The sequence below is a fragment of the Kribbella sp. NPDC051770 genome (genome assembly GCF_040681455.1).
Classification (GTDB): Bacteria; Actinomycetota; Actinomycetes; order Propionibacteriales; family Kribbellaceae; genus Kribbella.
The window spans coordinates 394312-624997 of sequence record NZ_JBFAYT010000001.1; the positions used below are offsets into that span (position 1 = coordinate 394312).

Here is a 230686-nt window from a genome sequence, read left to right on the forward strand (position 1 = left end):
CGGCTCGACCCGAGGTCAGGTCCTCCGGATGCTCACCACGGAGAGCACGCTCATCACCGCGACCGGAGTCATCCTCGGCACGGTGGTCGCCGTGGCCACGCTGGTCCCGTTCAGCGCCAAGCTCTCCGGCTCGGCGATCCCGCACGGCCCCTGGTCCATCTACCTGGTCATCGTCGCCGCGGCCGCAGCGCTCACCTACTTGTCGACGCTGATCCCGGCCACCGGCGTACTGCGTACCAGTCCCGCGGAAACGACTTCGCGACCGGACTGAGTAGAGGACAGAACCTGACCGCTTTGAGGAGGAGAGTCTTACTCAGCAAAGGCTCTCCTCCTTCGACGTCAGGACTTCTCGCGATGACCTCCACCGCTTACACCACCCTCGCCCCCTGGGTCGTCACCGACGACACCGGCGCCCTGCTCGACTTCGTCACCAAGGTCTTCGACGGCGAGGAGCTCGCCCGCGTGCAGACCGAGGACGGCCTGATCGACCACGCCGAGATCCGCGTCGGCGACACCGTCCTGCTCGCCTTCGACCGCCGCCCCGACTGGCCCTCGATGCCGTCCCTGCTGCGCATCTTCGTCCCCGACGCCGACGCCGCGTTCGCCCGCGCGGTCGAGGCCGGCGCCCGGATCGTCACCGACCTGTCCACCGCCGCCTGGGGCGACCGCGGCGGCCGCATCCGCGACCCCTGGGGCAACATCTGGTGGGTGGTCGCCCACGTCGAGGACGTCCCCGCCGAGGAGGTCGGCGCCCGGATGGCCGATCCCCGGTACGCCGAAGCGATGCAGATCGCCCAAGCGACCTTCGACGCCGAGATGACCGGCAACCCCGGCCGGTCTTCGCGCCCGGTGCTCTGACGTTCTATCTCCCCGGGGTGGGTTCGGCGATCGGCTGGAGAGCGATCGTCGTCGCCTGCACGATCCCCGCGTTCTGCCGGATCCACCCCGCCAGCACCACCTGCAGGTCCTCCAGCTCCCGCTCCTCCAGGATCACCCCCGGCACCGGCACACTCGCTCCCAGCTCCGCCAGCACCGGCCGCAGGTGCTGGTCCGCGAGCAGCTTGTGCGAAGGCGCCGCCGACACCGTCACCGGTACGACGACCGCCCCCGCGAGCGCCTCCGGCCGCAGTACGTCGAGGAAGCTCTTCAGCAGCCCGGTGTAGCTGCCCTTGTAAACCGGAGTCGCCACCACCACCAGCGAAGCCGACGACACCAGCTCCACCGCACTCTCCAGCGCCGCCCGCTCCTCCTCGCGGGCCGCATCCCCCTGGAAGATCGCCGGCGCGAACGTCACCAGATCCACCAGCTCGTCCAACCGGTACGGCGTACCGAGCTCAGAACTCAGCAGCTCGGCAACCGAGGCGGCAGCCGCCGCCGTCCGCGACCCGGCGCGCGGATTACCCACGACGGTCACCACGGACTGCGGCCACACCGGCGGATCAGGAACAACACGCGGCTCGAAGGCGACTGACGGCATCAGGGATCTCCAGCGGTTCGGCAGTGAGACCCCGAGCGTAGCCAAAGTCCAGCGGGCTACTGGACTTTCTCAGAATCCGAACGTTTCGCCTTCACCTTGACAACCACGAACCAGGTCACCGCGGCCACCGCGGCCGCGATCACGACGTACTGGAAGACGCCGACCGACGACTCCACCAGGTGCCACTTCTCACCCAGCGCGTACCCGGCGACGATCAGCGCCGAGTTCCAGATCAGGCTGCCGAGCGACGTCAGCCCGAGGAACAGCGGCACCGACATCCGCTCCACTCCGGCCGGCACCGAGATCAGGCTGCGCACGACCGGCACCACCCGCCCGATCAGCACCGCCTTCGGCCCGTGCTTGGCGAACCACTGCTCGGCCTTGTCGACGTCCTCGATCTTCATCAGCGGCAGCCGCGCGGCCAGCGCCCTGGTCCGGTCGCGGCCGAGCACACCGCCGACGCCGTACAGCGCGAGCGCGCCGACGACCGAGCCGAGCGTGGTGAAGAGGATCGCGCTGATCAGCCCGAGATCACCGCGGTTGGCCGCGAAACCCGCCAGCGGCAGGATCACCTCGCTGGGCAGTGGCGGGAAGAGATTCTCCAGCGCCACCGCGAGGCCCGCGCCGGGAGCCCCCAGTTTCTCCATCATGTCGATGGCCCATCCGGCCACCCCACCGGTCGGTTCCTGCGTCGCTTGCAGCGCGGTCATCATCACCTGGTTCGTCGAGTTCATGGCGTCGACGCTAGGTCCGCGAACACTGCCCGCGCCCTGTGGTCGACCGTCGTAATTGCTCGGCTTTTCCACAGTACAGACCTGTGGAAAACCACAGTCTCCGATCGTCCGGTTCCCACTAGCCTGGTGCGTATGCAGGCCATCGATCCCCGCACTCCACTGCGGAACTCCACGTCCTTCGGGCAGAGCGCGCCGGCCTGGCGCGCGCCGCTGCTCGGGCGAAGCCTGCGCACTCTGGCCGGCGTCACCCTCGGCGCGCTGCTCGCTCTTGCCGAGCTGGTGTTCCTCGTCGGCTGCGGGCTCGGCCTGGTCCCGATCGTCGCCGTCCCGCGCTCGCGGCGGGCGGTGCTCGGCCTCACCCATCGTTGCGCCCGGCAACTCGCCGGCCTGGAGCGGCGACGGCTCGCCGCGTTCCACGACGTCCACGACCTCGGCCCGTACGGCGCACGCCAAGCCTTCGGGTACGTCGCCCGCCGCTGGCCGCTCGGCCTCTTCGGCGGACTGGTCGTGCTGGTGCTCGTCTTCGGCCTGGCCGTCGCCGGGTCGATGTTGTCCGCCTGGATCTTCGGCGGCACGTGGGGCTTCATCGAGGAGGACGGCGGCAGGGTCAGTACGGCGACGATCGCCGTCGCGGCGATCCCCGGCCTGGTCCTGCTCTACCTGAACGTGATGGGCATCGCCGGCGTCAGCCAGCTCGACGCCGCGCTCGCCCGGCGACATCTGACGCCGTCGACCGAGGACGTGCTGGCCCAGCGGGTCTCCGAGCTGACCCTGAGCCGCACCGAGGTCGTCCAGGTGGTCAACGACGAACGCCGCCGGATCGAGCGCGACCTGCACGACGGCGTACAGCAACGCCTGGTCGCGCTCGGCCTGCTGCTCAGCCGAGCCCGCCGCTCCCGCGACCCCGACCGCGCGGCCGACCTGGTCCGCCAAGCGCATGAGGAATCCGAGCAAGCGCTGGCGGATCTCCGCGATGTCGCGTGGCGCGTCTACCCGACCGTGCTCGACCAGCTGGGCCTGGAGGATGTCGTCAGAGTGCTGGCCGAACGCTCCAGCATCCCGGTCACGTTGTCGTACGACCTGCCCACCCGTCCCCCGGCGCCGGTCGAGACCGCCGTGTACTTCGTCATCTCCGAAGCACTCACCAACGCCACCAAGCACTCAGGAGCAGAGCGCATCAGAATCACCGTCCAGGCAACCGCGCCCGCCGCAGCCTTCGGCTTCACCCCGGCCACCGAGCCGACCTCGGTCGTCGTGACCGTCACCGACGACGGCCGCGGTGGCGCCGACCCCCGCGGCCGCGGCCTCACCGGCCTGGCCGGCCGGGTCGCCGCCTACGACGGCACCTTCACCATCGACAGCCCACCCGGCGGTCCGACCACGATCCGGGCGGAGCTGCCATGCGAGTGATGCTGGCCGACGACACCACCCTGCTCCGCCAGGGCCTGGTCCTGCTGCTCGAAGAGGAAGGCCACGAGGTCCCCGCCGCAGTCGGCGACGGAGACTCCCTGGTCGCCGCCGTCCGCACCGCCGCCGAAGCCGGTGAAGCGCCGGACATCGTCGTGGTCGACGTCCGAATGCCCCCGACCCACACCGACGAAGGCCTCCGCGCAGCGCTGACCATCCGCACCGAATGGCCGTCCGTCAGCGTGCTCGTCCTGTCGCAGTACGTCGAGAAGTCCTACGCCACCCAGCTCATCACCTCCGGCCAGGAAGGCTTCGGCTACCTGCTCAAGGACCGGGTGATGCGCGTCGAGGAGTTCCTGGAAGCCCTGGACCGGGTCGGCAACGGCGGAGTCGCCTTCGACCCCGACGTCGTCCGCCAACTCCTGGCCCGCACCACCCACACCGACCCACTCAGCAAACTCACCCCCCGCGAACACGAGGTCCTCGCCAAGATGGCCGAAGGCCACAACAACCGGGGCATCGCCGAAAAGCTCTTCATCTCCCAGAGCGCCGTGGAAAAACACGTCTGGTCGATCTTCGACAAGCTCTCCCTGCCAGAACACCCCAACTACAACCGCCGAAGCCTCGCCATCGCGACGTACCTCACCAACTAGCTCCGCGAAAGCCCGTCGGCGCTGCGAGCCGCCTTCTCCTAAGGTTGTCGGGTGGAGTACTCCGATGAGCTCATCCCTGAGCATGTTCGCGGGCTTGGATATCTGGGTCCTGAGCTGGTGGCGATCGGTATGCAGGGGGCAGTGTTTCGCGTTGGGGGCGGGAAGGTGGCGAAGGTCTGGTTTCATTCGCCGCGCGCTGAGCTCGAGCGGCTGCAGCGGTTGTACGCCGAGGTGCGGTTGGCGTTTCGTACTCCGGAGATCGTGGAGATTCACCAAGGGCCGCGGTGGGTTGTCAGCGTTGAGGTCGAGCTGCCGGGCCGGCCGTTGCACGAGGTGGCGCCGGAGTTTGGTCAGGCTGGGTGGACTGCGGGGCGCGACTGTGTGATCGAGGTGGTCGCAGAGCTTGCCGCGGCACCGGCGCCTCCGGCGTTGTTCGCGATGAGTGTGCTGGACGAGAGTGAGCCGTTTCGACGACCGCAGCAGGGGTGGACGGAGGCGCTCGGGGAGCTTCTCGTGCGGCGGGTGGCGACGTACGGCGATCAGCTCGAGCGCCTGGTCGACGACTTCGGGAACAGACTTGATTGCCTTCAGCAACGGCTGAAGGGGCTGACGGAGGCCGGTCAGCTCGTTCACGGTGATGTGACCGCTGGGAACATCCTGGTCGACGACGATCTTCGGCCGCTGAGCGTGATCGACTTCGGATTGCTCAGCATGCCGGGCGATCCCGTGTTCGACGCCGCGAGTGCGGCAGCGCTGTACGCGCTCTGGTCGCCGGAGACTCGGGCGATCGAGGCCGACTTCGACGTGGCGATCACCGAACGGCTCGGGTACGACGCCGACGACTTGCTGACCTATCGGGCGGTGCACGCCTTGCTGGTCGGGAACGCGCACGACGCCGACCCGTTCGGGCGCGACTCCGGGGTGCCGCTGACCGCGACGTTGCTCAACGATCCGTTGTACGCCGACTTCCTCAGCTGAGCTGCGTCATCACGTACGTTCGCCCGCTCAAAAGCTGCAGCAGGGCGCTGATCGGGCCGTGGAGCTCGTCGCCTTCGCCGGCGGACCAGGTGATGTCGGTCGCGATCAGGCGGGTGCCGGCCAGGCGCTTGCGTGCCTTGAAGGGGAACGGCTTCGACCAGATCCTCTCCGCGGCGGCCCGCGCGGCTTCCGGGGGCATCGCGACGGTGATGCCGAGCGGGACGGCGATGTCCTGGGTGTGGATCAGTACGTCGAGCAGCGGATCAGCCGGCACCGTCCCCAGCGGATGACGCCGTGAGCCCGCGAAGCGGTGGTACTGGGCGACGATCTCCTCAGGCTCGTACGCCGCCCCGGCGCGGCGGGCCTCCTCGTAGACGAAGCGGTTGAAATCCCCGCGCGCCCGCGCCATCCCGACGATCACCGGCAGCACCTTCGCCTGCGGGGACGAGATCACATGGGCGGCGACGTCCTTCACCGTCCATCCCGGGCAGATCGACGGCGTCGCCCACTGCTCCGCGGTCAACCCCGCGAGCAGTTCGGCCAGGCTCGCGCGCTCGGTGTCGACGTACCGCCAGATCTCCTCGGTCCGCACCGCACCCACCACCCAACTGGTCAGCCTCTCTGATCAAATTAGACAGCCTCTCTGACCATCGGTCAAGATGTCGGTATGGCGGACGAGCTGAATCTCGGGTTGCTGCTGTTCATCCCCTACCGCGCGCTGGAGACCCGCGTCTTCGACGCGCTCGCCGCGGCCGGGTACGACGACTTCACCCCGGCGCAGGCGCGCATCTTCCAGCGCATCGGCCCGAACGGCACCCGCCTCACCGAGCTGGCCGAACAGGCCCAGGTCACCAAGCAGACCGCGGGGTTCCTCGTCGACCAGCTCGAACGCGCCGGCTACGTACGCCGTACGCCGGACCCCAGCGACGCCCGCGCCCGGCTGGTCCAGATCTCCCCACGGGGCCGCAAGACCATCCCCATCGCCGCAGCCGCAGTCGCCGAAGTCGAAGCCGAGTGGACCGCCCACCTCGGCCCCACCCGCACCAAGCAACTCCGCCAGGCCCTCACGAGCCTCCGCGAGATCACCGACCCGTACGCGTAGAGGCGGATCAGGGGAATCGGTACTCGAGGTCGATCCCACCGCTGAAGCGCCGGCGTGAAGCATGTCAACTATCTAGTTGGTTTAGAGGAAACGAGTTATATTCCTCGTATGGCAACTACGTTCGAGGTGCTCGCGGAGCCGCGGCGGCGGGAGATCCTCGACCTGTTGCGGGACGGCGAACGGCCGGTCGGCGAGCTGGTGGACGCGCTCGAGCTGAGCCAGCCGGCGGTGTCGAAGCACCTGAAGGTGCTGCGCGACGCCGGGCTGGTCGAAGTCCGCCAGGACGCCCAGCGGCGGTGGTACCGGCTCCGGCCCGCGCCGCTGGCCGAGGTCGACGCCTGGCTCACGCCGTACCGGGACCTGTGGCGCGACCGCCTGAACGCACTCGAGGCGCACCTCGACACGATGGACGAGGTGCGCCCCGAGCAACCGAACTAGTACGCCGGGCTAGTGCGCCTCGGCGAGGTCGAACACGTTGCCCTCCGGATCCACCAGCGTGATCCAGTGCGTCCCGTACTCGTTGAACTCCCCCTCCCGCTTCGCCCCGAGCGCGACGATGCGATCGACGTCGGCGGCCCAGTCACCGCTGCCGAGGTCGAGGTGCAGCCGGTTCTTCACGCCGGACGGCTTCTCCGGAACCTGCAGGAACATCATCGCCGGACCGCCGCCGGAGCGGTTCACGGTCGCCATGAATTCATTGCCGCCGGCATCGACCTCGGTCTGGAAGACCCCGGCCCAGAAGGCGGCCTGGGCCTGGACGTCGGCGCAGTCGACGGCGAGCTGCTCGAAGGTGACGGGCATGGTTCAACCTCTCGTTGGGAGCTGCTGGATCGGCCAGCAGAGCTCGGTCTGGAACGTGCTGGAATCGGTGCTGTCGCCCGGCCCGACGACGTACAGCTCACGGACCGGTCCGGGCGCGATCTCGCAGAACTCGGCGACATGGCTGCCGAGTGCGCCGTACGCGCGGTCGAGCTCCTCGAAGGAGCCGCGGTGCAGCGCGACGGCGAACAGCCCGGCCGGGAGGTCGATCAGGTCGACGCTCTCGTCGGCCGGCTGGTCGGGAGCGACGGGCAGGAACGCGGTCACCTCACCGGCTTCGTCGGCGAAGAACTCGTCGCTGTACGCCGCCCCCGGTACGGCGCTGATGCCGTACCGCCCGGCCAGCGCGCCGAGGCGGGTGAACACGTTCTCGCACCACGCGGAAATGTCGTCGCGATGGACGCGCTCGCGCACGCCGTACGCGCGGAACGCGGGCACGAAGCGGTACTCGACCGGGAGCTCGGTAGGCGCCAGGGTCAGCATCGAGCGCAGCGAGGCGACGGCCTGCTGGGTGCGGACCAGCTCGCGTTCCATCTGGACGAGATGGAGACGGACCGCCTCGTCACGGGTCGCGATGTCAGGAGCGTCGATCACCGCGCGGACCTGGGCCAGCGGCATCTGCAGCTCGCGGAGCCGGCGGATCAGCTGGGCGGTCGGGACCTGCGCGATCTCGTACCGGCGGTAGCCGGAGCTCGGGTCGACGAGCGCGGGCGCGAGCAGGTCGATGTCGTGGTAGTGGTGCAGCGTCTTCACGCTGAGATGGGTCAGCCGGGAGAACTCCCCGATGGTCACCGAAGCCGTCATGTCCCACACCTTGCACCCTCCGGCCACCGGAGGGTCAACCCAGCACAGACCGGCCGCAGCCCACAGGTGGGTGCGGCCGGTCCGGGCGGGGTCCCCGTGCGGACCCCGGGCTAGCTGGTCAGGCGTTCCACTTCTGGTTCGCGGCGCCGGTGCAGGACCAGATCTGCAACGGCGTGGCGTTGGCGGAGTTGTTCCCGGTGACGTCGAGGCACTTGTTGGCCTGTGGATTCACCAGATCCTTGCCGCCGGTGTAGTTCCACTGCTGCGCGGCCGATCCGTTGCAGGTGTAGAGCTGCACCCGAGCGCCGTCGGCCACACTCCCCGACGCCACATCCAGGCACTTGCCGAGCGCCCGCACAGTGCCGTCACCAGGACGCGTCCACTGCTGCGCGGACGACCCGTTGCAGTCGTACAGCTGAACCGTCGTGGCGTCAGCCGGGTTCGCCCCCGCGACGTCGATGCACTTGCCGGCCAGACCGGTGATCTGCCCGCCGCCACCACCGCCGCCGCTCTGCGTCCCCGACCAGGTGAAGGTCGCCGAGGTCTTGGTCGGCAGCGTGTAGGTGAACGACTGCGAACCCCAGTTCACCCGCACCGACTGCGAGCTGCCGGTGGTGTTGAACGCGATCAGCGCCTTCGAGCCGTCCGGGTTCTTCCAGGCCACGTTCTTCACCGCGCTGTTCGCGTCGGACTGGATCCGCGCCGCACCCGGCTTCACGAACTTGGTCAGGTGGCCCATCGTGTAGTACTCGACGGTCTTGGTGACCTGCCCGCGCTGCGCGTCGTTGCGGTGGATCGTGACCAGACCGGTGCAGACGTTGCACCCGGCACCGACGAACGGCAGCATCGCCTCGTCCTGGCCGAGGCTCCACTTCACCCAGGACTTGCTCCAGTTCCGGGTGTAGTCGATCAGGTTGTTCATGTCCTCGACCTGCTGGTTCGGGATCCAGGTGCCGCCCGAGTGCTCGGTCATGTAGTGGTTCACGGCCGGGTACTGGTTGTGCACGGTGGTCTGCAGGTTCACGTCACCGCCGTACCCGTGCCAGGCGATGCCGCCGAACAGCGGGTCGTTGCGCAGCCCGGCGTCGGCCAGCGGGACCGAACCGAGGTCGTTGTAGTTGCCCCAGTTGTAGTCCAGCACCATCACCTTGGTGGTGATGCCGGCTGCCCGGAACGCCGGGATCAGGTGGTTCTTGGTGAAGTTCAGCAGCCCGGCGCCGTTCCAGTTCATCGACGCGTAGCCGGTGTTGTCGTTCCCGCAGCAGGTCGGCTCGTTCTGCACCGACACGTAGTCGATGTGGTTGCCCTGGGCCTCGTTCTGCTGCACGTACTTGACGAAGTACTGCGCGTAGAGCGGGTAGTACTCCGCCTTCAGCCAGCCGCGGTTGGTGAACTTGTTGTTGTCCTTCATCCAGGCCGGCGCGCTCCACGGCGCGCCCTTGACCTTCAGCGCGGGGTTCAGCTGCTTGGCCTGCTTGGTCAGCGGTACGACGTCGGCGAGGTCGTGGTTGATCGTGAAGTCGTTCAGGTCGCAGCAGGTGTCGTCGTAGGAGTAGTTGAAGCGGGCCAGGTCCGAGGCGCCCATCGGGTTGCGGGTGAAGGCCAGGCCGATCCCGTTCACCGGGTCGAACAGGTCCTTCATCACCTGGTTGCGGGTCGCGGCCGAGATCGTGTTGCTGCTGTTCAGCAGCCACGCGGCGCTGTCGGTGAACGACGCGCCACCGCCCTCGAAGGTCTGGTACGTCGTGTTCTCGTTGACGTTGACCGTCTGGTTCGCGCTGCCGCCGGCCGGGCCGAAGTTCACCGGCGCCTGCTGCTGCAGGCCGCGGGTGACGTTGCGTCCGGCGGCGTCGTTGGTGGTGGTCAGCCAGACGTTGACCTGCTCACCGGCAGCCTGCGCCGGCGTCGGGTTGCTCAGGCTGAGACCGGTGGCCAGCACCGAGAGGGCGGCGAACCCGGCCAGGGCGGGCAGCAGGCGTCGTCGTCCGGGGCGGGCACGACGAAGAGGGCTGGGCATGGGCGGATCTCCCTTTTGCTCAAGGGGTTCAGGGGACGAAGCGGTGCACCCCGGATCCGGCGTCTGCCCGCGCCGCAACTGGTGGTCATCAGCAGGTAACCATCGGTGCCCGCCGGAGTCAATGCCGTGCGACGCCTTTTTTCACGCCTTGTATTTACGTGTGGCCTTGACGTGGGAGCGTTCTCACGGCACGCTTCCGTCGCACAAGCGAACTGTCTCGTTCACGTCCCGCCCCCGCCCCTACCGGCCGGACGCCCCTCCGGCCGAGCGAGAAATGAGGCACGCATGAGAGTCCCGCGTTCCCGGTTCCGGGCCGCCGCGCTGCTCACCGCAGGCGCCGCGCTGCTCGGCACCGCCGTACTCCAGTCCCCCGCCGACGCCCGGCCCCAGTCCGAGACCGCGGCCGCGGCGGCCACTCAGGTGATGGCTCCGCAGGCCACCATCTGGGAGGACACCTTCGACGGCCCGAACGGCCAGGCCCCGAACCCCGCCAAGTGGCGCTACGACATCGGTGGCGGTGGCTGGGGCAACAACGAGCGGCAGTACTACACGAACTCGACCCGCAACGCGGCGCTTGACGGCGGCGGCAACCTGGTGATCACCGCCCGCCGCGAGAGCGGCGGGTTCCAGTGCCACTACGGCACCTGCGAGTACACCTCGGCCCGGCTGCTCACCGCGCAGACGTTCACCCAGACCTACGGCCGCTTCGAGGCCCGGATCAAGATCCCCGGCACCCAGGGCGTCTGGCCGGCGTTCTGGATGCTCGGTGGCGGCAACTGGCCGAACGACGGCGAGATCGACATCATGGAGAACATCGGCCGCGAGCCGAACACCGTGCACGGCACCATCCACGGCCCGGGCTACTCCGGCGAGGGCGGCATCGGTGCGGCGTACCAGTCGCCGAACGGCCAGCCGTTCCGCAACGACTTCCACACCTACGCCGTGGACTGGGCGCCGGACTCGATCACCTGGTCGGTCGACGGCGTCCAGTACCAGCGCCGGACGCCGGCCGACCTCGGCGGCAGGCAGTGGGTCTACAACCACCCGTTCTTCATGATCATGAACGTCGCGGTCGGCGGCTACTGGCCGGGCTACCCCGACGGCAGCACGGTGATGCCGCAGTCGATGGTCGTCGACTACGTCCGGGTTTCCACCCTGGGCAGCAGCGGCGGTTCCGGCAGCCAGATCACCGGCCTGGCCGGCAAGTGCCTGGACGTCGCCGGCGCGAACGCGGCCGACGGCACCACCGTCCAGCTGTACGACTGCAACGGCAGCGCCGCGCAGAAGTGGACCCGGCCGGGCGACGGCACGATCCGGGCCCTGGGCAAGTGCCTGGACGTCGCGAACGCCGGGACCGCCGACGGCACCCGGGTCCAGATCGCGACCTGCAACGGCAACGCGGCCCAGCAGTGGACGTACTCCGGCGCACGAGATCTGGTGAACCCACGGGCGAACAAGTGTCTCGATGTCACCGGCAACAACTCGGCGAACGCCACCCCGACGCAGATCTGGACCTGCGGCGGCGGCGCGAACCAGAAGTGGAACGTCTGACCTGAGCACGACGAAGGGCCAGGCCGTTCGGTCTGGCCCTTCCGTCACGCCAGCAGCAGCTCGGCCGCCCGTTCGGCGATCGCGTAGACGGTCGCAACGGTGTTGGCCGACGGCAGCGACGGCATCACCGACGCGTCCGCGACCCGCAGCCCGTCGATGCCGATCACCCGCAGGTCGTTGTCCACGACCGCCTGCTCGCCGTCCCCGATCGCGCAGGTCCCGACCGGATGACAGTACGACGCGAGCGTGCGCCCGACGTACTCGCGCAGGTCGTCCCGCGCGGTCAGCGCCGGCCCCGGCGCGATCTCGGTCGGCCCCCACTCGGCGAGCGCCCGTGCGGCGCCGAGCTCACGGGCCAGGTCGATCCCGCGCAGCATCGTCGTGGTGTCGCGCGGGTCGGCGAAGAAGTTCGGGTCGATCAGCGGCGCCGCTGTCGCGACGGTGCTCGCCAGCCGCACCGATCCCCGGCTGTACGGCCGCATCACCGACGGCTTGATCGTGAACCCGTACGGCGGCGCGGTGCCGGCCGGCACCTGCGGCAGGTCCGTCACCACGAACTGCAGATCGGGCCCCGCGGCGGCGGGATCGACCTGGAGCAGCCCGATCAGCTCGGCGTGGTTGTTCCGCGCCGGCGGGACCGCCGTGGCCGTGCCGAAGACCACGTTCGCGAGCGGGTGGTCCTGCAGGTTCGACCCGACGCCAGGCCGGTGGCCGAGCACCGCGATTCCCAGCTCACGCAGGTGATCCGCGGGACCGACACCGGACAGCATCAGCAGCTTCGGCGACCCGATCGCGCCCGCGGCGAGCACGACCTCGCGGGAGCAGTCGACCGACAGCAGCGCGCCGTACGTGCTGTACCGGACGCCGACCGCGCGCCGGTTCACGATCCGCACCTCGTGCACGGTCGCGTCGGTGACGATCTCGAGGTTGCGCCGGGCCAGCACTTCCGGCGTCAGGTAGGCGTCGGCGGCGGTCTGCCGCAGCCCGGCGACGATCGAGAGGTCGGGCAACCCGAACCCGGTCTCGAGTCCGCCGCCGATGTCGGTCGCGGCCCGGTGCCCCACCTCGACGGCGGCGTCGAGCACCGACGCGAGCACCGGGTTCGGCGGGTCCGCGGGACCGACCACGACCGGCCCGCTCTGCCCGCGCAGCTCCGGGTCACGGCCGATCACCGTCTCGCTGCGCTTGAAGTACGGCAGCAGGTCGGTGAAGCCCCAACTCTTGGCGCCGGCTTCGACCCAGTCGTCGTACCCGGACCGGTGACCGCGGACGAAGAGCATCGCGTTGATCGCCGAGGAACCACCGAGCCCACGGCCGCGCGGCAACGGCGTCGCCGTACCGGTGGCCGCCTGGACGACGGTGATGTCACCCCAGCTGAAGGAGCTCTGCCGCAGCAGGTAGTGGTCGCGAGGCTCGGCGACCAACGGGTGCGGCTCGCGCGCGCCCGCCTCCAGCAGCAGAACCCGTACGTCGGGTCGCTCGGTCAGGCGAGCGGCGAGCACACTGCCCGCCGTGCCGCCGCCGACGACGATGTAGTCGTAGTGACTCACGTCAGTTCCCCTCAGGCGCTTCCAGCGATAACACCTTCAGATCTACCACCGGAACCGATATCAGCGTAGGCATCTTGCTGTTATCGTCGATAACATGCCAACCAGCACCCGGGCGACCACCCGCGACCGGATCGTCCGCGCCGCCACCGACCTGCTCAGCGCGGGGGGCCGCGCCGCGGTCTCCACCCGCTCGGTCAGTACGGCGGCCGGCGTGCAGCCGCCGACCATCTACCGGCAGTTCGGCGACATGGACGGGCTGCTGGACGCGGTCGCCACCCAGGCCTTCGAGGACTACCTGCGCGACAAGCGCGACCTCGGCGAGACCGGCGACCCGGTCGACGACCTGCGCCGCTCCTGGGACCTGCACGTCGACTTCGGCCTCACCAAGCCGATGTTCTACACCCTCGGGTACGGCGGCCCCGGCGACGAGAAGGCGTCGACCCTGCGCGCCGAGGCGCTGGAACGGCTGACCGGCATGGTCGCCCGGGTCGCCGCGGCCGGGCGGCTGACGATGAGCGTCGAACGCGCCACCGCGCTGATCCACGCCAACGGCCTCGGCCTGGTGCTGTCCCAGATCGCGATCCCGCCCGCGGACCGCGACCCGCGGCTGCCCGCGGTCGCCCGCGAGCTGGTGCTGAGCTCGATCACCACCGGCCCGACCGAGGCGGCCGGTGACGTCCCGTCCCAGGCGACCGCACTGCGAGTTGCCCTAGGCAACCATCCCGGGAACCCGCTGAGCCCGACCGAGGCGGCGCTGCTCGACGACTGGCTGCGCCGCCTGGCGGACACGAACTGACCGCTAGCCGCGGTGCGACTTCACCAGGTCGGCGTACGTCCTGCCGCTGGTCTTCATCACCCGCTTGCCGCTCGGGTAGTCGACGTACGCGAGACCGAAGCGCGGCGCGTACCCGTAGGCCCACTCGAAGTTGTCCATCAGCGACCAGGCGAAGTACCCGGCCAGCGGCGCGCCCTGCTGCACCGCGCGAACGCACGCCGCGAGATGCCCTTCCAGGTACGCCGTGCGCTGCGCGTCGTCGACGTTGAACTCCGCATCCGGCGAGTCGACCCAGGCCGAGCCGTTCTCGGTGATGTAGATCTTCTCCGCGTCGTACTCCTTGGCCAGGCGCAGGATCAGCTCCTCCAGACCGGCCGGGTGGATCTCCCAGTCGAGCATGGTGTGCTCGGGGTTCGGGCCGGGGACCTGGCTGAAACCGAGCACCGGCACCGAGTCGTCGGCCTTGATGATCTGGCGGAAGTAGTAGTTCAGGCCGATGAAGTCGGTCGGCGCGGCGATGATGTCCAGGTCGCCGGGCTGCTCGGGCAGCTCCACGCCGTACGTCTCGACCATGTCGGCCGGGAAGCCGCGGCCCGACGTCGGGTCGAGCCACCAGCGGTTGATGTGCCCGTCGGCGATCCGCGACGCGCGGATGTCCTCGGCGCTCTGACTGGCCGGCTCACAACCGCTCAGGTTCACGACCAGACCGACCGAGGGCGGCTCCGGGCAGGACTCGCGCAGCGCCTGCACGCCGAGCCCGTGCGCCAGCAGCAGGTTGTACGACGCGCGCACGGCGGTCGCCGGGTCGGTGATGCCGGGCGCCATCCGGCCTTCCCAGTGGCCGATCCAGGCCGAGCAGAGCGGCTCGTTCAGCGTCACCCAGTCGCGCACCCGGTCGCCGAGCTTGGCGCCGACGACCGCGGCGTACTCGGCGAACCGGTACGCCGTGTCGCGGTTGTCCCAGCCGCCGGTGTCCTGCAGCGCCTGCGGCAGATCCCAGTGGTACAAGGTGACGAAGGGCTTGATGCCCTCGGCAAGCAAGTCGTCGACCATCCGGTCGTAGTACGCCAGACCAGGCGCGTTGACCGCGCCGGAGCCGGCCGGGATCACCCGCGGCCACGCGATCGAGAACCGGTACGCGTCGACGCCGAGCTGCTTGATCAGGGCCAGGTCGTCGGGCCAGCGGTGGTAGGAGTCGCAGGCCACGTCACCGGTGTCACCGTTGTCGATCGCGCCGGGCACCCGGCAGAACGTGTCCCAGATCGACGGCAGCCGGCCGTCGGCGTCGACAGCGCCCTCGATCTGGTACGCCGAGGTGGCGGTACCCCAGACGAAGTCCTGCCGAAGCGGGGAGAGCTCGACCATCGGTGACCCCCAAAGGGTGGTGGAGAAGGCGGTTTTTTCAAAGCATAGTTGAAGTCCTGAACCCTGCGCAGCGAGTTCAGGTTCCGGAACTTGCGGGGATCAGGCGGTGGTGACTCGTTTGGCGGTGCCGCCTTCGCGGAGGAGGCGCAGCACCGGCAGCGTCGCGGCGCCCAGCGCCACCGCGTCCCGGCCGAGCTCGCACAGCTCGATCGTCACCTGCGCGTACGGGCGGTGCAGCGCGTGCTTGCCGACGGCCTCGCGCAGCTCCGCGAGGTAGCGCTCCCCCAGCAGCAACCCCGCCCAGCCACCGAGCACGATCCGCTCCGGGTTGACCAGGTTCACCAGGTTCGCGAACCCCGCGGCCAGGTACCCGATCGTGTCCTCGACGACCTTGGCGGCGACCTCGGAGGAGTCGACCGCGCCGAGCAGCCCGATGAAGGCCGCTTCGTCGTCGTCCGAGCGCGCGGCCGGCCCACCGGCCAGCCGGTACCGGTCGAGCACACCCTCGGCGCCGACGTACGCCTCGAGACATCCCTCGGCACCGCACCGGCACCGGCGGCCGCCGTACATGATCGTGGTGTGGCCCCACTCGCCGGCGCTACTGCGAGTCCCCCGGTAGCTCGTCCCACCAGTCACCAAGGCAGCACCGACACCAGACCCGACGAGCGCCACGACGGCATCCGTCGCACCCCGCCCGGCGCCGAACCACATCTCGGCCTGCCCGAGCGTGTTCGCACCGTTGTCGACCTGGATCGGGATCGAGGTCCCCGCCGCCAGCATCGCCCCGAGCGGAACGCCGTCCCACCCGAGCGTCTGTGCGTGCACGACAGCGTCCGCAGGCCCTTCGACCACACCGGCGACAGCGACTCCGAGCCCGAGCACCCGCTCAGCCGGTACGCCGGCCTGCGTGATCACCGCGTCGAGCCCCTGCAGCACGTACTTCACCGCCAGCTCGGGCGCGGGTTTCGGCGTCTCGATCGGGTAGACCACGGTCGCCAGCACCGTCATCGCGAGGTCGAACAGCTCGACCCGGACCCGCGTCTCGCCGACCTCGGCGCCGACGACGTACCCGAAGCTGGGGGCGACCCGGAGCAGCACCCGCGGCCGGCCACCGTCGGACTCGACCGACCCGGCCTCCTCGACGATGCCCTCGTCCAGCAGCTCGCCGACCAGGTTGCTCACGCTGGCCGCGCTCAGCGACGTCTCGTGGCCCAGCTCGTAGCGGCTCAGCGGTCCCTGCCGGTAGATGCTGGTCAGGATCACCGAACGGTTGGACCGCCGCATGTCCCGCACGGTCGTCCGGCGTCCGTCCATGGTGTTTTCCCGACCCTTTCCGGCAGCTTCCATCAGTTGACGTCATCCTGCCGCACGAGGAGTTCCAAGCTCAGCCCACCGCACTTCTTACACGATTTGAACTTAGTAGTGACTTTCGTTACCGGTCCGTGATTGACGTCACCCCGCACGGACCGCTTCACTCTACGGAACCGCTTCCGAAACCGGTTCCGAACACCGCGTTCACGAAACGGCAACATCCGCCCCGCACCACCCCGACCGCCCGAGGGGAGCTGTGTATGTCGATCACGATCGCCGATGTCGCGGCCCGTGCCGGAGTCAGCAAGACCACCGTCTCGCGGGTCCTGAACGGCAAGGGCGAGCTCGATCTGCGGACCGCCGAACGGGTCCGCCAGGTGATCGCCGAGCTCGGGTACGTGCCCAGCGCCCGGGCCGTCGGCCTGGCCCGCGGCCGGACCCGGATCGTCGGCATGCTGGTCCCCTCGCTGACCTGGCCCTGGATGGGCGAGGTCCTGCAGGGTGCCGTCGACGTGGTCGAGACCGAGGGCTACGGCCTGCTGTTGTTCACCTGCAACCGGGGTGAGGAGTCGATGCAGCAGTTCGCCTCGCAGGTCTCGGCGCAGTCGTTCGACGGCCTGCTGGTGATCGAGCCAGAGGGCACGCTGTCCTACATCGAGCAGCTGCACTCGCGCGGCCTGCCGGTCGTCCTGATCGACGACCGGGCCAAGCAACCGGTGTTCCCGTCCGTCGCCACCACCAACCGGGCCGGAGGTGAGGCCGCCGCCCGGCACCTGCTGGAGCTCGGCCGCCGCCGCCCGCTGGTGATCACCGGCGTGGACTGGTTCGGCTGCACCCAGGAACGCCTGGACGGCTTCCGCGACACCTACGCGGCAGCCGGCCTCGAGCTGGACCCACGGCTCGTCTTCGAAGGCGACTTCACCCACGAGAGCGGACGCCGCGGCGTCCAGCAGGCCCTCGAGGCCGGCACCAAGTTCGACGCGATCTTCGCGCACAACGACCTGTCCGCCGGCGGCGCCATCCAGGCCGTCCGGGAGACCGGGCGGAACGTGCCGAACGACGTGTCGGTGGTCGGTTTCGACGACATCCCGTACGCCCAGCACACCGAGCCGCCGCTGACCACGGTGCATCAGCCGATGCGCCAGATGGGGCAGGCCGCGGCCCGGATGCTGATGGACTACTTCGGCGGCAAGCCGCTGCCGGAGGCACCCCAGGTGCTGCCCACGACGTTGATCGTGCGCAGCTCTACCGCCCCCGCCCGCCCCTCTTAGAGCGTCCGGTGGCGAGGTAGCTGCCCCTGCTTCGCCACCGGCACCCAGTAGTCCCGATATCGATCCGTTAGGCCGTGCGCCCTTCTCATGAGAGCGCTTTCACGGCACGATGCGACACCACTGACCGGGTCAACCGGAGAGTCATCCGCCAAGTAGTTGACGAACACAGGAGGAACGATGCGAGCACGACGCACAGTCGCGCTGGCCCTCGCGGGCCTGCTCGCGGCAGCAACCGCTGCCTGCAGTAACGGGGACACCACCAACTCGAACGCCAACGCCGGCGGCGGCGCCACGGTGCTCAACGTGGGCATGCCGAACGGGCCGCAGACCGAGAACCACAACCCGTTCCTCGGTTCCTCCTCGGGCGCCTCGCTCGGGTACCGGTGGATGATCTACGAACCGCTGGTGATGATCAACGCGCTCAAGCCGCAGGAGCCGGGCAAGCCCTGGCTGGCCACCGAGTTCGCCTGGGCCGACAACTTCAAGAAGGTCACCTTCACGATCCGCGACGGTGTCACCTGGTCCGACGGCAAGCCGATGAGCGCCGAGGACGTGGCCTACTCGTTCCAGCTCCGCAAGGACAACGAGGGCCTGAACCAGGACGCGATCCCGTACGACAAGATCACCCAGACCGGGAACAAGGTCGAGCTGACCTTCACCCGCTCGCAGTTCGTCAACCAGAACAAGATCCTCGGCGTCTTCGTGGTGCCGAAGGCGCAGTGGTCGACGTTCAAGGACCCGAGCCAGGACACCGTCAAGGACCCGATCGGCACCGGCCCGTACAAGCTCAAGTCGTTCACGCCGCAGACCACCACGCTGGAGCTGCGCGACAAGTACTGGCAGGAGCTGCCGAAGGTCAAGGAGCTGCGCTACACGTCGTACAACGACAACAACGCGCAGACCACCGCGCTGGCCAACGGCGCCTCGGAGTGGAGCTTCGTCTTCGTCCCGAACGTGAAGACGGTCTTCCAGGCCAAGGACGAGAAGAACCACAAGGTCTGGGCGCCGGGCACGCTGGGCATCCACGGCCTGTGGATCAACACCACGGTGAAGCCGTTCGACAACCCGGCGCTGCGCCGGGCGATGGACAAGGTGATCAACCGCGACGACATCTTCACCCAGGCCGAGGCCGGGTACTTCTACCCGAAGATCGAGTCCGTCACCGGCATCCCGGCCCCGGCCGGTGAGTCCTACATCGCGCCGGAGTTCAAGGACAAGAAGCACGCCGTCGACGTCGAGGGCGCCAAGGCCGAGCTGGCCGCGGCCGGCTTCAAGCTCGAGGGCGACACCCTGAAGGACCAGACCGGCAAGCCGGTCACGATCACGCTGACCAACCCGGCCGGCTGGTCGGACTACGTCACCAGCCTGGAGATCATCAAGGACAACCTGTCCCAGATCGGCATCAAGGCGACCGTCGACAAGGCCAACCAGGACGCCTGGTTCAAGGCGTTCGACGAGGGCAACTTCCAGGCCGGCATGCACTGGACCAACGGCGGCGCGACGCCGTACGACATCTACCAGAACATCATGGACGGCAAGATCCTGAAGCCGGTCGGCAAGGGTGGCGTGAGCGGCAACTACGGCCGGTTCAGCAACGCCGACGCGACCAAGGCGCTGGACGAGTACGCCAACGCCGCCGACGACGCGGCGCGCACCGCGGCGCTGAACACGCTGCAGAAGATCATGGTCGAGCAGATGCCGATCATCCCGACCGGTGCCTCCAACATCGGTGCGCTCTACAGCACCAAGAACTGGGTCGGGTGGCCGGACGACACCAACCCGTACGGACCGGCTCAGCCGACGCAGCAGAACGCGCTGGAGATCGTCCTGAAGCTGAAGCCCGCAGGGGCCTGACAACCCGCCGCGGCCGCGGAGCTCTCCACCTGGGGCTCCGCGGCCGCGGTCCCGCGCGCCGACCCAGCGAGGAGTCAGGAAAGATGACGGCGACCGATGCAGCACCGGCCACGACCGACGACGTGGTCCTCGAGGCCGAGAACCTCACCAAACACTTCCCCGTCCGCCGGGGCCTGCGCGACGTGTTCACCCGCGGCCGGTACGCCGTGCACGCGGTGGACGACGTCCAGCTGACGCTCCGCCGGGGCCGGGTCACCGCCCTGGTCGGCGAGTCCGGCTCCGGCAAGTCCACCGTCGCCCGGTTGATGGCGCAGCTGTACCAGCGCACCGGCGGCGACATCCGGCTGCACGGCGACTCGGTCACCGTGAAGGGCGGCCGCGCGTTCCGCGCCTACTGCCGCCGCGTACAGATGATCTTCCAGGACCCGTTCGCGTCGCTGAACCCGGTGCACACCGTGCGCTACCACCTGACCCGGTCGCTGAAGATCCACGGCCGCGCGGGCAACGGCAGCGCCGAGCTGGAGCAGAACCTGAACGACCTGCTGCTGCGGGTCCAGCTGACCCCGCCGGAGCGCTACCTGGACAAGTTCCCGCACGAGCTGTCCGGCGGCCAGCGCCAGCGGGTCTCGATCGCCCGCGCGCTCGGCGCCAACCCCGAGGTGCTGCTCGCCGACGAGCCGGTGTCGATGCTCGACGTGTCCATCCGGCTCGGCGTACTGAACCTGCTGCGGGACCTCAAGGAACGCCTCAACCTGGCCATCCTCTACATCACCCACGACATCGCCTCGGCCCGCTACTTCGCCGACGAGACCCTGGTGATGTACGCCGGCCGCATGGTCGAGGGCGGCGACTCCGAGACCGTCACCCAGCACCCCGCGCACCCGTACACGCGGCTGCTGATCGAGAGCGCGCCCGACCCCGACCGCCTGGACCGGGTCGGTGACGCGAAGGACGCGCCCGAGGACGAGGGCGGCGGTGAGCCGCCGAGCCTGATCGCGCCGCCGTCCGGCTGCCGGTTCCACCCGCGCTGCGTGCACGCGATGCCGAAGTGCTCCACCGACCTGCCGCCCCGGTTCGAGCTGCCGGTGGTCGACAGCGGCCAGGCCCACTGGGCGGCCTGCTGGCTCTACGAGGAAGGAGCGGCGAAGTGAAGTTCCTGCTGCAACGGATCGCCTTCTACCTGTTCACCGCCTGGGCGGCGATCACGATCAACTTCTTCATCCCGCGGATGATCCCCGGTGACCCGGTCACCTCGCTGATCAACAAGTTCCAGGGCCAGATGAGCACCGAGGCGATCAACTCGCTGTACGTGCTGTTCGGCCTGGACAAGAACGCCAGCCTGTGGAGCCAGTACGTCGACTACTGGCAGCAGGTCTTCGAGGGTGACCTCGGGCTGTCGTTCACGTTCTTCCCGACGCCGGTCTCGGAGATCCTCGGCCAGTCGCTGCCGTGGACGATCGCGCTGGTCGGCATCACCACGCTGGCCAGCTTCACGATCGGCACCAGCCTCGGCATCCTGGCCGGCTGGCGGCGCGGGTCCTGGCTGGACGGCCTGCTCCCGGTGACCACGTTCCTGTCCTCGATCCCGTACTTCTGGCTCGGCCTGATCGCGATCACGCTGTTCGCCGGGGCCGGCAGCTTCTTCCCGTCGTCCGGCGGCTACGAGCCGGGCCTGGTCCCGAACTGGGACAGCATCTTCATCGGCAGCGCGATCCAGCACAGCCTGCTGCCGGCGATCACGATCCTGATCTCCTCGGTCAGCGGCTGGATCCTCAGCATGCGCAACATGATGGTGACGGTCGCGTCGGAGGACTACATCACCGTCGCGCACGCCAAGGGCCTGTCCGAGCGCCGCGTGATGCTCTCGTACGCCGCCCGCAACGCGCTGCTGCCGAACGTCTCCGGTTTCGCGCTGTCGCTCGGCTTCATCGTCGGCGGCACGCTGCTGGTGGAGATCGTCTTCTCCTACCCCGGGATCGGCTACAACCTGTTCCAGGCGGTCGGCGCGAAGGACTACCCGCTGATGCAGGGCGTCTTCCTGGTGATCACCATCTCGGTGCTGGTCGCCAACCTGATCGCCGACGTCGCCTACCTGCTGCTCGACCCGCGCACCCGGAAGGAGAGCTGAGCCGATGTCCGCACCTGCCAGCACCATCACCGCGGTGACGCCGGAGGGCCCGGAGGTCGAGGCCGCCCCGGCCAAGCGCCAGCGGCTCCGGTTCGTCGCCAACCCGAAGGCCGCGACCGGCCTGGTGGTCCTCGCGTTCTTCTGCCTGATCGCGATCATCGGGCCCTGGATCGCGCCGTACGACCCGAGCGAGCGCAGCGCGAACCTGCTCCAGCCGCCGTCGGGCCAGCACTGGTTCGGCACCACCCACCTCGGCCAGGACATCCTGTCCCAGATCCTGGTCGGCACCCGGGGCGTGATGTTCGTCGGCCTGCTGGCCGGCATCGTCGCGACCGCGCTGTCGGTGCTGATCGGGGTCAGCTCGGGCTTCCTCGGCGGCGCCGCCGACGAGGGCCTGTCCGCGCTGTCGAACGTCTTCCTGGTGATCCCGGCGCTGCCGCTGATCATCATCGTGGCCTCCACGATCCCCGGCGCCGGCGACCTGATGGTTGCCCTCGTCATCGGTTTCACCTCGTGGGCCTGGGGTGCGCGGGTCCTGCGCGCGCAGACCCTGTCGCTGCGCCGCCGCGACTACGTCGAGGCCGCCCGGGCGACCGGTGAGAGCACCTGGCGGATCATCACCGTCGAGATCCTGCCGAACCTGACCGCGATCATCGCCTCCGGGTTCGTCGGTACGGTGATCTTCGCGGTGATGTCGGAGATCACGCTGGCCTTCATCGGGATCTCGACGATCTCGGAGTGGAACTGGGGCACCATCCTGTTCTGGGCGCAGAGCCAGCAGGCGCTCGCGCAGGGCGCCTGGTGGTGGTTCGTCCCGGCCGGTCTGGCGATCGCGATCCTCGGCACCGCGCTGTCTCTGATCAACTTCGGCATCGACGAGTTCGTCAGCCCCCGGCTGCGCAGCAGCGGGCACACCAAGGTGAAGACCAAGGACGGCCACACGGTCCGGATGAAGGTCGGCTTCACCCCGGTTCTGAACACGACCGACCGCAAGGCCCCGGTCACCCCGGTGGTCCGCGCCGACGAAGCGAAGGGCACGGTCTGATGGCCAAGCAACCAGTCCTGGAGATCAAGGACTTCAACGTCGACTACGGCCTCGGCGACCAGGCCGTCCGCGCGGTCCGCGACGTGACGCTGACCCTGCACCGCGGTGAGGTGCTCGGCCTGGCCGGCGAGAGCGGCTCCGGCAAGTCCACCCTCGCGTACGGAGTCACCCGGCTGCTCCCGCCGCCCGGTGTGATCAGCGGTGGCTCGGTGGTCTACCACCCGCCGGGCGACCAGCCGTACGACGTGATGGCGCTGACGCCGGCCGAGCTGCGCAAGTTCCGCTGGGCCGAGACGTCGATCGTGTTCCAGGGTGCGATGAACTCGCTGAACCCGGTGCACAAGGTCTCCACCCAGATGCTCGACGTGATCCGCGCCCACGAGCCGCAGCTCAGCGCCACCGCGCGGATGGACCGCGCCAAGGAGATGCTCAAGCTGGTCGGCATCTCCGCCGACCGGATGGACGCCTACCCGCACCAGCTGTCCGGCGGGATGCGGCAGCGGGTGATGATCGGGATGGCGCTCGTGCTCGAGCCGCAGATCGTGATCATGGACGAGCCGACCACCGCGCTGGACGTGGTGATGCAGCGCCAGATCCTGGCCCAGCTGGTCGAGCTGCGCGAGCGGCTCGGGTTCTCGGTGCTGTTCATCACCCACGACCTGTCGCTGCTGGTCGAGTTCTCCGACCGGATCGCGATCATGTACGGCGGCCGGATCGTCGAGGAGGCCAAGTCCGCCGACCTCTACAAGGACTCCCTGCACCCGTACAGCGAAGGGCTGCTGAAGTCCTTCCCGGCGCTGCGCGGCCCGCGCCGCGAGCTGAGCGGGATCCCGGGCTCGCCGCCCGACCTGCGCGGTATGCCCACCGGCTGCGCGTTCCACCCGCGCTGCCCGCACGCGTTCGACCGCTGCTCGACCGAGATCCCGGTCCTCGGCGTCCCCGAAGCCAGGAACGACCCCAACCGCCAGGTCGCCTGCTGGCTGCCCGGCCGCGTCCCTGTCGCCTAACTTCTGCCCCGAAGGGAGTCAGTACGGCGCTCGCGCGCCCCGCCCACCGGCGGGCGCGCGGGCGTCGTACGGCCACTATGACCACACCTGCCCCCACCACCTCGGCCGACGCCGCGCTGATCGCCGGGCTGCCCACCGGTTTCCGCTGGGGAGTCGCCACCTCGGCGTACCAGATCGAGGGCGCCGTCGACGCCGACGGCCGGACCCCGTCGATCTGGGACACCTTCTGCCGCGTCCCCGGCGCCGTGCACGACGGCGACACCGGTGACGTCGCCTGCGAGCACTACACCCGGATGCCTTCGGATGTTGCCCTGATCAAGGATCTCGGGATGGACACCTACCGGTTCTCGGTGTCCTGGACCCGGGTCCAGCCGAACGGCCGCGGCTTCAACCCGGCCGGGATGGCCTTCTACGACCGGCTGGTCGACGAACTGCTTGCCCAGGGCATCGACCCGTGGGTGACGCTGTACCACTGGGACCTCCCGCAGGAGCTCGAGGACGCGGGCGGCTGGCCGGTGCGCGACACGGCGTACCGGTTCGCCGACTACTCGATGCTGGTCTTCGACGCGCTGAGCGACCGGGTCGACACCTGGACGACGCTGAACGAGCCGTGGTGCTCGGCGATGCTCGGGTACGCGTACGGCGCGCACGCGCCCGGTCGTCAGGACTACCCCGCTGCGGTCTCCGCCGTCCACCATCTGCTTCTCGGCCACGGCCTCGCGACCGAGCGGATGCGCGAGGCGGCACCGCGCAAGATCGACATCGGCATCACGCTGAACGCCGCGACGGCGTACCCGGCGTCGGACGCCGCGCCGGACCTGGACGCCGCCCGCCGGGCCGACGGCATGGGCGCCCGGTTGTACCTGGACCCGCTCGTCCACGGCCGCTACCCCGCGGACGTCATCGCGGACCTGGCCGCTCAGGACATCGTCATCCCCGTTCAGGACGGTGACCTCGCCACCATCTCCGCCCCGATCGACGTCCTCGGCATCAACTACTACTTCAGCCAGAAGTTCACCGGCTACGCCGAGGACGGCAGCACCGTCGACGCCGCCGGCCTCCCGGTCGTCCGCAGCATCCCCCTCGGCCGCGACCGCACCGCGATGGACTGGGAGATCGTCCCCGAAGGCTTCACCGACCTCCTGGTCCGGATCAGCAAGGACTACCCCGGCCTGCCGATGGTGATCACCGAGAACGGCGCGGCCTTCGACGATGTCGCCGACGCCTCCGGCTTCGTCGCCGACGAGGGCCGTACGGCGTACTTCACCTCGCACCTGGCCGCCGTCGCCTCCGCCATCGAGCAGGGCGCCGACATCCGCGGCTACCTGGCCTGGTCCCTGCTCGACAACTTCGAGTGGGCCTACGGCTACGAGAAGCGCTTCGGCATCGTCCGCGTCGACTACGACACCCAGGAGCGGACCCCGAAGCAGTCGGCGCTGTACCTGCGCGACCTCGCGGAGCAGCACCGCAACCGCTAGTTCGGTGCGAAGCCCGCCGGTCTGTCGATGCCGGCGGGCTTCGTCGTATATCGAGCGTGAATCCGCTGTGTAACCACGCGGTGCACAGTCGGGGAACACCCGGCGCACCGGCGCCGGGTATCCCTGTCTGGAGGCCCAGTGACCGCCGTACCCCACGCCATCGCCCGCCGTCCCCTCGCCCACGAGGTGCGGCACGAGGCAGCCGACTTCGTCGGGTACGTCGACGCCGTGCACACCCTCGCCCGCCGCTACGCCCCCAACGCCGACGCCGCCCGCCTGGTCCTCGACTACCTACGGCACTTCGACTACGACTCCTACCAGTGGCGCACCCTCGTCGGCCGCGTCGACGACGACTTCATCGACTACGTCCTCCGCACCGGCCTCCCCCACATCGCCTGGTTCCGCGCCCCCGTCTTCGGCAGCGTCATCAAGGTCTCCCACCTCGCCGCCGCCACCGCCGGCCTCTACCTCCACGGCCGCCCCGACGGCCTCACCACCAACCGCGGCGACCTCGCCGGCTGGGCCGGCGACTGGCTCAACTTCTACTCCGAGTGGCTGCAGGCTGCTTCCGACGCCGCCTTGATGCGCGACGACATCCCCAGCACCTTCCAACTGGGCGACCTCCTCGACGACGCCGACGCCGACCTCATCGCCGCCCAACTCCGCAACTGGCGCAGCCTCCCCGAGGTCGTCGAGTACTTGTATCTGACGTCCACCCACCCCCGCATCGAACACTTCTTCACCGACCGCTTCGGCACCCCCTCAGCCGCCCAGGCCATCGCCTTCGAGGCCCTCACCCACCACGAAGACGTCCTCCTCTCACTGGGCCGCACCTCTTTGATGGGCCCTGCTGTTCGCCCGGCCACAACCCTCCCCGACGATTCCCTCACCAACCTCACCCGCGCCTTCGCCGACCGCCTGACGGACCTGATCGACCTGGAGAGTGCACTGATCGTGTGATCTCCTGCTCGACGTGCTGACGCTGAAGTCCGAGCTCCACGAGGCCCTGCGTGCTGCGCGGGCCACCAACCTGGAGACGACCCGCGGCTTGTCCGAGCACGACCTCCGCCGCCCGCTCACCGCCTCAGGCGCGAACGTCCTCGGCGTCCTCAAACACCTCGGCGGCATGGAGTACGGCTACCTCGGCGAAGCGTTCGGTCGCTCGCTGCCGCGAGAGATCCCCGGCGACGTGAACCTCGCCGGCGCCGCCGACCTGTGGGTACGCGCCGACGAGTCATCGGCCTTCATCCTCGCCTGGTACACGGAGGCGTGCGGTGTCGCCGACGAGACGATCGCGTCGCACGACCTGGATGCCGTCGGCCGGGTCGAGCACTTCGCCGAGGGCCACCAAACGACAACCCTCGCAGCCATGATGCTCCGAGTCCTGAACGAGGAACTCCGCCACGGCGGACACCTCGACATCCTCCGCGAACTGATCGACGGAGCCGACGAGCCGGCTCGCATCGCCAGAATCCACGCGGCAGCGGAACCATTCAGACCACCTGAGCAGCTCAGCCGTCCCAACCTGCACCACTGATCAAGCCGCCCGATCACCTTGTCCACCACGCGGTTCCCGCCTGGCTCGACGCCACCGGCCGAGGTTGGTCAGTGGTGCAGGTCGCCCCGCACCCACAACCGCCGATTGCTCACGCCCGCCTGGACGCGAGCGAGGAACGCACACATCTGGCGGCAGCACGCCCTCGACACACCCACCGGCGCCACAGGAAGCAGGAGTCGCCACGCGGCACCCGAACGATTCAGACCGACTGAACAGCCAGCTGGGCGGACGTGCACCACCCACTAACCCCGTTCATTGAGCTCGCCGCGAAGCTCTCCACGCTCAGCTCGTCGCCTCCGGCGGAGGTTAGTGGGTGGTGCACGTCCGCCCACCCGCCGAGGGGTTGCCGCACGCGGCGCGCACGAAGCAGGCGAAGGCCGCAGCCGCCGAGCCATCGGGCCCGGCCGAGTAGCCCGTGGGACGGACGTGCACCACCCACTAACCTCAGTCCATCGCCTTGCCCGGGCTGGCGTTCACGCTCAGCTCGCCTCCTCCGGCGGAGGTTGGTGGGTGGTGCACGTCCGCCCGCCCAACCACCGAGCGGTTGCCGCGCGTCAGCGCGCGCAGGAAGCGGGCGTCAGCACGCGTACTCAACAAGGGGCGGGTGGGAGCAGGCACCGTAGTGAGCGCCAGCGAACGGAGGAGCCTGCGTGGGGAAAGCTCAGTCGGCGAGGAGGCGGTTGGCCATGGCGAGGTCGGTGATGAGGATGTTGATCCAGCCGCCCAGCAGGGCCGCGCGGATGGCGGAGAACTTTCGGGCGCCGCCGGCTACGCCGATTCGGCGGGGGACGGTCAGCAGCTCTTTCGCGGTGACGCCGATGACTCGTTGGTCGAAGGTGGAGCGGACGTGGTTGCCGTCCTCGTCGAAGAAGCGGAAGCAGACGTCGCCGACGGCACCCAAGCGGCGCAGCTCATCCTGGTCAGACTGGGCGACTGCGTTGCCGCTGCGCTGCAGCAGAGGAGAGGGCTCGAGGCTGCCGATGCCTACTACCGCGTCGGTGAGTTGGCTCCAGGTGCCCAGGACGTCTTGGACGGAGACGTCGTTCATCATCGCGCGCCGTACGGCGGGGGTGCCGACCAGGCCGGGGGCCGGCAAGTAAACAGGCATCGCGCCGGTGAGTTCGGCGAAGCGGGCGGTGAGGCGCGTCGCCTGCATCTGTACGGCGGCGTCGCCGAGCCCGCCGACGATCTGGACGACCTTGTCGGCGACCGGGACGCTCTTGCGCGGCATCCGGTCGACGGCGCTGATCAGGGTCTCGCTCCAAGAGGAGATGCCGATGACGTGGCCGCCGGTGAGGGTCATGTCCAGGTACGCCGCTGCGCCTGATCCGAGTGCAGGGAGGACATCGTCGTCGGTGCTACCGGCAGAAAGAGTGTCGGTGTCCACCACCACCGCATCCCTCAGCCCGTACCGCTCCTGCAGCTCGTCCTCCAGATCGCTGTGCACCCCGCTCGGCATCGTCACCACCGTGTGCACGATCCCCACCTCGACCGCCTGCTTGAGCATCCGCGACACCCGCGCCTGCGACAGGTTCAGCTCGCTGGCGATCTTCGGCTGGCGGATCCCCTTCTCGTGGTACATGCGGGCGACCTTCGCGAGCAGGCGTAGTTCGTCCAGGCCGGGGCGGCGCACGCCACGATTCACGGTTCCCCCTTCAGACAGGTCAGGACTGGACTATAGGCAGATGTAGACGCGCGGTGCGCCACCCGGATCGGGCAGCGGATCGCCTGGCGTGTCTCGCCGGCCGGTCGCGACGACGGAGCCGTCGCGGGGATCGACGATGCGGTAGTCGAGCGGGACGGAGTCGTCGAAGACCATCAACGGGCCGCCGTGCTCGCGGTAGACGATCAGCAACCCGTCGGCTCCGCGCAGCGCGCGGCCGGAGATCACCCGCGTCCAGTCCGGCTCCATATCCACAAGTGGCAGACCAGCCAGCACCCGACCAACCAACCCCACGTACGTCGAACCGCCGAACCCCAGCGCCTCCCGCCACCCAGCGTCCGGCGCGATGAAGAACGCGGAGTGCCCGGGCTCGGAAGCATGCAGCCGCCACTGCCACAGGCTCCCCGCGCCGTACACGACCCCCATCGTCCCGCCCGCGCACAGGTTGCTCCACGCCTCGTGCCCCTGCCACCACCCACCAGCGACGTCCAGCCCACCGTGCTGCTCGTACGTCGGCTCGCCGTTCGCCACGGCTCGCACCGGCGTGTTGCGCCACATGTCGGCGACCCGTTCGGCGACGTGCTCGCCGGTGTGCCCGGTCTGGCACCACTGGAAGTCGAGCCAGTCGGCATCCTGGTGCGCCGAGGCGCGGATGTGCGGGCGGTAGTGGATGCCGGTCGGCTGCTCGTAGCAGTCGACGGCGTGCACCTCCGCTCCCCCGGCCGAAACCTGCGGCTCGCGCCCGGTACCGTCGCCACCGACGAGGTAGATCGCGGGCTGCGCGCCGTACCGGGCGACGAGGTAGCGGCAGTACGTCGCGTACTCGTCCGCTGGTACGACGGTCCCGGCGACGTCGAGCCCCTTCCAGCCGAAGCCCTGGAAGACCGGCTGCAGCACGGGGACGATCCCGTGTTCGACCAGGACCTCCAGCAGCTGATCGAGGTACTGGAAGTACTCCGCCCGAGGCTGCAGCAGGTGACCGTCAGGCAGGTCCTCGAACGCGACGTCGAACCCCTCGTCCGCGGTCCGGTCGCGCGGGCCGACGGCTCGCATGTCGGGTTGCACCGACATCAGCAGTACGGCGTTGAAGCCTTTCGCCTGCCGATCCTCCGCGTACGAGCGGACCTGATCAACCGTCGCTCGCCAGGGCAGCGCCCAGGCGGTGTCGGCGATCAGCAGCGCCGGGGTGCCGTCCGCGTGGACCAGGCTCCGGCCGCCTGGGGACATCTGCCAGAAGCCGTGGGCGTAGAACGGATTGGTTTCGCCGGCCGGTACTTGTGAAACCTCCAGCACGCCTGAGGAGGAGCCGAACGCCCACTCCCACCGCCCCGCCAACGGCGGAGCGAACCGGACCCGCCACACCGCCCCGGCACCACCCTCCCCGGAGACCTCACCGTCCCAGAACCCCGGCCGCCGCAGCCTCGCCCCGCTCTCGTGCTCGAAATCCGCCCACACCTCCGCCCCGTAACCCACCGGAAGCGACGCAGACAGCTCGACGGACCGCCAGACGATTGAGATGGACATGACACTCCCGGATCGAACGAGGACGGATACACTGCGAGTGAAGAACACACACGTGCTCTGGGGTCGGTGAAATTCCGAGCCGGCGGTTAAAGTCCGCGACCCGTACCTCCGCGAGGAGGTCCGGTTGACCTGGTGGAACTCCGGGACCGACGGTGAAAGTCCGGATGGGAAGACGCACGTGGCAGATTTCGCGACGCCTGTTCGGCGCGCGCCCAAAAGGCGTGCGACAAGCAGCCCGTCGCGGAGCTGTCGTTGCCCCGGAGTGCCAGGCCGAGAGGACAGCGACAGTGAGCACCACCGTGACGACCACTCGTCTGGACACCATCGACCACGCGATCGCCGAGATCGGCCGGGGTCGCCCGGTCGTCGTCGTGGACGACGAGGACCGTGAGAACGAGGGCGACCTGACCTTCGCCGCCAGCCTGGCCACGCCGCAGCTGATGGCGCTGCTGGTCCGCTACTCCAGCGGCTACGTCTGCGCCCCGGCCGCGCCCGAGATCCTGGACCGGCTCGAGCTGCCGCTGATGGTCCCGAACAACCAGGACAGCCTGCGTACGGCGTACACGGTGTCGGTCGACGCGAGCACTGGCGTCGGGACCGGCATCTCCGCCGCCGACCGCGCCCGCACCGTCAACGTGCTCGCCGACGCGACAGCGCAGCCGCAGCACCTGATCCGCCCCGGCCACATCCTCCCGCTGCGCGCGGTCGCGGGCGGGGTCCGGCAGCGGCCCGGTCACACCGAGGCCACCGTGGAGCTGGTCCGGCTGGCCGGGCTGCCGCCGGTCGGGGTGATCGGCGAGCTGATGAACGACGACGGCACGCTGATGACCGGCGCCGACCTGCGCGCGTTCGCCGACGCCCATGACTTCGCGATGGTCTCGATCGCCGACCTAGTCAGCTACCTGGGCTGACCAGTCGCCGGGCGGCGGCCGCGATGCCGTCCGCGGACAGCCCGTACCGATCCAGCAAGTACGCCGCGGAGCCGGTCGGCGCGAACTCGGGGATCCCGAGGATCGACACCCGCGCCGGGTGATGCTGTACGACGGTCTCCGCGACCGCCCCACCGAGCCCTCCCCCGCTGACCCCTTCCTCCGCCGTCACGATGCCGGCCGTCTCCCGCGCGGCCGCGATCACGGCGTCGGTGTCGAGCGGCTGCACCGTCGGCATCGACAGCACGCGCGCCGAGATCCCCTCCGCGGCCAGCTGCTCGGCCGCGGCCAGCGCGCGCCAGAGCACCGTCCCGTTGCTGATCAGCGTCACGTCGCCGCCGTCCCGAACGGTGATCGCCCGGCCCAACTCGAACGTGTAGTCGTCGGAGTGGATCCGCGGCACGCTCATCCGGCTGACCCGGATGAACACCGGGCCGTCCGACGAAGCAGCCCACCGCAACGCCGCCGCCGTCTCGATCGGGTCGGCGGGCACGATGATCCGCATCCCGGCGATCGCGCGCAGCCAGGCGATGTCCTCGATCGAGTGGTGCGTCGGCCCGAGCTCGCCGTACGCGACGCCCGGGCTCATCCCGCACAGCTTCACGTTGGTGTGCGAGTACGCGACGTCGGCCTTGATCTGCTCCAGCGCGCGCCCGGTGAGGAAGCAGGACGCCGCCGAGACGAACGGGATCCGGCCGCCGTTGGCCAGGCCGGAGGCGACGCCGACCATGTCCTGCTCGGCGATGCCGACGTTGATCAGCCGGTCCGGGAAGGCCTTGCGGAAGCTGTTCAGCTTGCTCGACCCGACCGAGTCGTTGACCACGCCGACGATCCGCTGGTCCGCGTGCGCCAGCTCGGCCAGCGTCTCGACGTACGCGTCCCGGCAGTCGTACCGCGGCTGGTCCGCGATCGAGGGACTGTCGGTGACCGTCATGAGAGCTCCTTGAGTGCTTGGTCGAACTCTTCGGCGTCGGGCACCCGGTGGTGCCAGGCGACGTTGTTGCTCATGAACGAGATCGGGTGCCCCTTGTGGGTGTGGGCGATCACGAAGGTCGGCTTGCCGGGCCGGAACGGTACGGCGGACAGCACGTCGAGCAGCTCGCCGTGGTCGTGCCCGTTCACCTCGACCACCGCGAACCCGAACGCCGCCGCCTTCTCCGGCAGCGGGTCGAGGTCGTTGGTCTCCTTGGTGGTCGCGCCCTGCTGCAGCCGGTTCCGGTCGACGATCACGGTCAGCCGGTCCAGCTGGTACTGCGAGGCCGCCATCATCGCCTCCCAGTTGCTGCCCTCCTGCAGCTCGCCGTCGCCGACCAGCACGTACGTACGCCGCAGCGACACGTCGAGCTTGGCCGACAGCGCGTGCCCGACCGCGACCGGCAGCCCGTGCCCGAGCGGGCCGGTGTTCGCCTCGACGCCGGCGACCTTGCGCCGGTTCGGGTGCCCGTTCAGCGCGGACAGCGGCTTCAGGAACGTCGCCAGCTCCTCCACCGGCAGGAACCCGTACGCCGCCAGCGTCGTGTAGAGCGCCCCCGCGACGTGTCCCTTGCTGAGGATGAATCGGTCCCGCTCCGGGTCGTCGACCCGGTCCGGCGCGACGTCCAGCACCGCGCCGTACAGGGTCGCCAGGATGTCGATCGCCGAGAAGTCCCCGCCGATGTGCCCGGCCCCGGCGTGGTGGACCAGCTTCAGGTCCTGGATCCGGATCTGCCGCGCCACCTCGGCGATGTGCGCGACCTGCTCGGCCCGGCTGCTGTGCAGCGGCAGCCGCCCGAGCACGGGCATGGTGGTGTGCTCGACCGTCAGTGTCATGCCAGCTCCGCCATCGAGGACAGCAGGACCTTCTGGACCAGCCGCTGCGCGGCGAGCGCGTCGTGCGACGCCTGCGCGGCGGCCAGCGCCTCCTCGTCCAGTACGTCGAGCGCGTGGTGCACCGCCTTCAGGAACCTGATCGCCTGCTTCGCGGCCTCGACGCTGTCCTCGCGGAACGGGAACTGGTCGAGCTGCCAGACGCCTTCCCAGTTGTTGCGGCGCAGGGTGTGGAAGAACTCGAACGTCTCGACCAGGTGCACCGAGCCGACCACCATGTCGTCGTCCCAGCCGCGCAGGTTGTCGTTGACGTCGATCGCGAACAGCCGACCGTAGTCGATCGCCAGCTGCGCGGCGTCGGCGGGCGTCTCCTGCCCGTACAGCGAGTGCCCGAAGTCGAGCAGGATGCCGAGGTTGGGCAGGCCGATCTTCTCGATCCCGAGCAGGGTGCGGGCGACGTTGGGGAAGATGATCTTCACCCGCGGCTCACGCGGCTTGTACTCGATCACGAAGTTGATGTCGGGGTGCGCGGAGACGAGCTCCTTCAGCCCGTCCAGCGCGAGGTTCCAGATGTCGTGGTAGTTGACCTGGAACGGGTAGTCCCAGCCGTCCTGGCCGGGCCACAGCTTCACGTACGAGCAGCCGAGGTCCTTGGCCAGCTCGGTTGCCTGGTGCAACAGTTCGAGAGCCTGCTTGCGGACGGCGGGGTCGGGGTTGGTGAACGAGCCCTTGACGAAGTCGCGGGTGTAGATCTCGGGTGTGATCGCGATCGCCTTCAGGTTGTTGCGGGTGAGCGCGGCCTTCACCTCGTCGAGCGTCCCGTCGTACCCGGCGAACGGCCAGTTCAGGTCGACCACGGACAGGTCGCCGACCGCACCGGCCCGGTCGATCTGCTCCAGGAGGCCGACCGGGTCGCCGTACCCGTCGGTGGCGTAGCGGTCCTTGTAGGTGGCGAAGTGCCAGATCCCTGCGCCGAACACCGGCATGTCAGTCATACGGTCCTAACCCTTCAGAGAGCCGGCGGTGAGGCCGCCGACGATGTAACGCTGCAGGAGCGTGTAGGCGATCAGGATCGGGACCACGGCGATCAGGATGCCCGCCGCGAGCCCGGTGTTGTTGTTGGCGAACTGGCCCTGGAAGTTCAGCAGGCCGACCGGGATGGTCTTGTTCGCGTCGGAGTTGAGCAGGATCAGCGCGAACAGGAACTCGTTCCAGGTCGCCACCGCGTCCAGGATCGCGACCGTCACCAGGGCCGGCAGCGACAGCGGCAGGATCATCGTGAAGAAGACCCGCCAGTCGCCGGCGCCGTCGACCTTGGCCGCCTCGATGATCTCGTCGGGGATCTGCCGGAAGAACGACTGCAGCACCAGCACCTCGAACGGGATCCCGAAGGCCAGGTACGGCCCGATCAGCCCGAACAGGCTGTCGGTCGCGCCGGCCTGCCGGAGCATGATGAAGACCGGCACGATCGCGATGTAGATCGGGATGGTCAGCCCGAGGAACACACTGAACATCACCGTCCGGCGGAACTTCATCCGCAGCTTGGCCAGCGCGAACCCGAGCATCGCCGAGATCAGCACGCCGAGCGGCACCTTGATCAGCGCCAGCAGCGCGCTGTTCTTGTACGTCGTGGCGAAGTTGCCGATCCCCCACGCGTCGGAGAAGTTCGACCAGGTGAACTCCTCCGGCCACGACAGCGGCCCGTTCCCGACGAAGTCCGCGAGCGGCCGGACCGCGGTGACCACCAGCAGCGCCAGCGGCGAGACCCAGAAGATCGCCATCACCGCGAGCACCAGCGTCATCACGACGCCGCGACGGCCCTTCGGCTTGTGCTGCACGGGCTCGGAGGCGACAGTCTCGGGCTCGAGCTGGACCCGAGCCGGTGCGAGCGAGGTCATGAGGCCTCCTTGGTCTGCGAGCGGACGTACGGGATGCCTACGGCAACGGCCACCAGCGTGATGACGACCGCGATCGCGGTGCCGTAGCCCGCCTGGTAGTACTGGAAGACGTTGAAGTACATCCACGTCCCCATCACCTGTGTCGACGTCCCGGGTCCGCCGTACGTCATCGCGTAGATCATGTCGAAGACCTTGAACGAGTCGATCAGCGACAGCGCCAGCACGATGTAGTGCGCGGGCCGGAGGCTCGGCATCGTGATGTGCCAGAACTGTTGCCATCGGCTCGCACCGTCGACGGTCGCGGCCTCGTACAGCTCGTTCGGAATGCCTTGCAGGGCGGCCAGGTAGAGCAGCATGGGAAAGCCGGTGCGCAACCAGATCGCCGGGACCATCACGGCCCAGAGCGCGGTCGAGTCCTGCCCGAGCCACGGTTGCGCGAGACCGTCCAGCCCGATCAGCTTCAGGAACGAGTTGATCGCGCCGTACTGCGGGTTGTAGAGCCAGCCCCAGATGCTCGCGATCGAGACCAGCGGCAGCACGGCCGGGGTGTAGAAGACCAGCCGCAGGATCGGCTTGCCGTGCACCTTGCCGTTCAGCGCGATCGCCAGCGCGAGGCCGATCACGGTCGGGACGGCGATCGTCACCACGGTCCAGATCAGGTTGTTCCGGACCGCGGTGCCGACGACCGGGTCGCCGGCCAGCTTGGTGTAGTTGTCCAGGCCGACGAAGTCGTACGTCGCGCTCAGCCCGTCCCAGTTGGTCAGGCTGAAGAACAGCGAGGAGAGCGCCGGGTACACCAGGAACCCGACGTACACCACGACCGCGGGCAGGGCGAACAGCCAGGGCGACCAGCGGCCGCTCTTGACCTTGCCGGGTTTCGGCAGCGCGACGGTGGCCATCAGCCCTTGGCCCAGGCGGAGACGATCTCCTGCATCTTCTTCGCCGCGGCCGCGGGGGCCAGCGAACCCTGCAGCAGGTCGCTCTGGACGCTGAAGTACTGGTCGGCCTCCTTCTTCGGGAAGGCCTGGTCCTGGATCGTGTAGAACGGGTTCCCGGCGTACTTCTGCGCCCACTCGGCCGCCAGCGGCAGCGCCTTCGGGTCGGGCTCTGCGCCCTTCACGGTGGAGGCGGTGATCTGCATCGCCTTCTGCGCCTCGGGCTGCAGGATGAAGTCGATCAGCGCGGCGGCCTTGTCGGCGTTGCCGGTCTTGGCGTTGATCATGTAGCCCTCGACGAAACCGGAGTGCCGGGCCGGTGTCTGGTTGGTCGGCAGCTCGAAGGTCCCGAACGCCGTCGACGGCTTCTTGGCCGACAGGATCGCCTGCGCCTCGGTCCACGGCCCGGTGATCGTGTACGCCGTCCGCCCCTGCACGTAGCCGGGCTCGATGTCGGCCGGGTCCAGGCCGAGCGCGCCCTGCGGCATCCACTTCTTGTCCTGCCACTTCTTGAACAGCGTGAACGCCTCGACCACCTCGGGCCGGTCCCAGCTCTCGGCGCCGGTGAGCAGCTTGTCGTGCAGCTCCGGGCCGGCGGTGTGCTCGAGCAGGTACTCGAACAGCCGCATGATGTGCCAGCCGTACTTGCCACCGGTCGCGAGCGGCGTCACGCCGACCGCGACGAGCTTGTCGTTGACCGCTTCCAGCTCGGCGTACGACGTGGGAGGCGCGCTCACCCCGGCCTTGGCGAACAGCGACTTGTTGTACCAGGCACCGATTCCGAGCGCGATGAACGGAACGCCGGTCTTCACGCCGTCGAAGGTCATGCCGCTGATCGCGGCGGTGTTGATCTTGGAGTCCCAGCCGTACTTGGCGTAGTACGGCGCCAGGTCGAGCGCCTGCTTGGCCTTGGCGAACGGGCTGCCGATCTGGCCGCCCCAGATCCGCCAGACGTCCGGGCCCTTGCCGCCGAGCAGCTCGGTGCGCAGCTTGTCCGGGTACACCGCCGCGCCCGAACCGGGCAGGCTGTCGACGGTGGTCGTGGTCCCGTTCGCCTCGTCGAACTTCTTCACCTGGGCCTTCAGCAGCCCGATCGTCGTGTCGTCCTCGTAGGTGAACAGGCGCAGGTCGTTCGAGGCCGCGGCGGTACCGCCGCTGCTCGTCGTACCGGCTCCGGTGCAGGCGGTCAGGCCGGCCCCCAGCGCGGCCGCGGTGGTGAGGCCGAGAAAGCCCCGGCGGGTGTACGTCATGACTGGCTCCTCTGTCGGGCGAAGCGGCGGATCTTGGCGAACATGTCCTCGAGCAGGAAGCGGACGTCGACCTGCTCGCAGACGTGGATCGGATTGTCGGTGCCGGGCAGGTACCAGCCGTCGACGCCGAAGCGCGGCGCCGGCCGGACCCGCATGTCCCCGCTGCGTGGGAAGAGCATCAGCGCGATCGCCGGGGAGTCGCCGAGCGACCGCGACTCGATCGGCTCGCCGTGGTGGATCGCGTTCCACTCGTGCAGCTGCTCGATCAGGTACTTGCCGAGCGGACCGGCGTCGCCGATCTTCTCGTCGAGCTCGGCGTAGCTGACCGAGACCTTGGTGTAGACGTCGCTCGGGACCTGCCAGACCGTCATCCCGGAGCCGAACACCACGTTGGCGGCGTGGATGTCGTTGCTCAGGTTGAACTCGATGCCCGGGTACGTCGTGTAGCCCTCGTACCCGCGACCGCCGATCCAGATCACCACGACGTCGCGGTCGACGATCTCCGGGTCGAGCAGGATCGCCGAGGCCATGTTGGTCAGCGGGCCGAGGAACGACACGAACAGCGGGTCGTCCTTCGTGGCCAGCTTGGACTCCTCGATGATCAGGCGCGCACCGGGCGAGTCCAGCGGGGTCTGCTCGTCGAGGATCCCGGTCGGGGCGCCGTTCGCGACCGGGACCTGACCGGTCAGGTCCATCAGGTCCAGCAGCAGGTCGATCTCCTCGCGGGAATCCTCCATGCTGCGGTTCGACCGCCGGGTCCCGAAGTGGGCGGCGATCAGGCCCCGGACGTCGAAGGTCGGCGACAACAGTCCGTGCACGATCGCGAACTGGTCGTCGGCCTCGTTCTTGGCGTCGGTGTCGATGATCACCCGGCGTCTGCTCGGCTTCACGCTGCTGCCACCTCTTTGAATAGAAATTCACTAGTGCATAGCCTGTCGCCTTGAGTGTCGCCACGGCGCTAGAGTCCCGTCAAGAGGTCGGTTGAAAGTTGTCGAACCCGTGGAGGTCGGTCGATGGTGCAAGCGGTGCTCGCGATCGACCAGGGCACGACGAACACCAAGGCGGTGCTCGTCGATGCTTTTGGTGGGGTGCTGGCGCGGGGGTCGGCGCCGGTCGGTTTGTCGACACCGCGCTCCGGTTGGGTCGAGCAGGACGCCGAGGAGCTGTGGGCGAGCGTGCTGGCGGCGATCTCCCGGCTCGACCTGTCGGTCGACGTGGTGGGGATCGCTTTGTCGACCCAACGGGAATCTGTCGTCGGCTGGGACCGACTGACCGGTGCCGCGGTTGGTCCGGTGATCGGCTGGCAGGACGTCCGTACGTCGGCGTGGTGCGCCACTCTGCCTGCTGCTGTCGACGCTTCGGTACGCCGCCGCACCGGGCTGCGCGTGGACGCGATGTTCTCGGCACCCAAGCTGCGTTGGCTTCTGGACGCGACATCCGCCGACCAGGTCGGCACCGTCGACTCCTGGCTCGTCCACCGGCTGACTGGTTGCTCGGAGCATCTAACAGACGCCGGGAACGCGTCCCGGACGCTGCTCTACGACATCGACTCGCTGGCGTGGTCCGCCGACTTGCTGGACGCCTTCGGCATCCCTGCGTCGGTCCTGCCCGAGGTCCGCCCCTCCGACGCCGGCTTCGGCGTGACCTCCGGCGTCCCCGGCCTGCCCGACGGCATCCCGATCCTCGCCGTCCTCGCCGACTCGCACGCCGCGCTGTACGGCCAGGGCTGCGTCCACCCCGGCATGGTCAAGGCGACGTACGGGACCGGTTCGTCGGTGATGACACCGGTCGATTCCTTCGTCCCCGACGGCTGCACGCTGGCCTGGCTGACCGAGCGGCCGACGTACGCGCTGGAAGGCAACATCGTCTCGTCAGGCGCCGCCCTCGCGTGGACCGCCGATCTGCTCGGGCTCCCCGACGTCGGCGCGCTGGTCTCGCTCGCCGGGACCGTCGCCGCCTCTGATGGCGTCACTCTCGTCCCGGCCTTCACCGGCCTCGGTGCCCCACACTGGAACCGCGACGCCCGCGCCGCGCTCACCGGCATGAGCAGCTCGACCACGCGGGCTCACATCGCCCGTGCTGCGGTCGAGGCGGTCGCCCATCAGATCTGCGACATCGCCGAGACGCTGCCCATCGTCGACCGTCTCCGCTGCGACGGTGGCGCGACCGTTTCGACGCTCCTGATGCAGACCCAGGCCGACCTCCTCGGCCGCCCGATCGACGTCGCCGACGTACCGGAACTCTCCGCCCTCGGCGCTGCCGAGCTCGCCTGGACATCGCTGGGACAACCAACCGGTTGGTCGGTACGGCGTACGTACCGGACGTTCGAACCCACCCTCAGCGCGACACGCGACGCCCGCCGCGCAGAGTGGGCGTCGGCGATCCGGTCCGCTTCCACACCAGCGCCGCACTGACCGCGATCAGCGTCGTCAACGCGAACTCCACCCACAGCCCGGTCGCGCTCAGCGCCGGGACGAGCTCCTCGGTCAGGTTCCACGCGGCGTGCACCAGGATCGCTGCCCACACCCCACCACGCAGCCGCTCGGAGACGAACAAAATCGTGTAGGTGAGCGGGAACAACCCGAGGAAGAACAGCAGCCCTTCGAGACTGATCAATCCCTTGTCGTGCTGCCCTGTGCCCTCGAGGAAGAACAGCGGCAGATGCCAGATCCCCCATGCCGCGCCGATCATTCCGGTCACCGCAAGCTGCCCGTACGACCGCCGAAGCCTCGGCTGCAGATAGCCGCGCCAGCCGAACTCCTCCGACAACGGCCCGGCCAGCAGCGTGTACGCGAGCGCACCGAGCGGCCCACCCGCGCCGGCGATCACCGTCGACGCGTGGTGCGGGATGTCGTCGACGCCCGTCAACAGCGCCGCCAGCAACGGCGGCGCCGCCCCCAGTACAACGGCCACGACCGGCCAGTGCCACGCCCACGCCGTCTGCCGCGGCAGCCTGCTCCGGTAACGCAACCACATCACCAGAGCCGCCAACGAAGGACCGCTCGCAGCCAGCCCAAAGACCAGCGCGCCGGGCCCTTCGTCGACGTTCGCTCCGGTCGCACCCAGAACGATCCACGGCGCCCAACTCAACCCGAAGCAGATCAGCAGGAACCGGCCCACCTGAGAACTCATAGCTGAATCCTGGTGCGGATCCCCGCCGGCGCTGAGGGTGCCAGCCCGCCGATCGATGGTGGTGCTACACCTACCCGATCGCCGTGACCCGGGTGAGTGGCGCCGGGGTGAGCGTGCGGTGCGCCCTCAGGTAGTCGGCGAAGGTCTCGTGGTCGGTGTTGTTGCGCACCGGGTTGGTCGCGACCTTGAAGGCCGGGTAGCCGTCAGCGCCGATCACCGTGTACGCAAGAGCCGCAACGCGGTACGTCTTGGCCGGGTCGAGCGCGGCGCCGTTGATCTTCACGTCCGCCGCGGCGACCCGATCACCGACCGACCGGCTGGCGTCGTACGCGTACTGGACGTTCCCCGACACCGCCAGCGGTGCGAACTTGACCGTGCCGTTCGCCTGCGGCTGCCACTGCTGCTCCAGTACGGCGTCCAGCTGCGCGCCGGTCAACGACACGGTCAGGACCGGGTTGCCGTAGCCGTACGCGTCCCAGGACTCACCGAGCAGCACCCGGCCGGGCGCGTCCCCCGGCTTGTTGCTTGAGGCAACCAGCAGGTCGCCGCGGAGCGCCGTGCTCCCGACCGCCGGCTGCGCGGCGACGATCCCGAGATCGGCCCGCCCGTCCTGGCGCGCCGTCCACAGGTGCACGTCGGCGGCGAGATCGGCGAACGTGCTCTCGCCCGCGGCGTTCGGCGTACGGGTGAAGTCTGCGGTGACGGTCGCGACGGGTTCGGCGTACCGGCGATCGCCGGCGGCCGCCCAGTAGTCGACGATCTTCTGGATCTTCGGGTCGGCCGGGACGTCCCGGGTGACCGCGTGGTTCGTCGAGGTGGTCGCCGACCGCAGCACCTCACCGGTCCTCCGGTCCAGCTGCAGGTTGATCTCGTTGATCAGCCGCCCGTGGTTGGCCGCCTCGACGACCGGTCGCGGGTTGCCCGCCGGGTCCGGCAGGCTGCAGTTGAACGCCGCGTGCCAGTGCCCGGTGACGATCGCGTCGATCGCCGGGCTGACGGTCTTGGCCAGCTCGATCGCCGGCCCGCTCGGGTTCACACAGTTGTCGTACGTCGCCGACGCGTCGGTCCCGCCGTCGTGCAGGTTGAGCACGATCGCCTTCACGCCACGCCGCATCAGCTCCGCCGCGGCCGCGTCCGCCGCCTTGACCGGATCCAGCGCCTTCAGCTCCGGCTGGTACGACGTCGACCCCACGGGCGTGTCCGGAACCGTCATCCCGATGAACCCCACCGGGTACGACTTCCCGTGATCCTTCACCCACCGGATCGTGTACGGCGCGACGATCGTCCGCCCGCGCGCGTCGACGATGTTCGCCGACTGGAACTCGAAGTCCGCTCCCCTGAACCGCTTTCCGGTCGAGTCCTTGAAACAGCTGTCCACCCCGACCTGCCCGAAGCACTTCCCCTGCTCCATGTGGTCCACCAGAAAGCTCTTCGACACGTCGAGCTCGTGGTTCCCCACCGACGAGAACTCCACCCCGAGCGCGTTCAGCACCTCGACGGTCGGCTCGTCCGCATGCACGTCCACCTCGAACGGCCACCCCGAGAAGTTGTCCCCGTCGGTGAAGAAGATCGAGTTCGGTTTCCGGATCTCCTGCAGATGCGTCGCCAGGTACGCCGCCCCACCCACGGTCTGCACCTGCCCGTCCGGCCCGGCGATCGTCCCGCCGTCAGCCACCGAAGGCGGCCGCAGATACCCGTGAAAGTCCGTGATCGAAACCAGCTGCACCGCCACCGACCCCTCCCCCGCATCCGCAGGCTGAGCCAGTCCCCCAACCACAACTCCAGCCGCCAGCACGGCGGCGATCGAACGAATTCTGCGCATAAGTGTCTCCTGATGGGCGAAGTCAAGCACTTACCAGCACCCAGAAGACTGCCCGACAGCAAACGGAATGTCACTACCTCACGACCGCTCAGCCAATTCCGGAGGAATCTGCCGCCCGACCCGATCCCGTACTACGGTGCCGCTTCGCCGTCGAGCTGCACGACGAGGCCCCCCGATCGACGACACCTGGGAGGAGATCGTCGAGGCGTCGTACCGGCCGAACGGCGAAGCCGCCCTCGTCGGCTGGGGCGGCGAGGGCTACTGGCCGCTGGCCCTGGAGGAGATCGACTACCGCGTCCGCTACTGCGCCTGGGGCATGGACGCCGGCCACCAGGCCTCCCCACCGATGGACGACGACCCACTGGTCGACCGCTACCTGCTGCAGTTCTGGCCGGCGCCGCCGGAAGCGGACGCCGTACTGAAGCAGACGAGCGCGCAGGCGGCGTACTGACATGGTGTCGCCCGCAGCACTCCTCACCGCCACCACTGAAGCCCAACGGTCGATGGCCCGCTGGATCACCCGCGATCTCCGCGCGGCCTTCCCGGACCTGGCGGAGGACCCCGCGGCGAGCTAGCGGCGTTCCTCCCGCAGGTCGTAGAGCGCGACCCCGATGTTGACCACGCTGACGCCGATCAGCCCGAAGCCACCGCCGCTGCCGTAGGGGGAGTCGAAGAGGGCGACGAGCAGCACTCCAACGACGATGCCGCCGAGGCCGACCAGGAGGCGACGGCGGGGTGTGGTTCGGTTCCTCATGGTGTTCTGGTGCCCGCGGGCCCGTGGGATGAAAACCGGCGCGTGGGATTCTCCGAGAGTTGAAGATCTGATCAAATGGAACGAGTGGTGGCCGGTGTTCCCGCGAAGTCACCGGCCACCACGCGTTGAGCGCCGGACTTCGGGCCCGGCGTTCAGTGCTGTGGGGGGCTAGCCGTTCCAGCCGCTGCCCTGTTTGACGCGGGTGCCGAGGGCGTTGGGCTTGCCGGGGTAGAGGTACATGTCGCCGGCGGTGTTGGCGACGGTGATCAGGTCGGGGACCGTGTCGCCGTTCAGGTCGCCGAAGCCGGTGAGGGAGCGCATGCCGTTCCAGCCGCCGGTGCCGATCTCGGCGCGGGAGGTGCCGCCGGCGAAGGTCAGGCCCTTGTAGAGCCAGAGTTTGCCGGTGGAGGTGTCGACGGCGGCGAAGTCGGGTTTGCCGTCGCGGGAGAGGTCGCCGATGGCGGCGAGCTTGGTCATCTTCTGCCAGCTGGTGCCGATCTGCTTGCGGGTGCCCAGGCCGTTGAGCTTGCCGGGGTAGACCCACAGCTTCCCGGTGGACTTCTCGATGGTGACGAGGTCCGGGTGCGCGTCGCCGGTGATGTTGCCGATGCCGATCAGGTCGCGCATGCCGGTCCAGCCGGAGTTGCCGATCAGCAGGCGGGTCGTACCCGACAGCGACGGGCCGCGGTAAAGCCACAGCTTGCCCGTCGACTTCTCGACGGCGGCGACGTCGGCGTTGCCGTCGCCGGTGAGGTCGCCGACGCCGGTCAGTTCGGTCATGCCGTTCCAGCTCGACCCGATCTTGACCGCGGCAGAGCCACCCTCGAAGGAGCCCTTGCCGTTGTTCGTGTACCGGTAGAGATCCCCGGTCGGCCGGTGCACCGCGATCATGTCCGGCAGCCCGTCACCGGTGAGGTCGCCGGCGTTGGTCAGGTCGGCGTCCGAGTGCCCGGCGACGTACGAGAGCCCGTAGCTCTGCATCGCGGCGTTCAACGTGGACGCCGCGATGGTATGCGTCCCGCCGGTCGGCTTCCACGGGTCCCAGACGGTCAGCGTCTTCGCGGTCTGGTCGTAGCCGTAGATCAGGATCGCGTGCCCGAAGTGCCCGCTGAGGCCCTTGTTCCAGGGCAGCTTCTCCATCCAGACGCCGATCATCGGCGCCCGCTTCAGCGTCCCGATGTCGTACGCCGCCCAGTTGAGCAGGTTGGTCGGGTTGCCGGTGGTGTCGCTGCTCCAGATCGAGTAGCCGAGCGGGTTGACGTACTTGTTGACCACCGGCATCGACGTCCGGTTGTACGTCCCCTCGGTGGTCGTGCCCATCTCCTTGGCGAGCGTCTGCTGGGTGACGCTCACCCCGTACGTCGCCAGCGTGACCTGGCTCGACGCCGGTACGCAGAAGTAGTTGGTCGCCTGGTAGACGCCCTTGATCGACAGCTTCCCGGACGCCGGTACGGCGGAAGCCGCGCGGGCGAGCTGCTGCGCCGACTGGGGGCGCGGGGCAACGGCCGGGCCGGAGGCGCTCGAGCGGGAGGTGGTGCTCGGGGCGAGGGCTTCGGCTTCCGAAACCGTCAGGGGGACGGAGCCGGTGGCGGGTGGAAGACTTGAGGCGTCCGCGCCGGGCTGGTCGGCGATGCCGGTCTGGTCCGCGGCGCGGGGCTGGTCGGCGGTGCCGGCGGCGGTGCCGGGCCGGTCGGCGGTGCCGGTGTCGGCGGTCGCCATACGGGCGACGCCTCCGACCACGAGGCCGAGGCTCACCAGTCCGGCGGTGGCGAGCTTCCAGCGGTGACGCAGTTTCATGCAGGGGTCCTCACGACGTCCAGGCGGATACAGCGAGCACCACCCAAACACAGCGAAGGGGGCAGACCGGTCCGGTCTGCCCCCTTCAAGAGATCAACTCAGCAGGTGGCGGTCGGAGCCGCCCAGTCGGCGCGGTCGTTGTACCCGCCGTCGCCGGCGTCACCCACGACCAGGTCGAGCACCCGCACGCCCGTCAGGTCGACGTCGACCTGCTTCGGGTCGTCCCGCCCGACGGTGCCGCTGTCGTACAGAACCTTGCCGTCACCAACGACCTGGAAGGTGGACGTACCGCCCTCCGGGCCGACGTTGCGGACGGCGTCGTCGATGCCGACGGTCGCGGTGAAGCGCGAGCACTGCTGCCCGACGTAGTACCGGACCAGCGACGGCGACGCGACGCCGATGCCCGTCTCGTAGGTCTGACCGACCAGGCTGATCGGCGACCCGCCACCGACCGACTGGTCGACGGTCGGCGACATCCAGCCGCTGGTCGCGGTGATCCAGTCGTGGTGCGACAGCGCGGCGGTGCCCGACGGCGGCTCCGGCGCGACGACGACCGGCGAGACCGTGGTCTGGTTCTGTGCGCCGTACCCGATGGCCTCGTACGACGTACGCGCCGTCAGCGCCGCGTTCCCAGGTGCCGCGCCCGCCGGCAGCTTCGCGGTGAACGCGAAGATGAACTTCTGGCCCGGCGCCAGCAGAACCGGGGCCTTGGTCAACGACTTGACCGTCCATCCGGTGCCACCGGCAAGCGTCGCGGCCGGCTTCAGCACCGGCAGCAGACCGTCGTTGCGCACGGCAACCTCAACTCGCAGCTCGTCGCCACCGGCAACCACCGGAGCGGCGTCGGCCGGCTGAACAGCGCTGCCGACCTTGGTCACGGTCGGGATCCCCGCGGTGACGTGCGGGATACCCGGCAGACCACGCGCCGCCGAGACCCGCAACAGCGCGGCGCCGTGCGCCGGAACCGCAGCGCTGATCGTGCCCGCGCTCTCGGTGACCTTGTTGGTCCACGCGTTCTTCACCGTGAACCGAGCACCGCCGAGACCAACGGCCTTGGCGGTCGTGGTCAGCGTCTTCGCGCTGTCCCCACGGTTCAGCAGCACCACCGCGCGCCCACCGTCGGCGAGCCGCTTCACCCACGTCTCCGTCGTACCGGCCGCACCGACCCGCACGGCCTGAACAACAGCCTTGTCCTGGTTGATCGCTAGCACGTCGGGATCGGTCAGCGTCGCGATCGAGGTGTTGCTCAGCTTCCGGACGTCGCTACCGATGATCAGCGGCGCGGCCGCCACGGACCACAGCGTCATCTGAGTACGGAACTCCTCGTCGGACATCCCCAGCTCCGGCGCCAGGTAGTCCGGGTCGTTGTACGCCCCCGGCCGGACGACCTCGGGGTGCCGCGCGTTCTGGTCGTAGTTGCGCAGCACGTCCTTGTACTTGATGTCGAAGACGAAGCCGACGTCGGTGTAGGTGCGCCAGGACTGGGCGATCTCCGGCGCGTAGCTCCAGGAGTTGGTCGACTGCTGCGACTCGGGGTAGTCGCCCCAGTCCGGCGAGGTGACCGGGTTGCACAGGTTGAAGATCATCGGCCGCTTGCTGGCGTTGTTGCGCAGCGCCTTGGCGAACTCGGTGAACGCGGTCTTCGGGTCGAGGTCGGCGGCGATCCCGCAGAGGAAGTCGACCTTGACCGCGTCGAAGCCGAGCGCGGCGAACTGGTCGGCGTCACGCTGGTAGTAGCCGCCGCCGGAGCCCAGGCCGCACTTGCCCGGGATGTACGGACCGGCGTCGGTGTAGATACCGGCCTTCAGGCCCTTGGCGTGAATGTAGTCGACCAACGGCTTCAGGCCACTCGGGAACTTGGCCGGATTGGCCACCAGCTCGCCGTTCTCGCCACGGGACTGGTCGGCCTGCCAGCCGCCGTCCAGCCAGACGATGTCGTAGCCGGCCTTGGCCAGCCCGCGGCTGACGATCGAGTCGGCGACGGACTTGATGGTGTCCTCGGTGAAGTCACCACCGAGCCCGAAGTACGTGTTCCACCCCTGGTACGGCGTGGGGCTGAGCACCGGAGCGGCCGCGGGCGTGGCGGGCGCCGCGGCGGCGGGGACGGTCGCGGTCACCAGCGAGGCGGACACCAGGGCCGCCGTCAGGAGACCGCCGAGCAAGGCGGAAAGTCGTTTCACGCTTGATCCTTTGCTGTGCCGTGGATGTGACGGGCGGGTCAGTCGAGCGGTTCGACGACCAGGCAGAGCGAGTCGGCGCCTTCGAAGGCGACGCCGACCTCCAGCAGGTAGCTCCCCGGGTGGGTCTTCTCGCCCACCCGGTAGTTCTTCGACGGGTCCAGCCCGACCAGCGGGACCCGGCGTTGCCTCGTCGGCAGGGTGCCGCGGACGTTGTCGTCGCCGGTGTCGTAGAGGAACACCACCGACTGGTCCGCACCGACGTACTGCAGTCCCCGGGACAGCCGATGAACCTTGCTGTCGGCAACCGTACGGCGGATCTTCCAGTACTGCAGAACGTGGCGGCGAGCGACGGCCAGCTGCTCGTCGGTCCACCGGGACAGGTCCGCGCCGATCCCGAGGCCGCCGGCCATCGCGACGTGGAAGCGGAAGTCCAGCGACCGCTCCCGGCCGTCGTGGGTGCCCTCGGCATCGGTCACCCACGAGCTCATCAGGTGCGGCGACCAGCCGGTCAGGAAGCCGTCCTGAATACGGAGCCGGTCGAGCGGCGCAGTGTTGTCGCTCGGCCAGAGCGTGTCGACCCGCGCGGCCATCCCGAGGTCGACGCGCCCGCCACCACCGGCGCAGCCCTCGACGAACACCCGCGGGTGCTGCTCGCGCAGCCGGTCCAGGATCTTGTACAGGTTCGCGACGACGAGCCCGTCGAGGTCCCGCCGCCGGTCGCCGGCGTCGAGCCGCGCCCGGTTCGCGTCCCACTTCAGGTACGTGATGTCGTACGACGTCAGCAGCCGGTCCAGCATCGACCAGATCCACTCGGTCACGTCGTCACGGCTCAGGTCGAGCAGCCACTGGTTCCGGATCTCGATCGGCTCCCGCCCGGCGGTCCGCAGCACCCACTCCGGATGCTCCGCGGCCAGCTTCGACGACGGGCTGATCGCCTCCGGCTCGACCCACAGCCCGAAGTCGAGCCCGAGCTCGCCGAGGTCGGCGATGAACGTGTCGAGCCCGCGCGGGAACGCGGCCGGGTCGACCTCCCAGTCCCCCAGCGCCGACTTGTCGTCGTTGCGCCCGACGAACCAGCCGTCGTCGACGACGAACAGCTCGGCGCCGATCCCCGCGGCCCGCTTCGCCAGCTCCAGCTGGTGATCGGCCCGGATGTCGAACTCGGTCGCGAACCACGAGTTGTAGAGCACCCGTCGCGGCAGGTCCCGCGCCAGCGACCGCTGGTAGGCGTGGAACACACGAGCGAGTCCTTCAGGGCCCGAGGTACTGCAACCGCCGACCGCCACCGGGGAGACCCAGGACGATCCCGGGGCAAGGGCGAGGCCGAAGCTGGACGGAGCCCGGCCCGCCTGGATCCGGGTCTGCCCGGTGGTGTCGACGTCCGCGCTCAGCCGCCAGTCGCCGGACCACGCCAGCTGCACGCCGTACGTCGTACCGGCCGGATCTCCGGCGTCGCTCACGGACAGGAAGGGTGAGTACGAGTGGCCGGTGATGCCCTGCCGGCTGTCGACGGTGAAGCGGCCACGCCGCAGCACCACCGACTCCTGCTGGAACTCGCTGTTCCACTCGCCCCACAACGACCGGATCACCGCGCCGTCCGAGGTCGGTACGACGAACGCCGCCGAGTCGTGCTCGTGCAGCCGCAGCTCGTCGGTCCCGTCGTTGTGCACGGCGACCCACCGCTCGACCACGTCGAGCCCGGCAGGCATCCGGTAGTGCAGCACGACCCGCAGCGACCGCAGCGGATCGGCGAAGGTCAGCGCCAGCTCGTCCTCGTCCTGGACGGCGTTGACGAACACCGGCCGGCACTCGTCGCTGCCGTCCGGCCCGCTGACGACCAGCTCGGCCGGACTCGTGTACCGCACTCCGCGGACGCCGTACTCGAGCGGCTCGACGTCGGCCCGCGGCAGGAAGTGCTCGGTCCCTGTTGGCTCGGTCAACGACGGGCCGTCGGCAACGGCATGCGGGCCCCAGGCAAGCAGTGCCGCCCACTGACCGTGCTCGGGCACGCCGACGACGTACGCCGTACTGGCACCACGCAATGTCCATCGGGTCACTTGACCGCTCCGATCGCCAGACCGCCGACGAAGTGCTTCTGGAAGCGCAGGAAGACCGCGACCGTCGGCACCGCCGCGATCACCGTGCCGGCCGCGATCACGTTCCACGACGACACGAACAGGCCCTGCAGACCGAGCAGTGCCGGTGTCACCGGCATCTTGTCGCCGGACCGGATCACCGTGATCGACCAGAGCAGGTCGTTGAAGATCCAGGTGAACGACAGCGCGCCGAGCGCGGCCAGCGCGGGCCGGGTCAGCGGCAGGATCACGCTGGCGAAGATCTTGCCCGGGCCGGCGCCGTCGATGGTCGCGGCCTCCTGGATCTCCTTCGGCAGGTCGCGCATGAAGCCGTGCAGCACGAAGGTGTAGAAGCCGAGACCGAACCCGACGTGCACGGCGATCAGCGCGATCAGCGTGTCGTAGTACCCGATCAGCTCGACGAAGCGGGCGATCGGGATCAGCAGGATCTGCGGCGGCAGCAGGTTGCCCATCAGCATCAGCAGCAGGACCGTGCGCCGGAACGGGATGTTGTACCGGGCCAGCCCGTACGCCGCGATCGCCGCTAGCCCGAGGCTGAGCAGCACCGCCGGGATCGTCACCAGCAGGCTGTTGACCAGCGCCCGGAACTCCTCGGCGTCCTGCCAGGCCTGCACGTAGGTGGAGAACGTGAACGAGTGCGGCAGCGAGCCGAGCCCGTTGGCCGCGACGTCGTCGAAGCTGCGGAACGAGATCACGATCACCCAGAGGATCGGCGCCACCCACAGCAACGAGATCAAGCCCATCGCGAAGTGGTAGCCGCCGGTCTTCAAGCCCTTCATGTCTCCTCCCGGAAGGCACGGATCAGGTAGCCGAGGATGACCGCCAGCGCGAGCAGGAAGATCACCACGGCGATCGCGGAGGCGTAGCCCAGCTGGGTGGACTGGAACGCGGTCGAGTACATGTAGGTGCTGAGCAGCTCCGAGGAGTGGTACGGGCCGCCCTTGGTCATCGACCAGACGATGTCAAACGAGCGCAGCGAGTCGATCACGATCACCGACAGCACGACCGAGTTGACCCCCTTGAGCTGCGGGATCGTCACGTACCGGGTGCGCTGCCAGGCCGAAGCGCCGTCCACCCGGGCGGCTTCGTACAGCGCCTGGTCGACCGCTTTCAGGCCGGCCAGGTAGAGCACCATCACGTACCCGATCTGCCGCCAGAGCGCGGGCACGATCACGGCGTACAGGGCGGTGTCGGGATCGGCGAGCCACGGGCGGATCAGGTTGCCGAGGCCGATGCCGTTCAGCACCGAGTCGACCAGCCCGTCCGGCTGGTAGAAGACGCGCCAGATCAGCGCGGTGACCACCAGCGAGAACACGACCGGGGTGAACAGCGCGGCCCGGTAGATGCCGACGCCGCGGCGTTCCTTCTGCAGCAGCAGGGCCATCCCGAACCCGCCGGCGACGCTCAGGCCGCCGAACAGGACCAGCCAGATCGCGGTGTTCTTCAGCGCGGTCTTGAAGATCGGGTCGGCGAACATGTCCCCGAAGTTGCCGAGGCCGACGAAGGTCGGGGCGGACAGGCCGTCCCAGTTGGTCAGCGACAGCCAGAACCCCTGCAGGGCCGGCCAGAACACCCAGACCGCCTCGACCGCGAACGGCACGAAGACGAAGGCGAGGATCAGCGGTGAGACCCGGGCGGGCCGGCGCCTGGCCGACCGCGCGCGGGTCTTCACCTCGACGGCTGTAGCAGTCACGCCTGGAAGACCTTCGTCGCCGCGGCCTGCCAGTCCTTGAGGATCTGGTCGATCTGGTCCGGCTTGTCCAGGAACTTGGTCAGCGCCGCGTCCGCGGTCGGCTGCAGCGCGTCACTGGAGTCGCGGTTGAAGAACTGGGTCAGCTCGGCCGCGCCCTCGAGCATCGCCTTGCCCTTGCGCACGTACGGCGTGTCCGCGAACTTGCCGTCCGGGTTGGCGGGCAGCACGGTGCCGGAGGAGTTGTCGATGTAGATGTTCTGCGCCTCGGCGGTGGCCAGCCAGGTGAGGAACTTCTTCACCGCGGCCGGGTCCTTCGCCTTCTTGCTGGCGAAGTAGCCGTCGGTCGGGGCCTCCTCGGCGACCGGCACGTTCGGGTCGATGATCGGGAACTGGAAGAAGTCGATGTCGTCGAGGGCGTCCTTCGGGGCGCTGTCGGCGAAGAAGGTGCCGATCAGGAACATCCCGGTCTTGCCGCCGAGCAGCGCCGAGGTGGCCTCCTGGAACGGGAACGACTTGCCCTTCGGGTCGAAGTACGGGAGCACCTCGCGCCACTTGGTGAAGACCGCCTTCACCTTCGGGTCGGTGAAGTCGCCCTTGCCGGCCAGCAGGTCGCGGTGGAACGGCGCCCCGTTGATCCGGATGTTCAGGTAGTCGAACCAGGCCGAGGCCACCCACGGGGTGTCGCCGAGGCCGATGCCGATCGCCGGCACGCCCTGGGCCTGGATCTTCTTGCAGACCTCGAGGAACTCCGCCCAGGTCTTCGGCGGCGTGACGCCCCACTTCTCGAAGTTCGACTTGCGGTAGTGCACACCCCACCAGTAGTTGCTGGTCGGCACGAAGACCTTCTGGCCGGCCGCGCTGGTGGACAGCGTCTGCAGCGACTTGGGGTAGTTGCCCATCGTCTGCCAGACGTCGGAGATGTCGAGCAGCAGGTCCTTCTCGGCGTACGAGTTGGCGACCGAGCCGGCGTACCAGGTGTAGACGTCCGGCGGGTTGGCCGAGGTCAGGTACGTCGGGAGCTGGGTGCGGAAGATCTCCGCCGCGACCGTGTTCAGCTTGACGGTGCCACCGCCGGTCTTGTTGAACGCCTCGACCAGCTTCTCCATCGCGGCCTTGGCCTGCTCGGCCGACAGGTTCGACTGCAGCGCGATCTCACCGGTGGCCGCGCCGCCGCCGCTGCTCGCGCCGCCGGAGGTCGAGGTGGCGCACCCGGGCACGAGGGCCGCGGCCCCGAGTACTCCGAGGCCTTTGAGGAACGTCCGCCGATCAGGTGCCATCACTGCTCCAGTGCCTTGAGTGGTCCGTTGTTTCGTTGGCGACGATCTTGCGGCGGCGACCTCTGAGGTGTCAATATTAATTCGTAAATTACGAGCAAATAGCTTGACGTGACAGGCTGCTCACGATCAACTGAGGCCTCGTTCATCGAAGGAAAGGACAGCCGCGTGGGTGTGATCGTGGTGACCGGTGCCGCCACCGGGATCGGTGCGGCCTGCACCGAGCGGCTGCTCGCCGACGGTGACGCCGTCGTCCAGGTCGATCTCCAGCCCTGCAAGGAGATCCCGGGGCGCGCGATCGGCGTCGTCGGTGACGTCTCGGCACCGGACACGTGGGCCGAGGTGCTGTCGCGCGGCCGCGACGAGCTCGGGCCGATCTCCGGGCTGGTCAGCAACGCCTACACGGTCGAGGTCCTGCCCGCGCACTCGCTCACGCCGGCCTCTTGGCAGCGCCAGCTCGACGTGAACCTGACCGCCGCGTTCCTCGGCTTCCGGACCCTGTACGACGACCTGGCGGCGGCGCGTGGATCGGTGGTGCTGGTGTCGTCGGTGCACGCGGTCGCGGGGATCCCCGGCCACCCGGCGTACGCCGCGTCCAAGGGCGCGCTGGTCGCGCTGGGCCGGCAGCTCGCGGTCGAGTACGGCGCGACGATCCGGGTGAACACCGTGCTCCCCGGACCGGTCGACACCGCGGCCTGGGACCGGGTCAGCGCCGAGGGCAAGGAGCAGAGCGCGCGAGCGACCGCGATCGGGCGCCTCGGCCGGCCCGAGGAGGTGGCCGCGGCGGTCGCGTTCCTGCTGTCGGACCAGGCGTCGTTCGTGACCGCGGCGACACTCGCGGTCGACGGCGGCTGGACCGCGGTGAAGGACTCCGCGTGAGTGGCGGCGTCCGCGGGCACAGGATCGCCGGTGCCGTCCACCGGCGAGCGTCCGGCGCGAGGTGTGGTGGAGCGGGTATGACGTTGTGGACGACCAGGGTGGGGAGAACGGCGTGACGGGGATTCAACGCGGGATGTCGCGGGGGCTGCACGGGCAGATCGTCGAGGTGATGGCACAGCGCATCCTGTCGGGGCAGATCCCCGAGGGCGCGACGATCAACGTGCCGGACCTGCAGGCCGATCTCGGCGTCAGCCTCACCGCCGTCCGGGAAGCTCTGAAGGTCCTGACCGCCAAGGGGCTGGTCGACGCGCGGCAGAAGCGCGGCACGTTCGTCCGGCCGCGGTCGGACTGGAACCTGCTCGACGCGGACATGATCCGCTGGCACTTCGACGACGACGTACGGCCGGAGCTGCTCGAGGAGCTGCACGAGGTCCGCGGCATCGTCGAACCCGCCGCCGCCCGGCTGGCCGCGATCCGGGCCGACGACGCGAACCTCGCCGCGCTCGACACCGCGCTGGCCGCGATGGCCTCGGCGACCGACGACCTCTCCGCGGCCGAGGCCGACCTGGCCTTCCACAAGGCGCTGCTGGCCTCGACCGGTAACGAGCTGCTGACCAAGATGGAGGTCATCATGGAGACCGGCCTGGCCGGCCGCGACCGGTTGGTGCACAAGGCCAAGCCGTCCGACGACCCCGTTCCCAGCCACCAGCGCGTCGTCGAGGCTGTTCGCGCCGGCGACCCCGAGGGCGCGGAGCTGGCGATGCGCGAACTGCTCGCGAAGGCGGCCGAGGACCTGTCCGACGTCCGCGGTACCGGCTCGAAGAAGAACGGCCGGGGCCGCAAGTGAAGATCGAACGGATCGAGACGTTCCTGGTCGCCCCGCGCTGGCTGTTCTGCCGGATCGAGACCAGCGACGGCGTCGTCGGCTGGGGCGAACCCGTCGTCGAGGGCCGCGCCGAGCTCGTGCGGACGGCGATCGAGGTGCTGTCGGAGTACCTGATCGGCCAGGACCCGCTGCAGATCGAGCGGCACTGGCAGACCCTGAGCAAGGGCGGCTTCTACCGCGGCGGACCGGTGCTGAGCAGCGCTGTCGCCGGGCTGGACCACGCGCTGTGGGACATCGCCGGCAAGGTGTACGGCGCGCCGGTGTCGTCGCTGCTCGGCGGCCGGGTGCGCGACCGGGCGCGGGTGTACGCGTGGGTCGGCGGTGACGAGCCCGCCGAGATCGCGGACCAGGTCGCCGAGCAGGTCGCGGCCGGGATGACCGCGGTGAAGATGAACGCCAGCGGGCTGATCCAGCCGTCGCCTTCGCGCGCGGAGGTCGCCGGGATCGTCGAGCGGCTGGGTGCCGCGCGCTCGGTGCTCGGGGACTCGCTCGACGTCGCGATCGACCTGCACGGGCGGGTCGGGGTCGCCGGTGCGCGACGGATCTTGCATGCGGTCGAGGACCAGCACCCGCTGTTCGTGGAGGAGCCGGTGCTGCCGGAGCACCTGCGGCATCTGCCTTCCATTGTCGGCGGTACGACGGTGCCGATCGCGTTGGGTGAGCGGCTCTACAGCCGATCCGAGTTCATGCCCGCGCTGGATGCCGGGGTTGCTGTGGTGCAGCCCGATGTGTCGCACGCCGGTGGAATCTCGGAGCTGCGGCGGATCGCTGCGCTCGCCGAGACGCACGGCGCCCTGTTCGCGCCGCACTGCCCACTCGGGCCGATCTCACTGGCCGCGTCGCTGCAGGTGTCGTTCGCGACGCCGAACTTCCTGATCCAGGAGCAGAGTCGCGGCATCCATTACAACGTTGCGAACGACCTCACGTCGTACGTCGTCGACCCGGCGCCGTTCACCTGGGTCGACGGGCACGCGGAGTACAACCCGCTGCCCGGGCTCGGGATCACGGTCGACGAGGCCGCCGTACGGGCTGCTGATCAGAAGGGTCATGCCTGGCGCAACCCGGTGTGGGCGCACGCGGACGGGTCCTTCGCGGAATGGTGACCGCGACCGTCGGCGTCGACCTCACCGACGGCGGCCGCTGGACTTCGCTGGTCCTGGGCGGCCGCGAGTGGTTGTGGTCGGGCCCAGGCTTGGTCTCGGGCCCGCGGACCGGCGATCCGGCGTTCACCGACGCCGGCGGGCTGGACGAGTGCTTCCCCACGGTGCGCGGCTTGCCGGACCACGGCGGTCTGTGGAACCAGGTGTGGACGACCGACGGTTCGTGGGACATCGTCGAGTGGGACGGGACGCTGCTGCGTCGGAAGATCCTTGCTGACGAGCTGACTGTGACTGCCAACTACCGGCTGACCGCTCCAGCCGGGTACCGGTTTGTCTGGGCGGCCCACGCGTTGCTCGACTGTGCCGTCGGCGCTTCGATCGACGTACCGGACGGCACTGCGTGTCGGCTCTACCTCGACGACTCCCCCTGGGTCGCCGATACCTGGCCCACCTCACTCGGCCTCGGGACCTACGGCCCCACCGACGGCAGCGCCGTGGGCGCCGTGCTCGACACCCCGTCCGCCTCGGTCCGCGATCGCGGCCGGCGCCTGACCTTCGAGCTGAGTTGCCCAGGGCAACCAGTGTCGACCGCCCTGTGGCGCAACCTCGGCGGCTTCCCGGCCGGTACGCCGTACCGAAGTCTCGGCGTCGAACCGATGCTCGGGCGGGTGTTCGGGCTGGACGAAGCGGGCACCGGCGACGCAGCCGTCGTGCCGGAGTCCGGGGAGCTGGAATGGCGGCTGACCGTGACCGCGGAGCCGGTCGGATAGCGTTGGGAGCTGGAGGAAGACCATGGATCTGCTGGCAGAACTGAACCGCCGCAAGGTACTCGCGATCATCCGCGCGGACGGCGCCGACCGCGCCCTGGAGTGCGTTCGCACGCTGGTCGCGGCGGGCATCGACACCCTCGAGGTCTCCCTCACGACGCCCGGCGGCGCCGAGGCGATCGCGAAGGCGCGCTCGGAGTTCGCGCCGTCGGTGCTGATCGGCGCGGGGACCGTGATCACCCCCGAGCAGGCCGACGAGGTCGCCGCCGCGGGCGCGGGTTTCGTCGTCACGCCGGCGATCACGCGCGGTGCGACGCGCAGCGTGCAGCTCGGGCTGCCGCTGCTGTGCGGAGCGCTCACGCCGACCGAGGTGGTCGGGGCGCTCGATCTGGGCGCGGTTGCCGTGAAGATCTTTCCCGCGAAGGTCTATGGCCCGAGCTATTTCCGTGAGCTGCGTGCGCCGCTTCCGCAGGCGCCGCTGATCGCGGTCGGTGGGGTGGACGCGGTGACGACGCCGGAGTACTTGGCTGCGGGTGCGCTCGCGGTGGGTGTCGGGTCGCCGCTGCTGGGCGACGCCGGTGTCGGCGGTTCGCAGGAGGCTCTGGCCGAGCGTGCCGCCGCATTCCTGAAAGCAGTCTCCGATGTCTGATGTTCTGACCATTGGCGAGACCATGGTCTCCCTCCGCACCCGCGCCGCGATGCGCCTGGGCGGCGAGGCTCACCTGTCCATCGCCGGCTCCGAGAGCAACGTCGCCATCGGCCTCGCCCGCCTCGGCCACGACGTCGCCTGGCTCGGTGCCGTCGGCAACGACGAGCCCGGCCGCCTGATCCAGCGCACGCTTCGCGCCGAGGGCGTCGGTACGGCGTACATCCGCTTCTCGGAGAGCGACTTCACCGGCTTCATCGCCTTCGACCAGCCGGCCCACGACATCACCCGCGTCAGCTACCACCGCCGCGGCTCCGCCGGCTCGACCCTCACCCCCGAAGAGTGCGCGACCGCCCTCGAGACCGCGGCTCCGCGACTGCTCCACCTCACCGGCATCACCCCCGCCCTCTCCGCCTCCGCCCGCGCCGCCACCCTCGCGATCGCCGAGGCCGCGAGCGACGTACAGGTCTCCCTGGACGTCAACTACCGCTCCCGCCTCTGGTCCCGCGCGTCCGCAGCTGAGTGCCTCCGGCAACTACTCCCGTCGGTCCACACCGTCTTCGCCTCCGAGGACGAGCTCGACCTCCTCACCGACGCCACCGACCCCGTCGCCGCCCTCCTCGACACCGGCATCCAAGAGGTCGTGGTCACCGCCGGCGGCAAAGGCGCCTGGTCCCACTCTTCCGCCGGCACCCTGCACCAACCGGCCCTCCCCGTCACCGTCGTCGACAGCATCGGCGCCGGCGACGCCTTCGTCTCGGGCTACCTCTCGGCCACCCTCGAAAACCTCCCCGCCGAAGCCCGCCTGACGAGAGCCACCACCTCAGGAGCCTTCTGCGTCGGCGCCTACGGCGACTGGGAGTCCCTCCCCACCCGCGAGGACCTGACCCTGATCACCCACACCCACGGCACCGCTCTGCGCTAGGCGCCAGCGGCAACGCGCTACCGCCACACCGACCCAGCACCGTCTCGCCCGCCCCACCACCCCCCCGGGCCGCGCCAGCACCCTCGGCTCCCGCCGCCTTCAGCTGAGGCCGAGGACGTAGCGCTGTTCGAGGCGGCCGCTCCGCGGGTGCGGCACCGCTTCGCCGTCGGCGATCCACGCCATCCGCTCGTAGAGCTCGACGGCGCGCACGTTGTCGACGTACACGCTCAACCGGAGACCTTCGAACCCGAGCTCGCTCGCACGCGTCGGCAGCTCGGCGAGCAGCGATCGCGCCACACCCCCGCCCCACGCGGACGGCCGGACGCCGAGGTACCGCAGCTCGGCAACGGTCGCGTCAACCGGCCCCACAGCGGCAAATCCCACGGCGTCGGTCGTTTCCGGAGCGTAAGCCATCAGCAGAAACGACCGAGGCGAACCGTCGAGCACCGACTGAATCACCGGACGGGCCAGCTCGAGCCCCGGCACAGTGGTCTCCCCGTCCCGAGCGGCCGTCGTCTCCGCCCAGATCTGCGCCGCCTGGTCGACTGCCGTCGCTCCCCGCGTCAAGGTCACCTTCATGCCCACATCCTTGGTCGCTGCGCGGATGCTCGCCACCGAAATAACGCCGGCGAGAACCGGCCCGTGCCCAAAAGATGGAGTCGGTGCCGAGCGACAGGAGGTGGTCGCCGCGGTTCTGGTCGCGGGTGGTGTTGCAAGGCGTGGGACTCAGGCGGATCAGCCGCCGCTGCGGAGACCTCCTGTCGGCCGGTACAGCCTCGGTCGGCTGTTGCTACGCGGGCAGCGGACGAGCGGCCGCCGGCTGCAGCCCGTCGAAGGTCAGCGCCAGGTATCGCTTCCAGATCTCCGGGGACTCCGGCAGCATCGGCGCCGCCGTCTGGTAGACGCCGGTCAGCAGCAGCATCACGTCCTGGCCGGTGATGTCGTCCCGTACGGCGCCCGCCCGGCGCGCCCGGTCGACGAGCGCCTCGACTGCCGACTCCAGCCGCGCGATCTTGCCCCGGAGTACCGGGTGTTGCCGTACGGCGGCGCCGGCCGCGACGTCGCAGAACGCCTGGTTGTGGACCTGGAGCTCGATGCCCGCGGTCATGAAACCGCGGAGCCCCTCGGCCGGGTCGTCGGCGTGCAGCAGCTGCTCGGTGGTCGCCACGAGGTCGTCGACCATCTCGTCGACGATCGCGACCACCAGGTCGTCCTTGTGGGCGAAGTGCCGGAAGACCGTGCCCTTGCCGAGGCCGGCCGCCTGGGCGATCTCGGCCACCGAGGCCTCGGTCCCGCGGACGGCGAAGACGTCCCGCGCCGCGCTCATGAGTAGTGCGCGGCTGCGGACGGCGTCCGCGCGCAGGGGGCGGGCATTGTCCGCCGGTTCGGTGCTCACGCGGCCAGTGTACCTAAGTTGACCGAGCGGTCCGGTTAGGTGCTACCGTTGAATTAAACGGACCACCCGGTCAGGTTAGCCACCGAGAGGAACAGCAATGCAGTCACTGGAAGGCAAGGTCGCACTCGTCACCGGAGCGTCGTCGGGCATCGGCGCAGCGGTCGCGCAAACACTGGCAGGCGCAGGGATGAAGGTGGTCGCGGGCGCACGCCGTACCGAACGCCTGGCAGAGCTGACCGCCACCCAGGAGTACGGCGGCGAGATCGTCACCGTGAAGCTCGACGTCACCGACGAGCAGTCCGTCCGAGACGCCGTCGCCACGACCGTCGAGCGCTTCGGCCGGCTCGACCTGGTCGTGAACAACGCGGGCGTGATGCTGGTCGGCCCCGTCCAGACCGCCGACACCGCCGACTGGAACCGCATGGTCCAGACGAACCTCCTCGGCAGCATGTACGTCGCCCACGCCGCGCTCCCCCACCTCCTGGAGACCAAGGGCACGCTGATCCAGACGTCCTCGACCTCAGGCCGCTCCGCCTCGGCCGGCAACGGCGTCTACGCGGCCACGAAGTTCGGCGTCAACGCCTTCACCGAGGCCCTCCGCCAGGAGGTCACCGCGCAAGGCGTCCGCGTCGTCTCGATCGCCCCCGGCATGGTCGACACCGAGCTCGCCTCCCACGTCACCGACCCGCAGATCCTCGCGATGGCCGCGAAGCTCTACGCCTCCGTCCGCACCCTCAGCCCACAGGACATCGCCAACGCCGTCCTGTACGCCGCCACGCAACCCGACCACGTCACCGTCAACGAGCTCACCATCCGCCCGACCGACCAGGTCGCCTGAGCCCGCGCGGATTCGTTCACCATCGTCTGGGTACCCGGGACGGCACGATGACTCCCTCGCTGCGCATCGCGACGCTCAACATCTGGTGCCGGCACGGCGACTGGCCGGCCCGCCGGGAGGTGCTGCGCGCCGAGTTCGCGCGGCTCCGGCCCGACCTGATCGCGCTGCAGGAGACCGTCGTCGACGGCGACTACGACCAGGTCCGGGATCTGCTCGGCGACGGCTACCACGTCGTCCACCAGGGGAACCGGGCCCGCGAGGGCGTCGGCTGCTCGATCGCGGCCCGGTGGGAACCGCAGGACGTGCGCGAGTTCGACCATCTCGTCACCGACCGCGTCGACCCGGAGGACTTTCCCGGCCGGACGATGCTGGCCGAGTTCGACACGCCGGTAGGCAGGGTCGCCTTCGCACACCACAAACCGAACTGGCAGGTCCCGTACGAGCGGGAACGCGAACTGCAGGCCGTCGACGCCGCCCGGGCGATCGAGCAGGCGGTCGCCGGGCGACCCGACGTCCATGTCGTGCTGGCCGGCGACTTCGACGCCCGGCCGGAGACCGCGAGCATCCGGTTCTGGACCGGGCGGCAGTCGCTCGACGGCCTCAGCGTGAGCTCCCAGGACGCCTGGGAGTTCGCGCACCGTGACGCACCGGGCCACACCTTCACCGTCGAGAACCCGCTGATCGTCGTCGAGGCGGACTGGTCCAGGATCCCGCCCCGGCGGATCGACTACCTGATGGTCCGCTGCGACGACCGCGGGCCGACCTTGCGGATCAACTCCTGCGACCGTCTGCTCGCTCAACCGGTCGACGGCATGCACGGCTCGGACCACTTCGGCGTGATCGCCGACCTGACCCCGTGATTCAGATCAGGTCGGCCTGGGCCTCGATCTCCTGCTGGGGGTCGAGTGGGAGGACGATCTTGAAGACCGTCTTGCCCGGCTCCGACTCCACCCGGAGGTCGCCGTGGTGCTTCTTGACCACGATGCGCCAGGAGATGTCGAGGCCGAGGCCGGTGCCCTCGCCGATCGGCTTGGTGGTGAAGAAGGGCTCGAAGATGCGGCGCTTGATCTCGGCGGGGATGCCGGGGCCGGTGTCGCCGATCTCGACGACGGCGTAATGACCGTCGCGGCGAGTCCGCAGGGTGAGGGTGCCGGAGCCGTTCATCGCGCCGACGGCGTTGTCGATGATGTTGGTCCAGACCTGGTTCAGCTCCGCGGCGTACGCCGGGATCGCGGGCAGCTCGGGGTCGAACTCCTTGACCACCTCGATGCCCTGCAGCTTGCCCGACATCATCACCAGCGTCGACTTCAGCAGCTCGCGCAGGTCGACCACCTGGAACGGCGCCCGGTCGATCTGCGAGTACTGCTTGGCGGCGCCGACCAGGGTCGAGATCCGGGTGACGGAGTCGTCGATCTCGTTCATCAGCGACTCGGTGTCGATGGTGTACATCAGCCAGCGCACCGCGCCTTCGAGGTACGCCGGGCCGACCGTGGTGAGCACGTTCTCCATCCAGGGCACGTCCAGCCCGGCCGCGGCGAGCACCGGCGCGACGTCCCAGGCGGCGTGGACGTCGTGGTCGTCGAGCCAGTCGGACAAGGTGTCCTCAGCGTCGGACAGCTCGAGCGGTGAGACCTCCTTGCCGACGGTCTTGGCCAGTCGCTCGACCGCGTCGTCCTGCAGCTCGACGATCTTGTGCAGCTTGGTCGCGTCCAAGGTGCCGTCGGCAAGCATCGCCAGCTTGGCGCGCATCCCGGCGACCCGCTGCCGCAGCGTCGCCGACGCCCGTACGGCGGCCGCCGCCGGGTTGTTCAGCTCGTGCGTCAGCCCGGCCGAGAGCGAGCCGAGGGCCAGCAGCCGCTCGCGCTCGCCCATCGTCTCGTTGGTCCGCCGCATGCCCTGGACGAACCCGTCGATCAGGTGCACCGCCATCGGGAACCACTGGTTCATCATCGTGGCCATCGTCTCGGCGGTGATCACGAAGAACGTCGACGGCTCCAGCACCCGCATCGTCGCGTTGTACGACTTGCGCTCGTCGGCGCCGAGGAACGCGGTCACGGCACCGGCGTACACACCGCGCTGGGTGCTGCGGTTGATCTCGACCTCTTCACCGTGCGACAGCTTGCACATCCGCAGCCCACCGGTGAGCAGGATGTAGCAGCAGACGGCCTCGTCGCCCTCGCTGAAGACGATGCCGTCCTCGTACGACTCGACGGTGCCCTCGCGCGCCAGCCAGCTGAGCTGCTCGTCGGTCAGGCTCTCGAACAGGAACAGCGTGCGCAGCTCGTCGATGCTGATCCGCTGCGACTCCGGAACTGCCTCGGCGCTCATCGAACCGCCTCCTTCTTCACAGCATCTCCAGGTATCGGTGCACCAGGGTGACGGCCATCGCGCCGTCGCCGACCGCCGAGGCGACCCGCTTGACCGACTCGGCCCGGACGTCGCCGGCCGCGAAGACGCCCGGCATCGAGGTCTCCAGGTGGTACGGCTCCCGCTCCAGCGCCCAGCCCGGCGGCTTGCCGTGCAGGTCCGGACCGGTCAGCACGAAGCCGCGGTCGTCGCGCAGCAGATCGCCCGGCAGCCAGTCCGTCCGCGGTGCGGCGCCGATGAACACGAACAGCCACTCCGAGTCCACCTCCCGCGTCTCTCCGGTCGCACTGTTCTGCAGGGTCAGCACCTCGAGGTGGTCGGAGCCCTTGCAGGACACCACCTGCGTGCAGGTGTGCACCTCGATGTTGTCGATCGCCTCGATCTGGTTGATCAGGTACGACGACATGGTCGCTTCGAGCGAAGCGCCTCTCACCAGCATATGCACGCGCTTGGCATGGCTCGCGAAGTAGACCGCGGCCTGACCGGCGGAGTTCGCGCCGCCGATGATGTAGACCTCCTGGCCGGCGCAGCTCGGGCCCTCGGTGGTCGCCGAGCCGTAGTAGATGCCGCGGCCGCACAGCTCCTCGACGCCGGGCGCCTGCAGCGTCCGGTACGAGACGCCGGTCGCCAGGATCACCGAGTGCGCGGAGATCTCGCTGCCGTCGGAGAACTTCAGCCGCCGGGCCGAGCCGGTGGTGTCCAGCTCGACGACCTGGCGGGCCGTCAGCAGCTCGGCGCCGAAGCGCACCGCCTGCCGCCGGGCCCGGTCGGTCAGCTGCGCACCGGAGACGCCGTCCGGGAAGCCCAGGTAGTTCTCGATCCGGCTGGACTGGCCGGCCTGGCCACCGGTCGCCAGCTGCTCGACCAGCACCGTCCGCAGCCCTTCGCTGGCGCCGTACACGGCAGCACCGAGCCCGGCGGGTCCACCGCCGACCACGACCAAATCGTAGAAGGCCTCGGCCGGCGAGGTGGACAGCCCGACCTTCGCTGCCAGATCAGCCTCGCTCGGCGCGACCATGACCGTGCCGTCCGGCGTGATCACCACCGGCAGGGTGGCGCCGTCGACACCGGCGGCGTCGAGCAGCCGCTTGCTCTCGTCGTCGTCCACGCCGTACCAGCGGTAGGGCACGGCGTTGCGGGCCAGGAAGTCGCGGGCCGCGAACGACGGCGCGGACCAGCGGTGGCCGATCACCCGGGTCTCGTCGCTGGACGGCTCCGGGGTCGTCTTCCACAGCTCCAGCATCGAGTCGACGACCGGGTAGAGCTTCTCCTCCGGCGGGTTCCACGGCTTGAGCAGGTAGTGGTCGAGGTCGACCACGTTGATCGCCTGGATCGCGGCGTCGGTGTCGGCGTACGCCGTCAGCAGCACCCGGCGGGCGAGCGGGAACAGGTCCATCGCCTGCTCCAGGAACTCGATCCCGGTCATCTGCGGCATCCGGTAGTCGGCCAGCAGCAGCGCGACCGGCTCGCCGCGCAGCTTGAGCTCGCGCAGCGCCTCCAGGGCCTGCATACCGGTCTCGGCCCGGACGATCCGGTGCTCCTCGCCGTACCGGCGGCGCAGGTCACGGGCGATCGATCGGGACACCCCGGGGTCGTCGTCCACGGTGATGATCACCGGGCGGGAAGTCGACGCTGTCATGCCTCTTTCATACCAGCGCCCGCCCGCCGGTGGGAGCGATTCATCCACAGGCGGACGGGCGGCCGGGCATTCGCCCAGGTCAGGGCAGGGCGGCGAGGTACGGCGCGTGGCTGTTCTGGAACTCCCAGTTGTAGTACTTGTCCCAGTTGATCGACCACGTCATCAGGCCCCGGAACGCCGGGCTGGCGCCGCCGCGGAGCGTGTAGCCGCCGCAGTTCTGGCCCTTGACCAGGCAGTCCAGCGCCTGGTGAACGGCCGCGGGGGCGGTGTGGCCGTTCCCGGCGCTGACGGCGGCCGGGAGGCCGAAGGCGATCTGGTCCTCGCGCAGGCCCGGGAAGGTCTGGCCGGTGGTCGAGACCGGGAAGCCGGCCTTGATCATGTCGGTCATCGCGATGTGGAAGTCGGCGCCGCCCATGTTGTGGTACTGGTTGTCGAGACCCATCACCGGACCCGAGTTGTAGTCCTGGACGTGCAGCACGGTCAGCGCGTCGCGCAGCGCGTGGATGACCGGCAGGTAGGAGCCGGTCCGGTTGTCGCCGGTCCCGTTGCCGCCGTAGAACTGGTAGCCGACCTGGACGAAGAAGGTCTCCGGGGCCATCGTCAGCACGAACTTGGCGCCGTACCGGGCCTTGAGGGTCTTCAGCGCCGAGATCAGGTTCACCACGACCGGGGTGGTCGGGCTGCGGAAGTTGGTGTCACCGGGGTTCAGGTAGAGCGAGTGGCCCTCGAAGTCGACGTCGAGGCCGTCCAGGCCCCAGCGGTCGATGATCGAGCCGACCGAACTGACGAACGCGTCGCGGGCGGCCGTCGTGGTCAGCTGGACCTGGCCGTTCTGGCCGCCGATCGAGAGCAGCACCTTCTTGCCGGCGGCCTGCTTGGCCTTGATCGCGGCCAGGAAGTCCGCGTCGCTCTCGACGTTCGGGCACTCCGCGACCGGGCAGCGGTTGAACCGGATGTCGCCCGACGTCACCGAGGTCGGCTCGCCGAACGACAGGTTGATGATGTTCCACTGCGACGAGATGTCGGCCATCCGCACGTAGCCGGAGCCGTTGGCGAAGCTGGCATGCAGGTAGCCGATCAGCGCGTGCTTCGGCAGCCCGGTGCTGGTGCAGCCGCTGGTCGCTGCACTCACCACACCACTCTTGGCCGACTCCCCCTGCGCGTTGTACGCCGCCACCGAGTAGCTGTGGCTGGTGCAGGCGCTGAGGCCGTCAACCGTCGTACTGGTGCCCGTGACCGTCTTGACCACAGTTGAGCCGTCGTAGACCCGGTAGCCCGTCACTGTCCCGGTGGAGGCTCCCCAGCTCAGCCCGATCGAGCTGCCGGTCGTCCCGGTGACCGACGGCGTACCAGGAACGCTCGGCGCCCCCTGGGTCGGCGGGTTGCCACCAGGTCCGTCCAGGCTCACGTCGTCCGCCTGGTACGCCGGTTGCCCGTACCAGCCGTGCAGGTAGATCTGCGCCGACGTCTGCGACGCGGTAGTGGTGAACGAGACCGTCAGCTGCGTGTAGCTGCCGGCCGACGGCGTCCAGGTGGAGGCGCCGCCGGTCACGCCCAGGTAGACGTAGGAGCCACGCACCCACGCCGACAGCGTGTACGCCGTACTGGGCTGTACGGCGACCGTCTGGCTGCACTGGCCGAAGTCGGAGCTGGTCACACCGCCCTGCAGCGCGTGGCTGCCGGTGCGGACCGGGCTGGAGACCACCGAGCCGCCGGAGCAGTTCCAGCCGCTCAGCGAACCGGTCTCGAAGCCGGGGTTGGTCAGGATGTTGGCGGCCTGCGCAGGGGACGCGACAGCGACCACCCCGATCAGGACGAGGGCGAGGAAGAGTCGGCTGCGCATGAGATAAGTAGAGAATCTTCAAAAGTCTTCGTCAAGACGCCGTCCTGTCGGATTCCCGACGCCGCCGCGTCACTGGCGGTTTCCCGTCAGTGGCTGGATGCAGCCAAAACCGTGTGCCGGCCGAGCAAGGTTGGCAGGATCTCGCCGACCAAGCCGCACCCTTGGAGGCCTTGCGTGAACCACCTGTCCCTGCGACGACGAACCGCCTTGATCGCGGCCGCCGTCCTCAGCCTGACCGCGTTCGCGGCACCCGCCGGCAACGCGGCGCTGACCGAGCCGGCCGTCGGCACACCCCAGCCCGACAACCTGTCCAGCAAGCTCCAGCTGCCGAAGTTCGCTCCCGGCAAGTACGTCGTGACGCTGGCCGACAAGCCGCTGGCGACGTACGCCGGTGGTGTCGCCGGCCTGAAGGCGACCAAGCCCGCCAAGGGCAAGAAGGTCGACCCGGCCACGACCGACGCCAAGCGCTACGGCACCTACCTGCAGGGCCGCCACAACCAGGTCGCCGCCAAGGTCGGCGCGACCGCCAGCCGGCACTACACCACGGCGATCAACGCGTTCCGGGCCGACCTCACCGGCCGGCAGGCCGCGGCCCTCGCGAAGACGCCCGGCGTACTGGCGGTGACGCCGGACCAGCTGCACAAGACGCTGGACGACAAGAAGCCCGCCGACTTCCTCAAGCTGTCCGGCAACGCCGGCGTCTGGAAGGCACTCGGTGGCAACGCCGAGGCCGGCAAGGGCGTCGTGGTCGGCGTCGTCGACACCGGCATCTGGCCCGAGAGCGCGTCGGTCTCCGGCCCGAAGCTCGGCAGCAAGCCCTCCGAGGCCGACCCGTACAAGCCGTACCGCTCCGGCGACAGCATCGTGATGCACAAGGCCGACGGCAACGACTTCACCGGGTCCTGCCAGGCCGGCGAGAACTTCACCACCGACCTGTGCAACACCAAGCTGATCAGCGCCAGGTTCTTCGGCGACGGCTGGCTCGGCGCGACGCCGCCCGAGGCCCGCGACGACTGGGCCTCCCCGCGCGACGGCGGCGGCCACGGCACCCACACCGCGACCACCGCGGCCGGGCGGGCCGGCGTCGACGTCGCCGAGAGCGGCATCAACTTCGGCACCATCTCCGGGGTCGCACCGGCCGCCAAGATCGCCGTCTACAAGGCGCTCTGGACCGGCAAGGACGACGTCGGCTCGGGTGGTTACACCTCCGACATCCTGGCCGCGATCGACCAGGCCGTCGCCGACGGCGTCGACGTGATCAACTACTCGGTCGGCTCGCAGTTCGAGTCCTCGCACGTCGACCCGGTCCAGCTGGCCTTCCTGTCCGCCGCGTCGGCCGGCATCTTCGTCTCCGCCGCGGGCGGCAACTCCGGCCCGTACGAGTCGACGCTGGACAACACCTCGCCATGGGTGACCACGGTCGCGGCCAGCACCGTCGCGCCGTACGAGTCGACCGTTGTCCTGGGCAACGGTGAGAAGTACGCCGGGCTCAGCACCAGCCTGGCCGGCTCGATCGCCGGCAAGCCGCTGGTCACCGGCGCGGCCGGTCGCGTCGAGGCCGCCTCGGACTACGACGGCTCGCAGTGCCTGCCGAACACGCTCGACTCCGCGAAGGTCGCCGGCAAGATCGTGGTCTGCGACCGCGGCGTCGGCGCCCGTGTCGACAAGTCGGCCGAGGTCAAGCGGGCCGGCGGCATCGCCATGGTCCTGCTCAACCTGACCAACCAGGACATGGTCGCCGACTCGCACTCGGTCCCGACCATCCACCTGAACACCCCGGGCTCGCTGTCGGTCAAGGCCTACGCCGGTACGGCGGGCGCCACCGCGCAGTTCGTGCTCGGCAACCAGACGTCGGTCAAGACGGCGTACCCGCAGATCGCGGACTTCTCGTCGCGCGGCCCGTCGCTGTCCAGCAACGGCAACCTGCTCAAGCCGGACATCGCGGCCCCGGGCGTGAACGTGCTCGCCGCCGTCGCCCCGCCGTCGAACGACGGGCACAGCTTCGCCTTCTACTCCGGTACGTCGATGGCCGCACCGCACATCGCCGGCCTGGCCGCGCTCTACCTGGCCAAGCACCCGGACTGGACGCCGATGATGGTCAAGTCGGCGCTGATGACCACCACCAGCGACGTCAAGAACGCCGACGGCTCGGTCAACGACGACCCGTTCGCCCGCGGCGCCGGTGAGGTCCAGCCGGCGAAGATGCTGTCCCCCGGCCTGGTCTACGACTCCGGTGACGCCGACTGGCTCGGCTACCTGGAGGGCTCCGGCGTGAGCACCGGGACCGGCGTACCGGCCATTGCCCCGAGCAACTACAACGCGCCGTCGATCGCGGTCGGCCAGCTGGTCGGCACCCAGACCATCACCCGCCGGGTGACCGCGGTGACCGGTGGCCTGTACCGGGCGACCGTCTCGGTGCCGGGCATGAAGGCCGTCGTCACGCCGTCGATCCTGAACCTGCAGGCCGGCCAGACCAAGTCCTTCACGGTCAAGCTGACCCTGGACAGCGGCCTGTCGAACGTCTCCACCACTGGCTGGCTGACCTGGTCGGGCGCCGGGACCTCGGTCCGCAGCCCGATCGTCGTGAAGCCGACGTCGGCGATCGCCCCGGTCGAGGTGAAGGGCTCCGGAGCCTCCGGCAGCGCGTCGTTCGAGGCGACCGCCGGAACGTCGGGGATGCCGGTCAAGGCGTACGGCGTGGTCTCCGCACCGGCCGTCGCCGGTGACGTCCCGGCCGGCTCGGCCGACGCCGACCTGCCGAACTACCCGGTCACCGTCACGGCCGCGACCAAGGCCGTGCAGTGGAACATCAAGACCGTCGACCCGGCCGGCAGCATCTGGCTGGTGCTCTACAAGGTCGTCAACGGCCAGATGCAGGCGCTGTCCTTCCAGGGCGACGGATCCAACCAGGCCTCGGCGACGCTGTCCGCGCCGGAGCCGGGCGTCTGGGGTGTCCTCGCGATCACCCTGACCAACCCGCCGGGCGCCGACACCACGGCGTACACGATGCAGACCAACGTGGTGACCGGCGGCAGCTCGCTCGCCGTCACGCCGACGAAGGCACCTGCGGCGGGTAAGCCGTTCCAGATCACGGCGTCGTGGGCGGGACTGCCGACCGATCAGCGGTCGACCGGGTTCGTCGAGTTCCCGAACCGTGCGGGGACGGTCGTGACGATCAACTAGTACGTGGCAACGGGCCCGGTCGCTTCGGCGGCCGGGCCCGTTGTTGTTTCAGCGCCAGGTGCTGCGGTCCGACGGACCGCCCGGCACCGGCTCGAAGACCACTTCGTCCTCCGGCACTTCATTTCCTCGCTCATCGACGAACCCGACCGACACCAGCCCGCCGTTGGCCGTGTCCCGCCGGAGCACCGTGGGCCCGTCGGCACGCGGTACGTGCTTGTCCCCCCACTGCTGCAGCGCGGCGAGCACCAGCTTGAGGTCCTCGCCCGCCTCGGTCAGGTGGTACGACGACCGGACCCGCTCACCCTCGTCGCGGTAGTCGCGCTTCTCGAGGATGCCGCCCTCGACCAGCGCGGTCAGCCGGCTGGTCAGGATGTTCGGCGCGATCCCCAGCACCTGCCGGAACTCCGCGAACCGGGTCGACCCGAACTGCGCCTCCCGCACGATCAGGAAGGCCCAGCGGTCGCCGACGATGTCGACCGCGCGGGCGATCGAGCAGTTCGGGACGGGGCGGTCCTTGGTCTGCGGGCTCATCTCTTCAGCTCCTTTGCAGCGCTGGTACGACGCCGGCGACGGTGACCACGAGCAGGGCCAGCGTGCCGATCACGATCGTGCCGAGCAGCAGCGCGACGCTCAGGCCCGAGGCGGTGGCCACGATACCGAGCACCAGCGCGATCGCGCCCTGCAGCACGTAGGCGACCAGGTAGACGGCGGCGATGGTTCCGCCGCGGTGGTGGGCCGGCGCCTGGGAGTTGATCAGGCCGAGGCCGCCGGAGAACAGCAGGCCGTACGCGATCCCGGCCAGGCCGGTGGTGGCGAGGAAGACGGGCAGCGAGTGCGCGTTGGCGGCGTACTCGAGCAGGGCCAGGCTCGCGAGCGTGATGACGGCGCCGACCAGGACCAGGCGGCGGGGCGGGAAGCGGCGCGCGAGGATCGCGGTCAGGCCGATCATCACCGACGTGATCGACAGGATCAGGCCGATGGTGAAGATGTTCTTGGTGCCGATCAGCTGCTGGGCGATCTGCGCGCCGAGGGCCAGGAAGACCGAGCCGAACGCGTACGCCGTGGTGACCGCCGCGGCGGCACCGGCGTACAGGGTGCGGATGCCCTGCGGGACGGAGATCGGGCGCGGGCGCCACTTGCCACGGCTCTCGTCGCGGGTGTGCCTGGGCAGCCGCCAGACGAAGCCGAGCAGGCCGACGATCACCGCGAGCAGGACCCAGAAGTCGAGGTGCAGCGGGAGCGGCGCGTACTGGATCAGGCCGCCGCCGACGATCGTGGCGAGCGCCAGGCCGGCCGCGGTCGCGGCGGTGACGACCGACGAGGCGCGGGACGCCTTGCCTTCGGCGCTGAACTCGACGGCTGCGGCGGTGGCCGCGGTCAGGGCCATGCCGACGCCGGCGCCCATCAGCGCGCGGCCGGCGTACACCCAGCCGACCGAGGGGGCGACCGCGAAGAGCAGCACTCCGGCGAGCATCGCGCCGACGCCGTACAGCATGGTGGCGCGGCGGCCGATGTAGTCGGAGAGCTGGCCGAAGACGAGCAGGAACGCGACCAGGACGACCGGGTAGACGGCGAAGATCGCGGTGGTGGCGGTCGGGGTCAGGTGCCAGGTCTTGGCGTAGAGCGGGTACGCAGTGGTGGGGGCAGCGCTGGTCCAGAGGCTGACGGCGGCTACTGCGGCGGCGGTCCAGAAGCTGGCTCGGCGGCTCAGGGGCCGGGTTTTCCAGCGTTCGGCGATTCCGGTGGCGGGGAGTTCGAGAGTGGTCATGTTCTCTTGAACACCTCGGTAGCAAAATGCTATCCAGGTTTGGAGGTGATCTGCGTCACTAGATCCAGCGGCGGCGGGCGGCCTGAACCCCTGCTTGGAAGCGGGTCTGGGCGCCGAGCGACTCCATCAGCGCGCGGACGCGGCGCTGGGTGGTGCGCGGACTGATCCGCAGCCGGCGGCTGATCATGTCGTCGGTCGCGCCGCCGGCGAGCAGCAGCAGGATGTCGCGGTCGTGCGGCCGCAGTCCGTGGAAGTCGCCGTCGAACGGCAACGCCGGCATCGGGATCGCCAGCGCCCAGAGCATCTCGAAGGTCGCGATCAGCCCGTCGAGCAGACCGGACGAACGGATCAGCAGATGCTGCTCGGACGGTGACCGCTTGGTCAGCCCGATCAGCGCGGTGTCGTCGTCGCCGACCGCCATCTTCAGCGGGATCTGCGCGAGCACCCGGCTGCGCTCCCCCGCCGCCTGCAGCTCGGGGAGAACACCCATGATGTCCTCGCTCTCGAAGACCTCGGTGCCGTAGATCGCCCGGTAGCCGATCCCCGCTTGCAGCCGCTCGAGCTCCAGCGCCTGCTGAGTCGACGGCGGCGTCACGTACGGCGGCCGGTCGAGCACGCGAACCTCGCGGACGGCGTCCTCCTGCAGCTGCTCGTACGCGCGCAGCAGTGTCGGGCCGTCCTCGATCAGCTCCACCTGATTGCCGGTGAGCACCGGCTTGCCCCGCGAGCCCCGCAACTCGTCCGCCACGCTGCGCAGCCGGGCCAGCTGCTCGTCGAGCTCGTCCAACGGATCGGTGCGAACCGGCGGCGGCCCCTCCATCTGCTCCTGCACCACCCACGCTCCTATTTCGTGCACGATCCGTTCTTGACAGCTCAGAGTAAACCGACCGCTCGGACTGCTGACACCGTTGTCTCGTCAGAACCCACAGTCGAGACACGGCCAGAGGCCGTCGCAACGGACGCAGCGGCCGTCGGGGGTTGGTGCCGGAAGGTAGGGCGGCGGGCGGTCGGGCGGGCGGTCGACCACTGGTTCGATCGCGCGCGGCCAATGCGAACCGGTCTCTTCTCCTGCTGGTTCACTCCAGCGCACCTCGGTGCTGCTCGTGTCCTGGCCGTGGCCGGCCAGCAACGCATCCAGCCCACCCGACCAGACCGACACAGCGGTTCCCTGCCCGCACCACCTGACCGCCACCACCCCATCTCCCCACAGCACGCCCTCCGCCACCGCCCCACCGTCAGACCGCACCAGCCAGAAGGCCCGCGGCCCCCGCTGTGTGATCTCTTGCCGGTCCACACCACCAGCATCTCCACAGCCCTCTCGCCCCACCAGGTGTGATCTGTGGGCTCCCGAAACAGCCCACAGCCCCCAGCAACAACCCCTTTCTGTCGGTAGGCCCTTGTAACGTCCCAGACACGCACCGCAACCACCGTGCGTACGCAGTGGGGGGAGGACCTGTGGCCGACACAGCACTGGAACCGTTCGGCGTACAGCTCAGGAGGTGCCGCCAGGCAGCAGCCCTGAGCCTCCGCCAACTGGCAACCCGAGTCGGCTACGACCACAGCTACCTGTCCCAGGTAGAACGAGGCCGCCGCCCGGGCTCCGCCGACCTGGCCACCCTCTGCGACCGCGAGCTGGCGGCAGCCGGCAGCCTCACCCAGGCCTTCCACCAGCTCCACCCAGCCGAAAGTCCACCCGCCACCGCGCCCGGGCCGGGCGCAGGCCGTGTCCCCACCGCGCCCGGGCCAGGCGCAGGTGGACTCCCCACCGCGCCCGGGACGCCAGCAGGCACAGCTCGCCCGGCCGGCTTCGCCACCTCGTCCGGAGCGGACCTGCTGGAGGCTGTGCGGCACAGCATGGCGGGAGCGTTCGGCCAGTCCCCGGACAGCGCCGAGTGGGCCCGCGTGACCGCCACCTACGCGACCGATCTCGGCATCACACCACCGGCCGACCTCCTGCCGGAGCTGACCGCCGACCTCGATCTCCTGCACCGGAGCGCGGCCGCCGAGCTCGCGGTCCCCGCCGCCGAGCTCGCCGTACTGGTCGCCCTCACGCTCACGGCCCTCGGCCGACCCCGCGCCGCCGGGCGCTGGTGGCGGACCGCTCGTGCGACCGCCGACAGTGCCGACGCGCGTTGGATCGCCAGCCAGACCAGGAGCTGGCAGGTCATCAGCACCACGACCGAAACCACCGGCGCCAACCTGCAGGGCCACACCGCCGCCGGAGCCGACCCGCGGCAGGTGAGCCCGCCTGAAGGCGAGCCACTCCGCGCGGGCTCGTCCGCCGGTAGCGAGCTGCTGGAGCTGGCGGTCGACGCACTCACCCTGGCCGAGCGGCCCCAGGACCAGGCGCGTGCTCTGGCCGCGCAGGCTCGCCTGCTGGCGATCCTCGGGCGGCCGGAGGAGGCCCGGCAGGCGGTGCGCCTGCTGCCGGGCGGGGTCGACCGCAGCGGCTCGGTGTTCGGCTGGGCGGCGTACGAGCCGTCCAGCATCGAGAGCTTCGTCCACACGGCTCTGCGCGACACAGCGTCGGCGTACATCGCGCTGGACGAGGCGCTCGGGCTCTGCCCGGCTGAGCGGCGGCGTGAGACGGCTGAGCTTCGGCTGATGCTGGCGGAGTGCCTGGTGCTGGACGGCGACGTCTCGACCGGGTTGGCGATGGCGATGCGGACTCTGGTCGAGCTGGAGGACCAGTGGCACAGCCCGGGGTTGTACGACGCGGGCGGCCGCGTGCTGGCCGCCGTACAAGGGAAAGAGCTCACCAGGCCCGCAGTGCGGGACTACCGCGAGCTCCTGCGGCGGCGGCCGTTTGCGGGTCGGAGTGTGGGCAGCGGGTCGAGCAGTGGGGACAGGCAGGGGTAGCGTGCCGAGGGTGACAACGGCGGAGCATGGAGTGGCGATGACAGACGTGTGGGAGTTCCAGCTGGAGCTGCGGAGCGACCCGGCGAGTGCGGCGGCGCGGACGGCGGTGCTGGACAAGCCCGGGTTCGGCCAGGCGTTCACCGACCACATGGTGCTGGCGAACTGGTCGGCCGACCGCGGCTGGTTCGACCAGCGGGTGACGGCGTACGCGCCGCTGCAGGTGAGCCCGGCCGCCGCTGTGCTGCACTACGCGCAGGAGATCTTCGAAGGGCTCAAGGCGTACCGGCACGAGGACGGGTCGGTCTGGTCGTTCCGGCCCGAACTGAACGCGGCGCGCTTCCGGCGGAGTGCCCGGCGGCTAGCGCTGCCGCAGGTCGAGGAGCAGGACTTCATCGCGGCGCTGCGCGCGCTGCTGACCGTCGACGAGGCCTGGGTGCCGGCCAGCGAATCCGGTGAGAGCAGCCTGTACCTGCGGCCGTACATGATCGCTACCGAGGCGGCGCTGAGTGTGCGCCCGGCCAACGAGGTGCTGTTCGGCGTCATCGCCTCCCCAGCCGGCGCGTACTTCGAGACCGGCCCGAAGCCCGTGTCGATCTGGCTGACCACCTCCTCCATCCGCGCGACTCCCGGCGGCACGGGCGCGGCCAAGTGCGGCGGCAACTACGCCGCCAGCCTCGCCGCCCTCGCCGAGGCCGTGGCGAACGGCTGCGACCAGGTCGCCTTCGTCGACGCGGTCGAACGCCGCTGGCTGGAGGAGATCGGCAGCATGAACCTGTTCTTCGTCCACTCCGACGGCACGATCGTCACCCCTGAGTTGTCCGGCTCGATCCTCGAAGGCGTCACCCGTACGTCGGTCATCGACCTGGCCCGCGACCTCGGCCACACCGTCGTCGAACGCCGCGTCTCCGCCGACGAGTGGCGCGACGGCGTCCGCTCCGGCGACATCACCGAGGTCTTCGCCTCCGGCACCGCCGCCGTCATCACCCCCATCGGCCGCGTCGCCTGGCCCGAGGGCAACCTCACGATCGGCGACCCAACGGTCAACCACGGCGTGGGCCCGATCACTGCGACTCTCCGCAAGACCCTCCTCAACCTCCAGTACGGCCGAATCCCCGATGACCACGGCTGGCTCACGCGTTTGGTCTGACGGCCTGGCTGGACGTCGCCGCAGGTCGGGTCGACATGCAGCACTGATCAAGCGGGCCGTGGACCCGAAACTCCGGTGCGGCTGAGCGGGCGAGTGGCGGATCGGAAGGCGTTGGTCAGTGGTGGGTGTCGGCCGATCCGCCGACGCCCAGCCGTACCGTCGGAGCTTCCCTGCCACGCTGCTCTCGCTCAACGAACTGCCGGAACGCCTCGTCGGCGGTCTTCTCGCCTCCGCGGCACCAGTCGACTTCCCCCTCAGCCCAAGTCGGCAACTGCCAGGCGTTCGGCGAAGCCTCCTTCCCTGACTCAGGCCGCGGCGCGCGGGGTGGGTCGACGTGCAGCACCCACCAAGTGAGGCGCGGGCTTCGATCTCCGTGGAGCTTGAGCGGGCGGATAGCGGGTTGGCGAGGGTTGGACGGTGGTGGGCGTCGGCCGACGAGGGGGCCAGCGGAGGCGGCGCGATCGCGGGGTAGCCGAGTCGAGGCAAATCGCCTGGCCGCGTGATCGCCGGATCGGCCGGCGGGCTGACTGCCGCACTCGCCACTCGCCTCCGCGGGACCGCCCACCCGCTCACCCGCCGCTCACCCCCGAGTCCGCGGGCGGGCCGCCAGGGGTGGCCGGTGTCGACGTGCAGCACTGATCAAGCGAGCTGTGGGCTGGAATTTCGGTGCGGCTGAGCGGGCAGGTGGCTGGTCGGCGGTGGTTGTTCAGTGGTGGGTGTCGATCGATCAGCCGGGTGTGGACGGTGGTACATGTCGGTGGTGCGGGCGGACGTGCAGCACTCAGTAACCCGGCGCCTGACCGGACGCTGCCGCCTGGGATCGCGGCGACGGGGTGGGTTGTGACGGGTTGGTGAGTGCTGGATGTCCCCCGGGGCGGTTAGGTTGGCGGTATGGCTGAGTCCTCGGCGGGGCCCACGGGTGGGGAGAAGGCTGCGAAGAAGAGCAAGTCGCCGGCGGTCGAGCTCGAGGTTGGGGAGCGGATTGTCCGGATCTCCAATCCGGATCGGGTGTACTTTCCGGCGCGGGGTGAGACCAAGCTCGATCTGGTGAAGTACTACCTGGCGGTCGGGGACGGGATCGTGCGGGCGTTGCGGGAGCGGCCTTGTATGTTGCATCGGTTTCCGGACGGGGTGGCCGGGGAGAAGGTGCATCAGAAGCGGCTGCCGCACGGGGCTCCGGAGTGGATGGAGACCGTGCGGGTGACGTTTCCGCGGTACAACCGGACGGCGGACGAGCTGTGCGTGACCGAGGTCGCGCATGTTGCTTGGGCGGTGCAGATGTCGACCGTCGAGTTCCATCCGTGGAACAGCCGGCGGGCTGACACCGAGAAGCCGGACGAGTGGCGGATCGATCTGGATCCGATGCCGGAGTGCCCGTTCGATCGGGTGCGCAAGGTGGCGAACGTGACGCGGGAGCTGTTGGCCGAGCTGGGGGCGGACGGGTACCCGAAGACGTCGGGCGGGTCGGGGATGCATGTGTATGTGCGGATCAAGCCTGAGCATGGCTTCTCTGATGTACGGCGTGCCGCGCTCGCGTTCGCGCGGGAGGTGGAGCGGCGGGCGCCGGAGGATGTGACGACGACGTGGTGGCGGAAGGATCGCGACCCGAAGAAGTTGTTCGTGGACTTCAATCAGAATGCGCGGGATCACACGATCGCTGCTGCCTACTCGGTGCGGGGGAATCCTGAGGGGACCGTCTCGACGCCCATTCGGTGGGACGAGGTGGACGACGTGGAGCCGCGGGAGTTCACGATCGCGACGGTGCCGGCGCGGTTCGCGGAGCTCGGGGATCTGCACGCGACGATCGACGACAACCCGTACACGCTGGACACGCTGCTGGAGTGGGCCGACCGGGACGAGCGGGAAGGCGCTGAGGAGCCCCCGCCGCCGGAGGAGTGATCAGCTGCCGGCCAAGCCGTGGTGCAGGAGGTCGGTCAGTAGATCGACCGCCTCGTCCTCGGCGATCGTGCGCCCGTCAGCTGCATTGACGACCAGCCACTGGTACGCGAAGCCCTCCATCAGGGCATTCATCGCCGAGATGTGATGCGTCGGATCGGCCGGTGGGTTCGGCAGGTGGGCGAAGTGCTCGACCATGTGGGCGTCGTCGTCGGCCATGATCTGCCGCAGCCGGCGGCCGAGCACCGGATCCACCATCGACGCCTGCTTCAGCGCGACCATCTCCGGCAGGTGCGCCTGGTAGAACCGCCAGAACATCGCGACGTGCCACCGGATCGCCGCCCGGTCGCTGAAGTCGGCTGAGTGCTCCGCATCGTCCAGTACGGCGGTGTCGGCCTCCGCGAGCATGTCGGTCAGGAGCGCTTCGAGCAGCTCCTCCTTGCTCGCGAAGTGGTTGTAGAACGAGCCGGTCGCGCGACCGGCCGCCGCGGTGATGTCGGTGATCTTCGTGTTCAGGTACCCGCGCTCGGCGAACACCTCGCGCGCGGCCTGCTTCAGCGCGGCCTCGGTCCCGGCCGCCTTCTCCTTGCGGCTGCCCGTCAGCATCCCGACCACCTCCTTGACAGCGAACACTAGCGACGCGCACACTGAATTCAGATTCAGTGAATCATAATTCAGCGAAGCGGAGAAGGACATGAACGTACTGATCGCCGGCGCCGGACCGACCGGACTAACGCTGGGCATCGACCTGGCTCGGCGCGGGATCGCCGTCCGCGTGGTCGACCAGGCCACCAGCTACTTCGAGGGCTCCCGCGGCGACGGTCTGCAGCCGCGGACGCTGGAGGTGTTCGAGGACCTCGGCGTGCTCGACGAGGTCCTCGCGCAGGGCATCCCGGCGCCGGCCATGAAGGTGGTGATCGACGGACAGTTCGTGCAGGAGCGCCGGATGGCACCGATCGTCGAGCCGACCGCCGACTCGCCGTACCCGAACGCACTGATGCTCGGCCAGTCGAAGACCGAGGCGATCCTGCGCGCCAAGCTCGCGGAGTACGGCGTCCAGGTGGAACTCAGTACCGGTCTCGACACTTTCACCCAAGACGAGGACCGAGTAACAGCGACGCTGTCCACCGGTGAGACCGTGACCGTCGACTACCTGGTCGGCGCCGACGGCGGCCGCAGCACGGTCCGCAAGGCGCTCGGCATCCCGTTCACCGGAGTCACCGACGAGTCGATCCGGATGCTGCTCGGCGACGTCGCGGCCGACGGGCTCGACCACGACTTCGGCTACTGGTTCGCTCAGGGCACCAACCCGATGTCCGGTGTGATCATGACCCCGCTGTCCGGCGGTGACCAGTTCCAGTTCGGGACACCGCTCGACGACGACCAGCTCGACCCGACCCTGGAGACCCTGCAGGAGCTCGTCGACCGGTACGCCGGGCCAGGCGTCGCCAAGCTCCGCGACCTGACCTGGTCGACGATCTGGCGGCCGAACATCCGGCTCGCCGAGCGGTTCCGCGACGGCCGCGTGTTCCTGGCCGGCGACGCCGCGCACGTGCACCCGCCGACCGGCGGCCAGGGCCTGAACACCGGTGTCCAGGACGCGTACAACCTCGGCTGGAAGCTTGCCAGCGGCAACGAGGAGCTGCTGGCGTCGTACGAGACCGAGCGGCGGACCAACGCCGAGCGGGTGCTCGGGATCAGCACCGGGATCATGAAGAAGTACCAGGACGGCGACGAGGGCGCGCACGAGCGCGGCCGGGACACCCAGCAGCTCGACATCAGCTACCGGGACCTGGACGACCCGGCGCGGGTCACCACCGGCGACCGCGCGCCTGACTCACCGCTGGTCGATGCCGAGGGCAAGCAGACACGGCTCTTCGAGCTGTTCCGCGGGCCGCACGAAACGCTGCTCCGGTTCGCGCCCGATGCTCCGAGCAACCACCCGCACACCGTGGACGTTGTCCGGGGCAACCCGACCGGCAGCGCGTACGCCTCCTCCGAGGCGTTCCTCCACTACGACGCCGACGAAGGTGACGAGCTGCTCGTCCGCCCCGACGGCTACCTGGGTGCCGTCCTACGATGACCGGATGCACTTCACGGAGTACCACACGCGACTGGCGGCGTACGCGGTGATCGTCGACGACAGCGACCGGATCCTGCTCACCTGGTTCAACGGCACCAAGCGCGATGCACCGTGCTGGTCGCTGCCGGGCGGCGGGGTGGAGTACGACGAGACCGTCGAGCAGGCTGTGATCCGCGAGGTGCGGGAGGAGACCGGGTACGACGTGGTGCTGCACGAGCCGCTGGTCGTGCACTCGTTCACCGCGCCGAGCGAGCCGGACCGGCCGCTGCCGTTCAAGTCAGTCCGCGTCGTCTACCGCGCGACGATCACCGGCGGGACGCTCGGCACGCTCGAGGTCGGCGGCTCCACGGACTTCGCGGAGTGGAAGCCGCTCGACCTCGACGCCGCCGAGCCGCGCGCGGACATCGTCGACGTGGCGATCAAGGCTCACCTTGCCCGGTAACGCCGCATCGCGTGATGCAACGTCTGGTTCACCACCCCAGGCAGCGTCAGCTCCCACTCCCCCAGCGTCTCGACCACATCCCCGCCGGTCCCGAGCTTCCACCGCAGCAGCCCGTACTCACGCCGCCCAGGATCGAGACAGTCCGAGATCCCCCGCATGTCGTAGTACGCGGCACCGTGCTTGAACGCGTCCTGCATCATCCGCCACTGCAACGCGTGACTCGGCCGTACGTCGCGACGATGGCTCGCCGACGCCCCCGTCTGGTACCAGACCCGGCGCCCGACCACGTTCATCGTGTGCGCGGCGAGCACCTCACCCTCGTACGACGCCAGGTACAGCCGCATCCGGCCGGGCGCCTCGGCGTTGAGCGCGCGGTACTGGCGCTGGTAGTAGCCGAGCGTCCGCCCGAGCCGGAAGCCGTTGCGCCGTTCCGTTGTCTGGAGCAACTGGTAGAACGCCGGCAAGTCGCCCTCGGCACCTATCCGCGTTTCGATGCCGGATCGCACTGATTTCTTCAGGTTTCGTTGCCACTCGCTGTTCATCGCGGTCAGCACACCGTCCAGCGAGGGCAGCGGCACCTGGAAGACGAACCGCGGCTGAGCGTCGCCGCCGTCCTCGCAGCGAGCCCAGCCGAGCGATCGCAACCGGTCGCTCACCGACGACCCGACCGGCTCGACGAGATCGGGCAGCACGTCGCCGATCCGCAGCGACGGACCAGCTGCGGTCTTCAGCGTCGCAGCCTTCCACCGCCGCAGCGCCGGCGGCGGACCGAGCCGTACGGCGAACGCGCCGCCCTCGACGAGATGCTCGATCAGCGGCGTCAGCCAACGATCGAGCGCCGGGTCGGTCCAGTCGATGTCCGGGCCTTCCGGCAGGTACGCGAACGACCGCCGTACGCCGGGAACGCCGCGGTGCAGCACCAGCGCCGTACCGACGATCTCGCCGTCGGCGTCGCGCCACGCGAGCAGCTCCGGGCGCCAGTCGGGCTTGACCTGCGCCCAGGACGGGTTCTGCAGAAAGCTCCGGCCGCCGTACAGGTCACCGGCGGCAAGGTACGTCGCGGCGTCGATAGCTCCGACTGTCAGCCGGGCTTGTCGAGTTGGCCTCAGCGTCGTGGCGAGCACAGCGCACCTCCGGGTCGGCGTGATCGGCATCCCTTGTAGACAAAGACGTAACGACCGCCCGAAAACGTTCTGTCCGCCTCTGCCTTGTACGACGCCCGGACCGAACCGGAGTGTCACAGCTCAACTCGTTGCGCAAAATCCACGCGAGCCCGGCGGCCGGATCTAGGATCTGGGGATGCGCTCCCTCGACCCGCTCGCCGCCCGCCATCGCGCCGCCGAGCTGGCCGCCTCGCCCGAGCGGGCGATCCTCGGTATCACCGGCGCGCCCGCGGCCGGCAAGTCGACGTACGCCGAACAGCTGGTCGCAGACCTGAGCGCCGACGGGTTGAACGTCGCCCTGGTCCCCATGGACGGCTTCCACCTCGCGCAGTCGGCGCTGGAGTCACTCGGCCTGGCCGACGTCAAAGGCGCTCCCCACACCTTCGACGCCGCCGGCTTCGTCGCCCTCCTCCAGCGCCTGAAGAACCGCGACGGCACCGTCTGGGCACCCCGCTTCGACCGCTCCCTCGAGGACTCGATCGCCGCCAGCATCGGCGTCACTCCCGAGATCGACCTGGTCGTCACCGAAGGCAACTACCTGCTCCTCCCCGACGATCCGTGGGCCGCCGGGCGCGGGCTGATCGACGAGGTCTGGTACATCGACCTGCCCGACGCTGTCCGCCACAGCCGGCTCGAAGCACGCCATCGCCGCTTCGGGCGCTCACCTGAGGAAGCGCACGCGCGTACGTTCGGCTCGGACGAGCAGAACGCGAAGCTGATCGCCGCCACCAAGCCGTCGGCGGACGCGGTCCTTCACCTCTAGCCGCAGGTGCGCTCGATGAAACCCGCGACGCCGTCCAGATACAGCTGCAGCCCGAAGTCGAAGTCCTCGTTGTCGGACTCTTCGTAAGTGATCTCGGTGTCAAAAACGCCAGCGGCGAGGACTCGCGCCAGCGCCGGGAGACGCTGGGGATCGACGACGGCCTTCAGGACTGCGCCGTAGCGGCTGAAGAGTTCGGGCTTGTCGGCGAAGCCTGCGGCGAGGTCCAGGGACAGGCGGATCTGGCCGTGGACGTAGGTGAGCAGGCCCATCACCACGCCAACCTTGCCTTCCTCCGACAGACCGGTGTCGGCCAGAACGGACAGCGCTGAGTCGAACCAGGCCAGGTTCTTCGGGCCGGTGGGTGGGCCTGACAGGGTGAGTTGGGAGTACCACGTGTGCTGGCGGGTGACCGTGAGGACGTTGTCGGCCCAGAAGGTCAGGCCGGTGCGCCAGTCGATGCCTTCCGGCATCGGTTCGGGGTGTTCGAGGGCGGCGTCCGACATCAGGGTGAGCAGGTCGTCCTTGCTCTTCACGTGCCGGTAGAGCGCCATCGTCGAGTTGCCGAGGCGTTCGGCGACGCGGGCCATCGAGACCGCGGCCAGGCCCTCGGCGTCGGCGAGCTCGATCGCGGCCTGGGTGATGTCGTCGACGGTCAGCGACGGTTTCGGGCCGCGCCTCGCGGTGTCCTTCAGCCCCCACATCAGGACGACGTCCGCGGGCAGCTCGCTCATCTCCACCTCGCCAGTCTAGAAACGACTACTGCGTACCTGCTACGCTAATTAGCGTAGACGATACGCAGTAAGGGGAGGATCATGATCGTCGAGGCCAGCGGCCTGACCAAGAGGTACGGCAGTACCGAGGTGTTGAGCGGTGTCGACCTGGCCGTAGAAGAGGGCGAAGTGCTCGCCCTGCTCGGCCCGAACGGCGCCGGCAAGACCACCACCGTGCGGATCCTGACCACGCTCACCCGTCCGACCTCCGGCACCGCGTCCATCGCCGGGTACGACGTGGTGCACGCGGCGCCCAAGGTCCGCGGCGTGATCAGCCTGACCGGGCAGTACGCCGCGGTCGACGACAACCAGACCGGGCGCGAGAACCTCGTCATGGTCGGCCGCTTGATGCACCTCGGCCGCGACCAGGCGAGGCAGCGGACCCGAGACCTGCTCGAACGCTTCGGCCTCACCGACGCGATGGACCGCCGGGTGAAGACGTACTCCGGCGGCATGCGCCGCCGCCTCGATCTCGCGATGAGCCTGATCGGCCGGCCGCGGGTGATCTTCCTGGACGAGCCGACCACCGGGCTCGACCCGGCCAGCCGGCTGACCATGTGGGAGGCGATCGGCGAGCTGGTCCGGGACGGGACGACGATCCTGCTCACCACCCAGTACCTCGAGGAGGCCGACCGCCTGGCCGACCGGATCGTGCTGCTCGACCGCGGCCGGATCACCGCGGCCGGGACCGCGGACGCGCTCAAGAGCCAGGTCGGCGGCGAGCGGATCGAGCTCTACTTCACCGACCCGGTCGACGCGCAGAAGACGGCGCAGGCGCTGAACGGCCTCGCGGACGGCGTACTGGTGAATCTGCCGTCGGACGGGACAGCCGCGCACCTGCACGCCGTACTGGACGATCTGCGCGCGCAGGGACTGCAACCCACGCGCGTCTCGTCGCACCGGCCGACGCTCGACGACGTGTTCCTCACCCTGACCGCCAAGGAGTCCGCATGAGCCACGAGGGGTTCGCGGCCGCGCTGAGCGACACCGCGACGATGATCGACCGCAGCATCCGGCTCAGCCGCCGCAACGTGGACACACTGTTCGTCTCGATCCTGCTGCCGTTGCTGATGATGATGCTGTTCGTCTACGTGTTCGGCGGCGCGATCGAGACCGGTACGGCGTACATCAACTACGTGGTGCCCGGGATCCTGCTGCTGACCACCGGGTACGGCGCGTCGAACACCGCGATGGCGGTCGCCGACGACATGACCAAGGGCATGATCGACCGGCTCCGATCGTTGCCGGTGCGCAGCTTCGCGGTGCTGACCGGGCACGTCACCGCGAGCGTCGTCCGGAACGCGGCGTCGACCGCGATCGTGCTCCTGGCCGCGCTGGCGATGGGTTTCCGGCCGAACGCGACGCCGCTGGAGTGGCTGGGCGCGATCGGCCTGCTCGCGCTGTACGTGATCGCGCTGTCGTGGCTCGCGGCCGGGCTCGGGGTGATCGCGAAGACGGTCGAGTCGGCGAGCACGCTGAGCTTCTTCATGCTGTTCCTGCCCTACCTGAGCAGCGCGTTCGTGCAGCCCGAGACGATGCCGGGCTGGCTCCGCCCGATCAGCGAGCACCAGCCGATCACGCCGGTGATCGAGACCGTGCGCAGCTTCCTGACCGGTACGCCGCTGGGCAGCAGCGGCTGGATCGCGCTCGCATGGTGCGGCGGGCTGCTGGTCTTCTCCGTGACGTTCGCGTCGCTGCTCTACCGGCGCCGCGGCAGCAGCTGAAAAAACGAGTGCCCCGACCTTGGATCGGGGCACTCGCCCGTGCGGGTCCCGGGGGGAGTGGGACCTCCACACGTGGGGGGAACCTCGAATCTATCGCCTCCGCAGGGTCAGACCGGAATCGAGACGGCGATTCTCGTAACCCTGTCCGCTGAGCGGTCGATCGGTGCGCCCAACGGTCGATGTTTGCCTTGACAACGTTTGACCTGGAGGTCCGGAGGTTCGCCTTGTCCGACGACGAGCAGCGTTGTCCGGCCCCGCTCGAAGATTCTCCTCCCCCGATGTCGATTTCGGGAGTTCTGGTCCGACGTACCAGTAAGAGCGAGAAACCAAGGGAGAGGGTCAGCATGAACGGGAACAGCGCCAACCAGATGATCGTCAGCATGCTGGCCGAGGGGAACCCGGTCTGGTACGTGGCGGCGATGGTGAACATGCGGAGTCACGACGTGTACGTGATCGGGCAGGCCGCCGGGTACCCGGACAAGGCGAAGCTGCGGCGGACGGTGTGGGCCGAGCAGAACCGGGCCCGGGCCGCCGCGTGAGGGCGCGAAGCGGGTGGGGCGGGGCGGTGCACCCGGGGCAGGGACCGGGTGCACCGCGGCTCGGGGAGCTGCGCCCCGGCGTACGGGTCAGGCCAGCAGGCCGGCCATCCAGCGGGTGACCGTGGGGAGCATCGCGCTGCCGGAGTGGGCGGCGCCGTCGACCATGTCGAAGGTGACGTCGAGGCCGTGGGAGCGGTAGTTGCGCTCCAGGGTGCGGAGCCGCTCGATACGGGTGCTGCCGGTCTTCTCGACGCCGTCCATCCAGTTCGACTCGCCGGGGTTGTTGATCTCCCAGGTCTCGACGTCCTCGGTGCCGACCACCATCTGGATCGGCACCTTGCGCAGTGCGTCGAAGTCGATCTTCTGACCGAACTTCTGCTCGAAGCCCTTCGTCCCCAGCCACCACTCCAGCGTGTCGTCGAGCTGGGTGATCCGGCCCGGTGCCCCGATCGACGCGGCCGCGAGCCGGTCCGGGTGCAGGTACAGGAACCGGTGCGTGAACTGCCCGCCGCCGGAGAACCCGTGCAGGTAGAACTTGTCCGCCGCCACCGGGAACCGCTCGGCCACCTCGTCGACGATCGACAGCAGCATGTGGTCGAAGCGGATGCCCTGGTACTCGATGAACTTGAAGTTGTGCAGGTCGTTGGGGTCGATCAGCCCGGCCGGGAAGATCGGCGTCAGGATCACCACGCCGTACTCGTCGGCGAAGTCCTTCAGGTTGTCGCGGTACTTCGCCGCGGTCCGCGCGGTCCCGTGCTGGACCACCAGCAGCGGCGCCCGGTCGTCGTCCTGCAGCTGCTTGGGCACGTAGAGCAGGTAGTGCAGCCGCGGGTCGGCCTGGGAGGCGAAGATCGGGATCGACCCGCGCTGGTAGAACGCAGCGGTAGGGGCGACCTGCTGGGTGTCGGTCATGAACGTCCTTCGGTGAGTGCGAATGCGGCCCGCAGTTCGGCCACGCGTTCCGGCTGCCAGCCGGGCGCGGGGGCCGAGGAGAGCAGCATCTGGGTGTAGGGGTGCCGGGGCCGGCGGAGCAGCTCGGCGGTGGCGTTCTGCTCGACGTCGTCGCCGCGGTACATCACCAGGATGTGGTCGGTGACCTCACCGACCACGGCCAGGTCGTGGCTGACGAAGACCAGCGCGATCCCGAGGGCGTCGCGGATCTCGTTGAGCAGGGCAAGGATCTTGGCCTGGACCGAGACGTCGAGCGCGGAGACCGCCTCGTCGAGCACCAGCACCTTCGGCCGTACGGCGAGCGCCCGCGCGATCGCGACTCGTTGCCGCTGGCCACCACTGAGCTCGTGCGGCCGGGACGCGGCGAGCTTCGACGCGAGCCCGACCTGGTCGAGCAGGTTGCCGACCTCGGCGGCGACGGCGGCCTTGGCCAGGTCCGGCCGGTGCCGGTTCAGTACGTCGCGCAGGCACGACTCGACGCTGAGCCGCCGGTCGAGCGAGGTGTAGGGGTCCTGGAAGACCATCTGGATCTCGCGGGCGCGCCGCAGCCGGGCGGCCTTGCCGCGCTCGAAGGCCTTGGTCTCCCGGCCGTCGACGGTGACCGTGCCCTGGTCCGGATCGGACAGGCCGACCAGCATCCGGGCGACCGTGGTCTTGCCGGAGCCGGACTCCCCGACGACGCCGAGCGAACCGCCGGCCTCGACCGAGAAGGTGATGTCCCGGGCCGCGACGACGGGAGCGGCGCCGCGTTTGCCGTGGAAGGTCTTGCAGAGCTTGTCGACCGCGAGCACGCTCATCGGGTCACCACCTCGCCGTCCTGCTCGGGCAGCGTCGGAACGGCCTCCGACAGCTGCCGCGTGTACTCGTTGGTCGGGTTCTCGAAGATCGTCGCCCCCGGCTGGTGGTCGACGATCAGCCCTTCCCGCATCACGTACACCCGGTCGCAGTACGCCGCCGCCAGGTGCAGGTCGTGGGTGATGAACAGCACCCCGAGGTCCCGCTCGCCCCGCAGACGCTTGAGCAAGGCAAGCACCTCGGCCTGCGTCGTCACGTCCAGAGCACTCGTTGCCTCGTCGGCCAGCAGCAGCTTCGGGTCGATGCTCAGCGCGGCCGCGATCACGACCCGCTGCAGCATCCCGCCGGACAGCTGGTGCGGGTACTTGCGCAGCAGCGACTCCGGGTCGCGCAGCCCGACGTGCTCGAACAGCGTGAGCAGCTTGGACCGCGCGGCCTTCTTGTTCAGCCCGTGCACCTGGACCAGCCGCTCGGTGGCCGAGTCGCCGATCCGGCGTACCGGGTTGAGCGCCGTACGGGGGGCCTGGAAGATCATCGCGGCGTCGTTCGCGCGGATGTTCTGCACGGTCGCGTCGTCGGCGGACAGCACGTCCACTCCCCCGACGCTGACCCGGCCGCCGGCCTGCGCCTCGTCCGGGAACAGCCGAAGCGCGGCGCGTGCGGTGGTCGACTTGCCGGACCCGGACTCGCCGACCAGCCCGACCGTCTCACCGGTCGCGACCTGCAGCGAGATCCCACGCAGGATCTCCACCGTCGGGACCCGCAGCGTCAGGTCCTCGATCTCGAGCAGCATGCTCATTTCCTCACCGCCAGCTTGTCGGACAGCCGGACGCCGATGACGTTGGTCGCGACCACGACGATCGCGATCGTCAGACCGGGGATCAGGGCCGGCCCGACGATGCCCTGGATGACACCGGTCCGGCCTTCCTGCACCATCAGGCCCCACTCCGAGCTCGGCGGCTGGGAGCCGAAGCCGAGGAAGTTCAGCGAGGCCAGACTCATCAGGCCCTCGCCGAACAGCACGACCAGGTAGCCGACGAGCGTGGGCATCAGGTTCGGCAGCAGGTACTTGCCGCACAGGACGACCCCGCCGACTCCCTGCAGCCGGTAGGCGTCGACGTACGGACGGGCCATCTCCTCCAGCGCGATCGCGCGGGTGAACTTCGCGATCGCCGGAGCGTAGGCCAGCGCCATGCCGAGCACCGAGGTGAGCTGACCGCGGTCGAACACCGCGATCACCAGTACGACGAACAGCAGGCCCGGGAACGCGAACATCACGTCGGTCACCCGGCTCAGCGCGGTGTCGACCCAGCCACCCTTCCAGGCGGCGGTGATGCCGATCAGCACGCCCATCACGGTCGCGACCGCGAGCAGCGCGATCGCGCCGAGCAGGCTCGGCCGGGCGCCGTGGATGATCCGCGACAGGATGTCGCGGCCCAGCTGGTCGGTGCCCAGCCAGTGCGTTGCGCTCGGCGGCTGCCAGAGCGCGCTGAAGTCGGTCTGGGACGGGTCGAACGGCGACACCAGCGGTGCGAACACCGCGGCGATCACCGCGAGCGCCAGTACGCCGGCGCTGAGGTAGAACGGCCACTCCTGGCGGCGGCGAGTCGCCGTCGCGGTCAGGACGGGCGCGGACAGGTCTACGGTCATGAGGCGCTCCTGGCCAGAACCCTTGCATCGAGCAACGGATAGATCAGGTCGACGATCACGGTGACGGCCATGTAGGCGATCACCATGTAGAGCAGGATGGCCTGCACCACCGGGAAGTCGTGGGTGTTGATCGCCTCCACCAGCAGGCTGCCGATCCCGTTCAGCCCGAAGACCCCCTCGACCACGACCGTGCCGGCCAGCATGCCGGCCAAGATCAGCCCGCACATCGTCACGATCGGGCCGAGGGAGTTGCGCAGCACGTGCCGGGTGACGGTCTTGCGGGACGCGAGACCGTACGACCGGGCCGCCTCGACGTGGTCGAGACTCTGCTGCTCGACCATCGTCTGCCGGGTGACCCGGCTGACCACCGCGATCGCCCCGAGGGCGAGCGCGATGGCCGGCAGGGTGAGGTGGTGGATCCGGCCGAGGAAGCCCTCGCCCGGACCCGACACCGAGAACCAGCGCAGTTTCACCGCGAACACCGAGATCAGCACCACCGCGACCACGAAGTTCGGGATCGAGGTGGCGAACGTGGTGACGCCGGTGATCAGCGCGTCGACCGCGGTGCCCTTGCGCAGCGCGGAGACCACGCCGAGCAGGACACCGATCACGATGAACAGCACCCCGGCGTACGCGACCAGGGAAAGGGTGACCGGCAGCCGGCTGCCGAGCAGGTCGGTGACCGGCAGCTGGTACACGAACGACGAACCGAAGTCGCCGTGCAGCAGGTCCTTGGCCCAGATCAGGTACTGCTGCAGGAACGACTGGTCCAGGTGGTACTCGGCCCGCACCGCGGCGATCCGCTCCGGTGTCATGTTCTCCGGGTTGCCGATCAGGAACGCGACCGGGTCACCGGGCGCTGCGTACATCCCGGCGAAGATCACGAACGAGCTGATCACCAGGGTGAGCACCATCGCGCCGAGGCGCCGCAGTGCGACCATCGGTCAGGCCCCCTTGGTCCCGAGGTCGGCGGCCCACGGCGAGTAGCGGTAGCAGCCGCTGGCCGGGACACCGGTCACCTTCGACGACAGCGCCACCGTGCTCGGGCTGTCCACCACCGGGATCCACGGCATCGCCTCGGCCCACTTCTGGGCCAGCTGGATCGCGATGTCGGCGCGGGCGCCGTCGTCCAGGGCGCCACGGCCCTTGTTCACCAGCTCGTCGTACGCCGGGTCGTTGAGCAGCCACTGCACCGTCGAGGTGCTGGCGCCGTTCTTGTAGAAGCCGACCGGGTCGTTCTTGGAGATGAAGTAGTCGTCGGTCAGCACGTCGACGCTCTTGCGGATCGCCTCGTCGTACGGGTCGTACTGCGCGGTCGGGATCTGCGTGATCGAGGCCTTCAGGCCGATCTTCTGGGCGGCGTCGACGAACGCGTTGGCGATCACGTTGCGGACCGGCGAACCGTCGCTGGCGATGATCAGCGGCTGGGTCTGGCCGACCTCGCCGACCAGCTTCTTGGCGGCGTCCAGGTCGCTCTGCGCGGGCTTCGAGGGCAGGCCCTGCAGGGCGTCGTACGCGGTCTTGAACTTGTCCTTCTCATAACCCCAGGCGCCGGAACCGACCGGCTCCTTCCACGGCTGGCCGAGCCCGGAGAAGGCCGCCTTGGCGATGCCCTCCCGGTCGATCGACATCGCCAGCGCCTTGCGCAGCCGGACGTCGCCGAGGCCGCCGCGGTCGGTGATCATCATGTTCCAGACCCGGGTGTCCGGGCCCTGGCTGACGGTGGTGGTGCCGCCGGAGGCCAGCTGGGTCGCCGACGACAGGTTCTCCAGGTACGAGCCGGTCGCCTCACCGGTCTTCAGGGAGTTGACGATGACGTCGTCACTGCCCCACTTGAAGGTGATCTCGTCGGTCTTGGCCGCCTTCTCCTTGTTCCAGAAGTTCGGCGCCTTGGTCAGCGTGATCGACTTGCCGGACTGCCACTCCTTCAGCTGGAACGGCCCGGTGCAGGCGTCGGTCCCGCTCGGCGTGCCGTACTTGCTGCCCTGCGCCTCGACACCCTTCTTGCTCAGTACGACGCCCGCGTCGCCGGCGATCGCCTCGACGAACACCGCGTCGGACTGCTTGAACTTGACCGTCACCTCGTTCGGCCCGGTCTTGCTGACGCCGGTCACGTTCACGTACTCGTCGGACTCGGCGGCGCCGTCGGCGCGGTGCCGGTCCAGGCTCCAGAGCACGTCGTCGGCGGTCATCGGCGTACCGTCGTGGAAGGTGACGCCCTGGCGGATCGTGAAGACCAGCGTGGTCGCGTCCTTCCACACGTACTTCTCGGCCAGCCCCGGCTTCAGGGTCAGGTCGGGCTGCAGCTGCAGCAGCCGGTCGCAGACGTTGGACAGGATCAGGTCGCTCTGCGAGTTCGCCGCGTCGTTGTCCAGGTCGAGGGAGCGCGGCTCCTTGGGCATGAACCAGATCGCCTTGTCGAGCTGCCCGGCCGCGGCCGGGGTGCTGTTGACCAGCTTGATCTGGTCCAGGGCCGGCGACTGCGCGGGGCTGCTGCCGTCACCACAGCCCGCGGCGACTAGCAGGCCGGCCGCGGCCAGCGCCGTACCGGTGGTGAACCTCTTCGAGGAGGTGGCGGACATGGGTACTCCTAGTCGTAAAGATTGAAGGGCACGAGCTCGTAGTCGTGCTCGCACGGGGTGCCTGCTGCGACGCGGTAGTCGCCGGTGGTGAGATCGACCAGGCTGGACAGCACGGTCGACCATTGGCTCAGCGGGGCGAGCCGGTCGTCGGGATGGGCGCAGAGCGAGTCGGGCTGCCCCAGGTGGTCCGACATCGCGCTCCGGACTGCTTTCGGTACGTCGGCGCTGCGCGCTGCCTCCTTCAGCCCCTTCCGGGCCTGCGGCACCCGGAGCAGGGAGTCGGGAGACATCGGGCGGTGCCGCGCCGCCAGCTGCGGCGGCACGAACGCCTGGTAGTGGTTGCCGTGCACAAGCAACCCGTCGGCGGCCGGGTACTCCCAGCCGTGGGCGCCGGGGGTGGTCTCGAGGTCGATGCTGAAACCGGATCGGTCGGTCAGCAGCGCGTTGCTCGCGATGTGCGCCTTGGTGCGGATCAGCACCTTGAGCGCGTCGGAGATGGTGGTCGAGTCCAGGACGAGCCGGCGGATCACCGTCTGCGGTACGCCGACCGTCTCGTCGAAACGGCCGCCGAGGCCGTTCGCGTTCAGGGCGAAGCCGTTGCTGCTGGCACCGTGCCGGCCGATCTGGCCGGCCTCGGTCTGGATGATGATTGTCGGTTTGGGCGGCTGGACCACTCTGAGGACCACGACGGTGTTTCTCGCCGCGTGCCGCCAGTCCCAGTTCTGGCCGGTGTAGACGTGGCCGTCGGCCGCTGCGTCTCCGGTCAGGGAGAAGGAAGTGCAGCCGTCGGGGATCTCGTCGGTGGTCTTCCTGTACACGGCGGCGTCGTACACGATCTCGCCGCGGCAGTTCAGCACCACGATCTCGCGGACGGCGACACCCGCTCCGGCGGCGATGCCCCGCATCTCCTCGTACAGTTCGGGGAAGTCGGTGCCGATCAGTCGTTCCCACGGCGCGGACAGGGTCTGGACCTCGGTCCAGGTGCGGCCGAGCTGCTGCTCGAACGCGGCGCGGTAGTAGTCGATCGACGCCGCGACCAGGTCGGCAGCTGCGCGACCGTACTGCAGTCCGCGATCATAGGCCGACGGACTCGACACCTCGATGATCCTCATCAGGACGGAACTCCTTGTGGGGACTTACCATGGCATTACAGGGGGCCGTCTTTTGAACGGTTCGTTACAGGCTCGATGGGATCGGATGATACACAGATGACCGATGAGGTAACAGGGGTTACGGCAAAGAATCCGGCGATCGCGGAGCTGCGGATGCGAATTCGTGATCATTGGGACGAGTTCACCCCCGCCGCGCAGGCGGTCTGCCGGTCACTGTCGGAGATCTCGCCGGAGCGGCTGCTGTACCTGTCGGCCGCCGATCTGGGTGTCGAGAGCCGGACCAGCAACGCGACCGTGATCCGGACGCTGCAGGCGCTCGGCTACAAGGGCCTGGCCGAGCTGAAGGACAAGGTGGCGTCCCCGTTCGGCAGCGCGCAGCGCGAGCAGCGGCTGCGCGACCGGATCACCTCCACCGGCGGCGACCCCAAGCACGTCTGGGACAAGGTCATCACCGAGGCTGTCGAGCGGATCGAGTTCCTCAACGAAGGCTTCCCGCTGGACGCGTACGCCGAAGCGGTCCGCCTGCTGCTCGACGCGCGCGAGATCGTCTCGTACGGCTTCGGCGCGAACTACGTCGCCGCCGAACACCTCACCCTCAAACTGCGCCGCCTCGGCCGCCCGGCCCGCGCCATCACCACCTCAGGCTTCCGCCTCGCCGACGACCTGCTCGCCATCCAGCACGGCGACGTCGTCGTCGTGATCGCCCCCGGCCGCCTGATCCTGGACGCCGAAGCCGTCATCGCGCGGTCTCGTGCGGTCGGCGCCCACATCATCCTGCTCAGCGAGCAGAAGGTCGCCGAGCGCCTGGCCGGCGACGTGACGGTCGCTATGCACGTCCCGAACACGGTCACCGGGATCACCGCGGAGGTTCTGACGTCGATCGTCGTCACGGATGCGCTCGCGCAGGCGGTGGCGGCTGCTGACACCGAGCACACGTTGGAGTCGGCGCACACGCTGGCGACGATCCGTCAGCAACTCGGCTTCTGACCTGGCAAGGAGCTACCGCATCCAGCCGTGCATCAGTTGCCGCGCCTGACGTTCCATCCGGCGGCAGAGTGGCCAGCCGACACAGCACGCCCGGGACGCAGCGCCGGCTCCCGTGGAGCAAGGAGCTACCGCATCCAGCCGTGCACCAGTTGCCGCGCCTGACGTTCCATCCGGCGGCAGAGTGGTCGGCAGGCACAGTACGCCCCGACGTACCGGCCAACGACCAACCCGGTCGAGCGCTCTCGCTAGCGCGTGTGCGTCGGTAACATCCCATCCATGATCTTCATCACCGCGAAGTTCCGTGTCCTGCCCGACGACGCCGACAACTGGCCGGCCATCACCGCCGACTTCACCGCCGCCACCCGCAACGAACCAGGCTGCCTGTGGTTCGACTGGTCGCGCTCGGTCGACGATCCCACCGAGTACGTCCTCGTCGAGGCCTTCGCCGACGACGACGCCGCCACCGCCCACGTCACCTCGGACCACTTCAAGACCGCTCAGACGTCCCTCCCGCCCCACCTCGTCGAGACCCCGCGCATCGTCAACTTCAAACTCGACCAGAACGAGTGGTCCGAGCTGGGCGAGCTAGCCGTCAACCGGTAACTCCCGCACCGATTCCACCAGCCGCTCCATCCCCGCGACGATGGACGGCTGGGCCTGGATGAACTCGGTGGGCCCGAAGCTGTACGCCTGGAGCTGACCAGGCACCTTGCGGGCCCTTGAGACCTTCGCCATTTCCGCGACGAAGGCATCCACCAGCGGCTCTACCGTTGGCGTCCCCTTCATCGACTGCGGGTCCACCCCGAACGTCACATCACGCGTCGTGTTCCAGCCGAGTCCGTGGAACACCCACCCGATCGACAGCGGTTCGACCCGGTCGGGTGTCTTGATCCGGATCGAGACACCTCGTGTCCCCCACGACATCGCCAGCCCGAGCGCTTTGACCGTCGAGAAGAGATCTGCCAGCGCATCGCGGTACACGTCGTCGGTAGCCGCCGCCAAGAAGTCCGTCTCGTTCATCCGCCCGGTCGCGCCGAGCGGCCGCGTGACCGCCGTACCGGCGACGACCTGCGCCGAGTACGCCGACAGTTGGTTGCCGGCCAGCTTGATCACCTGCACCAGGTAGTACCGCCCGAACCGAGCCGTCGAGTTCAGGTAGTCCAGACTCTTGCTCATCGCCGCCGTGAACCGCTGCGCGGCGACGACGAACTTGAAGTCCCCGCTGAGCAGCACGTCGGCGAGCCGCGTCCGCAGGCTCTCGAGCTCCTCGTCCCCGAGCTTCCAGCCCGTCCGGCTGATCGCGTCGTCGAGCCCGTTGGCCGACTTGTATTCGGCCGTCGCGTGCTGGCTGGTCAGATACCGCTGGACGACGCCGCGGTCGAAGTCCTCCAGCGTCATCCCCCAAAGGTCGGAGCCGTAGTCGATCAGCTGGGCCAGCGCCGCGCGGAAGTCCGGGTTCTGCGGTCCGGTCTTGAACTCGACCAGCACGAGGTCGCCGGACTTCGCCAAGCAGAGCAGGTCGATCGCGCCGGACTGCAGGGTCGTCTCGCGGCCGAGCACCAGCAGGTCGCCGTCCAGTCCGAGGTCCTCGGCGGGGATCAGCTGTGGGTGCTGCTTCACGATCTCCTGCAACGAGTGTTCGCTCTCCGCCGGAGTCTCCACCAGGTCGAACGCTTTCCCGTCCAGGGTCGCCAGGACGCGCCGTGCCATCAGTTCTCGCAGGCGATGCCGTCGCCGTCCCGGTCGAGTTTGCGGGAGTAGCCGGGGTCGCCAACTCGGATCGGGGCGGCGCCGGCAGCGCGGACTTCGCTGCAGTTCTTGTAGTAGACGCTGGTGACCGGCTTCGTCGTCGTACGACGGGTCGTCGGTTTGGGCGTCGGCTTCTTCACCGTTGGCTTCTTGGTGACCTGCGGGAGCTTCGGCTTAGTCGTCGGCGGTGCCGAGAGCAGGCCGGCGGGACGCGTCGGCTGAGCGGTCGGCTTCGGTGCCGGCGTGGTGGTGCTGGGCGGCGGCGGAGTGGTCGCCGGCGGCGGTGCGGTGGTGACGGTCACGGTGACCGGCGCGGCGGCCGGCGTGGTTTCCGGGGCGGCGCAGGCCCCGGTGAGTGTCAGAGCGATGAGTCCGGTGCCGACTGCGAGCACGGCGCGGCCACGGTCCATGGATGGTCCCCCCAAATCCGCCCTCGGCCCCCCGGTGGCGGTTCGTCGTCGCCCGGCCGGAACCAGCCGGGCGCGTCATGCCTACCACCTGCCCGTCACTGTGCGCGACGGTTGACCGGGTTGGAACGTGAAAGCTTGTCGCTTTCGTTACTCGGGAACGACGATCGTGTTCTGAGCAGCCGCTATGCGCCAGGTGTTGTCGTCCTTGGCGAGGACGTAGACGGGGGTGCCTCGGTCGAGGTGGCCGTTGCGGTGGACGTAGGTCTGGTTGACGTTGAGGACGGCGATGTCGGGGCGGACGAACAGGAGGTGGTCCGGTTCGTACGTCGCGTAGGTTTCGGTGGTGGCGCCGGGGAGGACCTGGCGGGTGAAGGCGTCGATGGTGGGGCGGCCGTAGAGGCGTTTGCCGTGGCCGGTGACCCAGAGGGCGTCCTCGCGGAAGATCTCGAGGAAGGCGTCGGGGTCCTCGGTGCGCTGGGCGTGGTCGACGGTGGTCAGCAGGGCGAGGATCTGGTCGACGTCGTCCTGGCTCGGGATCGTGCCGGTGATGTCCATGGGGACGATCCTCGGAGTTGAAGTGTGGTTGAGGTCAACTGCGGAAGTGCTTGACCAGTTGGGCGATGTCCTCGTCGGAGGCTTCGGAGTACGACGTGAGGCGGTCGTGAACCGCTCGGGCGATGGGGAGATCGCCGGCGCGGGCTGCCAGGTCGACGTCCTTCGCGGCGAGTTTGACCTGGTAGAAGGCGTTTTCGGCTGCGGCTCGGGTTGCGAGGCCGGCCAGGGGTGAGGTGGAGAGGGACTGCTTGACCAGGTCCTCGGGGAGGCCGTAGGCGTCGGCGAGCTGGTACGCCTCTGCTACCAGGGCGACGCCGTTGACGATCGCGTTGATCATCACGATCTTCAGGGCTGCTCCGGTACCGACCGCGCCGGTACGGCGTACGGTGCCGAAGAGTTCGAGGAGCGGCATGACCTTGTCGGCGTCGCCGCCCACCAGGAGGTTGAGCTCGCCGGCGGCGGCTTTGTCGACGCTGCCCATCACGGGGGCGTCGACCAGGGTGATGCCGGCGGGGAGCAGGGCGGCGATCTCATGGACGGCTTCCGGGCCGATGGTCGACGCGTCGATCAGTACGGCGCCGGGCTTCAGCTCGCCCGCGATTGCGCCGACGACCTCGCGGACGGCCGCGGGGTCGGACAGCATCGTGATCACCACGTCGGCATCGCTGACCGCCTGGCCCGGCGTACCGGCGACGTCGGCGAAGCCGTCGGACTTGCCGGCGGAGCGGTTCCACACCGTCAGCGGGTAGCCGGCCGCGGCCACGCGGCGGGCCATCGGTGCGCCCATCGAGCCGAGACCGAGGAACGCGATCTTGCTGTTCTTGTCCATGCGACCAACCTAGGCACGTGGCGGACGCCGTACCAGCACCTCTTGTATTAGTCAGAGACTCGTACCATCCTTGAAGCGAGCTTCAAGGGGGAATCCATGGGCACGACGGAGCAGGTCCTCGCGGTGGTCATCGGCGTCATCCTGGTCGCCGTCTGCGTTCTCGAGCTGTTCTTCTACAACCATCCGCGACTGCGTTTCATGTTCCTGATCGAGCCCGAGGACGAGGCCGCGGTCCGGCTGTGGCGGATCAGTATCGCGTTCTTCAACCTCACGACGGCGGTCGCGCTCTTCGTCGGTGCCTACCTGCTCGACACGAGCCATCCCGACGCCGGTAAGGCGCTGATCGTCTTCACCGCCGCGCAGCACATCTTCCTGGCCGGCGTCATGCTCGTCACGCAGCCGAAGCTCTGGCTCAACTCGGTGATGGAGGCGACGCCGAACATCATCCTGCTCGCGTTCGCGCTGACCTGACGCGCCGGTCGTCCCCTGATCGACCGGCGCGCACCGATGGTTCAGCGGCGCCGGCCCCACTTGGACGACGAGCCGACGCCGGCCAGGTGCAGCGCGATGCAGAGCAGGCCGGCCATCAGCAACGTCTGCGGCGTGAACGCGTCGCTGACACTGGCGTTGGCCCAGTCCAGAATCAGGGCAAGACCGAAGATCACAGCGGCGATGATCGCGAACATCTGGTGCTCCTTAACGGATGAACAGCGGGCGGAAGGTCGCTCATCTAACTCCCCGGCTGGTACCCGCACAAGGCTTCGCTGACACGGTGCCGCCAACGAAGCGAAAGTTCGGTTGAACTTCCTGTTTTTACCCGAGTGGCGGTGCGGTGATCATCGGCGGACGGCGAGGGTGAAGTCGTCCTCATCAGTCGCGATGTGGGCGATGGTGAAGCCTGCTTCGGTGCACAGGTCTTGGATCGAGGCCTCGGTGTGCCAGTGGATGATCCAGTCGCGGGTGGCCGACTCGGGTGGGGCGTCGGGAGCGTGGCGTTCGTAGCGGACCTTGGTGGTTCGGGTGCGGGTGGGCTCGTCGTAGGTTTCCGAGAGGGGCGTGTAGGTGAGCGTCGCGCCGTCTGCGTCGACTGCTTCGAGGGTTACGCCGAGGTCCGCCTCAGGCGTGGGGGCGGGGATCCAGAAGGGGATCAGGGCCCGGCCGTCCGGGGTCAGGTGATCGCGGATTCCACGTAATGCTTGGAGGGCGGTGGCGTCGTCCGGGAGCAGGGTGAACGTCGGGCCGGCGAGGTAGATCGCTCGGTAGGGGTGTGGGAGGTCGAGGTCCTGCATGCGTTGGTGGTGGAGGGTGACCTCCAGGCCGAGGGCGGTGGCGTTGGCTTGGCAGCGACGCAGCATGTCGGCGGAGGAGTCGAGGCCGTCGACCTCGAGGCCGGCTTGGCGGAGCGCGAGCAGCGGTTCGCCGTCGCCGCAGCCGATTTCGAGGGCCGGTTCGCCGGTCGTCGCGACGAAGTCGGCGTACGGGGTGGGGTCGAAGGTCGACGACTTCAGTTTGGCGTAGGCGTCGACGACGATTCCGGTGTAGAAGTCTGCGGTGTCCATTGATTCGGGAGCTTAGACACTCAGAGGGCTGCCCTCGTACGGACGGATGCCGCGGTGGCCGGTGGGGTGCCGAGGGAGTCGACGGGGAGGTCTCGGGCCGGGCGGGTGGTGAGCGTGGCGCGGTCGATGCGGTCGAGGCGGAACCAGCGGATGGCGTTGCGGTCCTGGCAGTGGGCGACCAGGTACCAGTGGGCTTCGGTGTACGCGAGGAACTGTGGGTCGACGCGGCGGGTGGAGAGTTCGTCGTTGCGGTTGCGGTAGTGCAGCGAGAGGACCTTGCGTTCCTGGAGGGCGCGTTCGATCGCCTTGCGGTGGCGTGGAGCCGTCGGCTCGGTGTGGTCGATCCAGATGCGTTCGGTGAGGGTGTCGACCTGGTGGCGGGCCTGCGGATCCATCACCGCGAGGACTTTGACGAGCGCGGCGCGGGCCTGCTGGTCGAAGGGCTGACCGTGGTGGGCGGCGATCGCGGCGGCGAGGGCCGCGGCTTCGGGGGCGGTGAAGTTGACCGGCGGCAACGTCGCGGACGGGTCGACGACGTACCCGCCGATCCGGCCGGTCCGCGCCCAGATCGGGAAGCCCGCCTGCTGCAGGGCCGAGATGTCGCGCTTGACGGTGCGGACGCTGATCTCGAACGTCGTCGCGAGCTGCTCGGCGGTGCGGCCGCGCGGGCCCGCGCGGCGGAGCTCCTCGCGGATCGCGTACAGGCGGTCGGTGCGATTCATCCCTAAACGGTGCCATAAGGGTGACATCGACACCAGACAGAATCGGGGCATGACACAGGGACCGATTCTGTTGGTGAGTGGCGCCGGACTGGCGAGCTGGATCTGGGACGACGTTCGCAAGGAGCTCGACCGGCCGACGGTGGTCGCGGAGCGGCCGCAGCACGAGGGCGCGACACTGAGGCAGTACGCCGAAGCGGCGCTGGCGTCCGCGCCGTGGGAGCGGTTCGCGGTGGTCGCGCACTCCAGCGGCGGCGCTGTCGCGGCGGAGATGATGGCGGTCGCGCCGGAACGCGTGAGCGCGCTGCTCGCGGTGTCGGCGGTGGTGCCGAAGGCGGGCGGGAGCTTCGTCTCGTCGATGCCGTTCCCGCAGCGCGCGGTGCTGGGTGTGGCGATGCGGCTCGCGGGGACGCGGCCGCCGGACAGCGCGATCCGGCGCGGCGTCGCCGGCCGGGTCGACGAGAAGACCGCCGATCGGATCGTCGCCGACTTCACGGCCGAGTCGTTGAACCTGTACCGCGACAAGCCCCGAAACACAGGCTTTCCGGCGCATCGCGGCTACCTCACGACGAAGCAGGACGCCGAGCTTCCGGTGGGACTGCAGCACCGGTTCGCGGCCAACCTCGGTACGGCGTGGAACGAGTCCCTCGAGACCGGACACCTGCCGATGCTCGAAGCACCGGAAGCCCTCGCCCGTCAGATCGAGCGGTTCCTGACCACGTGAGCGCAACCGGCCCGGACAGTGCGCGATCCGGGCCGGCCGGGCATCAGCTCTCCTTGCGCTCCGGGTAGACGCGGCGGATCTCGTGCGGCCAGCCGCAGGCCGCGGCGATCTTGGCGCCCCAGTACTTCGCCGCTTCGTCGTCGGCGACGTCGACGATCGCGAAACCGCCGAGGAACTCCTTGCTCTCGACGTACGGGCCATCGGTGATCAGGACCTCTTCACCCTGGGTCGGGTCCGCGCTCCAGCTCTGGCTGCGTTCCTCGAGCCCACCGGCGAAGACGTAGACGCCGGCCGCCTTCATCTCCTCGACCGCCGCGGTCGAGAACTCGCTGCGCGCGGCGAACCACTCCTCCGGGTGATCGCCCACCCACTGCTGGTTGAAGTAGAGGAGGTACTGGGCCATGACAGCTCCTTCGGCTCGGGCGGACCCGCGTCCGCCTCCACCTACGCTACGAACAACCCGCGCCGAATCCGACAGACCTCACCGCAGAAGCAAAACGAAGGCCCGGACCGAGTTGGTCCGGGCCTTCCGAAGTAGCGGGGGCAGGATTTGAACCTGCGACCTCTGGGTTATGAGCCCAGCGAGCTACCGAGCTGCTCCACCCCGCGCCGCTTCAAAGCTCCGCCAGTCTAGGCGACGGCCGGTACGCAACCAAATCCGGTCCGGTCACACCGGCTGCGGCTAGCTTTTTAGGTAAGGGTTACCTAATATTTCGACCCATGACCACGACTCCCCTGCGACGGCGCGGCGCGGCCCTGACCGCCGCGATCCTGAGCGCCGCGCTCGTCCTCACGGCCTGTGGCGGCGGCGACGACACTGCCGACGGCAAGACCGGTGACACCGTCGCCGCGACCCGGACCGTCAAGGCCGGCAACGGCGACATCACGATCCCCACCGAGCCGAAGCGGGTCGTCACGATCGGCAACACCGATCTGCCGTTCATCGACATGGGCGGTGAGCCGGTGGGCGTCACCGGGGTGGCCGACTCCGAGCTCGGCCTGCTGCCGGAGGAGCAGCAGGCGACGTTCAAGAAGGCCACGAACCTCGGCGACGAGGTCGACCTGGAGAAGGTCGCGGCGCTGAAGCCGGACCTGATCCTGGTCCAGATCCCCGACGCCGAGTTCAAGAAGATGGAGAAGCAGCTGACGACGGTCGCGCCGACCGTCTTCTGGGGCCTCGACACCGAGTGGAAGGCGCTGGCCGAGGGCCTCGCCGAGGCCGGCAACGTGAAGGACGCGCTGACCAAGCAGAAGGGCGACTTCGAGGCGAAGATCGCCAAGATGAAGGAGACCTACGCCGGTCTCATCTCGAGCACCAAGTTCGTCAACCTCGACCGCTACTCGAACTCCGACCCCGGCACGTACGTCGTCGCCGACATCGGCTGCGTCGAGATCGCCCAGGACGACATCGGCCTGAACTTCCCGAAGGCGCCGGCCGGCAAGGACCCGCTGGCCTACGAGGCCCTGCCGTTCGAGCAGCTGTCGAAGCTGTCGCAGTACGACGTGATCACCTACCCGGCCGACGCCCAGGGCCAGCCGACCGAGGTCTTCGCGCCGGTGGTCGCCACCAACACCTGGAAGGCGCTGCCGATCGTGACGTCCGGCAAGGCGCTCGGCGTCTTCTGCCCGGGCAACAACTCGTACGGCTCCGTCCTGCGCTACCTCGACTCGCTCGACAGCGCACTGGGGACCCTCCCCGACGCCAAGAAGTGACCACTCTCTCCCTGCGACGATCCGACGATCCGGGCACCGTCACGGTGTCCGGATCGCGGCGTCGGCTGATCGGTCTGCTCGTCGCGCTCCTGGTGCTGCTGGTCCTGCTGGTGGCGAGCGTGCTGATCGGGTCGACGGCCATCTCACCCGCCGTGGTGTGGAAGGCCCTGTTCCACCCGTCACCGGACATCGACCAGTTCGCGATCCGGGACTTCCGGCTGCCGCGGACCGTCGTCGGCCTGGTCGTCGGTACGGCGCTCGGCGTCTCCGGCGCGCTGATCCAGGCGCTGACCCGCAACCCGCTGGCCGATCCCGGCATCCTCGGCGTGAACGCCGGCGCCTCCTTCGCGGTGACGGTCGCGGTCGGGCTGCTCGGCGTCCGCGACATCCAGAGCTACATGTGGTTCGCCTTCGGCGGCGCGCTGATCGTCACCCTGATGGTGCTCGCGCTCGGCTCGACCCGGCGCGGCCAGTCGCCGGTGATGATGGTGCTCGCCGGGGTCTGCGTCGGCGCGGTGCTCGGTGGTGCCGGTTCGGCCCTCGAACTGACCAACCCCGACGCCTTCGACGCGATGCGGTCCTGGAACGCCGGCTCGATCGTGAGCCGCCCGCTCGACCTGCTCTGGCCGATCCTCCCGTTCTTCGCGATCGCGCTCGTCCTGGCCTTCGTCATCTCGGGCCCACTCAACGCGATGGCCCTCGGGGACGACTTGGCTGTCGCGCAGGGCGTCCGCCTGGTCCGTACCCGGATCCTCGCGATCATCGCGCTGACCCTGCTCGCCGGCGGCGCGACCGCGATCGCCGGGCCGATCGGCTTCGTCGGCCTGATGGTCCCGCACGTCGCGCGCTGGATCGTCGGCCCGGACCAGCGCTGGATCTTCGCCTACAGCGTGCTGCTGGCCCCGAGTCTGCTGCTGGCCTCCGACATCCTCGGCCGGGTCGTGATGCGGCCCGGCGAGATCCCCGTCGGCATCGTCACCGCGTTCGTCGGCGCCCCCGTGCTGATCGCGCTGGTGCGGCAGAAGAAGGCGAGCGGGCTGTGAGCAGACTCCATCCGTACGCCGCACCGACGCGCCGCGTCGACTTCGGGCGCCGGCTGCTGGTGCTGCGGCGCCGGCGGTTCGCCGTACGGCTCGATTGGCGCTCGGTCGTGATCTGCTCGGTCCTCGCCTTGGCAGTCGTCTGTACGGCGGTGCTCGCGCTGATGACCGGCTCGTACCAGCTCAGCCCGGGACAGGTCGTCTCCGCGCTGACCGGTCAGACGACCGGGCTGGTCCGCGACATCGTGGTCGAGTGGCGGCTCCCCCGCGTGGCCGCGGCGGTGGTGTTCGGCGCCGCGCTCGGGGTGAGCGGGGCGATCTTCCAGTCGACGCTGCGCAACCCGCTCGCCGACCCCGGCATCATCGGCTTCTCCCAGGGCTCCTACACCGGGGCCCTGATCGTGATCCTGCTCATCAACGGCACCTACTGGCAGTTGGTCGGCGGAGCCCTGATCGGCGGTATCGCCACCGCCATCGCCGTGTACCTGCTCGCCTACCGGCGCGGCGTCCAGGGGTTTCGGCTGATCATCGTCGGCATCGGCATCTCGGCGATGCTCGGCTCGACCAACACCTGGCTGATCCTCAAAGCCGACCTGGACCAGGCGATGGCCGCCGCGACCTGGGGTGCCGGGTCGCTGAACGGCGTCTCCTGGACGCAGGTCGCCATCGGCGGCGCCAGCATCGGCGTACTCCTGCTGCTGGCGGCGCTGTCGAGCCGACCGATGCGTCAGCTGGAGCTGGGGGACGACGCGGCCGCCGCCCAGGGAGTGCGGGTCTCGCCGACTCGGCTCGGGCTGATCGTGCTGGGAGTGGCGCTGACGGCGACGGTCACCGCCGCGTCGGGCCCGATCGCCTTCATCTCCCTGGTCGCACCGCAGATCGGGCGCCGGCTGACGCGCAGCGCGGGGATCACCCTCGCGCCCGCCGCGCTGGTCGGCGCCTTGCTCTGTCTGGCGGCGGACTTCCTCGCCCAGCACGTCGCTCCCACCCCGTTGCCGGTCGGCATCGTCACCGTCATCCTCGGCGGCGGCTACCTCGGCTGGCTGCTGATCACCGAAGCCAGGAGACGCCTGTGAGCACCCAAACCACCACCGGCGACGGCCTGACGGCAGCGGGAGACGCACCGGTGTCCAGTCCACGACTCCACGTGGAGTCCGCGACCATCGGCTACGACAAGCGGGTCATCTCCCGCGAGCTGTCGGTCGCGATCCCCGACCAGTCGTTCACCGTGATCGTGGGTCCGAACGCGTGCGGCAAGTCCACTCTGCTCCGCGGGCTGTCCCGGCTGCTGAAACCGTCGGCCGGGCAGGTCGTTCTCGACGGCGCCGACATCAACTCCTTCAAGACCAAGGAGGTGGCGAAGCGGGTCGGGTTGCTGCCGCAGAGCTCGATCGCGCCCGACGGCATCACCGTGGCCGACCTGGTGGCCCGCGGCCGCTACCCCCATCAGGGGTTCGTCCGGCAGTGGACCGAGGCCGACGAGCAGGCCGTACTGCGGGCGATGGACCAGACCTCGGTCACCGACCTGTCCGGCCGGCTGGTGGACGAGTTGTCGGGTGGTCAGCGGCAGCGGGTGTGGGTGGCGATGGCGCTGGCGCAGCACACCGACATCATGCTGCTCGACGAGCCGACCACGTTCCTCGACATCACCCATCAGATCGAGCTGATGGAGCTGTTCACCGACCTGCACCACGTCGGCCACACCCTGGTCGCCGTACTGCACGACCTCAACCACGCCGCCCGCTACGCCACCCACCTGATCGCGATGAAGGACGGCCGGGTCGTCGCCGAGGGCCCGCCGGCCGAGATCGTGACCGCCGAGCTGGTGCACGAGGTCTTCGGCCTGCGCTGCCTCGTCGTGCCCGACCCGGTCGCCGGTACGCCGTCCGTCGCGCCGCTGGGCCGCGACCGAAGTGGGAGCTGAGCGCATGGAGCTGACCGCGAGCCAGCGCGGCAACTGGGTGGCACGCAACCTCGCACCCGAGTCCTCGGTCTTCAGCGCCGGCCAGCTGATCTGGCTCGACAGCTCCATCGACCCCGCCGCACTCGCGTCCGCAGTGAGTACGGCGTTCGAAGAAACCGACGCCCTCCGCGTCCGCTTCGGCGAGGACGACGGCATCCCGTTCCAGTACGTCGACCCGACCACCACGCTGCCGACGACGATCGTGGACGCCGGCCACGGCGACGAGCAGATCCGGGCCCTGGCCCGCGAGCACCTCAAAGGCACCCCGGAACCGGCAACGACCTCGACGTTGGTCCGCCGCGAGAACGGCGGCTGGGCCTGGATCCTGGTCACCAACATCCTGCTCGTCGACGGCTACAGCATCTCCCTGTTCATCCGCCGCGTCACCGAGATCTACCAAGCCGACGGCCCGGTCCCCGAGCGCTGGTTCGGCAGCCTGAAACCCGTCGCAGACCTCGGCTCCGACGAAGACGTCACGTACTGGAACGGCGTCCTCGGGATCGACACCGCCGGCCACTCCGAAGACCTCTCCGCCGTCTTCGTCTCCTCGACTCGACCGGTGGTCGTCCCGACCTCCGACGACACCTACGCGAGGGTTCAGCAGTTCGCTCGCACTGCTCGGGTCTCCTGGACCGATGCCCTGATCTCCTTCTGGGGCGTCTACACCGCGCTGGCCGAGGACCGCGAGTACGTCGCGGTCCGGGTCCCGCTGATGCTGCGCGACGATCGCGAAGCGCTGAAGACCCCGGGTGCGATCTCGCGAGCGATCCCACTGGTCACCGAGATCAGCCCGTACGACACCTTCGGGCAGGTCCTCGGGGTCGTCGCCGAGCAGCTGAAGACCTCCCGGCGTCACACCGCGGTCGAGGATCACCAGATCGCCCGTGCCTGGCCGGCTGGTCAAGCGTCGTACCTCGGACTCCCGACGATCAACATCCGGCTCTTCGAGTCGCCGGCCGGTCTGGGCGAGTCCGAGACGATCAGCACCGGGCCGGTCGGATCGCTCGACCTCGCGGTCTACCGCACCCCGGACACCGGGATCCGGCTCGAGCTCTCCGCGGGCTCCGCCGAACGCGATCCCCACCAGCACGCCGAGCAGTTCGGCCGGTTCCTCGACACCGTGCTCGACGGACCGCTCGATCAGACTCTCTACGAACTCGTACCGAGTGCCGAGGCCCCGGAGTCGCGCGGCGAGCCGCTCGACGCTCCCGACGCGACGCTCGACGAGTTGCTGCGCCGCCGGACCGCCGCGAGCCCGGACGCGATCGCGATCGTTGCCGACAGCATCGAACTCACGTACGCCGAGTTCGATGCACGCGTCAACGCGCTCGCCCACGTCCTCGTCGACCAAGGCGTCCAGGTCGGCGACCGGGTCGCGATCACCATGGACCGCTCGGTGGACCTCGTCGTGGCCCTCGCGGCGGTGCTGCGGGCCGGCGCGGCGTACGTGCCGATCGATCCGGGCTATCCCGCGGAGCGCATCAAGCACATTCTCGATGTGGCCGCGCCCAGCCTCACCATCACCGCCGAGCTACTCGCTGAGCAACGGCACGAGCAGACCGCCCCGGTACTGTCCAGGCCGCTCAACGCACTCGACGCCGCCGTCGTCATCTTCACCTCAGGAACCACCGGGAAGCCCAAGGGCGTCACCCTCACCCACCGCGCACTCGTGAACCGCCTCGCCTGGGGTCAGCAAGCTCTGAACTACACACCGGACAGCGTGGCACTCTCGAAGAGCGGTATCGGCTTCGTCGACGCAGTGACCGAGCTGTTCGGCCCGCTCATCGCCGGCACCCGAGTGGTCGTCGTACCGGCCGAAACCGCGCAAGACCCAGCCGCCCTGCTCAAAACCATCGCCCGCCACAAGGTCACGCACCTGCTGACCGTCCCCAGCCTCGCCGACGTTCTGATCCGCCACGACACCACGGCGCTGGCCACCGTCCAGCACTGGATCTCCTCCGGTGAAGCACTCACCGCGGGCGTCGCGAACACCATGCAGACCGCCGCACCCCAAGCAACCCTCCACAACTTCTACGGCTCCAGCGAAGTCACCGGCGACGGCACCGCGGCCATCGGCAACACGACGATCGGTACGCCGGTCGCGAACACCACCGCCCAGGTCCTCGATCCGTGGTTGCGTCCGGTGTCGGTCGGAGCAGCGGGTGAGCTCTACCTCGGTGGCGTACAACTCGCGGACGGATATCTCCACCGCCCGGGCCTGACTGCCGATCGATTCGTTGCCTCCGACAACGGCACTCGGCTGTACCGCACCGGCGACCTGGTCCGCCGGAACGCCGAAGGACAGCTGGAGTATCTCGGCCGCAGCGACGACCAGGTGAAGATCCGCGGCCACCGCGTCGAACCGGGCGAGATCCGCGCGGTCCTCGAACAGCACCCGGCAGTATCCGGCGCGGCGGTCGTCGCGCTGGATCACCCGGCCGGCGGTCAGTACCTCGCCGCCTATGTCACGACGGCGGCCGAGGGGGTCGCCGACGCTGCACTGTTCGAGCATCTCGCCCAGTCGCTGCCGGACTACATGATGCCCACAGCCCTGGTGCGGCTGGACGAACTCCCCACCACACCGAACGGGAAGCTCGACCGCCACGCACTCCCCCAACCGGACCTCGCCGCAACCGCGGGCGACGGCCGGGCGCCCGAGACCGCCACCGAGACCGCCCTCGCCGGCATCTTCCGCGACGTCCTCCACCTCGACACCGACCCCGGCGTCGACAACGACTTCTTCCGCCTCGGCGGGCACTCGCTGCTCGCCACCCGGGTCGTCGCCCGCGCCAACGCGCAGCTCGGCACCGCACTGACGCTGCGCGACGTCTTCGACCACCCCACCATCAGCCAACTCGCCCAAGCCACCACAACCGCCACAGCCCTCCGGCCACGGATCGGCGATCTACACCGCCCGGCCGTCCTCCCCGTCTCCTACGGACAGCAGTCCCTCTGGCTGATCGATCAGCTCGGTGGGCCAGGCGGCCGGTACGTCGTGCCGGTGGTGCTGCGTCTGCACGGCGAGCTGGATCCCGGCGTGCTGAGCACAGCGGTCCGGGACGTGGTCGCTCGTCACGAGGCACTGCGCACGCTCCTGGTCGAGGACGACGGCACGCTCCGTCAGGTCGTCGTACCGGCGAACGAAGCGGCCGACCGGGTCTCGCTGCTGGTCGAGGACGCCACGGACGTGGACGCCCGCGTGAGCGCGGTGATCCAGGCCGGGTTCGATCTCGCGGTCGACCTCCCGATCCGGGTCGCGCTGTTCCGCACCGGCGACGACGAGACGGTGCTCGTCGTCGCCGTACACCACCACGCCGTGGACGAGTGGTCGTTCCCGTCACTGCTCGGCGACTTGTCGACCGCCTACACAGCACGGGCCGCGGGGCAGGAGCCGACCTGGACACCCCTGCGGGCCCAGTACGCCGACTACGCGCTCTGGCAGCGCGAGGTCCTGGGTACGGCGTCGGACCCGACGTCGTTGCTCTCCCAGCACCTGACCTACTGGCGTGAGGTCCTCGCGGACGCCCCCGAAGAGTCCACGATCACGCTGGACCGGGCCCGGCCGGTGGCACCGACCCATCGCGGCGCGGATCTCCGCTTCACCGTCGATCCGTCGGTCGCGACCGGTCTGCGGCAGGTCGCCGACGCGCAGGGCGTGAGCATGTTCATGACCCTCCAGGCCGCGACCGCGCTGACCGTCTCGATGCTGGGCGCCGGAACGGACGTGGTGATCGGTTCACCGGTCGGCGGGCGTACCGAGGACGGGCTGGAGGACCTGGTCGGGTACTTCGTGAACACGCTGCCGATCCGCCACCGGCTGCACGCCGGGGACTCGATCGCCGACGTGCTGCAGCAGACCCGGCGTACGGTGCTCGACGGGTTCGAGCACCAGGCCGCGCCGTTCGAGGAGATCGCCCGGGCCCTGGGCACCGAGCAGTCCGTCGGCCGCAACCCGCTCTTCCAGATCATGCTCACCCACCGCGTCATCGAGGGCCGCGGCGGTCTGCAGATCGGGAACACCACGACGACCCGGGCTCCCGCGGCGGTCGGCGCGGTCAAGACCGATCTCGATCTCGACCTCTTCGACGCGCCGAACGAGCTGAGCGGGAAGCTCGCGTATGCGACCGATCTGTTCGACGGCGCCACGGCGGAGCGGTTCGTTGCCGTCTTCAACTCGGTGCTGGAGGCAATCGCCGCCGGTCCGGAGGCGCGGCTCGGCGATCTCGACCTGTTGGAATCACCAGAGATCGACTCCTGGTCGCGTGGCGAGGCGGTCGACGTTCCCACGACGACCCTCGACGAGCTGGTACGCCGCCAGGCCGCGGCGACCCCGGACGCGGTCGCCGTCGTCACCGACAACGGCACCGAGCTGACGTACGGCGCGTTCGATGCGCGGGTCAACGCGCTCGCCCACCGGCTCGTCGAGGAGGGCGTGCAGGTCGGCGACCGGGTCGCGGTCGCCCTCCCGCGCTCGGCCGACCTGGTGGTCGCGCTGGCCGGGGTGATCCGCGCCGGGGCGGCGTACGTACCGGTCGACCCCGACTACCCCACCGAACGCGTCAGGCACATCCTCGAGGACGCCGAACCGCGCGTGATGATCACCGATCGGCACGCCGATCACCCGGTGCCCAGCGTGGTCATCGACGACAGGGCCCACCTCGCCGACCCACCGCGGTTCTCGCGGCCGCTGCTGCCGACGGACGCGGCGTACGTGATCTTCACCTCCGGCACCACCGGCCGCCCCAAGGGCGTTCAGGTCACCCACGAAGCGATCGTCAACCGCCTGCACTGGATGCGCGACGACTACCAGATCGGCGCGCAGGACCGGGTGCTGCTGAAGACCCCGTTCACGTTCGACGTGTCGGTGTGGGAGTTCTTCCTCCCGCTCGTCACCGGTGCGACGGTCGTCGTGGCGCAGGACGGCGGACACAAGGATCCGCAGTACCTGCTCGAAGTGATCGATCGGCACGCGGTCACGATCACGCACTTCGTGCCGTCGATGCTGCAGGCCTTCCTCACCTCGGCTCCGGAGCGGACGTCGGTGGCCTCGGTACGACGGGTCTTCTGCTCCGGCGAGGCGCTCCCCGTCTCCCCCGCGGCCGGCGCCCTGGCGTTGTTCGAGAACGCGGAGCTGCACAACCTGTACGGGCCGACCGAGGCCGCGGTGGACGTGACCGCGCACCAGGTGGTTCAAGCCGAGCTCGTCGATGCGGTCGGAGTGCCGATCGGTGCCCCGGTGGCGAACACGACGACGCGGGTTCTCGACACCTGGCTGCGTCCGGTGCCGGTCGGTGTGGCAGGTGAGCTCTACCTGGGCGGCGTGCAGCTCGCGGACGGCTACGTGGCTCGCGCTGCCTTGACCGCCGGCCGATTCGTTGCCGATGACAACGGCGCCCGGTTGTACCGCACCGGTGACGTGGTGCGCTGGAACGCCCAAGGACGGCTGGAGTACCTCGGCCGCAGCGACGACCAGGTGAAGATCCGCGGCAACCGGATCGAGCTCGGCGAGATCGGCGCCGTCCTCGAACAGCACCCGGCGGTCTCGGCTGCGGCGATCGCCGCTCTGGATCACCCCGCCGGCGGCAAGTACCTCGCGGCGTACGTCGTCACCGACGCCGACGACGCCGTACTGCGGGAGTACCTCGCCGAGTCGCTGCCGGACTACATGGTGCCCGCGGTCTTCGTGCACCTGGACCGGTTCCCGGTCACGGCCAACGGAAAGCTCGACCGCCGCGCGCTGCCGCAGCCGGAGCTGGGCGCAGGCGCGGCTGACGGCCGAGCGCCCGAGACCGACACCGAGATCGCCCTCGCCGGCGTCTTCCGCGACGTGCTGCAACTCGACCAGGACGTCGAGCTCGGCGTGGACAACGACTTCTTCCGCCTGGGTGGCGACAGCATCTCCGCGGCCCGGCTGGTGGCCTTCGCTCGTGAGCACGGTCTGACGTTCAAGCTGTCCGAGGTGTTCGTAGGACGGACGATCGGCGCCCTCGCCGCGCTGGTCGAGCCATCCGCCGCCGTCGCGACCGAGCCGGTCCTCGTCCCGACGTCAGCTGCGCTCGAGCGTCTGCGCGAGGCGGCCCCTGCCCCTGACGAGTACGTCTTCACCGAAGTCATCAGCTCGCCCGTGAACGAGTCGTCCTTCCGCTCACTCGTCGCCGGCACGGAGGCGCTTCGGTTGTCGGTCGACGCCGGCAACCGACGGCTCTGGTTCACCCACCTGCTGCCTGCAGTCGAGCCACAAACCGTGGAGCTGACCGGCGACGTCGACGCGCTCAGAGCGGCCGCCGTCGATCTCGTCGACCTCTCGACCGGCCGCCCGGCTGCCCTCGCCTACTCCCCGACGGAGGCAGTGCTCGCGGTGCACGCGGCGATCGTCGACCGAGCCTCGCTGCACCGGTTGGCGGAAGCCCTGGTGCAGGGAGAAACGTCGCGCACACCAGCGCTTGTCCCCGCGCTCGAAGCCATCGAAGCAGCCGGTGACGCGGTCGCCACCGACGGCCTCGATCGCTGGAAGGACCTGCTCGCCAAAGCGCAGACCGACGACGTACAAGTGTTTGCTGCTGGCAACATCTCCGGGTTCGACTGGGACAGCTGCCTCGCCGAGGATGTCGTCAGCAAAGCGGTCCGCAACGCGCTGCACAACGCAGGAATCAAGGTGGTCGACGAAGAGGTCTCGCTGACTTCTGACGGCACCGCAATCGGTCCGTTCACCGCCACCGTCGCTCTCGACGAGACCGAGCCGGCCAGAACCGCCGAGCTGGCGCTGCTCCGCTACCACAACAAGGCCGGACGCAGAGCCCTGCGGCGTACCCCCTCCCCCGCCGTGCTGGTCACACGGGTCTACGACAGCGGATCGCCGGCCCCGGAAGGCACCGAGCAGCTGTACCGCGCGGTGATCCGGTACCGGCTCGCACCGACCAGCACCACGATCACTTTCCTCGGCTTCACCGACCAGGTGGTCACCGACCTCCGCGAAGCCGTCGCAGACGAGTTCAAGGCCCATGAATGAGGAGTCGCCGTGCCGCGTCGTGCCCGCCCGTCCGCCGTCCACACCATCGTCCTGCGGGAGCTGGAGGTGGCGCGGGTCGTCGACATCACGCCCGGCCTGCGCCGGGTGACGGTGACCGGTGACCAGCTGGGAGCGTTCACCGCGAGCGACGGGACGGCCTTCCCCGCGTTCTCGGCCGACGGTTTCGACGACAGCGTCCGGCTGATCTTCCCGTACCCCGGCGAGACCGACCCGATCCTCCCGACCTACAAGGACGGCAAGTACAAGTGGCCGGCCGACCCGCCGTCGCTGTGGCGGGTCTACACCGTCCGCCGGTACGACGCACAGACCCGCGAGCTCGACATCGACTTCGTGAAGCACGGCGTCGGCGTCGCCACCACGTGGGCGTACCGGGCGAAACCCGGCGACCGCATCCACGTCGGTGGTCCGTCGGTCACCTACGGGCAGCCCGAGGGGTACGACTGGTTCCTCGTCGCCGGTGACGACACGGCGATCCCGGCGATCGACCGGTTGCTCGCGGAGCTGCCGGACGACGCCCAGGCCGAGGTCTTCATCGAGGTGGCCGAGGAGGCGCACCGGATCGAGTTCCCGGCCCGCCCCGGTGTCCAGGTGACCTGGATCGTGCGCAACGGGCAGGCGGCGGGCGCGGAACCCTTGCTGCTGCAGGCGGTCCGGGACGCCGGCCACCGCGAGGGCGCGATGTTCGCCTGGCTCGCCGGCGAGCAGTCCGTCGTACGGGACCTGCGGCGGTACCTCATCGAGGAGCGCGGGGTCGACAAGGCCGACATCGACTTCACCGGCTACTGGCGGCGCGCGGAGGTCGTCGCGCTGGACGAGGACCCCTCGCTGCCGGACCCGGAGCGCAACGACGAGGCCTTCGAGAAGTTCCACGAGATGTCCGAGCTGCTGCCCCCGCTGGCGATCCGGGCGGCCGCGAACCTCGGGATCGCCGACTGCATCAGCCGCGGCGTACGCACCCTGCCCGCACTCGCTCAGCACACCGGCGCGAAGGAACGCTCGCTGGCGAAGTTCCTGCGGTACCTCGAAGCGATCGAGCTCGTGCAACGCGTCGGCGACGAGTACAAGCTCACCGAGACCGGTGAGTACCTGACCACCGAGACCGTGCTCGATCACCTGCTCTCCACCGGCGTGGAGTCCCGGATGTCGCAGGCCTTCTTCGGCGTCGAAGCGGCGGTCCGCGACGACCAGCCGGTGCTGGAGTCGGTGACCGGTCAGGACTGGGACGCCCTCCGTGGCGACGCGACGTTCGAGCACAAGTACCTGGAGAACAAGTCCCGGTTCGTCCAGGTCCTGGCCGGGCCGCTCGCGAAGTCCCCCGCCCTGGCGGGCGTCGGCGAGGTGGTCGTGCACGCGACCGGCGCCGGCGTCCACGCCGACTTCCTCACCGCCGAGCATCCGGACGCGCGGGTGACCGTCGTGGCGCTGCCGACCGCGGCCAGGTGGTTCCGCGAGGATCTTCCGGTCAGCATCGCGGACGCGAGCCGACGGGACCGGATCCGGATCGTCGAGCAGTCGGTGTTCGAGAAGACCGAGCCGGCGGACGCCGTACTGGTCATCGAGACGCTCGGGCAGCACCGGGACGCTGAGGCGAGTCTGATTCTCCAGCGGGCCGCCGCGAGCCTGCGTCCTGGTGGCCGAGTGCTGCTAGTGGAGTCGACATTCGATCCCGACGAGCTGGACGAGCACGACGCCGAGCTCGACATCCTGCGGCTGACACTGCACGGCTCCGGCTACCGCACCGCGGACGAGCTCGAGGCGGTCATCGCCGACGCCGGGCTGCGGCTGATCGAGAAGTCGGTCGTGGGCTGGGGCAACACGCTGCGCGTGCTCGCGCCGTGAGCTGAGGTGCCGGCCGGGTCGTCCACGACGACCCGGGCGGACGCTCTACCGCAGGGTCAGGAAACGACCTCTTCGCCGTTCTGGAGCTTCTCCATGACCTCGACCCAGTGCTCCAGCCGCGAGTCCTCGGCCAGCGTGATGAAGTCGATCCGCTCGACTCCGGCGGTCCGCCAGCGCTCCACCAGGTCCATCAGCCGGACCGAGTCCATCCCCTGGTCGCGCAGGCTCAGCTCGTGATCGATCTCGGCCGGCTCGACGTACAGGACGTCGGCGATGTCGGCGATCATCTGCTCGCTGGACAGTCTCATCAGAACTCCTCGTTCGTTGTCACGGTGGCGATCAGCACTTCCTCGCCGCTGTAGGGACGCAGGCCGTCGGACCGGCCCGCGAAGTAGCGATCGGCCAGGCCGGTCGCGGAGATGTGCTCGACCTCGGCGAAACCGGCCTGGCGGGTCAGTTCGACGGCCTGGCCGGGGGTGTAGAAGCTGATGAACGGCGTACCGGAACGCCGGGCGCCCTCCCGGGAGGCCCGGCGGATCGCCACGTCCTCGGGCCGGAGATCCTCGAGCGGGAGGAAGAACGTCAGGATCAGCGAGGAACCGGCCGGCAGACTCGCGACCCGCTTCAGGGTCGCGGTCGTGGCCTCTTCGGTCAGGTACATGGTGACGCCCAGCCAGGAGACCACCGCGGGACGCGAGGGATCGAAGCCGGCCTCCTGCAGCCGCTCCCACCAGTCGTCGTTGGCCTCGAAGTCGACCGGGACCAGCCGCAACCGGTCCGGGAGGTCCTGGCCGAGCTCGATCAGCCGGTTCCGCTTCCAGCTCTGCGTCTCCGGCTGGTCGATCTCGAAGACGGTCATCGTCGTCTCGGGATGACGCTGCGCGTAGGTATCCAGACCGGCGCCGAGGATCACGTACTGGTCGACGCCGCGGCTCGCCGCCTCCGCGACCAGGTCCTCGGTCAGCCGGGCCCGCCCGACGATCGTGGCGCGCTTGCCCCGGGAGTCGGCCGGGACCATGTCCCCACGCTCGCGCCAGCCGTCGTCGTCCTGCGCCAGCCGGGCGCCGAGCACGTCGTCGAGGACGTGCGGCGCCTCGTCGACCTGCGTGTGCAGGGCGCGCCACAACGCGGTCCGCACCGCCGTGTTGTCCGGTGTGCCGACAACGTTTCCCGTCATGACCGAGTCCTTCCTGAAGGGTTGTTCGTGCTCTGTCCGGCCTCCCACGCGCTCCAGAGGCCGCCGTACACACCGCCTGCCGCGACCAGCTCGTCGTGGGTTCCGGTCTCGATGATCCGGCCGTGCTCCATGACGACGATCCGGTCGCAGGTCGCGGCCTGGGAGAGGCGATGTGCGATCACCAACCCGGTGCGGCCGCGCAGTACTGCGTCGGCTGCACGGTCCAGCAACCCTGCGTGGGTGGAGCCTGCCTCGGCGGTCGCTTCGTCGAGGATCGCCAGTTCCGGGTCGGCGAGCAGGAGCCGCGCGAGGGCGACCTGTTGGGCCTGCGCGTCGGTCAGCAGCTGGCCGCCGGTGCCGATCGTCGTGTCGAGACCGTCCGGCAGCAGGTCGATCAGACCGGCTGCTCCAGTGGCGTCCAGCGCCGCGTGGATGTCGTGATCGGTGGCGCCGGGCGCGGCGAGCGTGAGGTTGTCCCGCAGCGTTCCGGCGAAGACGTGTGTCTCCTGGGTGATCAGCGTCGTACGGCCGGGCTGGGCCACCGTCCCGGCGTCGGGCAGATGGATGCCGGCGATGACAGCCGCGAGCGTCGTCTTGCCGGCTCCCGAGGCACCGACCACAGCGACGCGCTGACCGGCGGGGACGTCGAGACTGAGGTTGTCGAACAGGCGCGGGCCGTCGCCGTACCGGAAGCCGATGTCCTGCAGCCGTACGGCGACGCCCGGGTCCGCGGTCACCGCCGGCTCGTCCGCTTCCTCCGGGATGGTGGCGACGCCGACCATGCGGTTGAGCGACGCCAGCGCCGACTGGAGATCGTCGACGACGAACACGAGCTCGTTGACCGGTCCGAGCAGCCGCAGGACAAGCAGCATCGCAGCGGTGGCCGCGCCGACGGTCGAGGCGTCCGCGTCGATCAGGACGAAGCCGACGACGAGCACGGTGACCAGGCTCAGACACTCGCCGAGGTTCAGCCGCAGACTCAGCATCACCTGGACGGCGCGCGCCCGAAGCGTCCAGATCGCGACGCCCCAGGACGCGGCCATCACGGTCTGGTGCCGCTGCTCGGCGAGGCCGAGCCCGAGCACGGTCGCGTAGCCGCGCTGGGATTCGAGGATCTGCTGCGCCCGCGCGCTCATCGCCGCGCGCTCGGCGCCGTACACGCGCGGGCCGATCCGGAGGTACCAGCGCATCACGAGGAAGTAGACGGGCAGGACGACGGCGAACGCGACGGCGTACGGCCACTCCAGCGCTGCCAGGCCGCCCAGCGACACGACGATCGTGAACGCGGTGACGGTGAGCGCGGGGATCACCGCGGGGGCGGCGTCGGCGACGGCGGTGACGTCGTCGCTGGTCCGGGAGATCAGGTCTCCGGTCCCGGCGCGTTCGACGAGGTGCTGCGGGAGCGTCATCGCGCGGGCGACGAGTTGTTCGCGCAGCGCGGCGAGGATGGTGTGGTAGACGCGGGTGGCCAGCACGATCGTCACCGCCGTACCGGCCGCGCCGAGCACTGCCGAGAGGATCATGACGGCCGCGACGATGAGGACGGTGCCGACGTCGGCGGTGCCTGCCCGGACCCGGTCGACGAGGAACCCGATGATCAGCGGCGGGATCACGTTGACGCCGGTGCTGACGATCCCGAGCGCGCCGACGGTGGCGAGCCGGAGCCGGTGCCCGTGGCTGAGTCGCCATACCTCCTTGGCCGTGTCCCTGCCGCTGGCGACCGGCAGCGCGTCCGCGGTCACCGCGCTGTCCCTGCGGGCACCGGTGCGTCCACGAGCAGGTCGACGACGCGGTCGCAGCTGCTCAGCAACGCGGGCGACGAGGTGATCAGCAGCGTCGACCGGCCCGATCGCAGCTCGCGCAGGCGCTCCGCGATCGTGTGCTCGGTGACCGAGTCGACCGCCGTGGTCGGGTCGTGCAGGACGAGCACCGGTACGTCGCTCGCCAGGGCGCGGGCCAGCGCGAGTCGCTGGAGCTGGCCGCCGGAGAACCGGTTGCCGTCCTCGCCGACCGGGAGGTCGAGGTCGGCGGCGAAGTCGTCACAGGCCGCGGCACGCACGGCGGCGGTCAGTAGCTCGGGGGTGGCCGCGGTGGCGGTGAGGTTGTCGCGGATCGTGCCGCCGAACAGGACGACGCGGTGCGGTGTGAAGGTGACGCGGGAGCGGTACTCGTGGGCGGTCAGCTCGCGCGCGGCGATGCCGTCGAGGCGTACGGTCAGCTCGCCGGACTCGCGCGGATCGAGCAGCGCCTCCGCGAGGCGGGCGGCGGTCAGGTCGTCGGTGCGCACGCCCACGAGCTCGCCGGGCTGCACCCGGATTGTCATGCTGTCTGCCGAAATCTCCAGCACTGGCAGCTGCGAAACCTCCGGCTGGGTCGGGTCTTCAGGCTCAGGCTCCACCGCGACGCCGGTCTGTACCGCGTCGAGGATCCGGGCGGCCGAGGCACGAGACCCGGCGAGGTTCGGGATGGAGTCGTTCGCGATCGACTGGATCTGCGGCAACAGAGCCTGCGCGAGCCCGACAGCGGCGATCAGCTCGCCAACGCTCAACTGCCCGTCCACGGCGAACCAACCCGCCAACCCCATCACCGCGGCAACGAAGACCCCGGTGACCACACCGGACCCCATCAGAAATCTCCCCAGCAACCCCGCATTGCGCTTGGCCCCGACCAGCGTCTCCTGACTCGCCTGCCGGTACCTCCTGGTCGCCTCGGTCTCGGCCCGGATCCCCTTCACCACCCGATACCCCGCCACGACATCCGTCGCCATTCCGACGGTCGTGGCCAGCAACCCCTGGTACTCGCGCGTGTCCCGCGACAGCCGCTCACTGAGCACGCCCATCAACCACACAGCGACCGGCGCCCCCACCAGCACGGCGAGCCCGAGCAGCCAGTGCGTCGTCACCAGGGACACCGCGATGAACCCGATGGTCGTGATCCGCGCGACCGGCATGATCACGAGCTGCACCCCGTTGGACATCCGGGCGACGTCGTTGGTCATCACCGAGACGACCCCGCCGTCCGGCGCGTGGGCGCCGCCACCGACCGGATGCAGTACGCCGGTCGAGAGCGTGCTCCGGAGGCGGTGCTGCAGCAGCTGGATCGCGTACGCCGTCAGCTGGGTCGCGATCTTCGCCGCCCCGGTCAGCGCGACGTACAAGCCCACCAGGACGCCGATCCACAGCACCAACTGGCCGGCGTCACCGGTGGCCAGCGCCCGGTCGATCGCGATCCCCATCACCACCGGGACGGCCGCCTCGCCGACCTGCCACACGACCGCTGCCAGCGCTGCCGGAACGGTGATCCGCCGTACGGACAGGATCACGCGGACCAGGAACCGGCCGGCCGTGGTCCCCGCGGCGGCCTCGAACGGCTGCACCACGGGCGGTTCGGTGGGGGCCTGGAAAAGCACCGGCAACCAGCGGGTCAGAGGTCCCCGCCCCAGCCCTGACGGGTCGGCGGCTGCACCTCGTTCGGGCGGTGGGATGGGTGGCGGCACGGGGCAAGGTTAGCCTAACCTTCGTTGGTGTTGCAGTGACCTGGTCCACGAGATGTGAGGGTGCTTCCGTTGACGGCTTTTGATCGTGTGGAACTGACCGCGAGCCAGCGGGGCAACTGGGTGGCACGCAACCTCGCACCCGAGTCCTCGGTCTTCAGCGCCGGCCAGCTGATCTGGCTGGACGCCTCCGTCGACCCGGCCGTCCTCGCGTCCTCGATCAGTACGGCGTTCGCCGAAACCGACGCCCTGCGGGTCCGTTTCGGCGCCGAGGACGGGATCCCCTTCCAGTCCGTCGACCCGACCATCACGCTGCCGACGATGATCGTGGACGCCGGCCAGGGCGACGACCAGATCCGCGAACTGGCCCGCGGACAGCTCGCCGCCACAGCCGAACCGACCACCAACTCGACCCTGGTTCGTCGCGACAACGGCGGCTGGGCCTGGATCCTGGTCACCAACATCCTGCTCGTCGACGGCTACAGCATCTCGCTCTTCATCCGCCGCGTCACCGAGATCTACACCGCCACCCAGGCCGGCGACCCCGTCCCCGACCGCTGGTTCGGCAGCCTCAAACCCGTGACAGATATCGGCTCCGACGAAGACGTCGCGTACTGGAACGGCATCCTCGGAATCGACAGCGCCGGTCACAGCACCACGGACGACCTCTCCGAGGCCTTGGTCTCGTCGAGCCGGCCAGTTCCGGTCCCGCTGACCGACGACGCGTACGGACGGATCCAACAGTTCGCGCGCACCGCACGCGTCTCCTGGACCGACACCCTGATCACCGCCTGGGGCGTCTACACCGCCCTGGCCGAAGGCCGCGACTACGTCGCCGTCCGGGTCCCGCTGATGCTGCGCGACGACCGCGAAGCACTGAAGACCCCGAGCGCGATCTCCCGGGCGATCCCGGTCGTCACCGAGATCAGCCCGTACGACACCTTCGGAGACGTCCTCGCGATCGTCGCCGAGCAGCTGAAGACCTCCCGGCGTCACATCACCGCCGAGGACCACGAGATCGCCCGCGCCTGGCCCAGCGGCCAGACGTCGTACCTGGCGCTCCCGACGGTCAACATCAGACTCTTCGAATCGGCACCGAGCCTGGGTGAGTCCGAAACGATCAGCACCGGCCCGGTCGGATCGCTCGACCTCGCGATCTACCGCAGCGCGGACACCGGCCTCCGGCTCGAGCTCTCCGCAGGCTCCACCGCCGATCCGCAGCCGCACGCCGGACAGTTCAGCCGCTTCCTCGATGCTGTCCTCGACGGACCCCGGAGCCTGTACGAACTCGCCCCGGCCACCGACGCCCCGGCGTCGCGCGGCGAGACGCTCGACGTTCCCGACACGACGCTCGACGACCTCGTACGCCGCCGCGTGGCGACGAGTCCGGACGCGGTCGCGATCGTTGCTGAAGGCACCGAGCTCAGCTACGCCCAGTTCGACAGCCGGGTCAACGCGATCGCTCACCTCCTCGTCGACCGGGGTGTGCGAGTCGGGGACCGGGTCGCGATCGCCATGACCCGGTCGGTGGACCTGATCGTGGCGCAGGCCGCGGTGCTGCGCGCGGGAGCGGCGTACGTGCCGATCGACCCGGGCTACCCGGCGGAACGCATCCAGCACATCCTCGACGTCGCCGCGCCCAGTCTCACCCTCACCGCCGAGCTGCTCGCTGAACAACGGCACGAGCAGACCGCCCCGGTACTGTCCAGGCCGCTCAACACACTCGACGCCGCCGTCGTCATCTTCACCTCAGGAACCACCGGCAAACCCAAGGGCGTCACCCTCACCCACCGCGCACTCGTCAACCGCCTCACCTGGGGACAACAAGTCCTAGGCTACACCCCGGACAGCGTCGCACTCTCGAAGAGCGGCATCGGCTTCGTCGACGCCGTCACCGAACTCTTCGGCCCACTCATCGCCGGCACCCGCGTCGTCGTCGTACCCGCGCAAGATCCGGCCGATCTGCTCGACAGCATCGCCCGCCACCACGTCACGCACTTGCTGACCGTCCCCAGCCTCGCCGACGTCCTCGTCCGTGAAGACACTGCGGCCTTGGCCACCGTCCAGCACTGGATCTCCTCCGGCGAAGCACTCACCGCAGGCACCGCCGACGCCATGCAGACCGCCGCGCCCCAAGCAACGCTGCACAATTTCTACGGCTCCACCGAGGTCACCGGCGACGGCACCGCAGCCATCGGCAACACGACGATCGGCACCCCGGTCGCGAACACGACCGCGCACGTCCTCGACACCTGGCTGCGCCCTGTAGCAGCGGGAGTGGCCGGAGAGCTCTACCTCGGCGGAGTCCAACTCGCCGACGGCTACGCCGGACGGCCCGGCCTGACCGCCGACCGATTCGTTGCCTCCGACAACGGAGCCCGGCTGTACCGCACCGGCGACCTGGTCCGCCGGAACTCCCAAGGACAGTTGGACTATCTCGGCCGCAGCGACGACCAGGTGAAGATCCGCGGCTACCGCATCGAACCCGGCGAGATCCGCGCGGTCCTCGAACAGCACCCGGCAGTATCCGGCGCGGCAATCGTCGCGCTGGATCACCCGGCCGGCGGCAAGTACCTCGCCGCCTACGTGACCGCGGACGCCGACGACGCTGTACTGCGCGAGCATGTCGCGCAGTCGCTGCCCGACTACATGGTGCCCACGACGTTCACCCGACTGGACCGCTTCCCGGTCACGCCCAACGGGAAGCTCGACCGCCAGGCACTACCGCAACCAGACCTGACCGGTACGACCGACGGCCGCCGGCCCAAGACCGAGACCGAGATCGCCCTGGCGGACATCTTCCGCGACGTACTGAATCTCGACACCGAGCTCGGCGTCGACAACGACTTCTTCCGCCTCGGCGGACACTCGCTGCTGGCCGCACGGGTCGTCGCCCGCGCCAACGCCCTGCTGCACACCGCGCTGACCCTGCGCGACGTCTTCGACCACCCGCGCATCAGCGAGCTCGCCCGAGTCGCCGACGCCACCACGGCCGCAGCACCCACGTCCCGGGTCGGCGATCTGCCGCGCCCGGCCGTCCTCCCCGTCTCGTACGGACAGCAAGCCCTCTGGTTCACCGAGCAGATCGCCGGGCGCCAGGTCTACCGGACCGAGATCGTGCTGCAGGCAGGCGTACAGCTCGATGTCGACGCTCTGGAGGCAGCAGTACGCCGGATCGTCGCGCGGCACGAGATCCTGCGCACGATTCTCGTCCCGGACGAGGACGGCTCGTCGCTGCGCCAGGTCATCTGCCCGGTCCCCGACCAGGTCCTCGAGGTCGAGGACGCCGGCCCCGAGCCACTCACCGGCAAGATCGCCCAGGTGGCCGCGCTCCCGCTCGACTTCACCACCGAGTTCGGGCTGAAGTTCCACCTGCTGCGGCACGCCGACGGCGACGTACTGGTTGCCTACGGCCACCACATCGTGACCGACGCCGACTCCTTCGGGACCCTCGTCCACGAGCTCAACGCGTTCTACCTCGAAGCGGCGACCGGACACCCCGCCGAGGTCGCACCCCTGGCGACCCAGTACGCCGACTTCGCCGTCTGGCAGCGGCACGTGCTGGGCGACCGGAAGGATCCGGACTCCCGCTACCAGTCGGACCTGCAGTACTGGCAGGACCTGCTGTCGAATCTCCCGACCGAAACCGTCCTGCCGCTCGACCAGGCCCGTGACGTCACCGAAGAACGAACCATCCGGCCGGCGACGACGGCCCTCACCACCGACGAGACCGCCACGGTCGACGAGTTCCTGGTCGACCACAAGGCGACACCGCTGCAGGCGTTGATCGCGGCCTTCTCCCTCGCGCTCTGGGACGAAGGAGCCGGCGACACCGTTCCGATCGGTACGCCGGCCAGCCTGCGCGACCAGCCGGAGCTGCACGACCTGATCGGGTACTTCGTGAACACCGTCGTGGTCCGCGCCGACATCGACGCGGACGCCGGGTTCGCGCAGACGCTGCTCCGGTGCCGCGACCGGATGCTCGAAGCCGCCGACCACAAGCTCGTGCCGTTCGAGCACGTGGTCGAGGCGGTGAATCCACCGCGACGGATCGGGATCAGCCCGCTGTTCCAGGTGATGGCCGCCTACGTCGATCGCGGCGGCGACTCGGGTGCGGACACGCCGCTCACCAACTACGTCTCGACCACCGCCGACGGCCCGCTGGCGTCGCAGCCCTCCCTGTTCGATCTCGTGTCGAGCATCGAACGACTCGGCAGCGGAGCGTTCGGGATGAACCTGAACGCGGCCCGCGAGCTGTTCTCGGCCGAGACCACGGGCCGGTTGTTGCGGAGTACGGCGCGCTTCCTGGTGCTCGGTTCCCGGTACCCGGAACTGACGGTCAAGCAGCTCGCCCAGCTCGTCCGGCTCGGCGAGACCGAAGCCGCCGAGGACACCGGCAGCAGCCAGTTCCGGTTGCCGCTCGCGGATTTCGACATCAGCGTGGACTCACTCTGGCGCGCGGCGATCGAGCATGTCGGTCAGGCGCTGTCGGTCCCCAGCCTGCGCTTGGCGGTCCGCGACGACGGCACCGGTGAACTGGTCGCCGAGACCGGCACCCCCGAGCTGCTGGACGCGATCCGGACGAAGCTCACCGAACTGGTGACGGCGTACCAGGCGAAGATCCCGATGGTCGTCACGCCTGCTCGGCCCGCGGCCGGCTACACCGACGACGAGCTGACGGCGATCCTCGACGATCCGTTCTGGGAGGACTGGGTCGATCAGCTCGCCGATGCGGTCGCAGGCGAACAACAGGCTCCCGCCGCGGCTGAGACGTCCCTCCGGTCCGTCGTACTGGCAGCCGTGGCCAAGGCCCTGGCCGGGACCGCCGAAGCTGAGGTGGTCGTGGAGCTTCACGAGTCCGACGGTCCCCTGACGACGCGGAGGTTCCCGGTCCTGCTCGCCGAGGACGCCGTCGTACTGAGCCCCGAGCAAGCGGCCCAGTACGCCGCGCTGGCCGGGCACCCTCGGTTCAGCCGCTTCTTCGACGACCTTCCGGTTCCCCGGATCCGGGTCAGGGTGTTCCGCAGCGACGCGGAGTTGGTCACCGAGGCTGTGCCGGCGGACGGACTCGACATCCACGTGCTCGTCGGAGACGTCGTCCGGGTCTGGGTGCCGTCGACTGACGAGGTCGACACCTCGGCGCTGGCCGCCGCCATCACCGAACAGCTCGCCGGAATCCCTGCCGCCGATCGCCGGGAGGCCTTCACGCTGCGGCGCGCCGACCGGGTCACGCTTACGCCGGCCGAAGAGCAGGCGATCCGGGCCCGCTACGGAAACGACGCCCAGATCCTTCCGCTGGCGCCCTTGCAGCGCGGGCTGTTCTACCACCTGCTGCGGTCCCGCGAGTCCGACGACCACAACACCTACGTCTCGCAGATCACCCGGCGCCTCAAGGGCGATCTCGATCCCGAGCGGATGACGAACGCCATCGCCCAGGCGATGCAAAGGTATCCCAACGTCCGCGCGGCGTTCGTCCCGCCCGGCGACGTACAGGTCGTCCCAGCCGGCGTCGAAGTCCCGGTCCGGGTCGTTCGCCTGGACGAGTGGGCCGGCCTCGGGGTCGAGGTGGAGCAGTACCTGACGGCCGAGCGCGGTGAGCCGTTCGACTTCGAGGTCCCGCCGCTGATCCGCTTCACGCTGCTCGAGCACGACCACGCGACCTGGACGCTGGTGATGAGTTTCGAGCACATCCTGCTGGACGGCTGGTCGATCAACGCGCTGCTCGCCGAGATCCTCAGCATCTACGCCGACGCCGGGTACGTCGATCGGGTGCCGGCCGCGTCGTTCCGCTCCTACCTGGACTGGGTCGACGAGCAGGATCCCGACAGCGCCTACCGCGCCTGGGACGACTACCTCGCGGACCTGTCCGGCCCGACGTTGCTGCGCCCCGACTTCGTCGACCGCGGCGACCGGCAGGGCGAGACCGGTGAGCTCCACCTCGACCTCAGCCCGTCGGAGGCCGCGACGGTCTTCGGTGCCGCACGCGATGCCAAGGTCACGGTGGGCACCTTGCTGCAGACCGCCTGGGGGATCGCGCTCAGCCGGCTCACCGGTAGCAACGACGTCGTCTTCGGCAACACCGTCTCCGGCCGTCCGCCGGCGTTGCCCGACGCCGACCGGATCATCGGGCTGATGTTCAACACCGTCCCGATGCGGGTGCAGGTGCCGCCGTTCGCGACGAACCGGCAGGTCGTGGCCCGGGTCCAGTCCGAGCAGCTGCGCGTCATCGACCATCCGCAGGCGTCGCTGACCCAGATCCAGACCAACGCGGGAGCTCCGGTCCTGTTCGACACCCTGTTCGTGGTGCAGAACGTGCCGGTCGGCAAGCGCGCCGGGCAGGACACCGGTGGGCTGGAGGTCGTCGGCGCGAAGGTCGACGACTCGACGCACTACCCGGTGACGTTCGCGGTCGACCCGGAAGAGCTCGACGGCTCGGCGACAGTGCACGTGCGCCTGTCCTATCGCCAGGACATCTTCGATGCCACGGCCGCGGAGCAGCTGCTCAAGCGCTACGTCCAGGTGCTCGTTTCGCTCACCCGCCGGCTCGACGAGCCCGTCGGCACGCTGTCCGCGCTGCTGCCGGACGAGACCACCCCGCACACGGGTGTCGCCGCTGACCTCGTCCGCGAGGTCGAAGCGGTCACGGTCGCCGAACTGCTGGACCGGCAGGTGCTCGTGTCCGCGGCGGAGACCGCGCTGGTCGCCGGCGACCGCTCGTTCACCTTCACGGAGTTCTCCGCCGAGGTGAACCGCTACGCGCGCCTGCTGCTGGCCGAGGGAGTACGGCCGGAGCATCGGGTCGCGCTGGTGCTGCCGCGCGACGAGCGCACGGTGATCGCGATGTTCGCGGTGTTCGCCATCGGAGCGGCGTACGTTCCGGTGGACTGCGAACTCCCCGACGAGCGGATCGGCTACATGCTGGAGATCGCCGAGCCGACCGTCACGCTGGTGACCAACCGCGACGCGGACCGGCTCACCGGTGCCATCGGCACGGTGGTCAACCTCGACTCCGGCACGACGGCGGATCACCTCGCGCAGCTGGACACCGCTCCGATCACGACCGCGGAACGCGGCGGTGAGGTGTCGCTCGACAACCTCGCGTACATCATCTTCACCTCGGGGACCACCGGCCGGCCCAAGGGCGTCGCCGTCGGCTACCGCGGCCTGACCAACATGTACGTCAACCACGTCGAGAAGATCTTCGACCGGGTGGTCGACCACCAGCGCGGGCGCCGGATGAAGATCGCGCACACGACGTCGTTCTCCTTCGACGCCTCCTGGGAGCAGCTGTTCTGGCTGCTGAACGGGCACGAGGTGCACGTCATCGACGAAGAGATGCGGCGCGACCACCAGCGGCTGCTGGCGCACTACGACGAGGTACGGATCGACGGGTTCGACGTCACCCCGTCGTACGGGCAGCTGCTGGTCGAGGAAGGGCTGCTCGAACGCGACCGGCCGGCCGGCCGATCCGTCTCCGACGACGCGCCCGGTGTCGTCTTCGTCTCGCTCGGCGGCGAGGCCGTGCCCGACCGGCTGTGGCAGCAGCTGCGCGACGCCCCCGGTGTCGAGTCGTACAACCTGTACGGGCCGACCGAGTACACGATCAACGCCCTCGGCGCCGATCTGGCCGACAGCACCACGTCGAGCGTCGGTACGCCGATCTTCAACACCCGCGCCTACATCCTCGACGAGAACCTGCAGCCGGCGCTGCCCGGTGTCGCGGGCGAGCTCTACCTCGCCGGCGAGGGCACCGCGCGCGGGTACTGGGGTCAGGCCGCGATGACCGCCGAACGGTTCGTCGCCTGTCCGTGGGAGCCGGCCGAACGGATGTACCGCACCGGGGACCTGGCCCGCTGGAACGACGCCGGGATGATCGACTTCCTCGGTCGCGCCGACGAGCAGATCAAAATCCGCGGCTACCGGATCGAACCGGACGAGATCCGTGACGTGGTGCAGGGCTTCCCCGGGATCACGCGCGCCGAGGTGGTCGCCTTCGAGCACGCCACGGGAAAGCAGCTGGCGGCGTACTACAGCACCACCTCGGACGATGACGTCAGTGAGTCGCTGCGGAGCTACCTGGCCAAGTACCTGCCGGACTACATGGTCCCGGCAGCGCTGGTCGCGGTGACGTCGTTCCCCCTCACCCCGACCGGGAAGCTGGACCGGCGAGCGCTGCCTCCGGCTGATGTCGCCGCGTCCGGGCTCGGCACGGGCCGGGCGCTGGAGTCGGACACGGAGCTGGCGGTGGCCGCGATCTTCCGCGACGTGCTCGGCCTCGACGAGGAACTGGTCCTGGGCGCCGCGAACGACTTCTTCCGCCTCGGCGGGCACTCGCTCGCGGCGATGCGGCTCGCCTCGCAGCTGAACCGCAAGTTCCCCGCGGAGATCGCGATGCGCGACGTGATCACCGCGTCGACGATCGGCGAACTGAGCGCGGCCGTCGACGCGAAGCTGCGGCAGGACGGGGACACCGAGGTCGGCATCAGCGCGATCGCGACCCGGTTCACGCCGTCCCGGAACGGCCGCACGCTGTTCTGCGCGCACCCGAAGTTCGGCGCCTCGTCGATGTACTCGGAGCTGGCGGAGTACCTGCCGCCCGGCGTCGGGCTGGTCGGCATCGACGATCCGGCGATCGTGAGTCTGGACGTCGAGTTCGACGACCTCGACGACTTGGCCTCGACGTACGCCGACGTCATCCAGGGGCTGCAGCCCAGCGGACCGTACGAGCTGCTGGGTTGGTCGTACGGCGGCCACATCATGTACGCCGTGGCCCGCCAGCTCCTCTCCCGCGGAGAGCGCGTCGGGCCGCTGGTGATCGTGGACGCGATGCCGGCCGGCGCGAACGAACCGGCGGCACCGGACTCCCCCGAGGCGATGCGCGAGGAGATGCTGAAGGCGTTCGGCGAGGAGGCGTACCAAGAGTTGCTTGCCGACAGCAAGCAGTTGAAGGCGGTCGAGACGGCCGGCCGCCGGTGCGACGTCCTGACGTCAGCGCCGACGCAGGGCAGCCTCGACGTCGAGGCGCTGGTGGTCGCGTCGTCCGCGACGCACACGCCCCGGGTGGCGGAGCTGGGTCGCGAGGACTCGCTGGGATGGGACGGTCACCTGACCGACTTCTCGTTCTTCGTGGCCGAGGACGAGGACCACCAGTCCATCGTCGAACCCCACTCCGGGCTGCCGAAGTGGGGTCCGCTGCTCACGAAGTTGCTGATCAGGTAACCGCGGCGGCGTCGTGCAGGCTGTCGAACAGCGCTGCACGACGCATGTACGCGCGCGCGGTGTCGAAGTTCTCCGCCGTACGGCGCAAGGCGTCGAAGTTCTGCCGGCGTACCTCGGGGTCACGCTCTTCCAGCAGCCGCTTGTTGGCGATCGTCTGCGCCTGCACGTAGTTCACCGCGGCATGACGGCGCTGGCGGCTGTACAGGTCGAGTACGTCGTCGGCCGCCGCCCCGGCGATGACCTTCGCGAGCTTCTCGGTCAGGTTGATCGCGTCGTGGATGCCGCCGTTCATCCCCATCCCGCCGATCGGGTTGTTGACGTGCGCGCTGTCGCCGGCCAGCAGGATGCGCCCCTGGCGGAAGGTCGCGGCCACGCGCTGGTTGACGCCGTACACGTCGCGGTACTCGACGTCGTACGGGCCGGTCTTGGGGAGGAACTTCTGCAGCCGCTGCTCGACCCGCTCCGGCGAGAGCGCGGTCGCGTCGTCCTCGTCGGCGCCGATCGGCAGGATCACCCGCCAGAGCCCCCCGGGCGATTCTCCGCGCACCTTGAACACGTTGGCCCACTCGGCGGGGTCGGAGAAGTAGTTGCGGAACGACAGCTCCGGCCGGACCGTCCTCAGGTCGAAGCTGGTCGCGATCTTGATGAACCGCTCCGGGTAGGTGAACCCCTCGAAGTCGATCCCGGCCAGCTTGCGGACCGTCGACCGGCCACCGTCGCAGCCGACGACGTACGCCACCCGCAGGCGCTCGGCGCCTGCGGGTGAGGTGATCTCGGCCTCGACACCGCTCGCGGTCTCGGTCAGACCGGTCAGCGTGTGCGAGAACCGGACGTCGAAGTCGGACTCGTCGGCGTACTCCGCGGCGATGGCGGCGGTCAGCTTGTACTGCTCGTACTGCAGCACGTACGGGAACCGCACCTCGTCCGCGAGCCGGCCGAGATCGAACTCCGCCACCACGTCGCCGGTCTGCCGGTCGTGGAAGCGGTAGGTGCTCGACACCAGGCCGTGCGGCCGGATCTTCTCGGTGACACCCAGGTCGTCGAGCATCTCCAGAGTGCTCGGATGGATGCTCGCCGCGCGCTGGTCCCGTACCGGCGCCGGCTCGGACTCGAGGACGGTCACCGGAACGCCCAGCCGGTTCAGCGCCAGCGCGCAGACCATGCCGACAGGGCCCGCGCCGACGACCAGGACACGTGTGCTCTCGGTCGGCATGCGGCTAGTTCAGCTCACGCTGCAGCCGCTTGCTGACCTTGCCGACCGCGGTGTACGGGAACTCGTCGACGACCTCCACGACATCGGGGAGCTTGAACGTGGCCAGACCCTTGTCGCGCAGGAACTGCCGCAGCTTGCCCAAGGTGAGCTCGGCCGCGCTGTCCGGGGTCCGGGGGATCAGGTACGCCTTGACGCGTTCGCCGAGCACATCGTCGTCGATGCCGACCACCGAGACGTTGTGGACGCCGGCGTGCGAGATCAGCGCGTTCTCCAGCTCCTCGGGCGCGATCTTCTCGCCGCCGCGGTTGATCTGGTCCTTCGACCGCCCGACGACCCGGATGAACCCGCGCTCGTCGCGCTCGACGATGTCACCGGTGCGGTAGAAACCGTCGCTGGTGAAGGCCAGCGCGTTCTGCTCCGGGTTGCGGTAGTAGCCGCGGATCACCGACGGTCCGCGGGTCAGCAGGTGACCGGGCGCGCCGGGTGGCACCTCGTTGCCCTCGTCGTCGATGACCAGGATCTCGTCGGCCGCCGAGGCCGGGCGGCCCTGGTACCGCACACTGGTCGCCCGGTCGACGTCGGCAGGATTGCTGACGACCAGGCCCTCCCCCATCCCGAAGCTCTGCGACAGCTGTACGCCGAACTCCGGCTCGACCCGGCTCGCCACTTCCTCGACCAGCTTCGCGCCGCCGCACATGATCGTCTTCAGGCTGGACAGGTCGTAGGACTTGCGCAGCGACGAGTTCAGCCAGGCCAGCAGGATCGGCGGGACCAGCGAGACCCGGGTCACCCCGTGCTTGGCGATCATCGGGAACGTCGTGTCCGGGCTGCCGTTCGGAGCGATCACGATGGTGGCGCCGACACTGAACGCCCCGAGGAACCCGGGCGAACGCGTCGACATGCTGTGGCAGATCGGGATCACCAGCAGGTGCACGGTGCGCTCGGTGATGCCGCGCTCCCCCACGCTGCGCCGCAGCGCGTAGCCGTAGGTCTGGTGGGTGTGCGGCATCAGCTTCGGAACGCCCGTCGTACCGCCGGACATCTGCAGCAGCGCGACGTCCTGCGGGTTGCACCGGCGCGCGTGCTCGAGCTTTCCCCTGGACAGCAACGCGTCGTACTCCGCGCCACCGCCACCACGTTCGAGGACGACGGTGTGCTCCAGCTGCGGCCACTTGGCCTTCAGGTCGGCCGCCATCGCCGCGAGGTCGGTGCCGCTGTCCGAGGCGATCGTGATGTACGCGCGGGCCTCGGCGATCTCGACGAAGTGCTCGATCTCGGCCCGGCGGTGCGCGATCGGAGCGACGACGGGAACCCCGCCGAGCTCCCACAGGGCGAAGACGAAGACGATGTACTCGTGGATGTTCGGCAGATGAACCACGACCCGGTCGCCGCGGTTCAGCCCCAGCTCCTGCAGGCCGGCCGCGAGGCGCAGGACCTTGTCCGTGAGCTCCGCGTAGGTCAGCTGGGCGTTGCTGTCGATGACGGCCAGCTTGTCGGGAAGGCGCTCCGCGGTGGCGAACAGCAGCTCCGGCAGGGTCTGATCGCGCCAGTTCCCCTCGGCGAGGTACTTGGCCGCCGTCTCGGGCGGGAACGGAACGACCCCGTCAAGGGCCAGCGGTTCGATGCTCATGGGTTTCCAATCTCGTCAGCGAGGAAGTCGAGGATCAGCTGGTTGACCTGCTTCGGCTGCTCCAGGTAGCCGAAGTGGCCGGCGTCGGGAATCTCGGCGTACTCCGCACCCGGTACGGCGTCGGCGACCTCACGGCACAGGTAGGTCGGGACCACCCGGTCGTCGGCGAACCCGACGACGAGCAGCGGCCTGGTGATCGCGGCGTACGCCGTGAGCCGGTTGTCGAGCTCGGCGGACAGCTCGAGCTGACCGCGCTTGCCGGCGTCCATCGGGCCCGCCGAGTAGGCCAGGACGTCGAGCCAGTCCCGCGCGCGGGCGGTGTCCCGCAAGGTCGCGGGAGACAGGTTCACGATCGCGTCGACGGCGGCCTTGTACTCCGCCGGGAGCACCACGTCGGTGTCGAACAACTGCCGCTCGCCGGCGCTCAGACGCCGGGTCACTTCGTCGAGGCGACCGTGCGCGGCCAGCGCCACTGCTCGTCGTACGAGGTGTGGGCGACTCAGCGCCAGCTCCTGGACGACACGGGCACCCAGCGACGTGCCGACGACGTGCGCGGGGCCGCCGAGGTGCTCGATCAGCTGCGCGACGTCGTCGACCAGGTCGTCCATCGTGATGCGGGGAAAGTGCGTGCCCGCCGGCCGAGTCGTCGGGCTGATGCCGCGGGCGTCGAAGGTCGCCACCCGGTACCCGGCGCCGACCAGCGCCGGGACCTGGTGCAACGTCCAGACGTTGCCCTTGGCACCGGTGCCCATCACGAGGACGACCAGGTCGCCCTCGCCGGCCACGTCGTACGTCAGGTTCAGGCCGTGGACCGGCAGGACCGGCATCAGCACTCCTTGTTCACAGGCTGATGCCTGTCGTTGCTTCGGGTCAGCCCAGCTTCAGGACGGCGTCGAGACCGACCGTCACCCCGGACAGCTCCGGGACGGCGCGGAGCGAGGTCAGCACGCCGGGCATCAGGGACTCGCGCGTCACCGAGTCGTAGCGCAGCCGCAGGATCTCGCCGTCGACCCCGAGCAGCACCTCCTGCGACGACATGAAGCCACGGACCCGGACCGAGTGGACGGAGACGCCCTCGATCCGGCCGCCGCGTACGCCGTACGGGTCGAGGTAGGTGGCGTCGGGCGACTGGGCGCACCCTGCTTCAGTACGCGCGCGACCGACCAGCTCGGCGGTGTGCAGCGCCGTACCCGACGGTGCGTCCACCTTGCCGGGGTGGTGCATCTCGATGATCTCGACGGACTCGAAGTACGGCGCGGCCTGGGTCGCGAACTTGGTCATCAGCACCGCGCTGACCGAGAAGTTCGGGACCACGAAGACGTTGACCTCGTCGTGGTCGACCAGCGCGGCGCGGATCCGCTCCACCGCCGCCTCGTCGAAGCCGGACGTCCCCACCACCACGTGCTTGCCGTGCTTGATGCACCACTGGACGTGCTCGTGGGCGACGTCCGGCGGCGAGTAGACGAGGACGACGTCCGCGTTGTTGTCGACGATGTCCTGCACGTCGTCGTCGATGTCGATCTCGGCGACCACGGTCAAATCGGAGCTGGCCTCAATGGCGCGGACCGACGCGACGCCCATGCGTCCGCGGGCCCCCAACACAGCAACTCGAATCATTTGGATAGCCTAACCTAAGTTGACCGCACGGCTCCAGTGTGCGAAGTCTCACCGGATGAGACCCGCACCGGGTGCGGAGATGGATGCCGGCGGGCGATCACCGGCGCGACGCCGGCTCAGCCCAGCCGCGCGGACAGCTGGTCCTCGGCCCCGGGGACCGGCTCGGCCAGGTCGTTGCCCAGGGCAATGATGCGGTTGGCGCCGTCGACGTGCACGACCTTCGGCTGGTAACCGATCAGCTCGGACTCCTCGGCCTGCACGAACGACATGATGATCACCAGGTCGCCGGGGTGGACCAGATGGGCGGCCGCGCCGTTGATGCAGATGTCACCGCCGCCGGCCGGGCCGTTGATGATGTAGGTCTCCAGGCGGGCGCCGTTGGTGATGTCGACGACCTGCACCTTCTCCCCCTCGATCAGGCCGGCGGCCCGGGCGAGGTCGACATCGAGCGTCAGCGAACCCACGTAGTGCAGGTCGGCCTGGGTGACGGTGGCGCGGTGGATTTTTCCGCCCAGGACTTCGCGAAGCATGTCCGGCTCCTCCAAGAGTTGGTCGTACAGGGGTGGGGTGGTGCGGGATCAGTTGAGGCCGGCCTGCGCCTCGGACCGGGCGATGTGGTCGCGCAACGACTTCGGGCGGATGTCGGTCCAGTGCTCGTCGATCCAGTCGAGCACCTCCTGGCGCGGCTTTCCGCCGGGTGCGCCGTACGCGATGCTCCAGCCGGTCGGGACCGGCTTGAACGTGGGCCACAACGAGTGCTGCTCCTCGCCGTTGACCAGCGCGTAGAAGCGACCGTTGTCGTCGTCGAACGGGTTCTGGGCCATCAGTGCTGCTCCTCGTCCTAGCGGGGGTCGGTCGGGACCGCGGCCGGCAGTCGTTGCTGGGTGGCGGGCTGCTCGTCGGTGATCGCGCGCAGGATGTCGGCGGCGCGAACCGCGACGTTGGACAGCAGCGACGACGTCAACCCGTGGCTGTGCTGGACCCCGCCGTTGAGGAAGATCCGCTCGGGAACGCTGGGCAGCCGCAGCCGGTAGTCGCGCTCGACGACCGGGAGCTCGCCATCGAACGAGGACGACGCGTCGATCCCCGGCCCGAGCATGCTGCGGGTGTCCGCCGCGCGGAACCCGGTGGCGAAGACGGCGGCGTCAACCTCGAGCGTTGTGCTGCCCCGGTCCCCTAGGTCACGGATCGTCGCCGTGACGCCGTCGGGGCCCTCGGTCAGCCGCTCGACCTCGGTGACGCGATGCACGACCAGGCGGCGTACGCCGCGCGTGCTTTCGTCGTACTCGCGTCGGTAGAGGTCCTTGATCAGGTCGGCGTCGACGGCGGAGTAGTTGGTTTGGCCGTGGTAGTCGAGCAGCTGCCGCTTGAGCTCCGGCGGCGCGGTGAAGAACTCGTCGACCGCTTCCGGGTCGAAGATGCGGTTGGCGTACGGGGTGTCGTCGGACGGGGAGTAGCCGAAGCGGCGGAAGGAGGCGTGCACTTCCGCGTCGGGGTACGAGTCGTGCAGGTAGGCGGCGACCTCTGCGGCGCTCTGACCGGAGCCGACGACCAGGAAGCGGCCGTGCGGGCGCGAGGGCAGCTCGGCGAGGCGGTTCAGGAGTTGGTGGTTGTGGAACACGCGGGGGCCCGGTGCGATGCCTTCGGGCAGGACCGGGGTGATGCCGGAGCCGAGTACGACGTGCCGGGCGGCGATCTTCGTCGCAGTGGAACCGTTGGCAACAGACTCGAGCGTGACCTCGAAGGTCTCGCCGTTCCAGTCGATGCTGGTCGCCCTCGTCCCGTACGAGACCGGGATGCCGATCCGGTTCGCGGCCCAGCTCAGGTACCCGTGGAACTCGCGCCGGGTCGGGAAGAACGTCTTGAGATTGATGAAGTCGGTCAGCCGGCCCTGCTCCTGCAGGTAGTTCAGGAACGTGAACGGGCTGGTCGGCGTCCGCAGCGAGACCAGGTCCTTCAGGAAGCTGATCTGCATGGTCGAGCCCGGCAGCATCATCCCGTCGTGCCACCCGAACCGCGGCCGGGCGTCGACGAAGCGCGCGGTCAGCGGCCGCCCGTCCCGGCGCTGATCGTTGAGCTCCTCGATCGCGATCGCCAGGCTCAGGTTCGACGGCCCGAAACCGATCCCGAGAACGTCAACCTCACCCGAGCCCGAACGGTGGTTCCCACCCTCGATCAACTCATCCATCGTCATCCGGTAATCGGCCCCTCTTGGCACGAGACATGAACGGCGCAACGACCGGCCGTCCCTCATCGAGGGGAGACCTTAGCACCAGGAACTTAGGTAAGGCTAACTTTAGTTGCGCGGCTCAGGCGAGCGCGCCCGCGCGTCGCCCGATCACCGATCCGGCGATCAGGCCAGCGCCCGTCGGGTAGTTCCCGCTGAACAGCCCACCGAGCGTTTCGCCGCACGCGAAGAGCCCCGGGATCGGCTCCCCCGACCGATCGAGCACCCGCCCGTCGACGTCACCGCGCAGACCCCCGAAGGTGAAGCTGATCCCGCAGGTCACCGGGTACGCGTAGTACGGCGACTTGTCGATCGCCGCCGCCCAGTTGCTCTTCACCGGCTCCACCGCCGCGAGGCGGCCGTCCTTGACCGCCGGATCGAGCGGACGCGTGGTGTCGATCGAGGAGTTGAACTCCTTCACCGTCCGCACGAACCCGTCGACGTCGATCTCCAGCGCCGCGGCGAGCCCTTCGACGCTGTCGGCGACCACCGGAACGATCCCCGGCATCTCGTACTCGTACGCCGCCAGCATCGCGCGCGCGTTCGCGTCGAACACCTGGAACGCGACCGATCCCGGTTGCTCCAGGATCACCTTGCCGTACTTCGCGTACGTGTAGTTGCGGAAGTCGGCGCCTTCGTCGAGGAACCGCTGCCCGTGGCGATTGACCACGATGCCAAGCGGATAGCCGTACCGGCTCAGCCTGTTGGTCAGCGCACGATTGCTCTCGTTCCCGGGGAACGACGCGTCCCACGGAACGCTGTGACAGGTCGACCAGTCGCCACCCCGATCGGCACCGATCTCCAGCGCCGCCTGGATCAGATCCCCGGTGTTGTACGGCGTACCGCGCACCTTCGCGTACTGCCAGCCGTCACCCAGATGGCGCTGACGCCATTCGGCGTTCGCCTCGAAACCACCACTGGCGATCACGACGGATTCCGCTCGAAGCTCGTCTTCACCGACCCGGACGCCGACGACTTCACCAGCGTCGATGATCAGCCCGGTGACCGCGCAGTCGTAGCGCACCTCGACCCCGAGCCGCGCCGCGACCTGCTCGTGAACCGCCATCAACCCGGGCCCGCCGCCGACGTTGCGGACGTGCGACCCACCCCAGAACTCGAAGGTCCCGTCGGGTTGCTCGTGAGCCTGCCGCTCGTACATCAGCTCGAACCGCATCCCCAGGCCGTGCAGCCAGCGAACGGCGTCCCGCGATCCTTCGACCACAGCTTCGGCGAGCTCCTTGTCACCGCGACCCTCGGTGACTCGCTCCAGGTCGGCCAGGAACTCCGCCTCTGGGTACGGCGGGACTTCGGTCCGCGCGTGCCGCTGATCGGGCTCGAGAACTTCGAGCAGATCAGCGAGTCCGGCGTGCACCATCCGGGTCGAGCCCAGGGTGTAGTAGCTGTTTCCGCCGGCGTCGGTCTTCGGCGCCTTCTCCAGCAGCAGCACCCGCCGCCCTCGCTCGGCCGCCGCATGAGCCGCGCAGTAGCCGGCGTTACCACCGCCCACCACGATCACCTCAGGATCGCTCACGCCCGCCTCCCACGCTTCGGTCTGCGAGGATGAGCTTAGCCTTACCTAAGTTGATTCGTCATGTGGCGTGGACCACTGGCTGGACTGGTTTGAACTCGGGAAGTCGCTGAGGCCGGCGCCGGTCTTCAGGCTCCTTTAGTTGCCCTAAGCCCCTATTGTCGAGGGGTATTCGAGGGCAACAAAAAAGATCCCCTGACTGGACGAGTCCAGTCAGGGGATCTTCAGAGTAGCGGGGGCAGGATTTGAACCTGCGACCTCTGGGTTATGAGCCCAGCGAGCTACCGAGCTGCTCCACCCCGCGCCGTTGTGTGTTCAGTTTAGGGGATGGGTGGCGGTAGAACCAAATCGGCGTCGGCGGGAAAACCGGTGTGGGGTGGGCAGGGTCGGGAGTACGGTGCCGGACATGAGTGCTGTGGGGGTTCGGGAGTTCGAGGCCGGGGATCTGGCGGGGGCTGCGCGGGTGCTGGCGGAGCGGCATCGGGCGCATCGGGTCAGGCATCCGCTGTTGCGTGCGGACTTCGAGGATGTGCGGGTCGCGCTGGGGGCGGTGACGGAGGCCTGGGAGTTGGAAGGGGCCTCGGGCGCGGTTGCCGTCAGCGATGGCGAGGTCGTCGGTTACTTGCTGGGGGCACCTAAGGGGAAGGTGTGGGGGCCGAACGTCTGGGTCGAGGCGGCCGGCGTGGCGGCCACGGACGCGGAGGTCGTGCGGGATCTGTACGGCTTCGCGGCCGCACGGTGGGTCGAGGAAGGACGGCCGGCGCAGTACGTGCTGGTACCGGACGACGCTGGATTGATGAATGCCTTCTTCCGGTTGGGGTTCGGGGCTCAGCATGCGCACGCGATTCGCGCGCCGTTCACAGGAGCAGTAGAAGAAGGACCGACCGTACGGCGAGCCGAGCGGCGGGACGTGCAGGTGTTGGCCGAGCTCGACCTGGTGCTGCCGCGACACCAGGGTGCTTCGCCGGTGTTCTCGGCGGGTGAGATTCCTTCGCTGGAGGAGGCGATCGCGGACTGGGAGGAGTCGGTCGACGATCCGGAGTACGCGACGTTTGTTGCCGAGGTCAACGGTCGGGTGATCGGGTCGGCGATCGGGTGCTCGCTGGAGAAGTCGAGCGCACACCAAGGACTGGCGCGGCCGGACAACGCCGGGTTCCTCGGCTTCGCGGCGGTGTTCCCGGAGGATCGCGGGCACGGCGCCGGGCGGGCGCTGGGTGAGGCGGTGCTGAAGTGGTGCGCGGACAGCGGCTACGACTCGGTGGTGACGGACTGGCGGGTGACCAACCTCCTCTCCTCGCGGACCTGGCCGCGGCTGGGTTTCGTGCCGACCTTCCAGCGGCTGCACCGGCTGATCGGGTACTAGTTCAAACAAACGCTCTGTGTAGTTGCGGAACTACAGCGAGCTATTGCAGTCGCTCACCGCGCATGCTTGCATCGGCTGGGTAATCGGTTCTCAGAGGGGGGATCGCGATGCTCAGACTGTCCTTGCCTGCGCGGATCGTGGGCTGTTTGTTGATGCTGGCAACGTTCTTGGTGGTGGTCAGGCCTGCCGAGGCCGCCGTCCCGGACCGGAAGGCGTGGGTGCTGTGGAACCAGACCAGTGGAACGGTCACGGGGTACGGGACCTGGCCGGCGCCGACGACCGTGACGGTAGTTGGGGTCGGTCGGTACCAGGTGAAGTTCCCCGGCCAGGGTGCGCCGAACGGGGTCGTGCACGTGACGGCCGTGAACAACGCGCCGCACTGGTGCCAGGCGGAGAACTGGTTCCAGTCGGGCGCTGACGAGATCGTCAACATCCGCTGCTACCGGGTCGGTGGTGCGCTCGACCCGAGCAGCTTCAGCGCGTTCTTCGTACGCGCTTCGGGTGGGCCGGCGCCCGGCCCGTACGGGTACGTCGATTCGGCGGCCTCCGGTGCGTTGGTGAGTCAGTACAACTCGGTCGGTGCGCCGAACTCGTCGACGCCGGGCGGGGTCGGGCAGTGGTTGGTGCGGTTCCCGGGGCTGGTGACCGGTGGACCGCTGGACGGGAGCCTGCAGGCGACGGCGGTCAACGCCGCCACCGGGGCCCGGTGCAAGGTCGGCAGCTGGTCGTCGAACGCGGGCGGCCAGGACGTGAAGGTGCTCTGCTTCAACGCCGGTGGAGCACCGCTGAACACCCGGTTCACGCTGACCTACCAGCACAAGGTGTCCCTGTACGGCGCGGCCGTGCCGCCGAAGTACTACGGGTACTTCCTGTTCCAGCCCGGCCTCGGCCCGGCCACCACCAACCTCAACTCGGTGCTGGGCCTCGGCGCGAACACCGTGATGGGCGCCGGCCCGGGCCTGTTCCTGGTGACGTTCCCGCGGATCGCCTTCCCGCAGAACACCGTCCAGGTGACGGCCTACGGCGCGAACCCGAACTTCTGCGGCCTCAACACCGGCTGGACGAACAGCACGTCGGGCCCCGACCTGTTCGTCCGCGACGTCAACTGCTTCACCAACGCAGGAGCGCCGGTGACCGCAGGCTTCACGGTCAGCGCCAACTCGATCCTCTGACGGCTACGACGGGCGGAAGCCCGCTGCGGTCTTCAGTAGTTCTTCCTGGGAGAAGCGGGAGCGGTTGATGGTGGTTTCGGCGGCCAGGCCTGGTTCTACGAACCAGAAGGCTTGGCCGTCGGTCGTGTAGCCGCCGTAGGAGCCGAGCTCTTGGGCGGTGAGGTCCCAGGTGGCTGGGTCTTTTTCGTGGTACTCGGTGAGGAAGGTGCGTAAGGACTCCAGGTCGGCGATGCGGTCGCCTCGGATGGTCTTCAGGGTGAGGTCGACTGTGGTCGTGTCGCCGGTGGTGGTTTCCCAGACTCGGCTGTGGAAGGTGACGTCCTCCCACTCGTACTCGAAGTCGGACGTCGCTCCGACGTTGGCGGGGACGTGGGTGATGGTGAAGCCGTCCAAGGTGCACACCTCCGGGTGGGGGAAGAGTCCGGCGAACAGGGCGATCAGTACGAGCGGGATCATGCAAGGAAGATGCCGTCGAAGTACCCAGGCGCGGCGGACGAAAAAACGACTGTGGACAAAGTGAAACGGCGGCCTCCCCGAGGGGAAGCCGCCGTTCACGGGCTCAGCCGGTTGGTGACGTCGGTGGACTCGTCGGTGTCGGGTTCGGCGTCGGGGTCGGAGTGGGTGTCGAGTTCGGTAGCTGGGCGCCGGCTGCGATCGCTCGGGCCACCGCCGCCTGTGCCTTGTTGACGTTCGTCTGGTAGCCGGTCAGATCACCGCGCTTCAGCGCCGCCTGAGCATCCGCGAAGGCCTTGTCCGCATCGGCCAGCGCCTGTTTGATGGTCTGGTTCGCCGGTGGCTGCTGCGGCGGGTTCGGGTCCTGCGGTGTCGGGTCGTCCGGCGTTTCGACCGAGGTGTTGAACACCTTGGTCAGCGCCTCCGACAGCGTCGAACCGAACGCGACGCGATCACCGAAGGAGACCAGCACGTACCGCAGCACCGGATAACTACCGGGGCCGGACGTCCGCACCGAGTACACCGGCTGCACGTAGAGCAGACCGCCGCCCAGCGGCAGGGTCAGCAGGTTTCCGAACTGGGCTCTCGCGCCGCTGCTCGGCTGGTTGATCGGCAGCAGCGCCGTTCTGATTCCGTCGTCGGTCTGGAACTTGTTGTACACCTGCCCAGGGCCGGGGATCTGCAAGTTGCCGGGTAGTCGCAGGATCCTGAACTGCCCGTAGTCCGGTGACGACGCCTCCGCGTCGACGGCCATGAACGCGGTCAGGTTCTCCCGCTCCGCGTTCGGCACGTAGACCGAGGTGAGCGAGAACTTCGGCGAGTCCTGACCGGGCATCCGCAGCGACAGGTAGAACGGCGGCTGGTTCTGCACCGGGGAGTCCGCCGTACCGGTACCGGTCGGGTCGGCCGGGACGCGCCACAGGTCGCTGTTCTGGTACCAGGTGCCGGCGTCGGTGACGTGGTACTTGGCCAGCAGGTCGCGCTGCACCTTGAAGATGTCCTCGGGGTAGCGCAGGTGCGACATCAGCGCCGGCGAGATCTCCGAGCGCGGCTTGACCGTGTCCGGGAAGGCCTTCATCCAGGTCTTCAGCACCGGGTCCTTCTCGTCCCAGGCGTACAGCTCGACCGAACCGTCGTAGGCGTTCACGACGGCCTTGACCGAGTTCCGGATGTAGTTGATCTCCTCGCTCGGCTGCGACGCGATCGCACCGCGCCCGGTGGTGGTGTCCCGGGTGCTGTCGTCGAGCGCGACCTTCTGCGAGTACGGGTAGTTCGCCGAGGTGGTGTAGCCGTCGACGATCCAGACCACCTGGCCGTCCACGACGGCCGGGTACGGGTCGCCGTCCGGGGTCAGCCACGGCGCGGCCTTCTCGACCCGCTCGCGCGGGTTGCGGTCGTAGAGGATCTTCGACTCGGAGTTGACCCGGCTGGACAGCAGCAGGTTGGCGTCCCGGAACTTGGTGGCGTAGAGCAACCGGTTGAAGAACGACCCGATCTGGACGCCGCCCTTGCCCGCGTAGGTGTTCAGCGTCGGGTCGCTGCCGCTCTTGCCCTCCGGAGTGTCGAGCTCGACCGCCGGCGCGCCCTTGGGGGCACCGACGACGGAGTAGTCCGGGGACTGCTCGCCGAAGTAGATCCGCGGCTCGTACTCGCCGAGATCACCGGTCGGCGGCAGGTCCTTGGACGAGAACACCGGCGTACCGTCGGCGGCGCGCTGGTTGCCGTTCGCGGCGACGACGCCGTAGCCGTGGGTGTAGACGGTGTGGTCGTTGTTCCAGTTCCGCTGGCCGGCCGGGAGCCGGTCGACCTGGACCTCGCGGACCGCGATCACCGTGTCGCGGACCTCGTTGCCGATCTTGTACCGGTCGACGTCGAGGTCGGTCGGGAACGAGTAGAAGCCACGGACCTGCTGCAGCTGCTCGAAGGTCGGGCCGACGACGCTCGGGTCGATCAGCCGGATGCCGGGGAGCACATCGGCGTCGGCCTTGAGCTCGGAATCACTGGCGTCGGTCTTGGCCGCGTAGTTGTCGACCTTGGTGCCTTCCAGCCCGTACGCCTGCCGGGTCGCCTCGATGTTCTTCGTGATGTACGCCGCCTCGCGGACCGGCTCGCTCGGGCGGACCCGGAGCTGCTGCAGCGCCGCCGGCCAGAGCGCACCGAGCAGCACGGCCGACAGGATCAGCACGACGGTGCCGACACCCGGGAGCAGCCAGGTACGCCGTACGACGTTGGCGAAGAACAACCCGGCGCACAGCAGCGCTATGACCGCCAGGATCTCCTTGCTGGGCAGGACCGCGTTGTCACCGGTGTAGGAGATACCGGTGAACAGGCGGCTGTCCGACGTGGTCAGCCCGTACCGGTCGAGCCAGTAGCTGAACGCCTTGAGCAGGACGAGCAGACCGAGCAGCACCGAGAACTGGACCTGCGCCGCGCCGGAGGCCTTCTGGCCCTTGGCGGACGGGCGGAAACCGCCGTACAGGTAGTGGGTGATGATCGCGGCGACCAGCGACAGCAGGACGATCGAGTACCCGAAGCCGAGCAGGACGCGCAGCCACGGGTAGTCGAAGACGAAGAACGCGATGTCCTTGTTGAAGTGCTTGTCGGTGACGCCGAACGGCGTCCGGTTGCGCCAGGCCAGGAAGACTTTCCACTCCCCCGACGCCGCGGAGCCGCCGAAGACCAGCATCAGCGTGCCGAGCACGCCGACCGCGATCTTGCCGCGCGACTGCAGGAGCTCGCCGTACCGCTCGAAGCCGGGGCTGGGCGACGGCGCGAGCGCGACGCGTGGCCTGGTCCGGTACGCGACGACGACGTTGGCCACGACGGCCACGGCCATCAGCAGACCGACCACGACGAAGAGCAGCACGCGGGTGCCGAGCACCGTCCCGAAGACGGAGCCGAGGTCGACCGAGCGGTACCAGAGGCGCTGCGTCCAGACGTCGGTGAAGACGCTGAAGAGAATGAGCAGGACGATCAGCGTCGCGATGGTGGGCAGCAAGGCCTTGGGGCGTTGCCCCGGAGTTCGCCGCGACCGACGCGGCTCCTCCGGCATGTCGTAGACATTGTCACTCATGCTTACTGCTCCTCGCCGCTGGAAGGCTCGAATGTCAGAGACAGTACTTGGCAGAGGGTAGGAACCAAGTCGCTGCCGGTCAGCACAGCACTGTCCTCGTCGTGAGTGCGCAGCCGGACGGCGCCGAACTGCTGTCCGTCCCGCAGTACGGCGGCCACCATCCGCACCTCGTGCCGGCGCGGGTCACTGGCCGCCATCCGGGCCAGCTCGGCGTCGGACTCGGCGTCCGGCAGGCCTGACTCGACCGAAGCCGGCAGGACGACGCGCTCGATCGCCAGCGCGCAGCCGGAGACGCCCTCGGGCCACTCGATCTGACCCAGCACCTCGGCCAGGTCACCGTCCTCGACCCCACCGGGCAGCTCGCCCTGGGCCACCGGGGTCAGCGGCTGGGCCGCGTCGTCGGCACCGAGCTCGGCCGCCAGCTGCGGCTCGGCGGCCAGCAGCTCCTTGGTCGGCACCAGCGCGAACAGCTGCGCGGGCTGGTCCCAGCCCGCGCTGCTGACGTGCTTCTCGATCTCGACCACCGCGCGGCTCAGGGCGTCGGCGGGCAGGTTGTCTATCGCGTGCATGCGGGGACGTCTCCAGTTCCGGCGGCCAAAGCCTTGAGGGCGCCGATCGCGTCGTTCAGGGTGCTGATCTTGACCAGCTGGATGCCGTCCACACCGGCGTGCAGCGCGGCCTCGCAGTTCGGGGCCGGGACCAGGAAGACGGTGGCGCCGTCGTTCTTGGCGCCGGCGATCTTCTGCTGGATGCCGCCGATCGCGCCGACCTGGCCGAGCGCGTCGATGGTGCCGGTGCCGGCCACGTGCTTGCCACCGAGCAGCGGGCCCGGCGTGAGCTTGTCGTAGATGGCCAGCGCGAACGCCGTACCGGCGCTCGGGCCGCCGATGTCCTGGCCGAGGTTCACGCTCACCTTGACCGGCGAGTCGACGCCGATCGTGATGCCGACCATCGGGCGGGTCGCGTCACCGGGCGTCGCCGCGGCCTTGATCACCACGGTCTGCTCGGCGCCGCCGCGCCGGATCAGGAAGGTGACGTTCTCGCCGACCTTGCTCCTGCGGACCAGCTCGCCGACCTGCGGGACCTGGGTCGCGGCGACGCCGCCGACCTCGAGCACCACGTCGCCGGGTTTGAGCTTGCCGTCGGCCGGGCTGTCCTTCGACACCGACGCGACCTTCGGGTGGAACGGCACCTTCGCGGCCTGCAGCGCCGCGGCGACCGCGCTGTCCTGCGAGCCGGTCATCTCGGCGGTGTTCTGCTCCTCCACCTGGTCCGCGCTCTGCTCGGGCGGGTAGATGATGTCGCGCGGGAACAGGTCGTGGTGCGGGTCGAGCCAGTTGCGCATCGCCTGCGGCAGCGTCAGGTCACGGTCGGGCGAGGTGACCGAGACCGTGGTCAGGTCGAGCTGGCCGGTGGTCGGGAACGTCTCGTGGCCGGTGATGTCGATCACGGCCTTGCCGTTCGCCGTACCGAGGGTGTCCTTGACCGGGCCCGGGCTGAACGAGACGAACGGCACCGGGAAGACGGTGACCAGTCCGAGCGAGAAGACGAGCACGATGATTGCGGTGACCAGCGTGGCGGTACGACGTGTCACGAACCCTGCCCTTGCGGTTTGAACTTGTGGACCAGACCGCGCAGCCCCGAGCGCGGTGCGGGAGTGGCCCGGGGGCCGGGCGCGGCGAGGGCGTCGGTGAACCGGCGGAAGTCCTCGACCGAGGCGAAGGCACCACCGGTGCGGCGCGGGCCGCGGGTCCGGCCGCGCCAGGCCGCCCAGCCCATCGCCAGGACGGTCGCGGCCAGCGGGAACGCCAGCCAGGCCAGGACCCTCATCCGGTCACCTTCGCAGTCATACGGCCCAGCGTACGGGTCAGCAGGCGCCGACCCACTCGCTCGCACCATCGGTGAAGTGCTGGTGTTTCCAAATCGGGACCTCCGCCTTGAGGTCGTCGATCAGCCGGCGGCAGGCCGCGAAGGCGACGTCACGGTGCGCGGCGGCCACCGCGACGATCACGGCGGCGTCGCCGATCACCAGCGGACCGGTCCGGTGCACGGCGGCCAGCGCGGTCACGGCCGGGTCCTCGCAGATCCGCTCGGCGACCTTGCGCAGGTGCTTCAGCGCCTCGGGGTGCGCCTCGTAGGTGAGCTGGTCGACCGGCCGGGCGTCGTCGTGGTTGCGGACCGTCCCGATGAAGAACGCCGTACCGCCGGCGGCCGGGTCGGCGACCGCGGCCAGGACCTCGTCGCTCGACAGCGCGGTGTCGCGGATGTCCAGCAGCCTGATCGCGTCGCTCATGACCTTCCTCGTCTCCGGAGTTCGTACACAGTATCCCAAAGCCCGTTGCCCGGCGTACGGTGAAACCGTTCGCCCCTGGAGGAACGGTAGCCCGCCACCGGTACGTTGGAGTTGTACGCCCCGTCTGCAGAGGAAGGCCACCGAGATGAGCGACGAACCGGACAACCCGTTCAAGGGAACTCCGTTCGAGGCCATGTTCCAGCAGTTCTCCGGCGCGGCCGGGCCGGGCGGCACGCCTGATCTGAACGCGATCTTCGCCCAGGTCCAGCAGCTGCTCAGCGGCTCGACCGACGGCAAGCCGGTGAACTGGGACCTGGCCAAGGACATCGCCCGCAAGACCGTCGCCGCGAACGGCGACCGCTCGGTCACCGCGACCGACAACGACCGCGTCGCCGACGCCGTCCGGCTGGCCGAGCACTGGCTCGACCAGGCCACGTCGTTGCCCGAGGCCTCCACTACGTCCGCGGCCTGGAGCCGCGCGGAGTGGGTGGAGAACACGCTGCCCACGTGGCAGACCGTGGTCGACCCGGTCGCCGAGCACGTCGCCGGCGCGATGGGATCGGCGCTGCCGGCCGAGGCGCAGCAGCTGGCCGGCCCGATGGCCGGCATGCTCCGCCAGCTCGGCGGCTCCGTCTTCGGCGCGCAGGTCGGCCAGGCGCTGGGCGAGCTGGCCGGCGAGGTCGTCAGCTCGTCCGACATCGGTCTGCCGCTCGGCCCGGCCGGACAGGCGATCCTGCTGCCGGACAACGTGGCCAAGTTCTCCGAGGGCCTCGGTGTGACCGACGAGGACGTCCGGCTCTACCTGGCGCTGCGCGAGTGCGCGCACCAGCGGCTGTTCACCGGTGCGCCGTGGCTGCGGCAGCACCTGTTCTCCCACGTCGCCGACTACGCGGCCGGGATCCAGGTCGACACCGGCAAGATCGAGTCCGCGATGACCGAGGTCGACATGCAGAACCCGGAGGCCCTGCAGGCCGCGCTGGCCGGGGGCATGTTCGAGCCCGAGGACTCCGAGCAGCAGAAGGCGGCGCTGGTCCGGCTGGAGACGGCGCTCGCGCTGGTCGAGGGCTGGGTCGACGACGTCGTCCGCGAGGCCACCAAGGACCGGATGCCGGCCGCCGTCCAGCTGGCCGAGACCGTACGCCGCCGCCGCGCGGCCGGCGGCCCGGCCGAGCAGACGTTCGCGACGCTGGTCGGCCTGCAGCTGCGGCCGCGCCGGCTGCGGGACGCGGCGAACCTGTGGGCCGCCGTACGGGATGCGCGCGGGTCGGAGGGGCGCGACGCACTCTGGTCGCACCCGGACCTGCTGCCGACCACGGCGGACCTGGACGACCCGATCGGATTCGCCCAGCAGACCACCAGCGGTGAGCTGTCCGACTCGGACATCTCCGCCTTCCTGGACGAGGCTGCCAAGGACGACGAGGGCCCGAAGGACCAGTGACGCTGCACGAGGACGCCACTGCCGTACTGACCAGCTGGACTCCCCCGGACGCGGAACAGGCCGCGCTCCGGGAGCACTACCTGCGCTACCTCGCCGAGCACGAGGACGGGATGTGGCGGAGCAGCCGGCCGGAGCACCTCACCGCGTCGGCGCTGGTGGTCGACGCCGGGCAGGAGCGGGTGCTGCTGACGCTGCATCGGCTGGTCGGGCGGTGGTTGCAGCTGGGTGGGCACTGCGAGGCCGGTGACACCACTCTGACCGGTGCGGCGCTGCGGGAGTCGACCGAGGAGTCCGGTCTGACCGATTTGAAGGTCAGTGCGGAGCCGGTGCAGTTGTCGCGGCATCTGATCGAGGCCGGTGGGTGCAAGGGCGCCTACCACCTTGATGTGCAGTTCCTGGTGACGGCGACGGCCGGGACCGAGTACGTCGTGAGCGAGGAGTCGCACGACCTCGCGTGGTTCAGCTGGGCCGACCTTCCGGCCGACCTGGACCACAGTGTGTCGGAGCTGATCAGACGGGCGGGGTGTGCGGGCCGGTCCCTGTGATCCGGCCCGCACACGTCTGTCCGGGGTTCGTCGCTCCCCCCTTCGCCGGGACCCGCCGGTTTCACCGCCCCTGAACGGCACCGACGGGCTGCCCCGGTTGCGGCGAACAGCCCTGGTGGACACCCCCATGTCCCCGCTGTCTGATCAAACGACGCACCCGGCGGAAGGTGACGCCTCAGCTAGTTACTTTCCGCGGAGAAGTGCGCGGGTGGCGTCCCAGCCCTCCAGGCCGGGGTCGAGCCGGGCCAGGTCGGCCGCCGAACGCAGCCGGTGCCAGCCCGGTCCGAGGGCGACGGCGTGGCGTCGCGGCTTGACGTGCTCGAGGGTCCCCAGGGCGGTGTCGAAGGTCGGGTCGACAGCGGCGACCCAGGGAGCGACCGGCTGCTTCACACCGATCGCGCAGAGCGAGCCGTCCTCGGCAGGGGTGACGGCGATGTCCGCCGCCGACAGGGCGCGGAACAGCTTGCCGATCAGCAGACCAGGCAGATCCGGTACGTCGTGGCTGACGGCCACGACCGCTACGGCCGGGCCGGCCTTCTCCACCGCGTCCAGCACCGACAGCGCCGAGTAGACCGGCGTACCGGGCCAGGTGAGCGCAGCGATCTCGGCCAGCGCAGCGTCGTCTGCACCGATGACGGCAACAGCGACGTCGACCAGGTCCAGCGCGGCCAGCACCTCGTAGGTGTCCTCGGCCAGCGCCAAACGCAACGCCTCCGGCTCCCGCCCCGGCGGAGCCCAGGTGCCGGTTGCGGGCACCACGAGCACCACCACACGTCGGTCGACCACCGGCTGAGCTTAACCGTGCAGCGTGCGGAGCAGCCGCAGTGCCACCTGTACGTCGAGCGCCCGCTCCGGGTCCTGCCACCCGTCGCCGAGCAGCGCGGTGATCCGGTCCAGCCGCTGCTGGACGGTGTTGGGGTGGATGTGCAGCGCGGTAGCTGCGCGCGTCGGGCTCTGCCCGGCGGCGAAGTACGCCTCGAGCGTGCCGACCAGATCGGTGCCGCGCTGGGAGTCGTACGCCGTGACCGGCCCGAGCACGTGATCCACGTGCGCCTTCACGTCCACCTCAGCGGCGCCGACCAGGCCTGCCACGCCCAGGTCGTCCGGTGTCGCGGCCTGTCCGACCTTGCCGAGGCGGACCATCGTCAGCGCCAGCCGTGTCGCCTGCTGGTAGGCGTCGACTAGCGACTGCCCCCAGCGGGCGGGGCCGGTGACGGCGATCGTCAGACCGCAGCGGCTCGCCACGTCGTTCAGCGCACGAGCTGCGTCGACCACATCGGGCACAGCGAGCAGCAGCACCAGGTCACCGGCGTACGGGCCGGCCAGTACGAGACGCAGCGCAGCAGGCAGCCGAGCCAGTACGCCGGTGTGGTCGCCGCGGCAGACAGCGACGACCAGCTGCGTCGGCAGCCGACGTGCTGGGTCGAGCAGCCGGAGCCGGTCGGCCAGTGCTCGCGGGTCGGCAGTGCCGCTGACCGCGTCGGCCAGCAGGTCGGCCTGGGCTCGCTGCGACTGCTCAGCGGCCTGGCGGCGGAACAGCAACACCAGTGCGGTGACCACAGCCGCCCGCTCGACGATGCGCTGGTCGGCAGCGGACAGGTCGTCCACTCCCCCGACCACCAACGCGCCGAGTCGCTCGCCCTTGGCAGCCGCAGCGACGACCCAGCAGTCGCCAGTACGCACCAGGCGACCACTCACCGACGCAACTGCCGCCGCAGCAAGCTCCAGCGACACAGCACCAGCAGCGGCGAGTTCGTTGCCCTGTGCATCGAACAGGACGACCCACACGTCCAGCAGCTCGGCCAGCGCGGCAGCGATCGCGTCGACGTCCCCGCCGGAGAGCACGATGTCGGCGAACCGGTCGTGCGCTGCTGCTGCGTGCTCGACTCCGGCGTGAGCCTCCGACAACTGTTCGAGCGCCGCAGCGGTCTCGGCGGCCGCCCGGACCTGCACGATGGTGACCGCGGCCAGCGCGGCCAGTGAGCCGAGCAGCGACACCTCGTCGCGGCTGAAGGGCCGAGCGGTCCGGTTGGAGGCGAACAGGACGCCGACGAACGCGCCGTCCACGATCAGCGGCGTACCGAGGATGGCGACCAGCCCCTCCTCGCCCACCGCCGAGTCGATCTCGCCGGTGTGCCGGAAGCGGTGGTCGCCCGGGTAGTCCGCGGTCCAGTACGGTTTGTGGGTCTCGGCGACCAGTCCGCCCAGTCCGGCGCCCAGCGGCAGGCGGACCTGCTGGAAGGCCGCCGAGATCGACCCGTCGGTGGCCCGCATGTAGGTGTCGCCCTGGGCCGCGTCGTACAGGGTCAGGTAGGCGACGTCTGTGCCGATCAGCGTGCGGGCCCGGTGCACGATCGTGTGCAGGACCCGGCCGGGGTCGCGGGCGGACGCCAGCTCGAGAGCGATGTCCACCAGAGCGGTGAGCTCGGCTTCCCGCTTCCGGCCGGCGTCCATGCTGCTCCTAAACGTGGGCGAGGTCCCGCTTGCTGGTCTCGCCGTAGCTGAGCACCGCGGCGAGCGAGATCACCGAACACACTGCCACGTAGATCGCGATCGCGTAGCCCGAGTCGTACGCCTTGAGCAGCGCGACCGCGATGAACGGCGCCAGGCCGCCGGCGATGATCGAGGCCAACTGGTAGCCGACCGAGACTCCGGAGTACCGGACCCTGGTCCCGAAGAGCTCGGTGAAGAACGATGCCTGCGGCCCGTACATCGCGCCGTGCAGGACCAGCCCGACGGTAACCGCCAGCGTCGCCAGCGCGAAGTTCTTGGTGTCGACGAAGGCGATGAAGACGAACGCCCAGATCCCGACGCCGGCCGCGCCGAACAGGTACACCGGCTTGCGGCCGACCCGGTCCGACAGCGCACCCCACAGCGGGATCGCGCAGAAGTGGATCGCGGCCGCGATCAGCACGGCGTTCAGCGCGAACGACTTGCCGAGGCCGAGGTGGTCCTTGGCGTACGTCGCGATCACGATCGTGAAGATGTAGTAGCTGACGTTCTCGGCCATCCGGGCGCCCATCGCGGTCAGGATCTCGCGCGGGTACTTGGTGATCACCTCGACGAACGGGATCCGCTCGCTCGGCTGCTGCTTGGCCCGGGCCTGCTTGAACAACGGCGACTCCTCGATCTTCAGCCGCACCCACAGCCCGACCAGGACCAGTACGGCGGACAGCAGGAATGGAATCCGCCAGCCCCACGAGTTGAACGCCGCGTCGCTCTGGAAGGCCGCGAGCCCCGCCAGTACGCCGTTCGCGATCAGCTGGCCGGCAGGAGCGCCGGCCTGCGGCCAGGACGCCCAGAACCCGCGCCGCGCCGGATCGCCGTGCTCGGACACGATCAGCACCGCGCCGCCCCACTCTCCGCCGAGCGCGAAGCCCTGGATCAGCCGCAGCACCGTCAGCAGGATCGGCGCCAGCGCCCCGACCTGCGCGTACGTCGGCAGCAGGCCGATCGCGAACGTGGCCAGGCCCATCATCAGCAGCGACAGCACCAGCAGGTTCTTGCGGCCGATCCGGTCGCCGAAGTGGCCGAACACCACGCCGCCGATCGGCCGGGCGAAGAACCCGACCGCGAAGGTCGCGAAGCTGAGCAGCGTGCCGGTGAGCTGCTCGCCCTTGGGGAAGAACAGGTCGCCGAAGACGACGGACGCGGCGACGCCGTACAGGAAGAAGTCGTACCACTCGACGGTGGTGCCGACCAGGCTGGCGCCGACCACCCGGGCGATCGGGGTCCGGGAGCGGACCGGTTCGGTTGAAGTCGACATGCTTGGCTCCTTAGTGGGCGGTCCAGCCGCCGTCGAGGACGAACGAGCTCCCCGTGAGTGAGGCCGACGCGGGACCGCACAGCAGCGCGACCACCTCGGCGACCTCGGCCGGCTCGATCAGCCGCTTCACCGCGACCGGTTCGAGCAGGATCTTGTCCAGCACCTCCGCCTCGCTCAGGCCGTGGACAGCGGCCTGGTCGGCGAGCTGGGCAGTGACCAGCGGCGTCCTCACGTACGCCGGGTTCACGCAGTTGCTGGTGACACCGTGCGCGGCGCCCTCCAGCGCGACCACCTTGCTGAGGCCCTCCAGCCCGTGCTTGGCCGCGACGTACGCCGCCTTGAACGGGCTGGCGCGCAGGCCGTGCACTGAGCTGATGTTCACCACCCGGCCCCAGCCGGCGCCGTACATGTGCGGCAGCGACTGCCGGATCAGCCGGAACGGCGACTCCAGCATCAGCCGCAGGATGTAGCCGAACCGCTCCGGCGGGAACTGCTCGACCGGAGCGACCAGCTGGACACCGGCGTTGTTCACCAGTACGTCCACGTCGGTGGGGAGGTCCGGCAGCCGAGCGAGGTCGGACAGGTCGGCTTGTACGGCGTCGATGCCGTCGCCGGCCACCGTCTGCAGTCCGTCGGCGTCGTAGTCGACCGCTACCACCCGCATGCCCTCAGCGGCGAGCCGGTGGGCGCAAGCTGCGCCGATCCCGCTGGCGGCGCCGGTGACGAGGGCACGACGTGGTGTGGTCATGCGAGGACTGTAGGAAGCCGTATGGCGTGGAACCATGGGCTGGCGGCACACACCTGCGCCGCCAGCCATGTGGTGTCAGCGGATGAGCGGCACCTTGGCCCAGTCGATGTCCGAGCCCAGGTAGAAGCCCGTGTACGACGGCTGGTTGTACGTCGTCTGCTGCCGCGCCACCTCGACCCGGTACTGCGGGTCGTGCATCAGCGTGTACAGCTTCCGGTCGGTGCGCTCGGTGCTCAGGTAGATCCGGATGGCGCTGCTGTCCGCCGTACGGACCAGGAGCTCCTCCCGCCAGTCGCCGAGGATGTCAGCGACCAGCGACGGGTTGCCCTTGGTGCCGTTGTTGCTGAGGGTCCCGGTGGCGGTGAGCAGCGTGCCGCGGCGCCAGTCCTCGATGGCCGGCGTTGTGCCGTTGACGATCTGCGTGGTCATGTCAGCGGCCCAGCGGATGCTCTGGTTGGTGCCGGGCATCGCTGTGCCCAGCGCGTCGCCGTCTGCTGTGCGGAGCCGCATAGCCCAGGTCTCGAGCCCCGACTCCTCCGGCACGATGTCGCCGACCATCCCGCGACCGGTGTCGCGGCCGGAGTACTCGCCGTACAGCACCTCGCCGGTCCTGGCGTCCCGCACCGCGTACCCGTACGGCGCTGAGGTGGCGCCCTCGTGCACGGTGAAGATCTCCTTGCCGGGCCGCTGCGGGTCGATGTCGGTCACGTGCATCGCGTCGCCGTGGCCCAGGCGGGCCAGTGCACCAGGGTCGGCGCTGCCCGGTGGCAGCACGTCCTCGGAGCTGTAGAGCACGCTGCCGTCGTCGTCGATGGTGGCGGAGCCGTAGACGATCTCGTGCCTGCCGTCGTCGTCCACGTCCGAGGCGCTGAGCGAGTGGAACCCCTGCGTGGTGATCGACCCGTACGTCGGGTCGGTGCCGTCGCGGCCGTGCGGGCTGTCGTTGAACGGGTTGGTCATCGGCGTCCAGCCGCTGTCGATCGCCCAGCCCTTGGTGATCCGGTGCCCGTTCCAGCCGTACGTCGCGAGCGTCGTACGGGTGTAGTAGCCGCGGGCGAAGACCGCTGACGGGTGCTTGCCGTCCAGGTAGGCGACACCGGCCAGGAAGCGGTCGACGCGGTTGCCGGGCTCGATCCGGGCCATCGCGTAGTCGCCCCAGCGGAGCCCGTCGTCGGTGCGACCGGGCTCGTAGCGGATGGTCTGGAGCTCCTTGCCGTCGGAGCCGCGGAAGACGCTCAGGTACTCGGGTCCGCTGAGGATGAAGCCTTCGAAGTTGCGGAGCTGGTTCCTGGTGCTGCGGCTGGGGGCGTAGACGTCCATGAAGTAGTCGACCAGCGCTGAAGCGTCGGCACGCGACAGCGGGTAGCTGTACTTGTCCTGGATGCCGAAGGCCGCCTCCAGCGTCGCCGGCCACTGGCCACTCTTCACTTCCGGCTGCTGCTTCCACTGGAGGAACAGGTCGACCAGGTGGTCGTAGTAGTCGGCCTTGCTGACCCGGTAGTCGTCCTGGTTGCTGTAGCCCGCCCGGCGGTCTGCTGCCGGCATGGTGATGTAGCGCTGGGACTTGACCCGGCCGGAGCGGTCGTACGTCGTCAGCTTCGTTCCGGGCGCGGTCTTGAGCATCGTCTCCGAGCGGCCGTCGCCGTCGAAGTCGTAGACCAGGAACTGGGTGTAGTGGGCACCGGCCCGGATGTTCACGCCCAGGTCCAGCCGGTGCAGCAGCGTGCCGTCGGTCTCGTAGGTGTCGACGTACACGTTGCCGGTGTAGCCGACCTGGGAGACGTCCTTGGCGTTGGAAGGGTTCCAGACCACGACGTACTCGTACTGACCGTCGCCGTCGACGTCACCGACGCTCATGTCGTTGGCGGCGTACGTGTAGGTCTCGCCGGCCGGGGTGACGCCGTCGGCGGGCTTCCGCAGCGGCAGCTCGGTGTAGCCACCGGTCCAAGGCGTGACGGTGTCGCTGCGGTCGCGTTCGCGGCCCTTGACGACGGAAGTGACTCGGTACCGGGAGGTCTGGGTACCGGAGGGGTCGACGTAGTTGGTGCTGTCGGTGACCAGAGCGATCCGGCGCCCGTCGCGGTAGACCGCGAAGTCGGTGCCGGTCAGGCCGTGGCCGGAGTGGCCGGTCGCCTCCGGACCGAGGAGGCGCCAACTGAGGAACACGCCCTCGCTGGTGGTGGTGGCGACCAGGCCGCGGTCGAGGCGTTCCAGCTGGGGGCCGGAGTGAGATTCAGCACTGGCCTGAGTCGCGGGAACAAGCAGCGTGAGCGAGGTGAGCAGGACGGCGAGTTTCGAAAGCATGCGCGGATCCCTCGGGCGGAGTGGTGGCGGCAAACGCTTTCCTCCGCACGCTAGAGCGGCCGCCGCGAGCCTGTCGAGACTTCTGTCCGTTATCGGCCGTCACCTGACCGCAACCACAGCGACGCCTATCACCAACGCCCGACTTCATAGAAAGATTTATGGTTGAACCATGGTCGACATCGAACAGCCGAAGAAGAAGGCGGCCGGCGTTCCGGCCGTGCTCTCGTCGTTCAAGTTCGGGTTCCGCGAGATGGGCCCGGCGCGGACCGGCAAGGTGTTCCTGAAGATGAACCAGGACGGCGGTTTCGACTGCCCGTCCTGTGCCTGGCCCGATCCCGACCACAAGCGCAAGCACGCGGCCGAGTTCTGCGAGAACGGCGCCAAGGCGGTGGCCTGGGAGGCCACCCGCAAGAAGGTGCCGCGGGCGTTCTTCGCCGAGCACTCGATCGACGACCTGAACCGGATCTCGGAGTTCGAGCTCGGCAAGCTCGGCCGGGTCACCGAGCCGATGCTGCTGCGGGCCGGCGCCGACCACTACGAGCCGGTCGGCTGGGACGAGGCGCTGCACGTCGTCGCCCGGCACCTGCGCGCGCTGGACGACCCCGACGACGCCGTCTTCTACACCTCGGGCCGGACCAGCAACGAGGCCGCATTCCTCTACCAGCTGCTGGTCCGCGCGTACGGGACGAACAACCTGCCCGACTGCTCGAACATGTGCCACGAGTCCTCCGGTACGGCGCTCACCCGCGTGATCGGCAGCGGCAAGGGCGCGGTGACGCTGGAGATGCTCGAGGAGGCCGAGCTGATCGTCGTGGTCGGCCAGAACCCGGGCACCAACGCGCCCCGGATGCTCAGCCACCTGGAGATCGCCAAGAAGCACGGCGCCGACATCGTCTCGGTGAACCCGCTGCCCGAGCCGGGGCTGATGAACTTCAAGAACCCGCAGCGCCCGTCCGGCTGGGTCGGCAAGGGCACCACGCTGGCCGACCAGCACCTGCAGATCCGGATCGGTGGCGACCAGGCGCTGTTCCTTGCCGTCGGCCACTTGTTGCTGGAGGCCGAGGCCGCGGCGCCGGGAACCGTGCTGGACAAGGACTTCATCGAGCAGCACACCAGCGGGTACGAGCTGTACTCCAAGCACAACGCCGAGCTGGACTGGCCGGCCGTCGAGCAGGCGACCGGGCTTCGGCGCGGTGAGATCGAGGAGTTCACCGACCGGTTCCTGAAGTCCAAGGCGACGGTGATCTGCTGGGCGATGGGCCTGACCCAGCACCGCGAGGCGGTGGCCACGATCACCGAGATCGTCAACGTCCTGCTGCTGCAGGGCAACATCGGCAAGCCCGGCGCCGGGCCGTGCCCGGTCCGCGGTCACTCGAACGTCCAGGGCGACCGCAGCATGGGCATCTGGGAGCAGATGCCGGCCAAGTTCCACGACCGGCTGGACGCGGAGTTCAACTTCACGTCACCGCGTGACCACGGCGTCGACGCGGCCGCCACCGTGCAGCGGCTGCGCGAGAACGACGTACGGGTGTTCTTCGCGATGGGCGGCAACTTCGCGATGGCGACCCCGGACACCGAGGTCGTGCACCGCGGTCTGCGCGAGTGCGACCTGACCGTGCACGTCTCCACCAAGCTGAACCGGTCGCACACGGTCCCCGGCAAGGAGGCGCTGATCCTGCCGACGCTCGGCCGGACCGACCACGACCGGACCGCGCTCGGCCCGCAGTCGGTGACCGTCGAGGACTCCCAGGGCGCCGTGCACCTGTCGACCGGCAACCTGCACCCGCCGAGCCCGGACCTGCTCTCCGAGGTCGGCATCGTCTGCGCGCTCGGCGAGATCCTGGTGCCGGACGTCGGCGAGATCCCGTGGGCCGACTTCGCCAAGGACTACAGCCTGATCCGGCAGCGGATCGGCCGGGTCTGCGACGGGTACGAGGACTTCGAGGACCGGCTGCGCGCGAACGAGGGCGGCTTCCTGCTCGCCCACGCGGCCCGCGACAGCCGCGAGTTCCACACCTCCGACGCTCGGGCGCAGTTCAGCGCGAACGACCTGACCTGGCTGCCGACCGACAGCGGGCGGCTGCTGCTGCAGACGATGCGCAGCCACGACCAGTTCAACACCACGATCTACGGACTCGAGGACCGCTACCGCGGTGTGCACGGGACCCGCGAGGTGGTGTTCGTGAACCCGGACGACCTGGCCGAGCTCGGGCTGACCGACGGGCAGGTCGTCGACATCGTCAGCGAGTTCGCCGGCGTGGAGCGCCGGGCCTCGGGCTTCCGGCTGGTCTCGTACCCGACGGCGCGCGGCTGCGTCGCGGCGTACTACCCGGAGACGAACGTCCTGATGTCGGCCGACGACCTGGCCAAGGGCAGCAACACCCCGGTAGCCAAGGGGCTCACCGTGCGACTGGAGTCAGTCGCCTCCTGAACCAGGGCTGCAAGCTCGCCAGTACTGCGGCTGTCGCGGCACTGGCGAGCCACAGACCCTCTGGGCCGGTGCGCTCCAACAGTTGCGTCGCGGTGAGTGGTGCGACGGTTGTCGCGATCCCCCAGCTCAGGCCGAAGACGGCGAGGTAGCGGCCGCGCGCATGCTCGGGAGCGAGCCCGGACGCCTGGGTGAGGTAGCGGGTCAGCAGGAACAGCTCGCCCAGGCTCCAGAGCACTGTGGCGACCAGGAAGACCGCCAGGCTGTGGGCGAACGCCGTCACGACCAACCCCACAGCAAGCAGCCCGTACCCGATGGCGATCGAGCGGAAGTCGTCGAGGCGCTGCACACGGAGCAGGCGCTGGGCGAGGATCAGCGTGACCGCGGAGACAGCCAGGATGATGCCGGTGCTGGACTCCGGCAGGCCCTGCTCGAGCAGGGTGAGCGGGATGCCGACGACCAGCTGCATGTAGAGCGTGGCGAACACCGTGCCGCTGAGCAGCAGCAGGAGCAGCCGCCGGTCGCGCCACACCGCAGCCCTGGCCTCCTGCGGCTGCTCACGCCGTACGTCGGCAGGAAGCGCCACTGCGACCAGGACCGCGCAGGCCAGACAGGTGATCGCGTCAGCCACGAACAGCCAGCGCAGGTCGACATGACTCACCGCTGCCGCCAGCAACCCAGCCAGTACGCCGGCTGCCGCCATCGCCGCCCCCAGCAGCCCGTACGCCGCCGGCCGGTCCGCAGGCTCGGTGACGTCGGCGATCGTCGCCTGACTCGGCGGCTCGTAGATCTCGAACGCCAACCCGAGCAGGATGCTCGCGAGCACCGCCGACCAGAGCACCGGGCTCAGCGCGATCCACAGCTGCGCGACCGCGCAGCCGGTCAGACCGAGCACGATCGTCCGGCGCCGCCCGAGGCGGTCGGCGAGCCGGCCGCCGAGCAGCCGGGACGGGATCGTCGCCGCGCCGAACACCGCCAGGATCAGGCCGGTCTGGGCGAGGGACGCGCCGAACTCGACGGTGAGCACGACGCCGAGGAACGGGAGCGTGAAGGCGCCGATCCGGTTGACCGCGCGGGCGGCGACCAGGATCCAGACCACCCGGGAGAGCTTCCGGACGACCGTGGGTTCGTGACTGTCTAAAGCGGTATGGTCGGTCACGCAGTCGACTGTACGAAGGAGTGGCGTGACCGGTCAAGCGTCTTTTGATAGTCATACGAAGAGCGTGCTGGCGGCGTCCGTCGAGTACGTGAACCGGCTGACGCCGGGCTTCTCCGGCGGCGTACCGGTGGAGGCGCCGGCCGACGAGGCCAAGGCAGTCGGCGACGCGCTGGCGGCGATCGGGTATCCGCGACCGTCGGTCGAGGCGGCCGACGCGCGGCGGATGGCGACCCTCGCCGGCAGGATGCGCACCGTCTTCGAGGCCGCGCACAGCGGCGAGCTGGACAAGGCGGCGGGCGAGATCAACGCGCTGCTGCTCGACACCAACGCGCGGCCGCAGCTCGACCGCCGGGAGAAGGGCTGGAGCCTGCACTTCCACGGTCCGGACGACGGGCTCGTCAACGGCTGGGCCGCGGGATGTGCGGCCGGTCTGGCGCTCGCGGTCGGCAGCGACCTGGCCGGCCGGCTCGGAGTGTGCGACGCACCGCAGTGCGACCGGGTGTTCGTGGACACCTCGCGGAACGGGCAGCGCCGGTTCTGCTCGCCGCAGTGCCAGAGCCGGGTCAAGGCCGCCGCCCACCGCGCCCGCCAGTCCCCGACGGACTGAACCGGAGGCCTTGAACACCAAGCCGGGGCCGCGAACAGGGTATTTCCTGTCCGCGGCCCCGCGTTGGTGTTGGAGCTACCGGCACCGAGCCGGTGGCCGGCCGCGTGCCGCTGGATGCCCTGGGGCGGGCGGGCTCAGCCGACCGGGGTCAGCTCCCGCTCCTCCTCCGGCGCCTGGGTGACCGCATGCTTGGCGGGCGGGCGGCGCAGCCACTTCGGGGCCCACCAGTTCGCGTCGCCGAGCAGCGTCATGATGCTCGGCAGCACCACCGCCCGGATGATCGTCGCGTCGATCAGGATCGCGACCGCCAGCCCGACTCCGAGCTGCTTCATGTCCAGCGTGCTCAGCGTCGCGAAGACCGCGAACACCCCGATCATCACCGCCGCCGCGCTGGTCACCACACCGGCCGACCCGGTGATGCCCTCGGCCACGGCCTGCTTGGTCGGTACCCCGCGCAGCACCGCCTCGCGGATCCGGCTGACCACGAACACGTGGTAGTCCATCGACAGCCCGAACAGCACCACGAACAGGAACAGCGGCAGCCAGGACACCACCGCGCCGTTCGAGCGGAAGTCCAGCAGCCCTTCGGCCCAGGTGTTCTGGAAGACCGCCGTCACCACGCCGTACGCCGCCCCGGCGCTGAGCAGGTTCAGCCCGATCGCGGTCACCGCGACCACCACGGACCGGAACGTCACCATCATCACGATCATCGTCAGCAGCAGCACGAACCCGATCACCAGCGGCAGCTTCGACCGGGTGTGCGCCGCGTAGTCGACATCGGCCGCGACGAACCCGCCGACGGCGTACTCCGCGCCCGGCACCTTACCGACGGTCTGCGGGATCAGCTCGTTGCGCAGCTTGGCCAGCGAGTCCCGCGCCTGCTCACTACCGCCCTCGTACGGCGTCGCCACCTCGGCCACGGTCACGCGACCGTCGGCCGACACCCGCGGCTTCTCCAGCCCGTCGGCGGCGTACAGCGGGTCACCCTCGGTCCGCTTGGCCAGATCGGTCAACGCAGCCTGTACGGCGGCCTGCTGGTCGGCCGGCGCCCTGACGGCGACCTGGTGGCTGGTCCCCGTGCTCGGGAAGGCCGCGGTCAGCCGGTCGTAGGCCTGCATCACCGCGGTGTCGCGCGGCAGGTCCTCGGTGCCGGGGAACTTCAGCGTCATCCCGAGCGCCGGCGACGCGACGGCGAGCAGTGCGACGACCGCGACGGTCAGCGTGGCGACCGGGTGCTTCAGGGCCGGCTTCAGCACGGCCGGCCAGAACCGCGGCTCCGACGTACGGGCCGTGAGGCGCCACAGCAGCGGGATCCGCGGGCGGTCCACCCAGCGGCCGAGCTTGGCCAGCACCGCCGGCAGCACGGTCAGCGAACCGGCGACCGCCACCGCGACGACCAGGATCGAGCCGACCGCGAAGGACGAGAAGACCGCGTCCCGGGCCAGGAACAGCCCGGCCATCGAGATGATCACCGCCGTACCGGAGACGACGACCGCGTGCCCCGAGGTGGCGGCGGCGATCTCGACCGCGTCGACGTGGCCGCGGCCCTTGGCCCGCTCCTCGCGTTCGCGGCGCAGGTAGAACAGCGAGTAGTCGACGCCGACCGCCATCCCGATCAGCAGGATCACGCTGTTCACCGCGTCGACCGCGGGGATGAACTGGGAGGCCGCGGCGGCGAGCCCGATCGCGGCGGCGACCGCGGACAGCGCCAGCAGCAGCGGCACGGTCGCGGCGATCAGTGCGCCGAAGGCGACCAGCAGGATCGCCAGCGTGACCGGCAGGCTGAACATCTCGGCCCGCTTGAAGTCCTCGCCGAGCGTCTCGTTCAGCGCCTTGCCGATCGACTCCCCGCCGACCTGCTCGACCCTGAGCTCCGGGTGCTCCTGCTGGACCTTGGCGGTGGCGTCGAGCAGCGGCTGGACCCGGTTCTCGTCGTCGCCGTCCTTCAGCTCGACCCGGACGATCAGCGCGTTCTTGTCCGGCGCGAGGATCGGCTGGGCCACGTCCGCGACCCCACCGAGGGCGCGCATCCGTTCCGTGACGACCGTCGCGACCTGGTTGGCCGCGGCCTGGTTCAGCGACCCCGAGGTCGGCGTGATCAGCACGCTCTCCACGTCCGGGTCGTCGAAGTTGCCGGACTTGACGATGTCGTCGGCCCGGGTCACCTCGCCGATGTCGCCCTCGTTGGTGGACTCCTTGACCCCGGTCACGTTGCCGAGCGCGAAGCACGCGACGACGACGGCGAGCCACAGCCCGATCGCCCGCCACGGGTGGGTCGCGCTCCAGCGTGCCGCCCGGACCGTCAGCGGTCCCCGGCCGCCGACGTGGGTTGTTGTCTGGCCCCTCATCAGATTCCCTGCCCCTCTGCGCCCCCTCAGGCGCACCGTGCAGCAGGGCCCTCCGCCTCGCCGCCGATGGGCAAAAGCCTCCCGTCGATCAGGGGGTCGCCACCATGCAGGTAACCACCGACTCCACCCTGGGGCCTGCCCCACCCCCACCCTGGGGAAAACCTCAGGGCACCCCTCGGAGCGGCCCTTCCCGTACGCCGTACGAAAGGCGGCTAGAAGTCGTCGAGGTTCAGGCCGGCGGCGGCCGAGACCCCCTCCAGGTACCCCTCGGCGCGCTCGGCCTTGGGGAAGCGGTGGACCAGGTCCCAGAAGGCCGCGTTGTGGGCCGGCTCGACCAGGTGGGCGAGCTCGTGGACCAGCACGTAGTCGACCACCCAGGCGGGCATCGACTGCAGACGGTCACTCAAACGGATCGACCGGTCCGCCGGAGTACACGAGCCCCATCGTCTGTTTTGGTTCGAAACCCACCTCACCGACGCAGGTTCGGGCACCTCGGGCAGGTGACGACACGCGAGTTCGTGTGCTCTGGCCAACAATTTTTCGTCCGACACGCGGGACCGGCTGCGCTGCCGCTCGAGGCGCTGGAGCATGGTCTCGACCCAGCGCGCCTCCTCCGCCGCGGAGAGCCGGTCGGGCATCAGCACGACCACCCGCTCACCGTCGCGGTACGCGCTCACGGTCCGCTTGCGCCGCTTGCTGCGCCGGATGTCGACGTACGGCGGGATCGGGCGCGGTGGAGAGTCGGCCATAGGGCAAACGGTATCGCCCGAATCCGCCGACTTTCTTGCGTCCACATCCTGTGTACGGACGTTTTCGCAGGTCAGACGGGTTCCGGCGGGTTCGTGGACGCCCGTTGTTCACACCCTGTTCCCCCGCTCGTCCACAGTGCCGCCCGGCGCGTCCCACAGCTTGCCCACAGAGTTATCCACAGGGGTGGACAACGTGGACTTGTCAGCGTGACGGCGGGCTTCTAGCGTCGGGTCCAACAGGCTCCCGGACCGCCTCCGGAGCCGCTCGGAGGGGAAGCCGAGTGGTTCCGCAGGCGGACGCCCGGGAGCCTGTTCCGTGCCGGGACGGATCTCGGAAAGGGGTTTCCCAGCGGCACGCTGGCCACGGGGTGCGCTTGAGCCACGCTCAGCCTGCCGTAGGGTGAATCCCGACTGGGCCGAACGGCCTACGGCAGGACGGTCTGCCGTTAGCATCCACGACGGCCAGGGGCTGAGGCCCCGGCTGGTATTCAGAGCAAGGAGAGGGCCCTCATGGCAGAGACCTGGAGCGGCGAGTTCTACTGCGTCAAGTGCAAGGCCAAGCGCACCGCCGACGGCGAGGTCAAGGTCAACGACAAGGGCACGCGCATGGCCAAGGCCAAGTGCCCCGAGTGCGGTACGAACCTGAACCGGATCCTCGGCAAGGCCTGACGCACCAAGTCGTCGGGGGTGGTGGCCGGACCTTCGGGTCCGGTCGCCACCCCCTTCGTCGGTTTCGTACCGGTTCGCGACGCGCCGCCCACCCCGCCGGGCCGGGGTTTGCGTGAACCGACAGAATGGGAGCGTGTCCGACCTCCCCCGCAAGGCGCTCAGCCGCACCGCGAAGCTGGCCAGCCTGCCGCTCGGTGCCGCCGGCCGCGCGACGGTCGGGCTCGGCAAACGGATCGGCGGCGCGCCCGCCGAGGCGGTGATGGCCGAGTTCCAGCGCCGGACCGCCGACCAGCTGTTCTCCGTCCTGGGTGAGCTCAAGGGCGGCGCGATGAAGTTCGGGCAGATGCTCAGCCTGATGGAGTCGGCGATGCCCGAGGAGCTCGCGGCGCCGTACCGGGCGACCCTGACCAAGCTCCAGGACTCCGCACCGCCGATGCCGATCGCCACCGTGGACAAGATCCTGTCCGAGGAGCTCGGCAAGCGCTGGCGCAGCCGGTTCGCGGAGTTCGACGACAAGCCGGCCGCCGCCGCGTCGATCGGGCAGGTGCACCGCGGTGTGCTCACCGACGGCCGCGAGGTCGCCGTCAAACTGCAGTACCCGGGCGCCGCCGAGGCGCTGCGCGCCGACCTGCGCCAGCTCGGCCGGTTCGCCCGGACGTTCGGCACGCTGGTCCCCGGGCTCGACATGAAGCCGCTGATCGTCGAGCTGCAGGACCGGATCGGCGAGGAGCTCGACTACGACCGCGAGGCGCAGGCCCAGCAGCAGTACGCCGACGCCTTCAAGGACCACCCGGAGTTCGTCGTCCCGCGGGTGGTGAAGCACTCCCCCACCGTGATCGTGTCGGAGTGGATCGAGGGCAGACCGCTGTCGAGCTTCATCACCGACGGCACCAAGACCGAGCGCGACGAGCTCGGGCTCAAGTACGTCCGGTTCATGTTCTCCGGCCCGCGGCTGGCCGGCCTGCTGCACTCCGACCCGCACCCGGGCAACTTCCGCGTCCTGCCCGACGGACGGCTCGGCGTGGTCGACTTCGGGCTCTGCGCGCGGCTGCCCGACGGGCTGCCACCGGCGATCGGCCGGCTGCTGCGGATCTCGCTGGACGGCGACGGCGAGGAGGTCCTGGCGGGCCTGCGCGCCGAGGGCTTCGTGAAGCCGCGGATGGAGATCGACCCGACCCAGCTGATGGACTACCTGGCGCCGTTCGCCGAGCCGGCCCGGACCGAGACGTTCCAGTTCAGCCGCGCCTGGATGCGCGAGCAGGCGAACCGGACCGGCGACTTCCGCTCCCCGAACGCGTCGCTGGCGCTGCGGCTCAACATGCCGCCGTCGTACCTGCTGATCCACCGGGTGTGGATCGGCGGCATCGCGGTGCTGTCCCAGCTGGAGACCGAGGCGCCGTTCAAGTCGGTGCTCGAGGAGTTCCTGCCGGGCTTCGCGGACTGATCTACCACCAAGCGCTGTCGAGCTTGCCCTCGATGCTGCGGACGTTCTCGCGGGCGCAGCGGTCGCAGTAGACCAGGTTGCGGCCGTTCTCGACCGAGGTCATCCAGGTGATCGGCAGGTCCTCGCTCTCGGCCTGCTGACCGCACAGCGCACAGGTCGGGCGGTCCATCTCAGGTCCTCGCCAGCGCGTCGTCGAGCAGACGGCGCCGGCCGGCCAGCGTGTCCAGGGTGAACCGGTCGGGGTCCGCGTCGTACAGGGCCTGGCCCAGCTCCGAGCCGATCGCTTCCCGCGGTACGGCGGTCGCGCCGGCCGGGACGAACTTGCGCACCTCGTCCAGCGCCGCGGCGGCCACCTCCAGCGCCGACCGGCCGCGCGCGACTGCGTCGTCGTCGGTCTCCGCGCTCAGCCGGAACGCCTGCTCGGTGGCGCGATCGCTGTACCAGAGGAACTCCCCCGCATCGACGATCCGTGACGGCTCCTCCCCGCCGTACGCCGGCCCGGCCACCGGCTCGGCCGGGAGCCGGAACTCGAACCGCCGCGCCCGGCCGCAGCCCGGGCAGTCGCCCTCGTAGACCGCCAGCGTCTCGCCGTCGCGCTCGACCACGCCGAACGTCAGCTCGCCGGCCGCGCCGCACTCGCACGGATGGAGCTCGACGTAGAGCCCGGCTTCCTGCAGGGATCGCGCGATCAGCATCCCGTGAGTTTACTATTCGGCGGTGATCGAGCCCGCCGTCCACAGTGCCGAGGCCGAGGCGGTCCGTACGACGGCGGTTCGGCTCTGGCCCGCCCTGCTGCGGACGCTGACCGCCGCCCGCCCGCTGACCTCCACCGGCCTTGATGCCGTCCGCAACCACACGTTCGGCGCCGTCGACGAGCACGGGCGCGCGCTGACCGTCCGGCTGGACGGGGTGCCGCTCCCGGCGGGTGAGCGGGTGCGGGTGTTCGCGAACACGACGTCGGACAATCATGTGATCCAGCTGTCCGACCAGCTGACACCCGAACAGGTCGGCCCGATGCTGGCGTGGGGCGCGGCCGAGCTGATGGCCGTACGACGCCGCGCGGACGCGGGTGTCCCGCCGGTTCGGCGTGACCTGCTCGACGGCGCGGTGGTCGGTGTCGAGGGCGACCCGGCGCAGGCGCTGCTGTCGGAGAGCGACTACGCGGCGCTGGGGCGGCTGGACTGGCTCGCCGGCCAGGCTGCTGGAGCTGCCGAGCCGGAGCGGGTGGCTGCGCGGGACGCGTTCTCCGCCGAGCTGGACCGGATGGGGTTGCGTCCAGAGCAGGACTCCAAGCAGCGGGCCTACCGGTTGCTGGTCGTCGACGCCCGGCTAGGCGCTGCTGGACGCCGGCTGCTGCACCAGCTGAACCGCCCGCTGGAGGAGCTGTCCCCAGCCGATGCGGACGCCCTACGCCGTCACCGCGCCGAGCAGGCCGCCAGCCGCAGCACCAACGAGCCGGCTGCGCCAGGCGTGCAGCGCCCGGTGGCGACTCGAGCCGCGCTCAGCGCGGAGGAGCTGGCAGTAGCGGCCAGGCAAGCGGCGGTAGCTCGCGACCAGCACAGCATGCGGACCATCGACTCGTTGCGGAAGTTCGCGGCCGACCTGCCGAGCGGCCAGCTCCCCAAGGTACGGCTGATGATCGGCGGCGGCGCAGCGCTGGCTGGACGTGAGGCCGACGTCCTGCTGGTCGACGGCCGCGGCCGCTGGCACGTCGACCCGATCCCCGGGATCGTGCAGTCGGCGGACCAGGTTCGCCAGCTGCGCGCCAGCGGACTAGGCGACCCGTACGACGTCACCGGCCCCCGCGAGCGCGTCCCGCTCACCGCCATCCAGCTCTGGGAAGACCAGGCCGCAGCCCGCGGTCCGCTCATCGACGGCACAGCGGAGCTCGCCGTCGATGCGAGCGGGCGCCTGGTCGCGGACATCAGCCCGCTGGACGGGTCAGCGCCGATCCGGATCGAGGTCGACGGGACGCCCGTCGTGGCGACCGGCGTACCGGCGGAGATCATCCCCGGCGTCTCCCGCTGGGTCCCGACCGTCCCCGAAGCCCTGACCGCCATCGACGGCTACCTGGCGACCGCTCAGGCTCCCCACGCTGAGGAGGCCCGCCAAGCGCTCAGCGGTCTGCGAGACGCCCCGGGGACAGCAGCGGCCGCGCTGGCACGGCTGGAAGGTGTCTCCGAGCTGACCGACCTGCGCAACGCCGTACGGGCCGGTGGGATCGTCGGTGCATCGCTGGACGAGGCGCTGACGACTCTGGAGGCCACTGCTGCCTGGGACGACGCTCGGCAGCAGCTGCCCGGGCGGGTGCTGATCGGTGACGAGATCGGCGACGGCGACTACGACCCGCAGGCCGGCAAGCGCTGGCTGATCGCGGGAATCGGCGGCGGCGCGATCGCGAACGCCGAGATCATCCTGGCCGGCAACCCGGACGCCGAGGTGGTGATGGTCGGCGGCGAGGCGCCCTGGGTGCTGCAGAACGATGCGCAGTACACGGCGATGCGCCAGCAGCACGACAAGGACTTCAACCCGGAGGCGTCCGGCCGGCTGCAGACGATCTCCGGCAAGCGGCTCGGCGCGGTAGCGACCGCCCGTACGGACGACGGGCGGACTGTCGTACGGATGCTCGACTCCCGCGGACAGGTGCTGCGCGACACCGACGGGCAGCCGCTACAGGGTGATGTGTACGTCGGGTGCCTCGGGCGGGTCGCCCGGACGCCGCGGGTGCTGGACGGCCTCCGGGCCTGGGCGCAGGAGACCCGCGGCGAGCTGCGGTTCAGCAGCGACCGGCAGTACCTCGGCTACCAGGTGCAGATGCGCAACGGGACGTCGGTGATCGACGTGGAGGTCACCGGCGCGGCCTCCCGGCTGCTGCCGGCCGACCTGTTCGACGCGGCGACCGCCGCGATGGTCAACGAGCACGGCCTGGTGGAGGCGCCACCGGAGAGCGGCAACGTCGCCGCTGGGTTCATGGCGACGGCGCTGCAGGCCAAGCACCGCACCGACGACCGCAACCGGTCGAGCAACGCCAGAGAGCTGGGCTGACCTGTGCAGTGGTTGATCCACAGCGAGGAGGACGCCTGGCGGAGCCCTTGGCTCGCCGTACGGCGGCTGCAGGTCCAGCGGCCCGACGGCGAGGAGGTGGAGTACCACGCGATCCGCGCCAGCGACGTCGCAGCGGTAGTGCTGACCGACGAGCAGCAGCGAGTGCTGCTCCTGTGGCGGCACCGCTTCCTCACCGACACCTGGGCCTGGGAGCTGCCGATGGGACTGGTCGAGCCGGGCGAGACAGCGGCTCAGGCGGCGGCCCGGGAGCTCGAGGAGGAGACCGGCTGGCGCGCTGATGAGCTGCAGGAGCTGGTCTGCGCCCAGCCCGGAGCAGGGATCATCGACTCCGCGCACCACGTCTTCCGGGCGACCAGTGCCCAGTACGCCGGGGAGCCGACCGAGCGGAACGAGTCCGACCGGATCGAGTGGGTCCCGCTGGCCGACGTACCGGCGATGATCAGCCGGCGGGAGATCGTCAGCAGCATCACCCTGGTCGGGCTGCAGCAGGAGCTGATGACCCGGTGGCCGCTCGAGGGGTGACAGCGGCCACCGGGTGGCTCATCAGGACTGCGGCTGGGTCTGCAGGACGATCCGCAGGTTCGCCTTCGGCTGGTGCTGCCAGGCCTCCTCGGCCTCCTCCAGCGGGTACGTCTCGATGATCGGGCGGACGCCCTTCAGCACGGCGAAGTTCAGCGTGTCCTCGCCGTCCTGCGAGACACCGCTGTACCAGCCCTTGACCACCCGCCGGCCCTCGGACAGGTCGTGGCCGCTGACCTCGATGGCGTCGCTGCCCTCCAGCACGATCAGCGCGCCGTTCGGCCGCACACCCTTGAACAGGACGGTCTGCAGCTCGGCCCGCGACACCGTGTCCAGGACGGCGGCCGCTCCGCCGAGCGCCGCCAGCGCCTCGCCGGCGTCACCCTCGGTGCTGTCGATGTACTCGTCGGCGCCGAGCTCACGGGCCAGCTTCTCCTTGTCCCGGCCACGGTTGATCGCGACGGTCCGGAAGCCCATCTTGTCGGCGAACTGGATCGCCAGGTGCCCGACCCCGCCGACGCCGTGCACCGCGACCAGGTCGCCCGGCCCGGCCGGCGCGTGCCGGAGCGCGTTGAACGAGGTGATCCCGCCGCACATCAGCGGCCCCGCCTCCTCGAAGGTCAGCCCCTCGGGGATCCGGGCCACCGCGTCCTGCGGCGCCACCATGTACTCGGCGTAGCCGCCGTCGTACGACGTACCGACGATCCGGTGCTGGACGCAGTTGGTGAAGTCACCGCGGCGGCAGAACTCGCAGGTGAAGTCGACCCCGCCGGACCAGCCGACGCCGACCCGCTGGCCGGGCTCCCAGACCGTCACGCCCTCGCCGACCGCGTCCACCACGCCGGCGATCTCGTGCCCGGGGATCCGCGGCAGCACGGTGCCGAACAGGGCGTTGCGCGGGATCGCGTCACCGCCGCAGATCCCGCAGGCGTACACCTTGATCCGGATCTGCCCGGCCTTCGGCTCGGGGATCGGTACGTCGGTCACCACGAAGGGCCCGCCGGCCTGCTGGACCTGGGCCGCACGCATCGTTGCAGTCATGTTGTGGGTTGCTCCTCAGTGCATTCCGCCGTCGGCGACCACGTTCTGGCCGGTGATGAGTCCTGCTGCGTCGCTCGCCAGGAAGGCGGCGATCCCTGCCACGTCCTCGGCCGTCCCCAGGCGCCCGATCGGCACCATCGCGACCAGGCTCTTCTTGTACTCGTCGTTCGCGGGGTCGGTGAAGATCCCGGCGCCGTCGATCGGGCCCGGGACGATGCTGTTCACGGTGATCCCGCGCGGGCCGAGCTCGAGCGCGAGCACCCGGGCCAGGTAGCCGGTGGCCACCTTGCTGGTGCCGTACAGGCCGACGCCGACCTGCGGGACCGTGGTGGTGTTCGACGAGATGCTGATGATCCGGCCGTTGTCGGCGATCCGCCGGGCCGCCTCGCGCAGGACGAAGTACGGGCCCTTGGTGTTGACCCGGAAGAGCAGGTCGAAGTCCTCCTCGGTCACGTCGGTGACCGGGATGTTCACCTTCTCCATGCCGGCGTTGGCGACCACGACGTCGAGCTGCCCGAACGCCTCGACGGCCGCGTCGAAGACCTTCTCGATCCCGTCCACCTGGGACACGTCGGCGGCGACGCTGATCGCCCGGACGCCGTGCTTCTCGGCCTCGGCCCGGACCTCGTCCGCGGCGGCCTGGTCGTGCGAGTAGTTGACGACGACGTTCGCGCCCTCCGCCGCCAGCCGGAGCACGATGGCCCGGCCCAGCCCCTTCGACGAGCCCGTGACGAGGGCCGTTTTCCCCTGCAAGGTCATGCTTTTCTTCTCCCGTTCGGTGGACCTGGTCCGATCGTCGGACCAGATCGGGCCGAACGGAAACACAGACTCGTTGGCGCCGTCACAAGGAGCCGTTGTGGCACCATGACAAGGTGGATCTCAGCTTGCGGCTGCTGCAGGCGCTGGTGGCGGTGGCTCAGGAAGGCAGCATGACCCGGGCCGGTACGCGCCTGAACCTCACCCAGCAAGCGGTCAGCAGCCAGATCCGGCAGCTCGAACGGGTGGTCGGTACGGCGCTGGTAGAGCGCCAGTCCTCGGGGATCGAGCTGACTCCGGCCGGGCAGGTCGTGCTCAAGCAGGGCGAGGCGCTGCTGTCCGCGGCCGAGGCGATGGTGGCCGAAGCGCGCCAGGTTTCCACCGGTCGGCCGGAGCCGTTGCGGATCGCGTTCAAGGCGCAGAGCACGGCGCACTTCATGCCCGCGGTCGAGGCCGCGCTGTGCCGGCAGGCGCCGGACCTGCGGGTCGAGCCGATCGCCGTCCACACGCTGCCCGACGAGCTCGCGGCGGTCGTCGAGCACCGGGCGGACGCCGCGTTCCTGTGGCTGCCGATCGGTGACGACCCGCGGTTCGCGATCCATCCGCTGCTCAAGGAGGAGCGCTGGGTGGCGCTGCCGCCCGGGCACCCGCTGTCCTCGCGGTGGTCGCTGACCATCGCCGACCTCGCGGACGTCCCGGTGATCGGGCCACGGGACAACATGCCGGACGCCGTCGTCTCGTTCTGGTTCATCGACCCACGCCCCGACGGTCGGCGGGCGATTTTCGGCCCGCAGGCACGGACCCCGGAGGAGTGCCTGCACCTGGTCGCCGCCGGGCATGGTTGCTGGATCGCCCCGGCGTCGACGGTCACGTACTTCGCCCACCCACGCCTGGTCTGGCTGCCGCTGGTCGACGCCCTGCCGAACGAGCTGGCGATCGTCTGGCTACGGGACAACCCGAACCCGTACCTGAACCTGCTGCTGCAGGAAACCCGCAAGGTCGCAGTAGCCGCCGACCCCCGCGGCTGACCCCCGGCGCGCGGGAGCGCGGAAGCGCGAGAAGCAGCAAGCGCGGGAGCGCGGGTGCGGGGTGCGGGGTGCGGGGGGTGCGCGGAGCGCGGGGTGCGCGGGAGCGCGGTGGACGTGCCGAGGGGCGGCATCCTGGTGGATGCCGCCCCTCGGGTGCAGCTTCGCTGGTCCGGGCCCCTGCTCCGCGGACCGCGGTCAGCTGCTGGTCGGGCTGGGCGCGGCGCCTGGAGATCGGCTCCGGCCGCGTCAGCCGGTTGTACTAGGCCGCCGGCCGGCCGGACCTGAGGGTCCGGCCGGTGGATCGGCGTCCGGGTGGATCAGACCAGACGGGCGAGGGTGAGGCGCGCCTTTGCGCTGGCCCTCTCCGCGCGCCGGGTGGCCCGCTCGGCCTGCTTCTGCGCCCGCGCGACCTGGGTCGCGAGGCGGAAGCGCCGGTTCTGCTCGGCGTCGTTCAGCAAGGAACGACAGTGGGCCCGAGCGAGATCTTCCTGAAGTAAGTTCATCTGAGTGCTCCTGTGAGTGCGGTTCGGGTTCATGGTTCGAGTCTCGATTCGGATGGGTGGATCAGGCGGCGGTCACGGTGTCGCTCTTGCGGGGACGTCCACGGGGACGCTTGCGCGGCACGACCACCCCCTGGACGAACAGCTGGCCTCCCCACACCCCCCAGGGCTCGGAGCGCTCCAGCGCACCGGCCAGGCACTCGGCCTGCAACGGGCAGGTCGTGCAGAGAGACTTCGCGTACTCCACGTCCGACGGGGACTCTGCGAAGAAGAGTTCTGGCGCGTAGGACCGACAGGGCAGGTCCTGCGACGTTGCCACCTCGGTGAATGCATCGAGGAAGCTAACGCTCATTCCGGTCACCTCCTAGTGACTGTCTTGCTGATCTCTTGTCGTCCGAACCGGCCACCGGTTGGTGGCCGGCAAACTGTGGGCTGACAAACAAAAAGGCCGCGGGACCCTTGGTGGGTTCCGCGGCCTCGGAGGTGCCGGCTGACTTCGAGAGTCAGACCGGTGGACTCCAAGATCGAGAACCCGAACCGCCACGCTTCACATCACCGACAGCTCCGCCCTGGATCGGGGCGTAGGCCTTGGCCGTGAGAACAACGGTCTCGACGTGCAGACGCGAAGCGGCACCCGGGATCAGGGCGCACGGCAGCGTGCTACCGACGAACTTCGGCTTCATCGTCATGTTCGTGATCATTTCCCAGGCACCTCCTCTCGTTGTCGCGAACGGGCGGCAAGCTCGATCGCTGTAGTTTGAAGTTTTCGGCCACACCGGTGACCGCAGAAAGAACAGTACGCCGAGGCGCGCGAGCCCCGCAAACTATTTAACGGCAGTTTCTGACATTGGCCGGAAGCTGCCGCCGCGAGGCCCCGAAGTCACCGCTCGGGCCCGCTCGGCGGCACGCTCCGGCGCCCTGTCCGCACGCTCCGAATTCGTTGCCTCGGTCATCCAAGTGCCGCGCTGTCTGCTGTCGGCAGAAGCGCTTCGTCCATCGTGCGCCGCGGACCCTCAACCCTGCAACAGAATTCAACTACTGCCGGGTGCAGATCACGATCACCGGTTCGCCGTACTTCGTCAGCTTGGTCCGCCCGATACCCGGGATCCGGAGCAGCTCGCGCTCGTCGGTGGGCCGGGCCTCGGCGATCGCGGTCAGCGTGGCGTCGGTGAAGATCACGAACGCCGGGACGCTCTCCTGCGCGGCCCGCTCGGCGCGCCAGGCCAGCAGCGCGTCGTACAGCTGCTGGTCCATCGTCGACGGGCAGTCCTCGCAGCGGCCGAGCTTGCGAGCGCCGGCGTCGAGCAGGCCGCGGCCGCAGACCCGGCACTTCGGGATCGGCTTGTCCGTCCGCTCCCTCCCGGTCCGGCCGTTCGGCTGCCACTCCTGCGCCGCCGGACGGGAGGACCCGCGGACGCCGACCGGGTCCAGGAACCGCGTCGGGCCCCTGGTCCCGCGGCCGCCCGGCGAGCGCGACGTCGACCAGCTGACGAACAGCTGCTGCTTGGCCCGCGTCACCCCGACGTAGAAGAGCCGCCGCTCCTCCTCCACCTGGGCCGGGGTCTGGGCGTAGCTGATCGGCAGGGTCCCCTCGTGGGCCCCGACGATGAACACGCACTCCCACTCCAGGCCCTTGGCCGTGTGCAGCGTCGCCAGCGTGACCCCCTCGGCCAGCGGCGCGTGCTGGATGGAGGCGCGCCGGTCGAGCTCGGTCATCAGGTCGACCAGCCCGGCCTCGGGATGCGCCTTGGCGAAGTCGGCCGCCATCGTCACCAGCGCGCTCAGCGACTCCCAGCGGTCCCGCACCGCGCCCTTGCCGGCCGGCGGCTCCAGCGTCCACCCGGCACCACCCAGTACGCCGCGGACCGTCTCCTGCAGGTCGTCGCCCGGGTCGCCGCCCTTCACCTGGCCGCGCAGCAGCATCGCCGCCTGCCGGATCTCCGGTCGCTCGAAGAACCGCTCCGCACCCTTCAGCACGGCCGGGATCTTCCGCTCGGCCAGCGCCTGCTCGAAGTTCTCCGACTGGGCGTTGGTCCGGAAGAGCACCGCGATGTCGCGCAGCGCGACCCCCTCGTCGGTGAGCCGCTGGACCGCTCGCGCCACGGCGTCCGCCTCGGCGACCTCGTCGGAGTACTCCCGGTAGACCGGCGACGGCCCGGGCTCGAGCTGCGAGCGCAGCGTCACCCGGCCGGGCAGCCCGGCCGGCCCGGCGGCGTCGAGGATCTTGTTCGCCACGTCGACGACCTGCGGGGTGGACCGGTAGTCGCGGACCAGCTTGATCACGTTCGCGTTCGGGTGCTTGGAGGCGAACCGGACCAGGTTCTCCGGATCCGCGCCGGCCCAGGAGTAGATGGTCTGGGCCGGGTCGCCGACCACGCAGACGTCGTCGCGGCCGCCGAGCCACAGGTCGAGCAGGCTCTGCTGCAGCGGGCTGACGTCCTGGTACTCGTCGACGACGAAGGTCCGGTACTGGCGGCGGATCTCGGCCGCGACCCGCTCGTCCTCGGCCAGCAGCGCGACCGCGCAGAGCAGCACGTCCTCCAGGTCGATCCGGCCGCGCTCCAGCTTCACGTCCTCGTACGCCGCGAACACGCGCGCGATCGTGGCCGGGTCGAACGCGGCCAGCGCGCGCCCGGACCGCGGCGCGATCCGCGCGTAGTCGTCGGGCCGGACGTTGCTGACCTTGGCCCACTCGACCTCGCCGGCCAGGTCGCGCAGCGCGGGCGTGTCGACGCGGACCCGGCAGCGCCCGGCCGCCTCGGTGAGCAGCGGGAACTTGCGGTCGGCGATCGGTGGCAGCTCCGAGCCGTACACCTTGGGCCAGAAGAAGCGGGCCTGGCGCAGCGCCGCGGAGTGGAAGGTACGGGCCTGGACGCCGTCCGCACCGAGCTGGCCGAGCCGGCCACGCATCTCACCGGCCGCGCGCTGGGTGAAGGTCACCGCCAGCACCCGGACCGGGTCGTAGGTGCCGGTCCGTACGCCGTACGCGATCCGGTGGGTGATCGCCCGGGTCTTGCCCGTCCCCGCTCCGGCCATCACCACGACCGGGCCGTGCAGCGCGGTGGCGACGGCGCGCTGCTCGGGGTCGAGGGCCTCCAGCAGCTCGTCGGCCGAGCGGCTCGCAACGGCTCGTGTGATGTCACTCACGCGCTGAGACATGCGGGAACAGGACCCCTGACGTCGTGGTTCTCCGATAGGACGGGGACAACCCTAGACGGGACGACTGACAAGTCGCCCACGACAGAGACGGAGCGGGCCACGATGGCGGCATTCACGATGTACTCGACCCCTTGGTGCGGTTACTGCCACCGCCTGAAGGGCCAGCTCAAGCGGGCCGGCATCGAGTTCACCGAGGTCGACATCGAGCAGACCCCGGGCGCGGCCGAGATCGTCGAGAAGATCAACAACGGCAACCAGACCGTCCCGACGGTGGTGTTCCCCGACGGGACCGCGATGACCAACCCGAGCCTCGCGCAGGTCGCGGAGAAGCTCGTCGCCTAGCCGGTGCGCGCCGGGCGCTGGGTCACCAGCTGCCCGGCAGCTCCTCGCCGTACCAGCCTTCGATCAGGCGGCGCGAGATCGAGATGTTGCCCGGCAGCGCCAGCGTCTGGTCGGCGATCTGCGCGGCCAGGTCGGCCCGGCTGAACCAGCGGGCGTCGACGATCTCGTCGTCGTCCACCTCGATCGCGAAACCGGTCGCCTTCGCGTAGTAGCCGAGCATCAGGCTCTGCGGCAGCGGCCACGGCTGCGAACCGGCGTACTCGACGTCGTCGCCGATCACGACGCCGGTCTCCTCCAGCACCTCACGCCGTACGGCGGCCTCGAGCGACTCGCCCGGCTCGACGAACCCGGCGAGCGTCGAGTAGCGGCCCTCGGGCCAGTTCTCGTTGCGGCCGAGCAGGGCGCGGTCCTGGTCGTCGGTGACCAGCACGATGATGGCCGGGTCGCTGCGCGGGAAGTGGTGCATCCCGCAGTTGGGGCACTCGCGGACGTGCCCGGCGTTGGTGACCACGGTGTGCTCGCCGCAGTTCGAGCAGTGCGTGTTGATCGCGTGCCAGTTCGCCAGGCCGACCAGGTTGACCGCGATCCCGGCCTCGCGGTCGTCCAGCACGCCGCCGATCTCCCGCAGCCCGCCGTACGCCGGCTCCGGCTCGCCCGGGACCAGTACGCCGAACACGGCGCGCCCGTCAGCCGTCCGCCCGGCGCCGGCCTCGCGGTCGATGCCGAGGAAGATCCGCTCACCCTCCGGCGCCGCCTCGGGCGCGACGAAGCTGAGCGCCGTACGGGCCTCGTCGAGCGCCAGCCGGTCACCCATCAGCAGCGCGACCTGGGTGTCCGGAGCGGCCCACGCCTTGGCCAGCCACTCGTCGTCGCGTCTGCGGTCGGCCGCCCGGTCGAGCACGGAACGGGACAGCGCGAGCGAAGCTGGATCGATCGAAAAGGCCACAGCTGCAACCTATCCCGGACGGCAACCGTGAGAGCATCCCGGCATGAGTATTCACATCGCCGCCGAGAAGGGACAGATCGCTCCCCGCGTGCTGTTCCCCGGTGACCCGCTGCGGGCGCAGTGGATCGCCGAGACCTACCTGACGGACGTGATCCGGTACAACGAGGTCCGGAACATGTTCGGCTTCACCGGGACCTACAAGGGCGAACGGGTTTCCGTCCAGGGCTCCGGGATGGGTCAGCCGTCGGCCTCCATCTACGCCAACGAGCTGTTCGCCGAGTACGACGTCCAGACCCTGATCCGGGTCGGCACCTGCGGGGCGCTGACCGAGAAGGTGAAGATCCGCGACGTGATCGTCGCGATGTCGGCCAGCACCGACTCGCAGATGAACCGGCTGCGCTTCCACGGCATCGACTACGCGCCGACCGCCGACTACCAGCTGCTGCGCGCCGCCGCCGACGCCGCGTCCGCAGCGGGGCTGAACGTGCACGTCGGCCAGGTGTTCTCCGGCGACCTGTTCTACAACGACCGCCCCGACCTGGTCTCGCGGACCGCCGAGTACGGCGTCCTGGGGATCGAGATGGAGGCCTCGGCGCTCTACACGCTGGCCGCCAAGTTCGGCCGCCGCGCGCTCGGCATCATGACCGTGTCGGACCACCTGATCACCAAGGAGGAGACGTCGGCCGAGGAGCGCCAGACCACCTTCTCCGAGATGATCACGATCGCGCTCGACGCGGCCGTCGAGGTGCCGGTCTGAAGCGGTACGCCGTCACCTTGGTGAGCACTGCCCTGCTCATCGGTACCACGGCCTGCTCCAGCGACGACAAGACGTCCGGTGAGGCTCCGGCTGCTGCGGCGGCCGGTCAAACGAGTACTACCCCGTCGGCCGCGGCCGACATCCCCGCTGCCGAGGTGGTCACCGGTCTGACCGGCGCCGGCTACAAGTGCGGCCGCGACGGCGACTACGCCATCTGTACGACGGGCCCGGTGGCCGTCTGGGTGCTGACCGGCGACCACAAGCGGGCGCCGGTGATCTCGCTGCACTCGCTCGGCAGCGCCGCGACCGCCACCAGCGAGATCGGCAAGGTGCTGCCGAAGGCACTGGAGATCGCGCACGTCGTACCGGCTGCGCCGATCGTCGAGTGGTTCGGTCAGCAGTCGGGGAAGACCACGGCGCAGGTCGTCGAAGGCGACTGGCAGGTGGAGCTGTCGGTGGAGGTGGACACCGAGGAACCTGGTGCGCACCTGTCGCTGATGGACCGGCTGTGCAAGGCCGACTGCACGGCTGAGTAGTGCTGTGGGGGTGCCACCTGCTGGTGTGGTGGTGGCACCCCGCTGGGCTCTTGCTCGTGTGCTGGTGCGCTGGCAGCTCCCCGCTGGTCGCTAGCCAGTGCGCCGCGCGGCTCGCGCTCGGCTCAGCTGCTGCCGGACCCCGCCGCAGACGACGCCACGACGATGCTGGCCGTCACAGCGGCCTGCATCTCCTGCACCGCTCGCCGTACGGCTTCAGCGGCCCACTCCGACTGCGCGATCTCCTTGGCCCGCCGCTTCAACGCCCGCTTGTCGACCGCATCGGTGACAACCTTCGGCACCACGTTCAGCGCGCTCAGCAACGCGATCAGCGCACCGGTCCGCTCATCCGGCGGAGTACCGAGCTTCAGCACCTGCTCCAGCGCCGCCCGCACCTCCGCCTCGTGCCGAGCATCCTTCGCCGGCCACCGCGTCACCGGGAACAACCCGAGCACCTTGGCGTCCTCGGCCTGCAGGATCCCCCGCTCGGCCAACCGCCGCAGCAACGGCTCCCGCAGGTTCTTGGACACCTTCCGCATCGCGTCCTTCGGCCGCTTCCCCGCCTTGTCCACCAGCACCGCGAGCCGCTCGTCCAGCACCACGTCCCCGGTCGGCGAACCATCGAGCACCTTCAACCGCCCCGGCTTCCCCTCGTCCCGGTCGGTCGTGATGTCCACCTTCCCGAGCAACGTCAGCTCGACCACGACCGCCCCCGCCAGCCCGTAGTCCAACCCCGGCGACCCGGCCAACGGTTTACCGGTCTCGTCGTCGTACAGCAGCAGCAAGAGGTCCTCGGCGATCAACATGCCCCCAACGTAAGACCTCGCCCGCTCCCCCAACATCAGCCGCGCGGCTGATCCACCTACTCCTTCAGTAGTAGTCCGACGGGGCAACCCAGGGCAGATCGTGGGGCAACTCGGGGCAGATCACCGGATGCCCCGGGAAAGACCCCCGATTTGGCACTCCACGGCACGTCAGACAGCTGACGCTGGTCGCATGTCCACGAAGGAGGCACCATGGAAAGCGTGCAGACACTTGAGCCGGGCGGATTCACCCTGGCGGATCTCGACACCCTGCCTGACGACGGCATGCGCTACGAACTGGTCGACGGGCAGCTGCTGGTGACACCGGCACCACTTGCGATCCACCAACGGGTCGCCGGTCAGCTCTTCCTCCGGCTCCAACCGGCATGCCCTGAGGAACTCGAGGTGTTCTTTGCTCCTTTCGACTTCCGCCCGAACAAGCAGCGTTCTCTGCAGCCCGACCTCCTCGTCTGCCGCTCCGATGACATCGGTCCCCGAGGAGTTGAGTTCTGTCCGCTGCTGCTGGCGGTCGAGATCCTCTCGCCGAGCACGCGGATGACGGACCTGCTGCTCAAGCGCGCCCTGTACGAGGAGGCCGGCGTGACGTCGTACTGGCTGTTCGATCCCGAGGCGGAGGAGCTGACCGTACTCGAGCTCGTCGACGGAGCCTACGTCGAGCGGGCTGTAGCCAAGGGCAACGAGATCTTCCAGGCGGCGTTGCCGTTCGCCGTACCGGTGGTCCCGAGCGAGCTGGTGCGGCCCGTCAACGCCGGCTGACCGGGGCATCTCGGGGCAGATTGCGATCTGGCCTCCCCAGGAGCCGCTGCAGGCCTGACCGTTGACGTATGAGCGACGGTTCGGGGTGTGGGTGGGTGCCTGCGGGTGATCGGTTCACGGCAGCTGACCTGGGGAAGCTGCCGTGGGCCTTGGTGTGCGAGTTGGTGGATGGGGTTCTGGTGGCGGCGCCGCATGGTGGGGCGGCGCAGCAAGCAGTAGTACTGGAACTGGGTTTCCTCCTGCGCCGCAACAGCACGGCGCAGTTCCAGGTGATGGTGAGCCCGCAGTACCAACCCACCCCTCGAACCGTCCTCCAACCAGACGCGCTGGTCTGCCACGCCGGTCAGATCTCCAGCGGTCCGGTCAACTCCGCGGTCCAGCTGGTGGTGGAGGTGACCTCCGACGTCACCCGCACGATCGATCAGACCCTCAAGAAAACCTTGTACGAAACAGCAGGCATCCCCGCCTACTGGCTCGTCGACCCCGAAGCCCGGACGCTGACCGTCCGAGAACTTGCCCAAGGCAAATACAACGACCCGGTGGTGATCAATCCCACCGAAACCTACGAGACCGCCAAGCCGTTCCCGCTCACCGTCGTCCCCTCTGACCTCTTCCCCAAACCACAGCCCAGGGTCTGACGCCAAATCAACCGCCCGTCCGACCTTGCGCGGGGACGGGCCGCCGGAGAGGCTCGACCGTCGCAGGGGAGCGGCCGGGCCACCTCCGGTGTCAGCACCGGCACAGCCCTTGGTGGGTGCGGTATCGGCAGAGGTGGAGGCCGAGACAGCTCGTGGAAACTCCCGACGTGCTCACCGCACTCCCGTGATTCCTGCGCAGGTGTGGCGACAGTGCCGAAGTGAGGCACCGGGTGGTGTAGGGCGCCGGCGTGCGGCATCGGGTGGTGTAGAGCGCCGGGGTGCGACGTCAGGTGGTGTGGAGCACCGGTAGACGCGGCTCTTGCACCTGCTTCGGCAGGCGCGCCCCGACGGCTCGTGCTGCGCTCCCGCACGAGGTCATCGGCTTCCGGTCAGGCGTTCAGGAGGTCGATCAGCGCCTCTCGGGTGGGCAGGTTGTCGGGGCGGACCACGTCGCCGGTGCGGACGTAGTAGAACGCTGCTCCGACCTGGTGGAGGGGGAGGCCGACGAGTTCGGCCCAGGCGACTCGGTAGATGGCCAGCTGGAGGGGGTCGGCGGTTTCGGTGCGGCTGGTTTTCCAGTCGATGACGTCGTAGCCGCGGGAGCCGTCGGGGCGGACGGACTGGTAGACGGCGTCGATGCGGCCGCGGATGACGCGGCCGCCGATGGACAGGGCGAAGGGGGCCTCGATCTCGTACGGGGCGCGTTCGCCGTACGGGCCGACGCGGAAGGCGTCCATCAGTTCGGTGAGGTCGGTGTCGTCGACGATGCCCTCGTCGGCGGCGCCGGGGAGGTCGTCGGGGTCGATCAGGAACTGCTGGCCGAAGTAGCTCTCCACCCAGGCGTGGAAGCGGGTGCCGAAGCGGGCGGCGCGGTTGGGTTTGCGGGGCATCGGGCGGGCCAGTTCGGAGGCCAGGCCGTCGGGGTCCTTGGCGAGGCGCATGACCTGGGTCGCGGAGAGGGAGCGTGGAAGCTCGACGTCGTACGCCTTGCGGCTGCGGCTCTCCCGGGCCTCGGTGAGCAACCGCTCGATCTCCGAGTCCCAGCGGGCGACGGTCGCCTGCTCGTCCAGGAACAGCGATTCCTCGGCGTCCGCCGAAGGACCCTCGGAGCGCGACAGCTGGACCAGCGCCGCACCCTCCAGCCGTCGCTCGTACGCCGGGCGGTCGTACGGCGCCGGCCACGCGGCCTGCGTCTGCTCGGCCAGCTCGGGGTTCTCCTCCGAAAGCTCAGGCTGCGAGGCCCAGGAGACCACCCGCTCCCCCGCGTGCTGCTTCAGCACCTCCAGGTACGCCGACGGTCCGCGCGGCCGCTTCTGCGTCGGGCCCCACCAGTGCCCGGTCGCGATCAGCACCTCCTTCGCGCGCGTGAACGCGACGTACCCGAGGCGCCGTTCCTCCAGCGCGTTGACCTGCTTGCACTCCTCGGCGAACGCCTTCAGCCCGGCGTTCGACAGGTCGTGGAAGTCGGGCAGCGTGTCCGCGTCGCCGCGCAGCGGCCAGGGCAGCACCTTGGCGTTGGTCGTCCACTTGTCGCGCCCGCGGTCGGACGGGAACACCTTGTTCACCAGCGTCGGCACGAACACGACCGGCCACTCCAGGCCCTTCGACCGGTGCGTGGTGAGCAGCTTCACCGAGTCCGCCTCGCTCGGTACGGCGAGGTCGAGGCCCGCGGCGTACTCCTCCTCGGCCGCGAGGTAGGCCAGCAGCCCGTCCAGCGACCCGTCCGACTCGGTCGACACGAAGTTGCCCACGGCATCCAAAAACGCGGCCAGGTGATCACGCCGGCCGGAGTCGACATGATCCGGCGTCGCGGTCAGCTCGACGTCGAGCCCGATCGTGCTGATCACCCGGCGTACGAGGTCGAGCAGCGGCTCCCCCGCGTGCGCGCGCAGCTCGCGCAGCTCGGTGGACAGCTCCAGGAACCGCTCGAGCGCGTCCGCCGAGTACCCCCACGCAGCAGGTCCCGGATCGTCCACCGCCTCAGCAAGCGAGATCACCTCGGTCGAATCCATCCCCGCGACGGCCGCGTCCAGCGCCGCGACCAGGTCGTCAGCCGCGGGCCGGTCGCCTCCGTCGGCGAGCACCCGCGAGCGATTCGCCAGCAGCGCGAGGTCCCGGTGCCCGATCCGGAACCGCGGACCGGTCAGGATCCGCAGCATCGCGGCGTTCGCGGTCAGGTCGTTGACGGCCTGCAGCGTCGCGACCACGTCGACGACCTCGGGCAGCGCGAGCAGCCCGCCGAGCCCGACGACCTCGACCGGCACCTTGCGCGCGATCAGCGCCTCGTGCACCGCGGACAGGTCGACGTTCGTCCGCATCAGGATGCCGATGTCCTTCCACTTCCGGTTCGGCAGCTTGTGCGCGGCGACGATCGAGTCGGCGATCCACTCGATCTCCTGCGAGCGGGTCTCGAACAGCCCGACGGTGATCGCGCCCTCCGGCGCACCCTCGGGCGCTTCGAGCGGGATGACGCCGGGGTGCTGCTGGTACAGCTCGGTCGCGTGCTGGTTCGCGGCGGCGAGGATGCGGCTGCCGCAGCGCCGGTTGACACTCAGCACGTACCGCTGGGCGGGCGAGCCGTCGGCCTGCCGGAAGTGCTCGGGGAACTCGTCCAGGTTCGCGACCGAGGCGCCGCGCCAGCCGTAGATCGCCTGGCAGGGGTCGCCGACGGCGGTGACCGGGTGCCCGCGACCGGTCGACGGGTCCGCGCCCGCGAACAGCGCGGTCAGCATGCGTCGCTGCGAGACCGAGGTGTCCTGGTACTCGTCGAGCAGCACCACCTTGTACCGGCCGCGCTCGATCGCCGGGACCTCCGGGCACTCCTCCGCGAGCCTCGCGCCGAGCGCCATCTGGTCGGCGAAGTCGACGACACCGCGCTCGACCTTGTACGCCTGGTACTCCTCGACCAGCTGCACGATCTCACCGCGCTTCAACGCGGTCTCGGCGAGCTTCTTCACGTCGACGGTCTGCTTGCGCGCCGCCGCGACCTCCTGCCGGACGGCCTCGTCGTGGTCGCGGATGTCGTCGGCGCGCAGCAGGTGGTCGGCCAGCTCGCCGTCGAGCGCGAGCAGGCTGTTCACCAGCGTCGGTACGTGGTGCGACGCGTGCCGGATCGGCCCGGCCGAGCGCCGTACGACGCGCCCGGCGAGCTGGAAGCGGGTCGCGTCGGCCAGCACGCGCACGTCGGGCTCGAGCCCGAGCCGCAGGCCGTGCTCGGCGATCAGCGTGCCGGCGAAGGCGTGGTACGTCGAGACGACCGGCTCGCCGGGCTCCTCGGGCTCCCAGTTCGGGACGTTCTTGCGCAGGTGGGCGGCGAGCAGTGGATGCTGATCAGGCGGCAACGTCGAGCCCAGTACGCCGGCCTTGGTCAGGTCCTCGCGGATCCGCACGTCGAGCTCGTTGGCGGCCTTCTTGGTGAAGGTCAGCCCGAGCACCTCCTCGGGCTTCACCTGGCCGGTGCAGATCAGCCAGACGACGCGCGCGGCCATCGCCGTCGTCTTGCCGGATCCGGCGCCGGCGACGATCACCCCAGGAGCCAACGGCGCGGTGATCGCCTCCAGCTGCTGGTCGCTGAAAGGGATCCCCAGCAGTTCGACCAGGTCGGCGGTGGTTTCCAGCTTGGCGGCAGCCATCAGACGATCTCCCGGCCTTCAGGCTGGATAGGACACAGACCCCGTACGTCGCACCGCGTGCACCCGTCGTTGCGCTTGGCGGTGAACTCCTCCGAGCGGACCATCGCCTCCGCGTTCTCGACGGCCTCGTCGAGCCAGGTGCGGCCCTCCTCGTCAGGCTCCAGCGGCGCCTGCCCCTGGACCTTCGGGAGGCCGATGTCGTCGTGCCGCAGCTGCACCAGCTCGGCGCCACCGCTCTCGGCGTCCTCGCCGAGGAGCTTCAGCTGGCGGGAGGCGATCGCGCGCTGGTAGATGGCCAGCTGGACATGCCGCTCCAGCGCGGGCTTGGTCGGGACCGTGCGCCCGGTCTTCAGGTCGATGACGCGGATCTTTCCGTCGCCGTCCTGCTCGATGCGGTCCATCCGGCCCTTGACCTGGACGCCGGGCTTCTCCTCGTCGGGGAGCATCACGCTGAAGTCGACCTCGGAGCCGACCAGTCGCCGGTCCGGGCGGCCCTGGTGCCACGCGACGAAGCGGCGCAGCGCCTGCTCGGCCTCGACCCGCTCGCGGTCCGAGATCCACGACGACTCGAACTCGAGCTGCGTCCACACCTTGTCGAGCCAGCCGTTCAGCTCGTCGGCGTCCGGTGGCAGCGTCCCGGTCGCGACCGCGTCGGCCAGCGTGTGCAGCACCATGCCGAACCCGATCGCCGACGTACTCGGTGTCTCCCCACCGGCCTTCCGCTGCAGGAACCACCGCAGCGGGCAGTCCACGATCGTCGTCAGCGCGCTCCCGGACAATGGCACCGGCTCGTCGTCAACAGCGATCGGCACCTCCGACCGCGTCCGCTCCCGCACACCCCACCAGCGCTCCGGCTCGGCCGTCGGGACCAGCGCATACCCCCGCTCGTCTTCGGCGTCTGCCAGCTGAGCGAGCCGATCCGCCGCGACCCGCTTCAACGCAGGCGACGACGCCGGATCGGCCAGCACGCACCGCAGATCAGCAACCAGACCCGGCAACGACAACGGCCGCCGCGGCCGGCCGGCGACCAGCTTCAAAGGAATGTCCAGCTCCGCCAGCAACCGCGACGGTTGATCCCCGTCCGCCTCCGGCGCCTGCACGGCGGTCACGATCAGCCGCTCCCGCGCCCGCGTGATCGCGACGTAGAACAACCGCCGCTCCTCGGCCAGGATCGCTCCCGCCGACAAAGGCTCGACCAGCCCGTCCGGCCCCAACCGGTCCGGCTCCAGCAACGACCCCCGCCGCCGCAGGTCAGGCCACTGCCCCTCCTGCACACTCGCGACGACAACCAGCCGCCACTGCAGCCCCTTCGACCGGTGCGCCGTCATCAGCTGTACGCCGGCCTCCCGGTACGTCGCGTCGTACCGGTTGTCGGCCGCGATGTCGAGGTTCTCCAGCTCGCTCAGGAACGCCGAGACGCCCTTGAACCCGACCTGCTCCTCGGCTCGCCCGGCCGCGTCGAACAGCGCGCACAGCGAGTCGAGGTCCCGGTTCGCCGCCCGCGCCACCTCGCCGCCGCTGTTCGCCTGGCCGCGGAGCCGGCGCAGCCACGGCGACTCCGACCACAGCGACCACATCACCTCGTCCGGCGCGGCGCCGGCGTTCACGATGTTCCTTGCCTTGAGCAACCTCTCGCCGAGCGCCACGAACCGCGCCTCGGCCGGGGACGCCTGCTCGTCGAGCAGCAGCGGGTCGAGCATCGCCTCCCGGAGCAGCTCGTCCGACGACCGCGGCAGCCGTTGGCCGCCGGCGATCTCGCGGTCCCGCTTCCGCAGTACGCGCGCAAGCCGCCGCAGCTGCCCTGCGTCCATCGCCCCCAACGGCGACAGCGCCAGCGCCCGGACGACGTCGACCGTCAACGTCGAAGGATCAGCCACCGCACGCAGCGCCAGCAGCATCGGCCGTACGGCGGGCTCCCGCGACAGCGGCAGCTCGTCACCGGCCACGTCGACCGGAATCCCGGCCGCCGCCAGCGCGCGCCGCAGCGGCGGGATCGAGATGCTCCCGGAGCGCACCAGCACGGCCATCTCGTGCCAGCCGACGCCGTCCTGCACGTGCGCGCGGCGCAGCAGGTCGGCGATGTGCTCGAGCTCGGCGCCGCTGGTCGAGTACAGGTTCGCCTCGACCTTGCCCGGGCCGAAGACGCAGCCGCTCGCATCCGGGTTGCGGAAGCGGTCGAAGGTGTCGCGGTCCAGCGTGCCCGGGACGCCGAGCCGGTTCACCACGTTGCGCGAGACGCGCAGCAGCGTCGTACCGAACCGGCGGGTCGTGGCCAGCGCGATCTGCGCCGCAGGCTCCCCGGACGCCGTCGGGAACTCCTCGGTGAAGCGCAGCAGCCCGCGCACGTCGGCCCCGCGGAACGTGTAGATCGACTGGTCCGGATCGCCCACGACGACCAGGTCCCGGCCGTCGCCCGCGATCGCCTGCAGCAGCTTGGTCTGCCCGGGATCGGTGTCCTGGTACTCGTCGACGAAGACGACCTTGAACTCCTCGCGCAGCTTGGCCTGGACCTGCGGCTGCTGGGCCAGGATCACCGCGCGGTGGATCAGCTCGGAGTAGTCCAGCACCTGCTCGTGGTCGAGGATCTGCAGGTACTCCTCGAAGAAGTCGCCGACCGCGACCCACTCCGGCCGGCTCGCCGACTGACCGATCGCGGACAGGTCCTCCGGGTCGAGCCCGAGCTGGCGCGCCTTGCCGATCACGGCCTGCACCTCGTCGGTGAAGCCGCGCGTCTTGAGCGCCGGGTGCAGGCTCGACGGCCAGTGCACGACGCCGACCTCGCGGCTCCCGCCGAGCACCTCGCTCAGCCGCAGCGACTGCTCCGGCCCCGACGGCAGCCGCAGCGGTACGTCGAACGCGTCGGCCGGCGTGAACCGCCGCAGCAGCGCGTAGCAGAACGAGTGGAACGTCATCGACGGCATCACGCGCGTCGTCTTGCCGAGCCGCCCGGTGATCCGGTCCCGCAGCTCGGTCGCGGCCTTCCGCCCGAACGTCAGCACCAGCACCTGGTCGGGGCTCAGCCCGCGGTTGGCGACCCGGTCGACGACGGCCTCGACCAGCGTCGTCGTCTTCCCCGTCCCCGGCCCCGCCAGCACGAGCAGCGGCCCACCCGGGTGATCGACCACCGACTGCTGATCAGCGTCCAGAACCGGCGCAGGGGAAGGCCCTTCCGCTCGCCCTGCCGACTTCACCAGCCGATACCGGGACCCTGTTCTGCTGACCACTCCCCCATCCCATCAGACGCCACCGACAAACCCCGCAACACACCCCGAAGGCCTGCGCCGACGGTCGCTCAGCGGACGGTGGAATCAGTGCTGCGCGAGCAGTTCGCGGATCTCCGCGGTCCGCGCGTCACCGGCCGGGAACAGCGCCAGCGCTCGTCGCCCGAGCGTCTGCGCATCAGCGATCCGCCCAGCCCGCACAGCAACCCGAACCCGTACGACGAGCGCCGCCAGCGTCGCGGTCGGCGTACTGAATCCCTGCAGCCGGTCCAGCGACTCGGCGGCGTAGAACTCCGCGGTCGCGTCGTCGTCCCGCAGCTCGTACAGCTCGGCCAGGTTCGACAGCGACTGCGCCTCGACCAGCCAGTCGCCGGAGATCCGGGTCAGCCGGACCGCCTCCTCGGTGTGCGCCTGCGCGACGTCGAGCCGGCCGAGCAGGAGGTTGATCGCGCCGGCGGTCATCTCCAGGTGCCCGGCGTGGGCCTGCATCGGCTCGCCCGACGGCTCCCTGACCTGGGCCGCGACCTCCGCGGCCGCCGTCACCTCGACGAGCGCGCTGTCGAGGTCGCCGCCGATCCAACGGGCCAGCGCGAGGTTGGTCCGGAAGATCGACTCGGCCAGGACGTCGCCGCAGGCCGCGGCGATCTCGATCGCCCGCCGTACGCTCTGCTCGGCCGCGTCGGCGCGGTCGGCCCGGTACTCCGCACTGCCGAGCACGTTCCAGGCGAGGTAGCGCGGCCGCGGGGCACCGAGTCGTTCCGCGGCCTGCACCCCGAGGCGTGCGGTCTCCAGGCCTTCGTCGACGAGGAACCCCATGTCCACGAAGACCCGCAACCGCCAGGCCAGCCGCCACGCGTGCTCGTCCGAACCGGCGTTGATTGCGGTCCTGATCCAGGGCACCAGCGCGGACTGCTCCTCCTGCAGCCACCGCATCGCCGCCGCTGTGTCAGCGAAGGTCAGCGGCTGGTGGGCGGAACGGATCAGGAACGCACCGCTGGCGTCGGTGGTCACCGACCGCTGGGCGTTCTGCACCGTGTGCAGGTACCAGTCCAGCAGGCGTACCAGCGCCGTCTGCCGCTCCTCACCGCTGTCCAGCTGGCTCGTCAGCTCCGCCGCATAGACCCGTAGCAAGTCGTGCAGCTGATACGAGCCGCGCTGGGCGGTGCTCACCAGGTTGGCAGCGACCAGGCGATCCAGGTGACGCTCAGCCGCACGCACGTCGAGGTCAGCCAGCGCAGCCACCGCCTGAAGCCGCAGCGTCGTGGCCGGGTGCAGCCCGAGGAGGCGGAAGAGCCGAGCAGCCTCTGGTTCCAGCACCCGGTAGGACCATGACAGCACTCGGCGCAGGTCCGCGTGGTCGTCGTCCGGATCAGCGAGTACGTCGAGCGTGTGCTGCTCGTCCTCCAGCGCACGGACGAGGTCAGCGAACGGACTCCCACTCGACCGCCGAGCTGACTCGGCTGCAACGGTCAGTGCCAGTGGCAGCCCGGCGCAGATGCCAGCCAACTCCTCCACGGCCTCCGGCTCGGCCGCTACCCGATCGCTGCCGACAGAGGCCGCCAGCAGCCCGATGGCATCAGCAGTGGAGAGCGGATCGAGCATCAACCGAGTAGCGCCGAGCTGGGCCGACAGCGAGCGGAGCTGGTTGCGGCTGGTGACCAGGACCAGGCAGCCAGAAGCAGGGAGCAAGTCCCGGACCTGCTCGGCGTTGCGGGCGTTGTCGATCAGCAGCAGCATCCGCTTGCCGGCTGTCGCCGTACGGAACAGTGCGGCGCGTTCTGCGCGGTCGGCGGGGATGGTGTTCGCCGGTACGCCGAGTGCCTGGAGGAAGCCGTGCAGCGCGACCGCCGGGAGCACAGGTGCGTCAGCGGCGAACCCACGCAGGTTGATGAACAGCTGGCCGTCCGGGTAGCGCTCGCTGACCTGGTGGGCCCAGTGGACGGCCAGGCTGGTCTTGCCGGCGCCGCCGGGACCGGTGAGCGTGACGAACGTCGGCTGCCCGTCCGGCGCGTTGTCGAGGAGCTTGCCGAGCTGCTCCTGCTCGTCGGACCTGCCTGTGAAGCGGTGGACGTCCGGCGGCAGCTGACGCGGTACGCCGACTGCGCTGCTCTCCTCGAACCCGCCGCCAACCAGGTCGGAGTCCAGCAACCGGGCGTACTCCTGCTGCAGTGCAGGCGACGGGTCCACTCCCAGCTCGTCGGCAACAGCTGAACGGATCTGCTCGTAGCACTCGAGCGCCTCGGCGGTCCGATCGGTGAGCCGGAGTGCTGCGATCCGCCGGTGCCACAGCGACTCCCGGAACGGGTGCTGGGTGGTCAGCTCCTGCAGCGCCGCCGGCAGGCCGTCGTACCGGCCCTCGGCGAGGTCGAGGTCGACCAGCTGCTCGACGGCCGACAGATGGAGCTCGGTGAGCCGGGCTGACTCTCCAGTCGCCAGCCAGTCGGACGGCGACCCGACAAACGGTTTGTCTCGCCACAGGTCGATAGCGCTCGTCAGCACCTCCCGCTGACGACTCAGGTCTCCCGACGCCTCCCGCAGTACGGCGGCCAGGCGCAGCGCGTCGACCTGGTCCGGCTCCACGCACAGCACGTATCCAGCGGCGTGCGTCTGGAGCGCGCTGTCGCCCAAGTGCTTGCGCAGCCGGGTCGCATACGTGTGCAGCGTCGACTTGACCGACTTCGGCAGCCGCTCACCCCAGAGCCGGTCCGCCAGTACGTCGAACGGGACGGGCCGGTTCGCCGACAGCGCGAGCAGGCTGGTCAGCGCGACCAGCTGCCGCCCCGGGAGCGTCACCGGTACGCCGTCCCGCCGGACCTCGAAGGGCCCGAGCAGCCGGATCTCCAGCACGCGTTCCCCTCTCGACGGGTTCCACCGACAGCCTAGTGATCACTGGTCGCACAGGGCCGCTACCAGCGCGTGGCTGAGCCAACTGGTGTAGCGGTCGAGCGGCCAGCCGCGGTTGAGCACCAGCAGCTCGTAGATCTCGACAGAGATGTAGGTCCAGAGCAGGTCGCGCACCTCTTCCACCGACAGCTCAGGGCGGAGCTGACCGGTCTCGTGCAGGTGCGTCGCGAGCATGGTCATCCCGGTCAGCCGCTCGGTCAGCAGGTTCTGCCAGACCTCCTCCAGCGACTCGTCGACGTGCCGCCCGTCCCGGATCAGGATCTGTACGCCGGCCGACCGGACCTGCCGCTCGACCACTCCCCCGGCGTACAGCTGGAGCTTGCGGCGGACGTCGGGCTCGGCCTGGATCGCCTGCGCCTCGGAGCGTTCGACGATCGGGACCGGCTCGTCGTCGCCCGCGATCACCCGGTCGAAGACCGCCTTCGCCAGCGCCGCCTTGGTGCCGAAACCCTTGTAGACCGACTCCGCCGAGACGCCCGCGGTCCGGGCCACCGCGGCGATCGTGGTGGCCCGGAAACCGTCGCGGGCGAACAGATCCTGGGCCGCGGCGACCACCGCGCGGCGCCGGGCCGCGGCCTGCTCGCGGCGGCCGGACGCGTCGTACGACCTCTTGACTTCGGCCATCGGGTGGTTCCATCCTGATTTGGGGACAGTAAGACTGTATCGAATCTGGAGGGGACATGAACAGCACCGTGTCGAGCGACGCCAAGGCCCTCGCGGTCCGCAGCATCCTGATGATGGCCGACGGTGAGCGCGCCGAGTTCGACCGGGTCGTGCACCCGGCCGCGGTGAACCGCGAGGACGACGTCGAGCCGCCGGCCGCGCGGACGCCCGGACCGGAGGGGTTCTGGGCGACCGCGGTCTGGCTGCGGACGGCGTTCGCCGAGCTCGGCTACGACATCCACGAAGTCGTTGCGGAAGGCAACATGGTGGCGGTCCGGACGACGATGCGCGGGCGGCACGTGGCGCCGTTCGTGGTGCACGCCGAGGACGGGTCGGTGGACACGGTGTTCCCGCCGACCGGCCGCACCTTCGCGGTCACCCAGTCGCACTGGCTGCGGATCGAGGACGGACTGGTGATCGAGCACTGGGCCAACCGCGACGACCTCGGTCAGGCGACGCAGCTCGGCTGGGTCCCGCCGACGCCGATCTACCTGATGAAGATGGCGCGCGCGAAGTCGCGGGCGCGCAAGGCCGCCTAGTCCTCCGGGTCCCAGCGGACTTGGCGCAGGTTGACCTTGCCGTTGGTGACCCGGACGCCGTCGCCGCGCAGCAGCTCGAGCTGCTCGCCGCCGACCTCGTCAGCCGGTACGCCGCTGGCGCGGATGACGCGCCACCACGGCACACCGCCGCCGTACTCGCGCATGATCGCGCCGACCTGCCGCGGGCCGCCCTGCCCGACGTACACGGCGATGTCGCCGTACGTCGCCACCTGGCCCGGTGGGATCGACTCGACCGCCCGCAGCACCGCCTCGACGTACTCCTCCCGGTCCACGGGCGACACGTTATCGCCCGGGACCGACAAGGTTTCAGGCCAGCGGGGCCAGCGCCTTGGCCAGCGGCTCGAGGACCGACGGCGGGGCGTCCAGCGGCAGGTTCATCACGACCAGGTCGACACCGGCCTCGGCGTACGCCGCCGCGCTGGCGACGGCGTCGTCGAGCGGCTTGTCCGGGTCGATCCGGACGTTGACCGAGCAGGTGATCTCGTTGACGTCGCGGCCGAGCTTGTCGCAGTGGTCGACCAGCACCTGCTTGAGCGGCGTCCACTCCTCCGGGCCCGGCACGATCACGTTCCACTGCTGGGCCCAGCGCGCGACCGCCCGCAGCGTCCGCTTCGGGCCCTTGCCGCCGATCGTGATCGGCGGGTGCGGGGTCTGCACGGCCTTCGGCTCGCAGTACGCGTCGGTGAGCTTCACGTACTGACCGTCGAAGTTGGCGACCTTCTCGGTGAGCAGCGCGACCATCGCTTCGACGCCCTCGTCGAACCGGTCGAAGCGCTCCTTCAGCGGCGGCAGGTCGATCCCGTACGCCGCGGTCTCCATCTCGTTCCAGCCCGCGCCGACGCCGAGCTCGAGGCGGCCGCCGGAGATGATGTCGGTGGTCGCGGCCATGTTCGCCAGCACAGCCGGGTGCCGGTAGATCATCCCGCTGACCTGGCAGCCGACGCGGATCCGGCTGGTCGCCTGGGCCAGCGCGGCCAGCGTCGTCCAGCCCTCGAGGTTCGGGCCGGCCATGTCACCGGTGAGCGGGTAGAAATGGTCCCAGTGCCAGGCCGACTCGAAGATCTCGAACTGGTCCGCGGCCACCCAGACATCCCGCATCTGCTGCCACGTCGTGTGTTCAGGCCGGGTCTTGATCGCGAACCGCATCGCACGCCTCCACTGGGTAAGGGCTTACCGAAGCTGCAACCTACCCCGGAATCGTGCCGGTCAGACACCCGGCCGGACCAGACTTCACGCCCGGACGCCGTCGCGGTGAGCGCGGGGTGAGTGAGCGCGCGTGTGGTGAGCGCGCGGGACGAGCGCGGGGTGAGTGAGCGCGCGTGTGGTGAGCGCGCGGGACGAGCGCGGGGTAAGTGAGCGCGCGCGTGGTGAGCGCGCGACCCGAGCGCGCGGTCAGTCGAGACCGAGGCGCGCCCGCACCTCCGGGCGGCGCAACGGCGGCACCGTCTGCGGCGGGACCCGGCGGGCCGGCATCTCCTCCAGCAGCGCCTCGGTGATCCGCGCGACCTCGGCCGCGGCACGCTCGATCGGCTCGCGGGTGGTCGCGCTGAGCGAACCGACGCCGGTCACCTTACGGACGTACTGGAGTGCGGCCGCGTAGATCTCCTCGGAGGTCGCGGACGGCTCCAGGCCTCTCAGGACAGTGATGTTTCGGCACATGCTCCGACGGTAGCCGGAGCCGGGGACAACCGGGGCGGTCGCGGTTACAGTCTTGTGATGGAGCTGGTGCTGTTCGTCCTGGGCGGCGGAGGGGTCGCCGCGGCCGGACGGTACCTGTGGGCCCGGCACAGCACCCGCCGTCACCGCGCGGCGGAGCTGGCGGACGCCCAGCGCAGAGCCGACGAGGACGTCACCCAGTACGGCGAACAACTGGCCCGGCTGGGCGAAACGCTGACAGAACTACAGCTCGACAGTGCCACCCAAGCGGACTACCAAACAGCTCTTGACCTGTACGAGCAGGCCAAACGCGCGGTCCCCAGGTTGGAACTGGACACCGTCGCCGACACTCTGGCCGACGGCCGGTACGCCATCGCCTGCGTCCAGGCCCGCGTCACCGGCCGCCCGCTCCCCGAGCGCCGCGTCCCCTGCTACTTCAACTCCCGCCACGGCCCGTCGACCACCGACATCGTCTGGACTCCCGCGTACGGCGGCACTCGCAAGGTCGCCGCCTGCGCCCAGGACGCCGCCCGGATCGCCGCCGGCGAGGAGCCCGAAAAGCGCCACCTCAACCCAGCCGACGTCCAGCTCGCCTTCTGGGAACCGTACGACCGCGACAAGCCCTTCGTCTTCGGCTTCTGGGACATCGCCGGCGCCCGCGCCGCCAAGATCAACCTCCGCCTCGAACCGATAGCAATGACCGGCCGCGGCCGCCGCGACCCCACTATCGACCGCAAGCGCTGACGTCGGGATCTTGACAACCTAATACCGTTAGGTTTTCCTCAGATCATGAGCACAGCACCCTCGTTCGACCGTCGGGCCCGCCGTCGGGAGCAGACGATCGACGAGATCCTGGCCGCGGCCGTGCGGTTGATGGAGGCCGAGGGGGTCGCCGGGCTGAGTCTGTCCGCGGTTGCGCGGGAGGTGGGGATGCGGCCGCCGTCGCTCTACCAGTACTTCCCGTCGAAGATGGCGATCTACGACGCGTTGTTCCGGCGTGGGGCGGAGGCGTTCCGGGACGTCCGGCGGGAGACGGTCCGGACCGCGGTGGCCGCGGACCCGCTGGAGCTGGAGCGGATCTGCACCATCGAGTTCGGGCGCTGGTGCATGGCGAACCCGATCCACTCGCAGCTGCTGTTCTGGCGGACGGTGCCCGGGTTCACGCCGAGCCCGGAGGCCTACGCACCGGCGCAGGAGACGATGGAGGACCTTCGCGGCAATCTCCGGGCCGCCGTCGCGGCCGGGCTGCTGCACCCCGACGCCGTCTCCGACGACGGGATCGCGCTCTACACGTCCGTCACCGCGGGCGTCCTGTCCCAGCAGCTGGCGAACGAACCGGACGCGTCGTACGACGACGGCCGCTTCACCCGGCTGCTCCCGGCCGTGCTGGAGATGTTCCAGCAGCGGTACGCACCACCCAGGGGGTAACGATGATCGCAGTACAGGCACAGGGGATCATGCGCGCGGACCGGCAGCGGTGTCGGCTGCACCGCGACAGCGAGCTGGAGGCCTGGCGGGAGTTCCTGGCCGCGCTCGACGGCGACGACTGGCACCGGCAGACGGTCTGCGACGTGTGGGACGTCGCCGACGTCGTCGGTCACCTGTGCGGCCAGGCGGAGGACGTGATCCGCCCGTGGTCGTTCCCGCTCCGCTACCGCAAGGCCAAGCGGGTCTACCCCGACGTGGTCCAGCTCGACGCGCACATGATGCTCCAGGCCGATGCCCACCGCGGTACACCGCCCGACGCGCTGCGCGCCCGCTTCGATCGGCTGTGGTCGAAGGCGACCCGGACGATCAGCCGCAACCCGGCGCTGGTCCGCCGGATGACGCTGTCGATCGAGGGCATCCCCGGCTTCGAGTCGATCGAGCTCGGCTACGTCCAGGACATCCTGCTCGCCCGGGACCTGTGGATGCACCGCGACGACGTCTGCCAGGCGCTCGGCCGGCCGTTCGCAGCAGGCCCGTACGCCGGGGAGCTGATCGCGCAGGTCGCGCTCGACCTGGTCGACGGCCCGTTCTGGAAGGACCGGCCGACCGTCGTGCTGGAGCTCACCGGTCCGGGCGGTGGCGTCTACCAGCTCGGCGCCGGAGCGCCGGTGGCCACCGTCCGCACCGACGCGGTCAGCTACATGCGCACGGTTTCCGGCCGCGACGACCACCCGGTGGTCGAGCTGGTCGACGGCGACCAGGCCGGCGCCGACGCGGTCGCGACCTGCCGGATGCCGTTCTAGACGCAGAGCGGCCCCCGCCGTACCGAAGTACGACGGGGGCCGAAGGCAACTAACTCAGTACGACGGCTGCGACGGGTCGATCTGGTCGACCCAGGCCACCACGCCACCGCCGACGTGCACGGCGTCGGAGAACCCGGCGCCCTTGGCGATCGCCAGCACCTCGGCCGAGCGCACACCGGACTTGCAGTGGAAGACCAGCTGCTTGTCCTGCGGCAGCTTCTCCAGCGCGGCACCGGTCAGGAACTGGTCCTTCGGGATCAGCACCGAGCCCGGGATCTTGTTGATCTCGTACTCGTTCGGCTCCCGGACGTCGACCAGCAGGAAGTCCTTCTCGCCGTTGTCCTTGAGCTTGATCCACTCGCTGAGCTGCTTGACCGAGATGGTCGCGCCGGCGGCGGCGTCGGCGGCCTCCTCGGTGATCGCACCGCAGAAGTTCTCGTAGTCGATCAGCCCGGTGACCGTCGGGTTCTCACCGCAGATCGCGCAGTTCGGGTCCTTGCGGACCTTCAGGGCGCGCCAGTTCAGGTCGAGGGCCTCGTAGATGTTCAGCCGGCCCAGCGACGGGTCGCCGATCCCGGTCAGCAGCTTGATCGCCTCGGTCACCTGCGCGGCGCCGACCGACGCGCACAGCACGCCCAGCACGCCACCCTCGGCGCAGGACGGGACCATGCCCGGCGGCGGCGGCTCGGGGTAGAGGCAGCGGTAGCACGGGCCGTTCTCGGCCCAGAACACGCTGACCTGGCCGTCGAAGCGGTAGATCGAGCCCCAGACGTACGGCTTGCCGAGCAGCACCGCGGCGTCGTTGACCAGGTACCGGGTGGCGAAGTTGTCGGTGCCGTCGACGATCAGGTCGTACTGCTCGAAGATCTCGAAGACGTTGTCGTTGTCCAGCCGGGTCTCGTGCAGGACCACGTTGGTGTACGGGTTGGCCTCGAGGATCGACTCCTTGGCCGACTGCGCCTTGGACTTGCCGACGTCGGACTGCCCGTGGATGATCTGGCGCTGCAGGTTGGACTCGTCGACGGTGTCGAACTCGACGATGCCCAGCGTGCCGACCCCGGCCGCGGCCAGGTAGAGCAGGGCCGGGCTGCCGAGGCCGCCGGCGCCGATCACCAGCACCTTGGAGTTCTTCAGCCGCTTCTGCCCGGCCATCCCGACCTCGGGGATGATCAGGTGCCGCGAGTACCGGCGGACCTCGTCGATGGTCAGCTCGGCGGCCGGTTCGACCAGCGGTGGCAGTGACACGGGGCGCTCCTCGTCAGCGGGAATGTCGGGGGATTTCCGGGTTCAACCGTCCGTCCCTCTCCCATGTTCCCGCACCGGCCCAAGCAGCCGGTCAGGAGTCCGCATTCCGGTACATCAGTCTCACGGCGAGCGCCGACACCAGCGCGACCAGGCAGACCAGCGCCGGCGCGGTCCAGCGCTGCCCGGAGGCCTGCCCGAGGTCGTCGACCCGCCCGACCAGCGGCACCACCACCGCCGAGACCGTCCCGGCGAACAGCCCGTTGATCCCGTACGCCGCCGCAACCTGTCCGGGCGGAGCCAGCGCGGCCGTCAGGTCCTGGATCGGTGGCACCGCCAGCGCGTTCCCGGCGGCGATCACCACCGTCCCGACCAGCAGCAGCCCGATCGGAACCAGCTGACCTCCACCCGGTACGACGTCCTCCGGCCACCCAGCCCTGGTCGCCACGACAGCCCCGAAGCCCACCGCAGTCAGCGCCACCCCAGCCGCGGCAGCCCGGATGGTCCCCAGCCGCCGCTGCAGCACGAGCAGCCGCACCTGCAACGCCACAGTGGTCACCGCGATCAGCACGAACACCGTGCCCGTCCCGACCGCGGCGTACCCGGTCAGCCGGGTCGCCTCCAGTGGCAGCAGCAGGAAGGCGCCGTTCCAGACGGCGTACTGGCCGCTGGCTGAAGCACTGAACCGCAGCAGCCGGCGGGAGCGGAGAATCGCCAGCACCGCCTGCTTCAGCGCCGGAGCCGTTGGAGTGGGAGCTGGTGGCAGCACGCGGAGCTGGCCGACTGCCATCGCGGTGAACACCACGGCGGCCAGCAGACAGGTGGTCCGGAAGCCCAGCGGGGAGGCGGCGACCGCGATCAGCGGGCCGATCGCGGAGCCCAGCACCGAGGCGCTGTTGAACAGCGCGAACGCCTCGCTGCGCCGCTCGCCGGCGGCCACACCGAGGTAGGCGCGAGTGGAGGGCGCGATGAGCGACCCGGCCAGCCCGAACACCGTGATGGCGACCAGCAGGCTCCACAGCTGCTCGGCGAAGGCCAGCATCACCAGCGAGACCGAGCGGGCGGCACTGCCGATCAGCAGTGCCGCCCGGAGACCGATTCGGTCGGCGAACAGCCCGGCGCCGAACATCAGCCCCTGCTGCGAGAAGGTCCGCCAGCCGAGCACGAGCCCCACCGCGGCACTGCTGATGCCCAGCTCGACCGTGCCGCGGGTGGCCAGCAGTGGGACGACCAGGAAGAAGCCCAGCCAGACCCCGAACTGGTTGACGACCAGGAAACGCGCCGGACCCGAGAGAGTTCCCCAGATCTCGCGCCGGCGCATCCCTGGACTGTCGCAGACTCCCGTGTCAGTCGTTGTCGGTGATCGTCCCGGTCACGCTCGCCGGCACCTTCAGGTCGGCGCCCATGACGTCGGTCACGGTCGCCGTGAAGGTCTCGGCCGGCTCCTTCACCTTGTCGTCGACCAGCCGGACCTGGATCACGCCCTTGGTCTGGCCGGGCTCGATGTAGCCGTAGAACGAGCGCGACGGCGGCTCCTCGTCGACCGTCTTGAAGTCCTTCCCGAGCACGGCGGTGCCGTCCTTCAGCTCACCCTGGATCGACACGTACTGGTCGCTGGCCGCGGTGAGCGTGATCGGGAACTCCAGCACCTCGGCGCCCTCCTTGGCCGTCGCCGTACCGATCTTCAGCGCCGGGGTCGGGTCGTCGTCGATCACCAGGCCGTGCCCGAACGACTCGTCGAGCAGTCCCTCGCGCGGCACCGACAGCACCAGGCTGAAGGCCAGGTCCGCGCTGTCGCGGGTGTTCGCGGTGATCGGGACGGTGATCTTCTGCCGGGTCTGACCGGGCTTGAAGACCAGCTTCTTCGCGACCTGACCGACCGAGGTGCCGAGGTCGCCGTTCGTCTCGGCGTACACGCTGACCGGGCGGATCGACGGCCGCGAGAGCGTCACGAAGAAGGCGACGTTCCTGGTGCCGGTGTTGCCCTCGACGACCTTGACGTTCGACGCGGACAGCTTCGGCAGCAGCACCGCCGGGGCGGACGTGCCGACACCGGGCCGCGAGAACGAGAGGTCGCTCAGGAACACCGCACCGCTCGCCACCCGGTCAGTGCGCAGCTCAACCGCCCGCACGTCGCTCAGGTCGATCCCCTTCAGCTGCGCGAGCGGCAGCCGGACGGTCCGGAGCAGGTGCTTCGGCAGCACCTCACCCGGGCCGGGGAGTCGCACCAGCGCGTCGCCGAGAGTAGAGGCCGGTACGGCGGCCGCCCGGCCGTGTCCGTCGACCACCCGGATGCTCAGGTCGGTCCGAGGCGCTCCCACCGCGTCAGGCGACGCGCGGAACGTCAGAGCGGCGTACTGGCGAACGTCACGCTGCCCAGCGGCCACCGGAACACGCAGTACGCCGTCCTTGCCGGTCCAGCTCAGCTTGGTGACAGCCAGCGTCGGTGTCTTCTCCGCGAACGCCGCAGTGATCCAGTGCGGCGTCTGACTCGGGTCCTCGGTCTGCACGCAGCCCGACGAGCAGACCGTCGCCTTGGCCTTGCCGGAGACCGCTCCGGCGGGCAGCGGCTGGTCCAGCGCGGACAGGTCCCGCCGGTCGGCCTTCGGAGCCTGCGCAACCACCCGTACGACGGCCTTGCCCGCCGAGACCGCCCGGCCGTTGGAGCCGTCGAGCAACGGCAGCAGCTGCTTCTCGTGGCCCAGCTGCAGCCGGAAGAAGCCCGCCACGTACGCCGTACCGACGGCCTGCTGCTGCACAGCTGTCAACCGGCCCGCGTACTTCGGGCCGCACGGCGACTCGGCGCCCTCCTCGTACCAGTCGTCGTTGGACGGCGCGACGGACTGGCCGGGCGTCCACTCGGTGTTGAAGAAGTTGTGGTTCGCGCCGAGCACCGTGACGGTCGAGCGCGGCGCGTTGTCACCGGTGACCGAGTAGCGGGTGTCGTCGTAGAACTTCTGGCCCTGCAGGTCGGAGACGTCGCCGTCGCAGTACGGCAGCACGACGCTCATCGCGACGCCGGGCACGGTCGCCCGGGCGAAGTCGGTCGGCGCCAGCGGGAGCACCGCGCGGATGCCGTACTTGCCGCCGCGGTCCGCGTTCAGCACGGCCGCGCGGGCCACGCCCTCGCCGCCGCGCGAGTGGCCCATCAGGCCGACGTTGCGCAGGTCGACCTTGCCGACGAACTTGCTCCCGAACGGGCCGCCGCCGACCGTCGACCACTTCTTCCACAGGTCGAGGTGGTCGAGCACCAGCTCGGCGCGGGCCTGGGCGCCGGCGTCGTACGCCTCGCTGTCCCAGGCGTTGATCGCGTTCGCGCTGATCGAGACGACCTGGTAGCCGTGGCTGGCCAGCGCCTCGGCCGGGCCGTCGTACCCGCGGTAGCTCGGGATCGACTTCCAGACGCCGGTGCACGGCCAGGGCTTCTCGGGGTACGGGCCGTTCTCGTCGCCGCCGTAGCAGACCTGGTGACGGCCGTGCAGGAAGACGACCAGCGGACGTGGACCGGTCGCGCCACGCGGCGCGTAGACCTTGCCGCGCAGCTCGGCCTTCTGCTTGAGACCGGGCAGGTAGATCGCTTCGTCACCGAGGTTGTACTCCGACGTGTCGACCGCGTACTTGCCCTTGGCCCCGGGGTCGTCGGCCAGCGCCGGACCCATCTTTGCCTTGAGCCAGTCCGCGTCGGTCGGCCCGGCGGTGGTCTTCGAGCGGTCCCGGTCCGGATCACCCGACCAGGTCAGCTCGACATCGCGAGCTTTCAGGACCGCCGGGTCCTTGCTGACCAGCGAGACGCTGCGCCGGTCGGGCGACTCCTTGGCCACGCCGACGGCGCGGCCGTCGACCGAGAGCACCGGGAGCGCGTCGCGGAGCGGGACCGGCCGGTCCAGCGCGAGCTCGATCCGGTACCCACCGGCCACCGGCTCGATCCGCCAATCCTTGCCTTGAGCAACATTCGGGGGCGGTGGTGCCGGTGCCGCGGACGCGGCCGGTACCAGTCCCCACCCGAGCAGTGCGACCATCCCCAGCGACAGTGGTTTGCTGCCGATCAACCGCACGAGGTTCCCTTCGTCGACGAACAGGTCGTCCGTCTGACCCCCGACGCGGCGGATTGGTTGTCGCGGTCAACGGATCGGGACGAAGATCATGCCACGGTCCGAGCCGGGTTCATGCCACAGTCTGACGCCGCAGCGACCTGCGTGTGCTGGTCAGCCGACGAGCTGCCGGAAGGCGCGCTCGACCTCTTCGGGGTGCTCCATCTGCGCGACGTGACCGGACTGCGGCAGGTAGAGCGACCGGGCGTCCGGGAACGCGGCCTGGGCCTTGGTCCGGATCTTGGCGTCGACGAGCTTGTCGCGGCCGCCGTACACGAGCAGGACCGGGCAGGTGATCTTCGCGGCGTCGGCCCACAGCGAGCGCCGCGGCGGAGCCAGCGACGACAGCAGGATGCTGCGGGCGCCGTCCAGCGTGGCCTGCGCGCCCCACGGCTGGGTGTCGCGCCGGTGCAGCTCCTCCTCGTACGCCGCCCGCACCTCCGGCGGCAGCGTGCGCGGGTCGCCGAACACCATCGACAGCGACGCCTGGAAGCGCCGCTCGAACGGCAGCTTGCGGGTCCGCTCCATCACCATCGGCCCGATCCGCGGTGTGGCGAGCGCGGTGAACCAGAGGGCGCTGGCCGAAGCCCTGGGGTGCGGCAGCGCCGGGGAGATCAGCGTGAGGGAGGCGATCCGCTCCGGCCTGCGCGCGGCGAGCGCTACCGCGGCGGCGCCGCCCATCGAGTTGCCGAACAGGTGCACCGGCCGGTCACCCAGCTCCTTGTCCATCAGCTCAGCCAGTACGTCGGCCTGCGCGCCGATGCCGATCCGGCCGACCGGCGGCGTCCGGCCGAAGCCCGGGAGGTCCGGGGCGATGCCACGGACGGTGTCCCCCAGCAGCAGGCCCAGCGCCGTCCAGTTGAGCGACGACCCGCCGAGGCCGTGCACGTAGAGCGCCGGCGGCAGGTCCTCTGCCGCGTCCGGCACGTCTCTGACCAGCAGGTCCACGCCCGCGACGGGCACGGTCCGGGCCGGCCACTCCTGCGCTCCCAGCGGCGCCGACGCGCCGGTTACTCCCCCGTAACTGTCCACGAAGCCATGTTAGAACCCCACCGAGGCTGGACACTGGGAACCATGGCGGCCGGACAGACCCAACTGACCACCGAGGTCGACGGGCAGACGATGAAGCTCACCAACCTCGGCAAGGTGCTGTACCCGCAGACCGGGTTCACCAAGGCCGAGGTGATCGACTACTACCACCAGATCGCGGAGCTGCTGCTCCCCCACCTGTCGGACCGGCCGCTGACCCGCAAGCGCTGGCCGGACGGCACCGGAGCGGCGTACTTCTTCGAGAAGAACGCACCACGCGGTACGCCGAGCTGGGTGCGCACCGAGACGCTGCCGACGCCCGGCAGCTCGACCGGGCGGGACGAGGCGTCGTTCGTCGTCGCTGACGACGTACAGACCGTGGTGTGGCTGGCCAACCTGGCAGCACTCGAGCTGCACGTGCCGCAGTGGCGGATCGGGCTGTCCGACGGCGGCAAGGACCCGCAGGCCGACCTGGTCGTCTTCGACCTCGACCCGGGGCCGGGAGCGAGCATCGTGGAGTGCTGCGACGTGGCGCTCGCGCTGCGCGAGCTGCTCGGGCACTACGGGCTGGAAGGCTGGCCGAAGACCTCCGGCAACAAGGGCATGCACCTGTACGTGCCGATCGAGCCGACGTCGTCGCGGACGGCCAGCGCGTTCGCCAAGCAGCTGGCCGAGCAGCTGGCCGAGGCGCTGCCGGAGAACGTCACCGCGACCATGACCAAGGCGCTGCGGCCGGGCAAGGTGTTCATCGACTGGAGCCAGAACGCCAGCGCGAAGACCACGCTCGCGCCGTACTCGCTGCGGGGTGCCGAGGAGCCGCGGGTCTCGACGCCGATCGACTGGGACGAGGTGGCCGCCGCGACGTCGCAGGCCGAGCTGACGTTCCTGCCGCACGAGGTGCTGGCCCGGGTCGAGGAGTACGGCGACGTGCTGGCCGGGATGTACGACGACCCTCAGCCGCTGCCGGAGTGATACCAGTCGCCGTACTGGTCCGGTGAGAAACCCACCAGTTGATCGGGGAAGGGAACGGGAGTGACTACCGCTAGGTAGGATTCGCACGGTATACACCGCCGGGGTCACCCCGGTGCCGCACCACCGTAAGGAGCCGATGTGTCGACGACACCGGAGACCGCACCGAAGCGTGGCAGTCGCCTGCCCCGGCTGGCTCGCCGCGCGCAGCTGCTCGAGGCCGCCCAGGAGGTTTTCGTCGCCAACGGCTACCACGCCGCCGCGATGGACGACATCGCCGACCGGGCCGGCGTCTCCAAGCCGGTGCTGTACCAGCACTTCCCCGGCAAGCTTGAGCTGTACCTGGCACTGCTGGACAGCTCCTGCGAGGCCATCGTCGCGTCGGTCCGGGACGCACTGAAGTCCACCGAGGACAACAAGCAGCGGGTCGCCGCGACCATCCACGCGTTCTACGACTACGTCGCCAACGCCCAGGGCGCGTTCCGGCTGGTCTTCGAGTCCGACCTGACCAACGAGCCGGCCGTCCGCGAGCGCGTCGACCGGGTCACCCAGGCCTGCGCCGAGGCCTGCTCCGAGGTGATCAGCGCCGACGCCGGCCTGAACAAGGAGCAGTCGATGGTGCTGGCCGTCAGCCTGGTCGGGATGGCCCAGGTCAGCGCCCGCTACTGGCTGGCCTCCGAGAACCCCACCCTCGCCCAGCAGCAGGCCGCCGACCTCGTCGCCAGCCTCGCCTGGCGGGGCATCCGGGGCTTCCCCCGCACCGAAGGCTGACCCCGAGTTCTGCTGTTGGCGGACTGGTGAGAGCTGGGGATCGGCAGCGGATAGGCTCGTGGGGTACCGGCGAGACGCGCCGGTCGGAACGTGCCCGGGAGGGTTCCGTGGAGGTCAAGATCGGCGTGCAGCACGCCAATCGTGAGTTGGTTCTCGAGAGCGAGCAGACCCCGGAGGAGGTCCAGTCGGCGGTCGCCGAGGCGCTCACCGGGAAGACCGGGCTGTTGACGCTGGTCGACGAGAAGGGCCGCCGGGTGATCGTGCCGGCCGAGAAGCTGGCCTACGTCGAGATCGGCGAGTCCGAGATCCGCAAGGTCGGGTTCGGCGCGGTCTGAACCACCGGCGGGGCTCCGCGCGGGGACACCGCGCGGCCACGGTCCGGGATCGGTCCGGACTCGATCGCGTGTCCCGGTTGCGGAGCGCCACGATCGGGGCACGATGAGGATGAGACCTGCGTTCAGGTGGTCTGACGACGTACCCGTTTGACCCCGGGCACTGGACAGGCGCAGGTCAGCCATCCCTCTCGAGGAGGAACCGTGGGATTTTGGGTCTGGATGATCATCGTCAGCCTCATCGCCGGAGTCATCTTCGGGCCACTGGCCCGTCTGGTGCTGCCGGGCAAGCAGAACATCAGCCTCGGTTGGACCATCCTGGGCGGCGGCATCGGCGCCTTCCTCGGCGGTCTGATCGCCTACTTCCTCGGTGTCAAGGACACCTCCGGCCCGGACTGGATCCAGTACCTGATCCAGATCATCTGCGCCGCGATCGTGGTCGCGTTCATCTCCTCGCGCAACAGCAGGGCGAGAGTCTGACCTGATCGAGCAGGACCTGGCGGCCGCCACCCCACCCGGGGCAGGCGGCCGCTTCGCGTTCCAGGGCCGGTACGCCGGCCGCGTGAGCGCCGCGGCGCCGCCTGTACGCCGTACTTACGGCTGCAGCCCCAGCGCGGTCATCCGCGCCGTGTGCGCCTCGGTCAGCCGGGTGAACATCCGCCCGATCGCCGCCAAATCCAGCCCCGGCCGGTCCACGGACCCCGCCAGCAGCGCCGCCAGCGAGTCCCGGTCGGCGGCGATCCGCTGCGCCTGGCTCAGCGCCTCTCCGACCAGCCGCCGCCCCCACAGCGCCAGCCGGCCGCCGAGCTTCGGGTCCTCGTCGATCGCCGCCCGGACCCGGTCCACCACGAACTCGGCCTGCCCGGAGTCGGCGAACACCTCCAGCACCAGGGCCCGCGTCTCGCCGTCCACGAAGGACGCGATCTCGCGGTAGAAGTCGTTGGCCAGCCCGTCCCCGACGTACGCCTTGACCAGGCCCTCCAGCCAGTCCGACGGCGCGGTGTGGTCGTGGAAGGCGTCCAGCGGCGTCACGAACGGCTGCATCGCGTCCATCGGGTCGACGCCGAGCTCGACCAGCCGGTCCCGCAGCTGCACGAAGTGCCCGAACTCGGTGGTCGCCAGCTGGGCCAGCTGGGCCTTGTCGTTCAGGGTCGGCGCGAGCTTGGCGTCCTCGGCGATCCGCTCGAACGCGGTCAGCTCGCCGTAGGCCAGCACACCCAGCAGGTCCACCGCCGCGGCCCGGTAGGCGGGATCGTCGAAGGCCGTCGTTTCGGTCATGGACCGCACCATATCGGCCCCGGAGGACCTGGCGGGGAAATCGGGCTGGACGGCATGGACACCCGCTCGGGTTACACTGGCTGGTGTTTCGCCGGTGACGCGCCCAGATGGGCAGCTGGTGCGAGCCGCTTGCACAGTGTCCCGCGCCTCACGATGAAGGACGCCGGGTGTTCAACCGAAGGACACCGGATCCTGGCGCCGGCCCTGTGCATTCTGTCCGTACAAGCATGTTGAGAGGCGATCAGCCTGACCACCTTCCGAGAGCTCGGGGTGCTCCCCGAGATCTGTGACGCGCTCGACCGCGTCGGCATCGTGGAGCCGTTTCCGATCCAGGAGATGACGCTCCCCGTCGCACTGATGGGCACCGACCTGATCGGTCAGGCCCGGACCGGGACCGGTAAGACCCTCGGGTTCGGCATCCCGCTGCTGCAGCGCACGATCTCGCCGGGCGAGCCCGACTACGAGGAGCTGGCTGCCCCGGGCAAGCCGCAGGCCCTGGTCGTCACCCCGACGCGTGAGCTGACCATCCAGGTCGCCAAGGACCTGACCACCGCCTCGACCGTGCGCACGGTCCGGGTGCTGACGATCTACGGCGGTGTCGCGTACGAGCCGCAGCTGGACGCCCTGAAGGCCGGCGTCGACGTCGTCGTCGGTACGCCGGGCCGGCTGCTCGACCTGGCCAACCGCGGTGTGCTGGACCTGTCGCACATCAAGGTGCTGGTGCTGGACGAGGCCGACGAGATGCTCGACCTGGGCTTCCTGCCCGACGTCGAGCGGATCTTGCGCAAGACGCCCGAGCTGCGCCAGACGATGTTGTTCTCGGCAACGATGCCGTCGGCGGTGATCGGGCTGGCCCGGACCCACATGCGGCACCCGCTGAACATCCGCGCGGAGTCCCACGAGGACACCCAGATGGTCCCGACGACGGCCCAGTTCGTCTACCGGGCGCACGATCTGGACAAGCCCGAGGTGGTGGCCCGGATCCTGCAGGCCGAGGACCGCGGCCGGGTGATGATCTTCTGCCGGACCAAGCGCGAGGCGTCCCGGCTGACCGACGAGCTGACCGACCGCGGCTTCAAGGCCGCCGCGATCCACGGCGACCTGAACCAGCAGGCCCGCGAGCGGGCGCTGACCCGGTTCCGCGGCGACAAGGTCGACGTCCTGGTCTGTACCGACGTCGCGGCCCGTGGCATCGACGTCGGTGGCGTCACGCACGTCATCAACAACACCTGCCCCGAGGACGAGAAGACCTACATCCACCGGATCGGCCGCACCGGCCGGGCCGGCGCGAGCGGGATCGCGGTGACCTTCGTCGACTGGGCGGACCTGGTCCGCTGGAAGACGATCAACAAGGCGCTCGACCTGCCGTACGACGAGCCGCAGGAGATCTACTCCACGTCGCCGGAGCTGTACCACGACCTCGGCATCCCGACCGACGCCAAGGGCCGGATCAAGCCGGTCCGCGAGGAGCGCGCCGAGCGCGACCGCCCGCCGCGCCGCAGCGAGGGCGAGTCGGGCTCCGCACCGGCGTCGGGCGAGCGCCCGGGCCGCAAGCGGAACCGCAACCGCCGCCGCACCCGCAACGGGCAGGCCGTCGAGAGCGTCGAGCAGAAGACCGATGCCGACGTGACGGCGAAGACCCAGGTCCCGCCGACCGCGGCGACGTCCACGGAGGCGGCCGAGCACGGTGTGGTCGAGCGTGGCGCCGGCGAGCGCAAGCCGCGCCAGCGGACGCGGCGTCGCCGGGGTGGGGACGCGGGCGAGAGCACCGAGTCGCTCACGCCGCAGACCACGCCTGAGGCAGCACCGGTTGAGGTGACTGAAGAAAAGCCTCGCCGTACTCGCACCCGTCGGCGCATCGAGTCGACGGAGGCTGCTCCTGCAGAGGAGACAGTTGAGGCACCGGCAACGGTGGCTGAGGTAGTCGACGCTCCTGCTGAGGAGAAGCCGGCTCGGCGTACCCGCACTCGGAAGACTGCCGAAGCACCTGTTGCTGAAGAGGTCGTCGAGGAGAAGCCCAAGCGGACCCGCACCCGGAAGACCGCTGCGGCTGCCCCCGCGGAGGAGGCTCCCGTCGAGGAGAAGCCGAAGCGGACGCGGAAGAAGGCCGTCGCGGCGCCTGAAGAGGCTGCTCCGGTGGCCGCGGAAGAGGCTGCTCCCGTAGCGAAGAAGACCGCGGCCAAGAAGGCTCCGGCGAAGAAGGCTGTCGCCAAGAAGGCCGTCGCGAAGAAGGCGGTGGCGAAGAAGGCCGCCGCCGAGCCCGCGGCCGCGGCCGACGAGGCGGCCACGGAGAAGCCGGCCAAGCGGACCCGCAAGAAGGCGGCCCCCGCGGCGCCGACCTTCACCGCGCCGGAGTAACAACGCATCAGCGAAACCCCGCCCAGAGTCCTGGGCGGGGTTTTCTGTTGCCCGACCGTGACCAGCACTCCGCAACGCCCTCCCCCGCCCGACCGTCCCAGCTCCACAGATCGTCGAGGGGAAAGAGGGTGTGGGCGATGGTGAGGACGCGGTTCACCGCCGCGGCAGCGGGTGTGCTGCTGACGGCTCTGGTGATCTCCGGCTGCAGCGGCGGAGGCGACAGCGGGAACAGTACCGCCGGCAGCGCGGTAGCTCCGGAGTACAGCGGTCCACAGGACAAGGCCGGTCCGCAGGCGGACACACCGGCCGGCCAGAGCGGTAAGGGCGCCGCCGCGCAGCCCTCGCTGACCCGCGCGATCGTGAAGACCGGCTCGCTGACCGTCGAGCACGAGGACGTCGACAAGCAGCGCCAAGCGGCGATCAGCGTCGTGGCGAGCCTGCGCGGGCAGGTCGCCTCCGAGGACACCGGCAGCGACACCGACGGCAAGATCACCCGCGCGAACCTGGTGCTGAAGGTCCCGACGGCGTCGTACGAGACCGCGATCCAGCGGTTGTCCGAGCTCGGCAAGCGGACCGCGATCCACCAGGAGTCGACCGATGTCACCGAGCAGGTGGTCGACGTCGAGAGCCGGATCGCCTCCCAGCGCGCGAGTCTCGGGCGGATGCGGGCCCTGCTGGCCAAGGCGAACACGATCGCCGAGATCGTCTCGGTCGAGTCCGAGCTCACCCGTCGCGAGGCCGATCTCGAAGCATTGCTGGCCAAGCAGAAGGCGCTCGCCGGTCAGACCGAGCTCGCCACACTCACGCTCGTCATCGCCGAACCGGGCAAGGCACCGGTCGTGGAGAAGGACGACCGCGGCTTCCTGTCCGGCCTCCAGGGTGGCTGGAAAGCCTTCACCACAACGTTCTTCGCGCTCGCCACCGCCTTCGGCGCGCTGCTCCCGTTCCTGGTCGCGCTGGCGCTGATCGCCGTGCCGCTCTGGCGCTTCCGGCACAAGCTGCGGCGCACGCCGGCACGGCAGCCCTAAAGCAGCGCCTTCGCCAGCTCCCGGTACGCCGAAGCACCCGGGCTCGCCGGTGCCGTGGTCAGGATCGTCTGCCCGATCGCCGGCGCCTCGGCGAACCGGATCGACTTCGGGATCGGCGGGTCGAGGACCGGCAGCTCGTAGGTGCCGGAGATCGTCTCGAGCACGGTCCGGGCGTGGGTCGTGCGGCCGTCGTACAGAGTGGGGAGGACGCCGAGGATCTCGAGCCCGGGGTTGGTCAGCTGCTGGACGTCGTGGATGGTGTCCAGCAGCTGGCCGACGCCGCGGTGCGCGAGGGTCTCGCACTGCAACGGGATCAGCACCTCCGACGCCGCGGTCAACCCGTTCACCGTCAGCAGCCCCAGCGTCGGCGGGCAGTCCACCACGACCCAGTCGTACGACGCCGCCAGCGGCCGCAGCACGGTCCGCAGCGCCTGCTCGGCACCGGTGTCGCGGGACAGCCGCACCTCGGCGGTTGCCAGCTCGATCGTCGCCGGGAGCAGGTCCGGGCCTTCGTCGAGCGTGATCACGATGTCGCGGGCCTTCGCCGTCCCGAGCAGGACGTGGTGCAGCGAGGTGTCGAGGTCCTCGGGGTCGACGCCCAGCGAGAAGGTCAGGCAGGCCTGCGGGTCGAGGTCGACGAGCAGCACCCGCTGCCCGAGCTCGCTCAGGGCAGCGCCGAGCGACGCGACGGTGGTGGTCTTCGCCACCCCGCCCTTCTGATTGGCGACAGCCAGCGTCCGCGGCACCCGGCCATTGTGCCGCACCGTGGAACCCGGCGCCTGCCGGGGCACCTGTTGACTTAAAGCTTCGTTGAAGTTTCAGGATGTTCGGCATGACGACACTGGAGACGGCACCCCGCGCCGGACGCCGGGAGTGGCTCGGCCTGGCCGTGCTCGCCCTGCCCACCATCCTGATCGGCCTGGACATGACCGTCCTGCACCTGGCCGCGCCGATGCTGACCACCGATCTCGGCCCGAGCAGCTCGGAGCTGCTCTGGATCATCGACGTGTACGGCTTCGTCGTCGCCGGCCTGCTGATCACGATGGGCACGGTCGGCGACCGGATCGGCCGCCGCCGGCTGCTGATGATCGGTGCCGCCGGGTTCGCGCTGGCGTCGCTGCTGGCCGCGTTCGCGACCAGTGCCGCGATGCTGATCGGCGCGCGGGCGCTGCTCGGTCTGGCAGGTGCGACGCTGATGCCGTCGACGCTGTCGCTGCTCAGCAACATGTTCCGCGACCCGCGGCAGCGCCAGCTCGCGATCGCGATCTGGATGACCAACTTCATGGTCGGCGGGATCGCCGGTCCGCTGGTCGGCGGCGTGCTGCTGGAGAACTTCCACTGGGGTTCGGTGTTCCTGATCGGGATCCCGCCGCTGCTGCTCCTGCTGGTGCTCGCGCGGCCGCTGCTGCCCGAGTTCAAGCACCCGGGGGCCGGCCGGATCGATCTGGCCAGCGTGATGCTGTCCACCGGCGCAATCGTCGCGGTCGTCTACGCGCTGAAGGAGACCGCCAAGGACGGCGTGCACCTGGTCAGCGTCGTCGTACTGGTCGCGGGCCTGCTGGCCGGCTACGTCTTCGTACGGCGGCAGCTGACCCTCACCGAGCCGCTGGTGGACCTGCGCCTGTTCCACCGGGCGTCGTTCAGCGTCTCGCTGGGCGCTCAGACCTTCGGCCTGTTCGTGCTGGCCGGTATGGGCTTCCTCTCGGTGCAGTACTTCCAGCTGGTGCTCGGAATGGCGCCGCTGGAGGCAGGTCTGTGGTCACTGCCGCCTGCGGTCGGCGGCATCCTCGGCACGCTGGGCGGGCCGTTCGTCGCCCGCCGGATGCGCGCCGGCGCCGCCATGACGCTGGGCTTCCTCATCGCCGCCCCCGGGCTGGCGCTGGTGGCGCTGTCCGGCCGTACGGCGATCGTCGCCGGCCTGGTGATCGCCAACTTCGGCATCCAGCTCGTGCTGGCCCTCACCTACGACCTGGTGGTCGGCAGCGCACCGCCGGAGCGTGCTGGGGTCGCCTCAGGCATGGGCGAAACCGGTACGGAGCTCGGCATGGCGCTGGGCATCGCCGTGGTGGGCAGTCTGGTCACGGCGGTCTACAGGAGCGAGGTGACGCTCCCCGCCGGCGTCTCCAGCGAGGCACGCGACACGCTGGGCGGTGCTGTCGCCGTAGCCGAGCAGCTGCCGCAGCCGCTGGCCAGGGAGCTCCTGGAGCTGACCAGAGCGGCGTACACGGACGGCGTACAGCTGGCGGCTCTGGTCAGCCTGGGCATCGTCGTCGTACTCGCTGTGGCGACCGCCACCCTGCTGCGGACACGTCAGCGGGATACCGTGGAGTCGTGAGTACGCCGCGCACGCTGACGCTCCCGGACAACGTTTCTCCCGTCACCCTCGAGACCGACCGTGGCGACTTCGCCACCTTGCAGGCGGTGCCCGACGTCGGTACGCCGCTCGGCACGGCGCTGCTGGTCCCGGGGTGGACCGGCAGCAAGGAGGACTTCGCTCCGCTGGTCGACCACCTGGCCCGCTTCGGCTGGCGCACGGTCGCGGTCGACCAGCGTGGGCAGTACGAGACGCCCGGCCCGGCCGACGCCTCGGCGTACACGCTGGACGAGCTCGCGCTCGACGTGGTGGCGATGAGCAAGGCGCTCGGCGGCTACAGCCAGCTGGTCGGGCACTCGTTCGGCGGGCTGGTCGCCCGCGAGGCCGTGCTGGCCGACCCGTCGGTGTTCTCCACGGTGACGCTGCTCTGCTCCGGCCCCGGCGGCTTCAGCGACGAGGCGAAGATCCAGGGGCTGCAGATGCTTGCCTTCGGCCTCGACAACCTGCCGATCGAGCAGGTGTACGACCTGAAGCTCGAGCACGACAGCAAGGAACCGCGGTACGTCGCCCCGGCTGCCGAGATCGCGGCCTTCCTGCGCAAGCGGTTCACCGGCAACGTGCCGGTCAGCCTGTCCGAGATCACCAAGCGGCTGATCGACGCCGAGGACCGGACCGACCGGCTGGCCAAGTCCGGCGTCCGGGCGCAGGTCGCGTACGGCGAGACCGACGACGGCTGGCCGCTCGCGGTCCAGGACCGGATGGCCGACATCCTCGGTGTGAAGCCGCAGGTGATCGCCGACGCCGGCCACTCCCCCGCGATCGAGCAGCCGGCCGCGACCGCGCGGATCCTGGTCGATTTCTGGCACGACCGTCACTGACCGGGTGTCGATCAACTGACGACTGGCTGTCTATCGGCGCTGCCTAGCGTGGCTACCATGACAACCACGCCTTCTGCCCAGTCGGGCATCGTCAACGGGACGCTGTGGCGCCTCGCACTCACCAGCGGACAGGTCATCCACGGGCGGCACCGGCGGCCGGGTCCGGTCGACTCCGAGTTCCCCGGCCTGCGTGAGCTGCTCCACGGGGATCCGCTGGCCAGCCGCGCCCGGCACCGCGCCGGAACGCACCTCACCGTCGCACCCGAGCCGACCCGCACGTCCGAGCCGATCCGCACGTCCGAGCAGACCCGTACCTCCGAGCCGAACGCCGCTGCCTGACCGAGCTGTCCCTCGGCTGTCGTCAGGACCAGGCCTCACCCTGGTCCCTTGCGGACAACGGATCCCGGGCTCGTCCATCGGTTGACGACCGGGTGTCTATCGAGTCTTCCTAGCCTCGAAGCATGACAACCGAAAGCACAGACCGCTCCAGCGCGGTCGGTCGCCGCAGCCTGATCGGTGGCGGCCTGGCAGCCACCGTCGCTGCCTCCACTCTGACTTCCGCCGGTACCGCGTCCGCCGCGCCGGCCACGACCACCACGGTCGTCCCGCCGGCCGAGCTCAAGGGCTACAGCCTGCCGCTCAGCGCCCGCGGCACCGCCAACATCGTCGGCGCCCCGCCGTGGCACTACGTCGGCGACCTGATCGGCGCCGAGTTCTGGACCAACCAGGACGCCGCCAAGGCTGCTCTGCCGGCCGGGCTGACCCTGGACCCCGCGAGCATCGGGCACGGCTACGCGCTGTTCATCGACTGGCAGTTCTCCGGCGACCACCAGGAGTACCTGGACCCGGACCGCAGCCTGTACTCCGAGTTCCTGATCCTGCTCGACGCCCAGTTCAAGGGCCAGCCGGTCGCCTGGTGCCCGTACATCTACGTCGACAACGACCAGGCGCTGGCCCGCGGCTGGTTCCAGGGCTTCCCGAAGAAGCTCGGCACGATCAAGCAGACCCGCGCCTTCTCGGTCGCCAGCGACGCGGCGCCGGTGGTCGGCCCGGGCGGGACCTTCGCCGGCGCGATGTCGTCGGCCGGCCGCCGGCTCGCCGAGGCCCGGGTCACCCTGGACAAGCCGATCGCGACCATCCCCGCGCTCGGCCGCCCGATCGTCAACCTGCGGTACTTCCCGCGGCTGACCGCCGGGAACTTCAACAACCCGAGCGTCTACGAGCTGACCCAGTCGATCCTGGAGAACGCGAAGGTCGCCAACACCTGGGGCGGCACCAGCGACCTGAACTTCCTGCCCGCGCCGGGTGAGGAGCTGGCCGACCTGAAGATCGTCCGCAAGGGCATCGGCTTCCGCGGCAGCCTGTCGTACACGGTCCGCGACCTGAAGATGCTGACCGGGCCGGACGCCACCAGCTGATCCGGGCGCCCTCCCGGACGGGCGTTCGTCCGGGAGGGTTCCGCGTCAGCTGACCGGGCGGATGTACGGCTGCAGGTCGATCGTGTCGATCCCGATCGGCCGCAGCGCGTTCAGCAGCTTCTCGTCCACCATCCGCAGCTCCACCCGCACCGGCCGGTCGCCCACGCCGATCCCGACCGCCGTGATCCCGTACTCCGCCGTCGGCAGCGCGTCGACCGCCTTGTGCTGCGCGAGCGCCTCGGACTGGCTCACCTTCACCTGGGTCACGCACAGGTTGCCCTTGACCAGCGGCTGCAGGTCACGGCGTACGGTCGCCAGGTCGCCGTGGGCGACACCGATCATCAGCACGCTCGGCTTGGTCGGGGACGTGCCCGGCGTCGTCTCGGTCGGGAAGCCCTCGGGCCAGCCGATCCACGGGTTCTGCAGGGCGCTCGCCCGGCTCTTCACGTACTGCTCGACCGCCGGCGTGATCGACTCGCTCGCGTCGCCCGCCTTCCAGCCGCCGGCGGGCGGCGCACAGGTCACTGCAGGTGCGGCGTCACCCGGCTCGACCGGCGGCGGAGCGCTCTGCTCCTCGACCGCGATCGATCCGGCCTTCCACACCCCGACCAGCCGCGCGTTGCCCGACGTCACGCCGCCGATGACGTTCAGCCCGACCAGACGCGTCAGGTCCACACCGGTCAGGTCGACCCCGGCCCCCGGCGCACAGGCCGGCGGCTTCGGCGTACCGGCCTCGAGCGGCGCGGCCGTCGGCACCGGCAGGCAGTACTGCACCGGTACGCCGGGAGCCGCGATCACCTCACCGGTGACCTCGACCTTGTCGCCGTCGCGCACCTGCAGCGGGTGCTCCTTGCCGTTGCCCGGGGCAACCACCGGCTCGTCCCGGTTCGGCAGCACGATGATCGCCGCGGTGGCGATCACCGCAACGCCGGCCGCGGCGAGCGCCGGGACGACCCAGCGCCGCGGCGGTTTCCGGGTGATCCGCTCCAGGTCCGGCTCGGGCGGCGAGGGCTGGTCGGAACGCCACCGCGAGCCCGCCTGCCGCAGCAGCTCGTCGATCTCGTCGGTCGGTGTCATTCGCTGACCTCCAGCAAGGACCGCAGGCGCGCCCGCGCGTCGGAAAGAGTTGATTTGACGGTGCCCTCGGAGCACCCCATGACCGCCGCCGTGTCGGCCACCGACAGGTCGGCGAAGTAGAAGCAGTCGACCGCCAGCCGCTGCCGCGCCGAGAGCGACCCGATCGCCTGCTCGACGTCCACCCGCCCTTCGAGATCGCCGCGCGTCTCGACGGCGTCGGTCTCGACCAGCTCCGTGACCGGCCGCACCCGTCGCGCGGCCTTGCGGGCCTGGTCGGCGGTGATCGCCAGCAACCAGGCCGACGCGGAGCCGCGGTCGGCGTCGTACTGGCCGCGCTTCATCCAGGCCCGGGCCAGCGCCTCCTGGACGATGTCGTCGCGATCGGCTCCCACCCCCAGCCGCCCGGCCACTCGTGCCATCGCCGGCAGGTGCGGCCGCACCCACCCCACGAACCCAGCTCCGTCCGCCGGAGGCACCACCACCCCACCCCGCTCGGTCATCGTCGTAGCCACACCCTGTCTACCCTCTCCACCCCGCGTCCGGTTGGGTCTGTCCCCAATCCCCCAACGAACCCGGCCTGCTCCGGTCACACAAGTCGCCGGTCAGCCGGCGGCGTACAGCTTGGTGATGATGGACTCGATGGTGGGTTCCTGGACGGAGAGGTCGACCAGCGGGTAGCCGGCGGCGATCTGGGCGACCAAGGGCGCGGCCGAGGTGGTGGGCGGGAAGGAGAGCCACTGGCGGGGGCCGTCGGTGCGGGTGACGGTGGCGCCTTCGAGGGTGATGGGTGGGTGCGGCGTGGCGAGGTCGACGACCAGAGTGCGGGGTGCGGACTGGGAGTTGCGCAGGCCGGTGAGGGTGCCGTCGTAGACCTGGTGGCCGTGGTCGATGACCATCACGCGGGTGCAGAGGGCCTCGATGTCGTCGAGGTCGTGGGTGGTGAGGATGACCGTGGTGCCGCGGTCCTTGTTGAGCTCGGCCAGGAAGGAGCGGAGGCGGGTCTTGCTGACGACGTCGAGGCCGATGGTCGGCTCGTCGAGGTAGACGATCTCGGGGTCGTGCAGGAGCGCGGCGGCGATGTCACCGCGCATCCGCTGGCCGAGCGAGAGCTGGCGGACCGGGACGTCGAGGAGGTCGCCGAGGTCGAGCAGCTCGACGAAGGTCGCGAGGTTCTCGGCGTGCCGGGCCCGCGGTACGCCGTACATCTTCTGCAGGACGGCGAACGAGTCCTTCAGCGGGAGGTCCCACCACAGCGTGGTGCGCTGGCCGAAGACGACGCCGATCCGGCGGGCCAGCCGGGTGCGGTGCCGGGACGGGTCGACACCGGCGACCCGGATGGTGCCGGCGGTCGGGACCAGGATGCCGGTCAGCATCTTGATCGTGGTCGACTTGCCGGCGCCGTTCGGGCCGATGTAGCCCATCACCTCGCCGGGCTCGACGGTGAACGACAGGTCGTCGACGGCACGCACCTCGCGGTGGGTGCGGCGCCAGCCGGTGCGGGTGGAGACGGTGAAGGCGCGGGACACCTGGTCCAGCTCGATCACGGGCACGACGAATCAGCTCCCTGTACTGCGGTAGCGCCGGAGTCCGCCGCGCCAGGCCAGCGCGGCGATCCCGGTCATCACGGCGGCGACGACCGGGGCGAGCAGGCCGATCCAGGACGGCAGGCCCAGCGGGGCCGGTTTCCCCAGCAGGTAGAGCACCGGGTAGTAGTTGACGAAGGCCAGCGGTACGACGAACGTGACGGCGCGGACGATCTCCTTCCCGAAGATCGCCAGCGGGTACTGGGTGAGCTGCTGGCCGCCGTAGGTGAACGAGTTGGTGACCTCGGCCGAGTCGATCGAGACGAACTGGAACGCCCCGCCGAGCACGAAGATCGCGCCGAAGATCACCGCGCCGCTGAGCAGCGACACGACCAGGAAGACCACCTTCAGCACCGTCCAGTCGATGCCCACAGCACCGATCCCGAGCCCGAGGATCAGCCCGGCCTGCAACGGGCGGCCGAGCCGCCGGAGCGCGAAGTTGTCGGCGATCGCCTGGACGAAGGCCGGCACCGGCCGGACCAGCCAGACGTCCAGGTCGCCGCTGCGGATCCGCTGCCCGATCCGCTCGATCGAACCGGTGATCAGGTCGGCGATCCCGAGCGTCATCGACGCGGTCCCGTACAGCAGCGCCATCTCGCCCAGCCCGAACCCGCCGAAGCTCTCCAGGTGGCTGAACATGATCAGCACCGCGACGAAGTCGGTCACCGTGATCAGCGCCGACCCGATCAGCATCAGCACGAACGACGCCGGGTAGGCCAGCGACGACCGGATCCACATCAGCACCAGCATCCAGTACTGACCCGGTGCCTTGCGCAACGAGATCTCACCCACCCTGGATCACCACCTTCCGGGTCGCCAGCGTGGTCGCGAGCCGGCCGGTGAGCAGCAGTACGACGATCCAGCCGAGCTGGAACCCGAGCGCCGCGGCCGGCGCCGTCTGCCCGAGCCACACGTCGATCGGCACCTGCATCGTCGCGGCCCACGGCGTCGCCCGGGCGAACTCGCCGAACCAGCCCGGGAACACCACCAGCGGCAGGATCGTGCCGGAGAAGAACAGCGACAGCACCAGCGCGAACCCCTCCAGCCCACGCGAGTCGGTGATCCAGAAGCCGGACAGCGCGACCAGGTACCGGATCCCGAAGCTGACCAGGATCCCGAACAGCAGCGCGACCCCGACCGCGAGCCCCTGCAGCGGCGACGCCGGGAAGCGCAGGTCGAAGACCAGTGACCCGACCAGCAGCGGGACGCCGCCACGGGCGATCAGCTCGAACGACGCCCGGCCGAGATCCATCGACAGCCACCACAGCATCAGGTGCGTCGGCCGGTACAGGTCGACGGCGATCGCGCCGGTCCGGACCCGCTCGCCGAGCTCGATCGTGGTGCTCGCGCCGAAGATCCCGATCGGCACCAGCAGCCCCTGCTGCAGCCAGACGAAGGTGAGCGCGTCGGTCACGTCGTACCCGCCGAGGTTCGGCCGCTGCCCCCACAGGGTCAGGTAGACGCCACAGAAGATGAACCCGAACACGGTGTTGGTGAACGCACCCGACGCGGTGGCGATCCGGTACGTCGAGAAGCGCCGGAACGACCGCGTCGCGATCGCCCAGTAGACGCCCACGGCAACCTCCTTTCGTCAGCCGAAAGTGGTGTCCGTGAGCACAGCGGCACGCTGAACAACCCCGGATCCAGAAGGACCCGGGGGTTCGGACACCACTGTGCCGGCACGCGTGAGCATGCCGTTGTCAAGACAAGAGCAGCGACGGTACGCCGGACGCCCGCGGAGCGTCAACCTGAATTGCCGCGACCGGGCGGGTCAGCCCTGGTCGGACTCCAGCAGCCGGTGCAGCAGCGTCGCGAACGGCACCGGGTGCGAGGCGTACCCGGTGTGCCCGCCCGGGAAGGTGACGACCGGCCAGCCGATCGCGTCCGCGATCACGCCGATCGGGCGCGCCGGAAGGTGTTCCGCCGAGTCGGCACCCGCCGCGGGCACGATGTTCCCGGCCACCTCACGCAGCGCCGCCAGGTCAGGCCGATAGCGGGTGAACGGCAACAACTTGTGCGCGAAGAACGTGTCGGTGTTCCCCATCATCCGCTCCAGTGCCTGCCGGTACTCCGGCCACAGGTCCTCCGGCGCCGGCGGCTCGTCCTCGTCCAGCCCCAGCCCACCCGCGAACAACCGCAACGCCGCGCTCACCCCGTCCTCGGCGAACGTACTGTGCACGTCCTCGAAGAACGCGTGCGCGGTCTCGGCGTCCGGCAGCACCCCGACCACCGGCGGCTCGTGCGCCACCAGCATCCGAACCCGCTCCGGCCACCGCGTGATCAACTCGATCCCGGTCACCGCCCCCGACGAACTCCCGAACACGTACGCCGCCCCGCCGCCGACCGCGTCGATCACCGCCAGCGCGTCCTCCGCCGACTGCTCGACCCGATCGTCGACCGCAGCCCCGTCGTACGGGCTCCGCGAGTTCCCCCGCGGGTCGTAGGTCACCACCGTGTAGTCCGCCGCCAACTGCCCGACCACCGAGTCGAAGATCCCACCGTCGGTGAATCCCCCGGCCACGAGCAGCAGCACCGGCCCGCTCCCGGTCACCTCGTAGTGCAGCGTCGCACCGGGCACAACCAACTTGTTCACGGTCTTCGTCGTCATGCCCCCACCCTGCGCGCGCCCACTGGCACGCCACGCACACGGCGCTGGTACGGCGCTCAGCCGGCCTTGATGAAGTCCGATACCGCGTCGGCGACCAGTTGGACGGCGATGGCGCTCAGGAGGAGACCCGCGATGCGGGTGACCAGGAGGACGCCGTTCTCGCCGAGGATGCGCATGATGACGCCGGAGAAGCGCAGCGTCAGCCACATCACCAGGTGGATGAGGACGATGCCGACCGAGATCGCCACGACCTCGGGGAGGGAGCCGTCGGCGCGCTGGACGAAGACCATGGTGGCGACGATGGCGCCGGGGCCGGCCAGCAGCGGGGTGCCCAGGGGGACGAAGGCGATGTTGACGTTCTTCGTCTGAACCGGGTCCTCGGCGGTGTCGGTGAGGAGTTGCAGAGCGATCAGCAGGAGGAGCAAGCCGCCGGCCGCCTGGAGGGCGGGAAGCGTGATGCCCAGGTTGTGCAGGATCTGCTGGCCGAAGGCGGCGAAGACGACGATCACGCCGAAGGCGACCAGGACCGCTTGCCAGGCGGCCTTTTTGCGGACCGCGCGGGACTGGCCGGCGGTCAGGGAGATGAAGACGGGCACCGTGCCGGGCGGGTCCATGATCACGAACAGCGTGACGAAGACCTCGCTGAGCAGGCCGAAGTTGATCACGGAGCTCACGGCAGGTACGCCTCGGGGACCTGGGCGGCGCTGGCGGCCGCGTTGACCTTGGCGACCTCGAGCAGCCGCTGGAACTGCTCGGGGTCGGTCGAGTTCACCCCGAGCTCGTGGTTCACCTTGCCGAGGCCGTGGTGGTCGCTGGAGCCGGTCCAGATGATGCCGAGCTCCTCGGCGATCCCGCGCAGCGTCTCCCGCGACTGCGGCGCGTGGTCCTGGTGGTCGACCTCGATCCCGGCCAGCCCGTGCTCGGCGACCAGGCGGGCGATCGTCTCGGCGGTGATCACCTTGCGGCTGGAGCGGCCCCACGGGTGCGCGATCACCGGTACGCCGCCGGCCTCGCGGACCAGGTCGATCGCCCGGCCCGGCTCGATCGCGTAGTGCGAGATGTGGCCCGGGCGCCCGTCGGCCAGGAACCGGTCGAACGCCTCGCCGCGGTCGGCGACCACGCCCTTCGCGACCAGCGCGTCGGCGACGTGCGGGCGGCCGACCGACGGCGTACCGGTCGCCTGGGCGAGGACGTCGTCGACGGTGAGGTCGACGCCGAGCCCGTTCAGCCGGGCGACGATCGAGGGGATCCGGTCGGTGCGGCCGTCGCGGACCAGCCGCAGCTCGTCGGCCAGCGGCTGGTACGACGGGTCGGGCAGGTAGGCGAGCAGGTGCACGCCGATGCCCTGCAGCTTGCAGGAGATCTCGATCCCGGGCACGAAACCGATCCCGAGCTCCTCCGCGGCACGCCGGCCCTCGGCCCACCCGTCGGCCGTGTCGTGATCGGTGAGCGCGATCACGTCCAGGCCGTCCCGCTTCGCGTGCGCGATCAGGACGTCGACCGGGTCGGTGCCGTCCGAGCGGTTGGAGTGGGTGTGCAGGTCGATGCGCACGGGTGATCGGGATCCCTTCTCTGGACAAACTCTCGACGCTGATGGTATCCGGACCGGCCTGCTCTCCTTACTGTTATCCACATGGAGCGTGACCGGATCGACTGTGTCGGGGCCCTCGTGTACGACGACCAGCGCCGCCTGCTGCTGGTTCAGCGGGCCAACGAGCCCGGCCGCGGCCTGTGGTCGCTGCCGGGCGGACGGGTCGAGCCCGGTGAGGACGACCCGACCGCTGTGGCGCGTGAGGTCGCCGAGGAAACCGGTCTCCAGGTGGTCGTCGGGGACCTGGTCGGCGAGGTCGAGCGGGAGGCGCCGGGCCAGCGGCTGTACGTGATCCGGGACTACGAGGCGGAGCCGGTGGGTGGAGTACTGAAGGCGGGCGACGACGCCGACGACGCGCGGTTCGTGAGTTTGGACGAGTTCCACGACCTGCCGACGGCGACGCTGCTGGCCTCGACGCTCGCGCAGTGGAACGCGCTTCCCGGCTGAAACCGAGATGACCGTGTCAGGGCGGGCGAGCAGACTGAGGCGATGGATCTGATCGGAGCGGTCGAGGACAACCTGGCCGAGCTGCTGATGCGGATGGGCGCTGCCGGTGGGGGCGTGCAGCGCGACGACGGGCGGGCGCGGTGGACGATCGGTGGGTCGCCGCTCGACTATCACAACGCGGTGGTGGCGGTGGATCTCGCCGGGGCCGACGCCGCGATCGCAGAGTCGCTCGCGCTGATGCGGGAGCGCAACGTGCCCGGTAGCTGGCATGTCGGGCCCTCGCTACGGCCGGACGAGCTCGGTCCGAAGCTGCTGTCCGCCGGGTTCGAGGACGGCGGCAGCGAGCCTGCGATGGCGCTCGCGCTCGACGAGTTGACGCAGGAGCCGTTGGGGCCGGCTGGGTTGGAGATCCGCGAGGTCGAGTCCGAGGACGAGCTCGTCGTCTGGGCGGAGACGCTGGCCCGCGGGTTCGGCGAGGGCAAGCTCGAGGCGGACTGGGTTTCGGAGATCTACCGGCGGGAGGGCTTCGGCGATCCCTGGGCGCACTACCTGGCGCGGCTCGACGGCGAACCGGTGGCCACGGCAACGATCTTCCGGACCGGGGACGTCGCCGGGGTGTACTTCGTGATGACCGTGCCCGAGGCGAGAAGACAAGGGATCGGGGCCGCGATCACCCGGCATGCTGTCCGCGGCAGCAACGCCCAGTACGCCGTACTGGGTGCGTCGTCAGCCGGAAAGCCCGTGTACGAACGGCTCGGGTTCCGCACCGTCGGCGAGATCAGGATCTACGAGTTCCACTGATGGATCGCGGGTGAACCCCGCTCCCAGCCCAGGATCGAGACCGTCGCCGTACCGAGCACGAAGTGGCGGCCCTCGGTGACGTCGAGCTCCAGCCAGCGCGCCGTCAGCGCGCGCAACGCGTGCGAGTGACCGAAGACCAGCACGTCCCCGTCGACGGCCGCGATCCGCGCGTTCACCCGGTCGAGCCGCGCCGCGACCTGGGCCGGGGTTTCGCCGTTGGGTACGGGATTCGCCCAGACCGTCCAGCCGGGCACGGTCTCGCGGATCTGCGCGGTGGTGATGCCTTCGTAGTCGCCGTAGTCCCACTCGACCAGGTCGTCGTCGACCTCGGCGTCCGCGAAGCCGGCCAGTTCGGCGGTCCGCCGGGCGCGCTGCCGCGGGCTGGTCAGCACCAGGTCGAACTCGTGCCCCTGCAGCCGGTCGCGCAGCGCCCCCGCGATCCGCTCACCCTCCGCGGTCAGCGGCAGGTCGGTCGTCGACGTGTGCTTGCCCGACCTGCTCCACTCGGTCTCGCCGTGGCGGACCAGCCAGAGCCGGTCCTTCCGCTCCCCTGACGCTGCGTGTGTGGTCACCGATCCATCGTCTCAGACCGCGGATCGAGCAGCCCCGAACCCTTGACCAACCACCCCGGGACAAGGCAGGGTCGAAAACTGTAAGCGCTTCCACTCCACCCTGAAGGAGTCCGCGATGCCCTCCGGACCGACCGGCCGGCCGGCGACGATCTACGACGTCGCCGCGCTCGCGCAGCTGTCGATCGCGACGGTCTCGCGGGTCCTGCAGGGCACCGGACCGGTGTCGGCGAAGGCGCGGGCCCGGGTCGACCAGGCGGCGCACGAGCTGAACTACGTTCCACTGCGGGCCGCCCGAAGCCTCGCGGTGCAACGGCACGAGGCGCACGGGCTCGTGCTGCCCGACCTGGCCGGCCCGTTCTACGGCGACCTGCTGATGGGCTACGAGCGCTGGGCCGGCGAGCACGGGCAGAGCGTCGTCCTGACCGTCACGCACGGGAACCCGGATCCGTCGAGGACGGTGCGCGACCTGGCCAGCCGGGTCGACGGGGTCGTTGTGCACGGCAACGCTCTGGGGCTGGAGGTGATCCGCGACCTGAAGCGGGCGAACGTGCCCGTGGTGGTGGTCGCGCATCCGCCGGTGACGGGGTGCGACTCGGTGCGGACCGAGAGCGCGGCGAGTGCGGAGGAGCTGACGGCGCGGTTGCTCGACCACAGGCGGCGGGAGCTGCTGTTCGTGGGAGATCCGGCCAGCTCGTACGACGTGTCGGAGCGCTACGCCGGGTTCGCGAAGGCGATGAGCGCTCGGGGTCTGAGCGCGCCGGAGCCGGAGCGGGTGCCGCTGACCGAGGCGGCCGGAACCGCGCTGGCCGAGACGTTGCTCAAGGCAACCGGTGGCGGGGGTCGGCCGGAAGGCCTCGTCTGCGCCAACGACGAGCTCGCGCTCGCGCTGCTCAAAGGCCTGCGGGCCGGCGGCGTCGCCGTACCGGAGGACGTCGTCGTCACCGGCTGGGACGACGTGATGGCCGCCCGCTACGTGTCACCGGGGCTGACCACCGTGCGGCAGCCGATGGCCGAGCTCGGCCGGCTGGCCGCCCAGCGGCTGCACGAACGCGTGACGGGTGAGCGCACCCGCGCGCGCAACGACGTACTACCGACAGAACTGGTGCTGCGGGACTCCTGCGGCACCGCACCGGGGGACGGCACGGCAACTGCAGTACACAACTGAGGAGACGAGCATGATCACCCAGAGCACCCGTCGCCGGCTGGTGACCGGCGGCGCCGTACTCACCGCCGCGGCGCTGGCCCTGGCCGGCTGCGGCCGGTCCGAGGACTCCCCCGAGTCGCAACCGCAGGCCTCCACCAGCATCGGCAGCGACCCGGCCACCGGCGAACTGACCGTGTGGGCGATGGGCACCGAGGGCGAGAACCTGCCCAAGCTGACCGCCGCGTTCGAGCAGGCCAACCCGGGCGTCAAGGTGAAGGTGACGCCGATCCCGTGGGACGCCGCGCACAACAAGTTCACCACCGCGATCACCGCGCAGTCGCTGCCGGACGCGGCGATGGTCGGCACCACCTGGATGGGTGAGTTCGCCGACCTCGGCGCGCTCGACCCGACACCGTCCGGGATCGACACCGCGAGCTTCTTCCCCGGCGCGCTGGACACCACCAAGGTCGGCGACGTCGGGTACGGCGTGCCCTGGTACGTCGAGACGCGGGTCGTCTACTACCGCAAGGACCTGGCCGCCAAGGCGGGCATCACCACTCCCCCGACCGACTGGGACGGGCTGAAGGCGATGGCCAAGGCGATGAAGGACAAGGCCGGTGCGCAGTACGGGATCAACCTGCAGCCGGGCGGGCAGGGCTCCTGGCAGACCGTGATGCCGTTCGCCTGGTCGGCGGGCGCGAGCATCACCAGCGACGACGACAAGCAGTTCACGCTGGACACCCCGGAGGTGCAGGAGGGGCTGAAGTACTACCAGTCGTTCTTCACCGAGAAGCTGGCCGGGACCGACCTGCCGCCGAACCAGACCGAGGCGCAGTTCGTCAGCGGCCAGGTCCCGATGTTCATCTCCGGGCCGTGGATGGCGGGCTCGATCGCCAAGCTCGGTGGCGACAAGATCAAGCCGAACATCGGCGTCTTCGAGCTGCCGAAGAACAAGACCTCCACGTCGTTCGTCGGCGGCAGCAACTTCGTCGTGTTCAAGGCCAGCAAGAACAAGGACAGCGCCTGGAAGCTGGTCAAGTGGCTGTCCGACGGCAAGACCCAGGCCGACTGGTTCAAGCTGTCCACCGACCTGCCGGCCGTCCAGGCCGCCTGGAAGGACCCGAGCATCGCCAACGACCCGCTGCTGCCGGTCTTCGGCAAGCAGCTGGAGACCGCGAAGGCGCCGCCGGCGATCGTGAACTGGGAGCAGGTCGCGACCGCGTTCGACGCCGAGGTGGAGAAGCTGGCCAAGTCCGGGCAGTCGCCGGAGGAGACCGCGAAGGCGATCCAGGCCAAGGCCGCGTCGATCGGTACCGGTAGCTGACCGATGCGATCGCTCAGGCGAGAAACCACCGCCGCGTGGATCCTCGTCCTGCCGTTCGTGGTGCTGTTCCTGGCCTTCACGGCCGGACCGGTGCTGGGCTCGTTCGGGATGAGCTTCACCGACATCAAGCAGCGTGACCTGCGGACGCCGTTCGCGGTCGAGGGCGTCGGGCTCGACAACTACGTGAAGGCGTTGTCCGACGAGACGTTCCGCAAGGCCGCGTTCAACACGGCGTACTTCGTGATCGTCGGCGTCCCGGTGACGCTGGCGGTCGCGCTGGCCGCGGCGGTGCTGCTGGACCGCGGCATCAAGCGGTTCCAGGCGCTGTTCAAGGTCGGCTACTACCTGCCAGTGGTGACCTCGATCGTCGCGATCGCGGTGATCTGGCGGTTCGTGCTGGCCCCGGACGCCGGTCTGCTGAACACCGTGCTGGGCTGGTTCGGGATCGACGGCCCGAACTGGCTGGCCTCGAAGACCTGGGCGATGCCGTCGCTGATCGCGATGGCGGTCTGGCGCAACTTCGGGTCGGCGATGATCATCTTCCTGGCCGGTCTGCAGGGCATCCCGCAGACCGTCGAGGAGGCCGGCCAGATCGACGGTGCGGGCGCGTGGCAACGGTTCCGGTACCTGATCCTGCCGCTGCTGCGCCCGACCGTGCTGTTCACCAGCGTCACCACCGGGATCGGCTACCTGCAGTTCTTCGAGGAACCGCTGGTGATGACCCAGGGCGGTCCGCTGAACTCGACGCTGTCGGTGTCGATGTACACCTACCAGCAGTTCGGTTTCGGCAACTACGGGCTGGCCACGTCGATGGCCTACATCCTGTTCGTGGTGATCGCCGTGATCACGTTCATCCAGTTCCGGCTGCTGAGGGAGAAGTGATGCGCCGCACCTGGTGGATCTACCTGATCGGCGTGCTCGGGCTGGTCGCGGTCGCGGCGCCGTTCGTCTGGATGCTGCTCGGCAGCTTCAAGACCCAGGGCGAGCTGCTCCGGGTCCCGCCGACCTGGTTGCCCGAGGCACCGACCACGCAGAACTACGACGACCTGTTCGGCAAGGCCAACTTCCCGCGCTACTTCCTGAACTCGACGGTGGTGGCGCTGGCCGTGACGGCCGGCAACCTCGCGTTCTGCTCGATGATCGGGTACGCGCTGGCCAAGCTGCGGTTCAAGGGCCGCAACGCGCTGTTCGTGCTGGTGCTGGCGACGCTGATGGTGCCCGGGATGGTCACCTTCGTGCCGCTGTTCGTGTTCGTCACCAACGCCGGGCTGGCCAACAGCTACCCGGGCCTGATCCTGCCGTTCCTGGTCTCGCCGTTCGGCGTGTTCCTGATGCGGCAGTTCTTCTCCGGGCTGCCCGACGACCTGATGGACGCCGGCCGTGTCGACGGCACCAGCGAGCTGGGCATCTTCGCCCGGATCATGCTGCCGCTGACCCGGCCCGCGCTGGCCACCCTCGGGATCCTGACCTTCCTCGGCTCCTGGAACAACTTCCTCTGGCCGCTGGTGATCGCCCAGACCGAGGACAAGTACACCCTTCCCGTCGCCCTGGCGCTGTACTCGACCGGGCAGAACGCGCAGAACTACGGCCTGCTGATGGCCGGCGCGGTCGTGGTCGTCGTACCGGTGCTGGTGATGTTCCTGGTCTTCCAGCGGCACGTCACCAAGGGCATCGCGATCACCGGACTCAAATAATCGCTAGGAGACGTAGATGACCGCCAACATCAGTCGCCGCACGCTGTTAGCCGCCACAGGAACTGCCGCACTTGTCGGATCAGCTGTTCCGGCCTACGGAGGGACGCGCACTCCCGCAGACTTGTTGAAAGGCGGCTGGCAACCGAATCGACACGATCGCGCGCTGGTCGGTCGGTGGGCTCGCGACACCTGGCGCAGCCTGGTCGCGATGACCGACGAGAGGACCGGTCTGCCCGCCGACAACATCGGCGCCTCGGTCACCGAGCCGGTGCGCAGCAAGTACACCTCGCCGACCAACATCGGCGGGTACCTCTGGAGCACCGTGGTCGCGAAGGAGCTGGGGATCATCTCCCCGCAGGAGTCGCTGCGCCGGCTCACGCAGACGCTGACCACGATGACCCGCGTCGACCACCACGAGCCGAGCGGCATGTACTTCAACTGGTACGACGAGGCGACCGGCGAGGTGCTGCACGTCGACCCCGACGGCACCCGGGAGATCACGCCGTTCGTGTCGAGCGTCGACAACGGCTGGTTCGCGGCCGCGCTGATGGTCGTGCGCAACGCCGAGCCGCGGGTGCGGCGGCTGGCCGACGGGCTGCTCGGCAAGATGAACTTCGCCTACTACTACAACCCGGACGCGCGGCCGGGCGTCGGGGCCGGGCTGATGCGCGGCGGGTTCTTCGAGACGCCGCCGCCGGACGAGGAGACCGACAAGGGCAACCACGCCGGGACCGGGCCGGACGTGTACTACCGCAAGTTCCACTACGACACCTGCAACACCGAGGCGCGGATCGCGCCGTACATCGGGATCGCGCTCGGGCAGGTGCCGCCGCAGCAGTACTTCGCGACGTACCGGACGTTCCCGGACTCCTGCGACTGGTCGTGGGTCGAGCAGCGGCCGGTCGGCGTGACCCGGACGTACCTCGGCATCGACGTGTTCGAGGGCAGCTACTCCTACCGCGGGATGCGGCTGGTGCCGTCGTGGGGTGGCGACATGTTCGAGTCGCTGATGCCGGACCTGTTCGTGCCGGAGGGTCGCTGGGCGACGAAGAGCTGGGCGATCAACCACCCACTGACCGTCCGGGCGCACATCGAGCACGGGCTCGACGACGCGAAGTACGGGTACTGGGGCTTCTCGCCGGCCTCCAACCCCAAGGGCGGCTACAGCGTGTACGGCGTGGACGCGATCGGGATGGACCCGAACGGCTACCCGTCCGACCTGGAGGCGACCAACTTCGACGCCGGTTTCGAGGGCTGCCGCGAGGGCGTCAACCCGAACCCGGCGTACGGCGACGGTGTGGTGACGCCGCACGCGGCGTTCCTGGCCATGCAGTACGCGCCGCGGCAGGCGATCGACAACCTGGCGCGCATCGAGTCCAGGCTCAAGGCGTACGCCGGAGGTGGGTTCTACGACTCGGTCGCGGTGAAGTCGGGGACGATCGCCAAGCGCTACCTGTCGCTCGACCAGGCCATGGTGATGGGTGCCATCGGCAACGTCTTCGGCAACGACGTGATCCGGCGCAACTTCAGCCGCGGCCCGGTCGAGCGGCACGTCAAACCGCTGATCGCGATGGAGCAGTTCACCGCCGGGCTCGACTGATCTGACTCACGGGAGAAGCATGCAGAACGACGCCAAGGCCGACTGGGACGCACGGATCGCGCTCCGCAGCGACGAGGACCGGGAGTTCACTTTCCCGGACCTGGACCCGCCGAAGGAGGTGAGCGCGGTCGGTGGCGCCGGCCAGGTCACGGTCGACTGGTCGCTGGTGCCCGGTGCGGTCGGGTACCTGATCCTGCGCGGCACCGAGGACGGGCCGCTAGAGCCGGTCGACCACCACAGCGGCGACGTGCTGTCCGTGCCGCTGCCGCCGTACGTGGACACGACGTGCACGCCTGGTACGGCGTACAGGTACGCGGTGGCGAGTGTGCCGGAGGTGACGGTCGCTGGGCGCGCCAGCGAGGTCGTGGGCGCGGTGCCGCTGGTTGCTGACGGGTCGGTGCCGGTGGTGCGGGTCGCTGTCGACGCGGTGGCCGAGGGAGTCGAGCTGCCTCGGCCCTGGGTGCCGATGGTGGGTAGCGAGCGGCTGAGCCAGCTGCTGTGCACCGACCTGAGTAGTGGTCGCGAGATCGGGCCGGAGCTGGAGCGGGCGCTGCAGCGGATGCACGACGAGATCGGCGTCCGGACGGTGCGGGCGCACGCGATCTTCCACGACGACACGCGCGTCTACACCGAGGTCGATGGTTCGCCGGTCTACGACTTCACGGTTGTGGATAAGATCTACGACAAACTGCTGGGGCTGGGGCTGCGGCCGGTGGTGGAGCTGGGGTTCATGCCGCGGGATCTGGCGTCGGATCCCACGAAGACGGTCTTCGAGTACGGCGCGATCATCTCGCCGCCGCACTCGTACGAGCGGTGGGGCGAGCTCGTCTCTGCTCTGGTGTGGCACCTGGTCGAGCGGTACGGGCTGGACGAGGTGCTCGGGTGGGACTTCGAGGTGTGGAACGAGGCGAACCTCGAGGTGTTCTGGTCCGGCACCAAGGCCGAGTGGATGCGTTTGTACGACGTTTCGGCCGCTGCTGTGAAGGCGGTCGATCCGCGGCTGGCTGTTGGTGGGCCGTCGTCGGCTGCTGCCGGCTGGGTCGACGACCTGCTGGCGCACGCCGCGGCGGTCGGGTCGCCGGTGGACTTCGTGTCGACGCACACCTACGGGAGCCCGCCGCTCGACGTACGGGCCTCGCTGGAGCGGCACGGGTTCGGGGACGCGCGGATCCTGTGGACGGAGTGGGGGGTGACGCCGACGCACTTCAACCCGATCAACGACTCGGTGTTCTCCGGGGTGTTCCTGCTGCGCGGGATGAAGTCGGCCGCCGGGCGGGTGGACGCGCTGGCGTACTGGGTCGCGTCGGACCACTTCGAGGAGCTGGGCCGGCCGCCGCGGCTGCTGCACGGCGGCTTCGGGCTGCAGACGGTCGGCGGGCTGCCGAAGCCGCGCTTCCACGCCATGTCGCTGCTGAGCCGGCTGGGGCCGGTGGAGCTGCCGGCTACTGCTGAGGGTGATGGTGCGGGGAGCCTGGTGGAGACGTGGGCTTCGCGGGACCGCGACCGGGTGGCGGTGCTGGTGTGGAACCTGACGCTGGACCAGACGAAGGCCACGGGTGCTGAGGAGCTCAGCCGGGTCGTGGAGCTGTCAGTGCCGGGTGTGGACGACAGCTGGACCGCTACTGCGACCTACCTGACTCCTGAGGGTTCAGGAGACCTGGTGGCTGCAGCAACTGCACTGGGTATCGGCGACTGGCCGACTGATGACCAGTGGAGCCAGTTGGCACAGCACTCAGTACTGCGGAGCGAGCGCGTGACCCGGGATGGGGACTGCGTACGGCTGACGCTGGCGATGCCGTCCGCCGTACTGGTCGAATTTCGGCCGGTCTAGCTGAGAGGCGTGGGGCGGCCCGGCTGTTCGCCGCCTCGCGCCTCCAGGTAGGAGTTCTTCGGGACCATCACCTTGCGCCTGAACAGGCAGACGACGGTGCCGTCCTGCTTGTAGCCCTTGGTCTCCACGTGCACGACGCCGCGGTCGTCCTTGGACTTCGACTCCCACTTGTCGAGCACCACGGTCTCGCCGTAGATGGTGTCGCCGTGGAAGGTCGGGGCGACGTGCCGCAGCGACTCGATCTCCAGGTTGGCGATCGCCTTGCCGCTCACGTCCGGGACCGACATCCCGAGCAGGATCGAGTAAATGTAGTTGCCGACCACAACGTTCTTGCCGAACTGGGTACTGCCCTCGGCGTAGTGGCTGTCCAGGTGCAGCGGGTGGTGGTTCATGGTGAGCAGGCAGAACAGGTGGTCGTCGTACTCGGTGACCGTCTTGCCGGGCCAGTGCTTGTACACGGCCCCGACCTCGAACTCCTCGTAACTGCGCCCGAACTGCATCCGTGCTCCTTCCGTCCCGGCCCATGCTGCCGGTCCCGGAGCACTCAGCGCAGCCCCAACACCCAGTGGTGTTGGTCTCAGTTGCTCTGCTCGGGCAGGCGCGGCGTGACCTCACCCTTCAGCGCCAGCTTGGCCAGGTGGTTGCGGGCCTCCTCGGCGAACTTGAAGTCGCAGAGCACGTCGTACGTCGTCGCGACCACCGCGGTGCGCGAGGTGAAGTCGCGGCGGCCGCCGAGCTGGGCGTAGCCGATCGCGCCGAACGCCATGCCGAAGATCGCGCCGAGCACGACGCCGGTGAGCAGTGCGGCCAGCCAGCCGCCGTCGCTGGTGAACAGGCCGAGCAGCACGCCGACGAACAGGCCGAACCAGGCGCCGCTGGCCAGGCCGGCGGTCAGCGCCCGGGCCCAGGTCAGCCGGCCGGTGATCTTCTCGACCTGGCGCAGGTTGTTGCCGACGATCGTGGTGTGCTCCACCGGGAACTTCTCGTCCGAGAGGTAGTCGACCGCTCGCTGCGCCTGCAGGTAGGTGTCGTACGTGCCGATCGTCAGCCCCGTCGGGCGGGGGTCCATCGAGGGCATGCCCTGGGTGGTCATCGTCGTTCCTCTCCGCTGTTGCTTCCGTCCCATCATTGCCGACGCTTGGTAAGGACAGCGCGGCAGCCACACCGGCGGGGCGTTGATAGCCTCGCGTCGATGACCGGACGAAGGTGGGACATGGGCGCGTCACGGCGCGTCGGACGGGTGTTCGCCCGCCGTCCGGCGGCCCCCGACGCCCCCGCGTTCGACCTGGTCGCCAGCGGGAAGCTGGACGGCGCCCTGATCGACTGGGCCTACTACCGCGACGGCCGCCGGGACACCCGCGACGGGAACTACGTCGACGCCCTGCAGCGGGCCCGGCGCGGTGACGGGTACGTCTGGATCGGCCTGTTCCAGCCCAACGAGCACCAGCTGGCCGTGATCGGGCAGGAGTTCGGGCTGCACCCGCTGGCGCTGGAGGACGCGACCGAGGCGCACCAGCGGCCCAAGCTGGAGCGGTACGGCGACACGCTGTTCGCCGTACTGAAGACCGTGCGGTACGTGCCGCACGACGACCTGACCGCCAGCAGCGAGGTGGTCGAGTCCGGTGAGGTGATGGTGTTCTGCGGCCCCGGCTTCGTGATCACCGTCCGGCACGGCGACCACGGTGAGCTGGCCGGGCTGCGGCAGCTGCTGGAGGAGAAGCCGAAGCGGCTGGCCGCCGGGCCCGGCGCGGTGCTGCACGCGATCGCCGACCACGTGGTGGACAGCTACCTGGCCGTCGCGGACGCCGTCCAGGCCGACATCGACCAGATCGAGATCGAGATGTTCAGCCCGCGCGGCTGGCGGCACATCGACCGGGTGTACCAGCTGAAACGCGAGGTGCTGGAGCTGAAACGGGCGGTGGCGCCGCTGACCGGCCCGATGCGGGCGCTGGCGACGCTGCGGCACCCGATGATCGCCGACGAGACCCGGGACTACTTCCGCGACGTCGACGACCACCTGCTCCGGGTCAAGGAGCAGGTGATCTCGTTCGACGAGCTGCTCAGCTCGATCCTGCAGGCCGGTCTGGCTCAGGTGCAGGTCTCGGAGAACGAGGACATGCGCCGGATCTCGGCCTGGGTCGCGATCATCGCGGTCCCGACGCTGATCGCCGGGGTCTACGGGATGAACTTCGAGAACATGCCGATCCTGACCACCAGCTACGGCTACTACGTGGTGCTCGGCGTGATGCTGGTCGCCTGCACGGTGCTGTACCGCCTGTTCCGGAAGAACAACTGGTTGTAGCTGTTGTGCTACCTCCCGTGTTTTTGGTTCAATGCCAAGAGCGTCTGCTGGGGAGGGGCACGTGCTTCGCATCCACTTCACTCCGCGCGACCTGGCCCGGGTGACGATCTCGACCAAGCCCGCTCCGCTGTGGGAGATCCTGCTCAGCCTGCACATGCTGCAGCACACCGACGGGCGGCTGGTCTTCGACGACTGGCGGCGGCACGTCCGGACCAAGGTGGCGCCGGACCAGATGCGGCTGCTGCTGGAGCTGATGCCGGCCCGCGGCTACTCCCCCGACTTCCTGACCCCGGCCGACTGCCCGGCCGACTTCGACAGCGCGCTGGAGAAAGCGCTGTCCACGCCGCAGCAGCAGGTCCGCTCCGAGCTCGACCTGCTCAGCAAGTACCGCCCGGGCTCGCCCTGGACGCGGGAGCTGGCCAAGGGCGACCGCGCCGCGATGCGCAAGCTGGGGCACGCGATCCGGACCTACCACGACGCCGCCATCGCGCCGTACTGGAAGTCGATCGGGACGCACGTGGCCGCCGACCAGGCGCACCGCGGCGACGCGCTCGCCCGGCACGGTGTGGACCGGCTGCTGTCGTCGCTGCACCCGCGGGTCCGCTGGGTCGCTCCGGTGCTGCAGGTGCTCGACATGAACGACCGCGACTTCTACCTGGACGGCCGCGGTATCGAGCTGCAGCCGTCGGCGTTCTGCTGGCAGGTGCCGACCAAGCTGCGCGACCCGGGGCTGAAGCCGATCCTGGTCTACCCGATCCAGCACGCACCGGGCATCCTGCGGCAGTCCTCCGACGGGTACCACCCGTCCGACGCCCTCGGCTCCCTGCTCGGTACGACGCGCGCTGCCGCGCTGGAGGCCGCGGTCGAGGGCTGTACGACGACCGAGCTGGCCAAGCGCTGCAAGATCTCCCCCGCGGCGGCCAGCCACCAGGCGACCGTGCTGCGGGAGGCCGGGCTGATCACCACCCGCCGCGCCGGCGCCTCGGTGCGGCACGAGGTGACCCAGCTGGGCATCTGGCTGCTCGCCGGGTACGGCTCCGGCGGCCTGCGGCACGACAACCGCCCCGTCGTCACGTCCTAGCGAGCAGGTCCTCCACCTCGGCCCGTACGTCGTCCAGCAGGCTCTGGCCGTGGTCGTCGATCAGCTCCAGCGCGTAGATCCACGCCTGCTCGGCCGCGGCGTCGTCGGTGCCCTGCCAGGCCTGGCCGAGCCTGATCTGCGAGCCGACCGCGGCGACCGGGCTGCCGAGCTTCAGGTTCAGCATCACCGCGGCGGCGAACCGCTCGGTCGCGAGCTCCACCTCGCCGAGCCCGACGTACGCCTGGCCCAGAGTGTCCAGGACGAAGCACAGCGGCCGCTGGTCGACCAGGTCCTCGCTGATCCGGATGCACTCGATCGCGGTCAGCCGCGCCTCGGCGTACCGGCCGGACTCGTTGTAGGTCATCGCCAGGTTGTTCAGCAGCCCGGCGGTCGCGTGGTCGTCGCCGTTGGCCCGGGTGATCTCCAGCGCCGCCCGCTGGTGCTCGACCGACTCGTCGAACCGGCCCTCCAGCTGCCGCAGGAAGCCGAGGTTGCCGCGGATCAGCGCGACACCGGCCTGGTTGCCGATCTCGGTGAACATCCGCAGCGCCTTGGTGAACTCCGCGTCCGCCTGCTCGAGGTCACCCTTGGCGCCGTGGCTGGTCGCCAGCTGGTTCGTCGCCAGCGCTGCCAGCATCGGGTGCCCGACCACGCGCGCTGACTCGGCTGCGACCCGCTGGATCGCCAGCGCCTCGTCAGGGCTCACCAGTCGCGCCAGTGCGTTCCACAGCAGCAGCGCGAGCCGGGCTGCCTGCGCGTGCAGCCCGCGAGCAGCGCCGCCGGTCACCATCGCCATCAGCCCGCGCAGCTCCAGGTCGAACCAGGCCCGGGCGGCCGGCTGGTCGGCGAACGTGAGCGTCACGGTCCCCGGCAGTGGGTCCTCGACGTAGTGGAGCTTCTGGGGCTCCCCGAGCACCAGCCGCCCAGCGACCGCTGACTGCACCGCCCAGTCCAGCAGGCGCTCCCAGGCCGCATCGACGTCATCGGTGGCCTTCGCCAGCTCCTCAGCGGCGTACGCGCGGAGCAGGTCGTGCAGCTGGAACCTGTTCGCGCTCGTCTCCACCGCGAGGTGCAGGTCCGCCAGACGCCGCAGCAGCTTGCCGGCGGTCCGGTCGTCGTGACCGGTGAGCGCAGCAGCGGCCTGCGGGCCGAACCGCCGCCACGGGTAGATGCTGAGCATCCGGAAGAACCGCGCAGCCTCCGGGTCGAGGGTCCGGAACGACCAGGAGAACACTGCGCGCAGATCGGTCGCCGGGTCGTCGCCGGCGTCGAACGCGTCCAGCTGGTGCTCTGTCAGCTCACCGACCAGCTCAGCCAGCGCCGACCCGGACCGCCTGGCCACCTGCTCTGCTGCGATCACCAGCGCCAGCGGCAGGTGGTTGCAGCGCTCAGCCAGCTGGTCGAGCAGCTGCACGTTCCCGGTCTCCGGCAGCCCGATGCGGCCGGTCAGCAAGCTTCTCGCGTCTGCTGCCGACAGCTGGTCGATCGCGACCTGCCGAGCGCCCTCCCGCGCGACCAGGCCGCGCAGCCTGCTCCTGCTGGTGATCAGCACGACCGCACCCATCCCTGGCAGCAGCGGCCGAACCTGCTCCGCGTTGAGCGCGTTGTCGAGCACCAGCAGCACCCGCTGACCAGCGAGCGTCGACCGCAGCAGCGCGCTGCGTCCACCGACCTCCGCCGGGATCTGCGAAGCCGGTACGCCGAGAGCATGCAGCAGATACCCCAGCGCCACCGACGGATCCACCGGCGCGCCCGGCCCGTAGCCACCGAGGTCCACGAACAGCAGCCCGTCCGGGAACTGCTCCGCGACCAGGTGACTCCAGTGCACCGCCAGGCTGGTCTTCCCGACACCGCCCGGGCCATGGAGCACCACCGCCACAGTGCTCTCCGGGTCACGGCCGGCCAGTACGTCGTCCAGCTCGGCCAGGAGCGCCTTGCGGCCGGTGAACGCGAGCACGTCCGACGGCAGCTGGCTCGGCGCGACCCGGCGGGACGGCCGGCTCCGGGCACCGGTCAGCTCGTCGAACACGGCTCGTAGCTCGGCGCCCGGGTCGACACCGAGCTCGTCGGCTATGCGGCCGCGCATCTCGTCGTACAGCTCCAAGGCCTCGGCCGTGCGGCCGCTGCGGGCCAGCAGGCGCAGGAAGCGCGCCCAGAGCGACTCGCGCAGCGGGTACGCCGCAGTGAGCCGGCGCAGCTCGGACAGCTCCTCGCCACGGTTCTGCGACGAGCGGTCCAGCGACCGGAGGTCGAAGCGGCGCTCGACAGCCGCCAGGTACTGCTCCTCCAGGCGCGGCAGCTCGATCGACTCCAACCAGTCCGACCGCACGCCGTTGAACGGGCGACCGGTCCACAGCGCCAGCGCCGCGTCGATCGCCGCTCGCTCCTGCGAGCGCTCGATGGACTGAGCAGCGGTCCGCAGCAGCCGACCGAACCGCAGTACGTCGACCTGCTCGGGCTCCACGCGCAGGCTGTAGCCGGTCGGACCAGTGGTCACCAGATCGGCTCCGACCGCTCGCCGCAGCCGGGTGACCAGCGTGTGCAGGCTCGGCGCGGCGTTGGCCGGCGGCGCCTCGCCCCAGATCCGCTCGACGAGCAGCGGCGTCGGCACACTCTCCCCGGCGGTCAGGGCCAGGATCGCCAGCAGCGACCGCAGCCGGTCGCCACCGAGCTCGACGCTGCGCCCGTCCAGCCGCACCGACACCCCACCGAGCAGCTGCACCTCCATGCTCACACCGCGTCCCGGCCTTCCGCTGCCGCTCCCGTGCCAAGTCGTTCGAGGATCTCATCGCGCTTGAAGTACGTCGACGGCCCGTACCGGTCAGCCGCCTCCAGGGCGCGCTGCCAGGCGTTGACGGCGTCGGTCGGCCGGTGGCAGGCGTCGTACGCGTCCCCGAGGCTGATCAGTGTCGGCACCTCGAGTGCGCCGAGCTGCAGCTCACCGCACATCCGCACCGCCTCTTCCAGGCTGGCCACAGCCTGCTCGAACTGGCCACCGGCGAGCTGCGCCATGCCGAGCGAGTCCAGCGCGTCGGCCTCGCCGCGGGCATGGCCGGTCCGGCGGGCCAGTCCGATCGCCTCGCGGGCGGCGGCGATCGCCTCGTCGTACCGACCGAGTGCGTAGTAGGTGGTGGACAGGTTGTTGTAGGTGCCGCCGATCGACGTCACGTCGTCGTTCACCGTCAGCCCGGTCTGCAGGTGCTCCAGCGACAGCTCCAGGTCACCGAGACGCTTGTAGGTGATGCCGAGGTTGCTGTGCACCTTGGCCATCCCCGACCGCTCTCCGAGGATCGTGAACAGCTCCAGCGCACGCAGGAACTGGTCCCGCGACTCGGCGTACCGGCCGGACATGCCGAAGCTGACCGCCGACTGGTTGGTGACGACCGCCTCCAGCAGCGGCTCCCCGGTCCGCTGAGCCGCCTGTACGGCGGTCTCGTGCGCCGCGACCGACTCAGGACTGG

General features: G+C 69.8%; 205 protein-coding genes, 2 tRNA genes and 1 riboswitch (2 of these 208 running past the window's edge). Of the genes, 90 read left to right on the forward strand and 117 right to left on the reverse strand.

Annotation, left to right across the window (positions count from 1 at the left end; all coding sequences use genetic code 11):
• Positions 1–271, forward strand: partial view of an FtsX-like permease family protein gene (locus tag AB0M01_RS01900; protein ID WP_363664962.1) — the final stretch only. 2267 nt of this gene lie to the left of the window's left edge; 271 of the gene's 2538 nt are visible here — the last part of the coding sequence; its start codon lies off the left edge, out of view; it ends in the stop codon at positions 269–271.
• An 83-nt stretch (positions 272–354) separates the two neighbouring features.
• Complete coding sequence (locus AB0M01_RS01905; RefSeq protein ID WP_363664963.1) at positions 355–858, forward strand: VOC family protein; 504 nt, start codon at positions 355–357, stop codon at positions 856–858.
• A 4-nt stretch (positions 859–862) separates the two neighbouring features.
• Here the strand turns inward: AB0M01_RS01905 and AB0M01_RS01910 are convergent, their stop codons facing one another.
• Positions 863–1477 carry an NAD(P)H-dependent oxidoreductase gene (locus AB0M01_RS01910; RefSeq protein ID WP_363664964.1) on the reverse strand — a complete coding sequence of 205 codons (615 nt, stop codon included), beginning with the start codon at positions 1475–1477 and terminating at the stop codon, positions 863–865.
• Positions 1478–1533: 56 nt separating this feature from the next.
• Complete coding sequence (locus tag AB0M01_RS01915; protein WP_363664965.1) at positions 1534–2211, reverse strand: DedA family protein; 678 nt, start codon at positions 2209–2211, stop codon at positions 1534–1536.
• A 132-nt stretch (positions 2212–2343) separates the two neighbouring features.
• On the opposite strand from AB0M01_RS01915, the gene AB0M01_RS01920 reads away from it, so the two are divergent.
• The 3 genes from AB0M01_RS01920 (at position 2344) to AB0M01_RS01930 (ending at position 5249) form a co-directional block, all read left to right on the forward strand.
• Positions 2344–3621 carry a histidine kinase gene (locus AB0M01_RS01920; RefSeq protein ID WP_363664966.1) on the forward strand — a complete coding sequence of 426 codons (1278 nt, stop codon included), beginning with the start codon at positions 2344–2346 and terminating at the stop codon, positions 3619–3621.
• Entirely contained in the window at positions 3612–4271 is a 660-nt protein-coding gene (locus AB0M01_RS01925; protein WP_363664967.1) for a response regulator transcription factor, read from the forward strand. The genes AB0M01_RS01920 and AB0M01_RS01925 overlap by 10 nt, the downstream gene beginning before the upstream one ends.
• 129 nt (positions 4272–4400) lie before the next feature.
• Positions 4401–5249 (forward strand): phosphotransferase, encoded by an 849-nt coding sequence (locus AB0M01_RS01930; RefSeq protein ID WP_363664968.1) that lies wholly within the window; start codon positions 4401–4403, stop codon positions 5247–5249.
• Here the strand turns inward: AB0M01_RS01930 and AB0M01_RS01935 are convergent.
• The gene (locus tag AB0M01_RS01935) at positions 5242–5841 is read right to left on the reverse strand and encodes a maleylpyruvate isomerase family mycothiol-dependent enzyme (RefSeq protein ID WP_363664969.1); all 600 of its coding nucleotides are present in this window, start codon (positions 5839–5841) and stop codon (positions 5242–5244) included. The two genes, AB0M01_RS01930 and AB0M01_RS01935, sit on opposite strands and share 8 nt — an antisense overlap.
• Positions 5842–5916: 75 nt before the next feature.
• Between AB0M01_RS01935 and AB0M01_RS01940 the strand changes: the two genes are divergently transcribed.
• Both AB0M01_RS01940 and AB0M01_RS01945 read left to right on the forward strand, forming a co-directional pair.
• Positions 5917–6351, forward strand: a complete 435-nt coding sequence (locus tag AB0M01_RS01940) for a MarR family transcriptional regulator (RefSeq protein WP_363664970.1) — start codon at positions 5917–5919, stop codon at positions 6349–6351.
• A 108-nt stretch (positions 6352–6459) separates the two neighbouring features.
• The gene (locus AB0M01_RS01945; protein WP_363664971.1) at positions 6460–6789 is read left to right on the forward strand and encodes a metalloregulator ArsR/SmtB family transcription factor; all 330 of its coding nucleotides are present in this window, start codon (positions 6460–6462) and stop codon (positions 6787–6789) included.
• A gap of 9 nt (positions 6790–6798) precedes the next feature.
• On the opposite strand, the gene AB0M01_RS01950 is transcribed toward AB0M01_RS01945, so the two are convergent.
• The 3 genes from AB0M01_RS01950 to AB0M01_RS01960 all read right to left on the reverse strand — a co-directional run bounded on the left by AB0M01_RS01950 (position 6799) and on the right by AB0M01_RS01960 (position 9991).
• On the reverse strand, positions 6799–7152 hold the full coding sequence (locus tag AB0M01_RS01950) for a VOC family protein (RefSeq protein ID WP_363664972.1): 354 nt from the start codon (positions 7150–7152) through the stop codon (positions 6799–6801).
• Positions 7153–7155: 3 nt separating this feature from the next.
• A complete protein-coding gene (locus tag AB0M01_RS01955; protein ID WP_363664973.1) occupies positions 7156–7974 on the reverse strand; it encodes a MerR family transcriptional regulator in 819 nt (272 codons plus the stop codon).
• A 118-nt stretch (positions 7975–8092) separates the two neighbouring features.
• A complete protein-coding gene (locus tag AB0M01_RS01960; RefSeq protein ID WP_363664974.1) occupies positions 8093–9991 on the reverse strand; it encodes a ricin-type beta-trefoil lectin domain protein in 1899 nt (632 codons plus the stop codon).
• Between the two features lie 285 nt (positions 9992–10276).
• On the opposite strand from AB0M01_RS01960, the gene AB0M01_RS01965 reads away from it, so the two are divergent.
• The gene (locus tag AB0M01_RS01965) at positions 10277–11542 is read left to right on the forward strand and encodes a family 16 glycosylhydrolase (protein WP_363664975.1); all 1266 of its coding nucleotides are present in this window, start codon (positions 10277–10279) and stop codon (positions 11540–11542) included.
• A 44-nt stretch (positions 11543–11586) separates the two neighbouring features.
• Here the strand turns inward: AB0M01_RS01965 and AB0M01_RS01970 are convergent, their stop codons facing one another.
• Complete coding sequence (locus AB0M01_RS01970) at positions 11587–13092, reverse strand: GMC family oxidoreductase N-terminal domain-containing protein (protein ID WP_363664977.1); 1506 nt, start codon at positions 13090–13092, stop codon at positions 11587–11589.
• Between the two features lie 94 nt (positions 13093–13186).
• On the opposite strand from AB0M01_RS01970, the gene AB0M01_RS01975 reads away from it, so the two are divergent.
• Entirely contained in the window at positions 13187–13888 is a 702-nt protein-coding gene (locus tag AB0M01_RS01975) for a TetR/AcrR family transcriptional regulator (RefSeq protein ID WP_363664978.1), read from the forward strand.
• A gap of 3 nt (positions 13889–13891) precedes the next feature.
• On the opposite strand, the gene AB0M01_RS01980 is transcribed toward AB0M01_RS01975, so the two are convergent.
• Together AB0M01_RS01980 and AB0M01_RS01985 are read right to left on the reverse strand one after the other, a co-directional pair.
• Positions 13892–15232: a GH1 family beta-glucosidase gene (locus AB0M01_RS01980; RefSeq protein WP_363664979.1), complete on the reverse strand. Its 1341-nt coding sequence runs from the start codon at positions 15230–15232 to the stop codon at positions 13892–13894.
• Positions 15233–15331: 99 nt separating this feature from the next.
• Complete coding sequence (locus AB0M01_RS01985) at positions 15332–16546, reverse strand: ROK family transcriptional regulator (RefSeq protein ID WP_363664980.1); 1215 nt, start codon at positions 16544–16546, stop codon at positions 15332–15334.
• A 257-nt stretch (positions 16547–16803) separates the two neighbouring features.
• On the opposite strand from AB0M01_RS01985, the gene AB0M01_RS01990 reads away from it, so the two are divergent.
• The 9 genes from AB0M01_RS01990 (at position 16804) to AB0M01_RS02030 (ending at position 26863) form a co-directional block, all read left to right on the forward strand.
• Positions 16804–17814, forward strand: coding sequence for a LacI family DNA-binding transcriptional regulator (locus tag AB0M01_RS01990; RefSeq protein ID WP_363664981.1), 1011 nt, complete (start codon positions 16804–16806; stop codon positions 17812–17814).
• 177 nt (positions 17815–17991) lie between these two features.
• Positions 17992–19668, forward strand: coding sequence for an ABC transporter substrate-binding protein (locus AB0M01_RS01995; RefSeq protein WP_363664982.1), 1677 nt, complete (start codon positions 17992–17994; stop codon positions 19666–19668).
• Between the two features lie 83 nt (positions 19669–19751).
• Positions 19752–20819, forward strand: a complete 1068-nt coding sequence (locus AB0M01_RS02000; protein ID WP_363664983.1) for an ABC transporter ATP-binding protein — start codon at positions 19752–19754, stop codon at positions 20817–20819.
• Positions 20816–21796, forward strand: a complete 981-nt coding sequence (locus AB0M01_RS02005) for an ABC transporter permease (RefSeq protein WP_363664984.1) — start codon at positions 20816–20818, stop codon at positions 21794–21796. The genes AB0M01_RS02000 and AB0M01_RS02005 overlap by 4 nt, the downstream gene beginning before the upstream one ends.
• A 4-nt stretch (positions 21797–21800) precedes the next feature.
• Positions 21801–22841, forward strand: coding sequence for an ABC transporter permease (locus tag AB0M01_RS02010; RefSeq protein ID WP_363664985.1), 1041 nt, complete (start codon positions 21801–21803; stop codon positions 22839–22841).
• Entirely contained in the window at positions 22841–23848 is a 1008-nt protein-coding gene (locus AB0M01_RS02015; protein WP_363664986.1) for an ABC transporter ATP-binding protein, read from the forward strand. Before AB0M01_RS02010 ends, AB0M01_RS02015 begins: the two co-directional genes overlap by 1 nt.
• Before the next feature lie 77 nt (positions 23849–23925).
• Positions 23926–25326, forward strand: coding sequence for a GH1 family beta-glucosidase (locus AB0M01_RS02020; RefSeq protein ID WP_363664987.1), 1401 nt, complete (start codon positions 23926–23928; stop codon positions 25324–25326).
• Between the two features lie 138 nt (positions 25327–25464).
• Positions 25465–26286, forward strand: coding sequence for a hypothetical protein (locus AB0M01_RS02025; protein WP_363664988.1), 822 nt, complete (start codon positions 25465–25467; stop codon positions 26284–26286).
• Positions 26287–26299: 13 nt separating this feature from the next.
• On the forward strand, positions 26300–26863 hold the full coding sequence (locus AB0M01_RS02030; RefSeq protein ID WP_363664989.1) for a DinB family protein: 564 nt from the start codon (positions 26300–26302) through the stop codon (positions 26861–26863).
• 465 nt (positions 26864–27328) lie between these two features.
• On the opposite strand, the gene AB0M01_RS02035 is transcribed toward AB0M01_RS02030, so the two are convergent.
• From AB0M01_RS02035 to AB0M01_RS02045, 3 genes are all read right to left on the reverse strand, one after another.
• On the reverse strand, positions 27329–27478 hold the full coding sequence (locus AB0M01_RS02035; protein WP_363664990.1) for a hypothetical protein: 150 nt from the start codon (positions 27476–27478) through the stop codon (positions 27329–27331).
• Between the two features lie 67 nt (positions 27479–27545).
• Entirely contained in the window at positions 27546–28529 is a 984-nt protein-coding gene (locus AB0M01_RS02040; protein ID WP_363664991.1) for a sugar-binding transcriptional regulator, read from the reverse strand.
• Positions 28530–28559: 30 nt separating this feature from the next.
• Positions 28560–30071: a DUF4038 domain-containing protein gene (locus AB0M01_RS02045; RefSeq protein WP_363664992.1), complete on the reverse strand. Its 1512-nt coding sequence runs from the start codon at positions 30069–30071 to the stop codon at positions 28560–28562.
• 48 nt (positions 30072–30119) lie between these two features.
• Positions 30120–30253: riboswitch (FMN riboswitch) on the forward strand.
• A gap of 105 nt (positions 30254–30358) precedes the next feature.
• Between AB0M01_RS02045 and ribB the strand changes: the two genes are divergently transcribed.
• On the forward strand, positions 30359–30982 hold the full coding sequence (gene ribB / locus AB0M01_RS02050; protein WP_363664993.1) for a 3,4-dihydroxy-2-butanone-4-phosphate synthase: 624 nt from the start codon (positions 30359–30361) through the stop codon (positions 30980–30982).
• Here the strand turns inward: ribB and AB0M01_RS02055 are convergent.
• The 7 genes from AB0M01_RS02055 to AB0M01_RS02085 are packed head-to-tail and all read right to left on the reverse strand — an operon-like array spanning position 30966 to position 37779.
• A complete protein-coding gene (locus tag AB0M01_RS02055) occupies positions 30966–31934 on the reverse strand; it encodes a transketolase C-terminal domain-containing protein (RefSeq protein ID WP_363664994.1) in 969 nt (322 codons plus the stop codon). The two genes, ribB and AB0M01_RS02055, sit on opposite strands and share 17 nt — an antisense overlap.
• Positions 31931–32809: a transketolase gene (locus tag AB0M01_RS02060; protein ID WP_363664995.1), complete on the reverse strand. Its 879-nt coding sequence runs from the start codon at positions 32807–32809 to the stop codon at positions 31931–31933. Before AB0M01_RS02060 ends, AB0M01_RS02055 begins: the two co-directional genes overlap by 4 nt.
• A complete protein-coding gene (locus AB0M01_RS02065) occupies positions 32806–33801 on the reverse strand; it encodes a sugar phosphate isomerase/epimerase family protein (RefSeq protein WP_363664996.1) in 996 nt (331 codons plus the stop codon). Before AB0M01_RS02065 ends, AB0M01_RS02060 begins: the two co-directional genes overlap by 4 nt.
• A gap of 6 nt (positions 33802–33807) precedes the next feature.
• Complete coding sequence (locus tag AB0M01_RS02070; protein ID WP_363664997.1) at positions 33808–34704, reverse strand: carbohydrate ABC transporter permease; 897 nt, start codon at positions 34702–34704, stop codon at positions 33808–33810.
• Entirely contained in the window at positions 34701–35603 is a 903-nt protein-coding gene (locus tag AB0M01_RS02075; RefSeq protein WP_363664998.1) for a sugar ABC transporter permease, read from the reverse strand. The genes AB0M01_RS02070 and AB0M01_RS02075 overlap by 4 nt, the downstream gene beginning before the upstream one ends.
• A complete protein-coding gene (locus AB0M01_RS02080) occupies positions 35603–36889 on the reverse strand; it encodes an extracellular solute-binding protein (protein ID WP_363664999.1) in 1287 nt (428 codons plus the stop codon). Before AB0M01_RS02080 ends, AB0M01_RS02075 begins: the two co-directional genes overlap by 1 nt.
• A complete protein-coding gene (locus AB0M01_RS02085; protein WP_363665000.1) occupies positions 36886–37779 on the reverse strand; it encodes a nucleoside hydrolase in 894 nt (297 codons plus the stop codon). The genes AB0M01_RS02080 and AB0M01_RS02085 overlap by 4 nt, the downstream gene beginning before the upstream one ends.
• A gap of 123 nt (positions 37780–37902) precedes the next feature.
• Between AB0M01_RS02085 and AB0M01_RS02090 the strand changes: the two genes are divergently transcribed.
• The gene (locus AB0M01_RS02090; RefSeq protein ID WP_363665001.1) at positions 37903–39303 is read left to right on the forward strand and encodes an FGGY family carbohydrate kinase; all 1401 of its coding nucleotides are present in this window, start codon (positions 37903–37905) and stop codon (positions 39301–39303) included.
• On the opposite strand, the gene AB0M01_RS02095 is transcribed toward AB0M01_RS02090, so the two are convergent.
• Together AB0M01_RS02095 and AB0M01_RS02100 are read right to left on the reverse strand one after the other, a co-directional pair.
• Positions 39227–40021: a CPBP family intramembrane glutamic endopeptidase gene (locus AB0M01_RS02095; RefSeq protein ID WP_363665002.1), complete on the reverse strand. Its 795-nt coding sequence runs from the start codon at positions 40019–40021 to the stop codon at positions 39227–39229. The two genes, AB0M01_RS02090 and AB0M01_RS02095, sit on opposite strands and share 77 nt — an antisense overlap.
• 70 nt (positions 40022–40091) lie before the next feature.
• Entirely contained in the window at positions 40092–41843 is a 1752-nt protein-coding gene (locus AB0M01_RS02100; RefSeq protein ID WP_363665003.1) for a bifunctional UDP-sugar hydrolase/5'-nucleotidase, read from the reverse strand.
• Between the two features lie 136 nt (positions 41844–41979).
• On the opposite strand from AB0M01_RS02100, the gene AB0M01_RS02105 reads away from it, so the two are divergent.
• Complete coding sequence (locus tag AB0M01_RS02105; protein WP_363665004.1) at positions 41980–42294, forward strand: hypothetical protein; 315 nt, start codon at positions 41980–41982, stop codon at positions 42292–42294.
• A 120-nt stretch (positions 42295–42414) separates the two neighbouring features.
• Here the strand turns inward: AB0M01_RS02105 and AB0M01_RS02110 are convergent, their stop codons facing one another.
• From AB0M01_RS02110 to AB0M01_RS02140, 7 genes are all read right to left on the reverse strand, one after another.
• Complete coding sequence (locus AB0M01_RS02110; protein ID WP_363665005.1) at positions 42415–42597, reverse strand: hypothetical protein; 183 nt, start codon at positions 42595–42597, stop codon at positions 42415–42417.
• A 168-nt stretch (positions 42598–42765) separates the two neighbouring features.
• Positions 42766–44394 carry an FG-GAP-like repeat-containing protein gene (locus AB0M01_RS02115; protein ID WP_363665006.1) on the reverse strand — a complete coding sequence of 543 codons (1629 nt, stop codon included), beginning with the start codon at positions 44392–44394 and terminating at the stop codon, positions 42766–42768.
• 98 nt (positions 44395–44492) lie between these two features.
• Entirely contained in the window at positions 44493–46574 is a 2082-nt protein-coding gene (locus AB0M01_RS02120; protein WP_363665007.1) for an NPCBM/NEW2 domain-containing protein, read from the reverse strand.
• 38 nt (positions 46575–46612) lie between these two features.
• Positions 46613–48631, reverse strand: a complete 2019-nt coding sequence (locus AB0M01_RS02125) for an alpha-galactosidase (protein WP_363665008.1) — start codon at positions 48629–48631, stop codon at positions 46613–46615.
• Positions 48628–49449 carry a carbohydrate ABC transporter permease gene (locus tag AB0M01_RS02130; RefSeq protein ID WP_363665009.1) on the reverse strand — a complete coding sequence of 274 codons (822 nt, stop codon included), beginning with the start codon at positions 49447–49449 and terminating at the stop codon, positions 48628–48630. Before AB0M01_RS02130 ends, AB0M01_RS02125 begins: the two co-directional genes overlap by 4 nt.
• On the reverse strand, positions 49446–50363 hold the full coding sequence (locus tag AB0M01_RS02135; RefSeq protein ID WP_363665010.1) for a sugar ABC transporter permease: 918 nt from the start codon (positions 50361–50363) through the stop codon (positions 49446–49448). Before AB0M01_RS02135 ends, AB0M01_RS02130 begins: the two co-directional genes overlap by 4 nt.
• The gene (locus AB0M01_RS02140) at positions 50360–51640 is read right to left on the reverse strand and encodes a substrate-binding domain-containing protein (RefSeq protein WP_363665011.1); all 1281 of its coding nucleotides are present in this window, start codon (positions 51638–51640) and stop codon (positions 50360–50362) included. Before AB0M01_RS02140 ends, AB0M01_RS02135 begins: the two co-directional genes overlap by 4 nt.
• A 165-nt stretch (positions 51641–51805) precedes the next feature.
• Between AB0M01_RS02140 and AB0M01_RS02145 the strand changes: the two genes are divergently transcribed.
• The 6 genes from AB0M01_RS02145 to AB0M01_RS02170 all read left to right on the forward strand — a co-directional run bounded on the left by AB0M01_RS02145 (position 51806) and on the right by AB0M01_RS02170 (position 56840).
• Complete coding sequence (locus AB0M01_RS02145) at positions 51806–52516, forward strand: SDR family oxidoreductase (RefSeq protein ID WP_363665012.1); 711 nt, start codon at positions 51806–51808, stop codon at positions 52514–52516.
• Positions 52517–52628: 112 nt separating this feature from the next.
• Positions 52629–53363: a FadR/GntR family transcriptional regulator gene (locus AB0M01_RS02150; protein ID WP_363665013.1), complete on the forward strand. Its 735-nt coding sequence runs from the start codon at positions 52629–52631 to the stop codon at positions 53361–53363.
• Positions 53360–54505, forward strand: coding sequence for a galactonate dehydratase (gene dgoD / locus AB0M01_RS02155; RefSeq protein WP_363665014.1), 1146 nt, complete (start codon positions 53360–53362; stop codon positions 54503–54505). The genes AB0M01_RS02150 and dgoD overlap by 4 nt, the downstream gene beginning before the upstream one ends.
• Positions 54499–55272, forward strand: coding sequence for a hypothetical protein (locus AB0M01_RS02160; RefSeq protein ID WP_363665015.1), 774 nt, complete (start codon positions 54499–54501; stop codon positions 55270–55272). The genes dgoD and AB0M01_RS02160 overlap by 7 nt, the downstream gene beginning before the upstream one ends.
• A 22-nt stretch (positions 55273–55294) precedes the next feature.
• Positions 55295–55918 carry a bifunctional 4-hydroxy-2-oxoglutarate aldolase/2-dehydro-3-deoxy-phosphogluconate aldolase gene (locus AB0M01_RS02165; RefSeq protein WP_363665016.1) on the forward strand — a complete coding sequence of 208 codons (624 nt, stop codon included), beginning with the start codon at positions 55295–55297 and terminating at the stop codon, positions 55916–55918.
• Positions 55911–56840 carry a sugar kinase gene (locus AB0M01_RS02170; RefSeq protein ID WP_363665017.1) on the forward strand — a complete coding sequence of 310 codons (930 nt, stop codon included), beginning with the start codon at positions 55911–55913 and terminating at the stop codon, positions 56838–56840. Before AB0M01_RS02165 ends, AB0M01_RS02170 begins: the two co-directional genes overlap by 8 nt.
• Positions 56841–56939: 99 nt before the next feature.
• Here the strand turns inward: AB0M01_RS02170 and AB0M01_RS02175 are convergent, their stop codons facing one another.
• Together AB0M01_RS02175 and AB0M01_RS02180 are read right to left on the reverse strand one after the other, a co-directional pair.
• On the reverse strand, positions 56940–57419 hold the full coding sequence (locus tag AB0M01_RS02175; protein WP_363665018.1) for a GNAT family N-acetyltransferase: 480 nt from the start codon (positions 57417–57419) through the stop codon (positions 56940–56942).
• A 211-nt stretch (positions 57420–57630) separates the two neighbouring features.
• Positions 57631–58236: a helix-turn-helix domain-containing protein gene (locus AB0M01_RS02180; protein WP_363665019.1), complete on the reverse strand. Its 606-nt coding sequence runs from the start codon at positions 58234–58236 to the stop codon at positions 57631–57633.
• A 97-nt stretch (positions 58237–58333) separates the two neighbouring features.
• Here AB0M01_RS02180 and AB0M01_RS02185 point away from each other — a divergent pair, with 97 nt between their 5' ends.
• Positions 58334–59074, forward strand: a complete 741-nt coding sequence (locus AB0M01_RS02185; RefSeq protein WP_363665020.1) for an SDR family oxidoreductase — start codon at positions 58334–58336, stop codon at positions 59072–59074.
• Between the two features lie 47 nt (positions 59075–59121).
• On the forward strand, positions 59122–59934 hold the full coding sequence (locus AB0M01_RS02190) for an endonuclease/exonuclease/phosphatase family protein (protein ID WP_363665021.1): 813 nt from the start codon (positions 59122–59124) through the stop codon (positions 59932–59934).
• A gap of 1 nt (position 59935) precedes the next feature.
• Here AB0M01_RS02190 and AB0M01_RS02195 read toward each other — a convergent pair whose 3' ends face one another.
• The 3 genes from AB0M01_RS02195 to AB0M01_RS02205 form a co-directional block, all read right to left on the reverse strand.
• The gene (locus tag AB0M01_RS02195; protein WP_363665022.1) at positions 59936–61402 is read right to left on the reverse strand and encodes an ATP-binding protein; all 1467 of its coding nucleotides are present in this window, start codon (positions 61400–61402) and stop codon (positions 59936–59938) included.
• Positions 61403–61418: 16 nt separating this feature from the next.
• The gene (locus tag AB0M01_RS02200; RefSeq protein ID WP_363665023.1) at positions 61419–63080 is read right to left on the reverse strand and encodes an FAD-dependent oxidoreductase; all 1662 of its coding nucleotides are present in this window, start codon (positions 63078–63080) and stop codon (positions 61419–61421) included.
• A 79-nt stretch (positions 63081–63159) separates the two neighbouring features.
• A complete protein-coding gene (locus AB0M01_RS02205) occupies positions 63160–64923 on the reverse strand; it encodes a glycoside hydrolase family 18 protein (RefSeq protein ID WP_363665024.1) in 1764 nt (587 codons plus the stop codon).
• 174 nt (positions 64924–65097) lie between these two features.
• On the opposite strand from AB0M01_RS02205, the gene AB0M01_RS02210 reads away from it, so the two are divergent.
• The gene (locus AB0M01_RS02210) at positions 65098–68106 is read left to right on the forward strand and encodes a S8 family serine peptidase (protein WP_363665025.1); all 3009 of its coding nucleotides are present in this window, start codon (positions 65098–65100) and stop codon (positions 68104–68106) included.
• A gap of 48 nt (positions 68107–68154) precedes the next feature.
• Here AB0M01_RS02210 and AB0M01_RS02215 read toward each other — a convergent pair whose 3' ends face one another.
• Genes AB0M01_RS02215 through AB0M01_RS02225 form a run of 3 tightly spaced genes read right to left on the reverse strand, consistent with a single transcriptional unit; the run spans position 68155 to position 70709 of the window.
• Positions 68155–68637, reverse strand: coding sequence for a helix-turn-helix domain-containing protein (locus AB0M01_RS02215; RefSeq protein ID WP_363665026.1), 483 nt, complete (start codon positions 68635–68637; stop codon positions 68155–68157).
• Positions 68638–68641: 4 nt separating this feature from the next.
• Complete coding sequence (locus tag AB0M01_RS02220; protein WP_363665027.1) at positions 68642–69874, reverse strand: MFS transporter; 1233 nt, start codon at positions 69872–69874, stop codon at positions 68642–68644.
• 58 nt (positions 69875–69932) lie between these two features.
• On the reverse strand, positions 69933–70709 hold the full coding sequence (locus tag AB0M01_RS02225) for a helix-turn-helix transcriptional regulator (protein ID WP_363665028.1): 777 nt from the start codon (positions 70707–70709) through the stop codon (positions 69933–69935).
• 620 nt (positions 70710–71329) lie between these two features.
• On the opposite strand from AB0M01_RS02225, the gene AB0M01_RS02230 reads away from it, so the two are divergent.
• The 3 genes from AB0M01_RS02230 to ligD (AB0M01_RS02240) all read left to right on the forward strand — a co-directional run bounded on the left by AB0M01_RS02230 (position 71330) and on the right by ligD (AB0M01_RS02240) (position 75779).
• Complete coding sequence (locus AB0M01_RS02230) at positions 71330–72733, forward strand: helix-turn-helix domain-containing protein (RefSeq protein WP_363665029.1); 1404 nt, start codon at positions 71330–71332, stop codon at positions 72731–72733.
• A gap of 37 nt (positions 72734–72770) precedes the next feature.
• The gene (locus tag AB0M01_RS02235) at positions 72771–73880 is read left to right on the forward strand and encodes a branched-chain amino acid aminotransferase (RefSeq protein WP_363665030.1); all 1110 of its coding nucleotides are present in this window, start codon (positions 72771–72773) and stop codon (positions 73878–73880) included.
• Positions 73881–74771: 891 nt separating this feature from the next.
• A complete protein-coding gene (gene ligD, locus AB0M01_RS02240; RefSeq protein WP_363665031.1) occupies positions 74772–75779 on the forward strand; it encodes a non-homologous end-joining DNA ligase in 1008 nt (335 codons plus the stop codon).
• On the opposite strand, the gene AB0M01_RS02245 is transcribed toward ligD (AB0M01_RS02240), so the two are convergent.
• Positions 75780–76382 (reverse strand): TetR/AcrR family transcriptional regulator, encoded by a 603-nt coding sequence (locus AB0M01_RS02245; RefSeq protein ID WP_363665032.1) that lies wholly within the window; start codon positions 76380–76382, stop codon positions 75780–75782.
• An 88-nt stretch (positions 76383–76470) separates the two neighbouring features.
• Here AB0M01_RS02245 and AB0M01_RS02250 point away from each other — a divergent pair, with 88 nt between their 5' ends.
• Both AB0M01_RS02250 and AB0M01_RS02255 read left to right on the forward strand, forming a co-directional pair.
• Entirely contained in the window at positions 76471–77859 is a 1389-nt protein-coding gene (locus AB0M01_RS02250; RefSeq protein WP_363665033.1) for an FAD-dependent monooxygenase, read from the forward strand.
• A 4-nt stretch (positions 77860–77863) separates the two neighbouring features.
• Entirely contained in the window at positions 77864–78301 is a 438-nt protein-coding gene (locus AB0M01_RS02255; protein ID WP_363665034.1) for an NUDIX hydrolase, read from the forward strand.
• Here AB0M01_RS02255 and AB0M01_RS02260 read toward each other — a convergent pair.
• Positions 78286–79455, reverse strand: coding sequence for a peptidoglycan bridge formation glycyltransferase FemA/FemB family protein (locus tag AB0M01_RS02260; RefSeq protein ID WP_363665035.1), 1170 nt, complete (start codon positions 79453–79455; stop codon positions 78286–78288). The two genes, AB0M01_RS02255 and AB0M01_RS02260, sit on opposite strands and share 16 nt — an antisense overlap.
• Positions 79456–79600: 145 nt before the next feature.
• On the opposite strand from AB0M01_RS02260, the gene AB0M01_RS02265 reads away from it, so the two are divergent.
• Positions 79601–80227 (forward strand): nucleoside/nucleotide kinase family protein, encoded by a 627-nt coding sequence (locus AB0M01_RS02265; RefSeq protein ID WP_363665036.1) that lies wholly within the window; start codon positions 79601–79603, stop codon positions 80225–80227.
• On the opposite strand, the gene AB0M01_RS02270 is transcribed toward AB0M01_RS02265, so the two are convergent.
• A complete protein-coding gene (locus tag AB0M01_RS02270) occupies positions 80224–80958 on the reverse strand; it encodes a TetR/AcrR family transcriptional regulator (protein WP_363666188.1) in 735 nt (244 codons plus the stop codon). The two genes, AB0M01_RS02265 and AB0M01_RS02270, sit on opposite strands and share 4 nt — an antisense overlap.
• 81 nt (positions 80959–81039) lie before the next feature.
• Here AB0M01_RS02270 and AB0M01_RS02275 point away from each other — a divergent pair, with 81 nt between their 5' ends.
• The 3 genes from AB0M01_RS02275 to AB0M01_RS02285 all read left to right on the forward strand — a co-directional run bounded on the left by AB0M01_RS02275 (position 81040) and on the right by AB0M01_RS02285 (position 83260).
• Complete coding sequence (locus AB0M01_RS02275; protein ID WP_363665037.1) at positions 81040–81951, forward strand: ATP-binding cassette domain-containing protein; 912 nt, start codon at positions 81040–81042, stop codon at positions 81949–81951.
• Positions 81948–82721 carry an ABC transporter permease gene (locus AB0M01_RS02280; protein WP_363665038.1) on the forward strand — a complete coding sequence of 258 codons (774 nt, stop codon included), beginning with the start codon at positions 81948–81950 and terminating at the stop codon, positions 82719–82721. The genes AB0M01_RS02275 and AB0M01_RS02280 overlap by 4 nt, the downstream gene beginning before the upstream one ends.
• Positions 82722–83065: 344 nt before the next feature.
• A complete protein-coding gene (locus tag AB0M01_RS02285) occupies positions 83066–83260 on the forward strand; it encodes a hypothetical protein (protein ID WP_363665040.1) in 195 nt (64 codons plus the stop codon).
• 87 nt (positions 83261–83347) lie between these two features.
• Here the strand turns inward: AB0M01_RS02285 and AB0M01_RS02290 are convergent, their stop codons facing one another.
• The 7 genes from AB0M01_RS02290 to AB0M01_RS02320 are packed head-to-tail and all read right to left on the reverse strand — an operon-like array spanning position 83348 to position 90350.
• Entirely contained in the window at positions 83348–84172 is an 825-nt protein-coding gene (locus tag AB0M01_RS02290; protein ID WP_363665041.1) for a PHB depolymerase family esterase, read from the reverse strand.
• Positions 84169–85008 (reverse strand): ATP-binding cassette domain-containing protein, encoded by an 840-nt coding sequence (locus AB0M01_RS02295; protein WP_363665042.1) that lies wholly within the window; start codon positions 85006–85008, stop codon positions 84169–84171. The genes AB0M01_RS02290 and AB0M01_RS02295 overlap by 4 nt, the downstream gene beginning before the upstream one ends.
• Positions 85005–85799, reverse strand: coding sequence for an ABC transporter ATP-binding protein (locus tag AB0M01_RS02300; protein ID WP_363665043.1), 795 nt, complete (start codon positions 85797–85799; stop codon positions 85005–85007). Before AB0M01_RS02300 ends, AB0M01_RS02295 begins: the two co-directional genes overlap by 4 nt.
• A 2-nt stretch (positions 85800–85801) precedes the next feature.
• A complete protein-coding gene (locus AB0M01_RS02305) occupies positions 85802–86656 on the reverse strand; it encodes an ABC transporter permease (RefSeq protein ID WP_363665044.1) in 855 nt (284 codons plus the stop codon).
• The gene (locus tag AB0M01_RS02310; RefSeq protein ID WP_363665045.1) at positions 86653–87597 is read right to left on the reverse strand and encodes an ABC transporter permease; all 945 of its coding nucleotides are present in this window, start codon (positions 87595–87597) and stop codon (positions 86653–86655) included. The genes AB0M01_RS02305 and AB0M01_RS02310 overlap by 4 nt, the downstream gene beginning before the upstream one ends.
• Positions 87598–87600: 3 nt before the next feature.
• Positions 87601–89238 carry an ABC transporter substrate-binding protein gene (locus tag AB0M01_RS02315; RefSeq protein ID WP_363665046.1) on the reverse strand — a complete coding sequence of 546 codons (1638 nt, stop codon included), beginning with the start codon at positions 89236–89238 and terminating at the stop codon, positions 87601–87603.
• A gap of 8 nt (positions 89239–89246) precedes the next feature.
• The gene (locus AB0M01_RS02320) at positions 89247–90350 is read right to left on the reverse strand and encodes a C45 family peptidase (RefSeq protein ID WP_363665047.1); all 1104 of its coding nucleotides are present in this window, start codon (positions 90348–90350) and stop codon (positions 89247–89249) included.
• A gap of 153 nt (positions 90351–90503) precedes the next feature.
• Between AB0M01_RS02320 and AB0M01_RS02325 the strand changes: the two genes are divergently transcribed.
• Positions 90504–91337: a MurR/RpiR family transcriptional regulator gene (locus AB0M01_RS02325; RefSeq protein WP_363665048.1), complete on the forward strand. Its 834-nt coding sequence runs from the start codon at positions 90504–90506 to the stop codon at positions 91335–91337.
• 276 nt (positions 91338–91613) lie between these two features.
• Positions 91614–91940, forward strand: a complete 327-nt coding sequence (locus AB0M01_RS02330; protein WP_363665049.1) for a putative quinol monooxygenase — start codon at positions 91614–91616, stop codon at positions 91938–91940.
• Here the strand turns inward: AB0M01_RS02330 and AB0M01_RS02335 are convergent.
• From AB0M01_RS02335 to AB0M01_RS02350, 4 genes are all read right to left on the reverse strand, one after another.
• Positions 91923–93047, reverse strand: a complete 1125-nt coding sequence (locus AB0M01_RS02335; protein WP_363665050.1) for a hypothetical protein — start codon at positions 93045–93047, stop codon at positions 91923–91925. The genes AB0M01_RS02330 and AB0M01_RS02335 overlap by 18 nt on opposite strands.
• Positions 93047–93496, reverse strand: a complete 450-nt coding sequence (locus tag AB0M01_RS02340; protein WP_363665051.1) for an excalibur calcium-binding domain-containing protein — start codon at positions 93494–93496, stop codon at positions 93047–93049. The genes AB0M01_RS02335 and AB0M01_RS02340 overlap by 1 nt, the downstream gene beginning before the upstream one ends.
• Positions 93497–93643: 147 nt before the next feature.
• A complete protein-coding gene (locus AB0M01_RS02345; protein ID WP_363665052.1) occupies positions 93644–94051 on the reverse strand; it encodes an SgcJ/EcaC family oxidoreductase in 408 nt (135 codons plus the stop codon).
• A 34-nt stretch (positions 94052–94085) separates the two neighbouring features.
• Positions 94086–94880, reverse strand: a complete 795-nt coding sequence (locus tag AB0M01_RS02350) for an NAD(P)-dependent oxidoreductase (protein WP_363665053.1) — start codon at positions 94878–94880, stop codon at positions 94086–94088.
• Between the two features lie 96 nt (positions 94881–94976).
• Here AB0M01_RS02350 and AB0M01_RS02355 point away from each other — a divergent pair, with 96 nt between their 5' ends.
• Positions 94977–95351: a DUF1304 family protein gene (locus AB0M01_RS02355; RefSeq protein ID WP_363665054.1), complete on the forward strand. Its 375-nt coding sequence runs from the start codon at positions 94977–94979 to the stop codon at positions 95349–95351.
• A gap of 41 nt (positions 95352–95392) precedes the next feature.
• Here AB0M01_RS02355 and AB0M01_RS02360 read toward each other — a convergent pair whose 3' ends face one another.
• From AB0M01_RS02360 to AB0M01_RS02370, 3 genes are all read right to left on the reverse strand, one after another.
• Entirely contained in the window at positions 95393–95566 is a 174-nt protein-coding gene (locus AB0M01_RS02360; RefSeq protein WP_363665055.1) for a hypothetical protein, read from the reverse strand.
• 150 nt (positions 95567–95716) lie between these two features.
• Positions 95717–96439, reverse strand: coding sequence for a methyltransferase domain-containing protein (locus tag AB0M01_RS02365; RefSeq protein WP_363665056.1), 723 nt, complete (start codon positions 96437–96439; stop codon positions 95717–95719).
• Between the two features lie 20 nt (positions 96440–96459).
• Complete coding sequence (locus AB0M01_RS02370) at positions 96460–97161, reverse strand: WYL domain-containing protein (protein ID WP_363665057.1); 702 nt, start codon at positions 97159–97161, stop codon at positions 96460–96462.
• A gap of 49 nt (positions 97162–97210) precedes the next feature.
• Between AB0M01_RS02370 and AB0M01_RS02375 the strand changes: the two genes are divergently transcribed.
• Entirely contained in the window at positions 97211–97882 is a 672-nt protein-coding gene (locus tag AB0M01_RS02375; RefSeq protein ID WP_363665058.1) for an alpha/beta hydrolase, read from the forward strand.
• A gap of 43 nt (positions 97883–97925) precedes the next feature.
• On the opposite strand, the gene AB0M01_RS02380 is transcribed toward AB0M01_RS02375, so the two are convergent.
• Together AB0M01_RS02380 and AB0M01_RS02385 are read right to left on the reverse strand one after the other, a co-directional pair.
• Positions 97926–98285 carry a YciI family protein gene (locus AB0M01_RS02380; protein ID WP_363665059.1) on the reverse strand — a complete coding sequence of 120 codons (360 nt, stop codon included), beginning with the start codon at positions 98283–98285 and terminating at the stop codon, positions 97926–97928.
• Between the two features lie 132 nt (positions 98286–98417).
• Positions 98418–98491, reverse strand: a tRNA-Met gene (locus AB0M01_RS02385).
• 111 nt (positions 98492–98602) lie between these two features.
• Between AB0M01_RS02385 and AB0M01_RS02390 the strand changes: the two genes are divergently transcribed.
• The 6 genes from AB0M01_RS02390 (at position 98603) to AB0M01_RS02415 (ending at position 111467) form a co-directional block, all read left to right on the forward strand.
• The gene (locus tag AB0M01_RS02390; RefSeq protein WP_363665060.1) at positions 98603–99595 is read left to right on the forward strand and encodes an ABC transporter substrate-binding protein; all 993 of its coding nucleotides are present in this window, start codon (positions 98603–98605) and stop codon (positions 99593–99595) included.
• The gene (locus tag AB0M01_RS02395; protein WP_363665061.1) at positions 99592–100638 is read left to right on the forward strand and encodes an iron chelate uptake ABC transporter family permease subunit; all 1047 of its coding nucleotides are present in this window, start codon (positions 99592–99594) and stop codon (positions 100636–100638) included. Before AB0M01_RS02390 ends, AB0M01_RS02395 begins: the two co-directional genes overlap by 4 nt.
• Positions 100635–101711 carry an iron chelate uptake ABC transporter family permease subunit gene (locus AB0M01_RS02400; protein ID WP_363665062.1) on the forward strand — a complete coding sequence of 359 codons (1077 nt, stop codon included), beginning with the start codon at positions 100635–100637 and terminating at the stop codon, positions 101709–101711. Before AB0M01_RS02395 ends, AB0M01_RS02400 begins: the two co-directional genes overlap by 4 nt.
• 71 nt (positions 101712–101782) lie before the next feature.
• Positions 101783–102559, forward strand: a complete 777-nt coding sequence (locus tag AB0M01_RS02405) for an ABC transporter ATP-binding protein (protein WP_363666190.1) — start codon at positions 101783–101785, stop codon at positions 102557–102559.
• 4 nt (positions 102560–102563) lie between these two features.
• Positions 102564–109607 carry an amino acid adenylation domain-containing protein gene (locus AB0M01_RS02410; protein ID WP_363665063.1) on the forward strand — a complete coding sequence of 2348 codons (7044 nt, stop codon included), beginning with the start codon at positions 102564–102566 and terminating at the stop codon, positions 109605–109607.
• Positions 109608–109616: 9 nt separating this feature from the next.
• Positions 109617–111467 carry a siderophore-interacting protein gene (locus AB0M01_RS02415; protein ID WP_363665064.1) on the forward strand — a complete coding sequence of 617 codons (1851 nt, stop codon included), beginning with the start codon at positions 109617–109619 and terminating at the stop codon, positions 111465–111467.
• A 56-nt stretch (positions 111468–111523) separates the two neighbouring features.
• Here AB0M01_RS02415 and AB0M01_RS02420 read toward each other — a convergent pair whose 3' ends face one another.
• The 4 genes from AB0M01_RS02420 to AB0M01_RS02435 are packed head-to-tail and all read right to left on the reverse strand — an operon-like array spanning position 111524 to position 116023.
• On the reverse strand, positions 111524–111775 hold the full coding sequence (locus tag AB0M01_RS02420) for a phosphopantetheine-binding protein (protein ID WP_363665065.1): 252 nt from the start codon (positions 111773–111775) through the stop codon (positions 111524–111526).
• On the reverse strand, positions 111775–112644 hold the full coding sequence (locus tag AB0M01_RS02425) for a class I SAM-dependent methyltransferase (protein WP_363665066.1): 870 nt from the start codon (positions 112642–112644) through the stop codon (positions 111775–111777). Before AB0M01_RS02425 ends, AB0M01_RS02420 begins: the two co-directional genes overlap by 1 nt.
• A complete protein-coding gene (locus tag AB0M01_RS02430) occupies positions 112641–114386 on the reverse strand; it encodes an ABC transporter ATP-binding protein (protein WP_363665067.1) in 1746 nt (581 codons plus the stop codon). Before AB0M01_RS02430 ends, AB0M01_RS02425 begins: the two co-directional genes overlap by 4 nt.
• On the reverse strand, positions 114383–116023 hold the full coding sequence (locus AB0M01_RS02435; RefSeq protein ID WP_363665068.1) for an ABC transporter ATP-binding protein: 1641 nt from the start codon (positions 116021–116023) through the stop codon (positions 114383–114385). Before AB0M01_RS02435 ends, AB0M01_RS02430 begins: the two co-directional genes overlap by 4 nt.
• Before the next feature lie 204 nt (positions 116024–116227).
• Between AB0M01_RS02435 and AB0M01_RS02440 the strand changes: the two genes are divergently transcribed.
• Positions 116228–125356: an amino acid adenylation domain-containing protein gene (locus AB0M01_RS02440; protein WP_363665069.1), complete on the forward strand. Its 9129-nt coding sequence runs from the start codon at positions 116228–116230 to the stop codon at positions 125354–125356.
• On the opposite strand, the gene AB0M01_RS02445 is transcribed toward AB0M01_RS02440, so the two are convergent.
• From AB0M01_RS02445 to AB0M01_RS02485, 9 genes are all read right to left on the reverse strand, one after another.
• Complete coding sequence (locus AB0M01_RS02445; protein ID WP_363665070.1) at positions 125349–126569, reverse strand: FAD-dependent monooxygenase; 1221 nt, start codon at positions 126567–126569, stop codon at positions 125349–125351. The two genes, AB0M01_RS02440 and AB0M01_RS02445, sit on opposite strands and share 8 nt — an antisense overlap.
• A 4-nt stretch (positions 126570–126573) precedes the next feature.
• Complete coding sequence (locus AB0M01_RS02450; protein ID WP_363665071.1) at positions 126574–128199, reverse strand: AMP-binding protein; 1626 nt, start codon at positions 128197–128199, stop codon at positions 126574–126576.
• Positions 128196–129026, reverse strand: coding sequence for an alpha/beta hydrolase (locus AB0M01_RS02455; RefSeq protein WP_363665072.1), 831 nt, complete (start codon positions 129024–129026; stop codon positions 128196–128198). The genes AB0M01_RS02450 and AB0M01_RS02455 overlap by 4 nt, the downstream gene beginning before the upstream one ends.
• 43 nt (positions 129027–129069) lie before the next feature.
• Entirely contained in the window at positions 129070–129816 is a 747-nt protein-coding gene (gene dapB / locus AB0M01_RS02460) for a 4-hydroxy-tetrahydrodipicolinate reductase (protein ID WP_363665073.1), read from the reverse strand.
• A gap of 116 nt (positions 129817–129932) precedes the next feature.
• Positions 129933–130346, reverse strand: a complete 414-nt coding sequence (panD, locus tag AB0M01_RS02465; RefSeq protein WP_363665074.1) for an aspartate 1-decarboxylase — start codon at positions 130344–130346, stop codon at positions 129933–129935.
• Between the two features lie 48 nt (positions 130347–130394).
• The gene (locus tag AB0M01_RS02470) at positions 130395–130640 is read right to left on the reverse strand and encodes an MbtH family NRPS accessory protein (protein ID WP_363665075.1); all 246 of its coding nucleotides are present in this window, start codon (positions 130638–130640) and stop codon (positions 130395–130397) included.
• A 17-nt stretch (positions 130641–130657) separates the two neighbouring features.
• Positions 130658–132004 (reverse strand): SidA/IucD/PvdA family monooxygenase, encoded by a 1347-nt coding sequence (locus tag AB0M01_RS02475; protein ID WP_363665076.1) that lies wholly within the window; start codon positions 132002–132004, stop codon positions 130658–130660.
• A gap of 121 nt (positions 132005–132125) precedes the next feature.
• Positions 132126–133574 (reverse strand): FAD-dependent tricarballylate dehydrogenase TcuA, encoded by a 1449-nt coding sequence (gene tcuA, locus AB0M01_RS02480; RefSeq protein ID WP_363665078.1) that lies wholly within the window; start codon positions 133572–133574, stop codon positions 132126–132128.
• Between the two features lie 227 nt (positions 133575–133801).
• Positions 133802–133875: transfer RNA gene (locus AB0M01_RS02485), tRNA-Met, on the reverse strand.
• 102 nt (positions 133876–133977) lie between these two features.
• Between AB0M01_RS02485 and AB0M01_RS02490 the strand changes: the two genes are divergently transcribed.
• Together AB0M01_RS02490 and AB0M01_RS02495 are read left to right on the forward strand one after the other, a co-directional pair.
• Complete coding sequence (locus tag AB0M01_RS02490) at positions 133978–134934, forward strand: GNAT family N-acetyltransferase (RefSeq protein WP_363665079.1); 957 nt, start codon at positions 133978–133980, stop codon at positions 134932–134934.
• A 107-nt stretch (positions 134935–135041) separates the two neighbouring features.
• Positions 135042–136106, forward strand: a complete 1065-nt coding sequence (locus AB0M01_RS02495) for a hypothetical protein (protein ID WP_363665080.1) — start codon at positions 135042–135044, stop codon at positions 136104–136106.
• Between the two features lie 3 nt (positions 136107–136109).
• Here the strand turns inward: AB0M01_RS02495 and AB0M01_RS02500 are convergent, their stop codons facing one another.
• The 6 genes from AB0M01_RS02500 to AB0M01_RS02525 form a co-directional block, all read right to left on the reverse strand.
• Positions 136110–136562, reverse strand: a complete 453-nt coding sequence (locus tag AB0M01_RS02500) for a hypothetical protein (RefSeq protein ID WP_363665081.1) — start codon at positions 136560–136562, stop codon at positions 136110–136112.
• 103 nt (positions 136563–136665) lie between these two features.
• Positions 136666–139632 (reverse strand): UPF0182 family protein, encoded by a 2967-nt coding sequence (locus AB0M01_RS02505; protein ID WP_363665082.1) that lies wholly within the window; start codon positions 139630–139632, stop codon positions 136666–136668.
• Between the two features lie 2 nt (positions 139633–139634).
• Positions 139635–140201, reverse strand: a complete 567-nt coding sequence (locus tag AB0M01_RS02510; RefSeq protein WP_363665083.1) for a PPA1309 family protein — start codon at positions 140199–140201, stop codon at positions 139635–139637.
• Entirely contained in the window at positions 140189–141226 is a 1038-nt protein-coding gene (locus AB0M01_RS02515; RefSeq protein WP_363665084.1) for a PDZ domain-containing protein, read from the reverse strand. Before AB0M01_RS02515 ends, AB0M01_RS02510 begins: the two co-directional genes overlap by 13 nt.
• Positions 141223–141462 carry a hypothetical protein gene (locus AB0M01_RS02520; protein WP_363665085.1) on the reverse strand — a complete coding sequence of 80 codons (240 nt, stop codon included), beginning with the start codon at positions 141460–141462 and terminating at the stop codon, positions 141223–141225. The genes AB0M01_RS02515 and AB0M01_RS02520 overlap by 4 nt, the downstream gene beginning before the upstream one ends.
• 37 nt (positions 141463–141499) lie before the next feature.
• Positions 141500–141925 carry a molybdenum cofactor biosynthesis protein MoaE gene (locus AB0M01_RS02525; protein ID WP_363665086.1) on the reverse strand — a complete coding sequence of 142 codons (426 nt, stop codon included), beginning with the start codon at positions 141923–141925 and terminating at the stop codon, positions 141500–141502.
• 145 nt (positions 141926–142070) lie between these two features.
• On the opposite strand from AB0M01_RS02525, the gene AB0M01_RS02530 reads away from it, so the two are divergent.
• Together AB0M01_RS02530 and AB0M01_RS02535 are read left to right on the forward strand one after the other, a co-directional pair.
• A complete protein-coding gene (locus tag AB0M01_RS02530) occupies positions 142071–143363 on the forward strand; it encodes a zinc-dependent metalloprotease (RefSeq protein WP_363665087.1) in 1293 nt (430 codons plus the stop codon).
• Complete coding sequence (locus AB0M01_RS02535; RefSeq protein ID WP_363665088.1) at positions 143360–143908, forward strand: NUDIX domain-containing protein; 549 nt, start codon at positions 143360–143362, stop codon at positions 143906–143908. Before AB0M01_RS02530 ends, AB0M01_RS02535 begins: the two co-directional genes overlap by 4 nt.
• A gap of 183 nt (positions 143909–144091) precedes the next feature.
• Here AB0M01_RS02535 and AB0M01_RS02540 read toward each other — a convergent pair whose 3' ends face one another.
• The 5 genes from AB0M01_RS02540 to AB0M01_RS02560 all read right to left on the reverse strand — a co-directional run bounded on the left by AB0M01_RS02540 (position 144092) and on the right by AB0M01_RS02560 (position 150726).
• A complete protein-coding gene (locus AB0M01_RS02540; RefSeq protein ID WP_363665089.1) occupies positions 144092–144694 on the reverse strand; it encodes a DUF2064 domain-containing protein in 603 nt (200 codons plus the stop codon).
• Positions 144695–144703: 9 nt separating this feature from the next.
• The gene (locus tag AB0M01_RS02545) at positions 144704–146362 is read right to left on the reverse strand and encodes a helix-turn-helix domain-containing protein (RefSeq protein WP_363665090.1); all 1659 of its coding nucleotides are present in this window, start codon (positions 146360–146362) and stop codon (positions 144704–144706) included.
• 7 nt (positions 146363–146369) lie between these two features.
• Positions 146370–147674, reverse strand: a complete 1305-nt coding sequence (locus tag AB0M01_RS02550) for an MFS transporter (RefSeq protein ID WP_363665091.1) — start codon at positions 147672–147674, stop codon at positions 146370–146372.
• 10 nt (positions 147675–147684) lie between these two features.
• On the reverse strand, positions 147685–148422 hold the full coding sequence (locus AB0M01_RS02555) for an SDR family NAD(P)-dependent oxidoreductase (protein ID WP_363665092.1): 738 nt from the start codon (positions 148420–148422) through the stop codon (positions 147685–147687).
• A 75-nt stretch (positions 148423–148497) separates the two neighbouring features.
• Complete coding sequence (locus tag AB0M01_RS02560) at positions 148498–150726, reverse strand: rhamnogalacturonan lyase (protein ID WP_363665093.1); 2229 nt, start codon at positions 150724–150726, stop codon at positions 148498–148500.
• Between the two features lie 169 nt (positions 150727–150895).
• Between AB0M01_RS02560 and AB0M01_RS02565 the strand changes: the two genes are divergently transcribed.
• Positions 150896–153157 (forward strand): FdhF/YdeP family oxidoreductase, encoded by a 2262-nt coding sequence (locus AB0M01_RS02565; protein ID WP_363665094.1) that lies wholly within the window; start codon positions 150896–150898, stop codon positions 153155–153157.
• On the opposite strand, the gene AB0M01_RS02570 is transcribed toward AB0M01_RS02565, so the two are convergent.
• A complete protein-coding gene (locus AB0M01_RS02570) occupies positions 153126–154313 on the reverse strand; it encodes an MFS transporter (protein WP_363665095.1) in 1188 nt (395 codons plus the stop codon). The genes AB0M01_RS02565 and AB0M01_RS02570 overlap by 32 nt on opposite strands.
• Before the next feature lie 64 nt (positions 154314–154377).
• Between AB0M01_RS02570 and AB0M01_RS02575 the strand changes: the two genes are divergently transcribed.
• On the forward strand, positions 154378–154920 hold the full coding sequence (locus tag AB0M01_RS02575; RefSeq protein WP_363665096.1) for a CGNR zinc finger domain-containing protein: 543 nt from the start codon (positions 154378–154380) through the stop codon (positions 154918–154920).
• Between the two features lie 134 nt (positions 154921–155054).
• Here AB0M01_RS02575 and AB0M01_RS02580 read toward each other — a convergent pair whose 3' ends face one another.
• The gene (locus tag AB0M01_RS02580) at positions 155055–157268 is read right to left on the reverse strand and encodes an MMPL family transporter (protein ID WP_363665097.1); all 2214 of its coding nucleotides are present in this window, start codon (positions 157266–157268) and stop codon (positions 155055–155057) included.
• Positions 157269–157480: 212 nt separating this feature from the next.
• A complete protein-coding gene (locus tag AB0M01_RS02585) occupies positions 157481–158017 on the reverse strand; it encodes a YgjP-like metallopeptidase domain-containing protein (RefSeq protein WP_363665098.1) in 537 nt (178 codons plus the stop codon).
• A gap of 510 nt (positions 158018–158527) precedes the next feature.
• On the opposite strand from AB0M01_RS02585, the gene AB0M01_RS02590 reads away from it, so the two are divergent.
• Both AB0M01_RS02590 and AB0M01_RS02595 read left to right on the forward strand, forming a co-directional pair.
• Complete coding sequence (locus tag AB0M01_RS02590) at positions 158528–158686, forward strand: DUF5679 domain-containing protein (RefSeq protein ID WP_012922897.1); 159 nt, start codon at positions 158528–158530, stop codon at positions 158684–158686.
• Positions 158687–158819: 133 nt separating this feature from the next.
• Entirely contained in the window at positions 158820–160130 is a 1311-nt protein-coding gene (locus AB0M01_RS02595) for an AarF/ABC1/UbiB kinase family protein (RefSeq protein ID WP_363665099.1), read from the forward strand.
• Position 160131: 1 nt separating this feature from the next.
• Here AB0M01_RS02595 and AB0M01_RS02600 read toward each other — a convergent pair whose 3' ends face one another.
• A complete protein-coding gene (locus AB0M01_RS02600; RefSeq protein WP_363665100.1) occupies positions 160132–160299 on the reverse strand; it encodes a hypothetical protein in 168 nt (55 codons plus the stop codon).
• A gap of 1 nt (position 160300) precedes the next feature.
• Positions 160301–160825, reverse strand: coding sequence for a hypothetical protein (locus AB0M01_RS02605; RefSeq protein ID WP_363665101.1), 525 nt, complete (start codon positions 160823–160825; stop codon positions 160301–160303).
• 22 nt (positions 160826–160847) lie between these two features.
• Between AB0M01_RS02605 and AB0M01_RS02610 the strand changes: the two genes are divergently transcribed.
• A complete protein-coding gene (locus AB0M01_RS02610; protein ID WP_363665102.1) occupies positions 160848–163175 on the forward strand; it encodes a hypothetical protein in 2328 nt (775 codons plus the stop codon).
• A gap of 3 nt (positions 163176–163178) precedes the next feature.
• A complete protein-coding gene (locus AB0M01_RS02615; RefSeq protein ID WP_363665103.1) occupies positions 163179–163718 on the forward strand; it encodes an NUDIX hydrolase in 540 nt (179 codons plus the stop codon).
• Positions 163719–163739: 21 nt separating this feature from the next.
• On the opposite strand, the gene AB0M01_RS02620 is transcribed toward AB0M01_RS02615, so the two are convergent.
• A complete protein-coding gene (locus tag AB0M01_RS02620) occupies positions 163740–164756 on the reverse strand; it encodes an alcohol dehydrogenase catalytic domain-containing protein (protein WP_363665104.1) in 1017 nt (338 codons plus the stop codon).
• Positions 164757–164771: 15 nt separating this feature from the next.
• Positions 164772–165515, reverse strand: coding sequence for a glucose 1-dehydrogenase (locus AB0M01_RS02625; RefSeq protein ID WP_363665105.1), 744 nt, complete (start codon positions 165513–165515; stop codon positions 164772–164774).
• Positions 165516–165628: 113 nt separating this feature from the next.
• On the opposite strand from AB0M01_RS02625, the gene AB0M01_RS02630 reads away from it, so the two are divergent.
• Positions 165629–166540, forward strand: coding sequence for a LysR family transcriptional regulator (locus AB0M01_RS02630; protein WP_363665106.1), 912 nt, complete (start codon positions 165629–165631; stop codon positions 166538–166540).
• Positions 166541–166857: 317 nt separating this feature from the next.
• Here the strand turns inward: AB0M01_RS02630 and AB0M01_RS02635 are convergent, their stop codons facing one another.
• From AB0M01_RS02635 to AB0M01_RS02645, 3 genes are all read right to left on the reverse strand, one after another.
• Entirely contained in the window at positions 166858–167043 is a 186-nt protein-coding gene (locus AB0M01_RS02635) for a hypothetical protein (protein ID WP_184797048.1), read from the reverse strand.
• A gap of 61 nt (positions 167044–167104) precedes the next feature.
• Positions 167105–167392 (reverse strand): WhiB family transcriptional regulator, encoded by a 288-nt coding sequence (locus AB0M01_RS02640; RefSeq protein ID WP_344179750.1) that lies wholly within the window; start codon positions 167390–167392, stop codon positions 167105–167107.
• A 683-nt stretch (positions 167393–168075) separates the two neighbouring features.
• Positions 168076–170199, reverse strand: coding sequence for an ATP-dependent DNA helicase UvrD2 (locus tag AB0M01_RS02645; protein ID WP_363665107.1), 2124 nt, complete (start codon positions 170197–170199; stop codon positions 168076–168078).
• Positions 170200–170301: 102 nt separating this feature from the next.
• Between AB0M01_RS02645 and AB0M01_RS02650 the strand changes: the two genes are divergently transcribed.
• The gene (locus tag AB0M01_RS02650) at positions 170302–170541 is read left to right on the forward strand and encodes a mycoredoxin (protein WP_363665108.1); all 240 of its coding nucleotides are present in this window, start codon (positions 170302–170304) and stop codon (positions 170539–170541) included.
• A 22-nt stretch (positions 170542–170563) separates the two neighbouring features.
• On the opposite strand, the gene nudC is transcribed toward AB0M01_RS02650, so the two are convergent.
• Positions 170564–171487: an NAD(+) diphosphatase gene (nudC, locus tag AB0M01_RS02655; protein ID WP_363665109.1), complete on the reverse strand. Its 924-nt coding sequence runs from the start codon at positions 171485–171487 to the stop codon at positions 170564–170566.
• 43 nt (positions 171488–171530) lie between these two features.
• On the opposite strand from nudC, the gene deoD reads away from it, so the two are divergent.
• Both deoD and AB0M01_RS02665 read left to right on the forward strand, forming a co-directional pair.
• Positions 171531–172244 (forward strand): purine-nucleoside phosphorylase, encoded by a 714-nt coding sequence (gene deoD, locus AB0M01_RS02660; RefSeq protein WP_363665110.1) that lies wholly within the window; start codon positions 171531–171533, stop codon positions 172242–172244.
• 20 nt (positions 172245–172264) lie between these two features.
• A complete protein-coding gene (locus AB0M01_RS02665; protein ID WP_363665111.1) occupies positions 172265–172780 on the forward strand; it encodes a hypothetical protein in 516 nt (171 codons plus the stop codon).
• 122 nt (positions 172781–172902) lie between these two features.
• On the opposite strand, the gene AB0M01_RS02670 is transcribed toward AB0M01_RS02665, so the two are convergent.
• Positions 172903–173583 (reverse strand): GPP34 family phosphoprotein, encoded by a 681-nt coding sequence (locus AB0M01_RS02670; protein WP_363665112.1) that lies wholly within the window; start codon positions 173581–173583, stop codon positions 172903–172905.
• A gap of 210 nt (positions 173584–173793) precedes the next feature.
• Here AB0M01_RS02670 and AB0M01_RS02675 point away from each other — a divergent pair, with 210 nt between their 5' ends.
• Both AB0M01_RS02675 and AB0M01_RS02680 read left to right on the forward strand, forming a co-directional pair.
• The gene (locus tag AB0M01_RS02675) at positions 173794–174357 is read left to right on the forward strand and encodes a Uma2 family endonuclease (RefSeq protein WP_363665113.1); all 564 of its coding nucleotides are present in this window, start codon (positions 173794–173796) and stop codon (positions 174355–174357) included.
• 68 nt (positions 174358–174425) lie between these two features.
• Positions 174426–174995, forward strand: a complete 570-nt coding sequence (locus tag AB0M01_RS02680; RefSeq protein ID WP_363665114.1) for a Uma2 family endonuclease — start codon at positions 174426–174428, stop codon at positions 174993–174995.
• 389 nt (positions 174996–175384) lie between these two features.
• Here AB0M01_RS02680 and AB0M01_RS02685 read toward each other — a convergent pair whose 3' ends face one another.
• From AB0M01_RS02685 to AB0M01_RS02700, 4 genes are all read right to left on the reverse strand, one after another.
• Entirely contained in the window at positions 175385–178627 is a 3243-nt protein-coding gene (locus tag AB0M01_RS02685) for an ATP-dependent DNA helicase (protein WP_363665115.1), read from the reverse strand.
• The gene (locus AB0M01_RS02690; protein WP_363665116.1) at positions 178627–181851 is read right to left on the reverse strand and encodes an ATP-dependent DNA helicase; all 3225 of its coding nucleotides are present in this window, start codon (positions 181849–181851) and stop codon (positions 178627–178629) included. The genes AB0M01_RS02685 and AB0M01_RS02690 overlap by 1 nt, the downstream gene beginning before the upstream one ends.
• An 84-nt stretch (positions 181852–181935) precedes the next feature.
• Entirely contained in the window at positions 181936–184695 is a 2760-nt protein-coding gene (locus tag AB0M01_RS02695) for a BTAD domain-containing putative transcriptional regulator (RefSeq protein ID WP_363665117.1), read from the reverse strand.
• A gap of 39 nt (positions 184696–184734) precedes the next feature.
• Positions 184735–185376, reverse strand: a complete 642-nt coding sequence (locus AB0M01_RS02700) for a helix-turn-helix domain-containing protein (protein ID WP_363665118.1) — start codon at positions 185374–185376, stop codon at positions 184735–184737.
• A 56-nt stretch (positions 185377–185432) separates the two neighbouring features.
• Between AB0M01_RS02700 and AB0M01_RS02705 the strand changes: the two genes are divergently transcribed.
• On the forward strand, positions 185433–185954 hold the full coding sequence (locus tag AB0M01_RS02705) for an ester cyclase (protein WP_363665119.1): 522 nt from the start codon (positions 185433–185435) through the stop codon (positions 185952–185954).
• Here the strand turns inward: AB0M01_RS02705 and AB0M01_RS02710 are convergent.
• From AB0M01_RS02710 to AB0M01_RS02720, 3 genes are all read right to left on the reverse strand, one after another.
• Complete coding sequence (locus AB0M01_RS02710) at positions 185951–186247, reverse strand: MGMT family protein (protein ID WP_363665120.1); 297 nt, start codon at positions 186245–186247, stop codon at positions 185951–185953. The two genes, AB0M01_RS02705 and AB0M01_RS02710, sit on opposite strands and share 4 nt — an antisense overlap.
• Positions 186248–186281: 34 nt before the next feature.
• Complete coding sequence (locus AB0M01_RS02715; protein WP_363665121.1) at positions 186282–187121, reverse strand: TIGR03560 family F420-dependent LLM class oxidoreductase; 840 nt, start codon at positions 187119–187121, stop codon at positions 186282–186284.
• A 246-nt stretch (positions 187122–187367) separates the two neighbouring features.
• Positions 187368–187634, reverse strand: a complete 267-nt coding sequence (locus AB0M01_RS02720) for a DUF2277 domain-containing protein (RefSeq protein WP_184797091.1) — start codon at positions 187632–187634, stop codon at positions 187368–187370.
• Positions 187635–187691: 57 nt separating this feature from the next.
• On the opposite strand from AB0M01_RS02720, the gene AB0M01_RS02725 reads away from it, so the two are divergent.
• From AB0M01_RS02725 to AB0M01_RS02735, 3 genes are read left to right on the forward strand one after another with little or no spacing between them, the layout of a single operon-like run.
• Positions 187692–188375, forward strand: coding sequence for a hypothetical protein (locus AB0M01_RS02725; RefSeq protein ID WP_363665122.1), 684 nt, complete (start codon positions 187692–187694; stop codon positions 188373–188375).
• 45 nt (positions 188376–188420) lie between these two features.
• The gene (locus AB0M01_RS02730; protein WP_363665123.1) at positions 188421–189059 is read left to right on the forward strand and encodes a TetR/AcrR family transcriptional regulator; all 639 of its coding nucleotides are present in this window, start codon (positions 188421–188423) and stop codon (positions 189057–189059) included.
• A gap of 2 nt (positions 189060–189061) precedes the next feature.
• Positions 189062–189862, forward strand: a complete 801-nt coding sequence (locus AB0M01_RS02735) for a maleylpyruvate isomerase family mycothiol-dependent enzyme (RefSeq protein ID WP_363665124.1) — start codon at positions 189062–189064, stop codon at positions 189860–189862.
• Between the two features lie 54 nt (positions 189863–189916).
• On the opposite strand, the gene moeZ is transcribed toward AB0M01_RS02735, so the two are convergent.
• The 4 genes from moeZ to AB0M01_RS02755 all read right to left on the reverse strand — a co-directional run bounded on the left by moeZ (position 189917) and on the right by AB0M01_RS02755 (position 196227).
• Positions 189917–191107 (reverse strand): adenylyltransferase/sulfurtransferase MoeZ, encoded by a 1191-nt coding sequence (gene moeZ / locus AB0M01_RS02740; RefSeq protein ID WP_363665125.1) that lies wholly within the window; start codon positions 191105–191107, stop codon positions 189917–189919.
• A gap of 91 nt (positions 191108–191198) precedes the next feature.
• Positions 191199–192425, reverse strand: coding sequence for an MFS transporter (locus tag AB0M01_RS02745; protein WP_363665126.1), 1227 nt, complete (start codon positions 192423–192425; stop codon positions 191199–191201).
• A 25-nt stretch (positions 192426–192450) separates the two neighbouring features.
• Positions 192451–195159: a Calx-beta domain-containing protein gene (locus AB0M01_RS02750; RefSeq protein WP_363665127.1), complete on the reverse strand. Its 2709-nt coding sequence runs from the start codon at positions 195157–195159 to the stop codon at positions 192451–192453.
• 150 nt (positions 195160–195309) lie between these two features.
• Positions 195310–196227, reverse strand: a complete 918-nt coding sequence (locus tag AB0M01_RS02755) for an alpha/beta hydrolase (protein ID WP_363665128.1) — start codon at positions 196225–196227, stop codon at positions 195310–195312.
• A gap of 42 nt (positions 196228–196269) precedes the next feature.
• On the opposite strand from AB0M01_RS02755, the gene ligD (AB0M01_RS02760) reads away from it, so the two are divergent.
• The 4 genes from ligD (AB0M01_RS02760) to AB0M01_RS02775 all read left to right on the forward strand — a co-directional run bounded on the left by ligD (AB0M01_RS02760) (position 196270) and on the right by AB0M01_RS02775 (position 198776).
• Complete coding sequence (gene ligD, locus AB0M01_RS02760) at positions 196270–197196, forward strand: non-homologous end-joining DNA ligase (RefSeq protein WP_363665129.1); 927 nt, start codon at positions 196270–196272, stop codon at positions 197194–197196.
• A gap of 138 nt (positions 197197–197334) precedes the next feature.
• Entirely contained in the window at positions 197335–197964 is a 630-nt protein-coding gene (locus AB0M01_RS02765) for a TetR/AcrR family transcriptional regulator (protein WP_363665130.1), read from the forward strand.
• Between the two features lie 107 nt (positions 197965–198071).
• Complete coding sequence (locus tag AB0M01_RS02770) at positions 198072–198299, forward strand: DUF3107 domain-containing protein (RefSeq protein WP_344179834.1); 228 nt, start codon at positions 198072–198074, stop codon at positions 198297–198299.
• Between the two features lie 201 nt (positions 198300–198500).
• The gene (locus AB0M01_RS02775; protein ID WP_363665131.1) at positions 198501–198776 is read left to right on the forward strand and encodes a GlsB/YeaQ/YmgE family stress response membrane protein; all 276 of its coding nucleotides are present in this window, start codon (positions 198501–198503) and stop codon (positions 198774–198776) included.
• A 114-nt stretch (positions 198777–198890) separates the two neighbouring features.
• Here the strand turns inward: AB0M01_RS02775 and AB0M01_RS02780 are convergent, their stop codons facing one another.
• Positions 198891–199574, reverse strand: a complete 684-nt coding sequence (locus AB0M01_RS02780; RefSeq protein WP_363665132.1) for a ferritin-like fold-containing protein — start codon at positions 199572–199574, stop codon at positions 198891–198893.
• Positions 199575–199844: 270 nt separating this feature from the next.
• Between AB0M01_RS02780 and AB0M01_RS02785 the strand changes: the two genes are divergently transcribed.
• A complete protein-coding gene (locus AB0M01_RS02785; RefSeq protein ID WP_363665133.1) occupies positions 199845–201932 on the forward strand; it encodes a DEAD/DEAH box helicase in 2088 nt (695 codons plus the stop codon).
• A 137-nt stretch (positions 201933–202069) separates the two neighbouring features.
• On the forward strand, positions 202070–202960 hold the full coding sequence (locus AB0M01_RS02790; protein WP_363665134.1) for a DUF4349 domain-containing protein: 891 nt from the start codon (positions 202070–202072) through the stop codon (positions 202958–202960).
• On the opposite strand, the gene AB0M01_RS02795 is transcribed toward AB0M01_RS02790, so the two are convergent.
• Positions 202957–203706: a ParA family protein gene (locus tag AB0M01_RS02795; RefSeq protein WP_363665135.1), complete on the reverse strand. Its 750-nt coding sequence runs from the start codon at positions 203704–203706 to the stop codon at positions 202957–202959. The two genes, AB0M01_RS02790 and AB0M01_RS02795, sit on opposite strands and share 4 nt — an antisense overlap.
• An 86-nt stretch (positions 203707–203792) precedes the next feature.
• Between AB0M01_RS02795 and AB0M01_RS02800 the strand changes: the two genes are divergently transcribed.
• The 4 genes from AB0M01_RS02800 to AB0M01_RS02815 all read left to right on the forward strand — a co-directional run bounded on the left by AB0M01_RS02800 (position 203793) and on the right by AB0M01_RS02815 (position 207570).
• Entirely contained in the window at positions 203793–205295 is a 1503-nt protein-coding gene (locus AB0M01_RS02800) for an MFS transporter (RefSeq protein WP_363665136.1), read from the forward strand.
• Positions 205292–206152 (forward strand): alpha/beta hydrolase, encoded by an 861-nt coding sequence (locus AB0M01_RS02805; protein WP_363665137.1) that lies wholly within the window; start codon positions 205292–205294, stop codon positions 206150–206152. The genes AB0M01_RS02800 and AB0M01_RS02805 overlap by 4 nt, the downstream gene beginning before the upstream one ends.
• A gap of 57 nt (positions 206153–206209) precedes the next feature.
• Positions 206210–206491: a hypothetical protein gene (locus AB0M01_RS02810; protein WP_363665138.1), complete on the forward strand. Its 282-nt coding sequence runs from the start codon at positions 206210–206212 to the stop codon at positions 206489–206491.
• A gap of 122 nt (positions 206492–206613) precedes the next feature.
• Positions 206614–207570, forward strand: coding sequence for an acetoacetate decarboxylase family protein (locus tag AB0M01_RS02815; RefSeq protein WP_363665139.1), 957 nt, complete (start codon positions 206614–206616; stop codon positions 207568–207570).
• A gap of 45 nt (positions 207571–207615) precedes the next feature.
• Here AB0M01_RS02815 and AB0M01_RS02820 read toward each other — a convergent pair whose 3' ends face one another.
• The 8 genes from AB0M01_RS02820 to AB0M01_RS02855 form a co-directional block, all read right to left on the reverse strand.
• Positions 207616–208647: a hypothetical protein gene (locus AB0M01_RS02820; protein ID WP_363665140.1), complete on the reverse strand. Its 1032-nt coding sequence runs from the start codon at positions 208645–208647 to the stop codon at positions 207616–207618.
• Positions 208644–209159, reverse strand: coding sequence for an RNA polymerase sigma factor (locus AB0M01_RS02825; RefSeq protein ID WP_363665141.1), 516 nt, complete (start codon positions 209157–209159; stop codon positions 208644–208646). Before AB0M01_RS02825 ends, AB0M01_RS02820 begins: the two co-directional genes overlap by 4 nt.
• Before the next feature lie 90 nt (positions 209160–209249).
• The gene (locus AB0M01_RS02830; protein WP_363665142.1) at positions 209250–210197 is read right to left on the reverse strand and encodes an ATP-binding cassette domain-containing protein; all 948 of its coding nucleotides are present in this window, start codon (positions 210195–210197) and stop codon (positions 209250–209252) included.
• A gap of 6 nt (positions 210198–210203) precedes the next feature.
• A complete protein-coding gene (locus AB0M01_RS02835; protein WP_363665143.1) occupies positions 210204–211022 on the reverse strand; it encodes an ABC transporter permease in 819 nt (272 codons plus the stop codon).
• Positions 211015–211806 (reverse strand): ABC-2 family transporter protein, encoded by a 792-nt coding sequence (locus tag AB0M01_RS02840; protein ID WP_363665144.1) that lies wholly within the window; start codon positions 211804–211806, stop codon positions 211015–211017. Before AB0M01_RS02840 ends, AB0M01_RS02835 begins: the two co-directional genes overlap by 8 nt.
• Before the next feature lie 195 nt (positions 211807–212001).
• On the reverse strand, positions 212002–212838 hold the full coding sequence (locus tag AB0M01_RS02845) for an alpha/beta hydrolase (protein ID WP_363665145.1): 837 nt from the start codon (positions 212836–212838) through the stop codon (positions 212002–212004).
• A gap of 56 nt (positions 212839–212894) precedes the next feature.
• Positions 212895–213512, reverse strand: coding sequence for a MarC family protein (locus tag AB0M01_RS02850; RefSeq protein ID WP_363665146.1), 618 nt, complete (start codon positions 213510–213512; stop codon positions 212895–212897).
• Complete coding sequence (locus AB0M01_RS02855; protein WP_363665147.1) at positions 213509–214390, reverse strand: PHP domain-containing protein; 882 nt, start codon at positions 214388–214390, stop codon at positions 213509–213511. The genes AB0M01_RS02850 and AB0M01_RS02855 overlap by 4 nt, the downstream gene beginning before the upstream one ends.
• A gap of 81 nt (positions 214391–214471) precedes the next feature.
• On the opposite strand from AB0M01_RS02855, the gene AB0M01_RS02860 reads away from it, so the two are divergent.
• A complete protein-coding gene (locus AB0M01_RS02860) occupies positions 214472–214876 on the forward strand; it encodes an NUDIX domain-containing protein (RefSeq protein WP_363665148.1) in 405 nt (134 codons plus the stop codon).
• Between the two features lie 42 nt (positions 214877–214918).
• Complete coding sequence (locus tag AB0M01_RS02865) at positions 214919–215677, forward strand: GNAT family N-acetyltransferase (RefSeq protein WP_363665149.1); 759 nt, start codon at positions 214919–214921, stop codon at positions 215675–215677.
• Here the strand turns inward: AB0M01_RS02865 and AB0M01_RS02870 are convergent.
• Positions 215662–216249, reverse strand: a complete 588-nt coding sequence (locus AB0M01_RS02870) for a histidine phosphatase family protein (RefSeq protein ID WP_363665150.1) — start codon at positions 216247–216249, stop codon at positions 215662–215664. The genes AB0M01_RS02865 and AB0M01_RS02870 overlap by 16 nt on opposite strands.
• Positions 216250–216364: 115 nt before the next feature.
• Here AB0M01_RS02870 and AB0M01_RS02875 point away from each other — a divergent pair, with 115 nt between their 5' ends.
• The 6 genes from AB0M01_RS02875 to AB0M01_RS02900 are packed head-to-tail and all read left to right on the forward strand — an operon-like array spanning position 216365 to position 223842.
• Positions 216365–217414, forward strand: a complete 1050-nt coding sequence (locus AB0M01_RS02875; RefSeq protein WP_363665151.1) for a LacI family DNA-binding transcriptional regulator — start codon at positions 216365–216367, stop codon at positions 217412–217414.
• A 10-nt stretch (positions 217415–217424) separates the two neighbouring features.
• Positions 217425–218717: a sugar ABC transporter substrate-binding protein gene (locus AB0M01_RS02880; RefSeq protein WP_363665152.1), complete on the forward strand. Its 1293-nt coding sequence runs from the start codon at positions 217425–217427 to the stop codon at positions 218715–218717.
• Positions 218718–218720: 3 nt separating this feature from the next.
• Positions 218721–219599, forward strand: a complete 879-nt coding sequence (locus AB0M01_RS02885; protein WP_363665153.1) for a sugar ABC transporter permease — start codon at positions 218721–218723, stop codon at positions 219597–219599.
• On the forward strand, positions 219599–220411 hold the full coding sequence (locus AB0M01_RS02890; protein ID WP_363665154.1) for a carbohydrate ABC transporter permease: 813 nt from the start codon (positions 219599–219601) through the stop codon (positions 220409–220411). The genes AB0M01_RS02885 and AB0M01_RS02890 overlap by 1 nt, the downstream gene beginning before the upstream one ends.
• Before the next feature lie 16 nt (positions 220412–220427).
• On the forward strand, positions 220428–222011 hold the full coding sequence (locus AB0M01_RS02895; protein ID WP_363665155.1) for a glucoamylase family protein: 1584 nt from the start codon (positions 220428–220430) through the stop codon (positions 222009–222011).
• A 19-nt stretch (positions 222012–222030) separates the two neighbouring features.
• Positions 222031–223842 carry a xylan 1,4-beta-xylosidase gene (locus AB0M01_RS02900; RefSeq protein WP_363665156.1) on the forward strand — a complete coding sequence of 604 codons (1812 nt, stop codon included), beginning with the start codon at positions 222031–222033 and terminating at the stop codon, positions 223840–223842.
• Here AB0M01_RS02900 and AB0M01_RS02905 read toward each other — a convergent pair.
• Both AB0M01_RS02905 and AB0M01_RS02910 read right to left on the reverse strand, forming a co-directional pair.
• Entirely contained in the window at positions 223839–224342 is a 504-nt protein-coding gene (locus AB0M01_RS02905; protein WP_363665157.1) for a MaoC family dehydratase, read from the reverse strand. The two genes, AB0M01_RS02900 and AB0M01_RS02905, sit on opposite strands and share 4 nt — an antisense overlap.
• Positions 224343–224419: 77 nt before the next feature.
• Complete coding sequence (locus tag AB0M01_RS02910; RefSeq protein WP_363665158.1) at positions 224420–224935, reverse strand: phage holin family protein; 516 nt, start codon at positions 224933–224935, stop codon at positions 224420–224422.
• 99 nt (positions 224936–225034) lie between these two features.
• On the opposite strand from AB0M01_RS02910, the gene AB0M01_RS02915 reads away from it, so the two are divergent.
• Positions 225035–226144: a magnesium and cobalt transport protein CorA gene (locus tag AB0M01_RS02915; RefSeq protein ID WP_363665159.1), complete on the forward strand. Its 1110-nt coding sequence runs from the start codon at positions 225035–225037 to the stop codon at positions 226142–226144.
• Positions 226145–226205: 61 nt separating this feature from the next.
• The gene (locus AB0M01_RS02920) at positions 226206–227225 is read left to right on the forward strand and encodes a winged helix-turn-helix domain-containing protein (protein ID WP_363665160.1); all 1020 of its coding nucleotides are present in this window, start codon (positions 226206–226208) and stop codon (positions 227223–227225) included.
• Here the strand turns inward: AB0M01_RS02920 and AB0M01_RS02925 are convergent.
• On the reverse strand, positions 227215–229953 hold the full coding sequence (locus AB0M01_RS02925; protein ID WP_363665161.1) for a BTAD domain-containing putative transcriptional regulator: 2739 nt from the start codon (positions 229951–229953) through the stop codon (positions 227215–227217). The genes AB0M01_RS02920 and AB0M01_RS02925 overlap by 11 nt on opposite strands.
• A gap of 2 nt (positions 229954–229955) precedes the next feature.
• A protein-coding gene (locus tag AB0M01_RS02930) for a BTAD domain-containing putative transcriptional regulator (protein WP_363665162.1) crosses the window boundary here: on the reverse strand, positions 229956–230686 show its final stretch. The gene runs 2053 nt beyond the window's last position; 731 of the gene's 2784 nt are visible here — the last part of the coding sequence; its start codon lies off the right edge, out of view; its stop codon occupies positions 229956–229958.

Coding starts and splice junctions, on each gene's coding strand:
- AB0M01_RS02910 (WP_363665158.1), bottom strand. CDS start 224,935: ATGACCACCCAGGGCATGCCCTCGATGGACCCCCGCCCGACGGGGCTG.
- AB0M01_RS02045 (WP_363664992.1), bottom strand. CDS start 30,071: ATGTCCATCTCAATCGTCTGGCGGTCCGTCGAGCTGTCTGCGTCGCTT.
- AB0M01_RS02705 (WP_363665119.1), top strand. CDS start 185,433: ATGAACAGCACCGTGTCGAGCGACGCCAAGGCCCTCGCGGTCCGCAGC.
- AB0M01_RS02545 (WP_363665090.1), bottom strand. CDS start 146,362: ATGGACGCCGGCCGGAAGCGGGAAGCCGAGCTCACCGCTCTGGTGGAC.
- AB0M01_RS02055 (WP_363664994.1), bottom strand. CDS start 31,934: ATGACGGTCACCGACAGTCCCTCGATCGCGGACCAGCCGCGGTACGAC.
- AB0M01_RS02065 (WP_363664996.1), bottom strand. CDS start 33,801: ATGACTGACATGCCGGTGTTCGGCGCAGGGATCTGGCACTTCGCCACC.
- AB0M01_RS02890 (WP_363665154.1), top strand. CDS start 219,599: ATGCGCCGCACCTGGTGGATCTACCTGATCGGCGTGCTCGGGCTGGTC.
- AB0M01_RS02340 (WP_363665051.1), bottom strand. CDS start 93,496: ATGGACCGTGGCCGCGCCGTGCTCGCAGTCGGCACCGGACTCATCGCT.
- AB0M01_RS02115 (WP_363665006.1), bottom strand. CDS start 44,394: ATGAAACTGCGTCACCGCTGGAAGCTCGCCACCGCCGGACTGGTGAGC.
- AB0M01_RS02880 (WP_363665152.1), top strand. CDS start 217,425: ATGATCACCCAGAGCACCCGTCGCCGGCTGGTGACCGGCGGCGCCGTA.
- AB0M01_RS01920 (WP_363664966.1), top strand. CDS start 2,344: ATGCAGGCCATCGATCCCCGCACTCCACTGCGGAACTCCACGTCCTTC.
- AB0M01_RS02360 (WP_363665055.1), bottom strand. CDS start 95,566: ATGTTCGCGATCATCGCCGCTGTGATCTTCGGTCTTGCCCTGATTCTG.
- AB0M01_RS02885 (WP_363665153.1), top strand. CDS start 218,721: ATGCGATCGCTCAGGCGAGAAACCACCGCCGCGTGGATCCTCGTCCTG.
- AB0M01_RS02010 (WP_363664985.1), top strand. CDS start 21,801: ATGTCCGCACCTGCCAGCACCATCACCGCGGTGACGCCGGAGGGCCCG.
- AB0M01_RS02390 (WP_363665060.1), top strand. CDS start 98,603: ATGACCACGACTCCCCTGCGACGGCGCGGCGCGGCCCTGACCGCCGCG.
- AB0M01_RS01990 (WP_363664981.1), top strand. CDS start 16,804: ATGTCGATCACGATCGCCGATGTCGCGGCCCGTGCCGGAGTCAGCAAG.
- AB0M01_RS02280 (WP_363665038.1), top strand. CDS start 81,948: ATGAGCCACGAGGGGTTCGCGGCCGCGCTGAGCGACACCGCGACGATG.
- AB0M01_RS02720 (WP_184797091.1), bottom strand. CDS start 187,634: ATGTGCCGAAACATCACTGTCCTGAGAGGCCTGGAGCCGTCCGCGACC.
- AB0M01_RS02590 (WP_012922897.1), top strand. CDS start 158,528: ATGGCAGAGACCTGGAGCGGCGAGTTCTACTGCGTCAAGTGCAAGGCC.
- AB0M01_RS02560 (WP_363665093.1), bottom strand. CDS start 150,726: ATGCTTTCGAAACTCGCCGTCCTGCTCACCTCGCTCACGCTGCTTGTT.
- AB0M01_RS02925 (WP_363665161.1), bottom strand. CDS start 229,953: ATGGAGGTGCAGCTGCTCGGTGGGGTGTCGGTGCGGCTGGACGGGCGC.
- AB0M01_RS02100 (WP_363665003.1), bottom strand. CDS start 41,843: ATGCGCAGAATTCGTTCGATCGCCGCCGTGCTGGCGGCTGGAGTTGTG.
- AB0M01_RS02915 (WP_363665159.1), top strand. CDS start 225,035: ATGACCGGACGAAGGTGGGACATGGGCGCGTCACGGCGCGTCGGACGG.
- AB0M01_RS02410 (WP_363665063.1), top strand. CDS start 102,564: ATGGAGCTGACCGCGAGCCAGCGCGGCAACTGGGTGGCACGCAACCTC.
- AB0M01_RS02510 (WP_363665083.1), bottom strand. CDS start 140,201: ATGCACGCGATAGACAACCTGCCCGCCGACGCCCTGAGCCGCGCGGTG.
- AB0M01_RS02325 (WP_363665048.1), top strand. CDS start 90,504: ATGCGAATTCGTGATCATTGGGACGAGTTCACCCCCGCCGCGCAGGCG.
- AB0M01_RS02420 (WP_363665065.1), bottom strand. CDS start 111,775: ATGAGACTGTCCAGCGAGCAGATGATCGCCGACATCGCCGACGTCCTG.
- AB0M01_RS01975 (WP_363664978.1), top strand. CDS start 13,187: ATGCCAACCAGCACCCGGGCGACCACCCGCGACCGGATCGTCCGCGCC.
- AB0M01_RS01955 (WP_363664973.1), bottom strand. CDS start 7,974: ATGACGGCTTCGGTGACCATCGGGGAGTTCTCCCGGCTGACCCATCTC.
- AB0M01_RS02260 (WP_363665035.1), bottom strand. CDS start 79,455: ATGCCGATCACGCCGACCCGGAGGTGCGCTGTGCTCGCCACGACGCTG.
- AB0M01_RS01940 (WP_363664970.1), top strand. CDS start 5,917: ATGGCGGACGAGCTGAATCTCGGGTTGCTGCTGTTCATCCCCTACCGC.
- AB0M01_RS02860 (WP_363665148.1), top strand. CDS start 214,472: ATGGAGCGTGACCGGATCGACTGTGTCGGGGCCCTCGTGTACGACGAC.
- AB0M01_RS02475 (WP_363665076.1), bottom strand. CDS start 132,004: ATGGATGAGTTGATCGAGGGTGGGAACCACCGTTCGGGCTCGGGTGAG.
- AB0M01_RS02140 (WP_363665011.1), bottom strand. CDS start 51,640: ATGGCACCTGATCGGCGGACGTTCCTCAAAGGCCTCGGAGTACTCGGG.
- AB0M01_RS01930 (WP_363664968.1), top strand. CDS start 4,401: ATGCAGGGGGCAGTGTTTCGCGTTGGGGGCGGGAAGGTGGCGAAGGTC.
- AB0M01_RS02605 (WP_363665101.1), bottom strand. CDS start 160,825: ATGCTGATCGCGCGATCCCTGCAGGAAGCCGGGCTCTACGTCGAGCTC.
- AB0M01_RS02780 (WP_363665132.1), bottom strand. CDS start 199,574: ATGACCGAAACGACGGCCTTCGACGATCCCGCCTACCGGGCCGCGGCG.
- AB0M01_RS02700 (WP_363665118.1), bottom strand. CDS start 185,376: ATGGCCGAAGTCAAGAGGTCGTACGACGCGTCCGGCCGCCGCGAGCAG.
- AB0M01_RS02790 (WP_363665134.1), top strand. CDS start 202,070: ATGGTGAGGACGCGGTTCACCGCCGCGGCAGCGGGTGTGCTGCTGACG.
- AB0M01_RS01950 (WP_363664972.1), bottom strand. CDS start 7,152: ATGCCCGTCACCTTCGAGCAGCTCGCCGTCGACTGCGCCGACGTCCAG.
- AB0M01_RS01910 (WP_363664964.1), bottom strand. CDS start 1,477: ATGCCGTCAGTCGCCTTCGAGCCGCGTGTTGTTCCTGATCCGCCGGTG.
- AB0M01_RS02190 (WP_363665021.1), top strand. CDS start 59,122: ATGACTCCCTCGCTGCGCATCGCGACGCTCAACATCTGGTGCCGGCAC.
- AB0M01_RS02365 (WP_363665056.1), bottom strand. CDS start 96,439: ATGGACACCGCAGACTTCTACACCGGAATCGTCGTCGACGCCTACGCC.
- AB0M01_RS02650 (WP_363665108.1), top strand. CDS start 170,302: ATGGCGGCATTCACGATGTACTCGACCCCTTGGTGCGGTTACTGCCAC.
- AB0M01_RS02495 (WP_363665080.1), top strand. CDS start 135,042: ATGCTCAGACTGTCCTTGCCTGCGCGGATCGTGGGCTGTTTGTTGATG.
- dapB (WP_363665073.1), bottom strand. CDS start 129,816: ATGATTCGAGTTGCTGTGTTGGGGGCCCGCGGACGCATGGGCGTCGCG.
- AB0M01_RS02820 (WP_363665140.1), bottom strand. CDS start 208,647: ATGACACCGACCGACGAGATCGACGAGCTGCTGCGGCAGGCGGGCTCG.
- AB0M01_RS02685 (WP_363665115.1), bottom strand. CDS start 178,627: ATGGCTGCCGCCAAGCTGGAAACCACCGCCGACCTGGTCGAACTGCTG.
- AB0M01_RS02670 (WP_363665112.1), bottom strand. CDS start 173,583: ATGTTGATCGCCGAGGACCTCTTGCTGCTGCTGTACGACGACGAGACC.
- AB0M01_RS02110 (WP_363665005.1), bottom strand. CDS start 42,597: ATGAGGAACCGAACCACACCCCGCCGTCGCCTCCTGGTCGGCCTCGGC.
- AB0M01_RS02900 (WP_363665156.1), top strand. CDS start 222,031: ATGCAGAACGACGCCAAGGCCGACTGGGACGCACGGATCGCGCTCCGC.
- AB0M01_RS02725 (WP_363665122.1), top strand. CDS start 187,692: ATGGAGCTGGTGCTGTTCGTCCTGGGCGGCGGAGGGGTCGCCGCGGCC.
- AB0M01_RS01985 (WP_363664980.1), bottom strand. CDS start 16,546: ATGGACGGACGCCGGACGACCGTGCGGGACATGCGGCGGTCCAACCGT.
- AB0M01_RS02680 (WP_363665114.1), top strand. CDS start 174,426: ATGAGCGACGGTTCGGGGTGTGGGTGGGTGCCTGCGGGTGATCGGTTC.
- AB0M01_RS02455 (WP_363665072.1), bottom strand. CDS start 129,026: ATGCCGGTCCTGCCGGTCCACGGCCTGAACCTGACGTACGACGTGGCC.
- AB0M01_RS01905 (WP_363664963.1), top strand. CDS start 355: ATGACCTCCACCGCTTACACCACCCTCGCCCCCTGGGTCGTCACCGAC.
- AB0M01_RS02620 (WP_363665104.1), bottom strand. CDS start 164,756: ATGACTGCAACGATGCGTGCGGCCCAGGTCCAGCAGGCCGGCGGGCCC.
- AB0M01_RS02735 (WP_363665124.1), top strand. CDS start 189,062: ATGATCGCAGTACAGGCACAGGGGATCATGCGCGCGGACCGGCAGCGG.
- AB0M01_RS02235 (WP_363665030.1), top strand. CDS start 72,771: ATGACAGACGTGTGGGAGTTCCAGCTGGAGCTGCGGAGCGACCCGGCG.
- AB0M01_RS02060 (WP_363664995.1), bottom strand. CDS start 32,809: ATGACACTGACGGTCGAGCACACCACCATGCCCGTGCTCGGGCGGCTG.
- AB0M01_RS02070 (WP_363664997.1), bottom strand. CDS start 34,704: ATGACCTCGCTCGCACCGGCTCGGGTCCAGCTCGAGCCCGAGACTGTC.
- AB0M01_RS02330 (WP_363665049.1), top strand. CDS start 91,614: ATGATCTTCATCACCGCGAAGTTCCGTGTCCTGCCCGACGACGCCGAC.
- AB0M01_RS01925 (WP_363664967.1), top strand. CDS start 3,612: ATGCGAGTGATGCTGGCCGACGACACCACCCTGCTCCGCCAGGGCCTG.
- AB0M01_RS02500 (WP_363665081.1), bottom strand. CDS start 136,562: ATGATCCCGCTCGTACTGATCGCCCTGTTCGCCGGACTCTTCCCCCAC.
- AB0M01_RS02730 (WP_363665123.1), top strand. CDS start 188,421: ATGAGCACAGCACCCTCGTTCGACCGTCGGGCCCGCCGTCGGGAGCAG.
- AB0M01_RS02315 (WP_363665046.1), bottom strand. CDS start 89,238: ATGTCCGCCACCTCCTCGAAGAGGTTCACCACCGGTACGGCGCTGGCC.
- AB0M01_RS02255 (WP_363665034.1), top strand. CDS start 77,864: ATGCACTTCACGGAGTACCACACGCGACTGGCGGCGTACGCGGTGATC.
- AB0M01_RS02530 (WP_363665087.1), top strand. CDS start 142,071: ATGAGCGACGAACCGGACAACCCGTTCAAGGGAACTCCGTTCGAGGCC.
- AB0M01_RS02490 (WP_363665079.1), top strand. CDS start 133,978: ATGAGTGCTGTGGGGGTTCGGGAGTTCGAGGCCGGGGATCTGGCGGGG.
- AB0M01_RS02195 (WP_363665022.1), bottom strand. CDS start 61,402: ATGAGCGCCGAGGCAGTTCCGGAGTCGCAGCGGATCAGCATCGACGAG.
- AB0M01_RS02905 (WP_363665157.1), bottom strand. CDS start 224,342: ATGCAGTTCGGGCGCAGTTACGAGGAGTTCGAGGTCGGGGCCGTGTAC.
- AB0M01_RS02355 (WP_363665054.1), top strand. CDS start 94,977: ATGGGCACGACGGAGCAGGTCCTCGCGGTGGTCATCGGCGTCATCCTG.
- AB0M01_RS02375 (WP_363665058.1), top strand. CDS start 97,211: ATGACACAGGGACCGATTCTGTTGGTGAGTGGCGCCGGACTGGCGAGC.
- AB0M01_RS02470 (WP_363665075.1), bottom strand. CDS start 130,640: ATGGCCCAGAACCCGTTCGACGACGACAACGGTCGCTTCTACGCGCTG.
- AB0M01_RS02205 (WP_363665024.1), bottom strand. CDS start 64,923: ATGCGCAGCCGACTCTTCCTCGCCCTCGTCCTGATCGGGGTGGTCGCT.
- AB0M01_RS02815 (WP_363665139.1), top strand. CDS start 206,614: ATGACAACCGAAAGCACAGACCGCTCCAGCGCGGTCGGTCGCCGCAGC.
- AB0M01_RS02185 (WP_363665020.1), top strand. CDS start 58,334: ATGCAGTCACTGGAAGGCAAGGTCGCACTCGTCACCGGAGCGTCGTCG.
- AB0M01_RS02320 (WP_363665047.1), bottom strand. CDS start 90,350: ATGAGGATCATCGAGGTGTCGAGTCCGTCGGCCTATGATCGCGGACTG.
- AB0M01_RS02080 (WP_363664999.1), bottom strand. CDS start 36,889: ATGACGTACACCCGCCGGGGCTTTCTCGGCCTCACCACCGCGGCCGCG.
- AB0M01_RS02640 (WP_344179750.1), bottom strand. CDS start 167,392: ATGAGCGTTAGCTTCCTCGATGCATTCACCGAGGTGGCAACGTCGCAG.
- AB0M01_RS02565 (WP_363665094.1), top strand. CDS start 150,896: ATGGTCGACATCGAACAGCCGAAGAAGAAGGCGGCCGGCGTTCCGGCC.
- AB0M01_RS02275 (WP_363665037.1), top strand. CDS start 81,040: ATGATCGTCGAGGCCAGCGGCCTGACCAAGAGGTACGGCAGTACCGAG.
- AB0M01_RS02310 (WP_363665045.1), bottom strand. CDS start 87,597: ATGGTCGCACTGCGGCGCCTCGGCGCGATGGTGCTCACCCTGGTGATC.
- AB0M01_RS02075 (WP_363664998.1), bottom strand. CDS start 35,603: ATGGCCACCGTCGCGCTGCCGAAACCCGGCAAGGTCAAGAGCGGCCGC.
- AB0M01_RS02130 (WP_363665009.1), bottom strand. CDS start 49,449: ATGAAGGGCTTGAAGACCGGCGGCTACCACTTCGCGATGGGCTTGATC.
- AB0M01_RS02745 (WP_363665126.1), bottom strand. CDS start 192,425: ATGCGCCGGCGCGAGATCTGGGGAACTCTCTCGGGTCCGGCGCGTTTC.
- AB0M01_RS02445 (WP_363665070.1), bottom strand. CDS start 126,569: ATGCCGACCGAGAGCACACGTGTCCTGGTCGTCGGCGCGGGCCCTGTC.
- AB0M01_RS02270 (WP_363666188.1), bottom strand. CDS start 80,958: ATGAGCGAGCTGCCCGCGGACGTCGTCCTGATGTGGGGGCTGAAGGAC.
- AB0M01_RS02865 (WP_363665149.1), top strand. CDS start 214,919: ATGGATCTGATCGGAGCGGTCGAGGACAACCTGGCCGAGCTGCTGATG.
- AB0M01_RS02550 (WP_363665091.1), bottom strand. CDS start 147,674: ATGTCGACTTCAACCGAACCGGTCCGCTCCCGGACCCCGATCGCCCGG.
- AB0M01_RS02090 (WP_363665001.1), top strand. CDS start 37,903: ATGGTGCAAGCGGTGCTCGCGATCGACCAGGGCACGACGAACACCAAG.
- AB0M01_RS02285 (WP_363665040.1), top strand. CDS start 83,066: ATGAACGGGAACAGCGCCAACCAGATGATCGTCAGCATGCTGGCCGAG.
- AB0M01_RS02625 (WP_363665105.1), bottom strand. CDS start 165,515: ATGACCTTGCAGGGGAAAACGGCCCTCGTCACGGGCTCGTCGAAGGGG.
- AB0M01_RS02555 (WP_363665092.1), bottom strand. CDS start 148,422: ATGACCACACCACGTCGTGCCCTCGTCACCGGCGCCGCCAGCGGGATC.
- AB0M01_RS02200 (WP_363665023.1), bottom strand. CDS start 63,080: ATGACAGCGTCGACTTCCCGCCCGGTGATCATCACCGTGGACGACGAC.
- AB0M01_RS02505 (WP_363665082.1), bottom strand. CDS start 139,632: ATGAGTGACAATGTCTACGACATGCCGGAGGAGCCGCGTCGGTCGCGG.
- panD (WP_363665074.1), bottom strand. CDS start 130,346: ATGCTTCGCGAAGTCCTGGGCGGAAAAATCCACCGCGCCACCGTCACC.
- AB0M01_RS02675 (WP_363665113.1), top strand. CDS start 173,794: ATGGAAAGCGTGCAGACACTTGAGCCGGGCGGATTCACCCTGGCGGAT.
- AB0M01_RS02350 (WP_363665053.1), bottom strand. CDS start 94,880: ATGGACAAGAACAGCAAGATCGCGTTCCTCGGTCTCGGCTCGATGGGC.
- AB0M01_RS02335 (WP_363665050.1), bottom strand. CDS start 93,047: ATGGCACGGCGCGTCCTGGCGACCCTGGACGGGAAAGCGTTCGACCTG.
- AB0M01_RS02345 (WP_363665052.1), bottom strand. CDS start 94,051: ATGGACATCACCGGCACGATCCCGAGCCAGGACGACGTCGACCAGATC.
- AB0M01_RS02290 (WP_363665041.1), bottom strand. CDS start 84,172: ATGACCGACACCCAGCAGGTCGCCCCTACCGCTGCGTTCTACCAGCGC.
- AB0M01_RS01965 (WP_363664975.1), top strand. CDS start 10,277: ATGAGAGTCCCGCGTTCCCGGTTCCGGGCCGCCGCGCTGCTCACCGCA.
- AB0M01_RS02370 (WP_363665057.1), bottom strand. CDS start 97,161: ATGAATCGCACCGACCGCCTGTACGCGATCCGCGAGGAGCTCCGCCGC.
- AB0M01_RS02875 (WP_363665151.1), top strand. CDS start 216,365: ATGCCCTCCGGACCGACCGGCCGGCCGGCGACGATCTACGACGTCGCC.
- AB0M01_RS02015 (WP_363664986.1), top strand. CDS start 22,841: ATGGCCAAGCAACCAGTCCTGGAGATCAAGGACTTCAACGTCGACTAC.
- AB0M01_RS02845 (WP_363665145.1), bottom strand. CDS start 212,838: ATGACGACGAAGACCGTGAACAAGTTGGTTGTGCCCGGTGCGACGCTG.
- AB0M01_RS02160 (WP_363665015.1), top strand. CDS start 54,499: ATGGTGACCGCGACCGTCGGCGTCGACCTCACCGACGGCGGCCGCTGG.
- ligD (WP_363665129.1), top strand. CDS start 196,270: ATGGCGGCCGGACAGACCCAACTGACCACCGAGGTCGACGGGCAGACG.
- AB0M01_RS02380 (WP_363665059.1), bottom strand. CDS start 98,285: ATGGCCCAGTACCTCCTCTACTTCAACCAGCAGTGGGTGGGCGATCAC.
- AB0M01_RS02810 (WP_363665138.1), top strand. CDS start 206,210: ATGACAACCACGCCTTCTGCCCAGTCGGGCATCGTCAACGGGACGCTG.
- AB0M01_RS01945 (WP_363664971.1), top strand. CDS start 6,460: ATGGCAACTACGTTCGAGGTGCTCGCGGAGCCGCGGCGGCGGGAGATC.
- AB0M01_RS02245 (WP_363665032.1), bottom strand. CDS start 76,382: ATGCTGACGGGCAGCCGCAAGGAGAAGGCGGCCGGGACCGAGGCCGCG.
- AB0M01_RS01980 (WP_363664979.1), bottom strand. CDS start 15,232: ATGGTCGAGCTCTCCCCGCTTCGGCAGGACTTCGTCTGGGGTACCGCC.
- ligD (WP_363665031.1), top strand. CDS start 74,772: ATGGCTGAGTCCTCGGCGGGGCCCACGGGTGGGGAGAAGGCTGCGAAG.
- AB0M01_RS02600 (WP_363665100.1), bottom strand. CDS start 160,299: ATGGACCGCCCGACCTGTGCGCTGTGCGGTCAGCAGGCCGAGAGCGAG.
- AB0M01_RS02165 (WP_363665016.1), top strand. CDS start 55,295: ATGGATCTGCTGGCAGAACTGAACCGCCGCAAGGTACTCGCGATCATC.
- AB0M01_RS02020 (WP_363664987.1), top strand. CDS start 23,926: ATGACCACACCTGCCCCCACCACCTCGGCCGACGCCGCGCTGATCGCC.
- AB0M01_RS02580 (WP_363665097.1), bottom strand. CDS start 157,268: ATGAGGGGCCAGACAACAACCCACGTCGGCGGCCGGGGACCGCTGACG.
- AB0M01_RS02895 (WP_363665155.1), top strand. CDS start 220,428: ATGACCGCCAACATCAGTCGCCGCACGCTGTTAGCCGCCACAGGAACT.
- AB0M01_RS02305 (WP_363665044.1), bottom strand. CDS start 86,656: ATGACCGTAGACCTGTCCGCGCCCGTCCTGACCGCGACGGCGACTCGC.
- AB0M01_RS01995 (WP_363664982.1), top strand. CDS start 17,992: ATGCGAGCACGACGCACAGTCGCGCTGGCCCTCGCGGGCCTGCTCGCG.
- AB0M01_RS02645 (WP_363665107.1), bottom strand. CDS start 170,199: ATGTCTCAGCGCGTGAGTGACATCACACGAGCCGTTGCGAGCCGCTCG.
- AB0M01_RS02215 (WP_363665026.1), bottom strand. CDS start 68,637: ATGAGCCCGCAGACCAAGGACCGCCCCGTCCCGAACTGCTCGATCGCC.
- AB0M01_RS01915 (WP_363664965.1), bottom strand. CDS start 2,211: ATGAACTCGACGAACCAGGTGATGATGACCGCGCTGCAAGCGACGCAG.
- AB0M01_RS02295 (WP_363665042.1), bottom strand. CDS start 85,008: ATGAGCGTGCTCGCGGTCGACAAGCTCTGCAAGACCTTCCACGGCAAA.
- AB0M01_RS02450 (WP_363665071.1), bottom strand. CDS start 128,199: ATGAGCATCGAACCGCTGGCCCTTGACGGGGTCGTTCCGTTCCCGCCC.
- AB0M01_RS02170 (WP_363665017.1), top strand. CDS start 55,911: ATGTCTGATGTTCTGACCATTGGCGAGACCATGGTCTCCCTCCGCACC.
- AB0M01_RS02095 (WP_363665002.1), bottom strand. CDS start 40,021: ATGAGTTCTCAGGTGGGCCGGTTCCTGCTGATCTGCTTCGGGTTGAGT.
- AB0M01_RS02525 (WP_363665086.1), bottom strand. CDS start 141,925: ATGAGCGACGCGATCAGGCTGCTGGACATCCGCGACACCGCGCTGTCG.
- AB0M01_RS02265 (WP_363665036.1), top strand. CDS start 79,601: ATGCGCTCCCTCGACCCGCTCGCCGCCCGCCATCGCGCCGCCGAGCTG.
- AB0M01_RS02000 (WP_363664983.1), top strand. CDS start 19,752: ATGACGGCGACCGATGCAGCACCGGCCACGACCGACGACGTGGTCCTC.
- AB0M01_RS02715 (WP_363665121.1), bottom strand. CDS start 187,121: ATGCGGTTCGCGATCAAGACCCGGCCTGAACACACGACGTGGCAGCAG.
- AB0M01_RS02220 (WP_363665027.1), bottom strand. CDS start 69,874: ATGACCACTCTCGAACTCCCCGCCACCGGAATCGCCGAACGCTGGAAA.
- AB0M01_RS02635 (WP_184797048.1), bottom strand. CDS start 167,043: ATGAACTTACTTCAGGAAGATCTCGCTCGGGCCCACTGTCGTTCCTTG.
- AB0M01_RS02175 (WP_363665018.1), bottom strand. CDS start 57,419: ATGAAGGTGACCTTGACGCGGGGAGCGACGGCAGTCGACCAGGCGGCG.
- AB0M01_RS02585 (WP_363665098.1), bottom strand. CDS start 158,017: ATGGCCGACTCTCCACCGCGCCCGATCCCGCCGTACGTCGACATCCGG.
- AB0M01_RS02300 (WP_363665043.1), bottom strand. CDS start 85,799: ATGCTGCTCGAGATCGAGGACCTGACGCTGCGGGTCCCGACGGTGGAG.
- AB0M01_RS02425 (WP_363665066.1), bottom strand. CDS start 112,644: ATGACGGGAAACGTTGTCGGCACACCGGACAACACGGCGGTGCGGACC.
- deoD (WP_363665110.1), top strand. CDS start 171,531: ATGAGTATTCACATCGCCGCCGAGAAGGGACAGATCGCTCCCCGCGTG.
- AB0M01_RS02520 (WP_363665085.1), bottom strand. CDS start 141,462: ATGAGGGTCCTGGCCTGGCTGGCGTTCCCGCTGGCCGCGACCGTCCTG.
- AB0M01_RS01960 (WP_363664974.1), bottom strand. CDS start 9,991: ATGCCCAGCCCTCTTCGTCGTGCCCGCCCCGGACGACGACGCCTGCTG.
- AB0M01_RS02250 (WP_363665033.1), top strand. CDS start 76,471: ATGAACGTACTGATCGCCGGCGCCGGACCGACCGGACTAACGCTGGGC.
- AB0M01_RS02800 (WP_363665136.1), top strand. CDS start 203,793: ATGACGACACTGGAGACGGCACCCCGCGCCGGACGCCGGGAGTGGCTC.